General features: G+C 61.5%; 197 protein-coding genes and 8 pseudogenes (2 of these 205 only partly in view). 92 read left to right on the top strand and 113 right to left on the bottom strand.

The annotated features are described in order from the left end of the window. From BLU48_RS12950 to BLU48_RS12960, 3 genes are all read right to left on the bottom strand, one after another. Nucleotides 1-747: the 5' portion of an alkene reductase gene (locus BLU48_RS12950; protein ID WP_057022655.1), read on the bottom strand. 381 nt of this gene lie to the left of the window's left edge; only the first 747 of its 1,128 coding nucleotides appear in the window; it begins with the start codon at nt 745-747; its stop codon lies beyond the left edge, outside the window. Between the two features lie 78 nt (nt 748-825). Continuing rightward, nucleotides 826-1,503 carry a type 1 glutamine amidotransferase domain-containing protein gene (locus BLU48_RS12955; protein ID WP_057022656.1) on the bottom strand — a complete coding sequence of 226 codons (678 nt, stop codon included), beginning with the start codon at nt 1,501-1,503 and terminating at the stop codon, nt 826-828. After that, a complete protein-coding gene (locus BLU48_RS12960; RefSeq protein WP_057022657.1) occupies nt 1,500-2,129 on the bottom strand; it encodes a TetR/AcrR family transcriptional regulator in 630 nt (209 codons plus the stop codon). The genes BLU48_RS12955 and BLU48_RS12960 overlap by 4 nt, the downstream gene beginning before the upstream one ends. Nucleotides 2,130-2,301: 172 nt before the next feature. Here BLU48_RS12960 and BLU48_RS12965 point away from each other — a divergent pair, with 172 nt between their 5' ends. Further along, a complete protein-coding gene (locus tag BLU48_RS12965) occupies nt 2,302-3,240 on the top strand; it encodes a GlxA family transcriptional regulator (protein ID WP_057022658.1) in 939 nt (312 codons plus the stop codon). 539 nt (nt 3,241-3,779) lie between these two features. Here the strand turns inward: BLU48_RS12965 and BLU48_RS12975 are convergent. After that, nucleotides 3,780-4,418: a GNAT family N-acetyltransferase gene (locus BLU48_RS12975; protein WP_057022659.1), complete on the bottom strand. Its 639-nt coding sequence runs from the start codon at nt 4,416-4,418 to the stop codon at nt 3,780-3,782. 48 nt (nt 4,419-4,466) lie between these two features. On the opposite strand from BLU48_RS12975, the gene BLU48_RS12980 reads away from it, so the two are divergent. Continuing rightward, nucleotides 4,467-5,339 carry an undecaprenyl-diphosphate phosphatase gene (locus BLU48_RS12980; protein WP_057022660.1) on the top strand — a complete coding sequence of 291 codons (873 nt, stop codon included), beginning with the start codon at nt 4,467-4,469 and terminating at the stop codon, nt 5,337-5,339. Here the strand turns inward: BLU48_RS12980 and BLU48_RS12985 are convergent. The 5 genes from BLU48_RS12985 to BLU48_RS13005 are packed head-to-tail and all read right to left on the bottom strand — an operon-like array spanning nt 5,336 to nt 9,813. After that, on the bottom strand, nt 5,336-6,298 hold the full coding sequence (locus tag BLU48_RS12985) for a Dyp-type peroxidase (RefSeq protein WP_057022661.1): 963 nt from the start codon (nt 6,296-6,298) through the stop codon (nt 5,336-5,338). The two genes, BLU48_RS12980 and BLU48_RS12985, sit on opposite strands and share 4 nt — an antisense overlap. A 50-nt stretch (nt 6,299-6,348) precedes the next feature. Then, entirely contained in the window at nt 6,349-7,167 is an 819-nt protein-coding gene (locus BLU48_RS12990; protein ID WP_057022662.1) for a sugar phosphate isomerase/epimerase family protein, read from the bottom strand. Nucleotide 7,168: 1 nt separating this feature from the next. Next, on the bottom strand, nt 7,169-8,368 hold the full coding sequence (locus BLU48_RS12995) for an NAD(P)/FAD-dependent oxidoreductase (RefSeq protein WP_057022663.1): 1,200 nt from the start codon (nt 8,366-8,368) through the stop codon (nt 7,169-7,171). Continuing rightward, on the bottom strand, nt 8,365-8,691 hold the full coding sequence (locus tag BLU48_RS13000; protein ID WP_057022664.1) for a MocE family 2Fe-2S type ferredoxin: 327 nt from the start codon (nt 8,689-8,691) through the stop codon (nt 8,365-8,367). Before BLU48_RS13000 ends, BLU48_RS12995 begins: the two co-directional genes overlap by 4 nt. A 30-nt stretch (nt 8,692-8,721) precedes the next feature. Next, a complete protein-coding gene (locus BLU48_RS13005; RefSeq protein WP_057022665.1) occupies nt 8,722-9,813 on the bottom strand; it encodes a fatty acid desaturase family protein in 1,092 nt (363 codons plus the stop codon). A gap of 163 nt (nt 9,814-9,976) precedes the next feature. Here BLU48_RS13005 and BLU48_RS13010 point away from each other — a divergent pair, with 163 nt between their 5' ends. Then, nucleotides 9,977-11,026: a LacI family DNA-binding transcriptional regulator gene (locus tag BLU48_RS13010; protein ID WP_057022666.1), complete on the top strand. Its 1,050-nt coding sequence runs from the start codon at nt 9,977-9,979 to the stop codon at nt 11,024-11,026. Between the two features lie 612 nt (nt 11,027-11,638). Here BLU48_RS13010 and BLU48_RS13020 read toward each other — a convergent pair. Then, nucleotides 11,639-13,600, bottom strand: coding sequence for a sigma-54 interaction domain-containing protein (locus BLU48_RS13020; protein WP_057022667.1), 1,962 nt, complete (start codon nt 13,598-13,600; stop codon nt 11,639-11,641). A 183-nt stretch (nt 13,601-13,783) separates the two neighbouring features. Between BLU48_RS13020 and BLU48_RS13025 the strand changes: the two genes are divergently transcribed. From BLU48_RS13025 to BLU48_RS13035, 3 genes are read left to right on the top strand one after another with little or no spacing between them, the layout of a single operon-like run. Further along, complete coding sequence (locus BLU48_RS13025) at nt 13,784-14,803, top strand: Gfo/Idh/MocA family oxidoreductase (protein WP_046072171.1); 1,020 nt, start codon at nt 13,784-13,786, stop codon at nt 14,801-14,803. Further along, nucleotides 14,800-15,579 (top strand): TIM barrel protein, encoded by a 780-nt coding sequence (locus BLU48_RS13030; protein WP_057022668.1) that lies wholly within the window; start codon nt 14,800-14,802, stop codon nt 15,577-15,579. The genes BLU48_RS13025 and BLU48_RS13030 overlap by 4 nt, the downstream gene beginning before the upstream one ends. Before the next feature lie 19 nt (nt 15,580-15,598). Then, nucleotides 15,599-16,525: a sugar ABC transporter substrate-binding protein gene (locus BLU48_RS13035; protein ID WP_057022669.1), complete on the top strand. Its 927-nt coding sequence runs from the start codon at nt 15,599-15,601 to the stop codon at nt 16,523-16,525. A 61-nt stretch (nt 16,526-16,586) separates the two neighbouring features. On the opposite strand, the gene yghU is transcribed toward BLU48_RS13035, so the two are convergent. Then, on the bottom strand, nt 16,587-17,417 hold the full coding sequence (gene yghU / locus BLU48_RS13040) for a glutathione-dependent disulfide-bond oxidoreductase (protein WP_057022670.1): 831 nt from the start codon (nt 17,415-17,417) through the stop codon (nt 16,587-16,589). 42 nt (nt 17,418-17,459) lie between these two features. Continuing rightward, on the bottom strand, nt 17,460-18,686 hold the full coding sequence (locus tag BLU48_RS13045; RefSeq protein WP_057022671.1) for an MFS transporter: 1,227 nt from the start codon (nt 18,684-18,686) through the stop codon (nt 17,460-17,462). Nucleotides 18,687-18,751: 65 nt separating this feature from the next. On the opposite strand from BLU48_RS13045, the gene BLU48_RS13050 reads away from it, so the two are divergent. Together BLU48_RS13050 and BLU48_RS13055 are read left to right on the top strand one after the other, a co-directional pair. Further along, nucleotides 18,752-19,738 carry an AraC family transcriptional regulator gene (locus BLU48_RS13050; protein WP_057022702.1) on the top strand — a complete coding sequence of 329 codons (987 nt, stop codon included), beginning with the start codon at nt 18,752-18,754 and terminating at the stop codon, nt 19,736-19,738. A gap of 85 nt (nt 19,739-19,823) precedes the next feature. After that, complete coding sequence (locus tag BLU48_RS13055) at nt 19,824-20,420, top strand: glutathione S-transferase family protein (RefSeq protein ID WP_057022672.1); 597 nt, start codon at nt 19,824-19,826, stop codon at nt 20,418-20,420. 135 nt (nt 20,421-20,555) lie between these two features. On the opposite strand, the gene BLU48_RS13060 is transcribed toward BLU48_RS13055, so the two are convergent. Then, entirely contained in the window at nt 20,556-21,323 is a 768-nt protein-coding gene (locus BLU48_RS13060) for an SDR family NAD(P)-dependent oxidoreductase (RefSeq protein WP_057022673.1), read from the bottom strand. A gap of 139 nt (nt 21,324-21,462) precedes the next feature. Here BLU48_RS13060 and BLU48_RS13065 point away from each other — a divergent pair, with 139 nt between their 5' ends. Then, complete coding sequence (locus tag BLU48_RS13065; protein WP_057022674.1) at nt 21,463-22,611, top strand: aldose epimerase family protein; 1,149 nt, start codon at nt 21,463-21,465, stop codon at nt 22,609-22,611. A 129-nt stretch (nt 22,612-22,740) separates the two neighbouring features. Here BLU48_RS13065 and araH read toward each other — a convergent pair whose 3' ends face one another. The 7 genes from araH to BLU48_RS13100 are packed head-to-tail and all read right to left on the bottom strand — an operon-like array spanning nt 22,741 to nt 31,044. Further along, entirely contained in the window at nt 22,741-23,709 is a 969-nt protein-coding gene (araH, locus tag BLU48_RS13070) for an L-arabinose ABC transporter permease AraH (RefSeq protein WP_057011311.1), read from the bottom strand. Between the two features lie 9 nt (nt 23,710-23,718). Beyond that, entirely contained in the window at nt 23,719-25,221 is a 1,503-nt protein-coding gene (gene araG, locus BLU48_RS13075) for an L-arabinose ABC transporter ATP-binding protein AraG (protein ID WP_057022675.1), read from the bottom strand. Beyond that, nucleotides 25,218-26,204: a substrate-binding domain-containing protein gene (locus BLU48_RS13080; protein WP_083348199.1), complete on the bottom strand. Its 987-nt coding sequence runs from the start codon at nt 26,202-26,204 to the stop codon at nt 25,218-25,220. The genes araG and BLU48_RS13080 overlap by 4 nt, the downstream gene beginning before the upstream one ends. Nucleotides 26,205-26,241: 37 nt before the next feature. Further along, entirely contained in the window at nt 26,242-27,105 is an 864-nt protein-coding gene (locus BLU48_RS13085; RefSeq protein ID WP_057025303.1) for an SMP-30/gluconolactonase/LRE family protein, read from the bottom strand. Nucleotides 27,106-27,121: 16 nt separating this feature from the next. Further along, complete coding sequence (locus tag BLU48_RS13090; protein WP_057025304.1) at nt 27,122-28,702, bottom strand: aldehyde dehydrogenase (NADP(+)); 1,581 nt, start codon at nt 28,700-28,702, stop codon at nt 27,122-27,124. A gap of 10 nt (nt 28,703-28,712) precedes the next feature. After that, nucleotides 28,713-29,705: an AraD1 family protein gene (araD1, locus tag BLU48_RS13095; protein WP_057025305.1), complete on the bottom strand. Its 993-nt coding sequence runs from the start codon at nt 29,703-29,705 to the stop codon at nt 28,713-28,715. 16 nt (nt 29,706-29,721) lie between these two features. Further along, entirely contained in the window at nt 29,722-31,044 is a 1,323-nt protein-coding gene (locus BLU48_RS13100; RefSeq protein ID WP_046072158.1) for an MFS transporter, read from the bottom strand. A 190-nt stretch (nt 31,045-31,234) separates the two neighbouring features. Here BLU48_RS13100 and BLU48_RS13105 point away from each other — a divergent pair, with 190 nt between their 5' ends. After that, complete coding sequence (locus tag BLU48_RS13105) at nt 31,235-32,971, top strand: IlvD/Edd family dehydratase (RefSeq protein WP_057025306.1); 1,737 nt, start codon at nt 31,235-31,237, stop codon at nt 32,969-32,971. Between the two features lie 48 nt (nt 32,972-33,019). Further along, nucleotides 33,020-33,742, top strand: a complete 723-nt coding sequence (locus tag BLU48_RS13110) for a FadR/GntR family transcriptional regulator (protein ID WP_034119145.1) — start codon at nt 33,020-33,022, stop codon at nt 33,740-33,742. Between the two features lie 16 nt (nt 33,743-33,758). Here the strand turns inward: BLU48_RS13110 and BLU48_RS13115 are convergent, their stop codons facing one another. The 3 genes from BLU48_RS13115 to BLU48_RS13130 all read right to left on the bottom strand — a co-directional run bounded on the left by BLU48_RS13115 (nt 33,759) and on the right by BLU48_RS13130 (nt 38,166). Further along, complete coding sequence (locus tag BLU48_RS13115; RefSeq protein WP_169718281.1) at nt 33,759-34,076, bottom strand: hypothetical protein; 318 nt, start codon at nt 34,074-34,076, stop codon at nt 33,759-33,761. 662 nt (nt 34,077-34,738) lie between these two features. Then, nucleotides 34,739-36,874, bottom strand: a complete 2,136-nt coding sequence (locus BLU48_RS13125) for a TonB-dependent siderophore receptor (protein ID WP_057025307.1) — start codon at nt 36,872-36,874, stop codon at nt 34,739-34,741. A gap of 200 nt (nt 36,875-37,074) precedes the next feature. Further along, the gene (locus BLU48_RS13130; protein WP_057012441.1) at nt 37,075-38,166 is read right to left on the bottom strand and encodes an NADH:flavin oxidoreductase/NADH oxidase; all 1,092 of its coding nucleotides are present in this window, start codon (nt 38,164-38,166) and stop codon (nt 37,075-37,077) included. 89 nt (nt 38,167-38,255) lie between these two features. Between BLU48_RS13130 and BLU48_RS13135 the strand changes: the two genes are divergently transcribed. Continuing rightward, complete coding sequence (locus BLU48_RS13135) at nt 38,256-38,555, top strand: ArsR/SmtB family transcription factor (RefSeq protein ID WP_043051026.1); 300 nt, start codon at nt 38,256-38,258, stop codon at nt 38,553-38,555. 14 nt (nt 38,556-38,569) lie between these two features. On the opposite strand, the gene BLU48_RS13140 is transcribed toward BLU48_RS13135, so the two are convergent. Together BLU48_RS13140 and BLU48_RS13145 are read right to left on the bottom strand one after the other, a co-directional pair. Continuing rightward, nucleotides 38,570-39,598 carry a GGDEF domain-containing protein gene (locus BLU48_RS13140; protein ID WP_057025308.1) on the bottom strand — a complete coding sequence of 343 codons (1,029 nt, stop codon included), beginning with the start codon at nt 39,596-39,598 and terminating at the stop codon, nt 38,570-38,572. 2 nt (nt 39,599-39,600) lie between these two features. Continuing rightward, entirely contained in the window at nt 39,601-40,374 is a 774-nt protein-coding gene (locus tag BLU48_RS13145) for a hypothetical protein (protein WP_231989036.1), read from the bottom strand. A gap of 405 nt (nt 40,375-40,779) precedes the next feature. Here BLU48_RS13145 and BLU48_RS13150 point away from each other — a divergent pair, with 405 nt between their 5' ends. From BLU48_RS13150 to BLU48_RS13185, 9 genes and pseudogenes are all read left to right on the top strand, one after another. Continuing rightward, complete coding sequence (locus BLU48_RS13150) at nt 40,780-41,667, top strand: bestrophin family protein (RefSeq protein WP_057025310.1); 888 nt, start codon at nt 40,780-40,782, stop codon at nt 41,665-41,667. A 298-nt stretch (nt 41,668-41,965) separates the two neighbouring features. Then, on the top strand, nt 41,966-43,258 hold the full coding sequence (locus tag BLU48_RS13155) for a cytochrome P450 (protein WP_164484819.1): 1,293 nt from the start codon (nt 41,966-41,968) through the stop codon (nt 43,256-43,258). Beyond that, nucleotides 43,236-43,655 carry a lipocalin-like domain-containing protein gene (locus tag BLU48_RS13160; protein ID WP_164484818.1) on the top strand — a complete coding sequence of 140 codons (420 nt, stop codon included), beginning with the start codon at nt 43,236-43,238 and terminating at the stop codon, nt 43,653-43,655. The genes BLU48_RS13155 and BLU48_RS13160 overlap by 23 nt, the downstream gene beginning before the upstream one ends. Before the next feature lie 113 nt (nt 43,656-43,768). Beyond that, on the top strand, nt 43,769-44,998 hold the full coding sequence (locus tag BLU48_RS13165; protein ID WP_057025312.1) for an amino acid aminotransferase: 1,230 nt from the start codon (nt 43,769-43,771) through the stop codon (nt 44,996-44,998). Between the two features lie 21 nt (nt 44,999-45,019). Beyond that, a pseudogene (locus tag BLU48_RS13170) lies at nt 45,020-45,422 on the top strand (bestrophin family protein); the annotation flags it as partial. A 301-nt stretch (nt 45,423-45,723) separates the two neighbouring features. Next, nucleotides 45,724-46,596, top strand: a pseudogene (locus BLU48_RS32670) (cache domain-containing protein); the annotation flags it as partial. 210 nt (nt 46,597-46,806) lie between these two features. Then, nucleotides 46,807-47,511: a methyl-accepting chemotaxis protein gene (locus BLU48_RS32675; protein WP_414896211.1), complete on the top strand. Its 705-nt coding sequence runs from the start codon at nt 46,807-46,809 to the stop codon at nt 47,509-47,511. 171 nt (nt 47,512-47,682) lie between these two features. After that, nucleotides 47,683-50,091, top strand: a complete 2,409-nt coding sequence (locus tag BLU48_RS13180) for a glucose/quinate/shikimate family membrane-bound PQQ-dependent dehydrogenase (RefSeq protein WP_057025314.1) — start codon at nt 47,683-47,685, stop codon at nt 50,089-50,091. 54 nt (nt 50,092-50,145) lie between these two features. After that, a complete protein-coding gene (locus tag BLU48_RS13185) occupies nt 50,146-51,411 on the top strand; it encodes a carbohydrate porin (protein WP_057025315.1) in 1,266 nt (421 codons plus the stop codon). A gap of 9 nt (nt 51,412-51,420) precedes the next feature. Here BLU48_RS13185 and BLU48_RS13190 read toward each other — a convergent pair whose 3' ends face one another. Further along, on the bottom strand, nt 51,421-52,404 hold the full coding sequence (locus BLU48_RS13190; RefSeq protein ID WP_231989037.1) for a helix-turn-helix domain-containing protein: 984 nt from the start codon (nt 52,402-52,404) through the stop codon (nt 51,421-51,423). 287 nt (nt 52,405-52,691) lie between these two features. Between BLU48_RS13190 and BLU48_RS13195 the strand changes: the two genes are divergently transcribed. Next, nucleotides 52,692-54,689, top strand: coding sequence for a TonB-dependent receptor (locus BLU48_RS13195; RefSeq protein WP_231989038.1), 1,998 nt, complete (start codon nt 52,692-52,694; stop codon nt 54,687-54,689). Between the two features lie 650 nt (nt 54,690-55,339). Here BLU48_RS13195 and BLU48_RS13200 read toward each other — a convergent pair. Genes BLU48_RS13200 through BLU48_RS13210 form a run of 3 tightly spaced genes read right to left on the bottom strand, consistent with a single transcriptional unit; the run spans nt 55,340 to nt 61,464 of the window. Further along, on the bottom strand, nt 55,340-57,487 hold the full coding sequence (locus tag BLU48_RS13200) for a TonB-dependent receptor (protein WP_057025317.1): 2,148 nt from the start codon (nt 57,485-57,487) through the stop codon (nt 55,340-55,342). Nucleotides 57,488-57,520: 33 nt separating this feature from the next. After that, entirely contained in the window at nt 57,521-60,583 is a 3,063-nt protein-coding gene (locus tag BLU48_RS13205) for an ABC transporter permease (protein WP_057025318.1), read from the bottom strand. After that, nucleotides 60,580-61,464, bottom strand: a complete 885-nt coding sequence (locus BLU48_RS13210; protein ID WP_046072145.1) for an ABC transporter ATP-binding protein — start codon at nt 61,462-61,464, stop codon at nt 60,580-60,582. Before BLU48_RS13210 ends, BLU48_RS13205 begins: the two co-directional genes overlap by 4 nt. A 299-nt stretch (nt 61,465-61,763) precedes the next feature. Here BLU48_RS13210 and BLU48_RS13215 point away from each other — a divergent pair, with 299 nt between their 5' ends. From BLU48_RS13215 to BLU48_RS13280, 14 genes are read left to right on the top strand one after another with little or no spacing between them, the layout of a single operon-like run. Further along, nucleotides 61,764-68,174, top strand: coding sequence for a non-ribosomal peptide synthetase (locus tag BLU48_RS13215; protein WP_057025319.1), 6,411 nt, complete (start codon nt 61,764-61,766; stop codon nt 68,172-68,174). Nucleotides 68,175-68,212: 38 nt separating this feature from the next. After that, complete coding sequence (locus BLU48_RS13220) at nt 68,213-73,666, top strand: non-ribosomal peptide synthetase (RefSeq protein WP_057025320.1); 5,454 nt, start codon at nt 68,213-68,215, stop codon at nt 73,664-73,666. Next, entirely contained in the window at nt 73,663-75,402 is a 1,740-nt protein-coding gene (locus tag BLU48_RS13225; protein WP_057025321.1) for an ABC transporter ATP-binding protein, read from the top strand. Before BLU48_RS13220 ends, BLU48_RS13225 begins: the two co-directional genes overlap by 4 nt. Continuing rightward, on the top strand, nt 75,399-77,144 hold the full coding sequence (locus tag BLU48_RS13230) for an ABC transporter ATP-binding protein (protein WP_057025322.1): 1,746 nt from the start codon (nt 75,399-75,401) through the stop codon (nt 77,142-77,144). Before BLU48_RS13225 ends, BLU48_RS13230 begins: the two co-directional genes overlap by 4 nt. Beyond that, nucleotides 77,138-78,241 carry a saccharopine dehydrogenase NADP-binding domain-containing protein gene (locus BLU48_RS13235; RefSeq protein WP_057025323.1) on the top strand — a complete coding sequence of 368 codons (1,104 nt, stop codon included), beginning with the start codon at nt 77,138-77,140 and terminating at the stop codon, nt 78,239-78,241. Before BLU48_RS13230 ends, BLU48_RS13235 begins: the two co-directional genes overlap by 7 nt. Beyond that, a complete protein-coding gene (locus tag BLU48_RS13240) occupies nt 78,238-79,272 on the top strand; it encodes a class I SAM-dependent methyltransferase (RefSeq protein ID WP_057025324.1) in 1,035 nt (344 codons plus the stop codon). Before BLU48_RS13235 ends, BLU48_RS13240 begins: the two co-directional genes overlap by 4 nt. Beyond that, nucleotides 79,269-80,939 carry a class I SAM-dependent methyltransferase gene (locus BLU48_RS13245; protein WP_057025325.1) on the top strand — a complete coding sequence of 557 codons (1,671 nt, stop codon included), beginning with the start codon at nt 79,269-79,271 and terminating at the stop codon, nt 80,937-80,939. The genes BLU48_RS13240 and BLU48_RS13245 overlap by 4 nt, the downstream gene beginning before the upstream one ends. Beyond that, a complete protein-coding gene (locus BLU48_RS13250; protein WP_057025326.1) occupies nt 80,936-82,114 on the top strand; it encodes a cytochrome P450 in 1,179 nt (392 codons plus the stop codon). Before BLU48_RS13245 ends, BLU48_RS13250 begins: the two co-directional genes overlap by 4 nt. Continuing rightward, nucleotides 82,111-83,250, top strand: a complete 1,140-nt coding sequence (locus tag BLU48_RS13255; protein WP_057025327.1) for a Gfo/Idh/MocA family oxidoreductase — start codon at nt 82,111-82,113, stop codon at nt 83,248-83,250. Before BLU48_RS13250 ends, BLU48_RS13255 begins: the two co-directional genes overlap by 4 nt. Beyond that, nucleotides 83,247-83,966, top strand: coding sequence for a VOC family protein (locus tag BLU48_RS13260; protein ID WP_057025328.1), 720 nt, complete (start codon nt 83,247-83,249; stop codon nt 83,964-83,966). Before BLU48_RS13255 ends, BLU48_RS13260 begins: the two co-directional genes overlap by 4 nt. Further along, nucleotides 83,959-85,557: a (2,3-dihydroxybenzoyl)adenylate synthase gene (locus tag BLU48_RS13265; RefSeq protein ID WP_057025329.1), complete on the top strand. Its 1,599-nt coding sequence runs from the start codon at nt 83,959-83,961 to the stop codon at nt 85,555-85,557. The genes BLU48_RS13260 and BLU48_RS13265 overlap by 8 nt, the downstream gene beginning before the upstream one ends. Then, complete coding sequence (locus BLU48_RS13270; protein ID WP_057025330.1) at nt 85,554-86,300, top strand: thioesterase II family protein; 747 nt, start codon at nt 85,554-85,556, stop codon at nt 86,298-86,300. Before BLU48_RS13265 ends, BLU48_RS13270 begins: the two co-directional genes overlap by 4 nt. Continuing rightward, on the top strand, nt 86,297-86,605 hold the full coding sequence (locus BLU48_RS13275) for an isochorismate lyase (protein ID WP_057025331.1): 309 nt from the start codon (nt 86,297-86,299) through the stop codon (nt 86,603-86,605). The genes BLU48_RS13270 and BLU48_RS13275 overlap by 4 nt, the downstream gene beginning before the upstream one ends. Continuing rightward, nucleotides 86,602-88,029 (top strand): isochorismate synthase, encoded by a 1,428-nt coding sequence (locus tag BLU48_RS13280; RefSeq protein ID WP_057025332.1) that lies wholly within the window; start codon nt 86,602-86,604, stop codon nt 88,027-88,029. Before BLU48_RS13275 ends, BLU48_RS13280 begins: the two co-directional genes overlap by 4 nt. Here the strand turns inward: BLU48_RS13280 and BLU48_RS13285 are convergent. The 6 genes from BLU48_RS13285 to BLU48_RS13315 all read right to left on the bottom strand — a co-directional run bounded on the left by BLU48_RS13285 (nt 87,917) and on the right by BLU48_RS13315 (nt 94,152). Next, nucleotides 87,917-89,122: a XylR family transcriptional regulator gene (locus BLU48_RS13285; protein ID WP_082636729.1), complete on the bottom strand. Its 1,206-nt coding sequence runs from the start codon at nt 89,120-89,122 to the stop codon at nt 87,917-87,919. The two genes, BLU48_RS13280 and BLU48_RS13285, sit on opposite strands and share 113 nt — an antisense overlap. Nucleotides 89,123-89,210: 88 nt before the next feature. After that, nucleotides 89,211-89,600, bottom strand: a complete 390-nt coding sequence (locus tag BLU48_RS13290; RefSeq protein WP_057025334.1) for a hypothetical protein — start codon at nt 89,598-89,600, stop codon at nt 89,211-89,213. Next, nucleotides 89,597-91,009 carry a PAAR domain-containing protein gene (locus BLU48_RS13295; RefSeq protein WP_057025335.1) on the bottom strand — a complete coding sequence of 471 codons (1,413 nt, stop codon included), beginning with the start codon at nt 91,007-91,009 and terminating at the stop codon, nt 89,597-89,599. The genes BLU48_RS13290 and BLU48_RS13295 overlap by 4 nt, the downstream gene beginning before the upstream one ends. Before the next feature lie 349 nt (nt 91,010-91,358). Further along, entirely contained in the window at nt 91,359-91,748 is a 390-nt protein-coding gene (locus BLU48_RS13300; protein WP_057025336.1) for a hypothetical protein, read from the bottom strand. A 449-nt stretch (nt 91,749-92,197) separates the two neighbouring features. Next, complete coding sequence (locus BLU48_RS13310; RefSeq protein ID WP_057025337.1) at nt 92,198-93,607, bottom strand: PAAR domain-containing protein; 1,410 nt, start codon at nt 93,605-93,607, stop codon at nt 92,198-92,200. 62 nt (nt 93,608-93,669) lie between these two features. Continuing rightward, nucleotides 93,670-94,152 carry a hypothetical protein gene (locus tag BLU48_RS13315; protein ID WP_057025338.1) on the bottom strand — a complete coding sequence of 161 codons (483 nt, stop codon included), beginning with the start codon at nt 94,150-94,152 and terminating at the stop codon, nt 93,670-93,672. Between the two features lie 215 nt (nt 94,153-94,367). Here BLU48_RS13315 and xylA point away from each other — a divergent pair, with 215 nt between their 5' ends. The 9 genes from xylA (at nt 94,368) to BLU48_RS13360 (ending at nt 103,935) form a co-directional block, all read left to right on the top strand. Continuing rightward, nucleotides 94,368-95,684, top strand: coding sequence for a xylose isomerase (gene xylA, locus BLU48_RS13320; RefSeq protein WP_057025339.1), 1,317 nt, complete (start codon nt 94,368-94,370; stop codon nt 95,682-95,684). 101 nt (nt 95,685-95,785) lie between these two features. After that, the gene (xylF, locus tag BLU48_RS13325; protein WP_057025340.1) at nt 95,786-96,787 is read left to right on the top strand and encodes a D-xylose ABC transporter substrate-binding protein; all 1,002 of its coding nucleotides are present in this window, start codon (nt 95,786-95,788) and stop codon (nt 96,785-96,787) included. A gap of 5 nt (nt 96,788-96,792) precedes the next feature. Beyond that, complete coding sequence (gene xylG / locus BLU48_RS13330) at nt 96,793-98,337, top strand: D-xylose ABC transporter ATP-binding protein (protein WP_172833420.1); 1,545 nt, start codon at nt 96,793-96,795, stop codon at nt 98,335-98,337. After that, on the top strand, nt 98,338-99,474 hold the full coding sequence (locus tag BLU48_RS13335) for a sugar ABC transporter permease (protein WP_056846024.1): 1,137 nt from the start codon (nt 98,338-98,340) through the stop codon (nt 99,472-99,474). It begins immediately after the preceding gene. Between the two features lie 469 nt (nt 99,475-99,943). Continuing rightward, a complete protein-coding gene (locus BLU48_RS13340) occupies nt 99,944-100,252 on the top strand; it encodes a DUF6124 family protein (protein ID WP_057025342.1) in 309 nt (102 codons plus the stop codon). A gap of 455 nt (nt 100,253-100,707) precedes the next feature. Then, nucleotides 100,708-101,016 carry a DUF6124 family protein gene (locus BLU48_RS13345; protein WP_057025343.1) on the top strand — a complete coding sequence of 103 codons (309 nt, stop codon included), beginning with the start codon at nt 100,708-100,710 and terminating at the stop codon, nt 101,014-101,016. A gap of 198 nt (nt 101,017-101,214) precedes the next feature. Further along, a complete protein-coding gene (locus tag BLU48_RS13350) occupies nt 101,215-102,162 on the top strand; it encodes an ornithine cyclodeaminase family protein (protein WP_057025344.1) in 948 nt (315 codons plus the stop codon). A gap of 13 nt (nt 102,163-102,175) precedes the next feature. After that, on the top strand, nt 102,176-103,309 hold the full coding sequence (locus tag BLU48_RS13355) for an NAD(P)/FAD-dependent oxidoreductase (RefSeq protein WP_057025345.1): 1,134 nt from the start codon (nt 102,176-102,178) through the stop codon (nt 103,307-103,309). Further along, a complete protein-coding gene (locus tag BLU48_RS13360) occupies nt 103,309-103,935 on the top strand; it encodes a helix-turn-helix transcriptional regulator (protein ID WP_057025346.1) in 627 nt (208 codons plus the stop codon). The genes BLU48_RS13355 and BLU48_RS13360 overlap by 1 nt, the downstream gene beginning before the upstream one ends. A gap of 31 nt (nt 103,936-103,966) precedes the next feature. On the opposite strand, the gene BLU48_RS13365 is transcribed toward BLU48_RS13360, so the two are convergent. Together BLU48_RS13365 and BLU48_RS13370 are read right to left on the bottom strand one after the other, a co-directional pair. Beyond that, on the bottom strand, nt 103,967-104,743 hold the full coding sequence (locus tag BLU48_RS13365) for an ABC transporter substrate-binding protein (protein WP_046072119.1): 777 nt from the start codon (nt 104,741-104,743) through the stop codon (nt 103,967-103,969). Nucleotides 104,744-104,987: 244 nt separating this feature from the next. Next, nucleotides 104,988-106,487, bottom strand: coding sequence for a CoA-acylating methylmalonate-semialdehyde dehydrogenase (locus BLU48_RS13370; protein WP_057025347.1), 1,500 nt, complete (start codon nt 106,485-106,487; stop codon nt 104,988-104,990). A 109-nt stretch (nt 106,488-106,596) separates the two neighbouring features. Here BLU48_RS13370 and BLU48_RS13375 point away from each other — a divergent pair, with 109 nt between their 5' ends. After that, entirely contained in the window at nt 106,597-107,532 is a 936-nt protein-coding gene (locus BLU48_RS13375; protein WP_057012394.1) for a LysR family transcriptional regulator, read from the top strand. A gap of 351 nt (nt 107,533-107,883) precedes the next feature. Here BLU48_RS13375 and BLU48_RS13380 read toward each other — a convergent pair whose 3' ends face one another. After that, complete coding sequence (locus BLU48_RS13380; RefSeq protein WP_057025743.1) at nt 107,884-109,008, bottom strand: IS481 family transposase; 1,125 nt, start codon at nt 109,006-109,008, stop codon at nt 107,884-107,886. 557 nt (nt 109,009-109,565) lie between these two features. Here BLU48_RS13380 and BLU48_RS13385 point away from each other — a divergent pair. From BLU48_RS13385 to BLU48_RS13395, 3 genes are read left to right on the top strand one after another with little or no spacing between them, the layout of a single operon-like run. Beyond that, entirely contained in the window at nt 109,566-110,021 is a 456-nt protein-coding gene (locus BLU48_RS13385; protein ID WP_057025381.1) for a (2Fe-2S)-binding protein, read from the top strand. Then, complete coding sequence (locus tag BLU48_RS13390; protein WP_057025382.1) at nt 110,021-112,267, top strand: xanthine dehydrogenase family protein molybdopterin-binding subunit; 2,247 nt, start codon at nt 110,021-110,023, stop codon at nt 112,265-112,267. Before BLU48_RS13385 ends, BLU48_RS13390 begins: the two co-directional genes overlap by 1 nt. Before the next feature lie 16 nt (nt 112,268-112,283). After that, nucleotides 112,284-113,627, top strand: a complete 1,344-nt coding sequence (locus BLU48_RS13395) for a c-type cytochrome (RefSeq protein WP_057025383.1) — start codon at nt 112,284-112,286, stop codon at nt 113,625-113,627. 118 nt (nt 113,628-113,745) lie between these two features. On the opposite strand, the gene BLU48_RS32015 is transcribed toward BLU48_RS13395, so the two are convergent. Continuing rightward, nucleotides 113,746-113,895: a hypothetical protein gene (locus tag BLU48_RS32015; protein ID WP_164484430.1), complete on the bottom strand. Its 150-nt coding sequence runs from the start codon at nt 113,893-113,895 to the stop codon at nt 113,746-113,748. Between the two features lie 247 nt (nt 113,896-114,142). On the opposite strand from BLU48_RS32015, the gene BLU48_RS13400 reads away from it, so the two are divergent. Further along, nucleotides 114,143-114,580 (top strand): hypothetical protein, encoded by a 438-nt coding sequence (locus BLU48_RS13400; RefSeq protein ID WP_057025384.1) that lies wholly within the window; start codon nt 114,143-114,145, stop codon nt 114,578-114,580. A gap of 7 nt (nt 114,581-114,587) precedes the next feature. Here BLU48_RS13400 and BLU48_RS13405 read toward each other — a convergent pair whose 3' ends face one another. Both BLU48_RS13405 and BLU48_RS13410 read right to left on the bottom strand, forming a co-directional pair. Next, entirely contained in the window at nt 114,588-115,088 is a 501-nt protein-coding gene (locus BLU48_RS13405; protein ID WP_057025385.1) for a CinA family protein, read from the bottom strand. A 42-nt stretch (nt 115,089-115,130) separates the two neighbouring features. After that, nucleotides 115,131-116,222, bottom strand: a complete 1,092-nt coding sequence (locus BLU48_RS13410; protein ID WP_057025386.1) for a zinc-binding metallopeptidase family protein — start codon at nt 116,220-116,222, stop codon at nt 115,131-115,133. Between the two features lie 256 nt (nt 116,223-116,478). Here BLU48_RS13410 and BLU48_RS13415 point away from each other — a divergent pair, with 256 nt between their 5' ends. From BLU48_RS13415 to BLU48_RS13425, 3 genes are all read left to right on the top strand, one after another. Further along, nucleotides 116,479-117,216 carry an OBAP family protein gene (locus BLU48_RS13415; RefSeq protein WP_057025387.1) on the top strand — a complete coding sequence of 246 codons (738 nt, stop codon included), beginning with the start codon at nt 116,479-116,481 and terminating at the stop codon, nt 117,214-117,216. Nucleotides 117,217-117,315: 99 nt separating this feature from the next. Next, a complete protein-coding gene (locus BLU48_RS13420) occupies nt 117,316-117,573 on the top strand; it encodes a DUF6555 family protein (RefSeq protein WP_046072110.1) in 258 nt (85 codons plus the stop codon). Then, nucleotides 117,570-117,833, top strand: coding sequence for a hypothetical protein (locus BLU48_RS13425; RefSeq protein WP_057025388.1), 264 nt, complete (start codon nt 117,570-117,572; stop codon nt 117,831-117,833). The genes BLU48_RS13420 and BLU48_RS13425 overlap by 4 nt, the downstream gene beginning before the upstream one ends. Here the strand turns inward: BLU48_RS13425 and BLU48_RS13430 are convergent. Together BLU48_RS13430 and BLU48_RS13435 are read right to left on the bottom strand one after the other, a co-directional pair. Further along, on the bottom strand, nt 117,824-118,267 hold the full coding sequence (locus tag BLU48_RS13430) for a DUF421 domain-containing protein (RefSeq protein WP_046072108.1): 444 nt from the start codon (nt 118,265-118,267) through the stop codon (nt 117,824-117,826). The two genes, BLU48_RS13425 and BLU48_RS13430, sit on opposite strands and share 10 nt — an antisense overlap. A gap of 8 nt (nt 118,268-118,275) precedes the next feature. Then, complete coding sequence (locus BLU48_RS13435) at nt 118,276-118,791, bottom strand: hypothetical protein (RefSeq protein WP_057025389.1); 516 nt, start codon at nt 118,789-118,791, stop codon at nt 118,276-118,278. A gap of 217 nt (nt 118,792-119,008) precedes the next feature. Between BLU48_RS13435 and BLU48_RS13440 the strand changes: the two genes are divergently transcribed. The 5 genes from BLU48_RS13440 (at nt 119,009) to BLU48_RS13460 (ending at nt 121,054) form a co-directional block, all read left to right on the top strand. Further along, the gene (locus tag BLU48_RS13440; RefSeq protein ID WP_057025390.1) at nt 119,009-119,308 is read left to right on the top strand and encodes a hypothetical protein; all 300 of its coding nucleotides are present in this window, start codon (nt 119,009-119,011) and stop codon (nt 119,306-119,308) included. Next, nucleotides 119,308-119,559, top strand: coding sequence for a hypothetical protein (locus BLU48_RS13445; protein WP_057025391.1), 252 nt, complete (start codon nt 119,308-119,310; stop codon nt 119,557-119,559). Before BLU48_RS13440 ends, BLU48_RS13445 begins: the two co-directional genes overlap by 1 nt. Before the next feature lie 122 nt (nt 119,560-119,681). After that, nucleotides 119,682-120,137 (top strand): GNAT family N-acetyltransferase, encoded by a 456-nt coding sequence (locus tag BLU48_RS13450; protein ID WP_057025392.1) that lies wholly within the window; start codon nt 119,682-119,684, stop codon nt 120,135-120,137. A gap of 154 nt (nt 120,138-120,291) precedes the next feature. Next, the gene (locus tag BLU48_RS13455) at nt 120,292-120,630 is read left to right on the top strand and encodes a MerR family DNA-binding protein (protein WP_307718380.1); all 339 of its coding nucleotides are present in this window, start codon (nt 120,292-120,294) and stop codon (nt 120,628-120,630) included. After that, nucleotides 120,605-121,054 carry an N-acetyltransferase gene (locus BLU48_RS13460; protein ID WP_057025394.1) on the top strand — a complete coding sequence of 150 codons (450 nt, stop codon included), beginning with the start codon at nt 120,605-120,607 and terminating at the stop codon, nt 121,052-121,054. The genes BLU48_RS13455 and BLU48_RS13460 overlap by 26 nt, the downstream gene beginning before the upstream one ends. A 229-nt stretch (nt 121,055-121,283) precedes the next feature. Here the strand turns inward: BLU48_RS13460 and BLU48_RS13465 are convergent, their stop codons facing one another. Both BLU48_RS13465 and BLU48_RS13470 read right to left on the bottom strand, forming a co-directional pair. Beyond that, nucleotides 121,284-122,807 carry a sensor domain-containing diguanylate cyclase gene (locus tag BLU48_RS13465; protein WP_057025395.1) on the bottom strand — a complete coding sequence of 508 codons (1,524 nt, stop codon included), beginning with the start codon at nt 122,805-122,807 and terminating at the stop codon, nt 121,284-121,286. A gap of 160 nt (nt 122,808-122,967) precedes the next feature. After that, nucleotides 122,968-123,867: a LysR family transcriptional regulator gene (locus BLU48_RS13470; protein ID WP_057025396.1), complete on the bottom strand. Its 900-nt coding sequence runs from the start codon at nt 123,865-123,867 to the stop codon at nt 122,968-122,970. Nucleotides 123,868-124,000: 133 nt separating this feature from the next. Here BLU48_RS13470 and BLU48_RS13475 point away from each other — a divergent pair, with 133 nt between their 5' ends. Then, on the top strand, nt 124,001-124,615 hold the full coding sequence (locus BLU48_RS13475; RefSeq protein ID WP_057025397.1) for an FMN-dependent NADH-azoreductase: 615 nt from the start codon (nt 124,001-124,003) through the stop codon (nt 124,613-124,615). A gap of 47 nt (nt 124,616-124,662) precedes the next feature. On the opposite strand, the gene BLU48_RS13480 is transcribed toward BLU48_RS13475, so the two are convergent. The 6 genes from BLU48_RS13480 to BLU48_RS13505 form a co-directional block, all read right to left on the bottom strand. Beyond that, nucleotides 124,663-125,424: an SDR family oxidoreductase gene (locus BLU48_RS13480; protein WP_057025398.1), complete on the bottom strand. Its 762-nt coding sequence runs from the start codon at nt 125,422-125,424 to the stop codon at nt 124,663-124,665. Between the two features lie 28 nt (nt 125,425-125,452). Beyond that, nucleotides 125,453-126,280 (bottom strand): DMT family transporter, encoded by an 828-nt coding sequence (locus BLU48_RS13485; protein WP_057025399.1) that lies wholly within the window; start codon nt 126,278-126,280, stop codon nt 125,453-125,455. A 68-nt stretch (nt 126,281-126,348) separates the two neighbouring features. Then, entirely contained in the window at nt 126,349-127,251 is a 903-nt protein-coding gene (gene gcvA, locus BLU48_RS13490) for a transcriptional regulator GcvA (RefSeq protein WP_057025400.1), read from the bottom strand. Between the two features lie 61 nt (nt 127,252-127,312). Next, entirely contained in the window at nt 127,313-129,268 is a 1,956-nt protein-coding gene (locus tag BLU48_RS13495; protein ID WP_082636731.1) for an FUSC family protein, read from the bottom strand. Beyond that, nucleotides 129,268-130,176: an efflux RND transporter periplasmic adaptor subunit gene (locus BLU48_RS13500; protein ID WP_057025402.1), complete on the bottom strand. Its 909-nt coding sequence runs from the start codon at nt 130,174-130,176 to the stop codon at nt 129,268-129,270. Before BLU48_RS13500 ends, BLU48_RS13495 begins: the two co-directional genes overlap by 1 nt. A 12-nt stretch (nt 130,177-130,188) precedes the next feature. Beyond that, nucleotides 130,189-130,377 carry a DUF1656 domain-containing protein gene (locus BLU48_RS13505; protein WP_057025403.1) on the bottom strand — a complete coding sequence of 63 codons (189 nt, stop codon included), beginning with the start codon at nt 130,375-130,377 and terminating at the stop codon, nt 130,189-130,191. A 147-nt stretch (nt 130,378-130,524) separates the two neighbouring features. Here BLU48_RS13505 and BLU48_RS13510 point away from each other — a divergent pair, with 147 nt between their 5' ends. Both BLU48_RS13510 and BLU48_RS32795 read left to right on the top strand, forming a co-directional pair. Then, a complete protein-coding gene (locus BLU48_RS13510) occupies nt 130,525-131,310 on the top strand; it encodes an AraC family transcriptional regulator (RefSeq protein ID WP_057025404.1) in 786 nt (261 codons plus the stop codon). A gap of 356 nt (nt 131,311-131,666) precedes the next feature. Next, a pseudogene (locus BLU48_RS32795) lies at nt 131,667-131,741 on the top strand (BrnA antitoxin family protein); the annotation flags it as partial. A gap of 691 nt (nt 131,742-132,432) precedes the next feature. Here the strand turns inward: BLU48_RS32795 and BLU48_RS13530 are convergent. The 23 genes and pseudogenes from BLU48_RS13530 to BLU48_RS13635 form a co-directional block, all read right to left on the bottom strand. Next, nucleotides 132,433-133,488 carry a protein-glutamate methylesterase/protein-glutamine glutaminase gene (locus tag BLU48_RS13530; RefSeq protein ID WP_057025407.1) on the bottom strand — a complete coding sequence of 352 codons (1,056 nt, stop codon included), beginning with the start codon at nt 133,486-133,488 and terminating at the stop codon, nt 132,433-132,435. Next, entirely contained in the window at nt 133,485-134,006 is a 522-nt protein-coding gene (locus tag BLU48_RS13535; RefSeq protein ID WP_057025408.1) for a chemotaxis protein CheD, read from the bottom strand. The genes BLU48_RS13530 and BLU48_RS13535 overlap by 4 nt, the downstream gene beginning before the upstream one ends. After that, nucleotides 133,999-134,802: a CheR family methyltransferase gene (locus BLU48_RS13540; RefSeq protein ID WP_057025409.1), complete on the bottom strand. Its 804-nt coding sequence runs from the start codon at nt 134,800-134,802 to the stop codon at nt 133,999-134,001. The genes BLU48_RS13535 and BLU48_RS13540 overlap by 8 nt, the downstream gene beginning before the upstream one ends. 21 nt (nt 134,803-134,823) lie before the next feature. Continuing rightward, nucleotides 134,824-135,348, bottom strand: coding sequence for a chemotaxis protein CheW (locus tag BLU48_RS13545; RefSeq protein WP_057025410.1), 525 nt, complete (start codon nt 135,346-135,348; stop codon nt 134,824-134,826). Nucleotides 135,349-135,403: 55 nt separating this feature from the next. After that, complete coding sequence (locus BLU48_RS13550) at nt 135,404-135,916, bottom strand: chemotaxis protein CheW (RefSeq protein WP_057025411.1); 513 nt, start codon at nt 135,914-135,916, stop codon at nt 135,404-135,406. A 116-nt stretch (nt 135,917-136,032) separates the two neighbouring features. Next, nucleotides 136,033-136,756, bottom strand: a pseudogene (locus BLU48_RS32280) (methyl-accepting chemotaxis protein); the annotation flags it as partial. A 15-nt stretch (nt 136,757-136,771) separates the two neighbouring features. Then, nucleotides 136,772-138,337 (bottom strand): annotated as a pseudogene (locus BLU48_RS32285) (MCP four helix bundle domain-containing protein); the annotation flags it as partial. 22 nt (nt 138,338-138,359) lie between these two features. Further along, entirely contained in the window at nt 138,360-140,492 is a 2,133-nt protein-coding gene (locus tag BLU48_RS13560) for a chemotaxis protein CheA (protein WP_231989039.1), read from the bottom strand. Nucleotides 140,493-140,496: 4 nt separating this feature from the next. After that, nucleotides 140,497-140,814, bottom strand: coding sequence for an STAS domain-containing protein (locus BLU48_RS13565; protein ID WP_057025413.1), 318 nt, complete (start codon nt 140,812-140,814; stop codon nt 140,497-140,499). Nucleotides 140,815-140,847: 33 nt separating this feature from the next. Then, a complete protein-coding gene (locus BLU48_RS13570; protein WP_010563050.1) occupies nt 140,848-141,216 on the bottom strand; it encodes a response regulator in 369 nt (122 codons plus the stop codon). A gap of 13 nt (nt 141,217-141,229) precedes the next feature. After that, nucleotides 141,230-142,414 (bottom strand): methyl-accepting chemotaxis protein, encoded by a 1,185-nt coding sequence (locus tag BLU48_RS13575; protein ID WP_231989040.1) that lies wholly within the window; start codon nt 142,412-142,414, stop codon nt 141,230-141,232. Between the two features lie 163 nt (nt 142,415-142,577). Further along, nucleotides 142,578-143,207 (bottom strand): response regulator, encoded by a 630-nt coding sequence (locus BLU48_RS13580; protein WP_046072083.1) that lies wholly within the window; start codon nt 143,205-143,207, stop codon nt 142,578-142,580. After that, the gene (locus BLU48_RS13585; RefSeq protein ID WP_057025414.1) at nt 143,207-146,119 is read right to left on the bottom strand and encodes a PAS domain-containing sensor histidine kinase; all 2,913 of its coding nucleotides are present in this window, start codon (nt 146,117-146,119) and stop codon (nt 143,207-143,209) included. The genes BLU48_RS13580 and BLU48_RS13585 overlap by 1 nt, the downstream gene beginning before the upstream one ends. Before the next feature lie 203 nt (nt 146,120-146,322). Further along, a complete protein-coding gene (locus BLU48_RS13590) occupies nt 146,323-147,402 on the bottom strand; it encodes a protein-glutamate methylesterase/protein-glutamine glutaminase (protein ID WP_057025415.1) in 1,080 nt (359 codons plus the stop codon). Beyond that, on the bottom strand, nt 147,365-147,898 hold the full coding sequence (gene cheD / locus BLU48_RS13595) for a chemoreceptor glutamine deamidase CheD (protein ID WP_057025416.1): 534 nt from the start codon (nt 147,896-147,898) through the stop codon (nt 147,365-147,367). Before cheD ends, BLU48_RS13590 begins: the two co-directional genes overlap by 38 nt. Continuing rightward, nucleotides 147,895-148,704 carry a CheR family methyltransferase gene (locus BLU48_RS13600; protein ID WP_057025417.1) on the bottom strand — a complete coding sequence of 270 codons (810 nt, stop codon included), beginning with the start codon at nt 148,702-148,704 and terminating at the stop codon, nt 147,895-147,897. The genes cheD and BLU48_RS13600 overlap by 4 nt, the downstream gene beginning before the upstream one ends. Before the next feature lie 9 nt (nt 148,705-148,713). Beyond that, nucleotides 148,714-149,253, bottom strand: a complete 540-nt coding sequence (locus BLU48_RS13605; protein ID WP_057025418.1) for a chemotaxis protein CheW — start codon at nt 149,251-149,253, stop codon at nt 148,714-148,716. Between the two features lie 35 nt (nt 149,254-149,288). Next, the gene (locus BLU48_RS13610) at nt 149,289-150,947 is read right to left on the bottom strand and encodes a methyl-accepting chemotaxis protein (protein ID WP_057025419.1); all 1,659 of its coding nucleotides are present in this window, start codon (nt 150,945-150,947) and stop codon (nt 149,289-149,291) included. Between the two features lie 29 nt (nt 150,948-150,976). Beyond that, entirely contained in the window at nt 150,977-153,016 is a 2,040-nt protein-coding gene (locus tag BLU48_RS13615) for a chemotaxis protein CheA (protein WP_057025420.1), read from the bottom strand. Nucleotides 153,017-153,057: 41 nt separating this feature from the next. After that, entirely contained in the window at nt 153,058-153,345 is a 288-nt protein-coding gene (locus tag BLU48_RS13620; RefSeq protein ID WP_057025421.1) for an STAS domain-containing protein, read from the bottom strand. A 24-nt stretch (nt 153,346-153,369) separates the two neighbouring features. Then, nucleotides 153,370-153,738, bottom strand: coding sequence for a response regulator (locus BLU48_RS13625; RefSeq protein ID WP_010446480.1), 369 nt, complete (start codon nt 153,736-153,738; stop codon nt 153,370-153,372). Between the two features lie 9 nt (nt 153,739-153,747). Next, entirely contained in the window at nt 153,748-154,962 is a 1,215-nt protein-coding gene (locus BLU48_RS13630; protein ID WP_082636732.1) for a methyl-accepting chemotaxis protein, read from the bottom strand. A gap of 639 nt (nt 154,963-155,601) precedes the next feature. Then, nucleotides 155,602-156,507, bottom strand: a complete 906-nt coding sequence (locus BLU48_RS13635) for a LysR family transcriptional regulator (RefSeq protein WP_046072074.1) — start codon at nt 156,505-156,507, stop codon at nt 155,602-155,604. A gap of 118 nt (nt 156,508-156,625) precedes the next feature. Between BLU48_RS13635 and BLU48_RS13640 the strand changes: the two genes are divergently transcribed. Both BLU48_RS13640 and BLU48_RS13645 read left to right on the top strand, forming a co-directional pair. Beyond that, nucleotides 156,626-158,014: an MFS transporter gene (locus tag BLU48_RS13640; RefSeq protein WP_057025422.1), complete on the top strand. Its 1,389-nt coding sequence runs from the start codon at nt 156,626-156,628 to the stop codon at nt 158,012-158,014. Further along, nucleotides 158,011-159,285: a glucarate dehydratase family protein gene (locus BLU48_RS13645; RefSeq protein ID WP_057025423.1), complete on the top strand. Its 1,275-nt coding sequence runs from the start codon at nt 158,011-158,013 to the stop codon at nt 159,283-159,285. The genes BLU48_RS13640 and BLU48_RS13645 overlap by 4 nt, the downstream gene beginning before the upstream one ends. A gap of 151 nt (nt 159,286-159,436) precedes the next feature. Here the strand turns inward: BLU48_RS13645 and BLU48_RS13650 are convergent, their stop codons facing one another. Both BLU48_RS13650 and BLU48_RS13655 read right to left on the bottom strand, forming a co-directional pair. Further along, nucleotides 159,437-159,799: a response regulator gene (locus BLU48_RS13650; protein ID WP_057025424.1), complete on the bottom strand. Its 363-nt coding sequence runs from the start codon at nt 159,797-159,799 to the stop codon at nt 159,437-159,439. Further along, nucleotides 159,796-161,979, bottom strand: a complete 2,184-nt coding sequence (locus BLU48_RS13655; protein WP_057025425.1) for a PAS domain-containing sensor histidine kinase — start codon at nt 161,977-161,979, stop codon at nt 159,796-159,798. Before BLU48_RS13655 ends, BLU48_RS13650 begins: the two co-directional genes overlap by 4 nt. 235 nt (nt 161,980-162,214) lie before the next feature. Here BLU48_RS13655 and BLU48_RS13660 point away from each other — a divergent pair, with 235 nt between their 5' ends. After that, nucleotides 162,215-163,234, top strand: a complete 1,020-nt coding sequence (locus BLU48_RS13660; RefSeq protein WP_057025426.1) for an alpha/beta hydrolase — start codon at nt 162,215-162,217, stop codon at nt 163,232-163,234. On the opposite strand, the gene BLU48_RS13665 is transcribed toward BLU48_RS13660, so the two are convergent. Both BLU48_RS13665 and BLU48_RS13675 read right to left on the bottom strand, forming a co-directional pair. Next, on the bottom strand, nt 163,211-163,915 hold the full coding sequence (locus tag BLU48_RS13665; protein WP_057025427.1) for a hypothetical protein: 705 nt from the start codon (nt 163,913-163,915) through the stop codon (nt 163,211-163,213). The genes BLU48_RS13660 and BLU48_RS13665 overlap by 24 nt on opposite strands. A 417-nt stretch (nt 163,916-164,332) precedes the next feature. After that, nucleotides 164,333-165,178, bottom strand: coding sequence for an SDR family NAD(P)-dependent oxidoreductase (locus BLU48_RS13675; RefSeq protein WP_057025428.1), 846 nt, complete (start codon nt 165,176-165,178; stop codon nt 164,333-164,335). A gap of 180 nt (nt 165,179-165,358) precedes the next feature. Here BLU48_RS13675 and BLU48_RS13680 point away from each other — a divergent pair, with 180 nt between their 5' ends. Both BLU48_RS13680 and BLU48_RS13685 read left to right on the top strand, forming a co-directional pair. Further along, nucleotides 165,359-166,288, top strand: coding sequence for a LysR family transcriptional regulator (locus BLU48_RS13680; RefSeq protein ID WP_057025429.1), 930 nt, complete (start codon nt 165,359-165,361; stop codon nt 166,286-166,288). Nucleotides 166,289-166,581: 293 nt separating this feature from the next. Continuing rightward, entirely contained in the window at nt 166,582-167,751 is a 1,170-nt protein-coding gene (locus tag BLU48_RS13685; RefSeq protein ID WP_057025430.1) for an MFS transporter, read from the top strand. 37 nt (nt 167,752-167,788) lie between these two features. Here BLU48_RS13685 and BLU48_RS13690 read toward each other — a convergent pair whose 3' ends face one another. The 12 genes from BLU48_RS13690 to BLU48_RS13745 form a co-directional block, all read right to left on the bottom strand. Continuing rightward, entirely contained in the window at nt 167,789-168,004 is a 216-nt protein-coding gene (locus BLU48_RS13690; RefSeq protein ID WP_056846061.1) for a DUF3079 domain-containing protein, read from the bottom strand. Nucleotides 168,005-168,117: 113 nt separating this feature from the next. Next, nucleotides 168,118-168,813: an anaerobic ribonucleoside-triphosphate reductase activating protein gene (locus BLU48_RS13695; RefSeq protein ID WP_057025431.1), complete on the bottom strand. Its 696-nt coding sequence runs from the start codon at nt 168,811-168,813 to the stop codon at nt 168,118-168,120. Further along, nucleotides 168,810-168,977 carry an anaerobic ribonucleoside-triphosphate reductase gene (nrdD, locus tag BLU48_RS32510; RefSeq protein WP_043051191.1) on the bottom strand — a complete coding sequence of 56 codons (168 nt, stop codon included), beginning with the start codon at nt 168,975-168,977 and terminating at the stop codon, nt 168,810-168,812. The genes BLU48_RS13695 and nrdD overlap by 4 nt, the downstream gene beginning before the upstream one ends. A gap of 32 nt (nt 168,978-169,009) precedes the next feature. Next, nucleotides 169,010-171,025, bottom strand: a complete 2,016-nt coding sequence (locus tag BLU48_RS13705; protein ID WP_057025432.1) for a ribonucleoside triphosphate reductase — start codon at nt 171,023-171,025, stop codon at nt 169,010-169,012. 182 nt (nt 171,026-171,207) lie between these two features. Beyond that, the gene (gene moaA / locus BLU48_RS13710; protein WP_057025433.1) at nt 171,208-172,200 is read right to left on the bottom strand and encodes a GTP 3',8-cyclase MoaA; all 993 of its coding nucleotides are present in this window, start codon (nt 172,198-172,200) and stop codon (nt 171,208-171,210) included. Between the two features lie 24 nt (nt 172,201-172,224). Next, complete coding sequence (locus BLU48_RS13715) at nt 172,225-173,184, bottom strand: peptidylprolyl isomerase (protein WP_057025434.1); 960 nt, start codon at nt 173,182-173,184, stop codon at nt 172,225-172,227. A 10-nt stretch (nt 173,185-173,194) separates the two neighbouring features. Beyond that, nucleotides 173,195-173,875, bottom strand: coding sequence for a respiratory nitrate reductase subunit gamma (gene narI / locus BLU48_RS13720; RefSeq protein ID WP_057025435.1), 681 nt, complete (start codon nt 173,873-173,875; stop codon nt 173,195-173,197). After that, complete coding sequence (gene narJ, locus BLU48_RS13725) at nt 173,868-174,623, bottom strand: nitrate reductase molybdenum cofactor assembly chaperone (protein ID WP_057025443.1); 756 nt, start codon at nt 174,621-174,623, stop codon at nt 173,868-173,870. Before narJ ends, narI begins: the two co-directional genes overlap by 8 nt. Before the next feature lie 2 nt (nt 174,624-174,625). After that, the gene (narH, locus tag BLU48_RS13730) at nt 174,626-176,164 is read right to left on the bottom strand and encodes a nitrate reductase subunit beta (protein ID WP_043051186.1); all 1,539 of its coding nucleotides are present in this window, start codon (nt 176,162-176,164) and stop codon (nt 174,626-174,628) included. A 1-nt stretch (nt 176,165) separates the two neighbouring features. Further along, entirely contained in the window at nt 176,166-179,939 is a 3,774-nt protein-coding gene (locus BLU48_RS13735; RefSeq protein WP_046072717.1) for a nitrate reductase subunit alpha, read from the bottom strand. Between the two features lie 70 nt (nt 179,940-180,009). Beyond that, a complete protein-coding gene (locus BLU48_RS13740) occupies nt 180,010-181,407 on the bottom strand; it encodes a NarK family nitrate/nitrite MFS transporter (protein ID WP_057025436.1) in 1,398 nt (465 codons plus the stop codon). Then, the gene (locus tag BLU48_RS13745; protein ID WP_043051184.1) at nt 181,385-182,689 is read right to left on the bottom strand and encodes an MFS transporter; all 1,305 of its coding nucleotides are present in this window, start codon (nt 182,687-182,689) and stop codon (nt 181,385-181,387) included. Before BLU48_RS13745 ends, BLU48_RS13740 begins: the two co-directional genes overlap by 23 nt. A 304-nt stretch (nt 182,690-182,993) precedes the next feature. On the opposite strand from BLU48_RS13745, the gene BLU48_RS13750 reads away from it, so the two are divergent. The 3 genes from BLU48_RS13750 to BLU48_RS13760 all read left to right on the top strand — a co-directional run bounded on the left by BLU48_RS13750 (nt 182,994) and on the right by BLU48_RS13760 (nt 186,199). Next, nucleotides 182,994-184,796, top strand: a complete 1,803-nt coding sequence (locus BLU48_RS13750; RefSeq protein ID WP_057025437.1) for a histidine kinase — start codon at nt 182,994-182,996, stop codon at nt 184,794-184,796. Further along, complete coding sequence (gene narL, locus BLU48_RS13755; RefSeq protein ID WP_057025438.1) at nt 184,793-185,440, top strand: two-component system response regulator NarL; 648 nt, start codon at nt 184,793-184,795, stop codon at nt 185,438-185,440. The genes BLU48_RS13750 and narL overlap by 4 nt, the downstream gene beginning before the upstream one ends. 84 nt (nt 185,441-185,524) lie before the next feature. Next, complete coding sequence (locus BLU48_RS13760; protein WP_057025439.1) at nt 185,525-186,199, top strand: Crp/Fnr family transcriptional regulator; 675 nt, start codon at nt 185,525-185,527, stop codon at nt 186,197-186,199. Nucleotides 186,200-187,615: 1,416 nt separating this feature from the next. Here BLU48_RS13760 and ubiT read toward each other — a convergent pair. From ubiT to norR, 7 genes are all read right to left on the bottom strand, one after another. Further along, a complete protein-coding gene (gene ubiT / locus BLU48_RS13765) occupies nt 187,616-188,086 on the bottom strand; it encodes a ubiquinone anaerobic biosynthesis accessory factor UbiT (RefSeq protein WP_046072051.1) in 471 nt (156 codons plus the stop codon). Continuing rightward, entirely contained in the window at nt 188,080-188,970 is an 891-nt protein-coding gene (locus tag BLU48_RS13770) for a U32 family peptidase (protein WP_056846069.1), read from the bottom strand. The genes ubiT and BLU48_RS13770 overlap by 7 nt, the downstream gene beginning before the upstream one ends. A gap of 10 nt (nt 188,971-188,980) precedes the next feature. Further along, a complete protein-coding gene (ubiU, locus tag BLU48_RS13775; RefSeq protein WP_057012333.1) occupies nt 188,981-189,976 on the bottom strand; it encodes a ubiquinone anaerobic biosynthesis protein UbiU in 996 nt (331 codons plus the stop codon). 120 nt (nt 189,977-190,096) lie between these two features. Then, nucleotides 190,097-191,332: a molybdopterin molybdotransferase MoeA gene (locus tag BLU48_RS13780; RefSeq protein WP_057024107.1), complete on the bottom strand. Its 1,236-nt coding sequence runs from the start codon at nt 191,330-191,332 to the stop codon at nt 190,097-190,099. Continuing rightward, the gene (gene moaB / locus BLU48_RS13785; RefSeq protein WP_057024108.1) at nt 191,329-191,883 is read right to left on the bottom strand and encodes a molybdenum cofactor biosynthesis protein B; all 555 of its coding nucleotides are present in this window, start codon (nt 191,881-191,883) and stop codon (nt 191,329-191,331) included. The genes BLU48_RS13780 and moaB overlap by 4 nt, the downstream gene beginning before the upstream one ends. 100 nt (nt 191,884-191,983) lie before the next feature. After that, nucleotides 191,984-192,631: a pyridoxamine 5'-phosphate oxidase gene (gene pdxH, locus BLU48_RS13790; protein WP_057024109.1), complete on the bottom strand. Its 648-nt coding sequence runs from the start codon at nt 192,629-192,631 to the stop codon at nt 191,984-191,986. Between the two features lie 89 nt (nt 192,632-192,720). Next, on the bottom strand, nt 192,721-194,250 hold the full coding sequence (norR, locus tag BLU48_RS13795) for a nitric oxide reductase transcriptional regulator NorR (RefSeq protein ID WP_057024255.1): 1,530 nt from the start codon (nt 194,248-194,250) through the stop codon (nt 192,721-192,723). A gap of 154 nt (nt 194,251-194,404) precedes the next feature. Here norR and ytfE point away from each other — a divergent pair, with 154 nt between their 5' ends. Continuing rightward, nucleotides 194,405-195,079, top strand: coding sequence for an iron-sulfur cluster repair protein YtfE (gene ytfE / locus BLU48_RS13800; protein WP_057024110.1), 675 nt, complete (start codon nt 194,405-194,407; stop codon nt 195,077-195,079). 75 nt (nt 195,080-195,154) lie between these two features. On the opposite strand, the gene BLU48_RS13805 is transcribed toward ytfE, so the two are convergent. Beyond that, complete coding sequence (locus BLU48_RS13805) at nt 195,155-195,592, bottom strand: hypothetical protein (protein WP_082636692.1); 438 nt, start codon at nt 195,590-195,592, stop codon at nt 195,155-195,157. Between the two features lie 28 nt (nt 195,593-195,620). Further along, entirely contained in the window at nt 195,621-196,811 is a 1,191-nt protein-coding gene (locus BLU48_RS13810; protein ID WP_057024112.1) for an NnrS family protein, read from the bottom strand. A gap of 471 nt (nt 196,812-197,282) precedes the next feature. Between BLU48_RS13810 and BLU48_RS13815 the strand changes: the two genes are divergently transcribed. Continuing rightward, nucleotides 197,283-197,966, top strand: coding sequence for a Crp/Fnr family transcriptional regulator (locus BLU48_RS13815; protein WP_057024113.1), 684 nt, complete (start codon nt 197,283-197,285; stop codon nt 197,964-197,966). Further along, a complete protein-coding gene (locus tag BLU48_RS13820; protein ID WP_057024114.1) occupies nt 197,963-198,163 on the top strand; it encodes a hypothetical protein in 201 nt (66 codons plus the stop codon). The genes BLU48_RS13815 and BLU48_RS13820 overlap by 4 nt, the downstream gene beginning before the upstream one ends. 23 nt (nt 198,164-198,186) lie before the next feature. Here the strand turns inward: BLU48_RS13820 and BLU48_RS13825 are convergent, their stop codons facing one another. The 6 genes from BLU48_RS13825 to BLU48_RS13855 all read right to left on the bottom strand — a co-directional run bounded on the left by BLU48_RS13825 (nt 198,187) and on the right by BLU48_RS13855 (nt 204,272). After that, on the bottom strand, nt 198,187-200,028 hold the full coding sequence (locus tag BLU48_RS13825; RefSeq protein WP_057024115.1) for a nitric oxide reductase activation protein NorD: 1,842 nt from the start codon (nt 200,026-200,028) through the stop codon (nt 198,187-198,189). Nucleotides 200,029-200,106: 78 nt separating this feature from the next. After that, nucleotides 200,107-201,534 carry a cbb3-type cytochrome c oxidase subunit I gene (locus BLU48_RS13830; RefSeq protein WP_043051391.1) on the bottom strand — a complete coding sequence of 476 codons (1,428 nt, stop codon included), beginning with the start codon at nt 201,532-201,534 and terminating at the stop codon, nt 200,107-200,109. 3 nt (nt 201,535-201,537) lie between these two features. Next, entirely contained in the window at nt 201,538-201,978 is a 441-nt protein-coding gene (locus tag BLU48_RS13835; protein ID WP_043051390.1) for a c-type cytochrome, read from the bottom strand. 653 nt (nt 201,979-202,631) lie between these two features. Further along, nucleotides 202,632-202,889 carry a cytochrome C oxidase subunit IV family protein gene (locus tag BLU48_RS13845; protein ID WP_057024116.1) on the bottom strand — a complete coding sequence of 86 codons (258 nt, stop codon included), beginning with the start codon at nt 202,887-202,889 and terminating at the stop codon, nt 202,632-202,634. 11 nt (nt 202,890-202,900) lie between these two features. Then, nucleotides 202,901-203,488 carry a cytochrome c oxidase subunit 3 gene (locus BLU48_RS13850; RefSeq protein ID WP_057024117.1) on the bottom strand — a complete coding sequence of 196 codons (588 nt, stop codon included), beginning with the start codon at nt 203,486-203,488 and terminating at the stop codon, nt 202,901-202,903. Further along, on the bottom strand, nt 203,472-204,272 hold the full coding sequence (locus BLU48_RS13855; protein WP_057024118.1) for a CbbQ/NirQ/NorQ/GpvN family protein: 801 nt from the start codon (nt 204,270-204,272) through the stop codon (nt 203,472-203,474). The genes BLU48_RS13850 and BLU48_RS13855 overlap by 17 nt, the downstream gene beginning before the upstream one ends. A gap of 197 nt (nt 204,273-204,469) precedes the next feature. On the opposite strand from BLU48_RS13855, the gene BLU48_RS13860 reads away from it, so the two are divergent. The 10 genes and pseudogenes from BLU48_RS13860 to cobA all read left to right on the top strand — a co-directional run bounded on the left by BLU48_RS13860 (nt 204,470) and on the right by cobA (nt 211,950). Continuing rightward, nucleotides 204,470-206,149, top strand: a complete 1,680-nt coding sequence (locus BLU48_RS13860; protein WP_057024119.1) for a cytochrome D1 domain-containing protein — start codon at nt 204,470-204,472, stop codon at nt 206,147-206,149. 24 nt (nt 206,150-206,173) lie between these two features. After that, nucleotides 206,174-206,488, top strand: coding sequence for a c-type cytochrome (locus BLU48_RS13865; RefSeq protein ID WP_057024120.1), 315 nt, complete (start codon nt 206,174-206,176; stop codon nt 206,486-206,488). Between the two features lie 16 nt (nt 206,489-206,504). Then, nucleotides 206,505-206,831 (top strand): annotated as a pseudogene (locus tag BLU48_RS13870) (c-type cytochrome). Beyond that, the gene (locus BLU48_RS13875) at nt 206,828-208,003 is read left to right on the top strand and encodes a cytochrome D1 domain-containing protein (RefSeq protein ID WP_057024121.1); all 1,176 of its coding nucleotides are present in this window, start codon (nt 206,828-206,830) and stop codon (nt 208,001-208,003) included. The pseudogene BLU48_RS13870 and the gene BLU48_RS13875 overlap by 4 nt, the downstream one beginning before the upstream one ends. A gap of 1 nt (nt 208,004) precedes the next feature. After that, nucleotides 208,005-208,463, top strand: coding sequence for an Lrp/AsnC family transcriptional regulator (locus tag BLU48_RS13880; RefSeq protein ID WP_057024122.1), 459 nt, complete (start codon nt 208,005-208,007; stop codon nt 208,461-208,463). Beyond that, the gene (gene ahbB, locus BLU48_RS13885; protein ID WP_057024123.1) at nt 208,460-208,975 is read left to right on the top strand and encodes a siroheme decarboxylase subunit beta; all 516 of its coding nucleotides are present in this window, start codon (nt 208,460-208,462) and stop codon (nt 208,973-208,975) included. The genes BLU48_RS13880 and ahbB (BLU48_RS13885) overlap by 4 nt, the downstream gene beginning before the upstream one ends. Continuing rightward, nucleotides 208,968-209,411 carry an Lrp/AsnC family transcriptional regulator gene (locus BLU48_RS13890; protein ID WP_057024124.1) on the top strand — a complete coding sequence of 148 codons (444 nt, stop codon included), beginning with the start codon at nt 208,968-208,970 and terminating at the stop codon, nt 209,409-209,411. Before ahbB (BLU48_RS13885) ends, BLU48_RS13890 begins: the two co-directional genes overlap by 8 nt. Next, the gene (ahbB, locus tag BLU48_RS13895) at nt 209,386-209,889 is read left to right on the top strand and encodes a siroheme decarboxylase subunit beta (RefSeq protein ID WP_057024125.1); all 504 of its coding nucleotides are present in this window, start codon (nt 209,386-209,388) and stop codon (nt 209,887-209,889) included. The genes BLU48_RS13890 and ahbB (BLU48_RS13895) overlap by 26 nt, the downstream gene beginning before the upstream one ends. Before the next feature lie 25 nt (nt 209,890-209,914). Next, nucleotides 209,915-211,093, top strand: a complete 1,179-nt coding sequence (gene nirJ / locus BLU48_RS13900; RefSeq protein WP_057024126.1) for a heme d1 biosynthesis radical SAM protein NirJ — start codon at nt 209,915-209,917, stop codon at nt 211,091-211,093. Between the two features lie 47 nt (nt 211,094-211,140). After that, nucleotides 211,141-211,950, top strand: a complete 810-nt coding sequence (cobA, locus tag BLU48_RS13905) for a uroporphyrinogen-III C-methyltransferase (RefSeq protein ID WP_057024127.1) — start codon at nt 211,141-211,143, stop codon at nt 211,948-211,950. Between the two features lie 59 nt (nt 211,951-212,009). Here the strand turns inward: cobA and hemN are convergent, their stop codons facing one another. The 3 genes from hemN to BLU48_RS13920 form a co-directional block, all read right to left on the bottom strand. Continuing rightward, nucleotides 212,010-213,398 (bottom strand): oxygen-independent coproporphyrinogen III oxidase, encoded by a 1,389-nt coding sequence (gene hemN, locus BLU48_RS13910; protein ID WP_057024128.1) that lies wholly within the window; start codon nt 213,396-213,398, stop codon nt 212,010-212,012. Continuing rightward, nucleotides 213,382-214,767 carry an oxygen-independent coproporphyrinogen III oxidase gene (locus BLU48_RS13915; RefSeq protein ID WP_057024129.1) on the bottom strand — a complete coding sequence of 462 codons (1,386 nt, stop codon included), beginning with the start codon at nt 214,765-214,767 and terminating at the stop codon, nt 213,382-213,384. Before BLU48_RS13915 ends, hemN begins: the two co-directional genes overlap by 17 nt. 117 nt (nt 214,768-214,884) lie before the next feature. Continuing rightward, on the bottom strand, nt 214,885-215,328 hold the full coding sequence (locus BLU48_RS13920; protein WP_057024130.1) for a CopD family copper resistance protein: 444 nt from the start codon (nt 215,326-215,328) through the stop codon (nt 214,885-214,887). 238 nt (nt 215,329-215,566) lie between these two features. Here BLU48_RS13920 and BLU48_RS13925 point away from each other — a divergent pair. Continuing rightward, nucleotides 215,567-215,701, top strand: a pseudogene (locus tag BLU48_RS13925) (SDR family oxidoreductase); the annotation flags it as partial. A gap of 86 nt (nt 215,702-215,787) precedes the next feature. Here BLU48_RS13925 and BLU48_RS13930 read toward each other — a convergent pair. Then, nucleotides 215,788-216,606 carry an alpha/beta fold hydrolase gene (locus BLU48_RS13930; RefSeq protein WP_057024132.1) on the bottom strand — a complete coding sequence of 273 codons (819 nt, stop codon included), beginning with the start codon at nt 216,604-216,606 and terminating at the stop codon, nt 215,788-215,790. Nucleotides 216,607-216,764: 158 nt separating this feature from the next. Further along, nucleotides 216,765-217,658: a LysR family transcriptional regulator gene (locus tag BLU48_RS13935; protein ID WP_057012304.1), complete on the bottom strand. Its 894-nt coding sequence runs from the start codon at nt 217,656-217,658 to the stop codon at nt 216,765-216,767. Nucleotides 217,659-217,763: 105 nt separating this feature from the next. Here BLU48_RS13935 and BLU48_RS13940 point away from each other — a divergent pair, with 105 nt between their 5' ends. From BLU48_RS13940 to BLU48_RS13950, 3 genes are all read left to right on the top strand, one after another. After that, nucleotides 217,764-218,429, top strand: coding sequence for an RraA family protein (locus BLU48_RS13940; RefSeq protein WP_057024133.1), 666 nt, complete (start codon nt 217,764-217,766; stop codon nt 218,427-218,429). Further along, nucleotides 218,429-219,091 (top strand): RraA family protein, encoded by a 663-nt coding sequence (locus BLU48_RS13945; RefSeq protein ID WP_057024134.1) that lies wholly within the window; start codon nt 218,429-218,431, stop codon nt 219,089-219,091. The genes BLU48_RS13940 and BLU48_RS13945 overlap by 1 nt, the downstream gene beginning before the upstream one ends. A 100-nt stretch (nt 219,092-219,191) precedes the next feature. Continuing rightward, nucleotides 219,192-220,406, top strand: coding sequence for a pyridoxal phosphate-dependent aminotransferase (locus BLU48_RS13950; RefSeq protein ID WP_057024135.1), 1,215 nt, complete (start codon nt 219,192-219,194; stop codon nt 220,404-220,406). 85 nt (nt 220,407-220,491) lie between these two features. On the opposite strand, the gene BLU48_RS13955 is transcribed toward BLU48_RS13950, so the two are convergent. Beyond that, nucleotides 220,492-221,502, bottom strand: a complete 1,011-nt coding sequence (locus BLU48_RS13955; protein ID WP_057024136.1) for a zinc-dependent alcohol dehydrogenase family protein — start codon at nt 221,500-221,502, stop codon at nt 220,492-220,494. A 180-nt stretch (nt 221,503-221,682) separates the two neighbouring features. On the opposite strand from BLU48_RS13955, the gene BLU48_RS13960 reads away from it, so the two are divergent. Next, nucleotides 221,683-222,582 carry a LysR family transcriptional regulator gene (locus tag BLU48_RS13960; RefSeq protein ID WP_057024256.1) on the top strand — a complete coding sequence of 300 codons (900 nt, stop codon included), beginning with the start codon at nt 221,683-221,685 and terminating at the stop codon, nt 222,580-222,582. Nucleotides 222,583-222,690: 108 nt separating this feature from the next. Here the strand turns inward: BLU48_RS13960 and BLU48_RS13965 are convergent, their stop codons facing one another. Continuing rightward, nucleotides 222,691-223,356, bottom strand: a complete 666-nt coding sequence (locus BLU48_RS13965; RefSeq protein WP_057024137.1) for an RraA family protein — start codon at nt 223,354-223,356, stop codon at nt 222,691-222,693. Nucleotides 223,357-223,457: 101 nt separating this feature from the next. Further along, nucleotides 223,458-224,378 carry a LysR family transcriptional regulator gene (locus tag BLU48_RS13970; RefSeq protein ID WP_057024138.1) on the bottom strand — a complete coding sequence of 307 codons (921 nt, stop codon included), beginning with the start codon at nt 224,376-224,378 and terminating at the stop codon, nt 223,458-223,460. 231 nt (nt 224,379-224,609) lie between these two features. Here BLU48_RS13970 and BLU48_RS13975 point away from each other — a divergent pair, with 231 nt between their 5' ends. The 5 genes and pseudogenes from BLU48_RS13975 to BLU48_RS13995 all read left to right on the top strand — a co-directional run. Next, on the top strand, nt 224,610-225,953 hold the full coding sequence (locus tag BLU48_RS13975) for an MFS transporter (RefSeq protein ID WP_057024139.1): 1,344 nt from the start codon (nt 224,610-224,612) through the stop codon (nt 225,951-225,953). 16 nt (nt 225,954-225,969) lie between these two features. Further along, a pseudogene (locus tag BLU48_RS32290) lies at nt 225,970-226,387 on the top strand (RraA family protein). 245 nt (nt 226,388-226,632) lie between these two features. Continuing rightward, entirely contained in the window at nt 226,633-227,457 is an 825-nt protein-coding gene (locus BLU48_RS13985) for a response regulator transcription factor (RefSeq protein ID WP_057024141.1), read from the top strand. Next, entirely contained in the window at nt 227,457-229,859 is a 2,403-nt protein-coding gene (locus BLU48_RS13990; RefSeq protein WP_057024142.1) for a hybrid sensor histidine kinase/response regulator, read from the top strand. The genes BLU48_RS13985 and BLU48_RS13990 overlap by 1 nt, the downstream gene beginning before the upstream one ends. A 1-nt stretch (nt 229,860) precedes the next feature. Then, a protein-coding gene (locus tag BLU48_RS13995) for a TonB-dependent receptor (RefSeq protein WP_057024143.1) crosses the window boundary here: on the top strand, nt 229,861-230,686 show its beginning. Its footprint extends 1,523 nt past the window's final position; the window shows 826 of its 2,349 coding nt (coding positions 1-826); the start codon lies at nt 229,861-229,863; the stop codon falls past the right edge of the window.

A 230,686-nucleotide genomic window follows, 5' to 3' on the forward strand; every position in this document is an offset into this window, starting at 1 on the left:
GTAGACACGGTCCTGGTCGGTGCCGCTGAACAACGGTGAAAAGCGCACGCCCAGGCGCTCAGGCCCGACCACCTTGCACACGGCCTCAACAATCTCGCGCAACAAACGCAGGCGATTGTCCAGCGAACCGCCGTATTCATCTTCACGAATGTTGGAATGGGCCGAGATGAACTGGTTGACCAGGTAGCCGTTGGCCGCGTGGATTTCCACGCCATCGAACCCGGCATCCAGGGCATTGCGTGCGGCCTGGGCGTAGTGCCCAACCAACTCTTCGATCTCCAGCGTCGTGAGCGCCCGGGGCACAGGCGGTTGCACCAGCTCTCCGACACCCGGGCCGGTTTCGATAAAGGCCTTGGCTTGCAACGCCGACAACGCAGAGGGCGCTACCGGGGCCGCACCATCGGGCTGCAAGGCGTTATGGGACACCCGCCCTACATGCCACAACTGCGCAAAGATCACCCCGCCCTCGGCGTGCACCGCCGTCGTGACCTTGCGCCAGCCATCGATCTGCGCCGGGCTGTAGATGCCCGGCGTCCAGGCGTAACCCTGGCCACGGGGCTCGATCTGCGTGCCCTCGCTGACCATGAAGCCGGCACTGGCGCGCTGGCGGTAATACTCGGCCATCAGGTCGGTGGCGATATCCCCCGGTTGGGCGCTGCGCTGGCGTGTCAGGGGCGGCAGCACGATGCGATTGTTCAAGCGGTGATGCCCCAGTTTTATCGGGGTGTTCAAGATGCAGTCAGGCATGGGTTATTCCAAATTCAGGGCGAACGAAAACAGTGGCGACTCCTGGGAGTCGCCAAATGCACATAGCGGTTGGTTGACTTAAGCGATGAGGGTCAGCAGGGCCTTGGCCACCTCGCTGGAGCTACCAGGGTTCTGCCCGGTCACCAGCAAGCCATCGACGATCACGAAGGATTGCCAGTCGGTACCCTTCTCATACTTGCCGCCCAACTTCTTGAATTCATCTTCAATCAGGAACGGCACCACATCGGTCAACTCCACCGCTGCTTCTTCCGAGTTGGAGAACCCGGTTACGCGGCGACCCTTGACCAACGGCTCACCATTGACCGCCTTGACGTGACGCAAGGCACCCGGGGCATGGCAGACAAAGCCGATGGGCTTGCCGGCCCGTTCGAACGACTCGATCAGCGCGATGGACACCGACGACTCCGCCAAATCCCATAACGGGCCGTGGCCACCTGGGTAGAACACCGTATCGAAGTCATTGGCGTTGACCGTCTCCAGCTTGACCGTGTTGGCCAGCGCCTGTTGCGCCGCAGAGTCGGCGGCGAAGCGACGGGTTTGCTCGGTCTGGAAGTCCGGCAGGTCGCTGACCGGGTCCAGAGGCGGCTGGCCGCCGGCCGGGGAAGCCAGCACCACCTCGGCGCCGGCGTCCTTGAAGGCATAGTAGGGTGCGGCAAATTCTTCGAGCCAGAAGCCGGTCTTGCGCCCGGTATCGCCAAGCTGGTCGTGAGAGGTCAGTACCATTAATACGTTCATTTTCCAGTGCCTCGATCAAAGTGAATAACAGGGTTTTCAGAGCCACCCAACAACTGTCGGGTCAGCAACAGCGCCTCGGCGAACGGCGCAGTGGTACGGGTAATCTTGGCCATGACGCTAGTTCCCAACCACAGCGCATACAGGCGTTGGGCGAGGCTTTCGGGGGCTTGCTCGAACGTGAGCGAGCCGTCTTCCACGCCGCGTTGCAGGGATACGGCAAGCAATTCGATGGTGCGTGCAGTACCGCGTAGCAGGGCCAACCGCATCGGCTCTGACAGGTCTGATACTTCGGCCCCGAGCTTGACCGCCAGGCATTTGCCTGCATCCGTGCAGCCCGTGTGGTTGTCGATCCAGCATTGCCAATAGCGCATCAGCTTGGCGTGGTGGGATAACCCCGGCTGATCGAACAGAGCCTGCATGCCTTGGACGTAATGGTCGAAATAGGTATCGAGCAACACCACACCGAACGCATCCTTGGAATCGAAGTAGTGATAAAACGAGCCCTTGGGCACTTCGGCAGCCTGCAGGATTTCGTTCAAGCCCACTGCGGAAAATCCCTTGGCACCGACAATCGATTGCCCACGTTCAAGGATCGCCTGCCGTGCACTTTTGCTTGGGTGGTTCATGCTTGACCTCATCCGATTAGACCAGTCGTCTAGTTCGTTGGGGCCATGTTAGGCAGCGAGGCAACGGCTCACAATGTCATATCCGCAAGGATTCCGGACATGGGCCAAAGTCGGTTGCCGTTTACCTGGCACACGCCGACAATGCCTCTCCCCTGCCCCGTGGAGAGATGCAATGCACAGCGTTGCGCTGATGGTTTACCCGAATTTCCAATCCTTGAGCCTCAGCCTGGGCTCGGTGTTCGAGTGCGCCAACCTGCTGCGCGGTGAGCCGGCCTACGAGTTTCACCTGGTGTCGGAAAGCGGCGGCGCGGTGATGACCTCCCAGGGCTTTTCGGTGAACACCACGGCGATCCGGCCAGAGGGCTACGACACCCTGATCGTCAGCGGTTACCTGGAGTTTCGCCTGCCGGAGGCCAACCTGCTGGAGCTGGTCAAGGCGGCGTCGGCTCAATCGCGGCGCGTGGCCTCATTGTGCATGGGCATTTTTGTGCTGGCCGAGGCTGGTTTGCTGGAAGGCAAGCGCACTACCACCCACTGGATCCACGCGCCGGCGTTTCGCAAGCGCTACCCGGATATCCGCCTGGAAGACGACAAGTTGTTCGTGGTGGACGGCCAGGTGTGGACCGGCGCCGGCATGAGCGCCGGGGTCGACCTGGCGTTGGCCATGGTGGAGAACGACCTGGGCAGCGACCTCGCCCGGCGCATCGCACGCAAGCTGGTGATCGCCCAGCGCCGCGGCAGCGAGCAATCGCAACTGTCGGCCTTGCTGGAACTGGACCCCAAGTCCGATCGCGTGCAACTGGCCCTGGCCTATGCCCGTGAAAACCTCACCCACGATTTATCGGTAGAAGCCCTGGCCGACGTCGCCCGGCTCAGCCCGCGCCAGTTCAGCCGGGTGTTTCGCGAAGAAACCGGGCAGACCCCGGCCAAAGCCATCGAGGCCCTGCGGGTGGAAGCGGCGCGGGCGATGATGGAAACCAGTCGTCACCCCGTGGAAGTGGTGGCCCGCGAAACCGGCTTTGGTGATCGCGAGCGCATGCGCCAGGCGTTTCTCAGGGCCTTCGGGCAACCGCCCCAGGCGATGCAGCAGGTGCTGTTCAATCCAGCCTAGGCCCGTGTGGGAGTGGGCTTGCCCCGATCAGCATAAGTATCTACACAACTTAAGTAACCACGATGCGAAGCGAGCCGCTCTTGATCTTGATCTGCTTTTGATCTCAGGCGCCCCGTCAAACCACGCTGGCCGGAATTCGACAGGGATTTGGGGGGTAAACCGGCAGGGATGCCGGTTTAGCCGCCCCGCGCCATGGATGGCGCGTGGCGGCGGCCACCCAAATCTCTGTCGAATTACGGGCACACCGAGCCTAAGCGAGGTGCCGAGTGGTGGGGCGAGGACCTTTTGCTTACTTTTGGCTGGGCCGGCATTCCGGTCCTTCCAAAAGTGAGCCGCTGTAAGAGCGGAACCCTAAGTGGCCGTTACCTAAATAATGGATATGTACTCGGTCTGATCCAACATCCTGGTCGGCTGTCAGGCCGCCATCGGGGGCAAGCCCCCTCCCACATTTGGACCGCAAGCATCAGTTAGATCGTCGTCAGGTAACCATCTCAGGCAAGTCGAATCGTCGCACCGCCCCACATTCGAATCACGGGGCATCAGTGCAATGACGCCCGAGTAATCAGGTAGCTCACCAACTGCGGCTCATCCTCCAGTTCAATCATCTGTACCGGGCGCGGCAGGTTATCCAGCACGGTGCGCCAGAACGCCTGGGACACTTCGTCCTGATCATAGAATCGCACCAGCCAATTGGCCTCTGCGCTGCACAGCACCTGGCTGGCAATGGCGCGGCCGATGCCTTTGCGGCGGTAGCGCTTGAGGATAAACAGGTCGGCCAGTTCCAAGGCGTCGATGCCCGGCAGTTCGCTGCCTTCGATCAACAGGAAACCGGCGATATAGCCATCGACCAGCAACAGGTTGGCGCTCCACTGTGGGTCGTGCCAGTAGCGGGCCAGGTGCTCGTCATGGATATAGAAACGGCCATCGGCCTCGACATCTTCCTGTTCCCAGTCCGAAGATTCGTAGGCGTAGTACTGGTAGAGATTGCGGATCAGCTCGGCGTCTTCGGGGCCGGTCTGGATCAATTCGACGGTGGTTTCAGGCATGGGGCTCTCGGTGAAAAAACGCAGGGCGCCATTGTTCACAAAAGTGCCGGTCACGCCAATGGATTGTCGAATCCTTTCTATTGGCTGAACCGATTGCAGATAGCGCTTGCCCGGGGCAATTTCCTGAAACATTTAGAATAAACTTCGCCGGTTTCCACCTTTCGCTCAAGGACACGTATTGTGACCAACGTCTGTACCGCCGGCCTGGATGTGGGCTTTGCCTCCCTGGATTACCTGCAGATCTTCATCCTGGGGGTAATCCAGGGCATTACCGAATTGCTGCCGGTATCGTCCACGGCGCATATGCGCGTGGTGCCCGCCCTGCTCGGCTGGCAAGACCCGGGCTCGGCATTTTCCGCAGCCATGCAGTTGGCGGCACTGGCGGCGGTGGTCAGTTACTTCTGGCGGGATGTGCGCCAGGTCACCACCGGCAGCATCAGTGCGGTACGCCGGGGCGACTACAACGACCCGTGGTTCAAGCTGGCGGTGGCGATCGTGCTGGCGACACTCCCGATCGGCATTGCCGGCCTGGCCTTGTCTTCGACTCTGAATACCTGCAACTCGCCATTGCGCGGGCTGATGGTGATCGGCATTGCCTGTGTGGTGATGGCGATATTGCTGGCCCTGGCCGAAGTGCGTGCCCGCCACACCCGCGACGTCGGCCAGATGCGCCTGCGCGATGCGCTGATCGTGGGGGTGGCGCAGATCGGCGCGCTGATTCCCGGGGTGTCGCGTTCGGGCTCCACGCTGACCGCAGCGCTGTTCCTGAATTTCAAACGCGAAGAAGCGGCGCGGTTTTCCTTCCTGCTGGGTCTGCCGGCCATCGCCCTGGCCGGGTTGAAAGAACTGTGGGTGCTGCTGCACGCCGACATGCCCGCCCACGCCTGGCCGCATTTGATCTTCGGCCTGGTGGTGGCGAGCATCTCGGCGTTCTTCGCGATCTGGGGCCTGATGAAGTTCCTGGAGCGCTTCTCCACCTGGCCGTTCGTGATCTACCGTGCGCTGCTGGGAGTCTTCCTGATTGTGGCGGTCAGCACCGGGTTGTTGAGTTAAGCCGTCGGTTCGCGGTCGGCCAGTTCTTCGAGCAGGTCGGCCGAGGGCACGAAGAACAAGCCACCGGTCACTGCCGTACTGAAGTCGAGCAAGCGGTCATAGTTGCCGACCGGGCGGCCGACGAACATGTTTTCCAGCATCTGCTCCAGCGGCTGCGGCGAGCGCGCGTAGCCGATGAAGTAGGTGCCGAACTCGCCGGCGCCAGGACGGCCGAAGGGCATGTTATCGCGCAGGATCTTCACTTCCTCACCGTTCTCGTCCGTGATGACGGTCAAGGCGCTGTGGGAGTTGCTCGGCTTGGCTTCTTCGTCCAGTTCGATATCCGCCAGCTTGGTGCGCCCGATCACCTTCTCCTGGGCTTCTACCGTCAAGCTATTCCAGGCGTTCATGTTGTGCAGGTATTTCTGCACCAGCACGTAGCTGCCACCCTCGAATTGTGGGTCTTCGTCACCGACCAGGGTAAATCTTTCGGCCTTGCGCCCTACCGGGTTTTCGGTGCCGTCGACAAAACCGATGATGCTGCGCATATCGAAATAACGGAAACCCTGGACCTCATCCACCACCTTGACGCTCTCGCCCAAGGCCGCCATCAGTTGGGTCGCCAGCTCGAAACACAGGTCCATCTGCTCGGCACGGATATGCAGCAGTATATCGCCGGGCGTCGACACCGCCTTGCGCCCTTCTACACCGAATTCGCGGAACGGATGCAGCGAAGCCGGGCGCGGGGCGCCGAACAGCCGGTCCCACGCATCCGAGCCAAAGCCGCAGACGCAGGTCAGGTTGCCCGACGGCACGCGCTTGCCCACAGAACGCACAAGACCCGCGATGTCGGCACACCAGCCACGCACGTGTTCAACCGCATCAGGGGCCAGGGTAGCGACCATGAAAATCGCGCTGCTGGTGATCGGGTGGCACACGGACTGCGGTTCGAGAGGCGGCTGAACAGGGCAGGTTTTCATCAGGCAGATCCATAGGCTAAGGTCGGTTTGAACCGACGCAGGTTAGCAGATCAGCCGTGACAACTGGCCCACACCTGGCGAATCAGCGCTTTCATCTTGAGCGCCTCGGCCCAGCGATCAGTGAGTTCCCGACCCTTTGCATCGGTGATCGCATAGGGTGGCGGGCCCAGTTCGCAGGTGAAGGCCAGGCTCTGGGGCGTGTCGACGCGGGTCAGCCAGTCGTCGATCCCATAGCGCCACCAGCTGGTAAAGCGCTCGACCCACGGCCGATGCTGGGGAAAGTCCAGGCCGACCTGCACCTGTTCGCTGCTGGCAATGCGGCCATGAAAGCCCCAGCTATGGCGCAGGATCGTGCGTATGTGCTCGTCATCTTCCAAGGCACCGGGTTCTGGCAACTCGCGGCCGACGACGTAGTGGGACAGGTCCGCGAGCAGTTTCAGGTCGGGCATCTGCGCCAGCAGGTCGAGGGTGAACAACAGGTCGTTGGTCAGTCGATAACGGTGGGTTTCCAGCAGGATCGGGAAGTCCACCTGTTCGGCCAGGCGTTGCCAGCCTTCGATCAGCCTGGCCGCCTCGGCCTGGGTACGCGGGCGCACGTCGGCTTGCAGGGTGAGGTGGTGGCAACCATAGCGGCTGATCACCTCCAGTGCAGCGGCCAGGTCGTCCACCGATTGCGGGAACAGCTGGCCTTCGATCTGCAAGCCCCTGGCCGTGGCGGCAGCGTGCAGGCGCGGGACGGCGGCGGGCGTCCAGTAATGGTCAGTGATGCCGTCGAAACCGGCGGCGGCGATGCGGTCCAGCTGCGTGTCGAGGCTGCCAGGCTCGGTTTGCATGGCCCACATCGATTGGAATACCAGAAATTGACGCATATCAGCCTCGCAACAGTGGTTTGAGGGACACATCGGCATCTGCCAGGCTGCCCGGGTTGAGCACAGTGCCCGCGGCAATCAGGCGTTCGCACAGCTTGATGTCCCTGGCCGCACCGTTGCCCGGTGCCCAGCCGCAGGCACCTTGCAACCGGGCATCGTCGTCGAGGTAAAACAGCAGCAGGCCAGCGCCAGGCAACGCACGGCTGACCGTGCGTGCAGTCATTACCCCGACAGTCTGCAAACCCCAGTCGTATTGGTCGGACCAGAAACCGGGGAGCGTCTCGAATGGCAGTGCTCGCCCCAGCAGGTTCAACGCGGCGTGCCGCCCCTGGGCCTCGGCGTTGCGCCAGGTTTCCTGGCGCTGATAGATGCCAGCGAGGCGAAACTCGCAGACATCCCCCGCTGCATAGATATCCGATGCACTGGTGCGCAATTGCGCGTCGACACGAACGCCCTGCCCGACTTCCAGCCCTGCCGCCGCCGCCAGCTCGATATTGGGTTGCATGCCAATGCCGGCCACCACCAGGTCACAGGGCAGCCGTTGCCCATCGACCAGTTGTACGGCGTCGGCGTGGATGCATTCGAGGGCGACGTTCAAACGTACGTCCACACCTTGCTCACGATGCAGCGCCAGCAGCGCCGCACTGATCGGCGCCGGCAACACCCGGCTCGCCAAGCGTGGCCCGGCTTCAAGCAGCGTGACCTCACACCCCAGCCCCCGTGCGGTCGCCGCCACCTCCAGGCCAATAAAACCACCGCCGACCACGACCAGGCGGATGCCGGGACGTAACCTTTTACGCAGGGCCACGGCTTCATCGTGGGTACGCAGGTAAAGCACAGGGGCCTGCGCCTCGGGCAAGCGTCGCGCCCGGCCACCGGTAGCCAGCAACAAGCCGGTATAGGTCAACCATTGGCCGTCGGCCAGTTGCAGCCGGTGTTGCTGCGGGTCCAGGCGGCTCACCGGTTTGCCGGCGATATGCTCGATGCCCAGCACTGCCAGTCGTGCGCTGTCGCACAGGCTGCAGCCCGCCAGGTCCGTCGAGCCTTGCAGCACAGCTTTGGACAGCGGTGGCCGTTCATAGGGCAAGTGCGCTTCATCACCGATCAGGATCAGGCTCCCGGTGTAGCCTTCTTCGCGCAAGGTCAGTGCCGCACGGCCACCGGCGTGACCGGCGCCAACGATGATCAGGGCTTGGCTCATCTTTCGGCCGTGACGGCGAGCAATACCCGCCCCGCTTCGACCCGCACCGGGTAGGTCTTGAGGTTGACGCACACCGGCGCGCCCAGGGCTTCGCCGGAACGGTAATCGAAGCGTCCGTTGTGCTTGGGGCATTCAATCACGTGGTCCATCACCAAACCGTCCGCCAGGTGGATTTTCTCGTGGGTGCACAGGCCGGCGGTGGCGAAGAACTCATCCTCGGCAGAGCGGAACACCGCGTAGGTGTGCGCGCCGTGGTCGAAGCGCAATACGTCTTCGGGGTCTATTTCGCCCACGGCGCAGACGTCGATCCATTGATCGTTCATGGCATTGTTCTCTTGTTCGGGGGATGAGGATCAGCCAGCAGAGACTTCTGCGTGCAGAGCGGCAGTGGCGGATTGCGCTTTTGGGCGAATCGGGCGCTGGACGAAATAGCTCGGGTCGCTGCGCTGTTTGCGGATCGTCGCGATGATTTCCCTGTAGGCCTCGAATAGATTGGCGTACGGCGGCGGGCAGTCGCTGCGGATCTCTGCATGCAGTTGTTCGAGTGCGTGGTAAGGCACCATCGGGTACATGTGGTGTTCGAGGTGGTAGTTCATGTTCATGTAGATGAAGCGCAGCACGCGGTTCATGTAGATGGTGCGGCAGTTGCTGCGGTGGTCGAGCACATCCTCGGCCAGGCCCACATGCTGGCTGAGGCCGAACAGATAGCCGAGCCAGGCGCCATAGAGACTGGGCAAGCCCACCAGCATCAGCGGTAGCCAGCTGTGCAGGTACAACGCGGTGCCGATGATCAGCGCATAAATCCCAATCCATATACGTGCGGCACGGAACACCTTGGGCCACTCGGTTTCGGGGATGAAGACCTGCTCCTGGGCACTCATCCGGCCCACCGCATGGCGAGCCACGCCGCTGAAGGTCTTCCAGGCCAGGGGCAGGTTGAACAGGCTGAGGGCCATCACCCACAGGCTCGGCGGGCGCGGCTCAACGATCTCCGGGTCGCGGCCGACGACAATGGTGTCGGTGTGATGACGGGCATGGCTCCAGCGCCAGACGTGGGGTTCGAACAGGCACATGAAGCACGCGACCTGGTACAGCCCGTCGTTCATCCAGCGGGTCTTGAACGCGGTGCCGTGGCCGGTTTCATGCCAGCGCGGGTTGGACGCGGTGCCATAGAGCACACCATAGGCCAGGAAGAACGGTACGCAGGCCCAGGAGCCCCAGAACCAATAACCACCAAAGCCTGTGACCAACAGCGTCGAGACCCAGATAGCGGTGTCGAGCAAGGCCGGGCCGTCGCGGCGCTGCATCAGTTCTTTCATACGTTTGCGCGAGATAGGCGACTGGTACCAGCTGGCCGAGACCAGACCCTTTTCGGCGGCGCGGGCCGCTTCAGGGCCAGTGAGGCTGTAGTCGCGCCGGGCGCGGTAAGCGGTGTGTTCAGGCATTGTTATTGTTCTCCGCAAGCGTGGGGTTTCAGGTGCTTTGCGGAACCAACCATAGAGCGCAGCCAAATCGCCCTCAAGGCCTTGAATCCATTCCCTATCAAGCTATCATCCAGGCCCAGCGGGGCTTGATAGTTTTCTGTCAAGACGCTCAAGGGGCCTGCCAATGCACAACCATAAACGCCCAACCATCGCCACCGTCGCCGCCCACGCGGGGCTCAGCGTGGCCACCGTCGACCGGGTATTGAACGCCCGCGCCCCGGTCAACCCGGGCACGGCCGAACAAGTGTTCCAGGCCGCCGAAGCCGTGGGCTACTTCGCCGCGCGACTGATCGGCCAGCGCATTCGCGAACGCCGGCCCACCTACCGTTTCGGCGTGCTGTTGCTGGGCACCGCCCAGGCCTTCTATGCCAACCTCGCCCAGTCCATCAGCGATGCCGCGCAGCATCACGCCACCGCCAACCTGAGCTGCCAGTTCGACTACATCAACGACCGTTCACCGAATGCCATCGTGGCGCAGATCGAGCAGTTGGCGGTGCAGTGCGACGCCCTGGCGGTGGTCAGCTTCGCCCATCCGCTGATCAACGCCTGCCTGGCGCAGATTCGTGACGCCGGCGTACCAGTGGTTGCGCTGCTGTCGGATATCCATGAACAGGCCGTCGAACCCTATGTGGGCCAGGACAACCACGTGGTCGGGCGCACCATGGGCTGGCTGCTGGCACACACCTGCGGCGCACGCAAAGGCAGCGTTGGCATTTTGCTCGGCGGCCATCGTTTTCTCGGGCACCAGGCACGGGTCAAAGGCCTGCACAGCTACCTCGCAGAACACGCGCCGGGCCTCAAGCCGTTGGAGCCGCTGATCAACCTGGACAACTGCGACATCACCGAGGAAGCCACCCTCGACCTGCTCGCCCGCCACACCGACCTGCGCGGCCTGTGTGTCGTGGGCGGCGGTGGTGATGGCGTGATCAACGCCCTGGCGCAACTGCCCAAGCGCCCGGCGCTGTGTTGCATTCTGCAGGAGTCGACCGAGCTGTCGCGCCAGGCGTTGAGCCGCGGCTTGATCGATGTAGTGATGGACTCGCAGCCACGGCAGACGGCGGCGGCGTTGGTGCAACTGCTGGTGCAGTTGCTGAATGACGAAGGCTTCGATCCGGTGCGGCATCGGGTGCATATACCACCGCAGATAGTGACCCCGGAAAATATGGGCACCTGAGACACAAAAAACACAATGAGGGAGGGGCGGTGCGACGATTCGATTTGCCCCGACGGTGATGAAACCCGTCAAAAATTCAGAGGCTGACACACCGCTATCGCGGCATGGGTATCTACGCAACTTTGTAGCTGCCGACCGTAACCACGATGCGAAGCGAGCCGCTCTTGATCTTGATCTGCTTTTGATCTCAGGCGCCCCGTTAAACCACGCTGGCCGGAATTCGACAGGGATTTGGGGGGTAAACCGGCAGGGATGCCGGTTTAGCCGCCCCGCGCCATGGATGGCGCGTGGCGGCGGCCCCCCAAATCCATGTCGGATTACGGGCACACCGAGCCTGGGCGAGGTGCCGAGTGGTGGGGCGAGGACCTTTTGCTTACTTTTGGGTCCTTCCAAAAGTGAGCCGCTGTAAGAGCGGAACCTTAAGTGGCCGTTACCGCAGTAATGGATATGTACTCGGTCTGATCCAACATCCTGGTCGTCTGTCAGGCCGCCATCGGGAGCAAGCCCCCTCCCACATTTGGATCGCGGTGCATCCGTTAGTTAGCGGTCGGCTGTCAGGCCGCCATCGGGGGCAAGCCCCCTCCCACATTTAATCTGCACACGGGCAATCCTTCACCGGCCGCGAAAATCCCCTGCATTCAAGCCAAACCGACTCATCTTGTTGTACAGCCCGCCCCGCGACACGTTGAGTTGCTGGGCCGCCAGGCGAATATTGCCGCCCGTGTTTTTCAGCGCAGCGACGATAGCGTGCAGTTCATGGCTGCTCAGATCCTGCGCGGGCTGAGGTTGGTAAAGGCGCAGCGTCGCCCGTTGCTGGGTTTCCAGCGGCAAATCAGCCGGCTGGATCAGCTCACCCATCGCCAGGTTGGTCGCCCGTTCAATGGCGTTTTCCAGTTCACGCACATTGCCCGGCCAGCCATGGGCCGACAGCAGCGCCAACGCCTCCGGCGAGAAACCCTGCACTGGCTTACGCAACGAACGCGCACAGCGCTGCAGGAAATGCCGTGCCAACAGCGGGATATCCTCGCGGCGCATTCGCAACGGCGGCACGGTGAGGTTCAACACATTGAGGCGGTAGTAAAGATCCTCACGAAACGCGCCTTCGGCCACTGCCTGGCTCAAGTTGCGATGGGTGGCGGCGATGATGCGCACGTCCACTGGCCGCGAATTTTTCGCGCCCACGCGGGTCACTTCCCCCTCCTGCAACACCCGTAGCAGGCTGACCTGGGCATCGAAGGACATGTCGCCAATTTCATCCAGGAAGATGGTGCCGCCATCGGCCAATTCAAACTTGCCCGCCGACCCACCCCGTGCCGAGCCGGTGAAAGCGCCTTCGACATGCCCAAACAGTTCGCTCTGCACCAGGTCCCGAGGGATGGCGCCGCAGTTGACCGCCACGAACGGGCCGTTGCAACGCTCGCTGGCGTTATGAATGGCCTGGGCAAACAGCTCCTTGCCGGTGCCGCTTTCGCCGAGGATCAAGGTGGTGGCGTCGCCGCGACTGGCAATGCGCCCCAGGTGCAGCGCGTCCTGGATCGCCCGCGAGGAGCCCTGGATGGTGTCGAAGGTGTAGCGAGCCTGGGTGCCGATAAGGCGCCGGGTGATTTCGCGGATGCGGCGGTTTTCGCGCACCGACACGATCACCCCGCCCTGCTCCAGCGGGCATACCGAGACCAGGCAGGCGAGCTGGCTGCGGTCGTGCAGCTCAAAGGTACAATCGAGGTCACGCACCGGCTCACCCAGCGCGTCGCTCAACTCACTGCGCCCCAGGCGCTGGAACGGACTGCCGATCAGCTCCAGCCCCACCCCGAACAACTGCCGCGCATAACGGTTGAGCGCCTTGATGCAGCCGCGCTCATCCAGCACCACCAAGCCTTCGTTCAGCACTTCGAGCACCGCTTGCTGTTCCTCCAGCAACACCTGCAGCGCCATCTGCCGCGACACCGCTTCGGCTGCCGCCTGGACGGTGCCCAGGGTATGGAAATGAAACCAGCCGGGCTCGGCGGTCAGCGTGAGCATGGCCAATGTCAGGCCCTGGGCATCCTTGATCGGCGCAGCGGCGCAGTGCATGCGGCGCTGGCGCAGAGCGCCGGCGAAGTTCTCCTCGGCCAACACGTACATCAGGCGATCTTCGGCCAGCGCCAGCCCGGTGCAGTTGGTGCCCTGTACCGATTCCAGCAGGCGACTGCCCACGGGAGTGATGTCCAGCCCGCAGAAATACAGGGTGGTGCCCTCCGCATCGGTAAGGTTGATATGGCCGCGCGGGTTATAGGCCAGCAAGCCGTGCATGACTTGCGCGGCGGCCGCGATCAGTACGCGGTGATTGGCCAGGGTTGCCGCCAGCGCTTGGGCGGCAACGAAACGGTAGTGGCTGTCATCGGGATCGATCCCCGCCTCGATACTGCGCCTCCACGAATCCCAGATGACCTGACGCACCTCGGCCGGGCGTTCGACCTGGCCGGACAGACACGCTCGCCAGCCCTGCTCCAACGCAGCGACGGGTCCGTCATTCAACGCAGCCGGCCCCAAGGCCGTGAGGTAATCGAGGTCTTGCCCGCTGAACGTCAGAGTCATCGAGGTATCCATGTTCATGTTTTTGACATGTAAGTATAGGCATGTCATCCAAATGAACATATTTTGTTTAATCTATTTTATAAACCATTACCAATCAGTGAGTTATGAATTGGCATAACCCTTGCTCCTACCCCTATGCCAGCCAGGACTGTCCTGCGGCCAACAATAAAAAGGGGTCACTTCATGAGTACACAGAATATCCGCCTGGGCTTGATCGGTGCCGGTCGCATGGGCAGCTTCCACGGCCTTACGGCGGCGCGCCACATCCCCGGTGCCTGCCTCGCCGCCATCGCCGATCCTACCCCAGGCCAGGCCGCACGCCTGGCAGCAGAGCTGGGGGTGGACAAGGTCTACACCGACCCGCAACAGCTGTTGGACGACCCGGAGATCGACGGCGTACTCATTGCCGCCCCCGCCCGCAGCCACGCCGAACTGGTGATCAGCGCCGCCCGCGCCGGCAAAGGTATCTTTTGCGAAAAACCCATGGCGATCACCCTGGATGAAGCCGATCGCGCCATCGCCGCTGCCGCCGACGCCCGCGTGCCGTTGCAGGTCGGTTTCAATCGGCGTTTCGCCAAGAGCTTCCGTACCGCCCACCTCGATGTCGCCGCCGGCCGCATCGGCACGCCGCAGTTACTGCGCTCGTTGACCCGCGACCCGGCGCTGAACAACCCAGCCGCTTCACCACAATGGGTGATCTTCCTGGAGACCCTGATCCACGACTTCGACACGCTGCGCTACCTCAACCCCGGCGCCGAAGCGGTGCAGGTATATGTGATGGCCGACGCGCTGATCGCCCCAGCGTACAAAAGCCAAGGCTTGCTCGACACCGCCGTGGTCACGATCCGCTTCGACAACGGCGCCATCGCCACCGCCGAGGCCAACTTCCAGGCGGTGTATGGCTACGATGTGCGCGGTGAAGTGTTCGGCAGCCAAGGCATGCTGAGCATGGGCAGCCTCAATGACTGCGACCTGGTGCGCTACCTGGCCGAGGGCATCCAGGCCGACACCCAACGAATGGACACTGACCTGCTGCGCGACGCCTACATTGCCGAACTCAACCACTTTGTCGACTGCCTGCGCAGCGGCGCCAAGCCCCTGGCCAGCGGTGAGGATGCGCGCGCGGCCCTGGCGATTGCGCGCGCTTGCATCGAGTCGTACGAAACCGGCAAGTCTGTGGCCGTGCAAGGGGCGCGGCCATGATGCCGTTCAAATTAGCCGTCAGCGCCGAGATGGTGTTCCTCGACCTGCCCTTCATCGAACGGGTCAAACGTATCCACGCCCTGGGGTTCAGCGCCGAAATCTGGAGCTGGACCGACAAGGACATCGACGCCCTGGCCGCGACCGGCGCGGACTTCACCTCGATGACCGGCTACATCAGCGGCACCCTCACCGACCCCGAAGGCAGCCGCCAACTGCTCGACAGCGCCCGCGAATCTTTGGGCATCGCCGAGCGCCTCAATTGCCCCAGCCTCAACCTGCACGGCACAGGCCTGGGCGACGGCGGCCTGCCGATACAGCCGGTCAGCCAGACCTCGGGGCGCATGTGGCTGAGCGCCTGCAAGACCCTGGAAAAAATCGCACGCCTGGGGGAAGACGCCGGCCGTGTGTTCCTGCTGGAAAACCTCAACACCGCCGTCGATCACCCCGGCACGCCCTTCGCCCGCGCCGACGAGACCCTGGCGCTAATCGAAGCCGTGGGCAGCCCGCACCTGAAGATGAACCTGGACCTTTACCACGCGCAGATCGGCGAAGGCAACCTGATCGAATTGATCCAGCGCGCCGGCAGCGCCATTGGTGAAATCCAGGTGGCCGACGTGCCCGGGCGCAAGGAGCCCGGCACTGGCGAAATCCACTACCCGGCGATTGCCCGTGCGCTGTACGCCATGGGCTACACCGGCGTGGTAGGCCTGGAGGGCTGGGCCAGCGGCACCAGCGAATTGGCCCTGGAGCGCTTCCGCCAGGCATTCACCCTATAACAATAAAAGGAACACCCTCATGCATCGTTATTCATTGCTAGTGGCCGCGCTGCTGTTGCTGTTCAGCCAATGGACTTTCGCCGCGTACCGCATTGGCGTGAGCATTGCCCGGGTCGACGATAACTTCATGACCTATGTACGTAGCGGCCTGGAGGCCGCGGCGAAACAGCAGGACGTGCAGATCCAGTTCGAAGACGCCCAGGGCGATGTGGTGCGCCAGCTCAACCAGGTCGAAGGTTTTCTCAACCAGAAAGTCGATGCGGTGATCGTGCTGCCGGTCGACACGGCTGCCACTGCCAACATCACCCGCGCCGCCGTGGCAGCCAAGACTCCGCTGGTGTACGTCAACCGTCACCCGGATGAACGCACGTTGCCCAAGGGCGTGGTTACCGTGGCGTCCAACGACATCGAGGCCGGGCAATTGCAGATGCGCTACCTCGCGGAAAAACTCGGCGGCCAGGGCAATGTGGCGATCATCATGGGTGACCTCGCGCAGAACGCCACCCATGACCGCACCGAGGGCGCCAGGCAGGTGCTCAAGGACTTTCCCGGTATCAAGATCGTCGAGCAGCAAAGCGCCGAGTGGCAACGCAACAAAGGCATGGACCTGACCAGCAACTGGCTGCTGGCAGGCACGCAGTTCGATGCCATTGTCGCCAACAACGATGAAATGGCAATCGGTGCGGCCATGGCATTGCAGCAAGCGGGCAAGGCCAAGGGCGAGATTGCGATCGTCGGCATCGACGGCCTGCCCGATGGCCTGGCCGCGATCAAGCGTGGACTGCTTGCTGCCTCAGTGTTCCAGGACCCCAAAGCCCAGGCGACCCAGGCGGTGCAAGCGGCGATCAAGATGATCAAGGGCGAACCGATTGAAGCCGAAGTGTGGGTGCCGTTTGAACTGATCAAGCCCGAACAGGTGGCAGTATTCGAACAGCGCTACAAGTAAACCGAGGCTAAGGAGATCCAAATGTGGGAGGGGGCTTGCCCCCTCCCACACTGGCTCTGAATCAGTCCAGGTCACTCGCGTCATGCCGTTCGGGCAACTGCTCCTCACCCGACACCCTGTTCACCCGCCGCCCGCGCTGCACCGCCGGCCGGGCGTCAATTGCGTCGGCCCAGCGCAGCAGGTGCTTGTATTCATGCACCGAGAGAAACTCCGCCGAGTCGCCATACAAGCGGCCCTTGACCAGCCCACCGTACCAGGGCCAGATGGCGATATCGGCAATGGTGTACTCATCGCCGGCGATGTACTCGCTCACCGCCAGGCGCTTGTCCAGCACGTCCAGCTGACGCTTGGCTTCCATGGCAAAGCGGTTGATCGGGTACTCCATCTTGCTCGGCGCATACGCATAGAAATGCCCGAAGCCACCCCCCAGGTAAGGCGCGCTACCCATCTGCCAGAACAACCATGACAGGCATTCAGCCCGGGCCGCGGGCTCGCTGGGCAAGAACGCGCCGAATTTCTCGGCCAGGTACTGCAGGATCGCGCCGGACTCGAACACCCGAATCGGCGTTGCACCGCTGCGGTCCATCAGGGCCGGAATCTTCGAATTCGGGTTCACCGCCACGAAGCCACTGCCGAACTGGTCGCCGTCGCCGATCTTGATCAGCCAGGCGTCGTATTCGGCGCCGGTATGCCCGAGGGCCAGCAACTCTTCAAGCAGGATCGTGACCTTCTGCCCGTTGGGCGTGGCCAGGGAATACAGCTGCAGCGGATGCTTGCCGATCGGCAGCTCTTTATCGTGGGTAGCACCGGCGATGGGCCGGTTGATACTGGCGAAGGTGCCGCCGCTCTCGGTGTCCCAGGTCCAGACCTTTGGGGGTAGATAGTCAGCCATGCCACTGCTCCTCAGGGATTGTGATCAACGAAGCGTTCCAGACTAAACCAAAGACGGGTGGTGCGTCACACCGGCATCCCGGCCTTGTCGAGGCACCTGTACGCGCAGGGCGATAAGCAAGGCCGCGAGCAACATCAATACACCCGCACCCACAAATACCCCACCAATGCCGCTGACGCTGAACATCAACCCGCCACCGGCAGCCCCTGCGGCAATCGCCGACTGCACCGAAGCGACCACCATGCCGCCGGCACTTTCGGCCTGGTCCGGCACGGCACGGGCGACCCAATTGGACCATGCCACCGGTACGCCGCCGAACGCCATGCCCCACAGCGCCAGGAGCAACGCCTGGCCCGGCAGTGACACCGGCAGCCAGACCAGGGCCAGCGCCGCAATGCCCACCAGCACCGGCATCAGTACCAACGTCCCACGCGGGTGGCGCACCAGTAGCCAACCGGCGAGCAAGGTGCCGACGAAATTCGCCACGCCGAAGCCCAGCAGCATCAGGGCCAGCCCTTGGGTATCGACGCCGGTGGTGCTTTCCAGGAACGGGCGAATATAGGTGAACAATGCGAAATGCGCGGTGTGCACCAGCACGCAACCGAACATACCCATGGCGATGCCCGGACGCAGCAACACCTCCAGCACGGTGCGCAGGCGCGCGGTGCCATTGGGCACCAGGCGCGGCAGGGTGAACGCCTGGAACGCCAGGGTCACACCGCCCACGGCAGCCGCCGCGATAAACGCACTGCGCCAGCCGTACAGGCCACCCAAGTAGCTGCCCAGCGGCACGGCGACCACCGTGCCCGCCGCAATCCCGCTGAAGATGATCGACAGCGCACGTGGCAGGGATGCCGCCGGCACCAGGCGCATGGCCACCGCCGCCGCCATGCTCCAGAAGCCGCCCAGGGCGATGCCCAGCAGGATGCGCATCAACAACAGCACGGTCAGGCTGGAAGACAGCGCCACCAGCAGGTTGGAGGCGATCATCAGCGTGGAGAACCCCAGCAGCACCACGCGCCGATCGATGCTTCGGGTCAGGCCGGGCACCAGCAAGCCGGCAAACAACGCCACCACCGCCGTCACCGTCACGGCCTGGCCGGCCAGCGCTTCCGAAACACCCAGGTCCAAGGCCATGGGGGTCAACAAACTGGCCGGCAGGTATTCCGCCGTCAGCAAACCGAACACCCCCATTGCCAAAGAAAATACCGCCAGCCAGGCCGGCTCCGTCACCACCCCGGCAGGGGCTTGGGCTGCATACTCACTCATCACAGGTCATCCTCAAATCATTAGCAAGGCGACAAGTCTAGGTTTGCCTGGCAGGATGATCTATGATGCAAACCCTTGAGTTTTTGACCGAAACCCCGACCATGACTGCCGCGGATGCTTTTACCCTGTCTTCCGACCTGATCAATGAACTGTTGCGCGGTATGCGCCTGCGCGGTGTGCAGTACCGGCGCATCCAGGCCGGGCCGACCTTCGGCATGGGCTTTGGCGCCAAGCCCGGCCATGCCTATTTCCACTTTCTCGCGGCCGGCCACGTGACCTTGCGCGGCGAGGATGGCGACCTTTTCGAACTGTCGGCGGGCAATGCGGTGTTCATCGCCCATGGCGGCGCGCATGCACTGTTATCCGACGCAAGCACCGATGTGCAAGACATCGGCGATTTCGACAGCGCCCCGCTGGGAGACGCCGTCTGCGCCGTGGATGCGTCACCCGAGACCGCCCCCAGCACTCTGCTGTTCAGCGCCTGCATGGAGTTCGAACTCGGCAGCATCCAGGGGCTTGGCAACCTGATGCCAACGCTGATGCTGATCGATGCCGGGGGCCAGCGTTACCCCGGCCTGATGCCGATCCTGGCGGTGATGGAACGGGAAGTCTCCACGGCCCGGATCGGCTTTGCCGGCATCCTCGCGCGCCTGGCCGATGTGGTGGCGGCGATGATCGTACGCGGCTGGGTCGAATGTGCCTGCGGCAACGCCTCGGGCCTGGTGGCGGCGCTACGCGACCCACGCCTGGCCCGCGCTCTCCTCGCCCTGCACCAGCAGCCGGGCCGCGACTGGAGCGTGGCGGAACTGGCAGCGCAGTGCCATACCTCGCGCTCGGTATTTGCCGATCGCTTCCAGGCCATCCTCGGCATACCGCCGTTGCGCTACGCCACGGAACTGCGCATGCGCCTGGCCAGCCAGTGGCTGACGCTGGAGCGCATGCCCATCGAAACCGTCGCGCAACGCCTCGGCTACACCTCCCAGGCGGCGTTCAGCCGTGCCTTCAAGCGCATCACCGGGCAACCGCCCGGGGCGGCCCGCAGTTCAATGTAGCGACTGCCCCTTCAAGCATTGCGCACCTTGATCATGAAGCCTTAATCTCGTCAGCCAATCACACCGCGAAAGCAATGGAGGCTGCATGAAACTGGTCGGAATGCTGGACTCGCCCTACGTACGCCGCGTGGCGATTTCCCTGGACTTGTATGGGGTGGAGTTTGTGCATGAGCCGCTGTCGGTGTTCAGCACCTTCGCGGAGTTTTCCCAGGTCAACCCGGTGGTCAAGGCGCCCACCCTGGTGCTGGATGACGGGACAATGCTGATGGATTCGAGCCTGATCCTCGACTACCTCGAAACCTTGGCGCCAGCTGACAAGAAGCTGCTGCCCCAACAACCGGCGGCACGCGCCCACGACCTGCACCTGCTCGGGTTGGCCCTCGCGGCCTGTGAAAAGAGCGTGCAGATCGTCTATGAACACAAACTGCGCCCAGCCGAAAAGCTGCATGCGCCGTGGATAGAGCGGGTCAGCCGGCAATTGCTGGCGGCTTATGCGTTGCTGGACAAGCAACTGGACAACGGCGAAGCGCTGACCCAGGCATCAATTACGGCGGCGGTCGCCTGGTCGTTCAGCCAGTTCACTGTGGCCTCGGTGGTGAAGGCCGATGCGTTCCCCAACCTCAAGCGCCATGCTGAACGCCTGGAACAGCACCCGGCGTTCAAGCGTTATCCCATCGCATAAACACCACTGTTCAAATGTGGGAGGGGGCTTGCTCCCGATGGCGGCGGGTCAGCTGATGCATCTGTAGCTGATCCACCGCGATCGGGAGCAAGCCCCCTCCCACACTCGACCTTCGTCGTTTTGGTAATCGCGTTTCTACACCCAACCGCCGTCAACGATGAAGTTCTGCGCCGAGCACATTGCCGAGGCGTCCGAGGCCAAAAACAACGCCATATTGGCGATGTGTTCCGGCATCACACTGCCGGGCAGGCATTGGCTGCGGGCGATGAGTTCCCTGGCCGCATCGTCAACCCACATGGCCAGTTGCTTTTCCGTCATCACCCAGCCCGGCACCAGCGTATTGACGCGGATATGGCTGGGCCCCAGCTCCCGCGCCAGGCCGCGGGTCATGCCGTGGGCCGCGGCCTTGCTGGCGGCGTACACCGGGTAGCCGGCCGAGGCCATCATCCAGCCGACCGATCCCAGGTTGATGATCGAGCCACCACCGGCCTCTTTCATCATCGGCACCACCGCCTTGGCGGCGAAGAAGGCGTGCTTGAGGTTGACCGCAATCAGCTGGTCGAACATTTGCGAGTCGATTTCTTCCAGGCTGTGGCGCACGTCATTGGCCGCATTGTTCACCAGCACCGTGATCGGCCCCAGCGACTGCTCGAAGCGCCCGATGGCGGCGCGGTAGCCAATTTCGTCGGTGATGTCGCAGCACTCGAACTCCACGGTAAGCCCTTGGGAATTCAACAGCGCGGCCAAGCGTTCGCCCTGGCTTTGCGCACGGTCCACGAAACCCACCTTGGCGCCTTGCGCGGCGAAGGCGCGCACCATGAACTCGCCAATCCCCGAGGCACCGCCGGAAATCAGCACGGTTTTGTCCTTGAGGTCGGGATAAATCGCTTGCTGGGTAGTCATATCAGTGATCGCTCTGCTTAATTAGTCTTATTTTATTTTGCAAACACGCCGTTAAAGGCTATAAATCCGGGGTCATTACGACAAAATATCTCAAATTAGTAGAACTATTCCATCCAAAACAACAAAAGGAAGTTCGACCATGAAGCACCCTCGTTACCTGCTGTCCGGTCTGGCGCTGTCCATGCTGGTCGCCAGCGGCGGCACCCAGGCCGCCGGCCTGACCAGCGAACACAAACCCTTCGGCAAAACCAATGACGGCACCGCCGTCGAACAGTACATATTGCGCAACAGCCATGGCATGCAAGCCACGGTAATCACCTACGGCGGCGTATTGCAGTCGTTGAAGGTGCCGGACAAACACGGCAAGGTCGACGACGTGGTGCTGGGCTTCGATGACGTGCAGGGCTATCAGGCCGGCACGGCATTTTTTGGCGCGACCATCGGCCGTTTCGGCAACCGCCTGGCCGGCGGCGCCTTCGAACTCGACGGCAAACGCTACCAGGTGCCGCTCAACGACGGTCCCAACTCCCTGCATGGCGGCGCCCAAGGCTTCGACAAGCAGGTATGGCAAGCCCAGCCGGTCAAGGACAAGGACTCGGTGGGCGTCACCCTCACCTACCTGTCCAAGGACGGTGAAATGGGCTTCCCCGGTAACCTGAAGACCGAAGTCACTTACCGCCTGAACGACAACAACGAACTGCATATCGACTACAAGGCCACCACCGACAAACCGACGGTGCTCAACCTGACCAACCACAGCTACTTCAACCTCGCCGGCGCGGGTAACGGCGACATTCTCAAGCAGGTCGCCACCCTGCATGCCAGCCACTACACCCCCGTGAACGCCACCTTGATCCCCACCGGTGAATTGGCGCCCGTCAAGGGCACGCCGATGGACTTCCTCAAGCCCACGCCTATCGGCCAGCACATCAAGGCGGACCATCCGCAGCTCAAGTTCGCCGAACCGAAACAGGGTGGCTTCGATTTCAACTGGGCGCTGGACACCAAGGGCGATGTGAAGCAGCTCGCCGCCGAGGTGCATGACCCTGAGTCCGGCCGGCGCTTGCAGCTCTACACCAGCGAACCGGGTGTGCAGTTCTATACCAGCAACTTCCTCGATGGCTCGGTGAAGGGCAAGGCGGGCAAGACCTATCAGCACTGGAGCGGGTTTACCTTGGAGACCCAGCACTTCCCGGATGCGCCTAACCAGCCAGGCTTTGCCTCAACTCGCTTGAACCCTGGGCAGACCTATACCCAACACACCCTCTTCAAGTTCTCCGCCGATTAAAACTGTGGGAGGGGGCTTGCTCCCGATGGCGGTGGGTCAGTTACAGACGCATCAACTGACCCACCGCCATCGGGAGCAAGTCGAATCGTCGCACCGCCCCTCCCACATTGGATCTTCGTATGGCTCGGGTTAGCGTTGTTTCATGCGATCGATCACGACAGCCAGCAGCAGGATCGAGCCGCGAATCACGTACTGGTAAAACGTGTCGATGTTCTTCAGGTTCATCGCGTTCTCGATGATCGCCAGGATCAGCACCCCAGCGATCACATGGCGGATCATGCCGATGCCGCCGCTCAGCGATACCCCGCCCAGTACGCACGCAGAGATCACCGTCAGCTCGAAGCCCTGGCCGATCATCGGTTGGCCGGAGGTCATGCGCGAGGCCAGGATCACCCCGGCCAGCGCGCCGATCAGGCCATGGACGGCGAAGATCAGGATCTTGGTGCGGTCCACGTTGACCCCGGCCAGCAGCGCCGCTTCCGGGTTGCCGCCGATGGCCATGGTGTTGCGCCCGTAGGTGGTGTAGTTGAGCAGCCAGCCGAAGAACAGGAAGCAGACAATGGTGATCAGGATCGGCACCGGCACGCCAAACAGTTGGCCGTTGCCGAAGACGAAGAACTGCTCCTCGGACACCCCCACAGCCTTGCCATCGGCAAAGATGTAGGCCAGGCCGCGCACGATCTGCATGGTCGCCAAGGTGGTGATCAAGGCGTTGACCCGCAGCTTGGCGATCACTATTCCATTGATCAGGCCCACCATCAGGCCCATCAGCAACGCCGCGCCAATGCCCAGCATCACGCTGTCGGTATCGCGCATCACAATCGCCGCCACCACCCCGGCGCAGGCAATCACCGAGCCCACCGACAAGTCGAAGTGCCCCGAGGCCAGGCAGAACAGCATGGTGCACGCGGCTATGCCGACGGTGGAAATCGCCAGGCCCAGGCCGCGCATGTTCAGCGGCGAAAGGAAGTTATCAATCAGCAAGGCGCACAGCACAAAGATGCCCACTGCCGCCAACAGCATCGCCCAGTTGTCGAGCAATGCGCGCATATCGAGGGGTTTGCGTGCCGAGGGCAACGCGTTGGGTTGGGTTGTCATCGTCTTCTCTCAGTTCGCCACGCCGCGTGGCAAGGCCAGTTGCAGCAGGTTGGATTCAGTGGCGTGTTCACGCCGTTGTTCGCCACGCAGGGCACCTTCGCACAGCACCAGAATGCGGTCGGAAATACCCATCACTTCCATCAGGTCGCTGGACACCACGATCACCGCAATGCCGCTGGCCGCCAGGTTATGGATGATCTGGTAGATCTCTGACTTGGCGCCGATATCGATGCCACGGGTGGGCTCGTCCAGCAGCAGCACTTTCATCGGCATCGACAGCCAGCGGCCCAGAATGGCCTTCTGCTGGTTGCCGCCGGAGAGGTACAGGATCTTCTGCGCGGCGTTTGGGGTTTTGACCCGCATCGCCTGGATCTGCCGGTCGGCGTTGCCCTTCTCCCAGCCGTCGCGCAACAGCCAGCCAAAGGTGGAATGCGCCGCGCGGGCACTGATGTTGATGTTTTCGGCGACGCTGGCCAGCGGGATGATGCCTTCCTTTTTGCGGTCCTCCGGGCACAGCAACACGCCGGCGGCGATGGCGTCGCGCGGTGAGCGCAACTGCAGCGCTTGCCCGCACAGCTCCAGGCTGCCGGCGCTGGCGCGCTCCAGGCCGCTGAGCAAACGAAACAGCTCGGTGCGCCCCGCGCCCACCAGCCCGAACAGGCCGAGGATCTCGCCCTTGCGCACCTGGAAACTGATCGGCTCACGCAGCCCCGGGCCGAGCAGGCCGTCGACCTTGAGCGCCACCTCGCCCTGCTCCCGCGGGCGGTAGTCGTAGATGTCCTGGATATCGCGGCCGACCATGCAGGTCACCAACTGGTCGTGGGTCAGGCTGCTCATGTCTTCGAAGGTGCGCACATAGCGACCGTCCTTGAACACCGTCACCGCATCGCAGATACGGAACACCTCTTCCATGCGGTGCGACACGTAGAGCACCACTTTGCCCTCGTCACGCAGGCGCGCAATGATCGCCATCAGCCGGTCGATTTCCCGCGCCGACAAGCTGCTGGTGGGTTCATCGAAGGCGATCACGTTGGCGCCACGGGACAGCGCCTTGGCGATTTCCACCAGTTGGCGCTGGCCCAGGGACAGGCGCCCGAGTTTCTCGTCGGGGTCGATCTCATCGGCCAGGCCCTTGAGGCACGCCAGCGCCTGCTGGCGCAGCAGGCCGCGATTGACCACGCCCAGGCGCGTCGGCAAGTGCCCGAGGAACAGGTTCTCGGCGACGCTCATTTCCGGCACCAGGTGCAGTTCCTGGTGGATCACCGCGACGCCGCTGGCGATGCTGTCGGCAGCGTTTTTAAACGCCATGACCTGCGCGCCGATCTGCACGCTGCCGCTGCTGGGGATGTAGGCGCCACCGAGGATTTTCAGCAGCGTCGACTTGCCCGCACCGTTCTCGCCCATCAGGGCGTGCACCTGCCCCGGGTGGGCGGTGAAGCTGATGCCGTCCAACGCCTTGACCCCGGGAAAGGTTTTGCCGATCGCGTCGAAACGCAGGGCCGCAGCGGTCATTTCCACAGCCCGATCTTGGTCAGTTCTTCCTTGAAGTTCTCGCGGGTGATCAGGGTGACTTCGTCCATGGCGGTGTACTTCGGTGGTTCAGTGCCTTTGGTGACCCACTCGTACATCATCAGCGCGGTGTTATAGCCTTCGATATGCGGGCTCGGCAGCATGGAGCCGAAGAAACCACTGTCGGCTTTCTTCAATTCGCCGATGGCGTCGGTGCCATTGATGCCGATGCCGATCACGTTGGCGGCCTTGAAGCCGGCGCTTTCAGTGGCGCGCACGCCGCCGAGCACGGTGTTGTCGTTCATGCCGCCGATGATCAGGTTTTTAGCGCCGCCGGGCAGCTTGACCAGGGCCGAGTTGGTGGCGTCCATGCTGCCAGGCACGTCAAGAGTCTTGAGGGCAGCGGTGAGGATGTGATCCTTGGGGATGCCGGCTTCTTCCAGGGATTTGATCGAGCCGTCAGTGCGCTTTTTACCGGTATCGAGCTCGTTGAAGGTGTTGATCACCGCGTAAGTGTCCTTCCAGTCCCAACCGCGTTTCTTCGCCTCGGCGGCCATGGCGGCGCCCTGCTTCTGGCCCACTTCGAAGGCGGCCATGCCCAGGTACGGCACGTCCTCCATGAAGTTGCCCTTGGCATCGACAAAGCGGTCATCCACGGCCATCACTTTCAGGCCATTGACCTTGGCCTTGGCGACGATGGCCGGGCCCAGGGACACGTCCGGCGGGCAGATCACAAAGCCCTTGGCGCCGTTGGCGGCCAGGCTGTCGATGGCCGAGAGGGTTTTCTCGCCGTCGGGCACGGCGATCTTGATCACGGTGAAGCCGTGTTCCTTGCCGGCTTTTTCGGCGAAGGCCCATTCCGTCTGGAACCAGGGCTCCTCGGCCTGCTTGACCAAAAAACCGATCTTGACTTCTTCAGCCGATACGATGCTGCTGAGGCTGCTTAAAGCAACAGCGGCAGCCAGAACGCGTAGAGTCTTTTTCATGAACGACACCTCTTGTTGTTGTTTTTGAGTCTTGGGTTTAACCGGCGAAGCGGTGACAAGGTTTGCCAGGCACATCGACCTCAATGGCCAACAGCGCACCGTCCAAAGGGTGACCCAAGGGGCTCGCGGCGCTGGTGATATACAACGTGGTCAGGTCAGGCCCACCGAACACGCAACTGGTGGGACGGCTGACGGGCAGTTCGATGATGCGATCCACCTCACCCAGGGGCGTCAGGCGCAGCAGGCAACTGCCGTCCCAACGGGCATTCCAGATGTAGCCCTCGGCGTCCATGGCCGAACCGTCCGGCCCGCCCCGCTCGTGGGGCCCGAACCACGGGTGCGCGGGGTCGAGTTGGCCGTCAGGCTGGATTGAATGCCGGTACAGCGTGCCGTCCATGCTGTCGCCGAAGTGCACGTGACCACCGTCTTCACTCCAGAGCAGTGTGTTGGGAATGCCCAGGCCGCTGAGCAGCGGCGTGACCGTGGCATCGGCATCGATGCGGAACAACCCGCCGGAACGCCGGGTGATGGGCAAGTCCTCGCCTTGCTCACCGATGTTGTTCTGCATGGTGCCCAGCCACAGCCGGCCCTGGGCATCGCAGCGCGCTTCATTGCCACGGTTGCCGGGTTGCGGGTCGGCGACGCACAGCAGGGTCAGCGCTTCGGTGGTCAGGTCCAGGCGATACACGCCGCTGCTCAAGGTCACCAGCGCATCGCCGCTTTCACAGGGGATGAATGCCGAGACATGCTCGGGCAATTGCCAGACCTGCAACTCGCCGCCCATCAGGCGCAGGGCCTGGCAGGCGGCGATATCCACCCAATACAGGGCCTGGGTCGGTCTGTCCCAGAACGGCCCTTCGCCCAACCGGGCACGGTGTGGGGTCACTGCATTCACTGACATGAAGCCTCCTGGTGACTTACAGCGGATCGCGGGATGGCGTGCCATCCACCAGCCGCTGGATACGCAACGGGTTGGCGTTTTTCAACGCCTCGGGCAGCAGGCTATCAGGGTAATTCTGGAAGCACACCGGGCGCAGGAAGCGGTCGATGGCCAGGGTGCCCACCGACGTGCCGCGGGCGTCGGACGTTGCCGGATACGGCCCGCCGTGCACCATCGAATCGCAGACTTCGACGCCAGTGGGATAACCGTTGAGCAGGATGCGTCCGACTTTCTGCTCCAGCAGCGGCGTGAGTTCGGCGAACTGTTGCAGGTCAGCCGGTTCGCCAATGATGGTGGCGGTCAATTGCCCGTGCAGCCCCTGCAAAGCGGTGCTGAGCTGGGCCTGGTCGGCAACTTCGACGAACACCGTGGTGGGGCCGAACACTTCTTCCTGCAGCACTTCGTCGCCGTCGATCAACAGCCGTACGTCCGCCTTGAACAGCTGCGGTTGAGCCTGGTTGCCCGATTGCGCGTTACCCGCCAGGTGCTGGATGCCGGGGTGGGACAGGAGTTTTTCCAGGCCCTTGCCATAGCTGCCCAAGGTGCCGGCGTTGAGCATGGTCTGCGCCGGTTGCGCGCCGATCAATTGCGCGACCTGTTGAGTGAACGCCGTGAATTGTGGCGAAGCGATACCGATGACCAGGCCGGGGTTGGTGCAGAACTGGCCGCAGCCCTGCACCACCGAGGCGGTCAGGTCGCGGGCCACGCTTTCGGCACGAGCCTGCAGGGCCTGAGGCAGCACGATCACCGGGTTGATGCTCGACATCTCGGCGAACACCGGGATCGGTTGCGGGCGTGCCGCGGCCATATCGCACAGGGCACGGCCACCCTTGAGCGAGCCGGTGAAACCCACGGCCTGGATCGCCGGATGCTTGACCAGGGCTTCGCCGACGCCGCCGCCGAAGATCATGTTGAATACCCCCGCCGGCATCTCGGTGGCCTCGGCTGCGCGAATGATCGCATCGGCCACCTGCTCGGCCGTCGCCATGTGCCCGCTGTGGGCCTTGAACACCACTGGGCAGCCTGCGGCCAACGCAGCGGCGGTATCGCCACCGGCCGTGGAAAATGCCAGGGGGAAATTACTCGCGCCAAACACGGCGACCGGGCCCAGGCCGATACGGTATTGGCGCAGGTCCGGGCGTGGCAGCGGCTGGCGATCCGGCAAGGCTTTATCGATACGCGCCCCGTAGAAATCGCCACGGCGCAGCACCGTGGCGAACAGGCGCATCTGGCCGCTGGTGCGCCCGCGCTCGCCTTTGATGCGGGCGGCGGGCAGCGCGGTTTCGCGGCAGACCAAATCGATGAAGTTATCGCTCAGGGCATCCAGCTCGTCGGCTATCGCGTCCAGGAACTGCGCACGGCGCGCGGCACTCAGCGCACGGAACGCCGGATACGCAGCGGCGGCGGCCTTGGCGGCGGCATCGACCTCTTGCGGTGTGGCCTGGTAGAAATCCTGCGGCAAGGCTTCACCGCTGGTGGCATCGACGCTTTGCAGCTTGACGTTGCCGTTGGCGCTGCGTTGGCCGCCGATGTAGTTGTGGCCGAGGAACTGGGTCATGTTGATCTCCTTAAAGGGGGGTGACTTGGCCGGGTTCAAATGCCGCATCGCTGCTGCCGATACCGTTGATCAACGGCGCGCCGAATTCGGCCTGGCTGATCTCGAACACGTCGCCCGGCTGGGTACGTATACCGTCGGCAAATGACAGCGTAGCGGTGCCGAAGAAGTGAATGTGCACATCCCCCGGCTTGAGGAACTGGCTGTATTTGAAGTGGTGATACTCAAGGTTTTCCAGGCTGTGGCACATATTGGCCTCGCCACTGAGGAATTCGTTCCGCCAGATTTCTTCGCCGTTGCGCAGGATGCGGCTGCTGCCGGCCAGGTGCTGGGGCAGCTCGCCCACGCGCAGTTCCGGGCCATAGCTGCAACTGCGCAGCTTGGAATGGGCCAGGTACAGGTAGTTCTTGCGTTCCATCACATGGTCGGAGAACTCATTACCCACCGCAAAACCCAGGCGATAGGGTTTGCGGTCGTGGCCGATCACATAGAGGCCGCCGATCTCCGGCTCTTCGCCAGCGTCTTCGGCAAACGGTGGCACCGGGAAGGCGGCGCCCGGGCGTACGACAATGCTGCCGTCGCCCTTGTAGAACCACTCCGGCTGCACGCCTGCCTGGCCGGCCGCGGGCTTGCCGCCCTCTACGCCCCACTTGAAGATACGCATGGTGTCGGTCATGGCGCTGTCGTCGCCGGCCTGCTGGTGCATCTTGTCGCGGGCCGAAGCGCTGCCCAGATGGGTCAGGCCAGTGCCGCTGATCAGCATATGGGCTGGGTCCGGGTGGTCCAGTGGCGGCAGGATTTTCAGCTCGGCCAGCAGCGCGGCGTAGTCATGGCTGTCGCCCAGGCCCAGGCCCTGCACCTGTTGCGCAAGGCCGGTGCCGGCCTTGATGGCGGCCAGCGCCAACTCGCGTACGCTGTGCGCGCCCTGCACTTCGCGCAGAGTGTTGCCTTCCACTACGCCGACGCGGCGCTCCCCGTTACCCAATTCGAACTGAACTAGACGCATGCATTTTCTCCAGGATTTAAGTACGTGTGGCGCCACGGGCGCTGGCGGCGAATTGGTCGACCGGCAGCACGTGCTTGCGCTCCAGTACGCGGTAGACCACGAGGGTCAAGACCAGCCCGAACACCATCACGCCGGATAAGAAATACAGGCCCGAGGCCAGGTTACCGGTGTATTCCTTGAGCGCACCGATCACGAACGGACCGATGTAGCCGCCGAGGTTGCCCACCGAGTTGATCAAGGCGATACCGGCTGCCGCGCTGGCCCCGGCAAAGAAGCGCCCCGGCAAGGTCCAGAACACCGCGGTGCAGGAAAACATGGCGAACGCCGCCAGGCACAACGCAGCCATCTGCAGCACCGGCACACTCAGCCAGGCGCTGCAGAACAGGCCGATGGCGCCGAGCACATACAGCACCGCGAGATGGCCATAGCGATCATTCAAACGGTCGGAACTGCGCGGGATGATCAACAGGCCGATGATGCCGAAGATATACGGCACGGCGGAGATGAAGCCGGTGGTGAGGTCGCTGCCGCCGAACTGCTTGATCAGGGTCGGCAGCCACAGGCCCAGGCCGTAGATGCTCAGTGTCACCGGCAGATAGAACAGCGCCAGCAGCAACACGCGCTTGTCCTTGAGGGCATGCAAGGGGTTGCCATGGCGGGTCTGGCCGTAGGCTTGCAGGTCTTTTTCCAGCTCGCCGGTGAGCCAGGTCTTTTCTTGCTCGCTCATCCAGCTGACCTGTTTCGGGCCGTCCGGCAGGTAGCGCAGCACCGGCCAGGTCAGCAGGATCGCCGGGGTGCCGATCACGATAAACAGCCACTGCCAGCCGTGCAGGCCAAGGATGCCGTCCATGCCGAGCAGGCCGCCGGACACGGGCCCGGTGATCATCATCGCGATGGGCTGGGAGAGAATGAACAGCCCGAGGATCTTGCCGCGATGGCGTACCGGGAACCATTGGGTGATGTAGTACAGCACGCCAGGAAAGAACCCCGCCTCCGCCGCGCCGAGCAAAAAGCGCATCACATAGAAGCTGTGCGGACCTTGCACGAAGGCCATGCCGATGGTGATGGCGCCCCAGGTGATCATGATGCGCGCAAACCAGCGCCGCGCGCCGAAGCGGTCGAGCATCAGGTTGCTGGGGATTTCGAACAGGAAGTAGCCAATGAAGAACAGCCCGGCACCGAGGCCATAGGCGGCGTCACCGATGCCGACGTCGGCGCCCATGTGCAGCTTGGCGAACCCTACGGCGGAACGGTCCACGTAGGCGATCAGATACAGCAGGATCAGGAAGGGAATCAGTTTCAGCGTGATGCGCCGAATAAGCCGCAATTCCTGGCTCATGGGTCGATCTCCGATTGTTGTTTTTATAGAAGCTCGGGGGACGCCTCTCGCGAAATTCGTCAGGGTCATACCTCAGTTGAGAACGACTATATAGTAGGACTATTTACAAAACAACACTTCCAAAGCTTCGATTTTGCGCTTATGTTTAACCACGCATAGAACATATAGTCATACAATAAGAGAATCGATCATGCCTGACAAAAAGCCCGGCCTACGCTCCGCCCAGTGGTTTGGTACCGCCGACAAGAACGGCTTCATGTACCGCAGCTGGATGAAGAACCAGGGCATTGCCGACCACCAGTTTCATGGCAAGCCGATCATCGGCATCTGCAATACCTGGTCGGAGCTGACCCCGTGCAACGCGCACTTCCGCCAGATCGCCGAGCACGTCAAGCGCGGCGTGATCGAGGCCGGTGGCTTCCCGGTGGAATTCCCGGTGTTTTCCAACGGTGAATCCAACCTGCGCCCTACCGCCATGCTCACCCGCAACCTGGCGAGCATGGATGTGGAGGAAGCCATTCGCGGCAACCCCATCGATGGCGTGGTGCTGCTGACCGGTTGCGACAAGACCACCCCGGCGCTGCTGATGGGCGCGGCCAGTTGCGATGTGCCGGCCATCGTGGTCACCGGCGGGCCGATGCTCAATGGCAAGCACAAAGGCCAGGACATCGGTTCGGGCACCGTGGTGTGGCAGCTCAGCGAACAGGTCAAGGCCGGCACCATCACCCTGGATGACTTCCTCGCGGCCGAAGGCGGCATGTCACGCTCGGCGGGCACCTGCAACACCATGGGCACGGCGTCGACCATGGCCTGCATGGCCGAGGCACTGGGCACGTCCCTGCCCCACAACGCGGCGATCCCGGCGGTGGATGCACGGCGTTATGTGCTGGCGCATATGTCGGGCATGCGTGCGGTGGAGATGGTGCGCGAAGACTTGAAGCTGTCGAAGATCCTGACCAAGGAAGCGTTTGAAAACGCGATCCGGGTAAACGCGGCCATCGGCGGTTCGACCAACGCGGTGATCCACTTGAAAGCCATTGCCGGGCGCATCGGGGTTGAACTCGACCTGGATGACTGGACCCGCATTGGCCGCGGCATGCCGACCATCGTCGACCTGCAACCGTCCGGGCGCTTCCTGATGGAAGAGTTCTACTATGCAGGTGGCTTGCCCGCGGTGCTACGGCGCCTCGGTGAAGCCAACCTGATCCCCCATCCCGATGCCTTGACCGTCAACGGCAAGTCCCTGGGCGAGAACACCAAGGATTCGCCGATCTACGGCCAGGATGAAGTGATCCGCACCCTCGACAACCCGATCCGCGCCGACGGTGGCATCTGCGTGTTGCGCGGCAACCTGGCGCCCCTGGGTGCGGTGCTCAAACCATCGGCGGCCAGTCCCGAGCTGATGCAGCATCGCGGCCGTGCGGTGGTGTTCGAGAACTTCGACATGTACAAGGCGCGCATCAACGACCCGGACCTGGACGTGGACGCCAACTCGATCCTGGTCATGAAGAACTGCGGCCCCAAGGGTTACCCGGGCATGGCCGAAGTCGGCAACATGGGCTTGCCGGCCAAGCTGCTGGCCCAGGGTGTGACCGACATGGTGCGTATTTCCGATGCACGCATGAGCGGCACCGCCTACGGCACCGTGGTCTTGCATGTGGCACCGGAAGCCGCTGCCGGCGGGCCGTTGGCCACGGTGCAGGAAGGCGACTGGATCGAGCTCGATTGTGCCAGTGGCCGCCTGCACCTGGACATCCCCGACGCCGAGCTGGCGGCACGCATGGCCGACCTCAAGCCGGCGCAGAACCTGATCGTCGGCGGCTACCGCCAGTTGTACATCGACCATGTACTGCAGGCCGACCAGGGCTGTGATTTCGACTTCCTGGTGGGTTGCCGTGGCGCCGAAGTCCCACGGCATTCCCACTAATTGGGATGCTATGATGCGGCGAATCTAAGCCAGAGCCTATCCGTCGTTATGGATCACCAGCCGCCCAAGCCGCGCAAGAGCCAGCATGCCCAGATCGTCCAGGACTTGGGCATGCACATCGTTTCCGGTCGCTTCAAGCCTGAAGAACGGTTGCCCATGGAAGCCACGCTGTGCGAGGAATACCAGGTCAGCCGCTCGGTATTGCGCGAGGCGACGCGGGTGCTGAGCGCCAAGGGCCTGGTGTATTCCAAGCCGCGGGTGGGCGCGGTGGTGCGGCCGCGCTTGAAATGGCACCTGCTCGACCCGGACGTGCTGTCCTGGTTGATGCAGTCCACACCCCACAGCGAGTTCTTCAACACCCTGGCCGGGGTGCGTCGTATCCTGGAGCCGGAAATCGCCGCCATGGCCGCGACCACCGCTACCGATGAAGACATCGCTACCATCGAACAAGCCTATCAGGGCATGGAAACCGCGCAGACCCACGAACAGCTGTTGCAGGCCGACCTGGACTTCCACCGCGCGATTGCCGACGCCACTCGCAACGACCTGCTCGCCTATATGTGCAACATGCTTTCACTGCCGTTGCGCGAGTCGATCAACATCACCAACCGCCGTCCGGATATCCAGGGTTTGAGCCTGCCCCGGCACAAGGCGATCCTTACCGCGATCCAGAACCGCGACGCCCTGGGTGCGCGGCACGCCTCGCTGGTGCAACTGGATGACACACGGGTGGCGCTGGATACGGTGATGAATGTGCTGACGCCGTTGTAACCCGGCGCTGTGGCACCTATTCCTGATTATTGGCGTTGGCTCTGGGGCAGGTGTTATCTCCGTCTTTTTTCAGCGCCAGCACCGCCTGGCGCTCGGACAACAAGTGGGTAATGGCCCCGCCGATAGCGGCGGAAATAAGTGCCAGGGCTTCTTTGGGCAGATTGATCGCCGCCCAGGTCAACCCGCCGATCAGCAAAATGACAAAGAGGATATTGAAGCGCGACACGCCGAGTTTGATCGAGCGGACGATATCGGAGGTGTCCTGCATTTTTTCGAAGCGCTTGAGGTCTTCGAACTTGCGCACCGACTTCAGGGTTTCAACCTTGACAGTCATGCAGATCCAAATGTGGGAGGGGCGGTGCAACGATTCGAATGGCACCGATGGCGATGTATCAGCCCCGCATATGCTGGTTGAAATAATGCTATCGGGAGCAAGCCCCCTCCCACATGAGATATGCATTCCAGGCTGACAGAAAGCCCCCTGGACGCATGCAGCCCAAATGTGGGAGGGCGCTTGCTCCCGATAGCGGTGGATCAGCACCAGATACCTGGCTGACATACCTATATCGGGGCATAGGTATCTACACAACTGACCGTGCTGACTTGCTCTTGCTCTTGCTCTTGCTCTTGCTCTGCTTTTGATTTTAGGCGCCCCGTTAAACCACGCTGGCCGTAATTCGACAGGGATTTGGGGGGTAAACCGGCAGGGATGCCGGTTTAGCCGCCCCGCGCCATGGATGGCGCGTGGCGGCGGCCCCCCAAATCCCTGTCGGATTACGGGCACACCGAGCCTGGGCGAGGTGCCGAGTGGTGGGGCAAGAGCCTTTTGGTTACTTTTGGGCTCTTTTCAAAAGTGACCCGCTGTAAAAGCGGAACCAATAGTGGCCGTAATCTAAATAACGGATATGTACTCGGTCCGATCCAACATTCTGGTCGGCTGTCAGGCCGCCATCGGGGGCGAGCCCCCTCCCACATTTTGGACCTGTGTATAGCGCGTTATAGGGTGTAGGAAATTCCAACCTGCACCGTACGCGGCGCACCCGGGTAGGCATAGATATTGCCGAACGCCCCTTCCTCATACTCGCGGTTGAACAGGTTCTTCACATCCAGGTTCAGGCGTACCTGCTCGTTGACCTTGTAGTAGCCGAGCAGGTCGACCACGGTGTAGGCGTCCATCGAGAAGCCAGAGTTGGCGGTCTGGCCGGCACGCTGGTCGACGTACTTGGCGCCGGCCCCCAGGCCCAGGCCCTTGAGCGCGCCGTCCTGGAACTCGTAGACGTTGAGCAGGCTGAAGCTGTTACGCGGGATGTTCATCAGGCGGGTGCCGGCGCGCAAGGTGGTGTCGCGGGTCACTTCGGCGTCCACGTAGGCGTAGCCGCCGATCACACGCCACTCGGGTGTGAGGTTGCCCGCCACGTTCAGGTCAAATCCGCGACTGCGCACCTGACCAGTCGCAACACGCAGGGTATCGTCCAATGGGTCGATGGCCAGCACATTTTTCTTTTCGATCTGGTAGATCGCCGCGTCGACACTCAGTTGACGGTCAAGCGCCTCCCACTTGACCCCGATCTCATAGGACTTGCCTTTCTCCGGTGCAAAACCACCGCCTTCACGGCTGGCGCCGGTATTGGGCTTGAACGAACGGGCGGCGTCGGCATAGACCGCGACGGTGTCGGTGAGGTCGTAGATCACGCCCACACGCGGGGTGACGGCGTTGTCGGCGGCGGTCCACGGTTTTACTCCCGCCACATAACTTTCGTAGTCATGTTCAAAACGCTCGAAACGCGCACCTGCCAAGACCTTCAAGCGCTCGGTCAGCGCCACCTGATCCTGGACAAACGCCGCATAGGTCTTGAGGTTCTCCTTGTCGTGGGTCGGCGTGCGCGTCAGCGGCGGACGGGCCTGGCCATACACCGGATTGAAAATGTCGATCGGGTAGGTACCCAGGACCGCACTGGAACGCTGGATGATCGACTTGTAGTCGTAATCCTCGTACTCGATACCAGTGAGCAAGGTGTGCTCGAAGCCGCCCGTGGAAAAGTGCCCGGTCAGGTTTAGCTGGTAATCCTTGTCGGTCCATTCCAGCTTGCGGTAGTTGAAGTTGCGCTGCAGGGTGCGGCCATCGGCGCCCAGGCTGCCCGTCCCATTGGCTTCGATGGCGTTGCCTTTCAAACTGCCGTCCAACCACTGGAAACCACCGCCCAGGGTCCAGTTGTCGTTGAGCGCATGCTCGAAACGCAACTGCGCCATGTTGTTGTCGTTGTGCAGCTTGCCGGCGTCCTTGTCGCCCCAGAACGTATCGCGCGAGGGCGTTCCGCGCTGGTTGGGCAGGCGCGTCAGGCCACGGTCCAACGGGTGGTTGTTGCGCATGAAGTCGCCTTCGAAGGTCACCTTGGTGTCATCGCTGGCCTGCCAGGTGACCACCGGGGCCACGCCGTAGCGCTCGGTCTCGACATGATCGCGGAAGGTATCGCCGCCCTCACCCACCACGTTCAGGCGATAGGCCAGGCGGCCTTCTTCGTCCAGTGGGCCGGAGGCATCCAGGGTGCCGCGTTTCATGCCCTGGTCATTCAACTGGCTGCCCAGGGTGACGGTGCGTTCGGCCAAGGGTTGCTTGGACACCACGTTGAACGTACCACCGGGGTCGCCACGGCCGTAGAGCATGGTTGCGGGGCCGCGCAACACCTCAAGGCGTTCGATGGTGTTGGCATCCGGCATGTTCGGGTAGCCGCGGTTGATCGGGAAACCATTGCGGTAGAACTCACCGGTGGTGAAGCCACGCACGGTGAAGGTGGTCAGGCCCTGGCCGCCGAAGTTGTTGGCGCGACCGACACCGCCGGCATAGTCGAGGGCATCCTGCAGGCGCGTCGCACCGATGTCCTCGACCACGTCCTTGGAGACAACGCTGATGGATTGCGGGGTTTCATGAATGGAGGTGTCGGTGCGCGTCGCACTGGCTGATCGTGTGGCGCGGTAACCCTGCACCGGCCCCTGGGCGGACTCGAAGTCTGCGGTGGCAGTCACGTTGGTGGCCTGCAGCTCGATACTGGCTGTTTCAGCGGGGGCATCCTCTGACCACGCAAAGGGGGAAAACGCCTGAAGCACACAAATGGAAATCAGGGTACGACGCATGGATGTTGAACCTAGTGAAAGAGCCAGATGGGACGGCAAACCTGCCAAGAATTCGCGAGCATCATAGCCCAGCCGATTCTCATTTGGCATCCATTCTCATTTGTTATTTTTCGCTCAAGCCTTTGGCCCTCCGTAGTGCATAAACACCAGGCGAAAAAAAGCCACTCACTTGAGTGGCTCTTGTGTATGCCTGGCCCGCCTCAGCGATAGCGTTCCAACCAATGCGCGTAAGGCGCCGGCAAGGTCCAGGAGGATTTTTCCACGCCCAGTTCCTTGGCGGCAAAGTACGCCCAATGCGGATCGGCCAAGTGCGCACGCCCTACCGACACCAGGTCCAGGTGCCCGGCCTGCAACGCGCCTTCGGCCAGTTGCGGGGTACCGAAGCCCCAGGCGGATGTCACCGGGATACCCGCTTCACGACGCACGCGCTCGGCAATCGGCCCCATGAAGGCCGGACCCCACGGGATGTTGGTGTCGGGAATGGTGAAACCGACGCTGACACTCAGCAGGTCCAGGCCACCGTCCTTGAAGCGGCGCGCCAGCTCGATGGACTCGGTGAGGGTCTGCTCATCACGGCCGTCGTATTCAATCACGCCAAACCGCGCGGTAAGCGGCAGGTTTTCCGGCCAAACTTCACGCACGGCGGCCAGGGTTTCCAGGAGGAAGCGGCTGCGGTTATCGAAGCTGCCACCGTAGGCATCGGTGCGCTGGTTGGAATGCTCGGAGAAAAAGCTCTGGCCCAGGTAGCCGTGGGCGAAGTGCAGCTCGATCCATTCAAAACCGGCGTCACGGGCGCGGCGGGCGGCGTCGACGAAGTCCTGCTGGACGCGGGCGATATCGTCCAGGGTCATGGCACGCGGTACGTTGGGCAGGTTGGCCCCGAACGCGATGGCCGAGGGGGCGATGGTTTCCCAGCTGCGTGCATCGGAGGCAGGAATGTGGTCATCGCCTTCCCACGGGCGGTTGGCGCTGGCCTTGCGACCGGCGTGGGCGATCTGGATGCCCGGCACCGAACCTGCGGCCTTGATGGCCTTGACCATGGGCACGAACGCCTGGGCATGGGCATCGCTCCAGATACCGGCACAGCCTGGGGTGATACGCCCTTCGGGAGCGACTGCGGTGGCCTCGACCACCAGCAGGCCGGCCCCGCCACGGGCCATGCCGGCCAGGTGTACGTGGTGCCAATCGTTGACCATGCCGTCATCGGCCATGTATTGGCACATCGGCGGGATGGCAATGCGATTGCGCAAGGTAACGTCTTTAAGTTTGAACGGTTCGAACAACGCGGACATCAGATACTCCGGGGAAGGGTGTGTGATTCGATAGTTCGATGGTAATCGAACTATGGTATTGAACGCTACCCCCCTGTTATGATCCGCTCATGCGAGCCTTCAAACACCCTACTCCGCAAGAATTGACGCTTGAGCGCGTGCTTTACGCCTTGAGCGACCCCGTACGCCTGGACATCGTGCGCTGCCTGGCCGGCGTGCCCGAAGCCAGCTGTGGTGAACTGGATGGCGGACGGCCTAAATCGAGCATGTCCCACCACTTCCGCGTGCTGCGCGATGCCGGCCTGGTGCACACCCGCAACGTGGGCACTACCCATATGAATTCGTTGCGTCGCGACGAGCTGGAGAGCCGCTTTCCCGGGTTGCTGGCGAGTATTCTGTCGCAGCTGTAGATGACGCCTGCGCGTCAGGATAAAACCGGCTGCAGCAGCGCACCGTCCAGATGCACGCAGTCCTTGCCGTTGCGCTTGGCACCATACAGGTTCTTGTCCGCCATCTTGAGCACCGTCGACAGGTCGTCGCCCGCTGAAAAGCGCGCCATGCCCGCGCTGCAAGTGTAGTTATGCGGTGCAGCGACACTGCTGCGGATCGACTGCAGTAACGCCAGGGCATAATCGCAGGCCAGTTCCGGGTCATCGCCCTGCAACAACACACCGAACTCTTCCCCGCCGATTCGACCAAAGCTGTGGCTACCCTTGGCGTTTTTCAGGCACACGGCCATGGCGCGCAGGATCTTGTCGCCCACATCGTGACCATACAGGTCATTTTTTTCCTTGAAACTGTCGATATCCAACATGATGAAGTAGCCCCCCTGACCACCACTGAGCAACTTTTCGAAACTTTGCATAAAGGCGCGCCGGTTGAGGATCGAGGTCAGATAATCCGTTTCGGCCAATGCGCGAAACTCACTTTCTACCAGCAATACCGAGCGCAGGTTCTTCAAGTAGGAGTAACTCAAGATAAAACCAATGGACACCGAAGAAGCACAAAACATCAGCAGATAGACCTCGGTGCCCGCATATATATCGGCCTGCATCGGCGGCCACAGAATAAGCCAGACCAATAGCGCGTCGGCCAGATAATCCTGGACACTGATAAACAAGATGGCGCTGCCCACCACCAGGGTGACGGCCAATGGCAGACCATAAATGCGCAACTCTTCATTCAAGCGAATCATGTAGGCGAAGCCGACCGACAACAGCACCATATAGGTCACCCCCAGCACCCGCCAAAGCAGAAAGTTGGCGGTCCTGGTATGCACGCGGCAAACCACCAACAGGCCAAGAGTGACGCCCATCGTATAAATATCCAACTGCAGGGCCGGATGAATCAACAACATGCCGACCCAGGCAATAATCCCTATCCATTCGGCTTGCGTCACGGCGGGCGACAGCAGACTGCGCATCCGGGGCCGCAACTTCAAGTTAGCAGGCATCCCTACGCTCCCATCTCAATAGCATGCAGGCCAACCGCAAATGAAAAGGCCATGAAGCGCTTTACCAGACTGGCGAAAGGTGGCAGCACTTCCAGCCGGGTCTTGGAGTGGGCCTTGAAATAGCCCTTCTCCACGCCCTCCTGCACCATGCGGATAATGTGGGTCTTGGACACGGAAAGTTGCTTGGCCAATGCCAGGTAGGACGACGACCTGAAGGTAGTGCGGTCATTGTCCGGCGCAAAGGCATCGTTATAGATAGCCAGCATCAACAGATGCCCGGCGTCGCGTTTCACCAGCCAATAACACTCGGGCAGTAACACATCCACCGTCAGTTCAGAGGCGAGGATCACGGCGAAACCCTTGAAATAGAGGGCCAGGAACCCGCGATCGTCGAGGTCACGCATCTGCCGGAAAATCTCCCGTTCCGGGTAGAGCAGCGCCAACGACTCAGTCAGGGCGGTCAGCATTAAGCGCGCTTCACGGCAGGCTTCATCCGAGGGTGAATACACCCGGAAGCGACTGTCTTCGGGGTGCGGTGCAACCTCCATGAAACCCAGGGCCCGAAACAACAGGAAGATTGATTCCAGGCTGTTTTTCGAACAATACCTGCGCGTCACGCACAGGGCCTTAACTTCTGCCAACAATGGCAGTGGGGTGGAAAAGTACCGGCTCAATAACGCAAACGACACCATCAAGCGGCTGTATTTAAGTGCACTCTTGTAGAAAAACGGTCGTCTTGAATAGGGCACGAGCAGCACGTGGTAATGCGCTCTCATGCACGCTTCAAAATCCCTATGACGTTCGAGTGCTTGCGCGGTATTACACATAGCTGACTTCAACGAACTGACACGCATGAAAGAGCCCTGATCAACCAATTATTCCACTGATCTCGGCTACGAAATCCCTGCAGCCAGGTCCCAAAACAAATCACGTCAAAAACCCTGCCATTAATGGCTTTTTGCCTCGAACGCAATGTACAGCGATTGCCGCACCAGACGTCATCAGTACCAAAGTTGTTCCACATTCAAATCATCTGTGGCTCGCAGTTGCGCGACATCTCTCGTTACATTCTCCCGGGATAGCGACTTATCAACTAATCGATTCAGCACCCTGCGAACCTTCCCCCTCCCGCGACGTCGTAACAGGGCATTGTTGCCAACCACCCACTGCGAGGTGCTCGTTTGAAAGCTGCCGTCCTGAAGAAATACCGCCTGATCATCAAGACCATGGGCTATGTGGGCTGGGCCCTGTTCTGGCTGTTGCTATGGGATGTGGCCGTGACGGTGGACTTCATGCTGTTTCTCACCGCCAAGATCAACTTGCCGCTGATGCCCCTGACCTTGCTGGGTTCCGCGCTGGTAGTGCTGATCAGCTTTCGCAACAGCAGTGCCTACAACCGCTGGTGGGAAGCACGCACGCTGTGGGGGGCGATGGTCAATAACTCGCGCAGTTTTGCCCGGCAGGTGTTGACGTTGCTGGATGACGCCGCCGGCGAGGTCAATCCCGTCAAGTCGACCCTGTTGCGCCGTCATGTCGCCTACGTCAATTGCCTGGCCGCGCACCTCAAGGGCCAGCCGTGCCCGGAAGAAGTGCGGGCATTTATCCCCGCCGAGGAATTTGCGCGCAACGGCGCCACTAATAATTTTGCCAATGACATCCTCACCGGCTCCGCTACGTTGCTGGCCCGCGAATACCAGGCCGGGCGCCTGGACAGCATTCGCCTGGCACGGCTGGAGTCGACCCTGGTGGACCTGTCCAATGCCCAGGGCGGCATGGAACGTATCGCCAACACGCCGCTGCCCTACCCCTACGTGTATTTCCCACGGCTGTTCATTTCGCTGTTCTGCCTGATCGTGCCGGTGGGCCTGGTGGAATCCCTGGGCTGGTTCACGCCGCTGGCCTCCACGGTGGTGGGCTTCATGCTGTTGGCCATCGAACGCATCGGTACCGACCTGCAAAGCCCGTTCAACTCCAGCGAACACCAGATCCAGATGGAAACTATCTGCGAGACCATCGAGAAGAATCTGCAGTCGATGCAGCGTGATGCGCTGGGTGATCATGCTTCCTGAGCAGCGAGTGCCGCCTGCTCGTTGACAGAGCGTAGCGACGCAAAAGGCCCGAAGGCTTCATCTGCAGCCGTTTCTTGGCTGCCCACAACTCATCAAACTGTTACAACAAAGTGCTTAGCACCTGGGCTGAGCCGGATTAGACCGTTTAAAAAAGGACCAATATCCGCACGAATCATAAGAATATTCTTACAGACGACATGATTTTTTCAGGCAAACCTATGCGCCCTGGTCTACTGTATAAACGAGTACGTTTAAACCCATGCCAAGGTCGGCCAGAGTCACCATAAGGAATCCATGCTTGAAAACCCTTCCAACTGCAGATCTCTTTTGTCCCGAGTTTCAACAAAACCCTTATCCCACCTACGCTAAACTCAGAAAGCAAGCGCCTGTCTATTGGAGCGAACAAATACAAGCGTGGGTTGTGACGCGATATGAAGATGTGCTTACTTGCCTGCATGACCCGAGAATATCCGCGAACAGGATACTTCCGCGTATGCAACAGATGCCGGAAACATTAAGAGTTCAACTGGCACCTCTGGAAAGAACCCTGTCGATGTGGCCGCTCATGTTAGAGCGCCCCAACCATACTCGCCTGCGTCAATTGATCAACAAGGCGATGACACCTCGAATAGTGCGAAGTTTTATTCCGGTCATTCAAGGCCAGGTGGACGAACTTCTCGATTCAGCACTGGCCAGCGACAGTGTGGATTTCATTTCCGACATCGCTACGCCTTATCCATTGAATGTGGTGTCTGAGATCATTGGTGCACCGGTGGAAGGACGCCCTTTACTCAAAGCCTGTGCGGTGGACATCGTCAACTTCTTCGGCAGCCCGCCCCATGAATACGAAGTGCGGGCAAAGACCGCAATGCGCAGTATCAGTGAAGCGACACAAATGCTTCGCGACATTTTGCTGATGCGTCGTAAACAGCCTGCTGCCGACCTTATATCTTCATTGGTTGAGGCCGAAGAACGCGGCGATGTCATGAGTGAAGAGGAAATCCTTGCCACGTGCCTGATGATGGTTTTTGCAGGGTTTGAAACGACTACCAACCTGATCGGCAATGGCCTGCTCCTGCTCTTGCAACATCCGCACATCGAGGCTCAGCTACGAAATAATCCCGACCTGATGCGAGGCGCGATTGGGGAAATGCTGCGTCACGAAAGCCCGGTGCAAAGGCTTTCGCGCATGGCGGTAGACGACTTCACACTACAAAATGAACACATCAAACGTGGCGACTTGATATTTTTAATGGCGGCTTCGGCAAATCGAGATGATCAAAAATTCCCAGATCCGGACCAATTCAATATTGAGAGAGACACCAAAAACCACTTGGCATTTGGTCACTCAATACACTTATGTCCTGGGAATACACTGGCGCAACTTGAAACCCAGATCCTGTTTACCGAATTATTCAGGCGCACGCGCTCTATCAAACTCGTGGAAAGCCGACCAGACTGGCAGATAAATCTGTCCGTACGTTCGCTCACTCGGCTACCGATTAAACTCGAGTCCCTGGAAAAGCCGTTAATCATCAACCCAACTTCGATAGTTCACCATGAAACCTATGAAACCGTCACAAACGCTTAAACCTCTTGCTTGCGAACTGATTGGCGCATGGCGATTAATTGAGTATTCAGTTGTGCCTTTATCCTCGGCCACAAAACATCATCCGCTCGGAACTCGTCCTGAAGGTCTGATTATCTACGAGCAGCATTTCATGGCCGTACACATTGCAGGCAACCCTCTGGCAACGACCGCAATCGCCAGACACCCAGTGGCTTATACCGGCCACTATACGTATGACGAGCGTAACGCTGTTATAACGCATCATATTCAACTCAGCACTTACGAAGCCTGGGCAAATACAGACCAATGTCGACACATTTCAATAGAGGGAAATCGGCTTCAACTACGCAGCGTGCATCCCATTATTCAGGACGATCAAGCCGTCCACGCAACGCTCGTATGGGAAAAGCAAGCCTAACAACTCTGTTCATCTGGTGTTGACGAGTAAGGCGCGCGTTGCGCCTGATGACTACATATCAATGCCACTCATGATCACATATCGCAACTACAAAACACGCGAGAAAACAGTGTATGTTCCAACATCTGGATAATTACGCGGGCGACCTTGCGCTCGTGTTACTTGACACCTATGAGCGTGACCCCCGTGAATTCAAAGTCAATCTTGGGATCGGACTCTACTTCGACGATCAGGGCCAGATTCCCTACCTCAAAGCCGTTCAGAATGCAGCGCGCATTACCGATAACGACGAGAGCCCCTGTAGCTATTTACCCATTGAGGGGCAATCTGACTTCCGGCATGCCACACAAGCGCTCATATTTGGCAATGACCACAGTGCTTTGCATGAACGTCGGGTAGCGACCATCCAGACCCTGGGAGGCTCGGGTGCGTTGGCAATGGCTGCCAGCCTGATCAAAAACTGGTTGCCCAACAGTGCAATATGGATCAGCGATCCGTGCTGGGGGAACCATGAAGTTTTTTTCCGAAACGCCAACGTCCAGGTCTACAGCTACCCCTACTACGACCCTGTTAACAAGAAGATCGCCTTTAGCCGCCTACTGGCTGCACTCGAACGTCTTCCCGAAAAAAGCGTGGTGCTGCTGCAACCGTCCTGCCATAACCCTACAGGCTTGGACCTCAGCCGGGACCAGTGGCTGCAGGTCATCGACCTGCTTGGCCGCAAAAATTTGATACCCCTGCTGGACATGGCCTATCAGGGCTTCGGTGAAGGTCTGGATGAAGATGCGTGGGCTGTGAGGGCAATCGCCAACACAGAGATAACGGCGATCGTTGCGCAGTCGTTTTCGAAAAATTTTTCTTTGTATGGTGAACGCTGCGGTAGCGTGAATGTGGTGTGCCGAACCCAATCGGAAGCAGAGCGCGTAGTAGGCCAGCTCAAGTCTCGCGTCCTTGGCAGCTACGGCACTCCCCCGTCACGCGCGAGCCTGCTCATAACCACGATCCTTCAACACGACACACTGCGAGCACAATGGCGCCAGGAAATCTCAGAAATGCGCAATCGTATCGCCACGGTGCGCCAGCAACTCTATGACGCTCTCAGTACATTGGCGCCCTCAGTAGATTGTCGTTACCTGCTTGAGCAACGTGGCATGTTTTGCTACACCGGATTGACGCCAAGTGAGGTCGAGCACCTGCGCATTAACGAAGGTATTTACCTGCTGGATTCCGGACGCTTGTGCATGCCAGGGTTGAACAATAAAAACATCCATCACGTAGCCAAGGCGCTGGCGAGAGTGCTCAACAAACGCAGAGAAGTGACGGCATCACAACCACACTCATAAATATGTATTGCAGAATCGAAGATAGTCAATAACTCGCGCAGCTTCGCCCGGCAGGTGTTGACGTTGCTTGATGACACCTCGGGCGAGGTCAACACCCGTCAAGCCGCCCCTGTTACGCCGCCATGTCGCCTACGTCAATTGCATGGCCGCGCCCCCAAAGGTCCAGCCGTGACCAAAAGTGTTCATTTCGTTGTTCTGCCTGATCGTGCCGGTGGGCCTGGTGGAATCCCTGGGCTGGTTCACGCCGCTGGCCTCCACGGTGGTGGGCTTCATGCTCTTGGCCATCGAACGCATCGGCACCGACCTGCAAAGCCCGTTCAACTCCAGCGAACACCAGATCCAGACGGAGAGCATCTGCGAAACCATCGAAAAGAACCTGCAGTCGATGCAGCGTGATGCCCTGGGTGCCGAGCACATCGGTTAAACCTTGCCCCTGCCCTCAAGTGCTTGCCCTTGCAGTCGATATACAAGGGTAAGCATGGGCCGCTCAGACTGCAAAACAACACATGCGACGCTCACCGCTACCGTTTTCCCCCTTGCCAAAATTATAAATACCCGCGGGAGAAGTCATGAATATCAAGCAAAAGCTGACCTGGGCGTTTGCCGCCATCGCGTGCCTGCCAGTCATCCTGGTGGCCGTCCTGGTGGTGCTGAACCTGCGCGAGGGGGCCCTGGCGAATTTTCTCGATAGCAGTGGCCGCGAAATCCGCCAGATCGACAATGGCATGAAGCAGTTCTTCGACGGCATCAGCCAGAACGTCGAGTACGTGGCCAAGGACCCGCGCGTTGTCGCGGCCAAGGGCCTCAAAAGCTATGCCGGCGCCGATGCTGCACAAATCCCGCTGACACCGACCAATCAAGAACTGCTGGCGATTTTCGACCAGTTCGCCAAGAGCCATCCGAGCACCGCCTACCTGTCCCTGGGCTTGAAGGACGGCGGCTATGCCAGTTGGCCAGACGACACCAAGCTCACTAATTACGATCCGCGCGTACGCCCCTGGTACCAGGCCGCCATCGCCGCACCAGGCACCACCGTGCGCACTGGCGCCTATTACTGGGCGCCGGATGACGTCTCCCTGATCGGCACCGTGCACACCGTTGCCGACGCCAGCGGCAATATCCTCGGCGTGGTCGGCCTGGATGTGTCGCTCAAGCAGCTGACCGAGCTGGTCCGCAACATCAAGCTGGGCGACAGTGGCTACCTGATGCTGGTGGAAGCCAACGGCAACGTGCTGGTCGACCCCAGCGATGCCAAGCACAACTTCAAGCCGCTGGCAGACTTGGGCGCCAACTACGCCGAATTGGCCAAGCGTGGCGACGGCGTGAGCCAGATCGACATCGACGGCGTGCCGTACATGGCCAACGTGGTCAGCTCCCAAGGGCTGGGCTGGCGTTTTATCGGTTTGATCAAGCGCGACGAAGTCATGGCCGGCGCCACCCGCCTGACCTGGTTGATCGCAGGCATCGCGGCGATCCTCGCCCTGGTGTTCGCGATAGTCGGCGCAAGCTTTGCCCGAGTGATCGTGCGGCCGATTCGCGGCGTGGCCGACGGCCTGCAGGAGATCGCCGAAGGCGAAGGCGACCTCACCCGCCAACTCAAGGTCCAGGGCAAGGATGAAACCGCCAGCCTGGCGGGTTGGTTCAACCAGTTCCTGGGCGTGATCGCACAACTGGTGCAGCGCATCGGCAATGCCTCCTCCGACCTGCAAACCGCTGCCGCCGACACCAGCGAAGTGGCGCGCAACATGAATCAGGCCGCCGGGCGCCAACGTGAAGCCGTGGAACTGGTCAGCACCGCGTTCAACGAAATGGTGGCCACCGCCAACGAAGTGGCGCGCTCATGCAGCGCGGCAGCGACGAGCGCCGATGAAGGCTACCGCGATGTCCACAACGGCCAGCAACATATCGGCGAAGCCACCACCAGCGTGCACAAACTGAGCGCGGACCTGCAGAAGTCGACCCAGACCATGGAGTTGCTCGAACAGGACAGCAAGAACATCAACACCATCCTCGACACGATCCGTTCCATCGCCGAACAGACCAACCTGCTGGCCCTCAACGCCGCCATCGAAGCTGCGCGGGCCGGCGACCAGGGCCGCGGCTTTGCCGTGGTGGCCGATGAGGTTCGCGCCCTGGCCCGTCGCACTGCCGACTCCACCGGCGAAATCGACAGCCTGCTCGGCAACCTTGCCCGCCGCACCCAGGAAGTCACCCAGCAGATGCAGGGCAGCCTGCTGGTGTCCCACGCCAGCGTCGAGCGCATCCAACAGGCCCGCGACAGCTTCGACAAGATCCGTGGCTCGGTGGACTCGATTCGCGACCAGAACACTCAGATCGCCACCGCCGCCGAGGAGCAGCACCAAGTGGCCGAGGAGATCAACCGCCACATCGCGCAGATCCATGCCGATGCGCAACTGGTCGAAGAGTTCGCCCACTCGGCGCAGACCGGATCTGGCCGATTGACGGATATCTCCGGGCAACTCAAGGGTCTGGTCGGTCGCTTCAAGTTCTGACCCAGGTACTGGCCCACTCAAGCCGCTTGCGCCTTTTGGCGCAAGCGGCTTTTTGCTGTCTGGGATAATCGCAGGATTTGTAAGAGTGCATTACCGAGCTAAATGTACTAACTGGTTACTTATCTTGCTAAAATCCGGCCCCTGCCTTTCCTCACTCGAGTCCTGATCGACATGAAACGAGCATCGCGCGCCGCTGGCGCCTCTAGATTTTTACTGCTGGGCCTGGGCGTCATCATCGCCCTGCTCGGCCTCGCGCTGGCCATCGGCGGCGTCAAACTGGTGAGCCTGGGAGGCTCCTGGTACTTCCTGATCGGCGGCGCGGTCATGGCGATTGCAGGGCTGTTGCTCGCTTGTCGCAAACCGGCCGGCGCCTGGCTGTTCGCGGCCTTCCTGGTCGGCACGGCCATCTGGGCCATAGCGGATGTAGGGCTGGTGTTCTGGCCGCTGTTCTCGCGACTGTTCATGTTCGCGGTCATCGGTATGGTGGTAGCACTGGTTTACCCGCTGCTCGTCAACCAACGTGCGCGGGGTGCCTATGGCGTCGCCGCCGTGTTGGCCGTGGGCGTAGCGGTAGCGGCAGGCAATATGTTTGTCGCCCACCCGAGCGTGGCGCCCACCGGCGCTGGCCCGGGCATCACCCCGGTAGCTGCGGCCGATGCGCAGAAAGACTGGGCGCACTACGGCAATACCGAAGGTGGCAGCCGTTTCGCCGCGCTGGACCAGATCAATCGCGACAACATCGACAAGCTCAAGGTCGCCTGGACCTATCATACCGGCGACGTGGCCCTCAGCGATGGCAACGGTGCCGAAGACCAGCTGACGCCATTGCAGATCGGCAACAAAGTGTTTATCTGCACCCCGCACAACAACTTGATCGCCCTGGATGCCGACACCGGTAAAGAGCTGTGGAAGAACGAGGTCAACGCTAAATCGGCGGTCTGGCAGCGTTGCCGGGGCATGGCGTATTTCGACGCCACTGCACCCATTGCCCAACCTACCCAACCCAACAGTTCGCCGATCATTGGCGCCAGCGTGCCGGCCGGCGCGCAGTGCCAGCGTCGCTTGCTGACCAACACCATCGATGCACGCCTGATTGCTGTAGATGCCGACACCGGCAAGTTCTGCGAAGACTTTGGCACCCATGGCCAGGTTGACCTGAAAGCCGGCCTGGGCAATGTGCCGGACAGCTACTACCAGCTGTCCTCGGCGCCGCTGATTGCCGGCACCACCGTGGTGGTCGGTGGCCGCGTCGCCGATAACGTCCAGACCGACATGCCCGGCGGCGTGATCCGTGGTTTCGACGTAATCAGCGGCCAGATGCGCTGGGCGTTCGACCCGGGCAACCCTGAGGACAAGCAAGCTCCGACGGGCGACAGCACCTACGTGCGCAGCACCCCGAACAGCTGGGCACCGATGTCCTACGACCCGCAGATGAACACGGTCTTCCTGCCGATGGGCAGCTCGTCCACCGATATATACGGCGTCGAGCGCACCGCTCTCAACCACAAATATGGCGCTTCAGTACTGGCGCTCGACGCCTCCACCGGTGCTGAAAAATGGGTGTACCAGACCGTCCACAATGACCTCTGGGACTTCGACCTGCCGATGCAACCCAGCCTGATCGACTTCACTCCGCCAGGCAGCGACAAGGCAGTACCGGCCGTGGTGATCGGCACCAAGGCCGGGCAGATCTACGTGCTCGACCGTGCCACCGGCAAGCCGTTGACCGACGTGCAGGAAGTGCCGGTCAAGGCCGCCAACATTCCCAACGAGCCTTATTCCCCAACCCAGCCCAAATCCGTGGGCATGCCGCAGATCGGCGCGCAGACCCTGACCGAATCGGACATGTGGGGCGCCACCCCGTATGACCAGTTGTTGTGCCGCATCGACTTCAAGGGCATGCGCTACGACGGCCTGTACACAGCACCAGGCACCGATAAATCCCTGAGCTTCCCGGGCTCCCTGGGTGGCATGAACTGGGGCAGCATCTCCACCGACCCGGTGCACGGTTTTATCTTCGTCAATGACATGCGCCTGGGCCTGTGGATCCAGATGGTACCGTCGCAGAACAAGGCGCAGGCCTCCTCCGGTGGCGAAGCACTGAACACCGGCATGGGCGCCGTGCCGCTCAAGGGCACGCCATATGCGGTGAACAAGAACCGCTTCCTGTCGGTGGCCGGCATCCCTTGCCAGGCACCGCCGTTCGGCACCTTGACCGCTATCGACATGAAGACGCAAAAGGTCGCCTGGCAAGTACCGGTGGGCACCGTTGAAGACACAGGGCCGCTGGGCATCCGCATGCACCTGCCGATCAAGGTGGGCTTGCCGACCCTGGGCGGTACGCTGTCGACACAAGGTGGCCTGATCTTCATCGCCGGTACCCAGGATTTCTACCTGCGCGCCTTCAACAGCGGCAACGGCGATGAAATCTGGAAAGCCCGCCTGCCGGTCGGCAGCCAGGGTGGGCCGATGACCTATATGTCGCCGAAAACCGGCAAGCAGTACATCGTGGTCACCGCCGGTGGCGCACGCCAGTCCACCGACCGTGGCGACTACGTGATTGCCTACGCCCTGCCGTAACCCCTCTGTTCGCGCGGTGCTCCGGCACCGCGCTCTGTGCCTGGAACCCTGCGCATGACCCCTACTTCTCATACCTCCTTTGGCCGCCTGGTGCTGGGCCTGGCCCTGGCTGCCGCCCTGCCCGCTCAAGCCGACGACACTACCCTGACCGGCGACTGGGGCGGCCTGCGTCGCGAACTCGACGCACAAGGTGTGCGATTAACTGGCGACTACAGCGGCGAGACCGCCTACAACGCCCACGGCGGCCAGCATCGCTCGGCGCGCTACTCGCAAAACCTCAAGCTCGGCGTGCAGTTCGACCTGGGCAAGCTCTACGGTTTCAACAATGGCGACCGTATCCAGCTGACCATCAATGACCGCCGCGGCAACAGTGCCTCCGCGGATCTGGTCGGCAACCGCCTGCCGATCCAGGAAAACTACGGCGGCCTCTACACCCGCCTCACCGAGCTGAGCTACGAGCGCACGCTGTTCACCCCCGCGCTGAATGTGAAGCTCGGCTATATGGCCATGGGCAACGACCTGGGCGGCCTGGACAGCGGCATCCTGTGCAACTTCATGAACGCCGGTTTCTGCGGGCATCCGCTGAACATGTCCGGCGGCAGCGGTTGGGCCAACTACCCGAATGCGCACTTGGGCGCACGGGTGAAATATGACTTTTCGCCAAACTGGCAGCTGCGCGTGGCGGCGTTCAATGTCGACCCTTCCAGTAACGGCAACGCCAGCCGCGCCTGGCATGTGGGCCCCAAGCACACCACCGGTACCGTGGTGCCTATCGAGCTGATCTACAAGCACGCAGGCGCCCTGCCGGGTGAATACAAGCTGGGCTATTACTACGACAGCTCTGATGTGAAGCGCATCGGCAGCAATAAGAAAGTCAGCGGCCGTGGTGGCCACTACCTGCTGATCGATCAGGCCGTGTGGGCTTCCGAGTCATCGGAAGGTCGCAGCCTGCACGCCTTTGGCCAGTACTCCGCCGCCAGCGAAGCGGCGTCGCCATTCACCAAGTGGTATGGCGCGGGTGTGGTGCTGTACAAGCCATTCGAAGGCCGCCCGCGGGATACGGTCGCCCTGGGTTATGGCCGTGCGGTGCCCAACCCCCGCAGCCGCGATGTGCAGGAGCTGGCGGCGTTCAACGCAGGCACGGCCTACCCGGACCTGGACACGGCCGAACAGCTGATCGAACTCAGTTATGGCTACCAGGCCACGCCATGGCTGACCCTGCGCCCGGATGTGCAATACATCATCGAGCCGGGGGCGTTTTCCGGTGACAACATCGACAACGCACTGGTGCTGGGCCTGCAGGTCAAAGCGGTGTTCTGAGCGGCGGCGTCAGCCGGCGCCCAAGGATTTGCCACGGCCACCGTTCTTGAGCATCGACGGGTTGATCCCGAACTGCTTGCGAAACGCCGTGGCGAAATGACTGGCGTTGGCATAACCGAGATCCGAGGCGACGCGCATCACCGATTCATCGCCGTTCATCAAGCGGCTGCGCGCCTGGATCATGCGCATCTGCTGGAACACTCCGTAGACGCTGTTGGAAAACAGTTGGCGAAACCCGCGGGTAAGCTTGGGCTGGCTCAAGCCGGATTCGCGGGCCAGCTCCGACAGGCTCGGCGCCTTGCCAAGATCCTCAAGCAAACGATCCCGAGCCCGCACCAGCCGCTGGCGGTCAGTGTGGCTGACCCGGCAGGTGCACTCAGCGTCCTGGCGTGCCTGCAGGAACAGGCTCACCAGCGTGACACTTTGCCCGTATAACCACAGGCTGCTGCGTGGCTGGGCCGGTGGCAGGCTGGTGCCTTGATCCATGGCCAGGCCAAGCATGTGCGCAGTGGCGCTCATTTCACCGCTGCGATGGCCGTACAAAAAGCAATGCTCGCAGGCCAGTGCCTTATTCAGCAGCGGGTCGAGTTTCAGCTCCCACTGGGCCAGCAGCTCGGGGCGAATCATGACGGTGATGTTGTCGATCTCGCCGTGCTGGTGATAAAGGCCATGGCGGCAGCGGCCATAGCTGATGCTGCCCGCGCCTTCGTCAATCGCGTAGCGCCGTTGCCGACGCCCATCGCGAAAGCTGCACGCGGCCTTGCCTTTGAGCAGGTTGGTGAAGCTGAAGTGAATACATTCGCTGTCGTCCTGCAACGGCAGTTCCACCGGCTGCTCGAACGTACTTTGCCAACGCACGATATCCAGGCCCTCCTGCAGCGTCATGCGGGTGACCCGGCAATGCGCCCCTGGCCCGAGATCGCTTCCATACCCTCCCGTAATGATTCGCGAGACCGGCATCGGCTCCCCTGCGCCTCCTTGAACGGCTGACATCGTAAATCTCCTGGCTGACCGGATACGGCTCGAATCAGATCACATCGGGGTAGATGTGCGCAATTGATAATTATTAGCATTTGGCGCGCCGCAAACGCTGCGCCAAACCGCCGCTGCCCCTGTGCACCGCGCGCCGATTAGCATTCATCAGTCAAGGTCCCATCATGTCTGCACGATGCAACACGACGGCTACCCGCCAATCTTGCTACAAATGTAATACTATAACAATAGCGATTGCGCTGGCACTGTCTCCATCAGCCTTCGCCGCCGCCAACGAGCCCCTGCAATTGCCCGCCTCGACAGTAACCGCGCGCATGGCCAAGGAAGACCCCAAGGAAGTGCCGATCAGTGTCAGTGTGACCAGCGGCGAAGAGCTGCGCAGCCAACGCCTCGACACCCTGGAAAGCGCCCTGCGCAACACCTCCGGGGTCAGCGTCAATTCCTCAGGCGGACCGAATGATTTCAACGTGCTGATCCGCGGCGTGGGTTCGCTGTACCAGATGTCCATGGATGACAGCTCGGTGGCGTTCAACATCGACGGCGTGCCGGTGTCGTCGCGCAGCCTGGGTTTCGGCACCCTCGATGTCGACCGCATCGAAGTGCTCAAGGGCCCCCAGGGCACTATGTCCGGTGCGATTGGCCAGGCCGGCGCGGTGAATATCACCACCCGCCAACCCACCCGCGACGTGCAAGGCTATGTACGTGGCGAAGTCGGCCAGCAGGGCCAGTTCCTCACCGAAGGCGCCATCGGCGGCCCGCTCAGTAACAGCTTCAGCGGCCGCCTGGCGGTGCGCCGTGCCGGCTACGACAGTTGGATCGACAACGACCAGACCAACCACCCCATCACCAAACCGCGCAATGAAGCCTATCGCGCCAGCCTGCTATGGGACCTCAACGATGACACCCACGTACTGTTCAGCGCCGAACGCCAGCAGACCGAGCGCGCCACTAACTCCTTGGTACTGCGCCCCTACGGCAGCCACCCGAGCCTGGACCTGACCCCTGGCTTGTTCGACGACAATGACAAGACCACCGAGCGCTACACGATCAAGGTCGATCACGACTTCGCCAACAGCCGCCTGACCTCCACCACCGCCACCGGCACCGCCGACTTCACCGGCTTGATCGCCTACGACAGCAAGTTGATGGGCGCGCTTTATGGCACGCCCGGCGAGTTCTGGGTGGTGGACAAATCCTTCGAGCGCAGCTGGAGCCAGGACCTGCATCTGGGCTCACTGCCCGACGCTGACGTGTTCTGGGTCGCTGGGGTCGCCGCCAGCCGCAACGAGCGCAGCTACGACACCCCGCGCAACACCTACGGCACCTCCGGCGCCAAGTTCCGCGACTTCACGACCACCACCTATGCAGGCTACGGCGAAGTGACATTCCCGCTCACCGAACGCCTGAAACTCACCACCGGCTACCGCCATTCCTGGGACCGCAAGACCTACGACGGCCAATACTTCGCAGGTTCGAGCGCCGTGGACGACTCACGCAAACTCACCGACCATTACGGCACCGGCCGCGCTGCCCTGAGTTATGCGATCACCGCGCAGACCAACGTCTACGTGCAATTGGCGCGGGGGTATAAATCCGGGGGGTTCAATGACTATGCCTCCCAGGTCAGCGACAGCGCGCCCTACAAGGCCGCCGTCAGCAAGGCCGCAGAACTGGGCTTCAAGAGCGAGACAGAGGACCGTCGCGGCAGCCTCAACGGCGCGCTGTTCTACACCCGTGTGCATGACGATCACTTGCTCGGCTACGACGCCGCGACCTTCGCCACCAACGCCTTCAACGCCGACACCCGCACCCGCGGCGCCGAACTGGAAGGCAGCTGGCGCTTCGACTACGGCCTGACCCTGGCCGCCAGCGCCACTTACCTCGACGCCAAGATCACCAGCGGTGTGCAAGGCATCCAGGCTGGCGACGTCGCCGCCGGCAACCGTACCCCGGATGTGCCACGTTGGAGCGGCAACTTCAACGCCAGCTGGAAACATCCTTTGGGCAGCCTCGCCAGCCTCGGCGAAACCACCCTCAACACCAGCCTCAACTACCACCTGGTGGGCGAACGCGCGGCCGATCCGCAGAATCACTTCAATCTGGATAACTATGAAAAGCTTGACCTGAGGGCGGGGCTGGAGAGCAAGTTTGGCGAGGTGTATGCGTTTGCCGACAACCTGTTGAACCAGACGTATGACACCTATGGTTTCTACAGTGACCCGGTGGCCTATGGTGGGCCGTCGCGGCGGCGGACGGTGGGCGTGGGCTATACCTATCAATTCTGAACCGACGCGACTCAGCCGGCTGTCCTGAGTTCAAATGTGGGAGAGGACTTGATTTCGCGGCGGTCTGATTGACTGCACTCGGTAAAAATGTGGGAGGGGGCTTGCTCCCGATGGCGGTGTGTCAGCCTCGGATATGTTCACTGACACTCCCTCATCGGGACATGGGTATCTACACAACTCTTACGTAGCCACCGTCAGTAACCACGATGCGCAGCGAGCCGCTCTTGATCTTGATCTGCTTTTGATCTCAGGCGCCCCGTCAAACCACGCTGGCCGGAATTCGACAGGGATTTGGGGGGTAAACCGGCAGGGATGCCGGTTTAGCCGCCCCGCGCCATCCATGGCGCGTGGCGGCGGCCCCCCAAATACATGTCGGATTACGGGCACACCGAGCCTAAGCGAGGTGCCGAGTGGTGGGGCAAGAGCGTTTGGTTACTTTGCGCTTTTCAAAGTGACCCGCTGTAAAAGCGGAACCAATAGTGGCCATTACCTAAATAATGGATATGTACTCGGTCTGATCCAACATCCTGGTCAACTGTCAGGTAGCCATCGGGAGCAAGCCCCCTCCCACATTTAGATCGTGGGGCATCAGTCAGTTGTCAGGTCGCCAGCCGGAGCAAGCTCCCCCCACATTGCACCCAGTGACCGCCTCAGAACTGATAGCTATACCCCACCCCCGCCGAACGCCCGCGCCCCGGCATCCCGGTCAGCACCGTGTCGGTGGAGTACGCGCCATACAGGTCATACCGCGCATCCAGCAAATTATCGCCCCACAAATAAACCTCCGACCCCCCACTCTCCAGCCCAAGGTGCAAGTCCAACTTGGCGTAACCCTTGAGGTCATAGTGGTTCTGCGGATCAGCCGGGCGGTTTTTCTGCACGCGGTAGTTGAGCAAGGTGTTCAAGCGCGGCGCAGGCAAGCCCAGCAGTTCACCCAGGGGTTTGTTCCAGGCCACGCTGAAGTTGCCACTCCACAACGGCACATCCGGCACGCGGCTGCCCTTGGCCACATCACCACCGGAAACACCTGGCGCATCGGAGGTGACCACCGCGTTGGTGTAGCTGATGGCGCTGCCCAGGGTCAGCTCATCGGTGACGTGCCAGGTGCTCGACAATTCGGCGCCTTTGCTGCGGGTGTCGGCATTCACGGCGCTGACGGCCATGCTCTTGAAGTCATACCCCAGCAGGTGGTCATCCTGCACACGAGTGATAAACAACGCGCCTTCCAGGCTCAACGCACCGCCTTGGCTTTCATGCTTGAAGCCGACTTCGGCGGAGTTCACCTTGGCCGCCTTGTAGGGCTCGCTGTCCTTGACCGAGGTGGCGTAATCGTTGAACCCGGCCGATTTGTAGCCCCGCGACAACACCGCATACAGGTTGGTCTGCGGCGTCCACGCATAGCTCAGGGCCACGCGACCGGTGTTGTAGTCGTCCTGCAAGCGACGGCTGTCGCTGACCAGGTTGCCGCCACTGCTGTAGTCGGCGCCGTAGGTCTTGCGATCCCAGGTGTGACGCAGGCCGGTGGTGAGTTTCCAGTCCTCGGCAATCGGGAAGGTTACTTCGCCGTAGGCGGCATAGCTGTTGGTGGTGAAATCGCGCATTTGCCGGGCGCCGTTGGTGAAGTTGGTGGAATCGAAGCTGCGTTCGGAACGGGACAGGTTCACCCCGCTCACCCAGAACACCTCGGCATCCGCCAGCGAGCCCAGGCGCAGGTCCTGGCTCCAGACCCGCTCATGGGCCGCGTCTTCGACCAGGTACTCGAACGGTTGGCCGTACAACGCCTGGGTGATGTTGCGATCATAGCCCTTGATCGCCTTGAAGTCGGTGCTGGTGTAGGCGCTGATCGAGGTGATCCGGGCCTGGGCCAGGTCGTGGTTGAGCTCGAAGGAATAACGCTCGTTGGTCTTCTTGTTGCTATCGAAGGTGCCGGGGGTGTAGTCGAGGCTGGGACGATTGCCGAATGGCCGCAGGATCTCCGAGCCGGCGTAGTGGTCGGCGCGCTGGCGCTCGACGGTCAGCAGGCCGGTAGTGTCTTCGTCGTTGTCCCACAGCAGGCTGCCGCGCAGGGCCAGGTCACGTGGCTTGGTCAGGGGGTCGCCGTCCTGTTGGTCGTCGACCCAGTTATCAAAGCCGCTGCGCCGCACCGCAATACGCCCGGCCAGGGACTCGGTCAGCGGCCCGCCCACTGCGCCTTCGGTCATGAACTGGCCCTGGTTGCCCGCTTCGCCGCGCACATATCCTTCCAGCTCGCGGGTAGGCTTACGGGTGGTGACATTGATCGCCCCCGCTTCGCTGTTACGCCCGAACAGCGTGCCTTGGGGGCCCTTGAGCACTTCCATTTGCTGCACGTCGAGGGTGGCCATGGCCGCGTTGCGCACCGACATCGGCACCCCGTCCACGTTCAGCACCACCGAGCCGTCGTCCATGCTCATCTGGTTCAGCGAGCCAACCCCACGGATACGCACGTTGGCGTCGTTGGCGCCGCCCCAGGAGTTCACCTCCACCCCCGGCGTGGTGCGCAGGGCATCTTCCAGGGTGCGCAGGCGGCGGGTCTCCAGAGTTTGCCCATCGAGCACCGAAAGGCCGAACGGAATGTCCTTGGCACTCTCCTGATTCAACCGCGCACTCACCGTCACCGGTGCCAGCTCGATGGTCTTGGCGCTGGCGGCCGGTTGATGGTCAGCGGCATAGGCCGTACACATCTGGCTGGACAAGGTCAGCGCCATGGCTTGGGTCAATACGTTGGCCCGCCAACCGAGAGGACGACGCAGCGGCTGGATAGACAGTTCAGATGACATGGCAAAACTCCAAAAGACAGGGATGGTTCAACTTCATTGCGCAGGCCCCCAGCGCTTGAGCGCGGCGGCAATCGCGGGATCGGAGGGCGCGCCCAGCAGGCCCTGGATCGCGGTTGGCCATCCCTGGCCGTGACGGACATCGGCGGTCATCGCCGTGAGATGTTCGGGGGTTTGCGCGGCGACCCAGTCGAGGCTGACCAGCGCGGCATAGCTGGCGGCCCAGCCTTGTTCGCGGGCATCGGCCAGGGTGCCGACGGGCTCGCCGTCGCTGGCCAGGGCGCGGGTCAGGTCGTCGGCCATCAGCTTGACCAGCGTGGCCCGGGCGTCAGCGCCATCGGCATCCTCCACACACAGCAGGCCCAGCGCCCCCGCCACACCCTGGCTCAGCCACAGGTAACCGGGGGCCTGGCGCAGGTCGCTGGCGTCGGTCAACATGCGGCGGGCGAGCAGTTCGGCAATATGGGCGCGGCGTGTCCAGCGTCCGACGCCTGCTGGCCCCACGTCCCAATTGGGCGACTGGCTGAGCAGCAGATGGCCGTGGCTCAAGCGGCTGGCGCCCATGCTTGCAGGCCATTGGCTCAGGTGTTCGACGCTGGAGCGGCCGCCCAGACGTCGCGCCACACAGGCGCTCATCAGGTCCAGGTCTTCCTGCACTTCACGGGCGGTGTGCTCACGGCTGGCATCCTTGCGAAGCGGCGTGGCGTAGGCGAAGTCCAGTGGGCCCAGGCTGCTGCCGGTCAAGACCTGGCCATCGACCTCAAGCTGCCATTGCCAGTGTCCGGCCGGTGCGACCGCATCCACCGCCACCTCAGCCCCCCTTGGCAACCGGGGCACCGCGACCGGCAAGCCAGCTTCGCTGCGCAGGGCCGGCGCACGCAACAGTCGCTCGCTGTCCAGCCCCAGGCGCGGCACCACGCGGCGCGCTTCCAGCCACACACCCTGCGGCCCAAGCCAGAACGCTTCGCCTTCGGCAGGCCAGCCGTCAGCACTCAGCGTCCAGTTCAACACCACCTGGCAACCACTCGCCGCGCAACCCTGCAAAGGCACACGCAGATGCGCGGTGGCTTGTTCAAACGCGACCGGTCGCCCCATCACGCTGACCGCCGTCAACTGCAGGCCCGGCGGTAACTCAGCGTCCAGGTGGGCAGCGACCACCCCATCCAACGTCCACTGGCCCAAGACCTGCCGCGCCGCCGAATCAACCTGCATCTGCAACTGCCCACCGGCCACCTGCCAGGCGCTCGCCCCGGGCAGCCAGCGCTGTTCCCAGTCGGCACGTTTGGCACGTTGCTCGGCGACGGACTGGTAATCGCCCTGCTCCACCAGATGCCGCTGCAAGAGCACGCCGCTGGCGAGCAAGCCGACGATGCCCAAGGCCAGCAACGCACCGGGCAAACCGAGCAAACCGCGGCGCACATCGCCCAACCGACGACGCTCCGGCCCACGGGGCAAGGCCAGTGCCGCCACCGCAAGCAACACCAGGCAACCGGCGAGTTTCCAGCTGGCCAAGGTGGCCAGAAACCCCAGCCATGGCGCCCAGCCGGTCAGCAACGACACCCCCACATGCGCAGGGATCGCCATGGCATAGGGCGGGTAACTCACCAGCCCCAACTCATGGTTGAGCACCAGGAAAAACGTCAGCAGCATCGAAGTGGCGTAAGCCAGCCCGGAGCGGCGAACCAGCGCATGCACCAGCACCGTGAGCATCGCCAGTTCCACCAGCGGCGGCGCGAATACCAGCGCCTGATAGACCAGCACAAAACCCGGCGCCAGGCTGTCGGGCGCGGCCATCGCACTGATCAGCAAGCTGGCCAGGCCCGGCACCAACGCCAGGGCCAGTGTCGCCATCAACACACATGCCACCCGCCCCAACAGGCGCAGCCACACCGGGGCCGGGGTCGCCTGCAACATGGCGCCCAAGCCTTCGACGTCATCGCGCCGGCACACCAGCCCGACCAGCGCCGCGACGATAAAGGCGATCACCAGGAACAACGCGCTCGACAGCAATGGCAGGGTCAGATCCGCCCGAGGCACCATCGGCCCACGGGCATGCCACACCCCGTGGACAAAACCACTGAGCACGCCCATCACCAACAGTAATCCGAGGGCCACCCACCAGATGCGCCGGGCAAACAGCTGGCGTACCTGCCAACGCGCCTCGCACCACAGGGCTCGCGGCCACCGGCTGCGCACCAGCGGGCCAGGCAAGGTCACGCCGCTCGCCAGCAGCATCGGCGGCTCGGCCAACACCGCCCCGCTACGCCTGCCCATCAAACCCTGGCGCGTGGTGCGGGCCAATACGACAGCCAGCAACAGCAGCGGCACTGCGCACCACAACACACGGTTAAGCCAGAACCCCGGGGTCAGGGCCAGCAGCGATTGGGACTTTTGCGCGGCGCTCCAGGTCTCCACCTGGGCCTGGGCAAAGGTGAACAATGACGGGTCCAGGCTGGCGGCCAGCAGCGGGTTGATATGCCCGCCCTTGAGCACCACTACGGCAAACATCCACAACAGCATCAACACCGTCGCCAACCCGAACGGCGCCGCCAGGCCACGGCTGCGCAGCGCCAGCAGGTAATACAACGCACCGATGCCGGTGCTCACTGGCAACAGCAAGGCGACCCAGGCAAACCCCAGGGCCGACCACATCGGCGCACCGATACTGGCGGCCGGCACCCAGCCGAGCCAGCCCAGTACCGGGCTGACCAGGAAGCCGACGATCAGCGAACTGGCGAGCAAGCCGCCCACCAGCGCCGCGCCGATAAAACGTCCCCACAGCAGCGCGGGCAGCGACAGCGGTAAAGCCAGCAACACCTCTTCCAACTGCGCCTTGCGATCGCGCAAGGCCGGTTGCGCGAACACCCAGGCCCAGGCGAAAAACAGAAAGAACATGCACCCGCAGGACATCAGGTAGATCAGGCTCGGCGCGTTGCGCGCAATGTCGCTGGCGCCCATTTTCTGCACGTAGTCGGCATTCGCCAGGGACATCAGTAAATAACCGGTCAGGCCCAGGAACACCAGTAACGGAATACCGCTGCGCAGCCCGGCGCGGACTTCCACCCAGGCCTCGCGCATCAACAGAGCAAAAGTATTCATGCCTCGAGCGCCTCACCGGCCTGGGCCAGCGCCAGGTAATAGATGTCTTCCAGGCGCGGCGCGTGAGGGGTGAAGCGCGGATCGGCCGGGCGTTCGCCGTGCACGATCACGCGGCTACCGGCGGGGCTGGCGGCTACGTGCAAAGCGGCGGGCAGTGGCTCGCCACGGCCGAACGACGCCTCCCACAGGCGACCCTGCTCAGCGCCAAGCAAATCCGCCGGGCGGCCTTCGACAATAATTCGCCCACCGGCCAGCACCGCCAGGCGGCTGCACAGGTTCTCGACGTCTTCGACAATATGGGTCGACAGCAACACGATGGACTCGGCCGCCACATCCGCCAGTACCCGGTGAAAGCGGTTGCGCTCGGCCGGATCAAGGCCCGCGGTGGGCTCATCGACAATCAGCAAACGCGGCGAGCCGATCAGGGCCATGGCGATGCCGAAGCGGCGCAACATGCCCCCCGAATACGTGGCGAGCGCCCGATGCGCGGCGTCTTGCAGGTTGACCTTGGCCAGCAGGCCCTCCACTTCTTCACGACGCTGGCGGGTGTCGGTACGCCCCTTGAGCCAGGCAAACCGATCAAGCAGATCCCGCGCACTCACCCCAGGGTACGCCCCCAGTTGCTGTGGCAGGTAACCCAGGCGACGGCGCAGATGCTCGGCATCGGCCAACACATCCACGCCATCCAGGTGAATGCTGCCGGCGTCCGGTTGCTGCAAGGTCGCCAGGGTGCGCATCAGGCTGCTCTTGCCTGCGCCATTGGGGCCAAGCAAGCCATACATGCCCGGCCCTACGCTCAGGTCCACACCGCGCAGCGCCTCGACACCATTGTTGTAGCGCTTGCACAAGCCGCGCACCTGTAAACCCGAATCGACTGACATCCACAACTCCATCAAGGACGAGCCCTGCAAAAGGGCGGCGAGCGACGGTAGTCAAGGCCGGCAACGCGGTTCTACCCGATTCAAGTCATTTTCCAACCGTATCCCGCTCAGTGACCGGCGTTATCTCCCACCACCGCCGCAGCCTGACCCGCTTCGGGCAAACGGATACGGGGCAAAAACGATTCGATTGGGGTAGTCGCCACAATGAGAATGACTAGCATCTGCTTCCACACAATGACCTGCCCCCAGCGCCTGGGCCAACCCCGGTCCGGGCCCTAGCGATGAGAAGACGTTGAGCCATGGCCACTCCCAGCACCTCAACCGCAACCCTGCTGCGCCGTTCCCTGTCCGAAGCCCTGGGGCAGCCCGCCGAACAGATTCCCCTGGAGGCCAACCTGATTGAATGGGGGCTGGATTCAGTCACCCTGATCCGTCTCGCCGGCCAATGGCGGCGCCAGGGCCTGGCCGCGCGTTTCGCCGAGCTGGTAGCCGACCCACGCCTGTGCACGTGGCTGACGCTGCTTGATACCGCCCCCGTCGCCCCGGCCCCCGCCAACCACAGTGCGGACGACGGCCTGCCCTTCGAACTGGCGCCCATGCAACACGCCTACTGGATCGGCCGCGCCCCTGGCCAAGCCCTGGGCGGTGTGGCCGCGCACTTCTATAACGAATTCGACGGCCACGGCGTTGACCCAAGCCGCCTGGAAGCCGCGGTGCAGACCTTGCTGGCCCGCCATCCGATGTTGCGGGCGCAGTTTCTCGACGATGGCCGCCAACAGATCCTGCCCCACAGCCCATGGCCGGGGCTGAAGGTGCATGACCTGCGCCAGGCCGATTCCGAACAGCTGCAACAGCAACTGCAGGCCTTGCGCGCCGAGTTGTCCCATCGCCAGTTGGCGGTGGAACACGGTCAGGTGCTGGACATCCAGCTATCGCTGTTGCCCCAGGGCACACGCCTGCACCTGAACCTCGACATGCTCGCCGCCGACGCCCTGAGCCTGCGCACGCTGCTCGGTGATCTGGTGCAGTTGTACCGCCAACAGCCCCTGCCCGCGCTGGACTACAGCTTCCCGCGCTACCTGGCCGACCTGCGCGAGGAGCAGGCCAGTCCTGAGCACCGTGAGCGCCATCGCCAAGCCCGCGACTACTGGTTGCAGCGCCTGGACGCATTGCCGGGTGCCCCACGCCTGCCGATCAAGATGCAGGGCGATGAAGGCCAGGTGCGCCGCCGTCACCACTGGCTGTCGCCGTCCCTGCGCCAGGCGTTCGAGCGTCATGCCCGCGAGCACGCCCTCACCCCGGCCATGGCCCTGGCAGCGGTGTTTTGCGAGGCCCTCGGCGCCTGGTGCGAGACGCCCGAACTACTGCTCAACCTGCCATTGTTCAACCGCACGCCGTTGCATGCCGATGTCGAACGCCTGGTCGGTGACTTCACCTCGTCGATCCTGCTGGCCTGGGATGGCCGTGTGTCCGGCTCCTTTGCCGCCCGAGCCACAGCGTTGCAACGTCGCTTCCATGGTGACGCCGCCCACAGCGCGTTTTCCGGGCTCGAGGTGTTGCGCGAACTGTCGCGCCATCGCGGTGAGCAAGTGCTGGCGCCGGTGGTGTACACCAGCGCCCTGGGCCTGGGGGAGTTGTTCGCCGAGGGTGTGCAGGAGTGTTTCGGCCAGCCGGCGTGGATCATTTCCCAGGGCCCGCAGGTGTGGCTGGACGCCCAGGTCACCGAACTGGACGGCGGCATCCTGGTCAACCTCGATGCCCGTGAAGGGCTGTTTGCCGAGGGTGTACTGGACGGGCTGTTCGACGCCTACACCGGCCTGTTGCAGCGCCTGTGCCATGACGCCACGGCCTGGGATCAGCCGGTACCGGCGCTGATTCCCGCCAGTCAGCTTGGCGTACGCAGTGCCGCCCAGGGCCAGCCCGCCGCGTTGCCGGTCGAGCGCCTGCACGAAGGTTTCTTCACCCAAGCGCAGTTGGCCCCGACCCTGCCGGCATTGCTGTACGGCAATCAGGCCATCACCTATGGCGAGTTAGCCAAGCGTGCACTGGGCGTCGCGGCCTATCTCGAAAGCCAAGGCGTGAAGCGCGGTGACGTGGTGGCGCTGCAATTACCCAAAGGCCCCGAGCAGGTGATCGCTGTGCTGGGCATCCTGGCGTGCAGCGCCACCTACCTGCCCATCGGCGTCGACCAGCCTGCCGCACGTTGCCGCAAGATCTGCGAGGGCGCCGGTGCGCGCTTGCTGCTCACCCAGTTGCCGGACGCTGCTAGCCCATTGCAAGCACCCCGCCGCGGTGCAATCAGCGACCTGGCCTACATCCTTTACACCTCCGGCTCCACCGGTGAGCCCAAGGGCGTGGAAATCAGCCATCTCGCCGCCGCCAACACCCTGGAGGACCTGCAACGACGCTTGCAGCTCAACCGCGATGATCGGGTCCTGGCACTCTCGGCGCTGGAATTCGACCTGTCGGTGTTCGACCTGTTTGCCCCGCTGGCCTGCGGTGCGGCGGTGATCCTGATCGAGCCCGACGCCCAGCGCGACGCGCCACGCTGGCGCGAACTGGCGGTGCAGCACCGCGCCAGCGTGCTCAATTGCGTGCCGGCGCTGCTCGACATGCTGCTCGGCTGCGCCGACGCGCCGCTGCCCTTGCGCGCCGTCTTGCTCGGCGGTGACAAGGTCGCGCCGCAGCTGGCGCCGCGCCTGTGGGCCCAAGCCCCCGGTTGCCGCTTCATGGCCCTGGGCGGTGCAACGGAAGCGGCGATTCACTCAACGCTGTTCGAAGTCGTGCCCGGCCAGGCGCTGCACTGGCATTGCCTGCCCTATGGCAAGCCACTGGATAACGTCAGCCTGCGCGTCGTCGACCCGCATGGCCATGACTGCCCGGACTGGGTGGCCGGCGAACTGTGGATCGGCGGTGCCGGGGTGGCCGAGGGCTACCGGGGCGATGCGCTGCGCAGTGCCGAACGCTTTGTGCACTACCAGGGCCTGCGCTGGTACCGCACCGGCGACAGTGCGCGCTACCACCCCGACGGCACGGTGGAGTTCCTTGGGCGGACCGACTTCCAACTCAAGCTGCACGGCTACCGTATCGAAGCCGGTGAAGTGGAACACGCGCTGCTGGCCTGCCCCGGCGTCGAGCAGGCAGTGGCGCTGCTCGCCGGCCAGCACCTGGCGGCGGTGGTGCGCCTGGCGAATGGCCCAGCGCAACCCACCCCACTGGCGTTCCCGCGCCTGGCCGAGCATCTGCCGGCCTATATGATTCCCAGCCTGATCCTGGGCTGCGCGCAATGGCCTCTGACGACCAATGGCAAGGTGGATCGCAAGGTCCTCAACGGCTGGCTGGCGGAACACAGCGGCGCCGCCCCGGACCAGCTGTCACCGCCCTGTGGCCCCATCGAGCAACAGGTTGCCCACGCCTGGCAGCAGTTGCTCGGCTGTGGTGAAGTCTGTCGTGAGCACAGCTTCTTCGCCTTGGGTGGCGACTCCCTGAGCGCCACGCGCCTGGTGCGCCTGCTGGCCGAGCAAGGCCTGGGCGGCGCACGCATCGCCCGGGTGTTTGCCCAGCCGGTGCTGGCGCAGTTTTGCGAAGGCCTGCATCAACAGGCCCATATCCAGCCACCACGCACCCTGGTGCCGGACCTCGCCCAGCGCCATGCGCCCTTCCCCATCACCGAGGTGCAGCAGGCCTACTGGCTGGGCCGCGACCCAAGCCTGGTGCTGGGCGGTGTGAGTTGCCACTTCTACCGCGAATACGACGTCGAGGACCTCGACCTGCCACGCCTGCAACACGCACTCGGGCGCCTGATCGAACGCCACGAAATGCTGCGCGCCGTGTTCGATCAAGCGGGCCAGGCGCGCATCCTCCCCGTGGTGCCGACCTTCGTGATCGGCCAAGGCTACGCCTGCATCGAGGACCTGCGCGAACACTGTGCCCACCGCGTGTTCGATCCTGCCCACTGGCCGCTGTTCGATGTGCAGGCAGTGACCCAGGGCCGGCATACGCGACTGGCGATCAGCCTGGACAACCTGATCCTCGACGCCCTGAGCATCCTGCGTTTCTACGCCGAACTCGACGCGCTGTATCGCGAGCCGACGCTGACCCTGGCGCCGCTGGAACTGTCGTTTCGCGACTATCAGCTGCAGGCCGGCGTGGAACCTGCCGAACGGCTCGCCGCGCAACGTTTCTGGCAGGCACGTCTGCCCCAATTGCCGCCACACCCGCAACTGCCCCTGGCGACCGATCCTGCCAGCCTGGGCCGACCACGCTTCGAACGCCTGCAAGGGCAGGTCAAGGCGGGGGCGTGGCAAGCGATCCTGGCCAACGCCCAACAGCATGGCCTGACCGCTTCGGCAGTGCTGCTCTGTGCGTTTGCCGAAACCCTGGGCCGCTGGAGTGCGCGCCCGGACCTGAGCCTGAACCTCACGCTGTTCGATCGCCGCCCGGTGCACCCGCAGATCGATCAGATCATGGGCGATTTCACCTCCCTGACCCTGCTCGGTTATGTGCCCGTGGCAGGCGAACGCTGGATCGACCGTGCACGGCGCACCCAGCAGCATCTGGGCGAGGCCCTGGAGCACCGCTGCATTGGTTCCGTCAGCCTGTTGCGCCAACTGGCGAGGGACAGTGGCGAACAACAGGCGAGCATGCCGGTGGTATTTACCAGCGCCCTGGGCGTGCCGGATGGCACTGCCGCGCCGGTGGACGGCCCATTCGCCCGGCAGGTATTCGGCCTGACCCAGACCCCACAGGTGTGGCTCGACCATCAGGTGGTGGAAGCCGACGGCGGCATCGCCCTGAACTGGGACCGGGTGGTCGGCCTGTTCCCCGACGGCCTCGTCGAAGCGATGTTCGACGCCTACCTGGGCAGCCTCCACTGGCTCGCCGAACACCCCTGGGACAGCGCCCCGCCGGATCTGCTGCCAGTGGCCCAGGCCCAACTGCGCGCCCGCTTGAATGCCCCCGGCCCCGGCGTACCGGGTGACCCGACCTTGCACCAGGGCTTCTTCCAACACGCACAGCAAGCCCCGCAACGCCCGGCGTTGTTGTGGGGTGAGCATGGCCGCCTGAGTTATGGCGAACTCGCCGAGCGTGCGCTGCGCATCGCCCGCAGCCTGATGGACGCGGGCGTGACAACCGGGGATCTGGTGGCAGTGTCCCTGGCCAAGGGACCACAACAGATCGCCAGTGTGCTGGGGGTGCTGGCAGCGGGCGCGGCCTACCTGCCGGTGGGTGTGGACCAACCGCTACAGCGTTGCCAGCGCATCCTGCAACAGGCCGGCGTCAGCCTTATCCTCGCCGAGCACGACCCGCAATTACCCGGGGTCAAGCACCTCAAGCCGTCCCAGGCGCAAAGCGTCGAACCGCTGCACGCGCCGTTGCCCGTGAGCGCCGGCCAGTTGGCCTATGTGATCTATACCTCGGGCTCCACCGGCCAGCCCAAGGGCGTGGAAATCACCCATCGCGCCGCGATGAACACCGTGGCCGAGATCAACCGCGGCTACGGCGTCGACGCCTCGGACCGTGGCCTGGCGCTGTCGGCCCTGGACTTCGACCTGTCGGTGTATGACCTGTTCGGCCTGCTCTCGGTGGGCGGCGCCCTGGTGTTGATTGATGAAGACCAGCGCCGCGACGCCCGCGCCTGGCTCAAGGCCCTGCAACATCACAGCGTAAGCCTGTGGAACAGCGTGCCGGCGTTGCTCGACATGCTGCTCGAAGCCAACGCGGTGGAGCAACAACCCCTGGCACTGAAGGTGGCGCTGCTGTCAGGCGACTGGATCGGCCTCGACCTGCCGCAACGCCTGCGGCAACAGGCCCCGGACTGCCGCTTTATCGCCCTCGGTGGCGCGACCGAAGCGGCGATCTGGTCCAACCATTTCGAGGTACGGCAGCCGCTGCCGGGCTGGCGTTCGATCCCCTATGGCGTGCCACTGGCGAACCAGGCTTACCGCGTGGTGGACGCCCTTGGCCGCGACTGCCCGGACTGGGTCACGGGGGAGTTGTGGATCGGCGGTGACGGCGTCGCCCGTGGCTACCGCCATGCGCCGCAATTGAATGCCGAGCGCTTCGTCAACGGCTGGTACCGCACCGGCGACCTGGGCCGCTATCGCCCCGACGGCTTGCTGGAATTCCTCGGCCGCGCTGACACCCAGGTGAAGCTGCGCGGCCATCGCATCGAGCTGGGCGAAGTCGAAGCGGCCCTGGCCGCTCACCCCTGCGTGAACCAGGCCGTGGCGTTGGTCGCGGACCAGCGCTTGCTCGCCGCCGTCGCTGCCAGCACCTGCGCCGAAGTGCTGGCCCTGCACCTGGAGCAGTGCCTGCCCGCGTATATGCGCCCGGAACAGATCCTGGTGCTCGATCGCCTGCCCTTGAGCAGCAACGGCAAGGTCGATCGCCGCGCCTTGCTCGCGCCGCTGGCCGCCGCTGCCCATTCACGCCCCACGCTGGATGAAACGCCGTTGAGCACCACTGAACAGCTGGTCGCCGAGCTGTGGCAGCAGTTGCTCAACGTGCCCTGCGTGTCGCGCCACGACAACTTCTTCCGCCTCGGCGGCGACAGCCTGCTGGCCACACGTTTTCTCGAAATGCTGCGCAGCCGCATCGGCGTGGAACTGCCCATGGGCCAGTTGTTCGGCGCCGCCAGCCTGCTCGAAGTGGCGCAAACCCTCGAGCGCCAGCCCGCCCCGCACCCCATTGAAGAGGGCGTCATCTGATGCCCGCACAACCTCCCCTTATCCCAGGAGCTGTCCCCATGCCCGCCGCCAAACTGTTAAGCGAACTCAAGTCCCTGGGCGTCGAACTCTGGCCCCAGGATGGCCAACTCAAATTCCGTGCCCCCCAAGGCCTGCTGGACGCCGAACGCCTGGCGCAATTGCGCGAGCACAAGCAGCAGATCCTGCACCTGCTGCAAACCCAGGAGCGGCCCGAGGTGGTGGCCGACCCCTTGCAACGTCACGCACCTTTCCCGCTCACCGATGTGCAGAATGCCTACCTGCTCGGCCGCCAGTCGTCGTTCGGCTACGGTAATGTGGCGTGCCACGGTTACCTCGAACTGAGCTGGCCGAGCCTCGACCCGCAGCAGGTGGAACAGGCGTGGAACCGCCTGATCGCCCGCCACGACATGTTGCGCGCGGTGATTGCCAGCGAAGGCTCCCAACGCGTGCTGGCCGAGGTCGCCCATTACCCGCTGGCTGTCGCGGACTTGCGCGGCGCCACTGGCGAGCAGCACCAGCATGCCGTACAACAGATTCGCCAGGCCATGGAGCAGAAGCTCTACCCCACCGAGACCTGGCCGCTGTTCGAATTGCGCCTGAGCCGCAGCGACAGCGGCGACACCCTGCACTTTTCCATGGACTCGTTGATCGCCGACTGGGCCAGCGCGCAACTGCTGTTCAATGAGCTGGAGCAGTTGCTGCACGATCCCCAGGCCAGCTTGCCGCACCTGGACATCACCTTCCGCGACTACCTGCTGGCCGAACGCGGCCTGCTCGAAGGCAGCCGCCATCAGCGTGACCGTGACTACTGGCTGGCGCGTCTCGATGAACTGCCCCCGGCTCCGCAACTGCCGGCGCCCCTGAGCGGCGAAGACACCACAGTGCCACGCTTCCAACGCCACTCGGCGCACCTCGATACGCAACCATGGGCCGCCCTGAAAAGAGCCGCCAGCGCCCTCGGCCTCACTCCCTCCATCGTGGTGCTCAGCGCCTATGCCGGCACCTTGCAACGCTGGAGCCAGCAACCTTCCTTCAGCCTCAACCTCACGCTGCTCAACCGTTTACCGCTGCACCCACACGTCAACCAGCTGGTGGGGGATTTCACCTCGGTCAGCCTGTTGCAGGTCAATGATCCCCAGGGCCAGGATTTCACTGCCCAGGCACGGCAACTGGGCAACCAATTGTTCGCCGACCTGGAGCACCGGCTGTTTTCCGGCATTCAAGTGATGCGCGAAATCGGCCGCCGTCGCGGGCGTGAGGCGGCCGCCATGCCGGTGGTGTTCACCAGTGCCATAGGCCTGGCGATTGAACCGCAGGCCGCCAGCCAGCGCCGGGTAGGCTACGGCATTACCCAGACCCCGCAGGTGACCCTTGACTGCCAGGTGATGGACGACGCGAACGGCTTGCACATCCACTGGGACGTGCGCCAAGGCGTGTTCCCTGACGGTTTGGTCGAGGACATGCAGCAGGCATTCGTTGCCCAATTGCGCTTGCTGGCCTTCGACCCGGCCACCTGGGACGCGCCCATGCAAGTGCCGCTACCGGCCTGGCAACAGCGTGAACGCCTGGCCGCCAACGCCACCGCCGCGCCGCTGCCCACCGGCCGCCTGCATGACGGCCTGTTGGCCATGGCCTGGGAACGGCCACAGGCCCTGGCGGTGGTCGACGCCCACGGCAGCCTGACCTACGCAGCCCTGATGGAGCGTGCCCTGGCAGTCGCCGCAGCCCTGGGCGCCGCCGGTTGCCGCGCCCAGGAACCGGTGGCGATCCTGATGCCCAAGGGCCGCGACCAAGTGGTGGCGGCCTACGGCGTGCTGCTGGCCGGCGCCGCCTACCTGCCGCTGGACAGCAACGCCCCGGCCGCCCGCCGCGACCGCGTACTGCACAGTGCCAAGGTGCGGCATGTGCTCGGCCACTCCCAGGCCCTGCCCGACACGCCGTTACCCGAGGGTGTGCACTGGCATTCGGTGGACCAACTGGCAGCCGCCACGCCGGACTTGCCGGCACAGGACGCCGGCCCCGACGACCTCGCCTATGTGATCTACACCTCCGGCTCCACCGGCGAGCCCAAAGGCGTGATGATCAGCCACCGCGCCGCCCTCAATACCGTACAGGACATCAACCGGCGCTTTGCGGTCAACGCCGCTGACCGCGTGCTGGGCCTGGCGCAATTGAGTTTCGACTTATCGGTGTATGACCTGTTCGGCCCCCTCGCCGTGGGCGGCACCCTGGTGCTGCCGGACCCGGCACGGGGCGCCGACCCGTCGCACTGGGCCGAGCTGATACAGCGCCATCAGGTCACGCTGTGGAACTCGGTGCCGGCGCAGTTGCACATGCTGGCCCACTACCTGCAGGCCGAGCCACGGCCCCTGGACAGCCTGCGCCTGGCGCTGTTGTCGGGTGACTGGATACCGCTGAACCTGCCGCCGCAACTGCAAGCGCTGCTGCCGGGCCTGGCCCTGGTGGCCCTGGGCGGTGCCACCGAAGCCTCGATCTGGTCGAACCTGCACCCCATCGGCGCGATTGAACCGGCATGGCGTAGCATTCCCTACGGCCTGCCGCTGGCCAACCAGGGCTTGCGCGTGCTGGACAGCCAGTGGCGCGATGCGCCGACCTGGGTGCCGGGCGACCTGTACATCACCGGGGTCGGCCTGGCCCAGGGTTACCTCGGCGACCCGGCGTTGAGTGAGGCGCGCTTCTTCGCTCACCCCCTCGACGGCCAGCGCCTGTATCGCACCGGTGACCGTGGCCGCTACCTGCCGGGGGGTGAGCTGGAGTTTCTCGGCCGTGACGACGGCCAGGTCAAGATCCGTGGGCACCGCGTGGAGCTGGGCGAAATCGACGCCGCACTGCTCGCCACCCCAGGCGTGGACAGCGCCGTCAGCCTGCTCAGCGGCGAGCTGCTGGCCTTTGTCACGGCGGCGCGTGTCGAACCCGAGCCGCTGCCGGGCACACCACTGCTGACGGCGGTGCAGCGTTATGCCGACAGCCAGGTCGGCAACTTTGACGCGCAGCAGGTACGCGACTATCAGGCTGACCTCAACGCCGCCGCCTTGAGTTCGATGCTGGATGTCATGCTCAAGGCCCAGTTGTTCAGCGGCGCGATGGCCGAGCCGGATGCAGCTGCAATCCTCAGTGCCTTGCAGGTGCAACCGCGCCATCACTGGTTGGTGCGGCGTTGGTTGCTGGCCTTGTGTGACGCGGGCCTGTTGCAGCGCGAACAATCCCGCTATCGCCTGCTGCATGGCGAGCCAACCCCGGCGTTGGCCTGGGGCCGGGTGGAACAGGCGGTGGCGTGCGGGCTGTGCAGCCAGGCGCTGCTTGACTACCAGCTCAACCATGTAGCGCAACTGCCGCAACTGCTGCGCGGCGAGGTCAACCCGTTCGATCTGTTGTTCCCCCAGGGCCAGCAAGACCTGGCGTTGCAGCTGTATGGCGCGGATGCGGTATCGCGCTACAACAACCACAGCATCGCCGCGCTGATCAACCGGCTTGCCACCCACCATGACGGCGATGGCCCGCTACGCATCCTTGAAATCGGTGCGGGCACCGGGGCCACCAGCACACCGGTGATCAGCCTGCTCGACGGCCTGAACGTGGATTACCTGTTCACTGACATGACCGCGTTTTTCCTGCCGGCGGCCAAGCAGCGCTTTGCCGATCACGCCTGGGTGCGCTACGGCGTGCTGGACATTGACCAGGATATTCGCCCCCAGGGCCTGGCCAGCAACAGCGTGGATATCGTGCTGTGCGCGGGCATGCTCAACAGCGTCAAGGACATCGACAACGCCCTCGGCCAGATCACCGAATTGCTCAGCCCCGGTGGCTGGCTGGTGTTCAGCGAACCGACCGGCGAATGGCCGCCGATCCTGCTGACCCAAGGCTTTATGATGACCCCGGCGGGCGACGACCACGACGTGGGCCGCAGCGATTTGCGCGCTGCGGATATCTGGCAGGCACGGGTCCAGGCATTCGGCGGCGAATGCCTGCCGGCCCTGCCCCACGCCGACCACCCGCTGGCCGCCCTCGGCATGCAGGTGTTCGCCGCACGCTTCAAGGCCGGGCTGCAGCGCTTGAGCGTCGACAGCCTGCGCCGCGCCCTGGCGCAACGCCTGCCGGACTACATGCTGCCGGCGCACCTGCAAGTGCTCGACCGTCTGCCCCTGACCGCCAACGGCAAGGTCGACCGCAAGACCCTGGCCAACTGGCGCCCAACCATCGATGCCCAGGCCGGCAGTAACGAAGCGGTGCCCAGTGACCCGCTCACCGCCGAGCTGTGCAGGGTGTGGGCCGAAGCCCTGGGCCTTTCGCAGATCGGCGCCGACGACAATTTCTACGAGAAAGGCGCCGATTCGCTGATCCTCGCCCGCGTTGCCGGCCAGCTGCGTGAACAACTGCCCCAGGCGCACAGCCTGAGCTACGACACCCTGCTGCGGCAGATGCTCAACGAGCCGACTGTCAGCGCCCTGGCGCGCCTGCTCAACCACGATGAAAGCCCCCCCACCGCCGCAGCGCCTGACCAGTCGCAGCGCGCCACCCACAGCAACGCCCTGGTAGTGCCGTTCGGCGGTGGCGAGGTCGGCCCGGTGCGAGTGATGTTCCATGCCGCCCTGGGCACCCTGGATTATTTCCAGCACCTGGGCCGTGCGCTCGCCGCCCAGCAGGCCGGGCCGGTGATCGGTTTTGCGGTGGCAGACACCGCGCAGTACCTGGCCCTGGAACCCAAGCGCCTGATCGAAAGCGTGGCCCAGGACTACGCCGAACGCTTGATCGCCGACGGTCATCAGCGCTTCCAGCTGATCGGCTACTGCCTTGGCGGCCTGCTCGCCACCGAAGTCGCCCGGCGCCTGCTGGAGCGCGGCATGGAGGTGGTGGACCTGAGCCTGATCGACAGCATCCCGATGTTTATCGACACCGACGAAGAGCTGGCCTATGAGGCGATCTTCGTGCCCAACCTCAACCTCGACCCGGTCAAGACCGTGTTCGGCGCCCATATCGAAGACTACGACGTGTACCGCGCCATCGACCTGCTGATGGCCCGCGACAACCGGCGCGTGCCCGCCGGGGCCATGGCTGCCCTGGGCGGCGACCCGGGCCTGGAAGCACTGGCGCTGGCGGTCCGGCAACAATCGGCGCGCAGCCAGGAAGAGCGCCTGGCCGAGTACGCCCGCCTGGCGTCTGGGCAGGCCGGGGTGCCGATCGGCCCCGAGCTGGTGCCGACGCTGTTCCGCGTGTGTCGCCACAGCATGCGTGCGGCGCGGTTCGACCCACCACCGTTCCTCGGCAACATGACCTACCTGCGCTGTCTGGAGCAGCAATCGTTCGGCATTACCGGCGGTGTCGGCCACCTCGCGGCGCCGTTCTGGGAGGACGCCTGCCTGGGCCAGTTCAACTTGATCGACGTGCCCGGCAACCACTTCAGCGTGATCGAACCACCCCACGTGCACATCGTTACTGCGCACCTGCTTGAGGCCCTTCGGAAAAACTCATGAGCACCGCCCTGGATACCCTGAAACGCCCGGTCAACCGCTTGATCCGCCTCGGCGTGGTGTTTGCCGCAGTCGGCGCGCTGGTCAACCTGGTGCCCTTTATCGGCCTCACTGAACTTGGCCGCCTGCTGCTCGCCGGCAACGCCGACAGCGCCACCCTGTGGCAGTGGGCAGCGCTGGTGGTGGTCGCCCTGAGCCTGGGCTGGATGGCCAGCGGCGCCGCGCTGTGGCTGACCCACCTGGCCGACCACCGCCTGCAATCGAGCCTGCGCGAGGCCATGGTGCGCAAGCTGGGGCGCGTGCCCCTGGGCTGGTACACCGACACCACTTCCGGCGCCGTGCGCAAGGTGGTGCAGGACGACCTCGAAGACCTGCACCATCTGGTTGCTCATCACGCCGTCGAAGTGACGGCGGCGATTGTCACGCCCTTGGCGGGATTGATCTGGCTGGCGACGTTGAACTGGCGCCTGGCACTGCTGGCGGTGATGACCCTGCCGATCTACGCGCTAGCCTACAGCCTGATGATGCGCGGCTTCGGCACCAAGATGCAGTTGCTCGACAAGAGCATGACCCGGGTCAGCGCGGCGATTGTCGAGTTTGTCCACGGCATTGCCGTGGTCAAGGCATTCGGGCAGGTCGGCCAGGCCCATCGCAGTTATCAGCAGGCGGTCAACCAGTTCAGCACCCAGTACGCCGGCTGGGTCAAGCCACTGCTGCGCCTGGAAGCCTTCTCGTCGATGGCCTTGAGTGTGCCGGTGATCCTGCTGGTCAGCCTGAGCGTGGGCAGCCTGTTACTGGCCCAGGGCTGGATCACGCCATTGCAGTTGTTCGCCGAAACCCTGGTGGCGGTGGTGATCCCGCAGTCGCTGCTGGTGATCAACCAGAGCCTGACCGCGCAACGCACCGCTCTCGCTGCGGCCGAGCGCATCGAAGCGCTGCTGGGCGTCGAGGAGCTGCCGACGCCCAAGGTTTGCGTACCGCCCCAGGGCAGCGACATCCGCTTTGAACAGGTGCAGTTCGGCTATGACCCCGGGCATATGATCCTCAATGGTGTCGACCTGCACTGCCCGGCCGGCAGCGTCACCGCGCTGGTGGGTGCCTCCGGCGCGGGCAAGTCGACCCTGGCCAAGCTGGTGCCGCGCTTTCACGACGTCAGCGCCGGGCGGGTCTGCGTAGGCGGTGTGGATGTGCGCGAGATCGACCCGCGCCAGCTGTATCAGCACGTGGGCTTTGTGTTGCAGGACGCGCAACTGGTGCACGGCACGGTGGCCGACAACCTGCGCCTGGGCCGCCCCGAGGCCAGCGATGCCGAGGTCGAGGCCGCCGCCCGTTCGGCGCAGATTCACCAACGCATCCAGGCCCTGCCCCGGGGCTATCAATCGGTGGTTGGCGAAGACGCGATTTTCTCCGGCGGTGAAGCCCAGCGCCTGTCCATCGCCCGCACGCTGTTGGCCGATACGCCGGTGCTGATCCTCGATGAAGCCACCTCCCACGCCGACCCCGAGTCCGAAGCCTTGATCCAGGACGCGCTGTCTGCCCTGGCCCGCGGTCGCACGGTGCTGGTGATCGCGCACCGCCTGGCGAGCATCTGCGGCGTCGACCAGATCGTCGTGCTCGACCACGGCCGCGTCCTCGAAAGCGGCCGCCATGACCAGTTGCTGCAGGCCAACGGCGCCTATGCCCGGCTGTGGCGCGCCGGCACCGAAACCACCGCCCCCGACCTGGAGATGTCCTTGTGATCCGCAGCCTCGTGACTTTATTGGGCCCGGCCCATGCCGCACGCCTGTACCGCTACCTCGCCTGGCTGGTGACCAGTGCCGTACTGCAAGGCGTGGCCGTGGCGTTTTTGGTGCCGATCCTGCACGCGCTGTTTGCCGGCGACCTGCACAGCGCCTTCCATTGGCTGGCGGGCCTGGCGGCGATGGCGGTGCTGACCTGCATTGCCCACTACCAGCAGGCCATGAAGGGGTTTGCCCTGGCCCTGGTGGTGTTGACCACCCTGCATGATCGCCTCGGCCAGCACCTGGTGACCTTGCCTTTGGGTTGGTTCAATTCGGAGAAGGTCGGACGCCTGTCGCGCAGTGCCACCAGCGGCACCCTGATGGTCACCGGCTTGTTTGCCCATTACCTGGGGCCGGTGGTGTCCGGCGTGGTGGTGCCGGCCACGGTGGCGCTGAGCCTGTTCGTGTTCGACTGGCGCCTGGGCCTGACGGCCGTGCTGTGTGCGCCGCTGATCTACTTCACCCATCACTGGTCGGCGGCGGCCATCGGCAGCAACGACGCACGGGTGGAAGCCGCCGCGACCCTGGCCGGCAACCGCGTGGTGGAATTCGCCCGCTACCAGCAAGTGCTGCGCGCCTTTGGTCGCACCCAGGACGGGTACGCGCCGTTGCAGGCCGCCAACCTGGCGCAGAAACACGCGGGCGGCTCGATGCTGTCCCAGACCTTTCCGAAATTGCTGGCCGGTGGGTTGACCGTGCAGTTGGCGTTTGCACTACTGGTGGGCGTAGGCATTGCCCTGGCTGCCCACGGCGACATCGACGCCATCCAGTTGGTCGCCCTGCTGGCTCTGACAGCGCGCTTTGTCGGGCCACTGGCCGAAGCGGCGGCGCGCAGCGGCCTGTTGCGTATGGCCGGTAACGACCTCGACCAACTGGTGAGCATCCTGCGCGAGCCGTCGTTGCCGGAGCCGGCGGTGAGCCAAGCGCTGACGGCGCCCGGCAGCCTGGCCTTTGACCAGGTCAGCTTCGCTTACCCCAGCGGGCCCAAGGTGCTGCACCGCCTGACGTTCAACGCCCCGGCCCATTCCATGACCGCGATTGTCGGCGCCTCGGGCTCGGGCAAGACCACCGTCACGCGCCTGCTGATGCGTTTTTTCGATGCCAGCGAGGGCAGCGTCAAGGTCGGCGGCGTGGACGTGCGCGAGCTGTCCAATGCCGCGCTGATGGCGCAATTGTCCCTGGTGATGCAGGACGTGTACCTGTTCGACGACAGCCTTGAGGCCAACATTCGCGTCGGCAGCCCGGACGCCAGTGCCGAACAAGTCGCCGAAGCCGCACGGCTGGCCGGCGTGGATGAAATCGTCGCACGCCTGCCCCAGGGCTGGAACACGCCAGTGGGCGAAGGCGGCGCGGCGCTGTCCGGGGGCGAACGCCAGCGCGTATCCCTGGCCCGGGCCCTGCTCAAGCGGGCGCCCATCGTATTGCTGGATGAAGCCACGGCGGCACTGGACCCGCACAACGAAGCCTTCGTACAGGCAGCGATCCGCAGCCTGATGCAAAGCTCCACGGTGCTGGTAATTGCCCACCGCCTGCCGACCATCATGGCCGCCGACCAGATCCTGGTGCTGGATGAAGGTTGCCTGGTGGAGGCCGGCACCCATGCGCAGTTGCTGGCCCGCAACGGTCGCTACGCAGGGTTCTGGCATGACCGCCAGCGCGCCGGCGGCTGGCGTCTGAACGCCGAGGCCCAGCCATGCTGATCGGGGTGTTGGGCGCCAGCGGCGACGTGGGGCTGGCCAGCGCCCAGGCGTTGTTGACGCTGGGAGTCAATGAGCTGCGCCTGGGCGGGCGCGATGCCGTCAAGGGTGCGCACTGTGTGCAAGTGCTCCAGCAACAATGGCCACAGGCGCGCTTGCAATGGGTCGCGGCGGACTTCACCGACGCCAGGGCTTTGGCCGCGTTCGCCCGTGGTTGCGATGTGCTGCTCAACTGCGCCGGCCCGTCCTGGCGCGTAGAGGCGCGTGCCGCACACGCCGCGTTGCAGGCCGATGCCCATTACGTCGATGCCGCCGGCCACATGCACCTCGACCCGGCCCAATGGCGTGGCCGCTGCGCGGTGCTGGGTGCCGGCCTGCAACCCGGGCTCACCGGCCTGCTGCCGCGCTGGCTGGCGGAGCAGGCATTCACCCTGGTGCGCAGCCTGACCAGCTATTTCGGCTTGCGCGATCACTTCACCGCCGTGGCTGCCGACGACTTTTTGCAAGGCGCGGTGGACGGCAGCAGCGAACCGCTGGCGGCCTGGCACAACGGCCGCTGCAGCCGTGCACTGCGGCGCCGGCGCGAGGTGTCGGTGCCGTGCTTCCCCGGCCAGGTCCACCTGTTGCCCTACCTGAACCTCGAGGGCGAACGCCTGGCCATGGACCTGAACCTGGAGGTCGGCCAGTGGTTCAACGTGATCACCGATGGCTACGTGCTCAAGGCCCTCGACCAGGCCCACGGCCTGCCACGGGCCGACGCCGTGCAGCGTTTGTGCGAGGCCAGTCGCCTGGATCTGAGCGGGCAAGCGCCTTTTGTCACCCTGCTGCTGCAACTCGATGGCGTGTACCACGAGCAGGCCCTGACCCGCAGCCTGGTGCTCAGCGGCGCCGGCAATGCGGCGCTGACCGGTGCCATGGCCGCCGCCACGGCGATCAGCGTGGTGGAGGGCGAGATCCGGTCCGGCTGCCATGCAGCTGCCGAGGCCCTGCCCCCCGCCGCCAGCCTTGAACGCCTGCTGCGCACCTCGGCGATCCGCGCCCTGAACCTGCTGCACAGCCCGCTCGATCAACTGCATGCCGCCGAAGAAGGTTGCCTATGAACACCGCTCTGAACGAGTTGGAACACGTCAGCCTGGGCGTGATGGCCCAGGTGCTGCTGCACGCCCAGGCGTTGCCGTTGCAAGCCTGGCGCAGCGCCGAACAGATCAACGCCGCGCTGGGCACGGCTGCGCGGCATGCCTGGGTGGTGCGGCGTTGGCTGGCGGCGTTGACCCGTGCGGGCATGCTGCGCGAAGACGGTGAACAGCTGGGTTGGCAAGCAACACCCCTCGATCCGCGGGTAGGTGAACTGCCGCGCCTGTATGCCGAGTTGGGCTTCCCGGCCACTATGGCGCGCCTGCACACCCAAGTCATCGAGTGCCTGCCCGAGCTGCTGCGCGATCAATTCACCCTCACCCACTTGCTGATGCTCGGCAGCGACCCGGTGAAGGCGCTCGGCGCCTACCAGCACAATCCTTTCACTGCGGCGATCAATCATGCCCTGGCCAAACGGGCGCGGCAAGTCAGCGCCGCTGGTGGAACGTTGCGGGTACTGGAACTGGGCGGTGGTGCCGGCTGCACCACCGACGCGGTGCTTGCAGCGCTGCAAGCGCGGCAAAAGGACTATCGCTTCACTGATATCAGCTCGCTGTTTACCGGCGCGGCACAGCGCCAGTATCGCCTCGAGCCGGGGATGCAATTCGGCCTGCTCGACCTCGATCGCAGCTTCAGCGACCAGGGTATTGCGCCCCACAGCCAGGACCTGGTGATCGCCGGCAATGTGCTGCACAACGCCCGCAACCTGCCCGATTGCCTGGGGCAGATCCGCACCAGCCTGGGCGACAGCGGCACCTTGCTGTTCAGCGAGTCCATCGCCGACAACCCGGCGATGCTGACCTTCATGCACCTGTTGTTGTCGCCCCCCGCCGATGCACCGTTGCGCGCCAGCGATGAAGCCTTCATGGCACCCGACGCCTGGCACCTGGCCTTGGAAAGCGAGGGGTTTGAATTGCTCGAAGTCTGGCCTAGCGCCTGCGATCCGCTCGCCGCCGCGGGGCAACGCTTGTTCCATGCCAGAGGAGTTTCAACATGAATGTCGACACCTTGCTGATCGACCTACCCGCTGCCTTTCCTTGGCATCTACCGGCCTTTACCGACCTGGGCGTGCATCAACAGGCCCCGGCCCGGTTGCTGGCGGTGCTCGAACGCCAGCGCCCGGCGGTGGTGGTGATGGGCGCCGAACAACTGGAACGCCTGCTGGATTTTCCCGGCCTGGCCTTGAGTAACCTGAGCCACCTGGAACAGGTGCTGTTCGTCAGCCCGCGCCCGGGCGACTGGCAACTGGCAGAACGCGCCGCGGCGCAACTCGATTGCCGCGTGCAGGGTTTTACCGAAGACGGGCGCGAGCTGGCCAGCGTCAAGCGTGAGCACCAGCGCTGGTGTGAGCGGGCCTTGGGGCATCCTCAGGTCAGCGCCGTCGCGCTGCATGGCCAGACTTTGTTCGCCGTGCCCCAGCCTTGCGCACCGGCAGCGGTGGACGATCATCTGGACGCGACCGGGGCCGCCGTCGATCAGCAGTTCAGCACCACGCAACTGCACGACGCCGTGCAGTTGAACCAACGCTTGAGCCACGCCGCGTTGCTGTCGATGCTCAACGGCCTTGAGCAATGTGGCCTGCTGCCGGCGCCCCTTAACGACGTGGCGCAAAGCCTCGCCAACGCCGGCATCGCCCCTGGCCACCGGCCCTTGATCGCACGCTGGCTGGACGTGTTGCAGGCCGAGGAGCTGCTGCGCCGCCAAGGCGACCACCTGCATCCCAGCCTCGACCCCAACGCCTGGAGCGACGCCAGCCTGGACGCTATCTGGGCGCAACTGAGCCTGGGCTGGGAACACAACACCGGCGGCTGCGCCACCCTCGACTATGCGCGGGACAATGCCCGCCAGCTACCAGCGCTGATGCGCGGTGACTGCGCGGCGGTGCACCTGCTGTTTCCCGAAGGCCGCACCGAACGCGCGGCGGCGTTGTACCGCGAAAGCCTCGCGGCGCAGTACCAGCATCGCGCCGTGGCCCACTGGATTGGCGCCTGGGCGGCACGCCAATCAACTGAACCTTTGCGCGTGCTGGAGGTGGGGGCTGGTACCGGCTCCACCACCCAGGCGGTGTTGCCGGCCCTGGCGAATCTAACGGTGGACTACCTGTGCACCGACGTGTCGCGCTACTTCAGTGAACAGGCCGCCGAGCGTCTGCGCGCCTGGCCATGGGTGCGCCACGGTGTGTTCGATATCGACCGCCCCGCCGTGGCCCAGGGGTATCCCACCCAGAGCTGGGACCTGATCGTCGCCGGTGGCGTGCTCAACGCCGCCCGCGACACCCAGCGTTCGCTGTCCACCCTGCTGGCTTTGCTCAAGCCGGGCGGCTGGCTGGTATTCAGCGAGCCGACCCAGGAAGAATTCTGGGTCATGGCGTCCCAGGCGTTCATGCTCAACCAGGCCAGCGATGAGCGTGCGCTGGGCCGCAGCACCTTCCTCAACCTCGAGCAGTGGCAGACCGCCCTGGCCCGCGCCGGCTTCCAGGGCAATCGCAGCCTGCCCGCTGCCGATCACCCATTGGCGCGCCTGGGCCATCGAGTGTTCGCCGCCCAGGTGCCGAGCCAGCGCCTGAGCCGTGCCGCCTTGGCCGCCCACCTGGAACACCCCGACCTGCAGCTTGAACTGCTCGACCATTTGCCCGACCTGCCTAACGTCAAGGACTTGCCATGACCCCGCTGGCCTACCCCTTCAACGCCTTCACCGACCTGGAGCTGGCTGAACCTTACCGCCACGCCCAGCAGGCGCCAGGCCTGTTGCGCATCCAGATGCCCATCGGCGCGCCCGCCTGGCTCGCCACTCGTTATGACGATGTACGCCTGGTGCTGGGCGACCGGCGTTTCAGCCGCAGCGAAGCGTTCCGCCGCGACGACGCTCCACGGGCGTTCCCGCGGATTGCCGGCGGCATTGTGATGATGGACCCGCCGCAACTCACACGTATCCGCTCCCGCGCCGCCCAGGCGTTTACCCGGCGCCGCGTCGAAGCCTTGCGCCCCCATGCCCGGGCCTACGCCCATGAATTGATCGACCGCATGCTCGCCGCCGGCCCGCCAGCGGACCTGGTCAATGACTATGCCTTGCCGCTGCCCCTGGGGTTGATCTGCGAACTGCTCGGCGTGCCGCTGCAAGACCGCGAACGCTTCAAGCTGTGGAATGACTCGCTGCTGTCGACCCGCCCCGAAGACGCCGCCCTGACCCAGCAACACCTGGGCGAACTCGCAGCGTATATCAAGGGCCTGATCACCGAGCGCCGCCGCCAGCCACAGGACGATTTCATGACCGCCCTGGCCCAGGCCGATGAACAAGGCGAGCGTCTGAGCGAAGACCAACTGCTGCTGTTGTGCATCGCTATCCTTGTCGCCGGCTACGAAGGCAGCGCTTCGCAGATCCCCAACTTCATCCAGGTGCTGCTGGACAATCCCGCGCAGTGGCAACAGCTCAAGGCCCATCCCGAACAGATTCCCCAGGCTGTGGAGGAGCTGCTGCGCTATATCCCGCTGGCGTCGGCGGCAATGTTTGTGCATTACGCCCTTGAAGACATTCAGGTGGGTGAGACTTTGGTACGCCATGGCGAGGCAGTATTCGCCTCGATTGGCGCAGCCAACCATGACCCGGCGCGCTTTGCAGAGCCGCAGACCCTCGACCTGCAACGCGATGCCGCCGGCCATTTCGGCTTCGGCCATGGCCTGCATCACTGTATCGGCTCGGCCCTGGCGCGGGTGGAATTGCAGGAGGCCTTGCAGGCGCTGGTGGAACGCCTGCCCAACCTGCAACGCTGTGGCGAGGTGCAGTGGAAAACCGCGACGTTCTTTCGCGGCGCCCATTGCCTTCCGGTGACCTGGTCATGAGGGGCGCACGTAAACGCGTGATCGTCGCCGGCACCGCGTTCGGTCGCATCTACCTGCAAGCCCTGGCCCGTGCCCATGAGCGCTATGAACTGGTGGGCATCCTGTCGCGGGGCAATGCCTATTCCCAAGCCTGCGCCGACCACTACGGCGTGCCGCTATTCGAAGCGGTCGAGCAGGTGCCCAATACGGTGGATATCGCCTGCGTGGTGGTGCGTTCCGGCGCCACCGGAGGCGCCGGCAGCGAACTGGCCCAGCAGCTGTTGCGCCGTGGCATCCACGTGTTGCAGGAACACCCGGTGCACCACCGTGAAATTGCCGCGTGCATGCAGGCGGCGCGCCAGGGCCAGGCGGCCTACGCGGTGAATACGCTGTACCCGAATATCCTCGCGATCCGCCGCTTTCTGGCGGTGGCCGCGTACCTGCGTGAGCAACAAGGGCTGGCCTATATCGACGCGGCCTGTAACAGCCAGGTGGCCTACCCCTTGCTGGATATTCTCGGGCGCCTGGCCGGTGGTTTACGGCCCTGGGCATTTGCGGCGCCGGCGGCCAGCGTCGGTGCGCAGCCCTTCACACGATTGAACGCCAGCTTCAATGGCGTGCCGATCAGCCTGCGCGTGCAAAACCAGGTGCATCCCCAGGACCCCGACAACCACTCGTTCCTGCTGCATCGCCTTGAAGTCGGCTGTGAAGGCGGCGTGCTGAGCCTGTGCGATACCCACGGCCCGGTGCTATGGAACCCGCGCCTGCATGCGCCACGGGACGACACCGACCGCCTGATCATGGCAGGTGAAGGCAGCGAGCGGCTGGCCGGGCCGAGCATGGTGGTGCTCGACCCGCAGATACCCGCCAGCTATCACCAGGTGTTCAGCGACCTCTGGCCCGACGCGGTCAGCCTCGCCCTCGACGCGCTGTGCGACGACATCGACGAGCCGGCGCGACGCCTGCGCAGCGGCCTGTGGTCCACCGAGGTGTCGATGGCCTGGCGCGAGATGAACAGCCTGATCGGGATGCCCGAATTAATTGAACCGCCGATTCCCCGGGCATTGCCGCTGGCCGAGCTGCACCGCTGCGCCGACGCTGTGCAACCCCCTCGCGCTGACCCTGGCGCGCAACTGTTGGGAGCCCTGCCCTTGTGAACACTACCCAATCCCGCTCGTCCTGCAGCCATGTGCTGCTGTGGGTGCGCGACCTGCACCAGGCCGTGGCGAACTTTCGCGCCGCCGGGTTCGAGGTCACCTACGCCACTGCCGAGGCCCGTGCCCAACACGCGCATATCTGGTTCAGCCATGGGCCGATCATTGAGTTGCTCACTACGCCTCGCCACGCCTGGCTGTTCAAGTGGCCCATCGACTGCCTGGCCGGCCGAGGTGCCGGGCAGCGCATGTTGCGTTGGGCCGCCCACGGCGAAGGCTTCTGCGACCTGGCCTTGCTGTGCGATGAGCAACTGCTGGCGCCGCGCCTCAAGGATCTGGCGGCCTGCGGCGTGGCCATGGGCCGGGTTGTGAAGTGGCAGCGCACCTGTGCGGACGGCAGCCAGACGCGCTTTCGTTTCGTCTACCCGCGCCATGCGCGCCTGCCGTTCCTGGTCACGCCCTACACGCCTTCTCAACATCCGGAGCGACTGATCCACCCCAACGGCGCCACCGGGCTGGCGGCGATTCGCCTGGGGGTCAGCCCTGCCGACCGCACCGCCCTCGACCTGCTGGCGGGCGACGATCCGATGTTGCGCCTGCATCCGGCTGAATATACCGGCGTACAGGCGGTGCAAATCGCCGGCCTGACGCAACCGCTGACCCTGCATGGCGCCCAGTTGCTGGGTTGCCCGACTGCCCAAGGAGATTTCCATGCTTGATGGCTGCACTGACTGGCCCGAAGACTTTATCCGCCGCTACCGCGAGCAAGGCTATTGGCAAGGCGTGCCCCTGGGCCAACTGCCGCGCGAACAATCCCAGAGCACGCCGCAACAGGAAGCCTTGGTGGACGGCAATCGACGCTGGAGCTACGCCGAGCTGGACCAACAGGCCGACCGACTGGCCGCCGGCCTCGCCGAACGCGGGCTGGTCGCTGGCCAGCGGGTGCTGGTGCAACTGCCCAATATCGCCGAGTTTTTCGCCCTGACCTTCGCCCTGCTGCGCCTGGGGGTGATCCCGGTGTTTGCGCTGCCGGCCCATCGCGAACATGAACTGGAACACCTGGCGCACCTGAGCCAGGCGGTGGCCTATGTGATTGTCGACCAGCACCTGGGCTTCGATTACCGCCCGCTGGCGCGCACCCTGCGTGAGCAAGTGCCGAGCTTGCAACAGGTGTGGGTGGTGGGCGCGCCCGAGGAGTTCGTAGCCCTGGCCGATTGCGTCGCCGCGCCCCGCCAATTCCCCACGCCGGACGCCCGGGACGTCGCGGTGCTGCTGTTGTCCGGCGGCACCACCGGCCTGCCCAAGCTGATCCCACGCACCCATGACGACTATGCATGCAATGCCCGGCTGGCGGCCCGCGCCTGCGGCTTCGACGGCCACACCCGTTACCTGGCAGCGCTGCCGGTGGCGCACAACTTCCCGCTGGCCTCGCCTGGCGCGCTCGGGGTGTTCAGTGTCGGCGCTACCCTGGTGCTGGCGCCGGAGCCGAGCCCGGACACCGCCTTCGAACTGATCGAACGCGAACGTATCACCCACACCGCCTTGATCCCGCCGCTGGTATTGCTGTGGCTGGAAGTCGCGCAATGGTCCGACCACGACCTCAGCAGCTTGCAATGGCTGCAAGTCGGCGGTGCGCGGCTCAAGGCCGAGATCGCCGCCCGCATCCGCCCGGCCCTGGGCTGTGGCCTGCAACAGGTGTACGGCATGGCCGAAGGCTTGCTGTGTTTTACGCCGCTGGACGATCCCGAGGAACGAGTCTTCGACACCCAGGGCCTTCCCCTTACGACGGCGGATGAGATCCGTATCGTCGATGCCGACGATGTACAGGTGGCGCCCGGCGCCGTGGGGGAATTGTTGGTGCGCGGGCCCTACACCATCCGTGGCTATTACAACGCCGCCGAGCACAACCAGCGGGCGTTTACCGCCGACGGGTTTTATCGCAGCGGCGACCTGGTCCGGCGCCTGCCCGAGGGGCATTTGATTGTCGAGGGGCGCAGCAAGGATGTAATCAACCGCGGCGGCGAGAAGATCCCGGTGGAAGAGATCGAGAACCTGCTGCTCGGCCATCCGCTGATCCGCGATGTGGCGCTGGTGGCCCTGGCCGACGAATTGCTGGGGGAACGCAGTTGCGCCTGCGTACTGGCCCACGGTGAACCCTTGGACCTGGCCTCGATCAACGCCTGGCTGCGCGAGCGTGGGCTGGCGGCCTACAAGTTGCCGGACCGCTTGCAGGTGCTACGCGAGTTCCCGCTGACGCGCCTGGGCAAGGTCAACCGCAAGGCCCTGGCTGAACAGGTATTGGCCTCATGAGCCCGTGGCTGCGCGCATTGCGTGAAAGCGAACAGCCCCGCGCACGCCTGGTGTGCCTGCCCCATGCCGGCGGCAGCGCGAGTTTTTTCCGTCCGTGGCTGGCGCACCTTCCAGGGGACATCGACCTGCTGGCGGTGCAGTATCCCGGCCGTGAAGAGCGCTTCAACGAGGCGCATATCCCGTGCCTGGCGAGCCTCGCCGAACACATCAGCCAGGCGTTGCTGGCCTTGCCTGCGCGGCCCCTGTGGCTGTTCGGCCACAGCATGGGCGCGGCGCTTGCCTATGCCGTGGGCATACAGCTTGAAGCCGCTGGCATGGGGGCTGCCCACGTATTTGTCTCGGCCCACGCACCGCCGCACCGGCAGCCGCCCAGCGACCTGCACCGCCAGGACGACACCACGCTGATCGCCGACATCCTGCGCCAGGACGCCCAGGCCGCCGACCTGTGGGCCAACCCGCAGTTGCGTGCGCTGTTCCTGCCGGTGTTGCGCAGCGACTACCAGGCCATCGAGACCTGGCGCCCCGCCCACCTGCTGCCCTTGGCCGCACCGCTCGATGTGCTGTTGGCGCACGACGACGCCGAGGTCAGCCTGGAACAGGCCCGCGCCTGGGCCGACCTGAGCCGCCACACCCCGGATATCCGCTGGTTCGACGGCGATCACTTTTACCTCAAGCATCAGCCGCGACCGGTGATCCACCACCTGTTGCAGCGCAGCGCCTACCTTCAGGAAGACTCACAATGAAAACCCCGGAACACTGCACTGGCCTTCACGACATCCGCCACGCCATCGACAGACTCGACCAGCAGATCATCGACGCCCTCGGCCTGCGCATGCAGTACGTCAAGGCCGCCTCAGCGTTCAAGCCGGACCAGGCCAGTATCGCCGCCCCGGAGCGCGTCGCAGCGATGTTGCCCCAACGCCGGCAATGGGCGCAGGACGCCGGGCTGGATGGCGAATTTATCGAAAGCCTGTTCAACCAGATCATCCACTGGTACATCGCCGAGCAGACGGCCTTCTGGCTGCAGAAAAAGAGCAAGGCCGTATGAACGCGGCCGACTTGCTCACGGTGTTCCAGGCCGCGCACCAACGGGCGGTGGCGTACCAACGGCCGGTGATTGCCGTCAGCGCCTACCCCGCGCCGACGCTGGCGCCTTTGGCGCTGTATGCAGCCCATCGGCAGGGCTTCTTCTGGTGCGCACACTCGCCTGACCTGAGCCTGTTCGGCCTGGGCTGCGCCTGGCAGATCGAAGCCTGCGGGCCTGGGCGCATGGCCGAGGTGGATCGCCAATGGTTTGCGCTGTGCGCCGATGCGTTGGTGCAAGGGCCCTACCCGGCGGTGCTGCTGGGCGGCATGCGTTTCGATGAACAGCAATCCTGTGCATCCCATTGGGCGCCGTTTGCCGATGCCAGTTTCCAACTCGCCCACTGGTTGCTCAGCGAAGATGCCACAGGGCGCTGGCTGCGCTGCCAGCGTGTGGTCGAGCCGGGCAGCGATCCTGCCGCACTGGTGCAGGAAAGCCTGGCCGTCTACGAACAGTTGCTCAACCCCGCCCCCCATGTAACCTCTACACCCGATGTGCTGGAGCGCCGCGCACTGCCCCGGCATCAATGGCAGGCCAAGGTCGACACCGCGCTGCACGCCATCGCCGGGGGTGAGTTGAACAAGGTGGTGCTGGCGCGGCATATCGACCACCATCTGGACGCCACCCTCGATACCGGCGCGGTGATGGGCCGCCTGCACGAGCGCCGCAACGCCTCGCACCTGTTCGCCATCCACCGTGGCGAGCACTGTTTCATGGGCGCCACGCCAGAGCGATTGCTCAGTTGCGACGCGGGCCGCCTCACCACCCACGCCCTGGCAGGCAGCACCCGTCGCGGGCTCTGGCCGGATGAAGACCAAGCCCTGGGTGAGCGGCTATTGGCCGACCCCAAGGAACAGCACGAACATCAGCTGGTGGTGCAGACCATCACCCAGGCCCTGCACGACAAGGTCACCGACCTGCATGCCGCCCCGTGCCCTGGCCTGTTGAAACTGGCCACCGTGCAGCACCTGAGCACGCCCATCACCGCACAACTGAATGTCGGCAAGCGCCTGCTCGACGGCGTCCAGGCGCTGCACCCCACCCCCGCCGTCGGCGGCTTGCCCAGGGCACCTGCGCTGGGCTTCATCCGTGGACACGAAGGCTTCGACCGTGGCTGGTACGCCGCGCCGGTGGGCTGGCTGGACGCCAATGGCAACGGTGACTTCCTGGTGGCACTGCGCTCGGCCTTGATCACGCCCAGACACTGCCATGCTTTTGCCGGCTGCGGCATTGTCGAAGGCTCGTTGCCGGCCAACGAGTACGAAGAAACCCAGATCAAGCTGGCAAGCATGCAACAGGCGCTGCAACTGGCCTGCCCTGCTGATACTGACGTGGCGTACAGCCAAACTCACGACGAAACACCGTATGCAAGTACTGCGCAGAGGTGAAGCCGCAGCTGGCGGCGATGTCGGCGATGGCCAGGTCCTGGTTCTCCAGGCCCTTGGCGGCAGCGGCGAGTTTGAAACCGAGGATTTCATCATGCACGCTGCAGCCGCGCACCTTGCGAAAGTGCGCTTCCAGGGAAGAGCGTGAGACGCCGACATAAGCGGCAACCTGGTCGGTCTTGATCCCCTGGCAAGCGTACTGCCGGATAAACAGCAATGCCTGCATCACATAAGGGTTGCCCAAGGGCTGATGCAGGCTGGAGGCCTGCACGTTGATCGCATCCGGCGGCACCAGCACCTGCGTGCCGGTGCAGGGCTTGCCATGCAGCATCTGGTGCAGCAAGGCCGCGGCGGTACGGCCCATGGTCTCGGTGCCCTGGATCACCGAACTCAGCGGCACCCGCGTGAGGGTGCGGGTCAGTGGGTCGTTGTCGATACCGATCAACGCCACTTGCTCCGGCACGGCAATCCCGGCGGTCAGGCAGGCTTGCAGCAATTGCCGGGCACGGGCATCGGTCACGGCGATAATGCCGATAGGCTTGGGCAGGCTGTGCAGCCAGGCAATCTGCTGCTCCACCGCGCTGTCCCACAACGGCGCGCTGGTGCCCAGGCCGCGATAGATCTCCACCTGCAAGCCATCGCGGTGCATCAAGCGGCGAAAGGCTTTCTCACGCTCCTGGGCCCAACGATTGGCCTGGGCTTCGGGCAGGCTGAAACAGGCAAACCGCGTCAGCCCGGCCTCGATCAAATGCTCGTAGGCCAGCTTCATCAAGGCATGGTTATCGGTGGCGACATAGGGAATGCCCTTGGGGTACGAGCTTGCGTCCTCATAAGAACCACCCACCGCCACCACCGGTATCCGACTCCCAGCCAGCGCCTCGCCGATCAGCGGGTCATCGAAGTCGGCAATGATGCCGTCCCCCTGCCAACGCTCGATACCGCGCAGACGGCAAAGAAAATCCTCCTCCAGGAACAGGTCCCAGGACGCGCGGGTACTGCTCAGGTAATTGCCGATACCGGTGATGATGCCGCGGTCGTAGATTTTGCTGCCGTTGAAGAGCAAGGCGATGCGGTGCACGGGCGGTAGGGTTTTCATTGTTTTTGTCCTGGGGCCGGTGGGTGCAGATGAGTACGCAAAGGTCTGACTGCTCAGGATAGCGGGCCTCGGATGAGGCCCGCTTAACTTACCTAAATTCCACCAATATGGCTGCAACTGCTGCCCAAAAGACGGAACCGATCAACATCATCATATTGATGGTCAACAGACGTTTTAGATGAGGTGGGAAGTTTTCAAGATCGACAGGGTCCAGTTCTCCGATGCGAATAGACGCCTTCGGTAACGTCACCATTCCGGCAATTTTTGATATTTCCAGAAGCGACCAGATTACCCCCCTCTTTCCCAGGCTTGTTCCCCAGATATAAATAAAACGACTGTTTTTCAGCGCATCTTTCATAGAGTCCAAGTGTCGACGACTAAGGTAAAGACTAAAAGTAATGCCAGCAGCGGCAAGCAAAATTGGCCCCCCTGTAACGATGATTGCGATCCAGGGAGGCCAAGTGTCGATACCGGTCATGGCTGCCTTGCCTCGTAAATTTTTTCACCTATGTACTCACCCGTTTTACCACCGTAAGTCGTACCCACCCAGGCGCCAGTGCCTACAACAGCAGCGACGCAGATAACACCACCGATTCCTGTTGTGACGCCTAGTGCTACGCACACTGCAGTACTGGCATAGCTGGCTGCCAATCCGCTTGCAGCACCGATAGCAGTAGACCCAGCGAATTTCCCTCCTTCAGTAAATTTAACCTTCTCACACGCCGCCCCAGAATCCCCATTACACACCTGCTGAATAGCCAACAACGAAGACACCCCACCAAGGCCTATACCGATATAACCACCTGCCTTCATATACTTCGTGGCACGACTAACAGCCTCCACATGAGCCGCATACCCCGGAATCTGACCCGGCCCGCCCGCCTTGTCCCAGTGATGCACCAAGCTGCGGCTGGAAATGCCCAGGGCCGTTTTCAACTTCGGGTGATCGCCCAAGGTTGTCTGCCCGCGCAAGCGCGTGGAGTTGAGCAAATGGGCATCCAGCTGGTTCATCAGTCGCTGACGATCAGCAAAGAACTGCGGTGATCTAAGGTGGCCGTGCTGCCGATAGCTTTCCTGGTGCAAGCGCTCCATCGCCTGGAGTGTGTCGCGCAGATTACTCAGGTGCTTCTCCATCACCACCGCACTCACGCCGAGCCAGGTTGAGGTATGGCCGATAAACCCGGCAATTTCAGCGCCGTGGCGAAACAGGAAGTCGGCCTCGTCTGGCGTCAAGGCATCCAGGGAGGCGTCAACCTGTCGAGCAGCCTGCATCAGTTGCGCTTCCTGATAAGTGCAGGAGGTGTTGTTCGGATCGCTGAGCACGATCATCGAGCCGGCTTTGACGTGCCCTGTGTTGGGATTCAGTGATTGAAACTTGCGCATCACAGCCGGGTCGAGCGTCGGGAAAAGTGCCGCCTCCAGTGCTTCGCGGGACATGCTCTTGGGCACGATATAGAAGCCTGGTTCCTGACCCTGCACGCTGTTGACTACCGTTGGCACTGCATGATCGGAAGGCGTGAAAGCAGACTGAGACGGTGTCACTGGGTTACCGTTTACAGTTGCCTCGCCCGGTTGAGCAACCCGCTGACTCGCTGGCGGTTCTGCTTCTCGCTTTTCGTAGGTGGCCGTTAATACCGAAGGAATCAGCCGGGCTCCACAGGGGCAACTGCTCACGCTATCCAGCGTGCCAGCAACACGTTTTCCATTACGCCTCATATTGGAAATGCCGCCTAGGATCCGAAAACTTCCGGCATGATTTCCGCAAGTGACCCGAGCACCTTCCAGAGCACGGTGAAGGCCACGTAACTTGAATGTTGGATCACCTTCGAGAATTCGTCCGCCGCACGTCGTTTGGTCACCTAAAACAACATAGTGTCCTTTTCTCATTTACTGCCCCACTTAGCTAAAGTTGATCAACACCCGAACCTTGAAGAGGCATTTCCCCACCGTAAAGTCAGACGTTTCCCTAAATCACGTACTCCCTGAGCCGTTCTGACTCCCCCACTCAAAATCGCACTACACCTTGGTGATTTTCATAAGCAGCACCTCAGGTGCCGTTGCTAGGACCCTCGTAGATTTTTTCACCCACGTACTCACCAATTTTTCACCGTAGGTTGAATTTCTCTCCAAACAGTTTCACCAACCATCCTCCGGGCGTACCAACCGAGGCCTAATGATGTCCAGGCCACGATTGGAACGCCGATAACATTTACAGCCAAGGCCATCGCTACCCAAACTACCTATATTTCACCAGCAAGGCTGCAACTATTCCCCAAGTTAGAGCTGTGAAGGCCATCGTAGTAATAGCGATCAAGTGTCGTTTCAAATGAGGAGGGAAATTTTGAAGGTCTATTGGATCCAGCTCCCCACTTATAATAGAAGCCTTCGGCCACACCACCATTCCGGCAATTTTTGCCATTTCCAGCAGGGACCAAAGCAAACCTCTTTTCCCTAGACTACTTCCCCAAATATAAATGTAGTGACTGTTTTTTAAGGCTTCCTTGATAGCATCCAAATGACGATGGGTCATGTACAGACTGTAAGCAAGACCAATTACGGAGAGCAGACCGGGACCTCCCGTGATAATGATCGCGACCCACCTTGGCCAGGTATCGATGCTGGTCATCGCTGTGTAGCCTCGTAAATCATTTCGCCTATGTATTCGCCACCTAGCATCCCATCCACCAAATCATTAAAGCTCCTGCAGCACAGATATGATCGCTAGCCAAACGACACCACTAGTCAGCATCACAAAATCAATCTTCAAAAGAAGCTTCAAATCTTGAGGGAAATCCTTCAGATCTACAGGGTCGAGGTCTCCCAGACGGATATATGCCCTAGGCATCATTACCATTCCTGTAATTTTTGCTATCTCCAAGAGGGACCATACTAAACCTCGCGTTCCTAGGCTCGGCCCCCAAAGATACACATAACGACTGTTCTTCAAAGCAGCTTTTATGGAGTCCAAATGGCGACGGCTTAGATACAGACTATATACAACGCTGGTAAGTCCAAGCAGGAATGGGCCAGCTACAAGGCAGATACCCAGCCAAGACCTCCAAAATTCCTCCGTTATCATGGCAAGGTTTTCTCATACAATTTCTCTCCTAACCCCTCGCCCTTCATACCACCGACAGTCGTACCCAGCCAAGTTCCAGCTCCCACAACGACCGCAACACAAACAACACCACCTATACCCGTAGAGACGCCAAGCGCCAAGCAGATGGGGCCACTTGCTGATTGGGCGATCTTTCCAGTCATATAACCACCAATAGTAGACCCACCAAATTTCCCCCCTTCAATAAACTTAACCTTCTCACAAGCAGCATCCGAATCGCCGTTACATACTTGCTGAATAGCCAGAACCGACGACACTCCGCCAATACCAATCCCGATATACCCGCCGGTCTTCATGTATTTTGCAGCCCGACTCGTCGCCTCAACATGAGCGGCATACCCCGGAATCTGCCCCGGCCCGCCCGCCTTGTCCCAGTGATGCACCAGGCTGCGGCTGGAAATACCCAGGGCCGTTTTCAACTTCGGGTGATCGCCCAAAGTTGTCTGGCCGCGCAGGCGCGTGGAGTTGAGCAAATGGGCGTCCAGCTGGTTCATCAGCCGCTGACGATCAGCAAAGAACTGCGGCGATTTAAGGTGGCCGTGCTGCCGATAGCTTTCCTGATGCAGGCGCTCCATCGCCTGGAGTGTGTCGCGCAGATTACTCAGGTGCTTCTCCATCACCACCGCACTCACGCCGAGCCAGGTTGAGGTATGGCCGATGAAACCTGCGATTTCGGCGCCGTGGCGAAACAGGAAGTCGGCCTCGTCTGGCGTCAAGGCATCCAGGGAGGCATCGACCTGCCGAGCGGCCTGCATCAGTTGCGCTTCCTGATAGGTGCAGGAGGTGTTGTTCGGATCGCTGAGCACGATCATCGAGCCGGCTTTGACGTGACTTGTATTGGGGTTCAGTGATTGAAACTTGCGCATCACAGCCGGATCGTGAATTGGAAACAGCGTGGCCTCCAGTGCTTCGCGAGTCATGCTTTTGGGCACGATATAAAAACCTGGTTCCTGGCTCGAGAGGTTGTTAAATGCGGGCGGCGCCGAATGGCTTGTCGGGGTGTAAGCGTTTTGAGACGGCGCTGCCCAGTGAGTCGTTGGCCGGACCGGCTCCGCGGCTTGCCTGTTGGCACTCACCACCGAGCCACCTCTGCTGTGATACTTGGCTGAAAACACCGAAGGCACCAGCTCGGCTTTACAGGGACAGTCACTGTAGCTATCCAACGTACCGGCCATAAGCCGGCCATGGCTGTTCATGAATGAAATGCCACCGACGATCCTATAGGTTTGCCCATCCTTGCCACAGGTAACTCGGTCACCTTCGCACGCATGAAGAAGGCCATGTATGTTGATTCTGTTATCTCCGTCCAGCACTTCCCCGCCGCAGGTGGTTTTATCACCCAGGCCAATGAAATAACCTACGCTCATTGTTTTTTCCTTAATCTGTTCCGGACGTCCCGGCATATTTCCAACAGGACATTGCGCCCCTGCTATTTCATAGACGGTAGAAAATCTTTTGCCAATGGAACGCCCTGACGTTCAATCAAGATTGACGAGTCTTGAGGCGTATTAATAATCTGGTCGCCATTGCTGAGATAACTGCCTACCAGCGCGAGATGGCCATTATCTTCGCCCGATCCTGTCACGATAGGCGCTTGAGTGCCGTCGGCATATTCCACGTAATCACCCTTGTGTGCCGCACGTACTTGCGAGCCGTCGGCCAATCTAAACTCAAGCCCTGAAGCGGTTTTCTTGATGACACCACCGTTACGGGTCTGACTGCCTTCGGCGGCAATTCGGTAAATAGCAATAGGCGGGTGAGCGTTGCAATAAGCCTGCTGATCCTTAACGAGCTGCAAAGCGCGCTCATTGAAGCTGGATAACTGCTGCTCCGTAAAGGGTGATTTATTTAATTGATTGAGTAAGTCAGGCGTCACTTCATTGGTATATAGCGAAAAGTGCGATGCGTTCATGATGTCTTCCTTATTGATGGTCTTAGCTGACACCCCCAAACTTTGAAGAGGCATATCCCCACCGTAAAGTCAGACGTTTCCCTAAATCACGTACTCCCTGAGCCGTTCTGAACGCCCCACTCAAAATCGCACTACACCTTGGTGATTTTCATAATCAGCACCCCAGGTGCCGTTGCTAGTATCCAGGCACCGCCAAGAACAATAAGGAAACCGCCATGCCGTACTTTCCCGGTGTCGACAAGGTTCGCTTCGAAGGCCCTGCCAGCGAATCCCCCCTCGCCTTTCGCCATTACGACGCCAACAAACTCATCCTCGGCAAACCCATGCGGGAGCACCTGCGCATGGCCGCCTGTTACTGGCACACCTTTGTGTGGCCAGGGGCGGATATGTTTGGCATGGGCACGTTCAAGCGCCCATGGCAGCGCAGTGGCGATCCGATGGAGCTGGCGATCGGCAAGGCGGAGGCGGCCTTTGAGTTTTTTTCCAAGCTGGGTATCGACTACTACAGTTTCCACGACACCGACGTGGCGCCGGAGGGCAGCTCGCTCAAGGAGTACCGCAACCACTTTGCGCAGATGGTCGATCACCTGGAGCGTCATCAGGAACAGACCGGCATCAAGCTGCTATGGGGCACCGCCAACTGCTTCAGCAACCCGCGTTTTGCCGCCGGGGCCGCGAGTAATCCGGACCCGGAAGTGTTCGCTTTCGCTGCCGCCCAGGTGTTCAGTGCGATGAACGCCACGCTGCGGCTCAAGGGTGCCAACTATGTGCTATGGGGTGGTCGTGAAGGGTATGAAACCCTGCTCAACACCGACCTCAAGCGCGAGCGCGAGCAGCTTGGGCGCTTTATGCGCATGGTGGTGGAGCACAAGCACAAGATCGGCTTTACCGGCGACCTGTTGATTGAACCCAAGCCCCAGGAGCCGACCAAGCACCAGTACGATTACGACAGCGCCACGGTGTTCGGCTTCCTGCATGAGTACGGCCTGGAGCAGGAGATCAAAGTGAACATCGAGGCCAACCACGCGACATTGGCCGGGCACAGTTTTCATCATGAGATCGCCACCGCCGTGTCACTGGGGATCTTCGGCAGCATCGACGCCAACCGCGGTGACCCGCAGAACGGCTGGGACACCGACCAGTTCCCCAACAGCGTTGAGGAAATGACCCTGGCCACCTATGAAATCCTCAAGGCCGGGGGCTTCAAGAACGGCGGCTACAACTTCGACTCCAAGGTCCGGCGCCAGAGCCTGGACGAGGTAGACCTGTTCCACGGGCATGTAGCGGCCATGGACGTGCTGGCCCTGGCCCTGGAGCGTGCGGCGGCGATGGTGCAGGACGACCGCTTGCAGCAGTTCAAGGACCAGCGTTATGCCGGTTGGCAGCAGCCGCTGGGCCAGGCGGTGCTGGCGGGTGAGTTCAGCCTGCAGTCCCTGGCTGAGCATGCGTTCGCCCAGGAGCTGAACCCGCAGGCGGTGAGTGGTCGGCAGGAAATGCTGGAGGGGGTTGTGAATCGGTTTATCTATCGGTGACATTTGCACGACAAATCTATGCACAGAGCGTCAAGGGACGCTCTACAGTTCTACCCGCATCACCTTGTGTCTTTCCAACAACAATAAAGGGACGCACCACCATGAAATCATTTAAACGCACCCTGCTCGCCACGGCCCTGGCCCTGCTTGCCCTGCCGGTGATGGCCGATTCTGCCCATCCGAAGATCGGGTTTTCCATCGATGACCTGCGCCTGGAGCGCTGGTCCCGCGACCGCGATTACTTTGTTGCGGCCGCGGAAAAACTCGACGCCAAGGTGTTCGTGCAGTCCGCCGATGCCAACGAACAGAAGCAGATTTCCCAGATCGAAAACCTGATCTCCCGGGGCGTCGATGTGATCGTGATCGTGCCGTTCAACGCCACGGTGCTGACCAATGCCGTGGCCGAAGCCAAGAAGGCCGGGATCAAGGTGGTGTCTTATGACCGCCTGATCCTCAACGCGGATATCGACGCGTACATTTCCTTCGATAACGAAAAAGTCGGCGAGATGCAGGCCAACGGTGTGCTGCAGGCGGCGCCAAAGGGCAACTACTTCCTGCTCGGCGGCGCACCGACGGACAACAACGCCAAGGTGCTGCGCGAAGGCCAGATGAAGGTGCTGCAACCGGCCATCGACAAGGGCGATATCAAGATTGTCGGCCAGCAATGGGTCAAGGAGTGGAACCCCACCGAAGCCTTGAGCATCGTCGAAAACGCCCTGACCCGTAATGACAACAAGATCGACGCCATCGTCGCGTCCAACGACGCCACCGCCGGCGGCGCAATCCAGGCCCTGGCTGCGCAGAAGCTGGCGGGCAAGGTGCCGATCTCCGGCCAGGACGCCGACCTCGCGGCGGTCAAGCGCGTGATCGACGGCACCCAGACCATGACCGTCTACAAGCCGCTCAAGCTGATCGCCACCGAAGCCGCCAAGCTCTCGGTGCAACTGGCGCGCAACGAAAAACCCACTTACAGCTCGCAGTATGACAATGGCAGCAAGAAGGTCGACACCATCCTGCTCACCCCGACGCCGTTGACCAAGGCCAACATCGACCTGTTGGAAAAGGACGGGTTCTATACCAAAGAGCAGATCGCCGGGCAGTGACCGCTATGGCCGACTACCTGCTGCAAATGAACGGCATCGTCAAAAGCTTTGGCGGTGTCAACGCGTTGAATGGCATCGATATCAAAGTCAGGCCCGGGGAATGCGTCGGCCTGTGCGGCGAGAACGGTGCCGGTAAGTCCACCTTGATGAAGGTGCTGTCGGCGGTCTACCCCCATGGCACCTGGGAGGGTGAAATCCTCTGGGATGGGCAGCCGCTCAAGGCCCAGTCCATCAGCGAAACCGAGGCGGCCGGCATCGTTATCATCCACCAGGAACTGACCCTGGTGCCGGACCTGTCGGTGGCCGAAAACATCTTCATGGGCCACGAGCTGACCCTGCCCGGCGGGCGCATGAACTACCCGGCGATGCTGCACCGTGCCGAAGCCTTGATGCGCGAGCTGAAGGTGCCGGACATGAATGTGGCGCTGCCGGTGTCGCAGTACGGCGGCGGCTACCAGCAACTGGTGGAAATCGCCAAGGCCCTCAACAAGCAGGCGCGCCTGTTGATTCTTGATGAGCCTTCTTCGGCGTTGACCCGTTCGGAAATCGAAGTGCTGCTGGACATTATCCGGGACCTCAAGGCCAAGGGCGTGGCCTGCGTGTATATCTCCCACAAGCTCGATGAAGTGGCGGCGGTGTGCGACACCATCGCGGTGATTCGCGATGGCAAACACATCGCGACCACCGCCATGGCCGACATGGACATCCCCCGGATCATCACGCAGATGGTCGGCCGCGAGATGAGCAACCTCTACCCCACCGAACCCCATGAAGTGGGCGAGGTGATTTTCGAAGCGCGCAATGTCACCTGCTACGACGTCGACAACCCCAAGCGCAAGCGTGTCGACAATATTTCCTTCGTGCTCAAACGCGGCGAAATCCTCGGCATTGCAGGGCTCGTAGGCGCCGGGCGCACCGAACTGGTGTCGGCACTCTTCGGCGCCTACCCCGGCCGCTACAGCGCCGAGGTGTGGCTGGACGGCCAACTGATCGACACACGCACGCCGCTGAAGTCGATCCGCGCCGGGCTGTGCATGGTGCCCGAGGACCGCAAGCGCCAGGGCATCATCCCCGACCTGGGTGTGGGCCATAACATCACCCTGGCGGTACTTGATACCTATGCGCACCTGACCCGCATCGACGCCGAGGCCGAACTGGGCAGCATCGACCAGCAAATCGCGCGTATGCACCTCAAGACCGCCAGCCCGTTCCTGCCGATCACCAGCCTCTCCGGCGGCAACCAGCAGAAGGCCGTGCTGGCGAAAATGCTGATGGCCAAGCCCAAGGTGCTGATCCTCGATGAACCCACGCGGGGTGTGGATGTGGGCGCCAAGTACGAGATCTACAAGCTGATGGGCGCGCTGGCGGCCGAAGGCGTGTCGATCATCATGGTCTCCTCGGAACTGGCCGAGGTACTGGGGGTATCCAACCGCGTGCTGGTGATGGGCGACGGCCAGCTGCGGGGCGATTTCGTCAATGCCGGCCTGACCCAGGAACAGGTGCTCGCCGCGGCGCTCAGCCAACCTAATAACCTTCGGAAGACCCTGTAGATGAATCAGGTCAAACACCTTTTCACCCGCTACAAAATGCTCGCGCTGGTGATCGCCGTGGCGTTTATCTGGCTGTTTTTCAGCTGGCAGACCGAGGGCGGCTTCCTCACCCCGCGCAACCTGTCCAACCTGCTGCGGCAGATGTCGATCACCGGAATATTGGCGTGCGGCATGGTGCTGGTGATCATCAGCGGCGAGATCGATTTGTCGGTGGGCTCGTTGCTCGGGCTGCTGGGCGGGCTGGCGGCGATCCTCGACGTGGTTTATCACGTGCCGCTGCTGGCCAACCTCAGCCTGGTGGCGCTGTGCGGCCTGATGATCGGCCTGGCCAACGGCTACATGACCGCTTACCTGCGCATCCCCTCGTTTATCGTCGGCCTGGGCGGCATGCTGGCATTTCGCGGGATTCTGCTGGGGATTACCGGCGGCACCACCATCGCGCCGGTGTCGCCATCGCTGGTGTATGTGGGCCAGGGTTACTTGCCTCACACGGTAGGCGCAGGGCTGGGTGTAGTGCTGTTCGCACTGACGCTTTTTCTGACCTGGAAACAACGGCGTAACCGCGCGCTGCATGGCCTGGCCGCGCACTCGCTGGTGCGTGACGGGCTGCGTGTGGTGCTGATCGGCGCGGTGCTCGCCGGGTTTGTCACCACCCTCAACAGCTACGACGGCATCCCGGTGCCGGTGCTGCTGTTGCTGGTGCTGCTCGGCGTGTTCAGCTACGTCACCAGCCAGACCGTTTTTGGTCGACGGGTGTACGCGGTGGGCAGCAATATGGAAGCCACACGCCTGTCGGGCATCAATGTGCAAGCGGTGAAACTGTGGATCTTCGGCATCATGGGCGTGATGTGCGCCCTCGCCGGCCTGGTCAACACCGCCCGCCTCGCTGCCGGGTCACCGTCGGCGGGCAACATGGGTGAACTCGACGCCATCGCCGCCTGCTTTATTGGCGGCACCTCGATGCGTGGCGGCTCGGGCACGGTATACGGCGCGTTGCTCGGGGCCTTGGTGATTACCAGCCTGGATAACGGCATGTCGATGCTGGACGTGGACAGTTACTGGCAGATGATTGTGAAGGGCAGCATTCTGGTGCTGGCGGTGTGGGTGGATGTGAGTACGCGGGCGGGTCGGCGGTAAGCCCATGCTTACCAACACTGAGTAACCCTGTGGGAGGGGGCTTGCTCCCGATGAGGGAGTGTCAGTGAACACATCTGTGACTGACACACCGCCATCGGGAGCAAGCCCCCTCCCACATTTGTCTGCATTCCAAATGAGGGGTTGGTGGCATTTGGTCATGGTTTTTAAAGGGCCAGCAAGGCGTGTCTCTTTAAATTGCAGGACGTTTCCTAGACAATCCCTGCCGCCTTGTGCCTGCTGGAATCGATGGCTAGTCTGCGGTCCGTCACTGCCAATTCAGTGATCGGGTTTAGTCGCCCGGTATTCCAAAAGGCGCATGAACCACCCATGTTTTACGGTGGCTGTGCGCAGGGCGCCCTTGGGTGCGCCGGATTTTGCCTTTTGGCCGGTCGACTAACCTGCGTACAGCCGCCACCCTACGTTTAGTCGCGAAAGGTTCGGCTCCTTGAAACCAAAAGGAAGCTAAACAATGAGTAAAGTCCTACCCGACCCACCCCGCGATCCCGCAAAAGACCGCGCCGCCTTCAACCGCGCCATCGACCACTACCTGCCCACCCAAGGCTTCCACTGTGTCAACGAAGACCTGAGCTTCGAAGACGCCCTGCTCTACACCGCCAGTCTGCTCGATAGCGCCTCCGCCACCGCACTGGATTGCGGCGAGCTGCTGCAAAGCCCCGAGCGGGCGAAGATCCTGGCGGTGTGGCATTTGCTGGAAATTGCCAAGACCACGGTGGATCGCTCCATCGAATGCCTGACCTGCACAAAAGCCACTGCCTAAAACGCGGTTAAAACTGTGGGAGGGGGCTTGCTCCCGATGGCGGAGTGTCAGTAAGCACATTTGTTACTGACATACCGCCATCGGGAGCAAGCCCCCTCCCACATTTGTCTGCATTCCAAATGAGGGGTTGGTGGCATTTGGTCATGGTTTTTAAAGGGCCAGCAAGGCGTGTCTCTTTAAATTGCAGGACGTTTCCTAGACAATCCCTGCCGCCTTGTGCCTGCTGGAATCGATGGCTAGTCTGCGGTCCGTCACTGCCAATTCAGTGATCGGGTTTAGTCGCCCGGATTTTGAACAGGCGCATGCTCCCATGAAGCTTTATGGTGGCTGTGCGCAGGGCGCCCTCGGGCGCGCCGGGTTCCTGTTCTGACCGGTCGACTAACCTGCGTACAGCCGCCACCTTCGTTTAGTCGCGAAAGGTGTCAGCTCCTTGATATTCAGACAGGAACTACACCATGAATAAAGTCCTACCCGATCCACCCATCGATCCCGCAAAAGACCGCGCCGCCTTCAACCGCGCCATCGACCACTACCTGCCCACCCAAGGCTTCCACTGTGTCAACGAAGACCTGAGCTTCGAAGATGCCCTGCTCTACACCGCCAGTCTGCTCGACAGCGCATCCGCCACCGCGCTGGACTGCGGCGAGCTGCTGCAAAGCCCCGAGCGGGCGAAGATCCTGGCGGTGTGGCATTTGCTGGAAATTGCCAAGACCACCGTGGATCGCTCCATCGAATGCCTGACCTGCACAAAAGCCACTGCATAGAACGCGGTTGAAACTGTGGGAGGGGGCTTGCTCCCGATGGCTGAGTGTCAGTCAGTATCTGCTTGACTGATACACCGCTATCGGGGGCAAGCCCCCTCCCACTTTGATCTCCCACATTGATCTCCATTTTTTCCAGGGGTTATTGCGCACAAGAACTAAATGTCCATAATAGACAAATTAGTTTACCTGGAGACATCCATGTCCAATGCCCCCCTCATCATCGATCAAGTTCAGGCGCGGGCATTGCTCGCCCAGATAGACGTGCCGCTTATCCTGCGCAAGCTGTTCTGCGACCTGGCCGCCGGGCAGGCCGTGCAACCGCCGCAGCAGTGGGTGGAGTTCCCCCACGGTGCCGGTGACTTTATCAACTACCTGGGGGTGCTGGCCGAGGACGGGGTGTATGGGGTCAAGACCTCGCCCTATATCGTGCGTGAGCAAGGGCCACTGGTGACGGCGTGGACGCTGTTGATGTCGATGCACAGCGGCCAGCCGCTGCTGTTGTGCGACGCTTCTGAGTTGACCACTGCGCGCACCGCCGCGATCACCGCATTGGCGGTGGACGCCCTGGCCCCGGCGACGGCACAGCGCCTGGCGATCATCGGCAGCGGCAAGGTCGCCCAGGCGCACCTGCGTTATGTGCAGAACCTGCGCGACTGGCAGCACATCCGCCTGTACTCCCCCAGCCTTGGCAGTGCCAGCGCCGACACCCGTGCGCAGTTGACCGGCCTGGACCCGCGCCTGGCCCTCGCCGACACTTGCGATGCCGCTGTAGAGGACGCGGATGTGATTATGCTCTGCACCTCATCGGCAGGCCCAGTGATCGACCCGATGCGCTTGCGCAAGCCTGCCCTGATCACCTCCATCAGCACCAATGCACCCCGTGCCCATGAAGTGCCCCCGGCGTGCCTCAACCAGATGCAGGTGTATTGCGACTACCGGCAGACCACCCCGGGCGCGGCCGGCGATATGCTGATCGCCAGCGAACAGCACGGCTGGGACAAGCGCGCAGTGCTCGGCGACTTGCCCGAATTGCTCAGCGACATGGCGCAACGTCCAAACTACGATCGGTCTGTATTTTTCCGCTCCATCGGCCTGGGCCTGGAAGATATTGCATTGGCCAATGCCTTGTACCAACTGCAGCGCTAACCCGGAGATTTTTATGCAGCAGGCAGACTTCATCATCATCGGCGGCGGCATTGCCGGCGCATCCACAGGTTTCTGGTTGTCGCAGCACGGCAAGGTGCTGGTGCTGGAGCGTGAAAACCACCCGGCCTATCACTCCACAGGGCGTTCGGCGGCCTTGTATACCGCGGCCTATGGCACCCCCCAGGTGCGCGCGCTGACCCTGGCCAGCCGGGCGTTTTTCGATCAACCGCCAGCGGGCTTCTGCGAGCATCCACTGCTCACACCCCGCGGCGAAATGACCGTCGACTTTAACGGCGATCCAGCTGAGCTGGACAGCCAATACCTGAACGCCAAGGCTACTGTCGAACAGGTGGAACGCCTGAGTGCCGACGAAGCCTGTGCACGGCTGCCGATCCTGCGCCGTGAGAAAGTCCACGGTGCCATCTATGACCCCACCGCCTGCGACATCGACACCGACGCCCTACACCAGGGCTATCTGCGCGGTATCCGCCGTAACCACGGCGAGGTACGCACCGACAGCCATGTGCTGGGCCTGAGCCGCGATGCCGACGGTTGTTGGCAAGTGCGTACCCAGGATGCAACCTTCAGCGCCCCAGTCATCATCAACGCCGCCGGCGCCTGGGCCGACCATATCGGCGGGCTGGCCGGCGCGGCGGCCATCGGCCTGCAACCCAAGCGCCGCTCGGCCTTTATCTTCGCCGGCCCCGATGGTGTGAATAGCCATGATTGGCCAATGCTGGTAGCCCTCGATGAAGCCTTCTACATGAAGCCGGATGCCGGCATGTTCCTTGGCTCGCCGGCCAACGCCGACCCAGTGGAGCCCCAGGACGTGCAGCCCGAAGAACTGGATATCGCCATGGGCATCTACCAGATTGAAGAGGCCACCACCCTGACCATCCGCCGCCCGACGCGCACCTGGGCCGGGCTGCGCAGTTTCGTGCACGACGGTGATTTGCTCTGCGGTTTTGACCCGCAGGTGCCAGGGCTGTTCTGGGTGGCAGCACAGGGTGGTTATGGTATCCAGACGTCGCCCGCCATGGGCCAGGCCAGCGCCGCACTGGTGCGCGGCGCGCCGCTGCCCGAGGCGCTGACGCGATTCGGCCTGGACGCTGGTATGCTCTCCCCCGTCCGCCTGGAGCCCCATTGATGACCATCGCCGAACAAGACACCGTCATGCAAAACTTTCGTGGCATCGCCGATGCGATCGCCACCCTGTTCTTTCCCCATGCGGAAGTGGTGCTGCATGACTTGCGTACGCAAACCGTCGACTACATCGCCAACAATCTATCTAAACGCAGTTTGGGTGATGATTCGTCGCTGGAGGACATGCTGGACGGTGACATCAGCGAAGTGAATATCGGCCCTTACGAAAAACTCAACTGGGACGGTCAGAAAATTCGCAGCCTGAGCACTGTGTTGCACGACCACAAAGGTCGCCGGCTGGCCGTGCTGTGCATCAACCTGAATATCTCGATGTTTGAAACCGCCAAGGCGGCGCTGGACCTGTTCCTGTCGCCGAGCAAGCTGATCGCCCAGCCGGATGCACTGTTTCGCGATGATTGGCAGGAACGCATCAACACGTTCCTGCATGCCTGGCTGCGCGAGCGTCAGCTGAGCCTCAACCTGCTGACCCGCGACCACAAGCGTGAACTGGTGCTGGCGCTGCATGCCGAAGGCGCATTCAAGGGCAAGAGCGCCTCCAACTATGTGGCCAATGTGCTGGGCATGGGGCGGGCGACGGTCTACAAGCATTTGAAGGAGTTGAAGGGTTAACGCCCGCCACACCCGTTCGCCGCAGTGACCTTCAGTCGCCGTAGATATCGGTCTTGAAGTACTGCTGCGAAATCTTCTGGTATTCGCCACTGGCTCGAATGCCATCGATGGCCGCATTCAACTCGCTGACCAATGCCGTATTGCCCTTGCGCACCGCAATCCCCGCACCCTCGCCCACGTATTTCGGATCCTTGAGCTCCGGGCCGACAAAGGCGTAGCCCTGGCCGCGTGGCATCGCCAGGAAGTCGCTCAGGGGGATGGTGTCGGCAAAGATCGCATCCAGGCGCCCTGCTGCCAGGTCCATGTAGATTTCTTCGTTATTGCTGTAGCGCTTGACGTTGATGCCCTTGGGCTCGAACACCTCGGTGGCATAACGGTCGGTGGTAGTGGCGCGCTGCACGCCGACGTTCTTGCCCTTGAGGCTGGCGTACTGGTCATCCACTACCGCACCGTCCTTCATCACCAGGCGTGAGGAGGTGAAATAATACTTGTGGGTGAAATCCACTGATTTCTTGCGGTCTTCGTTGATGGTCATGGACGACAGCGCCATGTCGATTTTCTTGACCTTGAGGGACGGAATCAGACCGTCGAACTCACCTTCGACCCACACACACTTGACCTTCATTTGCGCACACAGGGCGTTGCCGATGTCGTAGTCGAAACCGACGATCTTGCCGTCACCAGTCTTTGAGGCGAACGGCGGGTAAGCGGCCTCGATGCCGATACGCAGCGGTTTCTCGGCGGCGAGCAAGTGACTTGCGGCAAACAGGCTCAGGGCCAGGGCGGGGATAAGGTGACGTTTCTTCATGATCGGGTTCTCGCGGGTTGTTGTTGGTTTGGCAAGAGTGAAGAAAAACGTGTAGCGATGAATTTGTACTTATAATTCCATACTGGACTTTTATGTTCTTAGCGTCAATTCAGAGCAAACACATAAAAATGTGGGAGGGGGCTTGCCCCCGATTGCGGTGTATCAGCCACCTTTACAGTGCCTGACACTCTGCAATCGGGAGCAAGCCCCCTCCCACACTTGGATCTACAGTGCCTGTGAGATCTTACTTGGACACCGGCATCGCAAATTCCGCGCCCTGCTCAATGCTCTCCGACCAACGCTGCATGATCGACTTCTGCTTGGTGTAGAAGCGCACGCCCTCGGTGCCGTAGGCATGCATGTCGCCGAACAGGCTCTTCTTCCAGCCACCAAAACCATGCCAGGCCATTGGCACCGGGATCGGCACGTTGATGCCGACCATACCCACTTCAATGCGGCGAGCGAATTCGCGGGCGATGTTGCCGTCGCGGGTGAAGCAGCTGACGCCGTTGCCGAACTCATGGTCGTTGACCAGCTTTACCGCCTCGGCGAAATCATTCACGCGTACACAGGCCAGAACCGGGCCGAAGATTTCTTCGCGGTAGATGCTCATGTCCCGGGTCACGTGGTCGAACAAGGTGGCGCCGAGCCAGAAGCCGTTTTCCAGGCCGGGCTCGGTGGGCAGGTAGTCACGGCCATCGAGCAACAAGTGCGCGCCGGCCTGTACGCCCTGCTCGATATAGCCGCTGATGCGCTCCAGCGCGGCCCGCGACACAATCGGACCCATTTCGGCTTTCAAATCGCGGCCATCGGTGATGCGCAACGTCTTGGCGCGCTCGGTCAAGGCGGCAATGACTTTATCGCCCACATCCCCCACCAGCACCGCCACCGAGATCGCCATGCAGCGCTCGCCGGCACTGCCGTAGGCGGCGCCCATCAGCGCGTCGACGGTACGCTCGATATCGGCATCGGGCATCACCACCATATGGTTCTTCGCCCCGCCCAGGCCCTGCACGCGCTTGCCGTGACGTGCACCGCTCTCATAGATGTACTGGGCGATGGGCGTGGAGCCGACAAAACTCACGGCCTTGACGTCGGGGTGTTCGATCAGTGCGTCCACCGACTCCTTGTCGCCCTGCACCACGTTGAACACACCTTTGGGCAAGCCGGCTTCACGCAGCAGCTCGGCCATGAACAGCGCGGCACTCGGGTCAGTAGGGCTGGGCTTGAGGATGAAGGTGTTACCCGCCGCGATGGCGATGGGGTACATCCACATCGGCACCATCACCGGGAAGTTGAACGGCGTGACGCCAGCGACGACGCCCAGAGGTTGGCGCATCGTCCAGTTGTCCATGCCACGGGACACCTGGTCGGAATGCTCGCCCTTGAGCAGGTTGGGAATGCCGCAGGCGAATTCGAGGATATCGATGCCACGGTCGACTTCGCCCTGGGCATCGGTGAACACCTTGCCATGCTCGGCGACGATGATGCGCGCCAGGTCGTCCTTGCGTTCGCGCAGCAGGTGCAGGTATTCGAACAGTACACGGGCGCGGCGGATCGGCGGCGTGTCGGCCCACCCGGCAAAAGCAGCCTGGGCGGCATCGACGGCTTCGGCCACGGTCTGGCGGCTGGCCAGGGCTACGCGCCCGGTCACTTCGCCCGTGGCTGGGTTGTAGACGTCCTGGTAGCGATCATCGCGGCTGACGCGCTGGTCGTTGATGTAGTGTTCGATGGTGGTGTTCATGGCAGTGGATCCCCGGTGGGTAGCGTTGGGACACACGATAGGCTTTCGATTTGTTCCAAACCAGAGCAGAATCCAGAACTTATTGTCCTGATAGGCGAACAATACACTCATGGAAAAGGCTGAGATCGAAGGCTTGTGGACCCACATTCACTGGCTGTCGGTGTTGGAGGAACACGGCACCTACACCGCTGCGGCTGCCCGCCTGGGGGTGAGCAAATCCGCGGTCAGCCAGCGTATCTCCGACCTGGAGAAAGCCACCGGCACGCGCCTGGTGACCCGCACCACGCGCAGCGTGCGACTGACCGAGGCCGGGTTGTCCTTGACCCGCGACGTGCGCAGCGCCTACGCGCAGATCGCTCGCAGCTTCTCCTCGGTGCGCGACTCGGTCGGCGAGATTCGCGGCCTGGTACGCCTTACCGCCCCGGTGGCGTTCGCTCGGCAACAACTGGTGCCGCATCTTTCCGGTTTTTTGCAGCAGTATCCGCAGGTGCGCATTCAGCTCGATGTATCCGACGCCTTGAGCTCACTGGCGGCCGAGGGTTACGACCTGGCGGTGCGCCATGGTTTCCAGGTGCCGGAAACCCATGTGGCGTGGAAGCTGTGCGACACCACCTCGGTATTGGTCGCCACTCGAGACTACCTGCAACACCACGGCGAACCGCGAACCCCGGCAGATCTCAGCGCGCATAACTGCCTCTACTACCCACGGGGCAGCGACCAGCCGGCCTGGACCTTCGAACGCGGCGGTAAAAACAGCCAGCGCGTCACCGTGCCCATCGCCGGCAGCTTTTCCACCAACAACAGCGAAGCCTTGCGTGACGCGGCGCTCAACCACCTGGGCATCGCCCTGCTCCCAGACTTCAGTGCCCAGGCCGCTTTAGCCAGCGGCAAGTTGGTGCAGGTATTGAAGGGGTGGACGCTCAAGGGTGCGTTTGCCGATGAGATCTATTTGATCAGGCCGTACTCGCCCCATGTGCCCAAGGCAGTGACGGCGTTGGTGGGGTATTTGAAGGAGAAACTGGCGGGAGGGTTTCGGTTCATTTGATCAAAGGTGGTATTGGCTGGCATCAGTGAAAATGTGGAAGGAGGCTTGCCCCCGATACGTAACCACGATGCGAAGCGAGCCGCTCTTGATCTTGATCTTAGGCGCCCCGTTAAACCACGCTGGCCGGAATTCGACAGGGATTTGGGGGGTAAACCGGCAGGGATGCCGGTTTAGCCGCCCCGCGCCATGGATGGCGCGTGGCGGCGCCCCCCCAAATCCCTGTCGGATTACGGGCACACCGAGCCTGGGCGAGGTGCCGAGTGGTGGGGCAAGGACCTTTTGCTTACTTTTGGGTCCTTCTGTACGGACCGGACACATGGTTGACACCTGTGCGGGGACATAGTGGACACATTATGCCCCGTAGTCAGGGTTGTTTACGTCGAAGGTCCGTAGAAATTGATGGCAGAAATAGACGTCAAACAAGCCATCTCTTTCAGCGTTAGGGCGTATTGCTATGTGTTGCCCACGCAGGCCTTTGGCGATGCTGAAGTAGCGTTTCTGAAAGCGAAATCGACTGTCATAAACCTTTGCCAATACATCATCTGGGCCATATTCAAAGTCCGACAGTTGCTGTGGATATGCCCAGGGGCTACTCCGATAGCGGTCCATCGGCACCTTGTAGCCCAGCGCCTGATGAGGGCGCTGCAGGTTATAAACCTCACGCCATTGATCAAAAGCCGATTGAGCGTCCATCAGTGTGGAAAAGTACCGTCCATCAAGTACTTCTGCTTTGAGCGAGCGGTGGAAACGTTCGATCTTTCCATTGGTTTGAGGGTGGCGAGGACGGCTGAAGCTGATCCGGATTCCCAGGCGAATCAGCCAGATACTCAACTCTGAAACCTCACCTGGATTGCGTGGCGAGCCCCAGGGAGCACCGTTATCAACGTTGATCCGAACCGGCAAGCCATAGCGCTGGAAAACCTCAATCATCTTCTCCTTCACCGTGGCTCCCCGTTCGTTATCACAGGCCTCAATGGCTAGGCTGAACCGGGAGTGGTCGTCCAACAGAGTCAGGGGGTGGCATCGACCTTGCTGCAGTGCGAAATGCCCTTTGAAATCCATCTGCCAAAGATCATTAGGCGCGTCGTGTTCAAATCGCAGCGTCGCCGAATGCTCCTTCAGAGACGGTTGAATCAGGTCATGCCGGTGCAAGATATTGGTGACGGTGCTGGGGGCGATGCGCTTTTCCAACAGGCTACTAATTGTGCGTCCGCCCCATGCTGGATGGGCCTGTCTAAGTGTGATGACTTGTGCTTCCAAGGCCGTCTGGGTCAGTTTGGGACTGCTCGCTGGTCTGCGGGATTTCTCTTGCAGACCAGGCTGACCCAGCGCCTCGTAGCGTTTGAGCCACTTGTACGCTGTTTGTGGGCTGATACCGAATCGTCGACACAGCTCACGTTTGTTGCTGCCGGGTTGCCGTGCTAAGGCAACGAACTCTTCTTTCAGGCTCATGGTGTCTCTCGTAGTCCAAGGCATGATGGCTTCCCGGCGAAGTTAGTTCGCCGCAAAGTGTCCACCATGTCCCCGCACACCCGTCAACCATGTGTCCGGTCCGTACAGGTCCTTCCAAAAGTGAGCCGCTGTAAGAGCGGAACCAATAGTGGCCGTCACCTAAACAATGGATATGTACTCGAACCCATCCAACATTCCGGTCGGCTATCAGGCCGCCATCGGGAGCAAGCCCCCTCCCACAGGTACAGCGCCATACCAGAAGTTGTGTAGATACCTATGCCCCGATGAGGGCGTCCAATAAGTGCACCTGTGGCTGACCCACCGCCATCGGGGCCCCCTCCCACATTTGCTATAGCTCATTCCTCGCGAATGCTTGCCTGATCCTCCGACTTATCAGCCCCTGCCATAGATAGCCCTTGCGCCGTAGTCTAGAGTCCAATAATGCGCGCGGGGTGGGGATGAAAATCCTGCCCGACCGCGTCGCCACACCAAGTCGCCCATGAGCGACCCCGAGGGAAGGCCATGCCGCACTCCCCTTATAAAAAACAAAGCACCACCAACCGTTGATCAGCAGGTGAGCCATGGAATTACGTATCAACCAAAAGGCCTATCAAGTCGATGCCGAAGCCGACACCCCCTTGTTGTGGGTGATCCGCGACAATCTGGGGCTGACCGGCACCAAGTACGGCTGCGGCCTGGCCCAGTGCGGCGCCTGCTCGGTGCTGGTGGACGGCAACGTGGTGCGCTCCTGCGTCACCCCGGTGGCGGGCGTGATCGGCCGCGAAATCACCACCATCGAGGCCATCGAAACCGATGAGGTGGGCAAGCGTGTGGTCGCCACCTGGGTCGAGCGCCAAGTGGCGCAATGCGGTTACTGTCAGTCCGGGCAGGTGATGGCGGCCACTGCATTGCTCAAACACACCCCGGCGCCCACCGCTGAGCAGATTAACGCGGCGATGATCAACTTGTGCCGCTGCGGCACTTATAACGCTATCCAGAGCGCCATGCAGGACCTGGCAAAGCAGGAGAGCGTCTGATGAATACGCCCATCAAGATTCCTCAAGGCCTGCTGGACCTGGCATCGGGTGAGCCTATCAATCTGTCCCGCCGCCGCTTCCTGGCCAGCACCGCCGTAGGCGCGCTGGTGATCGGTTTCGGCTTGCCGCTGGGCTCGGCCCGAGTACAAGCGGCTACCAGCGCCGCCGAACGTGGCACCCAGGTGCCGGCGTTCCTGGAGATTCGCCCGGACGGCAGCGTGCGCTTGCTCAGCCCGTTCATGGAAGGCGGGCAAGGCACCCACACGGCCATGGCGCAAATCGTCGGCGAAGAACTGGATGCCGACCCGGCCACTTTCATCGTCGAAAGTGCGCCGCCCGGCGAAGCCTATGTAGTGATGGAAAACGGTATGCGCATCACCGGCGGCAGTATGTCGGTGCGCATGAGCTATCCGACCATGCGCCGCCTCGGCGCCCTGGCGCGGGCCATGCTGCTGCAAGCGGCGGCTGAACAAATGGGTGTGCCGGTGGCGCAATTGACTACCCAACCCGGCCGCGTGGTGCATACCGCGTCGGGCCGTTCCCTGGGCTATGGTGAATTGGCCGGCCGCGCCCTGGACATGCCGGTGCCCGACCCGGCCAGCATCACCCTGCGCGACCCGAGCCAGTTCCGCTGGATCGGCAAGCCGGTCAAGCGCCTGGATGCCTACGACAAATCCACCGGCAAGGCGCAGTACTGCATCGACCTCAAGGTCGACGGCATGCTCCACGCCGCCGTGCAGCATGCGCCGCGCCTGGGCATGAGCGTGGGCAGCCTGCGCAACCAGGCCGAGGTACAAGCCATGCAAGGCGTGCACTCGGTGCATGTGCTGCCCGGCGCGGTGGCGGTGGTGGCCGAGCGCTGGTGGCACGCCAAGCGCGCGGTCGAGGCCATCCAGGTTGACTGGCAGCAAGCCCCTGCCGATTCGACGGTACGGGTGATGCCGGCAGATTTTTCCAGCGACAAGCACCGCGACTTCCTCGCCGCCCAGCAAGGCCCGGCCCGCGATGACGAAAACGAAGGCGACGTGGCCGGCGCGCTGGCCGCTGCCAAGACCCAGGTGCAGGCCACCTACCACAACCAATACCTCAACCACGCCCAGCTTGAGCCGCCGTCGGCCCTGGCACGCTACAACCCGGACGGCACCCTGGAGGTGTGGTTGCCCAACCAGGCGCCGGATATGTTCCGCAACGACATTGCCAAGCGCACTGGCCTGGCCGCCGAGAAGATCACCTTGCACTCGCCCTTGCTGGGCGGTTTCTTTGGCCGGCATTTTCTCTATGAGTCCGCCAACCCTTACCCCCAGGCCATCGAGTTGGCCAAGGCCGTGGGGCGCCCGATCAAGCTGATCTGGACCCGTGAAGAAGAGTTCCTGCGCGATGTGCTGCGCCCGGTGGCGGTGGTCAAGTTCCGCGCCGGCCTGGACGCCAACGGCCTGCCGGTGGCCATCGAGGCGGTCAGCGCCACCGAAGGCCCGACCGAAGCCCTCGCCGGCAAACAGGGTGAAAAAATCGACCCAACGGCCATGGAGGGGCTGTCGGGCAAGGCCTATGCAATCGCGAACAAACGCATCGCGCAGATCTACGTCAAGGGCCCGGTGATGCTGGGCTACTGGCGCTCTGTAGGCAACTCGCTCAACGATTTCTTCTACGAAGCGTTCCTCGATGAGCTGGCGGACAAAGGCGGTCAAGATCCCTTTGACCTGCGCCTGCACCTGCTACGTGATAACCCGCGATTGACCACCCTGCTGCAAGCCGTGGGTGAGCTGTCCGGTGGCTGGAAGCGTGGCCCGTTCACCGCCGAAGACGGCAGCCGGCGTGCGCGGGGCGTGGCCATGGCGTCGCCGTTTGGCTCCCATGCGGCGGTGATCGCCGAAGTGTCGATTGAAAACGGCCAGGTCAAGGTGCATGACATCTGGCAGGCCATCGACCCCGGCAGCATCGTCAACCCGGCGATCATTGAAGCCCAGGTCCACGGCGCTGTGGCCCTGGGGTTGTCGCAAACGTTGATCGAGGAAGCGGTGTACGTGGATGGAAAGCCACGGGCACGCAACTACGACCTTTACCCAGTGCTGCCGCCTGCGCGGATGGCGCGGGTGCATGTGCGTATTGTCGAGAGTGGCGAAAAGATGGGCGGTATCGGCGAACCGCCGCTGCCCGCGGTGGCGCCGGCGGTGGCCAACGCGGTGGCGCAGTTGACCGGCCAGCGCATCCGCAGTCTGCCATTGAGCCGCTACACCTTTAGCTAACCGACAGGGAACGCCCATGAACAACCGCCGATTCGCAAGAACCGCAGGGTGGCTGGTGCTGCCCTGCCTGGTCGCCGCAGGCCTGCTGGCCTGGTACGTCACACGCCAGCCCGCTTCGCCTTTTGAACAGCAACAGGCTACAAGTTTCGAGCCCGCCTTGGTCAGTCGCGGCGAATACGTTGCGCGGGTGAGTGACTGCGTGGCCTGTCACAGCCTCGCCGGCAAGCAGCCCTTTGCCGGTGGCCTGGAAATGGCCACGCCACTGGGGGCGATTCACGCCACCAACATCACCCCCGACCGCGAGCATGGCATTGGCGCCTATAGCCTGGCCGACTTCGACCGCGCCGTACGCCACGGCGTAGCGCCGGGCGGGCGACGGCTGTACCCGGCTATGCCCTACCCGTCCTATGTAAAGCTCAGCGATGACGACGTGAAGGCGCTGTACGCGTTTTTCATGCAAGGCGTGCAACCCGCCAACCAGGCGAACATCCCCAGTGACATTCCCTGGCCGCTCAATATGCGCTGGCCCATCGCCCTGTGGAACGGCGTGTTCGCCCCCACCGCCACCTATACGGCCAAGCCCGGCCAGGACGCACTGTGGAACCGTGGCGCCTATATAGTCCAGGGCCCCGGCCATTGCGGCAGTTGCCATACACCCCGTGGCCTGGCCTTCAACGAGAAAGCCCTGGATGAGTCCGGCGCGCCGTTCCTCGCCGGTGCCCTGCTCGACGGCTGGTACGCGCCGAGCCTGCGCCAGGACCACAACACCGGCCTGGGCCGCTGGAGCGAGGCGCAGATCGTGCAGTTCCTCAAGACCGGGCGCAATGCCCATGCCGTGGTCTACGGTTCGATGACTGAAGCGTTCAACAACTCCACGCAGTTCATGCAGGACGAGGACCTGGCGGCCATCGCTCGTTACCTCAAGTCACTGCCCGGCGACCCGCAGCGTGACGGCTCACCGTGGCAGTATCAGGCGGTCGCCAACACCCCGGCGCAAAACCCGGGCGCCCATACCTATGCCACACGCTGCGCCTCGTGCCACGGCCTGGACGGCAAGGGCCAGCCGGAGTGGATGCCGCCATTGGCTGGGGCCACATCAGCCTTGGCGAAGGAAGACGCCTCCGCGATCAACATCACCCTCAACGGCTCGCAACGCGTGGTGACCGCCGGCCTGCCGGACGCCTACCGTATGCCGGCGTTCCGTGAGCAACTGTCCGATCAGGAAATCGCCGACGTGCTGAGCTATGTGCGCGGCACCTGGGGCAACAACGGTGGCGCGGTCGATGCGAAGGCTGTGGGTAAATTGCGCGGGCATACCGACCCGGCGAGTAGCAGCCCGATCATCCTGCATATGCGCTGAGTGATGTATGAACTGTGGGAGGGGGCTTGCTCCCGATGGCGGTAGTTCAGTCACAGCTGCATAGACTGACACACCTATATCGGGAGCAAGCCCCCTCCCACATTTAGTCCAGGGACCTCTACTTGCTCTCGTCAGCCTTGCCTTCCTGCATCTGCACCGACGACTTGGTGCCGCTGGTATTGTCCTTGGTGGTGTTGTCGGAGCTGTCAAAACAGCCGTGAAGCATGAACGCGCTGCACAATCCCAGACACATATAGAGCTTCTTCATGATGATTCACCTGCTGCTGAGTGAGTGATATCCAGGGCGCCAGACGAGCGCAACGTTCGTCGGCCCGTTATATATCTGTCCGGAACGAAGGCGCAGGCGTTCAACAAATCGGCGCAGGCTTGGACGAATGGTCGGCCACTCGTCGAAGCCTGTGCAAATTGTTAAAACTTTAGCCCCCACGGTCCCTTCAAATGCATATGAAGCGGCGCATTCGCCCGCCACTTCAAGCACGCGCGGAGATTAGTTCATGAACGTCCGACTGCCGATCACCTTGCTACTTATCCTTACGTCCTCGACGGCCCTGGCCGACGCCTGCGATGTGGTTACACGCGGGCAAAGCGACCAGGTGCCGACGGTCGAGCAACATACCTGCTACCGCTACGAGGGCATGCCGCCTGAAGCCATCGACTGGTCTTGCAGCAACGAGAACAAAGAGATGATGCCCACTACGAAAAACAAGGTCGCGGCCTGTGCCAGCAACCATGTCGCCAGCTGCAAAGCCACGCCGACCCAGGAGGCCCTGGCCAACCCCCATTCGACGTCCAAGGCGCCGGATCACGAAGGCGCATTGCTGCCCAAGAATGCCCGCGTAGTGACCTACTACTATGCCGCCAATGATCTGGTCCAAGCCAAGATCGACTGTGAAAAAGCCGGCGGCGAATGGGCCTCGCAGCCAGTCAAATAAGGCTTCGCTAGCCTTGCTCACCGGCCAGGGCGCGCTGGTGAAAATGTGCCAGCCACTTCAAGGCATGCTCCGCCGCGTACAACTGTACTTGCTCACGAGAACCCAGGAAGCGTTCCTTGCGGCTGAAAATAGTCACCCCCTGCCCCACCCGATAAGCCCAGGCGAAGCAAATGGTCCCGGCTGGAATGCCATCCATGTCGTCAGGGCCGAGCAGCCCGGTGGTGGCCACGGCCACGTCCGCCGGACTGTCGTGCATCGCGCCTGCGGCCATCTCACGGGCGACCTCGCAACTGGTGAGGTTGAAGGTCTCAATCGTATACGCACGTACGCCCAACAAACGCTGCTTGGCTTCAGGGGAATACACCACGTACCCACTCTCGATACACGCCCCACCGCCCTCGACTTCCGACAGCAGGGTGATGATTTTCCCCGCTGTACAGGACTCGGCCGTGGTAAGGGTCATATCGTATTGTTTCAGGTAGTCAATAGTGGAAACGGCGATAGACACGGTTTTATCCTCCTGCACGTCATGTGCGAGCCTGATGCTGGTTCAGTACGTGGCCAGGTAGTCGGCCAGGGTCTGTGCGCACGCTTGGATCGCACCGTCGACGATCACCTCATAGCCATGGGTGTTTTCCGTGGGAATCGCCACACAGCCGGCGCGAGCCGAGGTGCCGTTACTCATGACCGCGCTGGCATCCGAGGCAAAATCCACCAGCAGGGCGTATTGCGGCGCATAACCACAGCGTTGCGCTGCAGCCGCCAGGCCGCTCACTACCGAGCGGGTGTAATAACCTTTCAGGTCGCCGGTATTGATAATCGGATCGACCCCCAGACGCGTACCGTACTCGTCCATCACCGGGCCGACTTCCACCGCGATAGTGGTATCGCCCGGCAGCGTTGCCGCAGCGTACATGGCGCCAGCATTGCACTCTTCTTCAAGGGTGGTGAAGACGAAGTACACATCGCAGGAAAGCGCTTGTCGTCGTCGCTTTAGGCACTGCGCAGCAAGGAGCACCGCGGCGATGGGCGCACGGTCGTCCAGGAAGTGCGCGGCAATGGCGTCCCCCACCCGAAACGGCTCGCGCCAGTGTTGGCTCAGGGTTACGCGGCTGCCGGGACGCACCCCATAATCACGCAAAATCTGACTTGAGCAACGAGTGATGACATGCACATCATTCCAGTGCACATCCCCGGACAACACATCGGCGCCCTGGGGCGCGTTGGCCGTCATGTGCATCGAGCCAAAGGACAGCACACCCGGGATAATCTGGTGATCGCCGAGAATATCCACCGGGCACATGCCGAAGTTCACCGGATTCGCGCCGCCCAACGCCGTCACGCGCAGCGTGCCATCCGCTTCGACATGCTTGACCACCATGGCGATTTCATCCATGTGCGCCATGATTTTCACCGCACGCCCGGGCTCGTGGTTGCCCTGCGCCGCCTTGATCAGGCCGATCACATTGCCAGCGGGATCGACCCAGGTTTCGTCACACAGCGGTCCGAGGCTTTCCAGGCAAATGGCACGCACCTCGTCTTCCTGGCCTCCGGGGCCACGCGCGCGCAACAGTCTTTCAAGCAGTTGTGCCACGCCCTGCGCATCGTCGTTGCAATGGTCATCGTTTGGCTGGGGCTGCATCCGCCGGTTTCTCCCTTGTCGAAATCGATATCGGACGGTTCATGGGCAACGCTGCTCGCTGCACCCACCGCCGCGCTTGAGCGCCTATAAAAAATGACCCGTCGCGCTGACCAGTGTTCCAAAACTTTTAGCACTTGGGCTGCATCCCCGGCGACGCGGGGCCTATCGACAGCCGCTCGCCAATCCGGTTGAACACCTGCGCGGCCAAGCCTTCTAACCCTCGGTACAGCCTCACCGACCATGGAGGGAATCCACGATGAAAAAACTCAGTCTGACACTGTCCATTGCCTTGCTGACCGCCTGCGCCAGCAACAACTCACCGTCCAATGTGGTTGCGCCCGGTGATGCGAAATCGCCCACCACGCGCACCCTGGATGCTGGCGCTGCGGTGCTGCAATCGCGCCCGCCGGTGGATGCGTTGAATGCCTACCTGGACGGCTTCCATTTCTACAACGGCCACCCCGATGTGCAGATGGAAGCTCACCACTACTGCGCGATCCTCAATGAAGAAGTGATCCAGTGCGTGATCTACGACGGCAACCGCAAGGATGCCAAGCTGATGGGTGTGGAATACATCATCAGTGAGCAGCTGTTCAACACCCTGCCAGCGCAGGAGAAGGCGCTGTGGCATAGCCACGTGCATGAGGTCAAATCAGGCCAGTTGGTTGCACCGGGCATTCCACAGGTGGCCGAACATGCCCTGATGGAGAAACTCGTGCATACCTATGGCAAGACCTGGCACACCTGGCATACGGACCTTCACAAGCAGCTGCCGTTGGGCGTGCCGCAACTGATGATGGGCTTTACCACCGACGGCCAGGCCGACCCGAAGATGGTCGCCGAGCGGGATAAGCGCCTGGGCGTGGACAGTAACCAGAAGAAGGCCGCACGCGCGGATATCGCCGCACCCGCCATTGCTCCAGGGGCGGACGCGTGGCGCCAAGGCAGGATTATCCAGATCGACGACCCTACCCAGACTCCCCACCGGCACTGACCGCTGACCACCGAAGTGCCAGCTATCGAGGTGTCTGACAATCTTTCTGAATTTTTTCTGGCGTCAAATATCTGTAGCACATGAGCTTAGGGAGGCCTCATGAAAACCAACGAACTGTTTACCATCGAGTATCAACTTCACGGCAAGCCCAAGTCGTTCATCTTGCGTGCGCCGCAGATGAATAATGCCGACGCCTGGCATTGGGCAAGTTGCGATGCCGGTGTGGCGGTCATACCGAGGTTCGGGCAAAACAACCTCAAGCGCGTTTCCAAACCGATGGCGGAAAAATACGGCATCACTGATGTGCGCTGGTGCGGTGCGGCGCAACTCCAGTGGGCGGAGGATTTGACACAATGAACAGCCAGACGCTCGACTACACGCCTGGACAGGCATGGGAAGACGAAATAGCGCAGAACACCCGGATGTTTTTCGAAGCTGATCGGCTCGATACCTTGGCGTATCAAATCATCGAGTCCTACAGCGGCGATGCGAAAACCTGGCTGCGTTTCACCGAAGCCAAGAAGCTCGCGGATGCGCAACGCACGGCGGCGTATCAAGAATGGATGCGCATCCATCGAGCGAAGGGAAGTAAGCGCCAACCCGGGCATTATTCGTAGGGGATGACCGAGATCTTGCCGTTGCGCTCCAGAATCGCGAAGCGTATCTGCCGGATCTCGACAAGCCCTTGGGTGGACCGGGCCGCCTCAAGGATGTCGCCTTCATCCAGGCGCGCATGCTTGAGGCGTTTGTGCAGTACCTGGCCCTCCTCGACCAGCACCGTCGGCCCGCCATCCAGCACCCGTGCGAACCAGGTTGAGCGCTGCTTGACCAGCGAGAAGCCAATGTCGATGGCAATCAAGGTGACGATCACCATCACGGCATTGGTCAGCGAGAAATCGTCGCCGAGCAGTGCCTGCTGGGTGGCCTCGCCGATGACCATCAACAGCACCAGGTCAAAGGTGGTGAGTTCAGCCAGTGTGCGCCTGCCGGCAACCTTGAACAGCACCAGCAGTACCAGGTAAATCGCCGCAGCCCGCAACACAGAGTCCATGGTCGCCCCTAGGGATAAATGAATTGGGAAAGGCCCACTGAGGCGCCCGATGCCAGCGCCACCTTGGTTTGAAAGCTGCCAACACCGTCGCTGTTGAGGGTCACGTGAAGCATTGCGTGACCATCGTCGTCGCTCAGTACCCACACCTTCATGCCATCGCCTGCGGTACTGGCCTTGAGTGGCTGGGGTTGCAGCATTTGCACATTGAAGCCCTGCAACAGCGCGCCACTGAGCTCCACTTCAAGGGTCTCACGCGCCCGGCCTTGCACGTGAATCACCAATGCATCGGAAGAACCATTGCGCAGGAAGCGCTGGTACTCGACATGCAGCTGCCCATCGGCGCTGCGTACCTCGGCACTGCTCAATGGGCCCTTGGAAAACAGGCCGGCCAGGGTCAAGCCCATTAGCACTACCAACCCATACCAACCCCATCGCTCGAAGCACCAGACCTTGCGTTGCAAGGTCATGTCCTCGCTGACCGGGTAATTGCGGCTATGCAGGTCACGATGGTCTGGCGGCTTCATACCCTGTCCCCGGGTCCGGTTCATAACCTCTTAGGTGTGCGTGGGGTTGCGCGGGTTCATTCTTTCGCGGGGCAACCCAGCCACCATCTAAAAAGAAGATGGTTTGGGCGGAACTGAATCGTTGAAATGATCGAAATTTCAGCGGCAACCCAGTTGATACCGAGCCTTTTTAAGCGGGTCACAGCTCTATCAGTCCCGCTTAACCAGGAGCCTCGTCATGCAATACAACGACACGTACACCCAGATGATGGCCTGCCGTCAATTGGCGATGGAGCAGAACCAGAAGCTGTTCAACCAGGCCAATGCCCTCAGCCGCAGCGCATACCAATTGCTGGAAAGGCCCGACCTGGACAGCGAGCTGTTTGATCAATACCTGCATCTGCGCGGCAAGGCTGAGGCGCTGTTTCGGGAAGCGATTGATCACCTCGGCGTGCTCAACGAGCATTTTCCGGCACCGTCTTCATTGCTTGAAAATGAGCGCTCTAGAAACGCCCAAATTACCAAGGAGGTGGCCTGATGAACGACTCACAACGCGCCTGGGAACTGGCCATGGTGCTGATTGCCAATGGCAGGATCCCGTTCGACCCGGCCAACCCGAGTGGGTCGGTGAAGATCCTCTCGCGGCATCTTAAAGCGCTGGAAGCAGCGCTGCATGACCAGGCGATTAGCGCCAACACAGCGCCGATGCACATCACCGGGCATGAACACACGCGCCACGAGCGCCTGGGCAAAAGCCATCGTAAGCCCTCGCTGGTGTGTGCCGATTGAGAGTGGGCAACCCTGTATGATAGGTTCGATCTGGAACCTCTCCATGGCCACTGTACGGACACCATGACTGTGACTGATCAGCAAGCAGGCTGGATAAAAGCTCAAACCGAAGCGGGCCATTCATGACTGAATCCCGCTTTGCCCCCGCCCCCCCACGCTGGCTGATCCGCCAGGCCATGCCCGATGATGTGCATGCCCTGGTCGGACTGGATGCCTACGCCACCGCCCACGCCAGCCGTCGCGTGTTTATCTATGACGCCGTGGTTCGCCAGCAATGCCTGGTCGCCGTCGACGCTGGCGTATGCGCCGGCTACCTGGTGCTCACCCATGACTTTTTCGATCACGGCTTCGTCGCGCTGGTGGTTGTGTCACCCGCGCACCAGCGCCAGGGTGTGGCCCTGCGTCTGCTGGCGGCAGCCGAAGCGGCCTGCAAGACGCCCAAGCTCTTCGCCTCGACCAATGCCTCCAACACCGCATCCCAAGCACTTATGACCAAGGCCGGCTTTGTCCCCAGCGGGCAGATCGAGAACCTTGACGAAGGTGACCCGGAGCGCATTTACGTCAAATTCATTCGCTGACCGCCAGATCCATTTGTGACTGATCACGCCCAGGCGATCACCCACGCAGCCATGTAGAGGCCCACACGTTGCGTTTTTATGAAAAGAAAGGCTTGATCGCCTCGACAGCCAACTGGGTGCTCGCCGCCAGTTTGCCGCGACAGTGGTTGAACAGTTGGCGGTAATCGCGCTCGGCCAGGCCGGTGGACTGTCGTTGGATGAGATATTGGCCATGCTGTCGCCCAATGGCCAGGCCGAGGTGGATAGAAGTGTGCTGCTGGCCAAGGCCGATGAGATCGATGCGACGGTCAAACAACTGAAGGCCATGAGTCGAGGCTTACGTCACGCCGCCGCCTGCCCTGCACCCAATCACGCGCAATGCCCAAATTTCCAGCGGTTGCTCAAATCGCTGCCGCAGGGGCGTTCAAGCGCAGTACTGTCGGACGCCACACTGGGGTTCGGCCTGTTCAATCAACCGTTGAGGCATCATGATTCGCGACTTTCAACACACTGACCTGAAACCTGTGCTGGATATCTGGCTGCAAGCTTCAATCCAGGCCCATCACTTCATCGCCCCGTCGTTCTGGCATGACCAACTGGGCGCCATGCGTGACGTCTACCTGCCCAGCGCCGTGACACGCGTGTTTGAGGCCGATGGAACAGTCCTCGGGTTCAGTTGCGTGTATGAAGACACCCTGGCGGCGCTGTTTGTAGCGCCCGCGCATCAGGGCGGCGGCGTGGGTACGCGGTTGCTCGCAGACGCAATGGAATCCCGATCAGTTTTACAACTGAGCGTGTATTCGCAAAATTTACCCAGCCTGCACTTTTACAAGAAACACGGGTTTATCGTACTCAACGAACAACGGGACGAACATACGGGTCACTTGGAAAAGGTGATGTGCTGGAGCGCTGCTGGCGTCCCAGGAACCTTTCCTTGAATACACAATCTGTGGTTCACCCTTTTGAGCTGATGTGAGAACCACCCTCCCATGATCCTGATAAAAGCCGCCTTCTGCCTTTCACTGCTCAGCGCAGGCTTCATCGTTGGCTACGCGGCGAAACCCACAAACGAGCTACAACTCACAGCCGGCCAGCTCATGGAGTGCGGCGAACTCACGATGCCGACACTTGGGATGTGAACCGGCAAGCACATAAGTACAGGCCGTTTCAGCCGCCCGAAGCAATGTCCGTGGGCTGCCGGGAAAACCCATTGCGCCCGGCAGCCTTCGCACCGTAAAGCGCCGCATCGGCCGCCTCGATCAAACCTGATACTGGCTCCAGCCGTGAGCCTGTACCCGTCGCAATGCCGATACTCACACTCACGCGCCCGAACGGGCTACCGGGATGGGGGATGTTTGCCTGTTGCAGTCGCGCAAGGATCCTTTCTGCGACCACCGTCGCGCCTTCGCTGTCGGTCGCCGGCATAATGATCGCTATTTCTTCTCCGCCATAGCGCGCCACCAAGTCTGATGGACGCTGCACACAGCCCTCCAACAGTGTACTGACTGCCTGCAAACACGCATCTCCCGCGACGTGACCGCAGGCATCGTTGAAGCGTTTGAAATAGTCGATATCGATCATCAGCAACGCCAGCGACGTACCGTCGCGCTGCGCTCGGCGCGCTTCCAGGGCTAGGGTTTCGTCGAAGCAGCGGCGGTTTGCCAGGCCGGTCAGCGCATCCTTCTTGGCCAACAGCGCCAATTGCCGATTGGAGTCGAGCAACTGTTGCTGGGCGACGCGCAGCGCCTCTTCCGCCGCTGTACGCCGGCGGATATCGAGGATCAGGAACCAGCCGATCACCCCTGTCAGCCCCAGCAGCCCTACCACCACGACTGCGGACAACGCCGCCTCGATACGCCACGCAGCGAGGGCTTCATGCTTGCCCAATGCGACCGTGGTGATCAGCGGCAGGGTCTCGCTTTTACGGAACGCGTAGAGTCGCTCCACACCGTCCAGGCTGGAAGTGTAGGCGGCGGTGCCGACCGATTGGTCGACAAGGTACTTGGCATAGATAGGCGACTTGGAAAAGTTGCGGCCCATGTCTTGTTCGCGGAAAGGATAGCGCACCAACAGCGTGCCATCGGCATAGGACAAACCGATCGCCCCCTCCTGGCCCACATCGAGTTTGCCGAACACGCGCAGGAAGTTTTCCACCCCCAGGGTGACCGCAACCACCCCGGCGAAGTTGCCCGACGCATCATTGAAGCGGCGGCTGATGGTCACCACCCACTCGTGGTTGGTACGACTCTGGATCGGCGGGCCGATAAAAGGCTCACGGCTCGGATCATCGCGATGATGAATGAAATAAGCGCGATCGCTGCTGTTGGCACCCACTGGGATCGGACGGTTCGACGACATCAACCAGTGGCCGTGATGGTCGTAGACGGTGATGCCACTGAGTTGCGGCATCAACGGCTGCTGCCGACCGATCAGGGTATTGATACGCTCGATCTGCGCCGGGCCACTGCCTTCAGTTTCCAGGCGTTCGACCAGCCCGAGCAACAGCAGCGAGCTTTGCCGCACGATACCTTCGGTGTAGGTGGTGAGTGCCTGGGTCAGGTTCAGGCCGTGCACGTCCACCTCCGCCAGCGCGCGCTCACGGGAAGACAAGACTTTCCAGATGGTCAGGGAGGTCAGGGAACAGCCAATTACCAACAGCAAAAGCATCACAAGGCGAGTATCACGCTTCACGTCAGTACCTTAAGGAAAGTCCGGTTTCCCATTCCAGTCGTCATTCAAACGCCGGCGCTTAGCCGCGGCCACATGTTCCGCGGCGCAAGCATACAAGCAGTCTGGCGTGGCTGCAGCTACTGTGAGCGCATAGGTTGAATCCGCGCTGTTGCGTCAAGACCTACACGCACAGGCGCCGGGCCAGATCATTAAGAAGCCAACGGCCTGCTATGCCCAGAGAACGGTTTTGCATGTGCGCCGCATAGATCGTCAGCGTGTCGGGGGTACGCTGAAGTTCGGCGCTCAGCTCAAGGGGCAGGAGGCGCCCTGATGCCAGATGATCGACAATCAGATGCTCGGGCATGCGACACCAACCGAACCCGGCGAGCAAAAAATCCAGGCGCCGTGCCAGGTCGACAAACCGCCACGGCTGACTGCCCACCACCCCATAGTTGGGGCCGTCGGGGGAAACCGGATCGGAAAGTACCAGTTGTACATAGGGCGCGAGGTCCGCACGGGTAGCCGGACGGCCCAGCATCGCCAAGGGGTGCCCGCTGGCGATGACAGGCTTGAGGGCGACGCTGAGCAGCGCCAAGGCGTGGATATCATCGGGCACGGTGGGAATCAATGTGCATAGCGCCAGTGCCGCCGCGCCGTTGCGCAGTCGGCGCTCTGCCCCACCCAGGCCCTGCGTGGAAAAACTCACGGTCAGGTGCGGGAAAGCCTCACGGATAGCGCGCAGGCTCTCAATAAGCGGTGCGCTGGGGACCAGCGGGTCTATGGCAAGCGCCAACTCCGGCTCAAGCCCTGCTGCTGTACTGGCAGCCATTGCTTCGAACTGGGCAGCGCTTGCCAGCACTGCGCGAGCCTGAACCACAAGCACCCTGCCCACCTCGGTGAGCACCGGACGATGACCGCTGCGATCAAACAGTTGCACACCTTGAACGGACTCAAGCGTGGCAACTGACTGGCTAATGGCAGATTGAGCGCGGCGCAGCTGGCGCCCGGTGGCTGAAAAACTCCCGGTCTCTGCGATGGTGACCAGAATCCGCAACTGGTCCAGGCTGAGGTTTCCGATCATGACCTATCACTTGGACAGATGGACTCAATCATATTTACATCACTCCTGCTTAGAGATCGCATTGGATAGAGTGTGTCGCACATCGCCGACAGCGACAACGCAAAACACACCATCGTCCCCAGGAGTTACGTTCATGCCCCAGCTACTCAGCATTGAAACCAGCCCACGCGGCGCTGCTTCGATTTCCCGGCAACTCACTCGCCGATTTGTCGCTGCATGGGAAGCTGCACATCCGGCAGGCACGGTCAAAATACGCGATCTGACTGACGCGCCGCTCAGGTTCGTGGAGGCTCCCTGGCTCCAGGCTTACTTCAAGCCAGAGAGCCAACACTCGCCAGAGATGAAAACCCTGTTGCAGCTTTCTGATCAGCTGGTGGCCGAGTTACTGGAAACCGATCACTTGGTTATCTCGACACCGGTCTACAACTACAATGTGCCTGCCGCGCTCAAGGCATGGGTGGATCACGTGGTACGCAAAGGCCTGACGTTGGGCTTTGACGGCAAGGGGCTGGTGACCGGTAAAAAGGCCACGGTGCTCATCGCCTCGGGCGGTGTGTACAGCGGGGATTCCCCGATCAGGGAGCGTGACATTGCGAGCCAGTATTTGAAACTGATCCTGAATGTCCTGGGCATCACCGATATCACCTTTATTGCAGCCGGCGGCGCTAAAGCGGTAGATCTGGGAGAAATCAGCATGCAGGATTTTCTCGCCGGCTTTGATGATCAAATCCAGGCAGCGCTGGCCTAGACCGGCGCCAGGCCTGGCCGGCGCTCACCGACGCCGGCATGACTGACTCATTTGCCTCCCGTCACATCCAGGAATGTACCTGTCACGAATGACGCCTCGGCACTGGCCAACCACAAAATCGCCCGGGCCACCTCCTCCGGCTGGCCGCCACGCCCCATGGGGATCGAGTCCTTGACCCGATCGACACGCCCCGGCTCACCGCCGCTGGCATGCATGTCGGTATAGATGTGCCCGGGGCGCACACAATTGACGCGGATGCCTTCCCGGGCCACTTCCTTGGCAAACCCGATGGTGAAGGTTTCCAGCGCGCCCTTTGACGCCGCGTAGTCAAGGTATTCATTCGGGCTGCCAAGACGCGCCGAGGCCGAGGAGATATTGATCACTACGCCGCCCGCACCGTTGTGCCGATACGCCATGCGCTTCACCGCCTGCTGGGCGCAGAGCATCGGGCCGATGGAGTTGACCGCGAAAATGCGCTGCATGCGCTCCAGGCTCAGGCCCTCGAGGCGCGACTGAGTCGCCAGCACGCCAGCATTATTGACCAAGACGTCGATGCGCCCGAACCTGCGGTCGATGGCGGTAAACAAATCGGCGACCTGATCGGGGTGAGCGCTATCGGCCCGTACGGCCAGGGCCTTGCGGCCCATTGCCTCGATATCCGCAACCACCGCCAGCGCCGCGGACTCGTTGGCAACGTAGCTGATCGCCACGTCATAGCCTTTTGCGGCGGCCAGTCGGGCCGTCGCGGCACCCACTCCGCGGCTGCCACCGGTGATCAGAATCAGCGGTGCCTGTGAGACGTCAACCATTGAAAATACCTCCTTAGAAAATGCTGTTTCAGCCGATGATGAAGGTGCCGCCGGCGATCACCACACACGCCAGGATCCTGCGTGCGGTAAGGGTTTCGCCAAGAAAAAAGTAGCCAATCAACATCGCGAACAACACGCTGGTTTCGCGCAATGCCGATACCGCGCCCAACGGCGCTTCGTTCATGGCGTAGATCACGATTGCATAGGCCAGCAAAGACACCAGCCCGCCGACCACCGCGGCCAAGGTTCCGGGACGCAGGCGCAATAAACTGCGGGCATCGCGCAGGCCGATGTACACCGCTGGCATCAGCACGCCCCACAACGCGCACATCCATACGGTGTAGGCCAGCGGTGCGCCGGAGAGCCTGGCGCCAATGCCATCGACGACACTGTAGGCGGCGATGAAGCAGCCCGTTCCCAGCGCATAGGGCAGGCTGGGAACCGACAACCGACGCCCGCTGAAGGCCAGGGAAATAATCCCGCCTGACACCAGCGCAACCCCCAGCAACTCGCCGAGGGCAATGCGCTCCCCGGCGAAGACAGCAGCCCCCAGGGTGATCAGTGCCGGCGATGAGCCACGGGAAATCGGATAGATCTGCCCCAGGTCGCCCACCCGGTAGCTGCGCACCAGGAACAGGTTATAGCCAACATGCAGCAACGCCGAAAACACCCCATAGCCCCAGCTCTCAATCGCCGGCGCTACCATGAACGTTGCGGCGATGAGACTGGCGACGGCGATGGCCATGCACATTACTGTCATCGACCACAGCCGATCGGCACCGCCACGCAGCAGCGCGTTCCAGCTGGCATGCAGGAGCGCGGCGAACAGCACCAGGAAGATGATATGAGTCGGCATGCGCCATCTTAGGCAAGCCAAGGCCCCGGCTTACAGCGAAGTCTCCTCATCACTGCATGAACAGATACTCATACTGCCCGTTGCAGTTTCAGTGACTCTGCGAGCAACCATTGACGAAAGCTGACCACATGGGGTTGCGATTCGATGCCCTTGGGGCACACAAAATAGTAGGCAAGCGGTGACGGGAACGGCACATCGAACAGGCGCACCAGGCGGCCGTCGCTGATTTCCTGCTCCACATGCCCGCTGCGCACCAACGCGATGCCATGGCCGAGCAAGGCCGCCTCGACGGTCATGTTGGTGTCGCCAAACCTGACGCTTTCCCGGAGCGGCGAAAAGGCCAGCCCCACGGCTTGAAACCAGACCTCCCATTTCGGCGCCAGCTCGGCGCCATCCCGGGCCAGCAGCGGGAAATCCAATAAATGGGCAGGGCTGCCTGGAGTGCCGAGGCGTCGCAACAGTTCGGGGCTGGCCACGGGAAACACCTGCTCGCCGAACAGGAATTCCGAATACAGGCCCGGGTAGTTCCCCTTGCCCAGCCGGACCGCGACATCCGCTTGGGCATCGGAAAAGTGGATGACGTCGTCCGTGGTGTCCAGCGCAACCAGCAGCTCGGGGTGCTGGCGAGCGAGGTTCGGCAAGCGTGGCAGCAGCCATTTCAAGGCAAAGGAATAGGTGGTGCTGACCTTGAGCCGCACCCTGCCCTTTTGCTCGCGCAGGTCGGCCAAGGTCGTCTCCAGGCTCATGAAAAATTCGCGCACGATGGGCGCCAGCGTAGCCCCCGCCGGGGTCAGTCGTAACGACTGGCCGCGCTCGAACAATGCCAAGCCCCACAGCGCCTCCAGATGCTTGAGCTGGTGGCTGACTGCGCTCTGGGTCACATGCAACTCCTGGGCGGCCGCCGTAAAGGTCGGGTGCCGAGTGGCGGCTTCAAAGGCGCGCAATGTGGCGGTGGGCGGCAGGTCTCTCATAGGTGGGGTATCCGGCGAGTGGGCAGTAAGCGCTGAGCATGAGCGTTGACTCATGTTAGCGCTAATCCATGAGGTTCGCGTACTGCTCCAGCAGCCACGCCAAGTCCTGATAAGCGCTCGCCAGATGAGGCGCGCCGAGCCTGCTCAACGACCGGGATGTGCGCCGCGCCTGTGCGGCGCCGATTGCGGGATGATGGGCATATCGTGCAACCCGCCGCGCACCGCTTTGCACACATCGGGCAACGGGAGATGCCGGATCGATACCGCTGGCTTTGCGCTGCAGCCGATTCAACTGCTTGCTCAGTTGCAGCGACAAGTAGCCCGCCTGGTATTCGTGCGGGTGATCCGCGCCAAGCAAACTCTTCAACGTAACTAACCGATGTTGTTGCTTCGCTTGCCATTGAGCATGGTCGATTGTACTTGCCTGACGTAGCAGCAGGCGTGTGTGCTGGTGGAGCGCACGTTTCAATGCGCGTACCTGCCTGGCTGGATCTTTGGGCAGGATCTGGAACGCCAAGAGGCACACAAGCATCGCCACGATCCAGGCCAGCGCCTGGTTGGCGAAGCCGACGAAATCGTAGGTGGCGGTCATGCCGGTGCTTACCAAAGTGTTGAAGCCAATCAGGTAGGCAACCCCTTGCAGGGCATGGCGCGGCTGGCACGTCGCATGGATGCCGAACGACCAGAACCCTGCCATGACCAGCAGCAACAGAGGGAAGCCATTGATCTGCGGCATCAGCAGGAATTTGCACAGCGCTGCCGCCACAATCGCGTAGAGCGTGCCGCGGATAAAGCCGTTGATGCCTTGGGTCGGCGCGGCAGCCGTCGCCACCAGTGTGCAGCATGGCCCCAGCACCGCCAGTAATGTGGGCCCCTGATCCCAACCGCTGAAATACCAGATCGCACCCGCACTCAGTGTGGCGAGCAGTGCCCGGATGCCGTTTCGCGCTGCATCCGCGTAATGGCGGTGATACCCCACGGCGCGTATCGGCCCGCGGCGGGCATGATCGAGGCTGGAGAAGTTCAGCAAGGCCGCGCCCAGGTCCGTCAGTGGGTCGTCCAAGCGTTCGTTGCGCAACAGCACCTGTGGGCTTGAGTCGGCACGATCATCCGCACAGCGACGCAATTGCTCCAGCGTATCGGCCGCGGTGCGAAAGTCGCAGCGGGCATCCGCCAGGCATGCACTCAGTTGCTGCAACCCTGTGCTTATCCGGGCGCACAACGCCGGGTCGATTCCGTGGTATGGGTGCTCCGGGTGCGCATCGAGCACCGCCGATTGCAGATGTGCCAGGCCGGCCTGAATCGCCAGCTGCCGCGAGCGGATCAGCGCCGACTCGCCACGGCCGAGCCCCAGCTGGTCGTCCACCTTGCTGATATCGATCGCGAGCTGGTGCCGTTGCCTCGCCAGCTGCGCAGGCTCTTCGCCCACAAGGCTTGCCGCGAGCAGCCGGGCACTGCGCGCGCAGGCGTCGAGGAGCGAGCTTCGAACTTTATGCTCCATGGTCTTGGCGCTGAACAGCGTCGCTACCAGGCTCAAGCTGAGCACGCCGAGTGCTACCGCCGTGCCACGGGTGATGATGTGGTCGAAGCCCTGTTCCGGGGCGACGATGGCAGGGCCCAGCGCCAAACACACCGTATAGCCCGCCACCACTGCCGCGGTGGCCTGGTAATGACGCAAGACCGTCATTGCACCGACGCACAGACCCAGCCATATACCGACGCCCAGTATGAACAACAGCATCTGTTGCGCGAACAGCCCCATCAGCACAAAGGCTGCGACCATGCCGACCAGCGTGCCCAGCATCCGGTACACACCCTTGCCTCGCACTGCCCCCTGGATAGGCTGCACCAGCAGCAACACGGTGGAAGCACCCGAGAACGGCGAATCCAGATGCAGTTGCAAGCCAAGCCACAGTGCCAGGCCGGCCGCCAATAGACTGCGCAGTACGTAGGCAAGCGTGGCGGACGTCCAGGGCCGAGGGATCGCCGCGAAAAAGCGTGTCGCCAGGCCAGTCATCACATGAACGCCTGCAGCCATTGGATGAGTCGCCAGCGCGGTGCGGCGCCCGGCTGCGTCACTTCGACACTGGCGGTCATGCCCGCCGCCAACTCTACCCCGTCCGGCACCTTGTCCAACTCGATACGCACGGGCACACGCTGCGCCAACCGAATCCAGCTGAAGGTCGGGCTCACCTGGGGCAAGCCGCTGTCGTTGCGCAACTCATTGGTGTCGGCAATGCCCCTGCCCAGGCTTGCCACGTGGCCTTGCAGCAACGGGTCAAAGCCCATCAGCTTGATCGACACCGCTGCGCCGATGCGTACACCCGGCAACTTGGTCTCTTCAAAATAGCCCGTGATCCAGAAACTATGACTGTCGACCACAAACAGGTTAGTGACGCCCGCCTGCGCGTAGTCACCGGGCTGCAGGCGCAATTGCGTGACATAGCCATCCACCGGCGCACGAATGGTGGTGCGGTCCAGGTCGAGCTGGGCCTGGGCCAACTGGCTGCGTGCCGCGTCCAGGCGCGCCTGGGCCACGGCCAAGTCACGCGCGGCATTGTCGATCTCTTCACGGGCGATGGCGCCGCCCAGCTGTGCGCGCCGCTTGAATTGCGCACTGCGCTGCTCGAACACACTGCGCGCTTCTGCGAACTCTGCGGTGCGCTGCTGCTGGGTCAATCGATAAGCACGCGCATCGATGCGATAGAGCGGGTCGCCCTTTGCCACCCATTGGTTGTCACTGGCCCACAACTGATCGATTTGGCCGGACACCTCGGGGGCAATGCGGATCACCTGGGCACTCACCCGCCCGTCCCGCGTCCAGGGCGCCAGCACGTAGGCCCGCCAGAGTTGCAGGCAAAACACCAGGGCCAACACGCCCAGCCCCAGGGTGGCGGCAGTTTTAAGGAGTTTGACGATAGACATGCGCGGCCTCGCTCAGCAATGGACGACCATCGTCGACACGACGATGAGCGAGACGAAAAAACGCGCCAGCGCCGGGTGCCACACCCGGTCCAACCAGCGGCGGGTCAGGCGCTCGATCAGCTGGTAGGCCAGGACGGACGCACCCAGGTAAATCAACAAGGGCGGAAAGTAGAGGTTGGCAATCGAGATTTCGCTGAGCATGGCAAGCACCGGGATTCGGAAGGTCTGGCATTCGCCCGCCCACTGAAGGCGGGGCTTGCAGGTAATGCTAGGGAATTACTGCTGCTGCCGATATTGAGTATACTGCCAAAATATAATCAAATTCGGACAAACCCTGGATGACCTTGCATGGCCGAAATCCACGTCGATCAGTTTGAGTACGACACCCTTTCCCAGCCCGCCGTAGCGCTGATGCTGGAAACCCAACGCAACGACAGCGAATCCGCCGTACACAAGCACCGCAAGGGGCAACTGGTGGTGGCGTATTGCGGTGGCATTGTGTGTACGGTCGAAGATGGCGTATGGATGGTGCCGTCAGGGTTCGGCGTGTGGATTCCGGGGGGCGTCGCCCACAGCAACCGCGTGACGGCCAACGGGCAGGTGTGTTTTCTGTTCGTGGAGCCCGGCGCCGCGTCGCTGCCGGATCGCTGCTGTACCTTGGCGCTGTCGCCATTGATCCTGGAACTGATCCTGCACCTGAGCGGCCAGGCCCAGGATTACCCGGCCAATTCGCGCAGTGCGCGGTTGGCCCACGTACTGCTCGAAGAACTTGAACTGGCCCCCACCGAACAGCTTTACCTGCCTTTACCCGCCTCAAACCCACTGCGCACCATCGCCCGGGCACTGGCGCAAGATCCCGCCAACCGCGCCACCATGGCGAGTTGGGCACGCAACGTCGCCATGAGCGAACGCTCGCTTGCCCGCCTGGTAAAAGCCGAAACCGGCCTGACCTTCGGACAATGGCGCAAGCAATGGCAGATCATCGTCGCCCTGCAAAGTCTGGCCGAAGGGCAATCGGTGCAGAGAACCGCTGAAGCCCTCGGCTATGAGTCTGTCAGCTCGTTCATCACGATGTTTCGTAAAACCCTGGGCACCTCACCGGCCCGTTACCTGCGCAATACCACATTGCGGTAATGAACCGGTAACGCGCTTAAAGTGCGTAAGAAGCCGCCGCCGCAGTGGATGTGTAGTTTTTTTTGGGGGTATCAAGCTCGAACAGAAAAGCGCACGTTCATGTGGTCTCGTCCTTTATCACCTCAGCATTCCAGCTCTACGTGATCTCATCTGACAATCCAAACAGAAGCAGGCTACGTAACAGCGCAGCCTTTACGCGCGGTTCCTCCTTCACATCTTTGGCAAGATAAGCCCCCGCCTCATTGAGCAAGTCATGGCGTGACCACTGCTCCTGGAAACGCTCTAGTAAGACCGCGTCGGCTCCGCCCTCCTCTCGACTAGCGGTTACTTCCATCACTTTTTTGGAGGTTTGAACCATGAAAGACGAATACGACTTCAGCAGCGGCAAGCGCGGCGCCATCGCCAGCAGCAAAGGCAAGACTCGCATCACCAGCATCAACCTTTTTGAGGTTGAAGCGCTGGAGCAACAATTGATCGCTGTCGCTGGCGAATTGAATCGAGTGCTGCGAACACCAAAACCAACTAAAGCTAAAGATGAAACCACCCAATGAGTACTGACCCGATGGCGGTGCGTCAGCCCCAAATGTATTGACTGACACGTCCTCATCGGGGCATGGGTACCTACACAACTGTGTAGCAGCCGACGGTAACCACGATGCGCAGCGAGCCGCTCTTGATCTTGATCTGCTTTTGTTCTCAGGCGCCCCGTCAAACCACGCTGGCCGGAATTCGACAGGGATTTGGGGGGTAAACCGGCAGGGATGCCGGTTTAGCCGCCCCGCGCCATGGATGGCGCGGGGCGGCGGCCCCCCAAATCTCTGTCGGATTACGGGCACACCGAGCCTGAGCGAGGTGCCGAGTGGTGGGGCGAGGACCTTTTGCTTGCTTACTTTTGGGTCCTTCCAAAAGTGAGCCGCTGTAAGAGCGGAACCCTAAGTGGCCGTTACCTAAATAATGGATATGTACTCGGTTTGATCCAAGATCCCGGTCGACTCTCAGGCCGCCATCGGGAGCAAGCCCCCTCCCACATTTTTTACCGCGTGCAGTCAATCAGACCGCCACGAAATCGAGCTGCCTCGGGTCAGGGCGCCGCCAAAGTTGTGAGTCGCCTGGCACTCAAGTTCACCGATGCAAAATCGCCCGATGAATATCTTCCAGCGCCATGACGCGCTGGGCGGCGTTGAGCTTGATCGCTTCCTTGGGCATGCCAAACACCACGCAACTGGCCTCGTCCTGGGCCACCGTGGCGGCGCCGGCGTCGAACATTTCCTTGAGCCCGCGCGCGCCGTCGTCGCCCATGCCGGTCATGATGATGCCCAGAGCGTTGCAACCGGCACTGCGGGCAACGGAACGAAACAGCACGTCAACCGAGGGCCGATGCCGGCTCACCGGTGGGCCGTCAACGATCTCCACCTGATATTGGGCACCGTTGCGCTTGAGCACCATGTGTCGGCCGCCGGGGGCGATCAATGCGCAACCGGGGATGACCCGGTCGCCATTTTTCGCCTCCCTGACCTCGATTTCACACAGTCGATTGAGTCGCTCGGCAAACGCCGCGGTGAAGTGTTCAGGCATGTGCTGCACGATCACGATGCCCGGGCACACCCTGGGCAACGCGGTCAGTATCAACTCCAGGGCTTGAGTACCGCCTGTGGAAGTGCCAATGGCGACAATATTGTCGGTGGTACGCACCATCGCCTGGGTACCCCCGGGAACAATGACGTCGGCATTTACCCTAGCGGGAGCACGTTCACCGCACGCCACCATTCGTTTCATGTTGGCCTTGGCCGCAGCCTTGACGGCCCCCGCCAACTCATCGGCGCTGTCGGTCAGGAACTGGCGCAAATTCAACTGCGGCTTGGTGACGATACTGACAGCCCCTGCCGCCAAGGCTTGCATGGTGGTGGCCGCGCCCTTCTCGGTCAAGGTCGAGCAGATGACCACCGGCGTGGGGTGTTCGGCCATGAGTTTCTTGAGGAACGTAATGCCGTCCATGCGCGGCATTTCGACGTCCAGCACGATCACATCCGGCCATTGCTTGTTCATTTTATCCATGGCGAATACCGGGTCTGCCGCCGCGCCTATCACTTCAATGGCGGGGTCTCGTCCCAGGGTCGCCGTCAATACCTGGCGGACCACGGCAGAGTCGTCAATGATCAGTACTTTGATAGGACTCATAGCGCACGCTCTCGTTGAGGGCTGCTGAGGGGGCGCTGCAGCGCCAGGTAGTTGAGTTGAATATTGCCATTGGCCAGATCGAATACCACGGTGCGATACCCCACGCCTTCCACGTGCCAATTCAGACACCGCAGGTGATGCATATCGAGCAGGCGCCTGGCTTGCTCGACATTGCGTTGCCCGACGTAGTGGTTGTCCGGGCGCACCAGCCCGGGAAACATATTCCCGCCGCCATACACATTGATCCTGAACTCCGTCGGCGGCACCTTGCTCGCGCGCATGGCATTGAGCAGCAGTTGCAGCGCTTGATTGCCATATCGACCGTCCAGAGGCTCGGCGCCCGTCGCAGCACGCTGGGGCAGCAGGTAATGACACATGCCGCCCAGCAAGCGCTGCGGATGCCAGAACACCAGGGCCACGCAGGAGCCCAGCACGGTGCGCAGCCGAATCGCGCCGGTACCGAAAAACCACTCGCCAGGATTCAGGAACACCTCGCGCGAAGGTTGAGTGTCAGGCATGTGGCCTCCGATAGATCGAAGGCTTGACCAGCTTCAGCTCGTCGGTCACGCCGTTGAGGCTTTCCGAGTGGCTGACCAGGAAATAGCCGCCAGGCTTGAGATGGCTGACCAGACGCTTGACGACCTGCACTTTGGTATCGCTGTCGAAATAGATCATCACGTTGCGCAGGAAGATCACGTCGAACATGCCGACTTTCGGCAGCGGATTGTTCAAATTGATCGCCTGGAAATCGATTTTCGCCGCGAGCGCCGGATCGACCATGAAGCAACCGTGGTTGGCACCGACGCCCTTGAGGCAATATTTGTGCAGCAGCGCTTCGGGAATGCCGCGTATACCCTCGAGGGGGTAGCGCCCTTGGCGGGCTTTATCCAGCACACGGCTGCTGATGTCCGACGCCATGATCTCCCAAGGCCGACCGGCCAGGTTGTCCGCCAGCACCATTGCCAGGGTGTAAGGTTCTTCACCGGTGGAGCAGGCGCCACTCCATACCCGCAGCGTTGCGTTGCCACGCAGTTCGGGCAGGGCCACGTCGCGCAGGAAGTCAAAATGCTTGGGTTCGCGGAAAAAATAGGTTTCGTTGGTGGTCAGCATGTCTACCGCCACCTGCAGTTCCGTGGCGTCCTTCATCAACACCTTGTAGTAAGCACCGTAGGTCGTGAGCTCGAACGCCTGCAGTCGCTTGGCAAGCCGTGCGCTGACCAACTGTTTTTTCGCATCGGACAGGCTGATGCCGGCGATCTGATGGATAAGGCTGCGAAACTGCTGGAACTCGGCGTCGGAGAGAATCACGTTCATAAGGGCATCCCAAAAGTTGAATCAGGCGGTGGCAGGCAGCAAGGCTTCAAAGTCCGCCAGCCCATCGATCGGTTCCAGGGACAACACGCGACCGATATCCAGCAGCAGTACAAAACCGCTGTCCAATTTGCCGATGCCCAACAGGAAATCGGCCCTGACCTCGGTGCCGACACTCAGCGAAGGTTCGATATCCTGCTCGGCGATTTCAAGCACCTCGCTGACTGCATCCACAATGATGCCCACCGGCTTGCGCACGCTACCGACCTGTACCTCCAGGATCACAAAGCAGGTTCTTGACGTCTGCAGCGTCCGTTCGCCGCGAAAGCGCACGCCCAGGTCCAGTATCGGCACCGCAGCGCCTCGCAGATTGATCACCCCGCGCAGGCTGGCAGGCAGCAACGGCACGTGGGTAATCGGCCCATATTCGATGATCTCGCGCACGTTGAGCGTGCCGACCGCGAACATCTCACCCCCCAACTCGAAGGTGAGGTATTGGCTCGGGCCGGAGATCGCAGCACTGCCAGGACTTTGGATGGTTAATGCCATGATTCACCTCGGATCAATTGCTTTGCGCCCGCACCTGGGGGCACGGTCGTACACCTCAAGCGCGCATCAAGCCGGCGATCTCGTCGACGCACAGCACCTGCTCGATCTGCAGCAGCGTGACAAACGCTCCCCGCACCTTGGTCATCCCTCTGATGAAGTCGGTACGAATAAGGTTGCCGAAGGCCGGTGCAGGCTTGATATCGATATCGAGGATCTCGATCACCTCGCTGACCGAGTCCACCACCACCCCCAGCACCTGGGACTCGCCCTCCTTGGCCGCTTCAAGAATGACGATGCACGTGCGGCTGCCAAGGTCCGTCACGCCCTTGCCGAACCGGGCCTTGAGGTCCACCACCGGTACCACCGAGCCGCGCAGATTGATCACCCCGCGCAGGAACTCCGGCATCATCGGCACGCTCGTCACCTGGCTGTATTCGATTATTTCGCGAACGCTCAACGTGTTGACCGCGTACATCTCCTGATCAGCCGAAAAGGTCAGGTACTGCAAGGGCTCGCTGCCTTGCGGCGCTGGGGCTGAAGTGCCAGGCACAACGGCTGAGGCACTCATGGGTCAACTCCCGAAGCGGACGAAACCGCTCTCCACTGCACGGCTGTCATGATCCGACAGCGACGCCGCACGCCCCAGACCCGACGTTGCAACAGTGCGCCCGACGCGCTTGCCCTGTACGGTGAAAAAGCCCATCAGTTCCTGCAACTGCTCGGCCTGGCCACTCATTTCCTCGGCAGTCGCGGCCAACTCTTCGGAGGCCGACGCGTTTTGCTGAGTCAGTTGGCTCATTTGCGACATTGCGCTGTTGATTTGCTCGGAGCCGATCGATTGTTCTTCCGAGGCGGCCGCAATTTCCTGCACCAGGTCAGAGGTCTTGGCGATCGAAGGCACGATTTCATCCAGCAGGTTACCGGCCCGTTCGGCCAGGGCCACGCTGTTCTTGGCCACTTCGCTGATTTCCTGCGCCGCGATCTGGCTGCGCTCGGCCAGTTTGCGCACCTCCGCGGCCACCACCGCGAAGCCTTTACCGTGCTCGCCGGCCCGTGCCGCTTCGATGGCCGCGTTAAGCGCCAACAGGTTGGTCTGGTAGGCGATGGAATCGACGATGCCGATTTTTTCCGCGATGGTCTTCATCGCCGCCACCGTATCCTTCACGGCGCGACCGCCTTCGGACGCCTCTTTGTTAGCCTTGCCCGCCATACCATCGGTCACCTTGGCGTTTTCGGTGTTCTGGGCGATGGACGCTGACATTTGCTCCATCGACGCCGAAGTCTGTTCCACCGACGCCGCCTGTTCGGACGCCGATTGCGCCATGCTCTGGGCAGTGGCGGAGATTTCCTCGGAGGCACTGGACAGCGAGTCGGCCGACCCGCGCACTTCGCCGATGATTTCCGAGAGTTTTTCCACGGTGCCGTTGACCGAGTTTTTCAGCTCCAGGAACTTGCCTTGATAGTCGCCGACGATGGTCCGGGTCAGATCGCCACTGGAGATCGACGCCAGGACGTCCATGGCTTCGGTGATCGGCACGATGATCGCATCCAGCGACCCGTTGATCCCCAGGATGATGCGGCGGAAATCGCCCTGATGGCGAGAGGCATCCGGCCGGGTATCGAGTTTGCCGATCATCGCGCTGTCGCTGATCTGGCGCGTGTCGTCGACCAGGGCCAGGATGTTGGCGCGCAACTGCTCAATGTTCTCGTTGATAAAGGCTTTTTTGCCCGGGAATTGCTCCAGAGGCGCGGCCAGATCGCCTTCGCCGAACGCGCGAATGCAGGCCATGGCCTTTTTCTTCACACTGATATGGCCGCTGACCATGTCATTGATGCCCTGGCCGATTTCACGGTACGAACCGCTAAAGCGCTCGACATCGATCATGACGTCAATGTCACCTTTCTCGTGCTCGCTGGACATGTGCTGCATTTCATTGATCAGCGCCAGGATATTGCTACGCAGCAGCTCAATATTTTCATTGATGAAGGCTTTCTTGCCGGGGAACTGTTCCAACTGCGCCGATAGATCACCTTCACCAAAGGCACGAATGCACGCCATGGCTTTTTTCTTCACCGCGATATGGCCGTTGACCATGTCGTTGATGCCTTGGGCCATTGAACGGTAGCTTGCGTGAAAGCGGCTGGCATCGATCTGTGCGTCGATTTCGCCCTTGTCGTGCTCGCTGGACATGGTGTTTATCTGCGCGACCAGCGCCTGCAGGTTCGAGCCCAACTGTTGCATGCAAGCCATCAGGCTCGTGGTGTCACCGGCCTTGAGGGGGGCTTTTGCCTCCAGCTCGCCGGCTGACAAGCGCGCAGCAAAGGCGCGGACGCTCGCAGGTTCACCGCCCAGCTGGCGCATGAGATTGCGTGCCAGCAGTACGCCCATCAGTCCAGTGACCAGCAATGTGAGCGCGCCGATCAGCAGGATGATGTAGCGGGCATTCTGCTCAGTGCTGGTGGCCAGCAGCTGTGCCTTGCGCCCCAGCTCCAGGTTGTATTGGCGCACATCGGCGATTGCCGTCTGGGTCGCTGTTTGCAGAGGCTGGCTCGCTTCAAGCAACGTGCGAGCGCCGGCGATATCGCCTGTTTCAACCAGTTTGTCGAATCGCCCCTGCAAGGTTGCAAACTCGTCAAACCGGGTGCGCAACTGGCTCAACAACGCCGCATCATGCGCGTCGATAGCCAGTTGGGTGCGGTAACGCTCCAAGGCGTTGTCGATAATGCCCGAATGCTGCGCTATCAGTGCGGCGTACGGCGCAACCGTGCTCTTGCCCGACTCATTCAGGTGCTCCCATTGCAAGGCGTGCAGGCTGGCGAAAGCCTCGGCGGCGCGATCGATCTCAAGCAGGCTGGGTACCGTGTTGACACTGGCAAAACTGGCGCTGGAATTGACTTCACTGGTCAGATAGAAACTGGTGCCACCCAACACGACGACGCCCAGCATTGCCGTGAAAATCAACAGCGTAATATTTTTGATAACGGTCATGGCGAGGAACTCCTGATGACGCTTATTGGATCGATAAAGGACGTGGGGTCGAACGGTTGGTGGCTTCCTTGGCAACGAGTCCTAACAGATTGGGAATATCCAGGATCAGGGCCACGGCCCCGCTCCCGAGAATGGTGAAACCACCCAATCCCTGGGCTTCTCCGAAGACTTTGCCCAAGGGCTTGATCACGGTTTGAAACTCACCCTGCAAGCGATCGACCACCAGGCCGGCACGTAAGCCGGCGTAGTGCACGACAACGACGTTTTCGCGGATGCCGCCCGGCTCTTGCACGGCAAACATGTCGCGCAGCCGCAAGATCGGCAGCACATCGCCGCGCAGGTCCAGGAAGCCGGATTCAGCCCCCTGCCCAGGCGCCAACTCGATGCACTCCTCCACCATGTTCAGCGGGATGACGTAAGAGGCTTTGCCCACACCGATCAGAAAGCCATCGATGATCGCCAGGGTCAGCGGCAAACGAATGCGTACCGTGGTGCCCTGCCCCTCCTCGCTCTCAAGGCTCACGCTGCCGCGTAATGCGGTGATATTGCGCTTGACCACGTCCATGCCAACGCCGCGGCCGGACAGGTTGCTGACCTGGTCGGCGGTGGAGAAGCCTGGTTCGAAGATCAGGTTCAGGATGTCTTTGTCGGCCGGTACCTGACCGTCCCCGACCAGGCCGCGCTCGCGAGCCTTGGCGAGGATCTTGTGCTTTGCCAGGCCGCCGCCGTCGTCCGACACCTCGATCACGATGCTGCCGGATTCATGGTAGGCATTCAGGCGTACGGTGCCCTGGGCCGGCTTGCCCCGTTGCAGGCGAGTCGACACCGCCTCGATGCCATGGTCCATGGCATTGCGCACCAGGTGCGTCAACGGGTCGCCAATGCGCTCGACGACCGTCTTGTCCAGTTCGGTTTCGCCACCGCCGATGCGCAGCACGATGTCCTTGCCCAACTCTTTGGACACATCCCGGACCACGCGCTGGAAGCGGGTGAAGGTCGCGCCGATCTGCACCATGCGCAAGGTCAGAGCCGAATCACGCACCTCCTCTACCAGCCGCGACAACAGGCTGGTCGCCTCGATCATCTCGCCAATCCCACTGTGCACCGCCACCAGGTTGGCGCCGGCACCGGCGATGATCAGCTCACCGACTAGATTGATCAGTTGGTCCAATTTGGCGGCATCGACCCGAATCAGGTTGCCTTCGTTGTTGGCCGCGCCTTTGCTGGCCTTGGGCGGCGAATCCTGCGCGACTTCAGGCGCGGCAGGCGCATCGGCAGGCGTTGGCGAGCCTTCTTGGATAACGAGCGCGGCCTGAGCCTCAGTCAAAGTGCCGCAGCGAACCAACAGCTCCAGCAACACCGCATTGTCTTCCGGCAGCGCGTCGATGTGCGTGAGATACGCCTGGATCTCGGCCTGGGGCGCCAGGATCAGCACCAGGGCGTCATCGCGGACAAAATCGAAGGCGCCGTCGATGACTTCCCGCGTGGCGTCGCTGACCAGCGCCAGTTCAAAGCCCAGGTAGTTGGTTTCCGGGTCCATCGACAGCAGAGGCGGCAATGCGTCGAACAGCGTGACGGTATGCGCCAAGTGCCCCAGGGTGCTCAGGTAACGCAGGAACGCCAGGGGGTCCATGCCATTGCGAAACATATCCGCACCAAAGCGCACGGAGAGATGCCAGTGACCAGGCCCTTCGGCAGCCATCGGCGGCTGGTCTTGAGCAACCGATTCAGGCAGCGCGACAGGCGCTTGCAGATACATCGACAGGCGCTCAGCCAAGCGCTGGCCCTGAACCCGCAACGGTTCACCCAGGCGCTCAAGGTCGCCATCCTCGGCCAGCAGGTCGATCAGTTGGCCAATATGGTCACGGGCGTCGAGAAACAACGCGCTCAAGGCCTCGTCCACCTTCACTTCCAGGCTGCGTACGCGATCCAGGACGCTCTCGGCGACATGGGTGAACTCAACGATTGGCATCAGGCCGAACAGGCCGGCCGACCCCTTGATAGTGTGGGCCACGCGAAACAGGCCGTTGATGGTGTCCAGGTCCTGCGGCGACTGCTCGATCTGCAGCAGCGCATCTTCCATTTGCAATAGAAGCTCGCGACTCTCGGCAATGAACGTTTGCAGCACGTCATCCATGTTCATGGGCTGGGCCATAGGGTCACGCTCCAACCGATACAGTGAAAGAGGGGTTGGCGAAGTAGTCGTCAAGGCCACTGAGCCGCAGGGCTTCGAGTACCGTCGCACTGGGGTTGCTCAGCACCAGCTGCGTGCCGTCCTTGAACGATTCGCGCTTGATCAGAATCAACAGTTGCAAACCGGCGCTGTCCAGTTCGTCGACATTGGACAGGTCCAGCTCGACCTCATGGGCCAAGGGAAACAACGACAACAACACGTCTTTTTGCTCGCTGGCCGTGTAGATCGTCAGGGGGCCTTCCATGACCTGGATTCGACGCAGCATCGGCACGGTGCTTTTCATGCAAACCTCCTGGCCAGCGCTCGCTGGTCATCGCTATGGCAGGATCAACTTGGAGACGGCGGTGAGCATTTGCGCAGGCTGGAAAGGCTTGACCATCCACGCCTTGGCGCCGCTGGCCTGGCCTTGCTGTTTCATCGCATCACTGGCCTCGGTCGTCAGCATGATGACCGGGGTGAACTTGTAGGCCGGCAACAGCTTGGCGGCCTTGACGAAGCTCAAGCCGTCCATGTTGGGCATGTTCACGTCACTGACAATCAAGTGGATTTTGCGACCGTCCAGCTTGCTCAACGCATCACGTCCATCACAGCCTTCGATCACGTCGTAACCCGCCCCCTTGAGGGTGATGCTCACCACCTGCCGGATGGAGGCCGAGTCGTCGACGATCAGAATGGTTTTGCTCATCGGAAAAACTCCTCTAGAAAAAGGTGATTTCGCTGGCTTGCGCCTTGGCGTGCACTTTGCCGCCGTGAATGGCGTGCTGCTCCGGCATGGTGTAGCCCGTTGCAAGCGCCTGCAGCCACTGGTCACCGCGCATCGGCATCAAAGCGCCACCGCTGAGGCTCGCCGCCTGGCGCTCGCCTAACTGTTGCTGCAACTTGCTCAGGTCGCCGGTAATCAGCGTCAACATCTGGCTGACGCGATCCTGGAACTGCAGGGCGACCAGCACCTGGGCAATTTCGCCGGCGACGTTGGCGTTCTGTTGCTGCAGGTCATGGCTGTTGCCCACGATGCTTTGGGCGGTGCCGCGAAAATGTTCGATGACCTGCGATACCACACGCTCCGAATCCGCGAGGGTCAGGGTGTCTTGTTCGGCGTGGTGACGGGACATTTGCACCGTACGGGCAATGGCCGCGTTGACGGTGTTGACGGTTTCACTGATCTTGCGCCCGGTCTCGCCGGACATGCTCGAGAGTTTGCGCACTTCATCGGCCACTACCGCGAAACCTCGCCCGGCCTCGCCGGCACGCGCTGCTTCGATGGCAGCGTTGAGCGCCAGCAGGTTGGTTTGACTGGCAATGTCTCCGACAAACTTGGCCATCTGCTGCAGCTGCTCAGTGAACCCGGATAGTTGCAGGACTTCCTTGAGTTCGTTCTCTTTATTGGACAGCGCAGCACGCAGCGCTACCACGATGGAGTTGAGGTCACGCTGGCCAACCTCCAGCAAGTCGACCAGTTGCAGGGAAGCGTCTTGCGCCCCCTGGCTGGACACGCTGTGGCTGATGTCTGATGACAGCGTACTGAAGCGTTCGCTGAGCTTGAGGATCGAGGTTTCGCTGATCTCACGCGCCGCTTCGATCTGCCTGGACCAGATGGGCAAGACGTGGACGCAGACGTCTGCCAGGCCGTTATCGACAGCTACCACCGTCGCGGCAATTGCCGGATGGTCAAGCTGCTGGCACAGGCGTTTGCAGTGTGCCTGGTGACGCCGGTGCGCCAGGCAACCCAAGCCTGTGCACAGCGCCAACAGCGCAACTCCCGCTATCAAGGCCCAGGCACTGAAACCACCGCTGTAGGCGAGCGCACTGCCGCCAAGCAGGCCGGCAATGATCACCGGAACCAGGGTCAAGGCAACTGAAGGGGTTGGGATCTGTTCACTCACGGTGTGTCTCCCAGTCGAAGCCTGTCATCGCCGGTGAATCGGCAGTTCGACGGCCTGGGAGCAATAATGGCCCTATGATGGCAACACAACCATCAGAGCATCCCTATTCTGGGGTAGGGATAACGGGAAACCGGTTAGGAAAATCCCTACATGAGCGCACGGATCACGAGATGCCCAAGGTCATGGCAAAGCGCACAATATCTGCCGTGGAGCTGAACCCCATCTTTTCCATCAAGCGCGTCTTGTGGGTGCTGACGGTCTTGTTGCTGATGACCAACTGTTCGGCAATCTGGTTGACGCTCAGGCCGTGCGCCAGCAAGCGCAGAATCTGGAACTCTCGATCAGACAAGCTTTCGACGTAGGTCTGCTGCTTCAAACCGCTGCTTTGCAGCGCAATCTGCTCAGCCAGGCCCGGGTCCAGGTAACGTTGCCCACTGACCACCCGCCGCATGGCAGCCAGCAAAGTCTCTGGGTCGCGGTCCTTGGTGACGTACCCGAGCGCTCCAGCACGTAATGCGCGTTGGGCAATGTGGATTTCGTTATGCATGCTCAACACCAGGATCGGTAGACTCGGGTACTGGGCGTGCAAACGGGCGATCAGGATCTCGCCGCTGATACCCGGCATGTTCATGTCCAGCAGCAGCAGGTCGATCTCGACCTGGCGCAACAGTTCGATCAGCTGTGTTCCACTCTCGGCTTCGGCCACTACTTGCACATCGGCCACCAGGCTAAACAGCTGCTTGAGCCCTTCGCGCATGATGGTGTGGTCATCGGCGATCAGCATGCGAATCATCAATACGTATCCTTGTGCATCGGAATAAATGCCTGGACCGTGGTGCCCTGCCCGGGATGACTGAAAATAATGACTTTGCCGCCCAGCATCAGGCCGCGCTCACGCATGCCCGCCAGGCCCAGGGTCTGGCGCGTGAGCGCCTCCGGCTCGAAACCCTTGCCGTTGTCCTGCACCTCCAGCAGCCAATGGGTTTCCTGCGGGGTCAGGGTGACGCTGACCTGTGTCGCTTCGGCGTATCGGGCAATGTTGGTCAGCGACTCCTGAACGATGCGAAACGCGGCGGTAATGTGCGTATCAGGGAGGACCAGGGGAATCGAAGGCAAGTGCAGCACGCACGGAACCAGGGTCAAGGTGGCGAATTCGGTGGTCAGCCATTCCAGCCCCGATACCAGCCCCAGGTTCAAGGCGGACGGTCGCAGGCTGGTGGAAACATTGCGCACCACCTGAATCGTCTTGTCGGTCAGCGCCAGCAAGCGTTCCACCTGAGGCGCGAGTTCCGGCGTGGTGGCGCCGAACTGAAACCGCAATAACGAGATCCCCATGCGCAATGCGGTAAGGTGCTGGCCCAATTCGTCGTGGACCTCCCTGGCAATCAGTTTGCGCTCCTCTTCCCGGGCGGTTTCGCGGCGGGTCGACAGATCGCGCAACTGCGCGTTGGAATTGGCCAGGCGCCGCTCCGCCGCACGCAGCGTGGAAATATCGCGCCCTACCGCCAGTACGCTGACCACTCGCTCACCATCCAGCTCCGGAACAAAGTGGATCAGCACCACTTTGGGGGCCGTCTTCAAGATTGAGAGTCGAAACTCTTGCTCGGTTGCCTTGTTTTCACGAATCACCTGGGCAACCAATTCACGAAACAGCTGGGACTGGTTATTCAGGGGGGCCAACGCATCCATAGGCATGCCGATCAGCTTCGGCCAGGCGTCGCCTACCCAGGTCTTTAACCGCGCATTGACGTAGAGCACGTCACCTTGGGCACTCAACCGGGCGACAGCGTCCGGACTGTTTTCTACCAGTGTGTTGATGTCGTGCTGGCGCTCCAGTTCTTTGTGTCGGGCGCGGGTCAGCAAGGTGGTATCGCGACCGATCACCAGTATGCGCGAGCCCGTGCGCCCGGAATCGGCCACCGGTACCAGGGTGAAATGCAGGTTACGAACTTCGTTGAGCAGCAGCATGCTCTCATCTGACTCAACCGTGCGACCGGCAACCCTGCACTGCTCGCAAAGCCCCTGGAGCTTCTGCGCGCCCAACCGGCCGAATATCGACACCAGCATCGCGCCGATCAGCACCTCATGGGCTTTGCCCAGCGCGCGTGACAACGCCGGGTTGGCTTCGACACAAGACACATCGCCGGCCGGTGTCACCTCCAACAGCAGAAGCATGTCCAGGTTATGGTCGAAAATATCCCGGTAACGGCGCTCACGCTCGCGCAGTAACGACTCCGATTGCCAACGTTCAATCGCGATCGCGGCAATGTGGCAGGTTTGCCGTACAGGCTGAATATCACTCTCGTGCGTCACCGAACCGGGCAACCGGGACAATTCGAAAGCCCCCAGGCGTTGCCCTTGTTTGTCCATGATCGGTTCGGACCAGCATGAGTTGTCTGCAAGCGTAGAAGCAGACGCCCGATATTTCGCCAGGCCAGTGCCGAGCGGTTCTACCAGCTGTACGCGGCAGGACCAATGGGGCAAGGCCAATTGCAGATACCCCACGAGCAGTGCCAGCGTTTCTTCAAGGGAGGCACCCGTCGCCATTTTTTCGAAGATGCCCAAACGCGCATCTTCCAGCAGCTGGTGCCTGCGCAGTTCGGTAATGTCGTGGGCCAACGAGAGCACACCGACCACTTCGCCAGTGTTGCTGCGTTCGGCCATCAGGCTGACCGCACAACTCACGTAACCGAGACCGTTGGCGACGCTCCAGCTGTCGACGAATTGCGCGGTCTCGCCCGTTGCCACCACACGGCGCAACTGATTGAGGTAGTCACTGGCTTCCTCATCCGGGCTGAAGCCTATCGCCGCGTCACACGTCTTGCCAGTCAAGCGCAGATAGGCCGGGTTGACGTAGGTGCGTAACAGGTCGCGGTCGTAACGGACAATGATATTGGGGGAGTTTTCCGCCAGGGTGAGAAACTTGAGCTCGCTGCCCATCAATGTTTCGCGCAGCTGCCAATTCTCGGTGATGTCTTCCAGTTGCGACACGAAACAGGTCGGTTGCCCCTGGTCGTCACGCACCAGGCCCACGGACAAGCGCACCCACACAACGTGCCCGTCGCGATGAATATAGCGCTTGTGCAATGTCGCTCCCGCCCTTTCACCGCCCTTCAACTCTTCGATCAGCTGTTTGCCGACCTGCATGTCGTCGGGGTGGGTCAGCGCCATGAACGTGGTGTGTTGCAACTGCGCTTCGCTGTAGCCCAGCATCGTGCAGATGACACCATTGGCCCGCAGCCAACGCCCCTCCAACGACACCAGCGCCAAGCCGGTGCCGGAGGCGTCGAAAATCGACCTGAGCGGGATCTGCGCATAACTTTCGACCGCGGGTGGCGGCGCCGATGAAGCCTGGCGCGCAATCACTTCAACGATAAAATAAGCGTCGCGCCACAGCGTCAGGGAAACATCCAGCAAGCCCTGCCCCGCGCCCACCACCGCAAAAAATGCGCGCTTATTTGCCCCCGCTTTCTCCAGGGCGAGGTAAAAAAGCCAATGGTCCTCGGCACGCAGGAGTGAGACAAACTCGCAGCCGACGGCAGGAGAAAACCCATCTTCAACCAGCAGGCTTGAGAACGCAGGGTTGCCCATCACCACCCGTGCCGCTCGATCCAACGCCGCAACCGCACCTGAAAGGCAGCCGAGCACACTCTCCAGGGTGCGCGCCTTTTCATCGTCAGCCATAACCTGTGCGTGGCGATTCATGTTCCCTATACCTCGGATGTGCAAAACACTTGGCAATAGCGGGATGGGTTTCAAGACAGTTAAACGTCTTGAAAACCTTAAGCAGCGCATAGAATCGAAAGGCTTATCGCCCACACAAGTACCCTTGAGTACGTCAGGCCATGCAGTCAGCCGCCCTAATTACACCCTGCACGCGCTCAACTTATTGACCCAGATCAATAAGTTCACTTATGCAAAATCGCCCGATGAATATCTTCCAGCGCCATGACCCGCTGGGCAGCGTTGAGCTTGATCGCTTCCTTGGGCATGCCGAACACCACGCAACTGGCCTCGTCCTGGGCCACCGTGGCGGCACCGGCCTCGAGCATCTCCTTGAGCCCGCGCGCGCCGTCGTCGCCCATGCCGGTCATGATGATGCCCGTGGCGTTCTTGCCGGCGAACTTGGCCACCGAACGAAACAGCACGTCCACTGACGGCCGGTGCCGGTTGACCAGCGGGCCATCGATAACCTGGGCGTGGTAATAGGCACCGCTGCGGGTGACCATCAGGTGCTTGCCGCCAGGGGCGATAAGGGCCAGGCCAGGCAGGATGCGGTCATTGTTGCGTGCTTCGCGCACCTCGATCTCGCAGACGCTGTTGAGACGCTCGGCAAACGAGGCGGTGAATTTTTCCGGCATGTGCTGCACGATCACCATGCCCGGGCACACCCGCGGCAGCGCCGTCAGCACCGCCTCCAAGGCTTGGGTACCGCCGGTGGAGGTGCCGATGGCGACGATACGTTCGGTGGTCTGCGCCATGGCATGGCCGTTGGCGGCGGGCAGGATCGCATCCGCACTGAGCTTGCTGGCCGGGGCCAATGGCGACGGGCTGACGCTGCGCTTGCCCAGGTTCCTGACGTTGGAGTTCGCCGCGGCACGGATCGCTGTCACCAATTCGGCCGCCGATTCGATCAGGAAGTTCTTCAAGCCGGTGGTCGGCTTGGTGATGATTTCCACGGCGCCCGCTGCCAGCGCCTGCAGGGAGGTTTCCGCGCCTTTCTGGGTCAGCGACGAGCAGATCACCACCGGCGTAGGCCGTTCGCTCATGATTTTCTTGAGAAAGGTGATGCCGTCCATGCGCGGCATTTCCACGTCCAGCACGATCACATCCGGCCATTCCCGGGTGAGTTTGTCCATGGCGAAAATCGGGTCGGAGGCGGCACCCATGACGTGGATATCCGGCGTGTCGGCGAGAATCGCCAGCAGTACCTGGCGCACCACGGCCGAGTCATCGACCAGCAGCACACTGATTTTTTTGGTAGGCATCTTGTTGAAGTGTTCCCATTGGTTGGTGCCGGACCCAGACGTTGCCGTTCCACAGGTCGAACATGACCGTGCGATAACCGGTACTGCCCATGTCCTGGGCCGTCAGGTGCAGGTGATAGCGCTCGGCGAGGGCCAGCGCTGCGCGAATATTCAGGCTGGCCACGTCCTGGGTCGGCAAGCGGCGCGGCTGATCGGGAAACATCTCGCCGCCGCCGAACAACTTGACCTGATAATCCCGTGCATGGGTGCCATTGGCCTGGGCGTGGCGCAGCAACAGTTCCATGGCTTCGTCGCCATAGCGGCCATCCAGGGGCTGATGATCGCGCAGGCGTGCCGGCAGCATGAAGTGACACATGCCGCCGATCCGCCGTTGCGGGTGCCAAAAGGTGATCGCCACGCAGGAACCGAGCAAGGTGCGCAGGCGCGTCGGCCGCGTCGCAAAGCTGACCTGGCCAGGCGCTAAGACCACTTCGCTCGCATCGACTGGTTTTTTCATGGCTTGCGGTAAATCGACGGCGCCACCAGCTTCAAAGTGTCGTTTACACCGTTGAGGCTTTCCGAGTGGCTGATGATGAAATAACCGCCGGGCTTGAGCAGCGGCAGCAGACGCGCGACCACCTGGCTCTTGGTCTGCTGGTCGAAATAGATCATCACGTTGCGCAGGAAGATCACCTCGAACTCGCCCAAAGCCGGCAGCGCTTCGTTAAGGTTGACCTGGACAAAATTGACCCGGCTACGCAAGGCCTTGTCGATCAGGAAGGTGCCCTCCTGGCGGCCAGTGCCCTTGAGGCAGTACTTGGTCAGCAGCGGCTGGGGCAGCGTCCCGGCGCGCTCCATGGCGTAATGGCCGTTGCGCGCCTTGGCCAGCACCTGGATGCTGATGTCCGAGCCGATCACTTCCCAGGGGGTGGTGCCCAGGCTCTCGGCCAGGGTCATCGCCAGGCTGTAGGGTTCTTCGCCCGATGAACTGGCCGCGCTCCACACGCGAAAGACCTTGCCCGGCGCCGCCTTGGGCAGCACCTGCTGGCGCAGGAAGTCGAAGTGCTTGGGTTCGCGGAAAAAATAGGTTTCGTTGGTGGTGAGCAAATCCAGCGCAACCTGCAGCTCGCCCTTGCGCTGGTCACTCATGATCAGCTTGAAGTACTCACCATAGCTGTGCAGCTCATAGTGCTTGAGGCGCTTGAACAGGCGCCCGGCCACCAGGGCTTTCTTGGCCGGCGACAGGTTGATGCCGGCCGCGCGGTACAGCCAGCTCTGGAACTGGCCGAATTCACGATCGTCGATGGAGGCGGTTTCTGGCATGGTCGGCACTCAACGCGGATCGAGGTCGAGGGCCGGCGCTTGGCCACCCTCGGCGAGGCTGGACATCTCATCGATGGACAGCACCTTGTCCACCTCCAGCACGATCACGAACTTGCCGTCGACCTTGGCCATGCCACCGATGAAGTCGGCGCGAATTCGCGCCCCGAAGCTGGGTGGTGGCTCGATCTGCGCAGCTGGGATCTCCTGCACCGCCGACACGGTGTCGACCAGCAAGCCGATATCCTGTGGCCGGCCCTCTTCGCTGCTCGCCTCGATGATGATCACGCAGGAGCGCCGGGTGATCGCCGAATTGGCCCGCCCAAAGCGCGCCGACAAGTCCACCACCGGCACCACCGCGCCGCGCAGATTGATCACCCCACGCACGAACGCCGGCATCATCGGCACCACAGTCAGGCTGCCGTATTCAATAATCTCCTTGATCCCCAGGATGGCGATGGCGAACATTTCGCCGCCAAGCATGAAGGTCAGGTATTGCGCATCCTCATCCACCGCAACCGCGGTATGCCGAGTCGTCATCACTGCGCCCATGTCACTCTCCTTGTAAGCCCGCATTGATCGTGGGATCAGAAGCGGGTGAATTCAGATTCGTCCGGGGCACTGGCCAGGCTGTAGGCGAAGGCCTTGCGCGGTGCCTGTGGTTTCGGCCGCGGAGGCTGACGGTTGGGCTTGCTGCCGGGGCTGTCGACGCTGTTGTCTTGAACCGCGGCCCTTGGGGTTGAATCCAGCACGAAGAAGCTCATGGCCTGTTGCAGTTGCTCGGCCTGGCTGCTCATCTCTTCGGCCGTGGCCGCCAGTTCCTCGCTGCTCGAGGCATTTTGCTGGGTCACCTGGTTGAGCTGGGTCATGGCCGTGTTGATCTGCCCGACACCCGCGGCCTGTTCTTCGGAGGCGGCGCTGATTTCCTGCACAAGGTCGGAGGTCTTGTTGATGGAGGGCACCATTTCGTCGAGCAGCTTGCCGGCCTTCTCAGCCATGTCCACGCTGCTGGAGGACAGCTCGCCGATTTCCTGGGCGGCGACCTGGCTGCGTTCGGCCAGCTTGCGCACTTCGGCGGCCACCACGGCGAAGCCCTTGCCATGCTCGCCGGCCCGAGCGGCCTCGATGGCGGCATTGAGGGCAAGCAGATTGGTCTGGTAGGCAATGTCATCGATGATGCTGATGCGCTGGGCGATTTTCTTCATCGCCACCACGGTCTGCTGTACCGATTCGCCGCCTTCGGTGGCCTCCTTGGCGGCCTTGCTGGCCATGCCATCGGTGACCTTGGCGTTTTCGGTGTTCTGGTTGATGCTGGCGCTCATTTGCTCCACCGAGGCACTGGTTTCCTCGACGCTGGCGGCCTGTTCACTGGTGGCCTGGCTCATCGATTGCGCGGTGGCACTGACCTGCTCGGAGGCGCTGGCGAGGTTATCGGCGGCGTTGCGCACTTCGCCGATGATATGCGCCAGCTTGCCGACCATGTTGCGCATGGCGTTGAGCACCATGCCGGTTTCATCCTTGGCACCCGGTTCGATATGGGCGTTGAGGTTGCCTTCGGCCAATTGCTCGGCGGCGGTTGCGGCTTGGCGCAGTGGGCGGGAAATGATGCGGGCGATGAACACCGCCAGGCCCAGGCCGATCAACAAGGCCGCGGCCAGTACCGCGATGATCGACAGGCGTGCGTTTTCGTACAGCGCCAAGCCTTTGTCACCTGCGACCGTCGCGCCGGCGTCATTGAGTTCGACCATTTTCTGCAGGCGGGTGGTCACCTCATCGAAATGCCCCTTGGACTCCCCTCTGAGCAAACCGCGTGCCTGGACTTCCTGGTTCTGCCGGGAAAATTCGAGCAATTGCTTGCTGCTTGCCAGGTACGCTTCCCATGCGCTTTTTACGCTGGCCAGCAGCTGACGATCTTCATCGTTCGACAGCAACTGCTCATAGGTGCCCATGCGGGTTTCGAACTGTTGGCGCGCGTCGGCGGCTTCACGTTCGGCCTGGGCCTTTTCCTCGGCGATCTCGGTCGCGAGGTGGCGGTTTTCCTTCAAGCGATAGTTGGCGGCAAAAAAACGCATGCCTGCCGCTGCGCGCATGGAAGGCATCCAGTTGCCCTTGATGTCCTGGGCTGCCTGGTTGACAGCGCCGAGCTGGTGGATGGCGAAGCCACCCATGGCCGCGGTGAGCGCCAGGACCACCAGGAACGAGCTGATCAGCTTGGTGGAAATCTTGAGATCGTAGAACCATTTCATCGGGGAACCTCCATGGAATTGCAAAGACATCAGCGAGCGACGACCGGCGGCGATTGAGGCGCCTGGGGCGTACGGGCTTCCAGTTGTACGATTTGGTTGAGCAGTGCCGGTACATCCAGGATCAGGGCCACCGCGCCGCTGCCCAATATGGTCGAGCCGCTGATGCCGCGCAGTGCGCCGAACAGCTTGCCCAGCGGTTTGATCACGGTCTGGAACTCGCCGAGCAGGTCATCCACCACCAGCCCGGCCTTGTGTTCGGCGTAGCGCACCACCACCACGTTCTGGCGCCGTGAAGCGGGCCCTTCGTGGCTGAAGTGTTCGCGCAGGTCCACCAGCGGCAACACCTCGCCACGCAGGTCCAGATAGCCGTCGTCGCGGCTGGACTGGCGCTGGCGCTCATCCAGTTCAATGCATTCCTGGACCATGTCCAAGGGGATCACATAGGTGGACTGGTCAATGGCGACCAAAAACCCATTGATGATCGCCAGGGTCAGCGGCAAGCGGATACTCACCACGGTGCCTTCGCCGGGGCGGCTGTCCAGGTCGACGGTGCCGCGCAACAAGGTGATATTGCGCTTGACCACGTCCATGCCGACGCCGCGCCCGGACAGGTTGGTCACCGCCTCGGCGGTGGAGAACCCCGCTTCGAAGATCAGGTTATAAATCTCCTGGTCGGTCAACACCGCACCGCTGGCCACCAACCCGCGTTCCTGGGCTTTTTGCAGGATGCGCTCGCGGTTGAGCCCGGCGCCGTCGTCGGCGATTTCAATGACGATGCTCCCTGAATCATGGTAGGCATTGAGGCTCAGGTGGCCCTTGCCCGGCTTGCCGGCCGCCTGCCGCGCATCGGCGCTTTCGATACCGTGGTCCATGGCATTGCGCAGCAGGTGCATCAGTGGGTCGCCGATTTTCTCGACCACGGTCTTGTCCAGTTCGGTTTCCGCGCCACTGATGATCAGTTCGATGTCCTTGCCCAGTTCCTGGCTGATATCGCGCACCACTCGGCGAAAGCGGTTGAACGTGTCACCAATGGGGATCATGCGCAGGTGCAGGGCGCCATCGAGGATCTCCTCCACCAGCGCCGATACCGTCGAGGTCGCCTCTTGCAGGGGGTCGTTGTCACAGGAGCGGGCCAACAGGCTTGAGCCGGCACTGGCGATCACCAGTTCGCCGACCAGGTTGATCAGCTCGTCGAGCTTGTCGGCGTTGACCCGCACGTAATTACCGTCACGGGGTTTCGTCTCGGTGGCTGGCGCAGAACGCTGCGGTGTCGCCGCCACGAGGCCCTGCTCTGCCTGGGCGACACGGTCGCCGGCAAAGACCGCAGTGCTTTCAGGCGCTTCGTCGACGGCACGGATGTGCACCTCGCAATCGTCACGCACAAAGTCGAACACTTCGTTGAGGGTGGCGTGACTGGCCGTCGAACGCAGGCCGATTTCGAACCCCAGGTAGCAGCTTTCCGGGTCCCAGCGGTCTATGGGCGGGATGCTGTCGGTCAGGGTGGTGACCTGCAGCACCTGCCCCAGGGTCTCGAGGTAGCGCAAAAATGACAGCGGGTCCATGCCATTACGGAACACGTTCACGCCGAAGCGCAGGGAGATGTGCCAGAGCACTTCGACCGCCGTGTCGTCGGCCACCTCAGCGGTTTCGACGCTGGCAGTGACGGTTCGCATCGGCTGATAGGCACTCAGCGCCTCGCGCAACGCCTCACCGCGCTCCAGAACGGCAGGCGTCGGCGTCTCACCGCGGTTGGCGACCACTTCGACCAGTTCGAGCATGTGGTCGCCGCATTTGAGCAGCAGAGCGATCAATGCGGCGTCCACCGCCACATTGCCTTCGCGCAGGCGGTCAAGCACGTCTTCGACGATATGCGTGAACCCCACGATCGACGCCAGACCGAAAAGGCCCGCCGAACCCTTGATGGTGTGCGCGGCGCGGAAAATCGCGCCGATGGCGTCCTGGTCGCCGGGCTCGCTTTCCAATTGCAGCAGGGATTGCTCCATGGCCTGCAACAGCTCGCGTGCCTCAACGATGAATGTCTGCTGTGCCTGATCGAGATTGATGCTCACCTGGACTGTCCTTGTCGATCAAAAAAAATGGGAAGTGGCGACTACAAGCCTGCGCTACGGCACAGTTGCAGTGCGTGCATGACCGCCTGGCTTTGGCCGGTCACACTCAAGGCTGTACCGGCAACACCCGCCTCACGCTGGACAACTGCAAGCAACTGCAAACCGGCGCCATCCATCTCCGTGACCTGTGACAGGTCCAGCTCCAGGCGCGGCGTGGCGCCCATCTGCGGCAGCAGCGCAGCCGCCAGTTCCGCCACGGTGTAGATCGTCAGCTCGCCGTCAATGCGCACGCAGGTGGTGCCGTCGAGTGTTTCAGTACTGATTGGCATGGCAGCCTCCCTGGCGCCGGATGATCAAGGCAGGATCAGCTTGGAAACGGCTGCGAGCATTTGCGCCGGTTGGAACGGCTTGACCACCCAGGCCTTGGCGCCGGCGGCCTGGCCCTCGGCCTTCTTCGATTCCTGGGACTCGGTGGTCAGCATGATGATCGGCGTGAACTTGTAATTGGCCAGCTTCTTGACCTCCTTGACGAAGGTGATGCCGTCCATGTTGGGCATGTTTACATCGCTGATGATCAGGTGGACTTTCTGCCCGGTGAGCTTGCTCAGGGCATCCTTGCCGTCGCTGGCCTCGATTACGTCATAGCCGGCGCTTTTCAAGGCAATGCCGACCACTTGTCGCACGCTGCTGGAGTCGTCGACCACTAATACATTCTTCGCCATGGTGTACTCCTAAAAAAAGGTGATGTCTTGGGAATTCGGCTGCGCGGCTGCCACTCCGTGGTGCAGGCGCCGCTGTTCGTCGGTGGCATAGGTGGCTTCCATGCGCGCCAGCCACTGCCGGGCGTCGACGCCCACCGCCTGGTCCGGCGCCTGGCTGGCCTGCAGGAGGTGGTCGTGCAAGGCGTGCATGTTGTCGCGCACGTGGCTGAGGATCTGGCTGACGCGGTCCTGGAATTGCAGGCTGACCAGCACTTCGGTCATCTCATCGCGGATGCCGTAGCTTTCCTGCTTGAGCAGGTCGGCAGATTCGGCCAGGCGCCCGGTGATGTTCTGGAAGCGCTCGAGCACCTTTTGAATACTGTTTTCGGACTCGGCCACCGAATGGCTGTCCTCGTCGGCACTGCTGGACGCGGCCTGCACCAATTGCGTGATGGCGTTATTGATGATGTCGACCTTGGCCGACATCTGCTGGCCGGTTTCACTGGATTTGTTCGACAGGCTGCGCACCGCATCGGCCACCACCGCAAAGCCGCGCCCGGCCTCACCGGCACGCGCCGCCTCGATGGCAGCGTTGAGGGCCAGCAGGTTGGTTTGCGCGGCAATCGCCGCCACGTCGGCGGCCATGGCGCGCAGTTCCTTGGTATAGGCAGTGAGGCTGCGGACCTGGACCAGGGTCTGGTCACGGCTGGTCTGTGTGGCCTTGAGCGAATTGATCACCTGGCTCAGCTCGCTGTCGCTGCGCGCCAGTACCTCGAGCGCGCCGTCGGCCGACTGCCCATCCAGTTCGCCGGCAGCCTGCTGCGAGGCCTGTACCGTTTCATGCAATCGCGCGGCGATCCCGGTGAAACGGTTGGCCAGGCTCACAATCGCTTCTTCGGTCTGGTGCCGCGAGCTTTCCACCTGCTTGGCCCAGATCGGCATGGCGCCGAGCAGCACTTCATCGAGCTGTGCGCGGGAAGCCATGCCGTCATGCGCTGCGTCCACCGCCGACTGATCCGCCTGCGCCCGCGCCGTCGCGTGCAGCACAGCGTTGCGTTGCGAATGTGTGCTCCAGGCACAAGCCCCCAAGCCCGTCAGCACCAGTACCGCGCAGGCCAGCAGATTGGCCGAGGAAGCTGATTGCACCAGCAGCCACCCAATGGCAGGCACGACCGGTATAAGGGCAAACCAGCAAAAACGCGGATAACCAGGAAGGGAAATGCGGCCGGATTGACGCTGGGTCATGAGTTCGATCCTTGAACAGTGTTGCGGATATTAGGTGACATAGGGGATATCTGCCCAATACCTCGCAACTTTAGGATCCTGATGTGCCTTCCGTCTGTTTTATGACCATCAGGTGACGGATCCGGGTGCCTGGCAGCTTATAGCTATCTGACTGATGCACCGCGATCCAAATGTGGGAGGGGCGGTGCGACGATTCGACTTGCCCCCGATGGCGGCCTGACAGCCGACCAGAATGTTGGATCAGACCGACTACATATCCATTGTTTAGGTAACGGCCACTATTGGTTCCGCTCTTACAGCGGGTCACTTTGAAAAGCGCAAAGTAACCAAACGCTCTTGCCCCACCACTCGGCACCTCGCTTAGGCTCGGTGTGCCCGTAATCCGCCATGGATTTGGGGGGCCGCCGCCACGCGCCATCCATGGCGCGGGGCGGCTAAACCGGCATCCTTGCCGGTTTACCCCCCAAATCCCTGTCGAATTCCGGCCAGCGTGGTTTAACGGGGCGCCTGAGATCAAAAGCAGATCAAGATCAAGATCAAGAGCGGCTCGCTTCGCATCGTGGTTACTGACGGCGCTACGTCAGAGTTGTGTAGATAACCATGCCCCAGGGTGCACGGCTTTAGCCAAGACCAGGCCCCTCACCCTCCTCCCCACCCCTCGCGCACCGCGTGCCGAATCCCTTCCAGCAGCATCGCGAACGCCGGGTTGTCGTTGTTCTCGCGCCAGATCAGATGAAGCTCGCTTTGTACGCCTTCGCCCAGGTCGATATCGCGGAACACCACGTTCTTGAACACTACGCTGGTGGCGCAACGGGGCACCAGCGCCAGGCCCATGGCGGCGTTGACCAGGGCGAGGATGGTCAGGGACGAGCCGAGCCACTGCACATAATCCGGGGCGACGCGGGCAGAGCGCAGCATGCCGGTCAGCAGTTCGTTGAACGGCGGATAGGCGGCGTGGGAGTACATCAGGAACGGCTGGCCGTCGAGGTCCTTGACCGACACGGTTTTGGCATCAGCCAGTGGATGGGTGTTGGGGACGGCCAGCACAAAGGGCTCGCGGACCAGGCATTCGGTGGCGTAACCGGGTTCCAGCAACGGTGCGCGGGCAATGCCCAGGTCGATACGTCGAGCGCGCAAGGCCTCGTGCTGCTGGTAGGTGTTCATTTCCGACAGGTCGATTCGCACGTGGGGCTGGGTGATGCGTGTCTCGGCTATGACCTTGGGCAGGAACTCGTACACCGCGCTGCCGACGAAGCCGATATTCACCGAGCCGATATCGCCCTGGGCAAACCGCCGGGCGGTCACTGCGGCCTGCTGGGCGCGCTCGAGCAGGTTCTGCGCCTCGATGAAAAACGCTCGGCCGGCCGCGGTAAGGGCGACGTTGCGGGTGTTGCGGGTGAACAGCTCGACGCCCAAGTGATGCTCCAGCAACTGGATCTGCCGGCTGAGCGGTGGCTGGGTCATGTTCAGCCGTTCGGCGGCGCGGCGGAAATTCAGTTCAGTGGCGACGGTGGTGAAACAGCGCAGATGGCTCAGTTCGAACATTGATCTAATCCAGGTATCAATCGAATGCCAAGTTAGATTAGACGGGATCAATACCCGCGTCCATGATCGACCTACGTCACCAGCAATCCCCACAAAAACAACGATCGGGAGTCGCTCATTGAATACCCTGCAGAGTCCACCGGACCCGAACGTGCTTGCCCGGGCTGCCGCCAAGGTCAAGCGCCACGTCCTGCCGTTATTCGTGATCATGTTCATCGTCAACTACATCGACCGGGTCAATATCGGCTTTGTGCGCAGCCATATGGAAACCGACCTGGGCATCGGCGCTGCCGCCTATGGCCTGGGCGCCGGGCTGTTCTTCGTCGGTTATGCGATCTTCGAAGTGCCTTCCAATCTGCTGCTGCAACGCTACGGCGCCCGCGCCTGGCTGACGCGCATCATGTTCACCTGGGGCGCCGCCGCGATGGCCATGGCCTTCGTCCAGGGTGAAACCAGCTTCTATGTGCTGCGCTTTGTCCTCGGTGCCGCAGAAGCCGGCTTCTTTCCCGGCATCATTTACTACTTCACCCAATGGCTGCCCTCGACCGAGCGCGGCAAGGCCATGGCGATTTTCCTCAGTGGCTCGGCCATCGCCTCGGTGATCTCCGGCCCGGTGTCCGGCGCGCTGCTGCACATCGATGGCTTGAACCTGCACGGCTGGCAGTGGATGTTCCTGGTCGAGGGCTTTGCGTCCATCGCCCTCTGCGGTTTTGTCTGGTTCTGGCTGCAATCCCACCCGCGGGAAGCCAAGTGGCTCAGCGAGGAAGAAAAGACCGCGCTGATCGCCGCCATCGACCAGGAGCAGCGGGCCCGGGAAGCCGCGCAGACGGTCAAGCCCTCAATGTTCAAGTTGCTGGCCGACAAACAGATCGCGCTGTTCTGCTTCATCTACTTTTCCATTGCCCTGACTATCTACGGCGCCACGTTCTGGCTGCCGAGCATGATCAAGAAGATGGGCAATCTGGGTGATTTCCAGGTCGGGCTGTTCAATTCGATCCCATGGATCATTTCCATCGTCGCCATGTACGGCTTCGCCGCCATGGCCAGCAAATGGAAATTCCAGCAGGCGTGGGTCGCGCTGACGCTGTTGATCGCCTCGTTCGGCATGTTCATGTCCACCTTCGGCGGGCCGGTTTTCGCCTTCGTCGCCATCTGTTTCGCCGCGATCGGCTTCAAGGCGGCCTCGGCGCTGTTCTGGCCAATCCCGCAAGGCTACCTGGATGCGCGCATCGCAGCAGCGGTGATCGCCCTGATCAACTCCATCGGTAACCTCGGCGGCTTCGTGGCCCCGACCACGTTCGGCTTGCTGGAGCAGACCACCGGGTCCATCGAGGGCGGGCTGTACGGTTTGGCCGGCGTTTCGCTGGTGGCTGCCGTGGTGATCTTTTTCGTCCGAACCGCGCCGCGTGGCGACGTTCCGAACGCGCCGTGCAAAGACACTGCGCCAAAGAAGCCGCCGATGAGTCACCCAGCCCTGAAAACTGATGCAACGGGAGCAGCCTCTTGAAAATCACTCGCGTCACCGTCACCCCCATCGCCTTCCGTGATCCGCCGTTGCTCAATGCCAGCGGCATTCACGAACCCTTTGCCCTGCGCTCGATCATCGAAATCGAAAGCGACACCGGCTGCATCGGCCTCGGTGAAAGCTACGGCGACGCCCCGGCGCTGGCGATCCAGCAGCAGTTGCAAAGTCAGCTGATCGGCCTTGACCCGTTCAATCTCAATCACCTGCGGGCCATCGTGAAAGCCACGGTGGCGGCGAACAAACCGCCGACCCTGGCCGGCGCGGAACTGGCGCCCGGCTCCCACGCGAGCAAAGCGGTGAGCAATGCCTATTCGGCGTTCGAAGTGGCGTTCCTCGATCTGCAGGCGCACGCCCTGAACCTACCCTTGGTGGATCTGCTGGGCGGGGCGATACGCGATGAGATTCCGTTCAGCGCCTATTTGTTCTTCAAATATGCGCAACACGTGGACTCACCCTACAAGCCGGACAGCTGGGGCGAGGCGCTGAACGAAGAGCAGATCGTTGCCCAGGCGCGGCGGATGATCGAGGCCTATGGCTTCAAGAGCATCAAGCTCAAGGCCGGTACCTTGCCGCCGGAGCATGAAGTGGCGTGCATCAAGGCCTTGAAAAAGGCGTTTCCCGGCTATCCGCTGCGCATCGATCCGAACGGTAACTGGTCGCTGGAAACCTCGATCCGCATGGCCGAACTGCTCGGTGATGATCTGCAATATTACGAGGACCCGACACCGGGCCTGGAGGGCATGGCCCAGCTGCATAAACGCACCGGCCTGGCGCTGGCGACCAACATGGTGGTGACCGATTTCGAAGAGTTGCGCCGCAGCGTGGCGCAGGACAGCGTGCAGATCGTGCTCGCCGACCACCACTACTGGGGTGGCCTGCGCGACACCCAAGTGCTGGCAAAAATGTGCGAGACCTTTGGCCTGGGGGTGTCCATGCACTCCAATTCGCACCTGGGTATCAGCCTGATGGCCATGGCCCACGTCGCCGCCTCGGTGCCCAACCTCGATTACGCCTGCGACACCCATTACCCCTGGCAAGAGCCGGACGAAGAAGTGATCAAGGGCGGCAAGGTACCGATTGTCGATGGCTGCGTGAAAATCACCCGGTCCCCGGGGCTGGGCCTGGAGCTGGACCACGATCAGCTCGGCAAGCTGCATGATCAATACCTGACCTGTGGCATTCGCCAGCGCGACGATGTGCGGCAGATGCAGCGTTATGACCCGGCGTGGAAGGCGGTCAAGCCGAGGTTTTGATCAGAGGAGTCTGATGAGCATGTAGCAACCTTTGGTCCGGGAGCGCCGCTGCGCTTGCCCGGACTTTTTTTGTCGGTTGATTGCTGTTCATAAGCGGTTCAGCCTTTATGGAAAACGGCAATCATGCGTCCGACAGGACTGCGGGTTTTACCTAAGACTCCAGCGTCAACGCAATTTTCAACCGAAGGTCTTTTTCTGCAAACGGCTTATGCAGCACCGGACAGTCACTAAACTCCTCCGGCAAGCCGCTGCCGCCGTAGCCCGTACTGAACAAAAACGGAATATGGCGGGCCCGCAGAATCCGCGCCACTGGGAAAACGCGCTCTCCAGCAATGTTCACATCCAGGATCGCCAAGTCGACATCCACCACATCTGCCACTTGCATCGCCTTGCCGAGCTGGGCCACGGAGGCGACTACGGTGCACTCCAGGTCTTCGAGCATTTCCTCGATCAACATGGCGATGGTGCCCTCGTCTTCAACCAGGAGCACTTTGGTACCTGGGAATGTGATCATGTCTGGTTCTCAGCGAGCATAAACGAGAAGCGGCAGTGAACGCCCTCACGGGCGAAGTCGAGTTCGAACGAACCGCCTAGATCACGCTCGATGCAGCGCTTCATCAACCGCGAACCCAAGCCTTCGCGCTCCGGCGTGGACACCCAAGGCCCGCCTTGTTCGCGCCAGTCCACGGTGAGCAGCGCGCCGCTCGGCTGGGGCCGAACGCTCCAGGCCACCGTGAGTGTCCCGGTGTCGGTGGACATCGCTCCGTATTTAAGGGCGTTGATCGCCAGTTCGTTGAGCGTCATGGTCAGGTTAAGGGCGACGCGGGTGTCGACCTCGATGGCATCACCGGCGATCACCACGCGACCGGAATCATGGCCAAACACCGGCACCAACACTTCCTGGGCCAGCACTCCCAGCGGCGTAAGGCCCCAATGCCGCTTCGTCAGCAGGTCGTGGGCACGCGACAAGGCCAGCAACCGGGCTTCGAACCGGGTGTAGCCGTCCTTGGCATCCTGCGCGTTGCGTGCGGTCTGGGACGCCAGGGACTGGACCGTGGCCAGGGTATTCTTGACCCGATGATTGAGTTCGTCGATCAAGTTCTTTTGTCGGTCTTCGGCCTGCTTTCGCTCGGTAATATCCACGAGCATGTTGATCGCGCCGATCAGATTGCCATCGGCGTCATGCAGCGGGGTCGGATATGGCGTGAAAGGCACGCGGGTGCCATCCGGACGCTCGGCGACGGCCTCGACGCCGCGTATGGCGCGGTTTTCCTTGAGCGCCACGGCCATCGGGCATTGGTCGTGAGGCAGAAAAGAGCCGTCGGTGTTAAACAGTTTCCAGGTGACACACCACAGGTCGCCCAGTTGCGGCGTGCGCCCCGACAACTCGACGGCCGCACGGTTAAAGAAGGTAATACGCCCCTCGGCGTCGGTGGTGTAGACCGCCGCCGGCATGGCCTCGAGCAGATCGCGCATGTGCCGCTCGCTTTCACGCACGCGGTTTTCCATTTCTCGGGCCAGCGTGACGTCCTGGATGACCCGCACACCATAGCGGAACCGGCCATCGGGCGCCCTGACCGAGGAGCTATGCACATCCAGGTAGAGCGCCTGGCCATCGAGCTTCACCGCCCGTTTGCGCAGCACGTAGTTATCCAGTTCACCCGCTACCTGCCGGGCGTATAACGCCGCGTCCTGCTCGACACTGTCTGGGTGGGTGTAGTCCAGGAAGGTCATCGCCAGCAATTGCTCACGAGAGCGACCGAGCATGGTGCAAAGGGCATCATTGACCCGCAGCAGACGGCCGTCCTCGCCCGCCTCGGCAATGCCGATGGTCGCCGCCTCGTAGGTCGCCGCCAGCCGGTCATCGCTCTCCTGACGCCCGGTTTCAGCATCGTGCACGCGGGTCACGTCAATGGTGAAGCAACGCGTGTTGAAGAACTTGCCGTCTTCGAACCGCCCATTCGAGGTAATCGCGACGTGCCTGATGGTGCCGTCCCTGGCCCGCAGGCGCGCCGGGTAGCTGTTCAGGCAATCACCGCTGCCGAGTTTATGCAGGATGTCGCCGATTACCGGTTCATCCACATGAAATTCAGTGATATGACGGCCGATGTACTCGTCCGCGGTATAGCCCAGCAGCGACAACTCGGCTTTATTGGCGCGCAGGATAATGCCCTCGCCGCTGACAATATGCAGGCCCACGGCGCTGTTTTCGAAAAAGTCTTCGAGATCGGAGCTTTTGCGCCGCAATTCCTCGGCCATGGCGTGGTGCATCGAGACGTCCTGAAAGCAATTGATCGCGCCTTGGATTTCTCCATGCCGGTCTCTGAGGGTGCGGATATTCATGAGCGCGACGAATCGCGACCCGTCCGGGCGCTCAATCATGACTTCCTGGTTACGCGCACACAGGCCTGCGTTGAGCGTCGACGCCATCGGGCATTCGTCAACCGCCAATGGCGCGCCGTCTGTCGTATAAAGTCGATATGAGCCGCAATAGCGGTCCCCATGCTTACCCAGGGCGGGTGTCCGTCCCCATAAATCAACCGCATCGCTGTTGAACCTGACGAGCCACCCGTCGCGGTCACAGAGGTAAATCGCCCCCGGAATGACATCGAGCAAGTGAGTCCCCATCGCGACCAGGCTCTCGTATTCACTGGGTTCGCGTGTGGCTCTGGGGGACTGGTCAACATTCAACATACTTCATCCTCAATGCACCTGTGTTGAAAACGCGCCTGCTCTTGCCGCCTTCAGCTCTTCCCTGAGTGTATGTCGTGAAACGGGATTCCACGTTGGATAAATTTCATTTACACGCAAAACGTTGCCCGGGTAGCTATAGGCACTGGAAGACTAAATGGGAACGAAACATGCAGCTAACGCTCATTATAGTGTTGCCGCTTCGAGTTTATCAGCCGACGTAGCATGAGGAGAGACTGTGTCCACTTTCAAGCTGACCTCGCGTGTCCTCAAGACCTCGCGCCATACAACGCACTATCTAGAGATGGGACCGACCGATGGGCCGTTGATGCTGTTCCTGCACGGTTGGCCGGAGCTCAGCCTGATCTGGCGCGCACAGATAGAAGCGTTCGCTGCACAAGGCTGGCACTGCGTTGCACCCGACATGCGCGGTTATGGCAGCTCTTCGGCACCAGCCCCCACTCATGCGTACACCCTTGAAAACATCGTGGCCGACATGGCAGAACTTCACGACCATCTCGGTGGCAGGCCGGCCATCTGGGTGGGCCACGATTGGGGCAGCGTTGTGGCGGGTGAACTGGTCGCCCATGAACCCCAGCGCAGCCGCGGGGTTGTATTGATTTCGGTCCCGTACTTCCCCAACACTAACGCCCTGCCGACGCTCGTTCCACTGGTTGACCGCTCGATCTATCCGGCGGACACGTATCCGGACGGTCAATGGGATTATTACCGCTACTACAACACCCACTTTGAATCCGCTGTTGCTGACCTTGATGCGGATAAAGCTGCATCGCTGGCGTCGATTTATCGACGAGGCGACCCGGCGAGTATCGGCAAGGTTGCAGCCAATGCCGAAGTGACCCGCAAAGGCGGACGGTTTGGCCAGGCGCACCGGGCGCCACTCACTCAGCCAGACCTTGCGCTCTGGCCGCAGGCAGACTTCGCGCAATTGGTGCGCAGCTTCGAGGCCCATGGTTTCCGCGCTCCCTGCGCATGGTATTTAAACGACGCTGCCAACATTGAATATGCCCACCGAGCGCCCAATGGCGGCCTTTTGTCTTTACCCGTACTGTTTGTGAACGGCGATTACGACCAGATGAACACCATCAAGGGTAATCGACTGGGCGATCCAATGCGGGCGGCCTGTGCAGATCTCACCGTGACAAGCCTACACGGCGGGCATTGGTTGCCGGTGGAGTGCAAGAGGGAACTGGTTGAAGCCATAAGCAACTGGCTACGGAGCAGGAGGCTTGGATGACGACAAGACGTCGCTCCTCCAGGGACCGTCCCACGAGGCTGCCTCTAAACACGCAAACAGTTGTGAAACGTTTTCGAAACAGTCGCGTAGCGAAACATTGGATAGCTGCTCTTCGATAGCGGCCCACTCACCATGAGCAAAAGCATTTCTAATGCCTCGAAAGCTGTGAACGGTATGCAGGACTTGCGCATCTACCACATAAGACAGTCCTGAGGCTTCAAGGTGCTCCAAGAGGAACTGGATATCGCTCACGCGAGACCCGGAAGGTTTGCGCGCAATAGCTCCATATAGATCCTTCACCACACGCTTCAAACCCCACTCCACAAAGCTGCATAGCAACACAATGGAGGTCGCCTGAGTGACTACGGTCAAATTGTCTTCCCAGCGCGGAATCTGGTCATCGAGCCAGTACAGCGCTTCAGCGCCGGGACCAGAATCCGCCATGTACGACTCGCGCTGATCGACGAGTTTTGAATGGTGCTGCTCGACCGTCACGAGCTGCAGGAAGCAGTAGTCATTGAGCTGCTGAAGTTTTTCGAAGAGAACCCAAAAGGTCTCAGAAAATCGTTCAGGCTGGTAAATGTAAGTACCGTCTGCTATTGGCGTCCCGTCGTCCTTCGTCACTAGGCTTAATGCCCAGAACAGTCCATAACGTTTAGCGATATCCAATTCATTATCCAACAGTCGTATCCCTGGTGATTCTGTGCTTTTAACGTCTTCAGGTCAGAAAGTCACCGATTGTATTGGCTACACTGTGCGCTTCATACAGGAACAGGCGTTGTAGCCTCTATATGACTGGGTCTACATAACTTTGGTTATGCCGCTGGGCCTGTGGCGAGGGAGCTTGCTCCCCTGACGGCCTTATAATTGACAGGCATCTACGTGACACACCTCAGTCAAATGTGGGAGGGGGCTTGCCCCCGATGGCGGCCTGACAGCCGACCGGGATCTTGGATCAGACCGAGTACATATCCATTGCTGCAGTAGCAGCCACTCAGGATTCCGCTTTTACAGCGATGGACGTCATCCCAGACCGGGCTTTCACCCAGATCGGCCTGGCACGGTGAATACAGATGGAGCTATTCCTGAGCAGACATATCAACACGCCTTGATTTGAACCCAAAGCTGGGCAACTTGTTCGGCGCTGGTGGCCTTCACTCGTGCCAGGTCGACGGGGTAGTCGACGCCTGGGTTTTCGACAAACCGCGTCGCCGTAAACTGACCATTGCTGGCGCGCAACACATAAGCGGAGTCTTGACAGTGCTGCGACGCCAGGAACACCACGCCAGGCGTGACCCATTCAGGCTTGAGGTTCTCCGGTTCGCCCGTTACGCCCCACATGCGGGTCTTGGCCACTGGGGATACCGCATTGACCAGGATGCCTGATTGCGCGCCTTCCATGCTCAGCGCATTCATGATGCCCAGTTGTGCCATCTTGCCGGCGGCATACGCCACCAGGCCCGGTTGGGCATATTGCTGGTACATCGCACGGTCGGATGACGTCAGCACGACCCGTGCGGCACTAGACTGCTTGAGGTATTTCCAGGCATGTTTGCATAGCCACACGGGTGTATAGATATTGATATCCACCGCACGGCCTATGAAGGTTGCATCGGCCTCTTCAATAGATTGGTAGCCGACCCAGCCGGCGTTGTGAATCAAAATATCGAGTTGGCCATACGCCTCGATGGCGGTTGCCACCAGTTGCTCGCAACCTTGTTCGCTGGACAGGTCACCATGGTGCCCTATCACGTTGAAACCCTGGTCACTGAGGGTTTTAGCAGCCTGCATGGCGATGGAGCCATCGCCCCCCGCGCCGAGCTTATCGGCGCCGATATCACTGATCACCACATTGGCGCCCAGCGAGGCTAACGCTTTCGCGTAACTAAAACCCAACCCCCGGCCAGCGCCGGTTACAACGGCAGTCTTTCCTGTAAAGTTCATTGGCTGTTTCCTCTCGAGTGCCCCCTCACCTTAACAAGGTCTATCTACGCTGTTTAATACTAACGGCGGCGCAAGTTGATACTCGGCGCATATCAAGTTGATGTGAAATCCGTGTAATCCTTGATGAGGTACCATTGCAGCCCCGGTCCGCTGATCAGTTCAAATGAAGGAACAGAAGAAATGATCGAAACCCGCCTGCTGCGCCAGTTCATCGCCGTGGCTGAAGAGTTGCATTTCCACAAGGCCGCCATTCGCCTGCACATGGCCCAGCCGCCATTGAGCCAGGCGATCCAGCGCCTGGAAGACAAACTGGGGTTCAGTCTGTTCACCCGCAATAAACGCGGGGTCAAGCTGACCCCGGCCGGCGGCGCATTCCTGAGCGCGGCCTACAGCACCTTGAAGGAGTTGGAGCTGGGCATAGAACATGCCCGCCAAGTGTCCGAGGGGATTGCCGGCAAACTCACGGTGACTGCGGTATCGATCGCCTACTACGAGTCACTGCTCAGTACCCTGCGCCAGTTCCGCGAGACCTACCCCAAAGTCCAGTTGATCATCAAGGAGATGCCCTCTTCCAGCCAGGCCAAGGCCATTCTGTCGGGAGAAGCGGATATTGCCTTCATGCGCAAGTTGCCGATCTCAGCAGAAAACATCGAGTCACGCCTGTTACTGGATGAAGAGATCGTGATGGCGCTGCCCGCCCATCACCCCAAGGCCAAGGAAGGTCAGATCGACTTGAGGGATTTCGCCGGGGAAGACTTCGTATTCACCCCGGAAGCCCTCGGTACCGGCTATCACAGTCAGCTTATCGCCTTGTGTGAAGCCGCTGGTTTTTACCCCAAGGTGGTGCAGGAGGCCGCACAGATCCATACCCTGATCGGCCTGGTGGCCTGTGGTTTCGGCGTCGCCCTGGTACCTGAGTCGATGGCCAACTCAATCATGCGCGACAAGGTCCTGTTCCGCCGGATCACCCCCGTGACCGCCTCCCCCAACCCGGCAATCGGCCTGTACATGAGCTGGAACACCCACAACGAATCACCGTTGATGGACAGCTTCATTTCCATGCTCGATTTCAGTGCCGTTTCCCAGGTTGAGGGGGAGCATCTTAGTTAGTTATATTCGTGCCCCCCTCCCCGCGATACACCACCCTGCTACGTATTACAACTAACCAAACCGTTCACCCGGGATTGATACTCCTGTCATCAACACGTGACTAATGCCCGCCAATAGTCTTAAACAGAGACTTTTATAGTATTTCTCATCTCCCTGTCAGCACCGCACTATCACCGCCACTTTTGCAAGAACGAGTTCGGGGCACCACCACGGCAGTCGGTTCATGACGACGCCAACTTAGTGCACTTGCACCGGCAGGATCCCCGATTCATGCACCGACAAGGAGACGCTGAATGCCAGCCGTCATTTATATTTTTTCGCTCTGCACTTTTACATTCGGTTTATCCGAGTTCGTCGTGGCCGGCCTGGTGTCGGCCATCTCGGTGGATCTGCATGAGTCCATCTCGCACGTCGGCTCAGCCGTCGCGGCCTATGCCTTGGGCGCCGCCATTGGCGCCCCGATCATCACGGCCTTGTTGGCCAACTGGCGCGACAAAACCGTATTGCTGCTGACCCTCGGCGTGCTTGCCGCTGGCAGCGTGGTCATCAGCCTGGCACCTGATATTCTGACCCTGCATGGCGTACGTTTCATTATCGGCCTGGCCCATGGGGTATTCATGGCCGTGGCCTCCAACGCCGCGGTCAAACTGGTCGATCCGATGCGCGCAGGGCGAGCGCTATCGCTGGTGTGGACGGGGCTGACCCTTTCGATCGCCTTTGGCGTGCCTATCGGCACCTTCCTCGGCAGCTACTGGTCATGGCGCATAGTGTTCCTGGCCATCGGTGGCCTGGGCCTCATCAGCACCGCAGGCCTGGCGCTTCTGATGCGTCAGCGCCGCCTTTGCTCGACCCACCAAGCCACAGACCTGAAACAAAGCCTCGCGGCCCTCTTGCACCGCGAACTGTTGGGGGCGGCGACGATCGCGATGCTGGTGAGCGTGGCGACTTTTTCATTCTTTACCTTCGTGTCGCCGTTCCTGCTGGATATCACCCGTGTGCAGCCGCAAATTCTGAGCCTGGCGATGCTGGTGTTCGGTGTCTGCTCCATTCTCGGTAATTTGCTTGGCGGCTATCTCGTCGATGCATTCGACGCCGATCGATGTTTGCTCGGTGGGTTGACAGCTTTGATGCTTAACCTGTTGAGCTTGTACGTATGGGGCGATTCGCTGATCGCCACGTTAATGCTGGTGGGGTTATTGGGTGTGGTGTTCTTCGCCATAGTGACCATGTCGACCCTGCGCCTGCTGCGCCTGGCACACCACTATGTTCCGCAATCCAGTAGCGTGGCTTCAGGACTCAATATTGCTTCGTTCAACTTAGGCACCGCATTGGGTGGCATCGGCGCAGGCTGGATCATTACCCGTTTCGGGCTCGCCTTTATTCCGATTGCGGGCGTAGGTGCTGCGTTGGTGGCCATCGGCATACTTGCCCTGCAGATGAAAAGCACGCTGAGACCATCGTAAAAAAGCCTGCGGTCCGAGGGTTGCCGAGAGCGGTGACCTACGACTGGCTTTCATCCGCCGCCTTGTCGGTGACGATAGGACGCTCGATCCCCCAATCACCAGGCACGCACCAATCTTCACCAAACAGTTCGGCTGGGTGCATCGTACGCTCGGAGCCATTGCCGCACGCCAATGACTTGGCCGGGCAATAGCGGTCGCACCCCCAACAGATTCGTTCGGGGTGGCTGGGGTTGACGGGGAAGTGCTTGGCCATGCCGATCTCCAATCATTGAGAGGCGTTTTTACAACCTACAGCTTCCGTGCGAAGCCATCCTTGACGGATATCAAGCTATCAACCTCGAATAAAGGTTTTATCCGTCGCCTCGATTACCCCCGCAACACGAACGCTGGAAACAACTCGCGCATGGCCGCCCAAAGATCCGCAAGCAAGGCAGGCGCCAGCACACTCGGCAGCTGAGGATCAAACATCTGCTCGGTGCGTACCAGCTGCACGGCAAAGCGTTTGACCCCCAGTTCACTCAAGCGCTGCGCCAGGGTCAACAGACCTGCCGGCTTGAACAGATGCCAATGCACGGTGGTACGGCATTCGTAGTCCACACCACCGGCCAGAAGATGTTCAAGGCTGCGCCAGTTCGCCGCTCCACTGCCTTCGACCCGAGTGATTGCCTGGCAATCCTCGGGCAACGCCTTGACATCGAAACCGACCCAATCGGCACCGGTCAGCGCCTTGGCAAAGGCTGTTGGCTTGATGCCGGCACTGTGAAGACCGATGCGAAAGCCCATCGCCCGCACTTCGTCCATGGCGTCAAGTAAACCCTCTTGCAAGGTTGGCTCACCGCCGCTGAACACCACCGCATCGAGCAGGTCCTGCCGGCGTTGCAGGAACGCCAATACCCGCCGCCAATCGACTTCGTCGGTGCCGCGAGGCGGGATCAACTGCGGGTTATGGCAGTAACGACAACGCCAGGCGCACCCCTGGCAAAACAACACACAGGCGAGCAGCCCCGGATAGTCGATGGTGGTCAGGGGCACCATGCCCCCAACCCGCAGCGTTCGACTCATTGGCGAGCGGCCAGCGCCGCGCTTTCAGTAAAGTGCACCCGCTCGCGGTGCTCGGACTGTTTGCCCGGATTGAACGCCGATACCGGGCGGTGATAACCCATTACCCGAGTCCAGACTTCGCAGCGTTGACGTTGAGCCTGGGGCAGTGTTTGCGATGCAGTCATGGTAAAGCTCCTTGCGATTGAGTGGATCGAAATCAATGAGCGGTGCCGGGTTGCTGTTCTTTCAACAGCAGAACCTCGTCACATTTGGGACAGAACTCGTGCTCGCCATCGAGGTAACCGTGCACCGGGCAGATGGAGAACGTCGGGGTCACGGTCAGGTACGGCAGGCGGAAGCGTCCGAGGGCTTTGCGCACCAGTTGCTTGCAGGCTTGGGTCGAGGAAATCCGCTCGGCCATGTACAGATGCAAGACCGTGCCCCCGGTGTATTTGCATTGCAGTTCGTCTTGCAGTTGCAGGGCTTCGAAGGGGTCGTCGGTGTAGCCCACCGGCAGTTGCGAGGAGTTGGTGTAATACGGCGCTTGCAGCGTGCCGGCCTGGAGGATGTCGGGGTAACGCTTGAGGTCTTCCTTGGCGAAACGATAGGTGGTGCCTTCCGCCGGGGTCGCTTCCAGGTTGTAGAGGTGCCCGGTTTCTTCCTGGAAACGCAGCAACGTGGCGCGCACATGGTCCAGCAGCTTCAGGGCGAACTGGCGGCCCTGTTCGGTGTGCGTGCCCTCTTTGTCAGCGGTGAAGTTGCGCAGCATTTCATGCAGGCCATTGAGGCCGATGGTGGAGAAATGGTTGCGCAAGGTACCCAGGTAACGCTTGGTGTAAGGGTACAAACCGGCATCCATATGGTGCTGGATGACCTTGCGTTTGACTTCCAGGCTCTCCATCGCCAATTCCATCAGCGAGTCCAGCCGCTTGAGCAGACCGCTGGTGTCGCCCTTGAATACATAACCCAGGCGCGCGCAGTTGATGGTTACCACGCCCAGCGATCCGGTCTGTTCCGCCGAGCCAAACAAACCGCCGCCGCGCTTGAGCAATTCGCGTACATCCAGCTGCAACCTGCAGCACATGGACCGCACCTGATTGGGTTGCAGATCGGAATTGAGGAAGTTCTGGAAATACGGCAGGCCATAACGGGCCGTCATTTCGAACAGGCGATCAGCGTTCTCGCTGTCCCACGGAAAGTCATGGGTAATGTTGTAGGTCGGGATCGGGAAGGTGAACACCCGCCCTTTTGCATCACCGGCTTGCATCACCTCGATGTAGGCGCGGTTGAGCATATCCATTTCAACTTGCAGGTCGCCGTAGGCAAACGGCATTTCCTCTCCACCGATGACAGGGATCTGCTCGCGTAGATCCTGCGGGCACACCCAGTCGAAGGTCAGGTTGGTGAACGGGGTCTGGGTGCCCCAGCGCGACGGTACGTTGAGGTTGTAGATGAATTCCTGGATCGCCTGGCGAACCTGCGCATAGCTCAATTGATCCTTACGCAGGTACGGCGCCAGGTAGGTATCGAACGAGCTGAAAGCCTGGGCGCCGGCCCATTCGTTTTGCAGCGTGCCGAGAAAATTCACCATCTGCCCCAGGGCACTGCTCAAGTGCTTTGGCGGCCCGGCTTCGACACGCCCTGGCACGCCGTTGAGCCCCTCGTGCAACAAGGTCCGCAGCGACCAGCCGGCGCAATATCCGGCCAGCATGTCCAGGTCGTGCACATGCAGATCAGCCTCGCGATGGGCCTGGCCAATGGCTTCGCTGTACACCTCGTCCAGCCAGTAGTTGGCAGTGACCTTGCCCGACACATTCAGCACCAGCCCGCCCAGGGAGTAGCCCTGATTGGCATTGGCCTGGACCCGCCAGTCTTCACGGTCCAGGTATTCGTTCATCGACGCCGCCACTTCGACCAGGGTCCGCCGGTCACGGCGCAAACGCCCGTGTTGTTCGCGATAGACGATGTAGGCCCGCATGGAAAGGAAATAACCGGCGTCCATCAGCACCCTTTCAACGCGGTCCTGGATTTGCTCGACATGCAGCCTGGACAAGCCTTCCAGCCGGGCCAGTACCGCCTGCAGCAATCCTTCGGCTTCTACCTCGGTATATTCCCCCGTGGCCTTGCCCGCCGCGATCAATGCCTGACGGATTTTGTCCGCATCGAAAGCGACCAGGGTGCCGTCGCGCTTGTGCAAACGGGTACATCCCACTGAAACCAGCGTGCTCTGCATTAAGCCTCCAAACACTACATATAGGTATTTAATAAACAAAAAACACAATATGCAGTGAAGACTACGGGCAATAGGCGGTTTTGCAATTGATCAATATCAAGATTGTGAGGCAAAAAACCGCCCCCAGGACCGGTGACGAATACATGGCCAACGAGGGTTTACTGTGGCTCGGCGTATCCCGTTCAGCCGCCACTCATGTTCATGAAGCGCACTACCTGCACCTCGCCGCCAGGGTTGAAGTCGTGGCGCAATGGCTTGCCGTGCAGGGCTTTGTGCACGGCGTCGATCAGCGGTTGATCGTCCAGCGGATAGCGGCGCAGCAAGCCACGCAAATCCAGCGCGTCGTCCTGCCCCAGGCACAGCAACAGCTTCCCCTCAACGGTCATCCGTACCCGGTTGCAACTGCCACAAAAGTTGTGACTGTTGGGTGAGATGAAGCCGATGCGGGTATCGGGATGGCGTTCCAGGCGCACGTAACGCGCCGGCCCCCCACTGTTTTCGGCGCTGTCGAGCAACCGGTGCCGGCTGGCGATCAGCGTTCGCACCTCATCGCTGGAGCAAAACGCTTCGCCCCGTGAGCGCCCTACGTCACCCAGGGGCATTTCTTCGATGAAACTGATGTCGATGCGTTGCCGGATGGCGTACTGCACCAGCCCCAGCACTTCATCGAAGTTGCGCCCCTTCATCACCACGCAGTTGAGCTTGACCCGCTCAAACCCCGCGCCGCGCGCCGCTTCAATGCCGCCCAGCACTTGGTCGAGATCGCCGTTGCGGGTGATCGCGCGGAATTTCTGCGCGTCCAGGCTATCGAGGCTGATGTTCATGCGCTTGACGCCCGCCTCCGCCAACGGCCGGGCCAACCGGCCCAGTTGCGAGCCGTTGCTGGTCATCACCAGTTCCCGCAAACCCGGCAACGCGGCGATATTGCGGCATAAATCGACAATGCCGGGACGGATCAGCGGCTCACCGCCGGTCAGGCGAATCTTGCGTACACCGAGGCCGACGAACAGCGTCGCCAGGCGCTGCAACTCCTCCAGCGTCAGGACCTGCTGACGCGGCAGGAACGTCATGTTTTTCGCCATGCAATACACACAGCGAAAATCACAACGGTCCGTCACCGACATTCGCAGATAGTCAATCTGCCGTCCAAAACCATCCTGCATGACCGCGTTCATCACTTCTCCCGTTGCCCCCAAGGCTCACTGCACCAGCGGCGAGTCGGCACCCTGCAAATGGATGCCGCGAATATCCGCCGCGCCGATCAGGGTTTGCAGGTATTGCACCAGGGCTTTTTGCCAGACGCCTTGCTGCAACTGCGTGCGGATCGCCGTCGACACCACTTCGTAGGGCAACGGCATGCCTTCGATCCGCTGATCGACACTGACCACGTGCCAGCCGTAACGGCTTTCCAAAGGTTTACTGGCCAGCCCCGGTGCCAGGGTGAACAGCTGGCGTTCCAGTTCGGGCACGGTCTGGCCCTTGCTGATCTGCCCTAAGGAGCCGCCCTGAGCCTTCGACGGGCAGGCCGAATACTTCACCGCCAGCTCGGCAAAACTGCCGGGGAGGTCCGCCAGCCGTTGCAGCAGGATTTCAGCCTGGGCATGCGCAAGTGCACGGGCCTCGGCATCGTCCGGCGCACATTCAAGCAGGATGTGCCGCACGGCCAGCAACGGCGCGCTGTGAAAGCGCCCGCGGTTATTTTCGTAATAACGCAGGCTGGTCTCTTCGTCGCACTGCGGCACCTGCACCTCACGCTCAAGCAACAAGCGCGTGGCTGCTTCTTCTTCGTTCTCACCGGCGCCGATCTGCAGCGACACACCGAGTTCGGCAATGCGTTGCTGCAACAACTCGCGGATCACCAGCGCTCGAGCGGCCTGATAGACCGCCTCCTCGCGGGTTGGCGCCGGGTGATATTGCAACTCCTGGGCCAGCGCCTGTGGGGTGATCGACACCTCATTGACGCTGATGATCGGCCACTCCTGCTCGCTGCTGGCGATCAACTGCGCCGGGGCGTCATCGGCTGCTGGCGCAACCGGCAGCTCGTCAAACTGCACCACACCGGTCGGCGCGATATCCACTACATCGGCCTCGAGTTTTTTTGAAGAACCGCAGCCACCGCTGCCCCCGTTACCGCCGCCACATCCACATCCACCTGACATGATTGTCTCCTCAGAATTTCTGCCGAACGATTTGATAACGACGCCCCAAGTACCAGACCGGTGCGCTGATCATGTGTACGAGACGGGTGAAGGGAAACAGCACGAACAAGGTCAAGCCGAGAAACACATGCAGCTTGTAGGTCAGCCCGACGGGCGCGATAGACGCCGCCGCTTCCATTGGCCGCAGCAGCACAGTGTTCTGCGCCCAATCGGCGAGCATCACCATCACCGAGCCGTCCATATGCTCGGTGGACGCGACAATCGTCAGCAGGCCGAGCAGCAATTGCGCGAGCAGCACCAGCAGGACCAAGATGTCCGACGGGCTGGAAGTGGCGCGAACCCGTGGGTCGGTCAGCCGCCGCTTAATCAGCATCAGCAACCCCACCAGGCATAACAGGCCGAAGACCCCACCGGAAACCATCGCCAGTAACTGCTTGTTCTGCGTGCTGATCACATGGTGGTAGACCGATGCCGGCGTCAGCAGGCCGACGAAGTGCCCGGCCAGCACGAACAACACGCCGATATGGAAAAAGTTACTCGCCACGCGCATGCCACGCTGGTTGAGCATCTGGCTGGAGCCGGCCTTCCACGTGTACTGCGACAGATCGAAGCGAGCCCAACTGCCAAGCAGGCAAATCGCCAGGGCCACATAAGGGTAAACCCCGAACAGCAAAAGATTCCATTTAGACATTACCCACCTCCTTGGCTGGCACAGCGGCCAGCCCTTCATGCTGAAAATCGACCCAGTGCAGCGGCACCGCGCTTTCTTCCCGGGCCTTGCCCGGCGCGCTTGGCAGCGAACTGCAACGGTCCTGCTGTTCGGCCTGCAGAAAGTCCACGGCCTCTTCTTCCCAGATCTTGTCGAGGGCTTCGAGGGAGTCATCGCGCGGTTCTGCGGCGACCTGTTCGCGCAGGTCAGCCACCGCTTGATGGGGCTCGGCACCGGCGATCTGCAGCAACGCCCGGAAGCAACTGGCGTAAGCGCTTTCACGCTCCTCCAGGCGCGCCGCCAGCAAGGCCAGCAGATGCGCCACATCCGCCAGGCCTTCGCGGGCCTCAATGTCTTCGCGGGTCGAAAGGAACTCCAGGTACAGCGGGATAAAGTCCGGCAGCTCCTTGACGCCAATGGCAAAACCGGCGGCTTCGTACTGGGCCATCATGTCGACCATCGCCTGGCCACGGTCACGGGACTCACCGTGCACGTGCTCAAACAACAGCAGCGACAGCGAGCGCCCGCGGCCGAACAGCGCACCGTAGTGCTCCTGCCCGTCCATCAGGTCATTGGCGCAGATCAGTTCCAGCAACTCGAACAATGCGCCGCGTTGCGTCGGGCTGATTTCCCGGGACTGGGCAATCGCTTGTTCCAGTTCGTCGCGACCGCCCGTCAGTGCCTCGGTCGGGTAGTCGAGCAGCAGCGACATCACTTTGAGAATTTGCATGCTCATTGCTCCCACACCTGCACGGTTTTGAGGATGTCGCGGCGGTTGGCTTTCTTCGCCCCAAACAGGTTGGTGTCGGAACTGCCGCTGCAACCGCTGCCGAAACTGAAGCCGCAACCGGAGCGTTCGGCGAAGGCGTCGCTCATGGCGTCTTCGCGGTGCGCACTCGGTACCACGAAGCGGTCTTCATAGTTGGCAATCGCCAGGTAGCGATACATCTCTTCGACCTGGGCCACGCTCAAGCCGACATCCGCCAGCACTTGCAAGTCCTGCACGCCATCGACTTGCTCGGAACGCTTGTAGGCGCGCATCGCCAGCAAGCGTTTGAGCGCACGCTTGACCGGTTTTTCATCGCCCGCCGTCAGCAGGTTGGCCAGGTACTTGAGTGGAATGCGCAGGCTGTCCACATCCGGGATCACCCCGTTCATGCCCACGGTGCCGGCGGTCGCGGCGTTCTGGATCGGCGAGAGCGGCGGCACATACCAAACCATCGGCAAGGTGCGGTATTCCGGGTGCAGCGGCAGCGCAAGCTTCCAGTCCACCGCCATCTTGTAGACCGGCGAGCGTTGCGCCGAGTCGATCACCGACTGCGGCACACCATCGGCCAAGGCCTGGCGGATCACCGCCGGATCGTTCGGGTCGAGGAAGATCTCCAGTTGTTTTTCGTACAGGTCCTGCTCGTTGGCGGTGCTGGCGACTTCGCTGATGCGGTCGGCGTCATACAGCAGCACCCCGAGGTAGCGGATACGACCGACACAGGTTTCGGCGCAAACCGTCGGCATCCCGGCTTCGATACGCGGGTAGCAGAAGATGCACTTCTCGGATTTGCCGCTTTTCCAGTTGAAGTAGATCTTCTTGTACGGGCAGCCACTGATGCACATCCGCCAGCCACGGCATTTTTCCTGGTCGATCAGGACGATGCCGTCCTCTTCGCGCTTGTAGATCGCCCCGCTGGGGCACGACGCCGCGCAGGTCGGGTTGAGGCAGTGCTCGCACAGGCGCGGCAGATACATCATGAAGGTGTTTTCGTACTCGCCGTAGATGTCCGCCTGGATCTTGTCAAAGTTCTTGTCCTTGCGACGCTTGGCGAATTCGGTACCGAGGATTTCTTCCCAGTTCGGGCCCCATTCGATTTTTTCCATGCGTTTGCCGGAGATCAGCGAACGCGGGCGCGCGGTGGGCTGGTGCTCGCCCAGCGGAGCGGTGTGCAGGTGCTGGTAGTCGAAGTCGAACGGCTCGTAGTAGTCGTCGAGGCTCGGCAGGTCCGGGTTGGCGAAAATGTTCGCCAATACGCGAAATTTACCGCCGATGCGTGGGTTGATCGTGCCGTTGGCGTTGCGAATCCAGCCGCCCTTCCACTTGTCCTGGTTTTCCCATTCCTTCGGATAGCCGATGCCCGGTTTCGATTCAACGTTGTTGAACCAGGCGTATTCCATGCCTTCGCGGCTGGTCCAGACGTTTTTGCAGGTGATCGAACACGTGTGGCAACCGATGCATTTGTCCAGGTTCAGAACCATGCCGATTTGTGAGCGAATCTTCATCTCAGTTCTCCTCGATATCGGTCGGCAGCGGACGCGGCAGGTCATCACCGGACGAACCATCGAGCCAGTCGACTTTGGACATTTTGCGCACCACGACAAACTCATCGCGGTTGCAGCCGACGGTGCCGTAATAGTTGAAACCGTAGGCTTGCTGGGCGTAGCCACCGATCATGTGGGTCGGCTTGAGCACGACGCGGGTCACCGAGTTGTGGTGGCCGCCACGGGTCTTGGTGGTTTCGGAACCGGGTACGTTCACGATTCGTTCCTGGGCGTGGTACATCATCACCATGCCGTCCTTGACCCGCTGGCTGACCACCGCACGGGCAGTCAGCGCACCGTTGACGTTGAAACATTCGATCCAGTCGTTGTCTTCAATACCGGCGCTTTTCGCATCATTCTCCGAGAGCCAGACAATCGGCCCGCCACGGCTGAGGGTCAGCATCAGCAGGTTGTCGCTGTAGGTACTGTGGATACCCCATTTCTGATGCGGGGTGATCCAGTTCAGGACGATCTCGATCTCGCCATTGCTGCGCTTGCCCTTCACCCCTTCGATGGTGCGGGTATTGACCGGTGGGCGATAACTCATCAGCTGTTCGCCGAACGCCTGCATCCACGGGTGATCCTGGTAGAACTGCTGGCGGCCGGTGATGGTGCGCCATGGGATCGCCTCGTGCACGTTGGTGTAGCCGGCGTTGTAGCTGACGTGATCGTCTTCGAGACCCGACCAGGTCGGGCTGGAAATGATCTTGCGCGGCTGGGCCTGGATGTCGCGGAAACGAATCGCCTCGTGGGCCTTGGACAGCGCCAGGTGGCTGTGGTCGATGCCGGTGAATTCCGACAGCGCGGCCCAGGCTTTCACGGCAACCTGGCCGTTGGTTTCCGGCGCCAGGGACAGGATCACCTCAGCGGCGTCGATGGCCGTGTCGATTTTCGGCCGACCGTGGCTGATGCCGGCATCGCCTTCGTGGTGGTTCAGCTCACCGAGGAATTTCACTTCGTCTTCGGTGTTCCAGTTGATGCCCTTGCCGCCGTTGCCGTGTTTTTCCAGCAATGGCCCCAGGGACGAGAACTGCTTGTAGATGTTCGGATAATCACGCTCGACCACATGCAGGTTCGGTGCGTTTTTCCCCGGCACTGGCGCCACTCCGTCACTTTTCCAGTCGGTGCCGCCAAACGGCTGAGCCAGTTCGCCAACACTGTCGTGCATCAGTGGCAGGGTCACCAGGTCCTGTTCGACGCCCAGGTGCCCTTCGGACATGCTGGAAAACGCCTTGGCAATGCCCTTGTAGATTTCCCAGTCGGAACGCGACTCCCACGCGGGGTCGATGGCGGCCGACAAGGGGTGAATGAACGGGTGCATGTCCGAGGTGTTCATGTCGTCTTTTTCGTACCAGGTCGCGGTCGGCAAGACGATGTCGGAATACACGCAGGTCGAGGACATGCGAAAGTCCAGTGTGGTCACCAGGTCGAGCTTGCCGATGGCGCCCTCGTCAACCCATTCGGCTTCTTCGGGTTTGCAGTCGCCGACCTGGCCGATGTCTTCGTTCATCACGCCGTTCTTGGTGCCGAGCAGGTACTTGAGCATGTACTCGTGGCCCTTGCCCGAGGAGCCCAGCAGGTTGGAACGCCAGATAAACATGTTGCGCGGGAAGTTCACCGGGCTGTCCGGCTGCTCGCAGGAAAAGCGCAGCGAACCGTCCTGCAGCGACTTGACCACATAGTCTTTCGGGTCCATGCCGGCGGCGGCCGCATCGCGGCAGATGTGCAGCGGGTTGGTATTGAGTTGCGGCGCGCTGGGCAGCCAGCCGGCCCGTTCGGCGCGGATGTTGTAGTCCAGCGCGTGTTCGGGAAATTGGGATTTATCGGCCAACGGCGATAGCACGTCGTGCATGCTCATTTTCTCGTGGCGCCATTGCGAACTGTGGGCGTAGAAAAAGCTGGTGCCGTTCATTTGTCGCGGTGGACGGTTCCAGTCCAGGCCGAACGCCAGGGGCAGCCAACCGCATTGTGGGCGCAATTTTTCCTGGCCGACGTAGTGCGCCCAACCACCGCCGGTCTGGCCGACACACCCGCAGAGCATGAGCATGTTGATCAGCCCGCGGTAGTTCATGTCCATGTGGTACCAGTGATTCATCGCCGCGCCGACGATAATCATCGAGCGGCCCTTGGTCTTGTCGGCGTTATCGGCAAACTCACGGGCGATCTGGATGGCTTTTTCGCGGCTCACGCCGGTGATTTTCTCCTGCCAGGCCGGGGTGCCGGGCACCGAGGCGTCGTCATAATCCTTGGCGACGTTTTCGCCGCCCAGGCCACGATCAATCGCCAGGTTGGCCGCCGACAGGTCGAACACGGTGGCCACTTTAGCGACGCTACCATCGGCCAGCACCACGTTATGCACCGGCACCCGGCGGTATTGCACGGCATCGCCGGCGACGTGCTGGAAGTGTTCGTGGGACTCACCGGCAAAATACGGGAACGCCACTTCGGCGACGTCATCGCCCATCAGGCTCAGTTTCAGATCGATCTCGCGACCTTCGCCACCTTCACGGGCAAGAATGTTCCACTTGCCCTTCTCTCCCCAGCGATAACCGATGGACCCCTGAGGGGACACCAGTTCACCGTCGACGTCGAGGGCGATGGTTTTCCATTCCGGGTTGTTTTCCTGGCCGAGGTTGTCGGTCAGGTCACTGGCGCGCAGGAAACGGTCCGGCTGATAGCCGGCACCCGGTGCCTTGTCGACCATTTGCTTGAGCAGCACCAGTACCGGCAAATCGGTGAAGCGCTTGGCGTATTCGGTGAAATAGGCGCTCGGTTTGTCGAGGTGGAATTCTTTGAAGATGACATGGTTGAACGCCTGCGCCAGTGCCGCATCGGTGCCTTGTTTGGGGTTCAGCCACAGGTCGGTGAGCTTGGCGACTTCCGAATAGTCGGGGGTAATGGCGACCGTCTTGGTGCCCTTGTAACGCACTTCGGTAAAGAAGTGCGCGTCCGGGGTCCGGGTCTGAGGGACGTTGGAGCCCCAGGCAATGATGTAGTTGGAGTTGTACCAGTCGGCCGATTCCGGCACGTCGGTCTGCTCGCCCCAGACCATCGGCGAGGCCGGCGGCAAGTCGCAGTACCAGTCATAGAAGCTCAGGCATGCGCCGCCGATCAGCGACAGGTAACGCGAGCCGGCGGCGTAGCTGACCATCGACATGGCCGGGATCGGCGAGAAGCCGACAATGCGGTCGGGCCCATATTGCTTGATGGTGTAGACGTTGGCCGCCGCGATGATCTCGTTGACTTCTTCCCAGTTGGAACGAATGAAGCCACCCATGCCGCGCTTGCTTTTATAGGACTCGGCCTTGGCCTTGTCCTCGACGATGCTCGCCCAGGCTTCGACCGGCGCCAGGGTCTGGCGCGCATCGCGCCACAGCTTCAGCAACGGTTTGCGGATTTTCGGGTACTTGAGCCGGTTCGCGCTGTAGATATACCAGCTATAACTGGCGCCACGCGGGCAACCACGGGGTTCATGGTTAGGCAGATCGTTGCGGGTGCGCGGGTAGTCGGTCTGCTGGGTTTCCCAGGTGATCAAGCCGTTCTTGACGTAGATTTTCCACGAGCAGGACCCGGTGCAGTTCACCCCGTGGGTGGAGCGCACGATCTTGTCGTACTGCCAGCGGGAACGGTAGACGTTTTCCCAGTCGCGAGACTCTTTGCGGGTCTCTCCATGACCGTCGGAAAACTCGTTTTGCTTGCGATTGAAAAACCGCAATTGGTCCAGTAAATGACTCACGGTGTACACCTCTCAGGCTTGCTGCGGGGTTCTGTGCCCCGCCCACGCAATGGTTGGATTCGGGCTCGACTCAGCAGGGTGTCGCGGCGCCTTTGCGCGCGTACCACCACCAGGTCACCACGATGCAGCTCAGGTAAAAGCCGACGAACATGTAGAAGGCCATCTCCGGGCCGCCGGTCTGGGCCATCGAAGTGCCGAAGGATTTGGGAATGAAGAACGCACCGAAGGCGCCCATGGCCGAACTGAAACCCAGGACGGCCGCCGATTCCTTGCCGGCATCCTTGAGCGCTTGTTCGCGCACGGCGGCGGGTTTTCCAGCAGCGGATCTTTCATGCAGGGTCCGGAAGATCACCGGGATCATCCGGAAGGTGGAGCCGTTGCCCACGCCGGTGGTGATGAACAGCAGCATGAACATGCCGAGGAAACCGTAGAAGTTGCCGCCCGATCCGTCCTGGGGCAAAAAGTGCAGCACACCGAAGACCATCACGATCATCAGCACGAAGTTCCACAGGGTCACTTTCGCGCCGCCGAGCTTGTCCGCCAGCCAGCCGCCCAACGGACGAACCAATGCGCCGACCAGCGGGCCGAGGAACGCGAATTTCAAGGCGATGACGTCCGGAAAGGAGGTCTTGATCAGCAGCGGAAACGCCGCGGAGAAGCCGATGAACGAACCGAAGGTCGCCAGGTACAACCAGCACATCAACCAGTTGTGCTTGCGCTTGAAGATCACCGCCTGCTCGCTGAACGAGGCGCGGGCACTGGACAGGTCATTCATGCCAAACCAGGCCAACACTGTCACCAACACAATGAATGGCACCCAAATGAACCCGGCGTTCTGCAACCACAACTGAGCGCCGTCCTGCAGCACTTGCGGCTGGCCGCCCAGGAAACCGAACACGCCAAAAGTAATCACCAGCGGCACGCAGAACTGCATCACCGAAACGCCCAGGTTGCCGAGCCCTGCGTTGAGACCAAGGGCTGTGCCCTGCTGAGACTTGGGATAGAAGAAGCTGATGTTGGACATGCTCGAGGCAAAGTTGCCGCCACCAAAGCCGCAGAGCAAGGCGATCAACACGAATACGCTGTACGAGGTGCTCGGGTCTTGCACCGCCAGCCCCATCCAGATCGACGGCAACAGCAGTGACGCGGTGCTCACGGCGGTCCAGCGCCGGCCCCCGAAGATCGGCACCATGAACGAATAGAAGACGCGCAGGGTCGCCCCGGACAACCCCGGCAATGCCGCCAGCCAGAACAACTGGTCGGTGGTGAAGCTGAAGCCGATGGCGTTCAACCGCACGATCACCGTGCTCCAGACCATCCACACCGCAAAGGCCAGCAGCAGTGCAGGAATGGAGATCCACAGGTTGCGGGTGGCGGTCTGTTTGCCGCTGCTTCCCCAGAACGCAGGGTCTTCGGGGCGCCAGTCATGGATGACCGGGCCTTTATCAGGCTTTTGCAGAACGGACATGTTCTTCTCCTTGGGCAATGCTGGAAAACGGGGACGACGTCGCTGGCGGCTGTTTGCCCAGCAGCGGGCGCTTGCGTATTTCGCTGAAGTACATCCAGGTGAGGGAGACCCAGACCACGCCGTACATCAACATGAAGCAGGAAGAGCGCACTCCGGTGAGGTCCACCAGGGCGCCGAACAGGATCGGCAGCACGAAGCCGCCGAGGCCGCCCGCGAGGCCGACAATGCCCGACACCGCGCCCATGTTTTGCGGGTAGTCATTGGCGATGTATTTGAAGACCGAGGCCTTGCCGAATGCGAAGGCGATGCCCATGACAAACAGCAGCACGGTGAACAGCGTGGGAGTGAGGCCGATGTGGAAACTGACCGGGCCGTTGATCGACTGCACTTGCAGCTGGGTCTGTGGGTACGAAAGCAGGAACAGGCAGATCCAACTGACCCACAACACCCACCAGGTCACGCTTTGCGCGCCCCAGCGATCCGACATCCAGCCGCCGACGGCACGCAATACACCGCCGGGCAGGGAGAAACAGGCGGCCAGCAACGCGGCGCTTTGCAGGCTGAAACCGTATTCGCGCACGTAGTATTGGGTCATCCATAATGCGAGGGCCACATAGCCGCCGAAGACGATCGAGTAGTACTGGCAGTAGCGCCACACCGCAGGGTCTTTCAGGGCGCTCAATTGCTCGCGCAAACTGGCGCCGGTCGCACTGCGGTGGTCCTTGTTTTCTGCACTGAGAAACCAGAACAGCAATGCCGTGACAAAGAGGATGGCGCTAAAGACTTTCGGTACCAGTTGCCAGCTACCCGCGGCGATCAGGGCCGGCGCGAGAAACTTGGTCACCGCAGCCCCCGCGTTGCCGGCGCCAAAGATGCCCATCGCGAAGCCCTGGTTCTCTTTGTCGAACCATTTGGCGACGTAGGCAATCCCCACCGAAAACGAGCCGCCGGCCAGGCCGACGAACAGGCCCAGCACCAGGAACTGCCAGTAAGCAGTGGCGTGGCTGATCAGGTACAACGGTGCGACGCAGGTCAGCATCAGCACCAGGAACACGCTGCGCCCGCCAAAGCGGTCGGTGAGCAGGCCCAGGGGCAGACGCGCCAGTGAGCCGGTCAGCACCGGGGTGGCGGCCAGCAGGCCAAATTGCGTTTCGTTGAGCTGGAGCAGTTCCTTGATCGGCACGCCGAGCACGGCGAACATCATCCAGACCATAAAACACACGGTGAAGGCCAGTGTGCTCATGCCAAGCACCAAGCCTTGTCGTACACGGGGTTGGGTCACAATGTTCTCCAGTCAGCTAGCCATGCCGGCAGACTAGAGACGCCAACCCTGCAAAAACTTGACCCATGTCAACGAAGCCCAAGGGGGCATAGGCCTATGCTTAGCCTGTCTACCTCTAAGGAGGTAGTGCATGGACACCTGGAAAGCCTTTATTTATCAGCTTCTTAAGGTTTTACAGCCCCACCTTTACTGACAGGGAGCGGTCGGCAACTCTTTAGAGGTAGCGCACCCGGGACGGGATGCAAAACCGTGTTCCGGGACGCCGTATGCTCAGTTTTCGTGGTTTTGCCCAGGATCAGCGCTGATGATGCGCTGGTTGCGCAGCTCCCTGCCCGCTCGCGCCGGGCTGGCGGTGATCCTCATCGCCATCCTCGCCCTGGCCAGCTCGTTGAGCGCCGGATTGATCGCCTGGTTCAGCCAAGGCGATGCCGCCGCCATCAATACCGCTGGCTCGGTGCGCATGGAGACTTACCACCTGAGCTGGAAACTGGCCGCTGGCGCTCCCCGCGAAGAAATCGCTGCCGTCACTGACAGCCTGCAAACCCGCCTCAATAGCCATTCCCTCAAGGCGGTGCTGGAAGATGGCCCGACCACCGATTTGCAAATCAGCTATGGGCAGATCCAGCAACGCTGGAAGGATGATTTGCACCCGGCACTTCAACGTGGCGATGCAAGTGCTTTTCAGGCCATGGCCCTGCCCTTCGTCGAACAACTGAACCAGTTCGTCAGCCTGCTGCAGCGCCAGAGCGAGCAAAAGCAAGGCTGGCAACAGGTCATTCAAGGCCTGGCCTTGTTCACTACGCTGATCGTCTTGCTGCTCGGGCTCTACGAACTGCAGTATGGCGTCGTCTCGCCGCTGCAAGAGTTGGTGGCCGCCACCCAGCGCTTTCGTCGCGGCGAGTTCCAGGTGCGGGTCAACCATCAGTCCCATGACGAACTGGGCCAGTTGGCCACCAGTTTCAACGCCATGGCCGAGACGATCGAGGAGTCGCACCGCACGCTTGAAAGCCAGGTCCAGCAAAAAACCTTGAACCTGCAGCAAGCCAACGCGGCGCTGGAACTGCTCTATCAAAGCAGCCGAAGCCTGGCCACGCGCCTGGCCAATGCCGAGGGGCTGGACGAGTTGATCCGGCGCTTCCAGCAACGCCTGCCCGGCTTGCGCCTGTCGTTGTGCCTGCAAGGACACTTGCAGGCACCGGCCCAGCAATTACTCGCCCTGCACGGCGCCGACAGTCGGGATGTCTGCGCCAGCAGCGATTGCGCCACGTGCCAGAAACACCACAAAACCAGCCCGCAAACCTTCAGCATCAGCAACCAGGGCAGCGAACTGGGTGAGCTCAAGGCCCACTTTGTCGACGGCCATCCCGCGCAAGCCTGGGAAACCCAACTGATCCAGGCCCTCGCCAACCTGATCGGCACCTCGCTTTCGCTCAAACGCCAACGGGAACAGGACCATCGCCTGCTGCTCCTTGAAGAGCGCACGATCATCGCCCGCGAATTGCACGATTCACTGGCGCAGGCCCTGTCCTACATGAAACTGCAAGTCAGCCGCATGCAAACCCTGATGCGCCGCGGCGAACCGGTCGAAACCCTGGAAACCGTCACCGCTGAGTTGCGCGAGGGCCTGAACAATGCCTACCGCCAGCTACGCGAACTGCTGACCACTTTTCGCTTGCAGATCAATGATGCAGGCCTGGTGCAGGAGCTCAAGGACACCGCCGAGGAGTTCTCCCGTCGCGGCGAGTTCAAGGTCCACCTGCACGTCGATGCGCTGGCCTTCCAGCTCTGCGCCAGCGAGCAAATCCACATCTTGCAGATCACCCGCGAGGCGCTTTCCAACTGTCTGCGCCATGCCCATGCGCAAAACGTCTGGCTGCAACTGCGCCAGGACGGCGAAACCGTCAGGCTCTCGGTCGAAGATGACGGGCGCGGCTTCAGCGGCACTGTCGACCAACGCGAACACCACGGCCTGAACATCATGGATGAACGTGCGCGCAGCCTGCGCGGCCAGTTGCAGATAATTTCCAGGACGCCGCAAGGGACCCGCGTCCAACTGGAGTTTCATCCCGAGTTTCTCGAACGGCAAACAGAAGGTAGCGTCGCATGACCCCGTCCCCCCACCATAGAATCCTGCTGGTAGACGATCATCCAATGATGCGTCACGGCATTCGCCAGATGCTTGAACTCGAAGATGATTTCCTGATCGTCGGCGAAGCCAACCATGGCGAAGAAGCACTCACCCTGATCGAGCCACTGCAACCGGACCTGGTACTACTCGACAACAACATGCCGCAGATGAATGGCATTGAGACCCTGCGTCGATTACGGGCCATGCATTACACCGGCAAGGTACTGCTGTTTACCGTGTCGGATGCCGAAGACGACATTCGCGATGCGCTGCGCCTGGATGCCGACGGTTATCTGCTCAAGGACATGGAGCCCGAGCTGCTGATCCAGTACATCCGCGATGCCCTCGAAGGCGCATTGGTCATCAGCCCTGGCCTGACGCAGGTCATGGCCCAGGCGTTGCGCTCACCGCCGCGTCAAGCGGTGGTAGAACTGACCGAGCGTGAACGCCAGGTGTTGAAGACCATCGCCAGCGGCTACAGCAACAAGGTTATCGGACACAAGCTGGGCATCACCGAAGGAACGGTCAAGGTCCACGTCAAGAACCTGCTGCACAAACTCGGCTTGCGTTCACGGGTCGAAGCGGCGGTGTGGGCCATGGAGCATCTGCGCATTACAGGCTGAGGCATGCCTCCTTGGAGGTAGGCCGGCAGAGGCATAGGTCAACCCCCCTGCGCGCTCTACAATGACCGTCAGCGGAGGTACGCCATGCTGACCCACCCTTCCATCGTCTTAACGCTGCGTCGTCATCATCTGTTCAGCCAATTGCCGGAGAACGTTTTCGAGCAAGTCTGCGGCCTGGCCATGCTCAAGCGCCTGCCGTGCCAAGCCACGCTGATGTACCAGGGCGATCCGGCCAAGCGCTTTTTCCTGCTGGTCAGCGGCCAGATCAAACTCTACCGCCTCAACGGCGAAGGCCAGGAAAACCTGGTGGAAATCATTCAACCCGGCCAGACCTTCGCCGAAGCCCTGCTCTTCAGCCAGGCCCGGCTTTACCCGGTCAGCGGCACCGCCCTCAAGGACAGCGTGCTGGTCAGTATCGAGGGCCACCATTACCGCAAGGCGCTGGAAGACCAGCCGAAAGTCTGCCTGGCTATCCTGGCGAGCATGAGCGTCCATCTGCACCTGCGCCTGCGGGACATCGACACCTTGACCATGGCGAGCGCGAGCCGTCGGGTGATCAGTTTTCTGCTCCAGGAACGCCACCCGGTTACCGGACAGATTGTCTTGCAGGTATCCAAACGCCTGGTGGCGTCGAAGCTGGGGATTCAACCGGAAACCTTTTCGCGGATTTTGCATCGCCTGGTCGAGTGCGGACTGATCCAGATGCAACGACGCAACATCAGCATCCTCGCCGAAAAGGATCTGGCTGCGTTCCAATAGACACGATTGGCTGCGATGAATGCGCAATACCAGCTCAACTGTGTGGCAGCCGACGGTAACCACGATGCGTAGCGAGCCGCTTTTGCTCTTGATCTGCTCTTGATCTGCTCTTGATCTGCTTTTGATCTGCTTTTGATCTTGATCTTAGGCGCCCCGTTAAACCACGCTGGCCGGAATTCGACAGGGATTTGGGGGGTAAACCGGCAGGGATGCCGGTTTAGCCGCCCCGCGCCATGGATGGCGCGTGGCGGCGGCCCCCCAAATCCCTGTCGGATTACGGGCACACCGAGCCTGAGCGAGGTGCCAAGTGGTGGGGCAAGAGCGTTTGGTTACTTTGCGCTTTTCAAAGTGACCCGCTGTAAAAGCGGAACCCTAAGTGGCCGTTACCGCAGCAATGGATATGTACTCGCTCTGATCCGGCATGCTGGTCGGTTGTCAGGCCGCCATCGGGGGCAAGCCCCCTCCCACACTTGGGCCGAGACCATCAGTCAAATACTGGTCGGCTGTCAGGCCGCCATCGGGGGCAAGCCCCCTCCCACACTTGGGCCGAGACCATCAGTCAAATACTGGTCGGCTGTCAGGCCGCCATCGGGGGCAAGCCCCCTCCCACACTTGGGCCGAGACCATCAGTCAAATACTGGTCGGCTGTCAGGCCGCCATCGGGGCAAGCCCCCTCCCACACTTGGGCCGAGACCATCAGTCAAATACTGGTCGGCTGTCAGGCCGCCATCGGGAGCAAGCCCCCTCCCACACTTGGGCCGAGACCATCAGTCAAATACTGGTCGGCTGTCAGGCCGCCATCGGGGGCAAGCCCCCTCCCACACTTGGGCCGAGACCATCAGTCAAATACTGGTCGGCTGTCAGGCCGCCATCGGGGGCAAGCCCCTCCCACACTTGGGCCGAGACCATCAGTCAAATACTGGTCGGCTGTCAGGCCGCCATCGGGAGCAAGCCCCCTCCCACACTTGGGCCGAGACCATCAGTCAAATACTGGTCGGCTGTCAGGCCGCCATCGGGGGCAAGCCCCTCCCACACTTGGGCCGAGACCATCAGTCAAATACTGGTCGGCTGTCAGGCCGCCATCGGGGGGCAAGCCCCCTCCCACACTTGGGCCGAGACCATCAGTCAAATACTGGTCGGCTGTCAGGCCGCCATCGGGGGCAAGCCCCCTCCCACACTTGGACCGAGACCATCAGTCAAATACTGGTCGGCTGTCAGGCCGCCATCGGGGGCAAGCCCCCTCCCACACTTGGGCCGAGACCATCAGTCAAATACTGGTCGGCTGTCAGGCCGCCATCGGGGGCAAGTCGAATCGTCGCACCGCCCCTCCCACATTTGGATCGCGGTGCATCAGTTAGATCGCTATAAGCTGTCAGGGAGCAGCGGCGTAGCAAAGTGGTGTAGATACCTATGCCTCTACTGCACCGCCAGCCCCTTGCCCGCCCGCTCAAGATTGCGCCACAACCAGACCGGCAAGACGTCAGGGTCCAGGCTGTCGATCAGGTTCTTCAGCGCCAACCCCAACTCGGTATCGCCCTGGATGACCAGGCGCCGGCGGAAAAACAGCGTGTCCGGATCCTCCTGGCGACTGGCCAGGAGCAGGAACTCTCGCCAATTGCCGCTGATGGTCACGTGAGCCTGGGCCTGACGGGCAATTTGCAAACCCTCGCGGCCCAGGGTCAGGTACCAGGACAACCCCAGATCGGCAATTCGCAGGCACAGCCAACGCCCGCGCAGCACTTCGAATTCACCGTCGCGCAACGGCTCGGCGAGGCAGCGATTCAGCGCCTGCTGCAGCGCCAGGCGCTGCACCGCAAAGGGCACTCGGCGTACCAGCGGCAGTAAGCGATCAGCGCCTTTCAATAGCCACGCTTTGCGGTTCAACACAGGCCGACCTCCTCAACGCGCAGCATGCCGGCCTGGCCATGCCAGTAACCATTGCAACCCTCGACGAACAGCGGCGGTGTCTGGCCCAGGCGAACCCGTTGGTACGCCTCGATCACCTCGCTCATGCCCTGGGCTCGTGGACTCAGGCGCAGCAGATCGGCCCCGCAGGCCACCAACCCGGAATAATCGGCCAGCAGATTGGTCACCTGCGCCGACATCGTTTGAATGCCGTTAAGGGTGAACAACGGCTGGCCTTCCTGGCTGGCCAGCGCCAGGCCATCGGGGTAGTTGATGCAACAGAACTGGCAGTCGTCCTTCGGTCGATCTTCCGCGCGGGCGGTAAAGCAGCGGGCGGAATAGGCCAAGGGCAAATGCCCATAGGCGAAGATTTCCACTTCCGGCACGTCACGGCCGAGCTCGCGGACCTGCGCGATCACATCGCTGATCAACGCAGCTGAACACTCCACCGGCGGTACCCAACGGGTCATGCCGCAGTCGAGCAATTGCGCCAGCGCATGCCCGTTGTACAGGTTGAGCGCCGGGCCACCCACGAACGGCAACTTGCGTTCAGCCAGAAACTGCACCGCGCCCATGTCATTGGCTTCCACCAGCAGCTGGCCGTTGTCGCAGAGCCGCCGCAGGCTGGAAAGTTCGGACGCGGCTTCGATCAGCGTCAAGCTGGAGATCACCAATTGCGCCTGGCTGCAGGCCTGCAACTCACGCCCCAACCCCAGCCATTGATCCAGTGAAAAAGCCCGGCGTTTCGAGCACACGGTTTCCCCTAGATAAATCACATCCAGGGGCAAGGCCGACATCTCGGCGTAAAAGTTGCTGAGTTGCTCTTTGTCCCAGTAAAACAGGACCGGTCCAAGGCTGAGCTGCATGTTTCGTCCCTCATTGCCACGATCGATGATAAGCACCCAGGGTGGTCTGGCTGCCTTCGGACAAACCAGCCAGCACCTGGCGCCATTGCGCCTTGACCTGAAAACTGCCCGGTGAGCCGCGATGGGCATCGAGTGCGGCCCGCCAGACGCGGGTGACTTGCTCGACATAGGCCGGGCTGCGTTGGCGACCTTCGATTTTTACCGCCTCGACGCCGATGGCGCTCAGCTCAGGGAGCAAGTCGAGGGTGTCGAGGCTGGTGGGCTCCTCCAGCGCATGAAAGCGTTTGCCGTCGACCAGAAAGCGGCCCTTGCACAACGTTGGGTAACCGGCCGGCTCGTCAGGGGTATAGCGATCAATCAGTACTTCGCTGAGGCGCGCGCTCAAGCCTTGGGCGTCTTCACTCCAACGCACAGCCTTGGCCGGCGAACAGACACCGCACAGGTTCGGCGACTCGCCGGTGATGTAGGAGGACAGGTGGCAACGCCCCTCGGCCATGATGCACAAGCTGCCAAAGCCAAACACTTCGATCGGCACCGGGCTGGTGGCGGCGACCTGACGCACCTGCGCCAACGACAGCACCCGTGGCAGCACCGCACGCCGGATACCGTAGCGCTGGGCGTAAAACTGCAGCGCCGCAGCGTGGGTGGCCGAGCCCTGGACCGACAGGTGCAACGCCAGTTGCGGGTGCCGCTGGCTGGCATAGTTGAGCACCCCGGGATCGGCGGCGATCAGCGCGTCCACGCCGAAATCGGCAGCCCGATCGACCGCCCGCTGCCAGCGTTCCCAGCCCTTGGGTTGCGGGTAGGTATTCACCGCGACGTAGAGTTTGCGTTGGTGCTGACGGATGTGGGCGACCGCAGCGTCGAACTGCTTGTCATCCATATTCAGGCCGGCAAAATGCCTGGCGTTGGTGTCATCGCGAAAACCGACATAGACGGCATCCGCGCCTTCGCGCACCGCCGCTTTAAGCGCAGGCAGATTCCCTGCCGGACAAACCAGTTGCATGGGTAATCCTCATGAAAAACGCGTCTTGACTCTCGCCCGGGATCGCTAGTGCACCGATCAGAAAGGCGCTGCCAGTCTAGCCAGACCAGCCGCCATGGCCTTGACGACAATCAATTGCGATCAATGCATCAGGTCGGCGAAGGACAGGAACATCACGCTGTCGTGCTTGAGCACTTGCTGCTCGCACTCGATCACGGCCAACCCGTCGGCCCAGCACGCAGCGGTCAACATCGCCGAACTTTGCTGAGGGTGCAGCGCCACGCTCAAACGGCCGTCGGCAGCGGGTGTCAGCCTGGCCCGCAGGTACTGACGGCGTTTGTTGCGTTGCAACCAGTCGAACCCGGCCGGCACGGCCAATGGCACAGGCATCACGTCCGTGACGCCCTGCGCCCGGAGCAGGAACGGCCGCACGACCACCAACGCGGTAATCAGGGCCGCCGAAGGATTGCCCGGCATACCGATCCAGGGTTTGCCGGCGACTTCGCCAAAGGCCAGGGGTTTACCCGGCTGAATGGCCAGCCGCCAGAAATCCAGGCTACCCAGTTCCTTGATCGCGTGTTTGAGATGGTCTTCCTCGCCAACCGAGACGCCACCGGAACTGAGCAGCAAATCGCACTCCGACGACGCCAGGCTCAAGGCATCGCGGCTGGCCGCCAACTCATCTGCCATGACGCCATAGTCGTGCACCTCCACGCCCCAGCCGCGCAGCAACGCAGACAGGCAATAGCGATTGCTGTTGTAAATCTGCCCCCGCGCCAAGACATCGCCCGGCTCGCGCAGCTCATTGCCGCTGCTGAGCAAGCACACTTGCAACGGTCGATGAACCGCGACCCGCGCCACGCCTGCGCCAGCCAGCAAGCCCAATTCTTGTGCACGCAAGCGCTTGCCGGCCTTGAGCAACAGGTCCCCACGGCGAACCTCTTCACCTTCCTTGCGCACGTGATCGCCCGCACTGACGGACGGAAACCAGACGCGCTCGCCGTCGATCCGGCAGCGCTCTTGCGGCACCACTGTATCGGCGCCCGCAGGCAATGGCGCGCCGGTGAAAATCTGCACCGTCTGCTGGGCGAGCAACGGCGAGCCGGCTTGATCCCCGGCAGCAATTCGCCCACCAATGGGCAAGTAACCCCCCTGGGATGGTAGGTCGGCTGCCCGGAGCGCATAGCCGTCCATGGCGCTGTTGTCCCAGGCCGGCAGGTTCACCAGGGAATGAATGTCGGTTGCCAGCACTCGTCCCAAGGCTTGATCCAGGCCGATCATTTGCGCCAACGGGGGTGTCGGGGCCTGACCCAACAAACGCTGAATGGCCTCGTCCACCGGCATCAGATGACCGAGGTCGCACACTCCAGCGGTCATGAGCGCGTCTCGCAGGCTTCATTGCCTTGTTGCGGCTGCGGTTTCAAATGCGGGGCGAAATTGCAGGGGCCGGTGCGGCTGTCCAACTGTTCCAGCAGGATCATGTTCCAGGCTGTCCGGCACGCCCCTGGCGAACCCGGGACGCAACACACCAACACCCCGTTGCTCATTCCAGCCAGGGCCCGCGATTGCAAGCTGGACATGCCGATTTCCGCCAGGGAGACCTGGCGGAACAGTTCGCCAAAGCCTTCCACCTGTTTGTCGAGCAATGGCAGGACTGCTTGCGGCGTGTTGTCGCGCACGGTGAAACCGGTGCCGCCGGTCATCAATACCACTTGCACCTGGGGGTCGGCGATCCACCGGGAAACAATGGCGCGAATCTGATAAATGTCGTCCTTGACCAGCGCCCGGTCGATCAGCACATGGCCGGCGGTCTGCAGCAAGCCAGCCAGGGTCTGCCCCGAGGTATCGGTGTCAAAGGTGCGTGTATCGCTGATGGTCAGCACGGCGATGTTCAGGGGAATAAAGGTGCGTTGCGCCAAATGGGCCATATAAAAGCCTTCCCGTAGATGAGGGTTTGGCCAAGCCTGAACCGGAATCGCCGCCCGGCCTATTCCTCCAACGAGGTACCTCCACAGGGCGAATACAGACTCAAGGCGCCAGGCGGCGGCGACACCATTCGCCGTTCTGCAAACGGTAGTCGAGTCGATCATGCAGGCGATCGGCACGCCCCTGCCAGAACTCCAGGCGTGCCGGGCGCAGGCAGTAACCACCCCAGTGCTGCGGTCGCGGCACGGCCTGGCCAACGAAACGCTTGATGGTTTCGGCCAAACGCGAATCCAGCGCTGCCCGGCTGGCCAGCGGCTGGCTTTGCGGTGAAGCCCAGGCGCCCAGGCGGCTGGCCACTGAGCGGGAGTCGAAGTAGGCATCCGAGAGTTGCGGATCGAGCCTGGATACCTGGCCTTCAATGCGCACCTGACGCTCCAGACCTGGCCAGAAAAACGTCATGGCGGCATTCGGGTTAGCGGCCAGTTGCAGGCCTTTGTCGCTCTGGTAATTGCCGAAAAACGTGAAGCCATCGTCGCTCAAGCCCTTGAGCAGCAGGACCCGGCAGTGCGGTTGCCCGTCACTGTCGACCGTCGCCAACATCATGCTGTTAGCCTCGACAGGCGCGCATTCGGTGTCACGCGCTTGCTGCAGCCATTGGCGGAACATGGCCAGTGGATCGTCCGGCGCAGCCTCATCCAGCAGACCGTTGAGGGTGTAGTTACGGCGCATCTGAGCCAGGGAAAGTGGCATAACGGTGATCTCCGTGGGGATTTGGCCCAGTGTGCAAGCCACTGGCTGACCTCACCTTGATCGCCATCAACAGGCGGCGCCGCCACGGCTTACTTCAAGCCAAGACGCCGGGCCAGTTTGTGCAGGTTGCTGGGGTCGACGTCCAGCAGCCGTGCGGCGCCCGCCCAGTTCTGGGCAGAAAGACTCAGGGCGTGAAGAATTTTTTCTCGCTGGCAGTCATCCACCGCAGCGCCCAAGGCCTGGAACGGCGCATCAGGCATCAGCTCCAGCGGCCGCTCGACGAGCATTCCCGATGCCCCCGTCGCACTGTCAAGATCGAGGATTTGCGCCTCCAGCGTCATGATCAGCGCGCGACTGGTACCGCGGCTGAGTTGCTTCAACGCAGCGCGACTGATCACATGTTCCAGTTCGCGCACATTGCCCGGCCAGGTATAGGCCAGCAAGGCCCGCTCGGCCGCGGGCGACAAGCGCAAACCGCGCAAGCCGAGCCGTGCCCGATTGAGCTCGAGGAAATGCCCGGCGAGCATCAGCACATCGTTACCGCGCTCGCGCAGAGGCGGAATCGGCACCGGGTACACCGAGAGCCGGTGATACAGGTCAGCCCTGAACAGGCCATCGCGGATGCTGTCGGGCAGGTGCCGGTTGGTCGCGGCGATGATCCGTACATCCACGTGCAACGGTTTATCCGCCCCCAGCCGCTGGATCTCGCCGTTTTGCAATGCGCGCAACAGCTTGGCCTGCACGCTTAGCGGCAACTCACCGACTTCATCAAGAAACAGTGTGCCGCCGTTGGCCGCATCGAAACGTCCGGCGCGGTCACTGGTGGCGCCGGAAAAGGCGCCCTTGACGTGCCCGAACAACTCGCTTTCTGCCAAGGATTCCGGCAAGGCGGCGCAATTGACCTGTATCAACGGCTTGTGGCTGCGCCCCGACAAACGATGCAGGCGCCGGGCGAACAACTCTTTGCCGACACCTGTCTCGCCCAACAGCAACACCGGCAGGTCGGAATCGGCCAGTACATCCAGCTCATTGAGCAACTGGTGCAACGCCTCGCTCTGGCCGAGGATTTCGCCTTCGTCGGCGGGCAAGCGCACATCTTGAAGGCCGCTGCGGGACAAGCGCAAGCTGCGGTTTTCCTGTTCGAGGCGGGTGACGCGCACGGCGGCTTCGATCTGCAAGGTGCAACGCTTGAGTTCCTCCCGCGCCTGGCTGTCGAAGGTGCCGGCATGCAACGCATCGAGGGTGATGGCGCCCCAGATGCGCCCCTCCACGTAGAGGCTCACACCCATGCAGTCATGCACCGGCAACGGTTCTCCCACGTGGTTGTCGAGCAAGCCGTCGTAGGGGTCCGGCAGGCGGCTGTCCGGCTCGAACCACGTCGGCTCGCGCGACGCCATGATCGCAGCCAGTCGAGGATGCTGAGCGATGACAAATCGGCGCCCCAACGCTTCGTGCACCAACCCCACTGTCGCGACAGGCCTGAGGCTGTCTTCATCCAGGCGCAGCAAGCCCACGGCACCGCTGTTGAAATATTCGCGCAGGGTCTGGACCAGGCGTTGGAACCGTACGGCATTGGGCAACTCGACGATCAAGTCGGCGGCCAGGCTTTCTCGCAGCATGGTAGTCATCACCCTCTATGGTGGCATTCACCCTAGAGCGTCAGGGTAACTATCACCACACCTAATAATTAATCGTTATTTATCAATCCATTAAACATGGCATGCCGGATGCAACAAGGCTGGGGAACCGTTGAAACCCAATCAAGGAACCCTGATGAGCCAGACCCTGCTGGAACAAAGCCTCGGCCAACTGGCCTGCGACATTCCCGGTGCCACCCGGATCTTTCACACCTTCAAGCTGGACTTCTGTTGTGGTGGACATAAAAGCCTGCGTGAAGCGGCACTGGGCAAGGATCTCGACCCGACACTGATTGTCGAGGCCCTGCACAGCCTGCAAGACGCCGGCGAAACCAAACTTGACTGGCGCAACGAGCCGTCGCATGTGTTGATCACTCACCTCCTCACGCGTTACCACGCTCGCCACCGCGAGCAACTGCCCGAACTGATCCGCCTGGCCCGGCGGGTCGAGCAGGTCCACGGGGCGCGCAGCAGTTGCCCCAACGGCTTGGCCGACCTGCTGACCGACATTCAACAAGAACTCGAAGGCCACATGCTCAAGGAAGAACAAGTGCTCTTCCCGATGCTGCAACAGGGCATCGGCCTCCAAGCCGCCCCGCCGATCCAGGTGCTGCGTTTCGAACATGACCAGCATGGCCAGGCGCTGGAGGAACTGCTGGCCCTGACCAACAACATCACCCCGCCAGCGGATGCCTGTAACACCTGGCGTGCCTTGTATCGCGGGCTGCTGGAGTTTCGCGACGACCTGATGCAACACATCCACCTGGAAAACAATGTGCTCTTCGTAAACGCCCTGACCCCCAGGCACTGATCGATTGCCGCTTGCAACCCACCCGCGCCAGCCCACCGGTTGCCGCGGGTTTTGTCTGCCGGGCACTTTTATCGATCAGCCATGCCAATAAAACATGGCCTTGGCGAGGATCACGATCAACACCATGTGCCCGAGGATGCTGCGGCGAATCCAGCTTGCCCGCTGAGCGCTCAGCCGAGCGTTTTTCAGCCAATAGGCCAACAGCAAATAATGCCCGATGATGCTCAGGGCCAACAGGATCTTCAGGCTCAACAACGTGCCAAGACTGCTGGCCAGCGGCTGGCTCAAGGCGCCCCGGTACTGCCACGCCAGACTGATGCCGGCGCCATACAACAGCACCACCACGCCATGCAGGACCTTGCGCGAGCGCAGGGCAATGGCCTGATCGGCCGTCGACCGTGGCGCATCCGGCAACTGCTGGCGGGCGTGATGCCAGATCACCACTTCGAAAAACAACGTACCAATGAAGGCGATTGCCGCTAGCAAGTGGGTCACCAGCAAAAAAGGGTATATCACTGTCCACCTCCATTCATTCGCCGGCTCAACCCGGATGACCGTCAACCCGAGTGCGCAGCAGCATCGGCCCGTAACGCCAGGCGTACAATGCAAACGCCAGCGCCCAGCACAGGCCGGCCAGCCACAGCGCCGGCAAGGGCAGGACCACAATCAACACAACCCGGCTGAGACACGCCAGATTGAGCAAGATGAACGCCAGGGTCATGCCCGAGGGCGGCTCAAGTGGCCGACCGGTATGCCCCAGGCTGACCCGTGCAATCATCGCCAGCACCAACCCCCCCATGGCACCGATCGTCAGGCAATGCACCGCCAGGCTCGGGTTGACCGGCACGCCGAGATGCCACAGCGCCATGCCCAGGCACGCCACTGCCAACCAGCCATAGGCCAGGTGCAGCGACCACAACAACGGCACGCGCCAGAGTGCCCGATCATGCCAGCGAACCAGGCGCACCAGATGCCCCGCCGCCAACACCGCGAACAGCAGGCCCACCCAGACATTGGGGGTGAGGGCCGGCCCCGCTGCATACAGCAACGCAACCAGCGGCGCACCGATCAACAACACCCCGTCCAGCCACGGCCATGGAGCAACTCCCTCGACCCGACCGAGACCACGCTGGGTGAAAAACGGAATGACCCGCCCGCCGACCAACCCCATCATCGCTGCCACCAGCCAGATGCCCGCCAGTACGCCTTGGCGCTGCCAGCCTTCATGGCCTTCGCGTACGCCATAAAGCGACAACCCATCGGCCACGGCTAACAACAGCAACACCATCACAATCGGATAGTTACGTTTCTGTCGCACCTTCCACAGGCTCAACCCCATGAGCAACGCCACCGCCAGTGGGAATGCCAATTCCAGCACCATGAGCAGCGGCCAGGGCGCATTGAGCAACCAGGCCGCCCGTGCGCACAGCCACAACAGCGCCAGGGCAGCCAGCGGCTTGCCGCTGAGCCCGGGGCGACTGGTCCAGGTCTGCACCGCCGTCAGCAAAAAACCTGCAATGATCGCCAGCCCGAAGCCGAACAGCAGTTCATGCCGATGCCAGCCCAGCCAACCGCCTGCGGGAGTCCAGTGGGAAATCGAACCGCCGAAGGCTGCCAGCCACAGCGCAATGGCCAACACCGCAAACAGGCAGCCGGCAAGGAAAAAAGGCCGGAAGGCCAGCCGTAACAGCGGCGGGATCGCCATCGCTTTACGCCGCTCAAGCACTTGCATAACGCCACTCCTCTAACCTGTTGCCGACCTGACACTTAGTCGCGAGTGCCGAGGTAAATCCGGATGCATCATCGGGTATAGGCGATCAGTCGCCGTTGTCGCAGATCAAGAGTGCAAGGGCCGTGCCCTGAGGCGACTTATTGTCGGTGCGGCCTGCGCGGCTGCAACGGTGAACGGATCAGGGTAAAAATCACCCTGATACGGTCATTAAGACCCTATCGACCAGGGTCATTTTTACCGTCGTGCCTTCCCATCCCCATGAATAAAGGCCTCCAGGCATGGCCCGCGTCTTGCTCAAGCATCGGGTATTCAATGAAAGCCTCGATCTGCGGGAGTCGTCATGAAAAAAGTCATCCAACCCCTGACCTGGTTCGTGCTGTTGGCCTCGGTTCTGGCCCTGGCCAGTGGCCTTTCCCTGGGCCTCGTCTGACTCGTTGGCCGCCCCTTCCTTTACCTTCAGGACGAATTCCCATGGTGCTTCATCGCGTTCACCACCAGATTTTGCGCAGTCATCATTTGTTCGAGCCGTTGAACGAAGAACAGCTGGATGAATTGATGAGTACCAGTCACTTGCTGAGCATCGACAAAGGCGAACCCTTGTTCCGGCAAGACGAGCCCGCCGATTCGTTCTATTTCGTGATTGCCGGGGCAGTGAAAATCTACCGGCTGACGCCCGATGGGCAGGAAAAAGTGTTTGAGGTCATCGGCGATCGACAAACCTGCGCCGAGGCGATGATGTTGATGGATACCCCCAATTACGTGGCCTCGGCCGAGGCGGTCTGCCCTACTCAACTGTATCGGCTATCCAACGCCACCTACATGCGCCTGCTTCAGAGCAACAGCCGGCTGACTTTTGCGTTACTCGGCAAGCTCTGCGTTCGCTTGCACCAGCGGGTCAATGAAATCGAAACCCTGTCGCTGAAAAACGCCACCCACCGGGTCGTGCGTTATTTGCTGACGCAACTGGTGCGTCTGCAGCCGGTCAACAGCCAATTCGAACTGCCGATGGCCAAGCAATTGATCGCCGGGCATCTGTCGATCCAACCGGAAACCTTTTCACGGATCATTCGCCGCCTGATCGATGAAAAAATCATCACCCAGGACGGCCGCCAGATCGCCATTCTTGATCGTCTGCGCCTGGAACAGTTCGAATGAGCACCCTGCCCGTCTGCCTGTATTGCCAAACTACCAACCCGTCCAGGCAATCCGATTGCCTGCAATGCGGCATGCCCTTGCCGGTGATGGCCGAACGCGCCCAGGCACGCCGTTTGCACCGGTTCAAGTGGTTCTGCGTTGGCTTGACGATCTTTTGCATTACGATGTTTTTCGTGTTGCCGCGCAGCATCAATTGAGGCCGCAGGATTCAGACCTGGACTCAAGGCTGCGTCAGTTGGCGATACAGTTGCGGCAAGCGCAGGGGTAATTGCTCAGGTTGACGGATCAAGGTGTAGCCATTGGCACCGAACATGTAGGGCAGATAATCCCCGGCCTCGCGATCGATGGTGATACAGAACGGCGTCAGCCCCTGACGCCGGGCCTGGAGCACCGCCTCGCGGGTGTCTTCGACACCGTAGCATCCCTCATACACATCCAGGTCATTGGGTTTGCCATCGGTCAGCAGCAGCAATAGCTTGCTGCGCCGCTTGCTGCTGCCCAACAGGCACGTGGCCTGGCGAATAGCCGCGCCCATGCGCGTGTAATACCCAGGCTTGAGCCCTTGAATACGGCCCCGGGTGTGGTCGTCATAACGCTGGGCGAAGGTCTTGAGTGCCTGCATGCGCACGTGCTGACGGCGCAGCGACGAAAACCCGTACAGGGCGAAATCATCCCCCAGCCCCGACAGGGTTTCGCCAAACAGCAACAGCGTGTCACGGATCACATCGATGACCCGATGCTCATTGTTCAGGTGCGCGTCGGTGGACATCGAGACATCGGCCAGCAACAGGCACGCCAGGTCACGGCGCGTCTGGCGTTGCTCCATGAACAGACCGCGCTCGGCGCACTGCCCATGCTCGCGCTCAACGTGAAAATCCAGCCAGGCCTGCATGTCCAGCTCCGAGCCCTGGGTTTGCTGGCGCAGCCACTGACGATCATTGCGCAAATGCTCGAATTGACGCCGCAGACGCTGCGCCGACACCTTCAGCCGTGGCGGCAGCGGCTGCGCTTGACTGTCACGGGGCACCATCATTTGCAGATTGACGAAAGCGTCCTGCATCCGCTGCTTGCGATAGTCCCATTCGGGCAACTTGATGCCCTCGCCCAAAGGGATATCGTCGACATCAGCGGGCGGCAAATCCAGGTGCAGCTTCAAGCCACCGCCCTTGCGCAGTCGCGTGCGCGACAGGGTCAGCTCGTCCAGATCGTCGGCGACCCTGGCGGCATCCGGGTCTTCGCTGTCGTCCGACCAGCGGTCCAGGTCCACGTGCTCGGTCCAACTGAACAGGTTCTCCAGGCGCACCACCAACAGTCCACCGTCTCGCGGACTGTCATCGATACGTTTGGCGCGTTTTCGCCCGCCTTTCTGCTCGCCGGGCGATGTCGTCAAGGTGTCTTCGGATTCATCGCCCAGATCGGCCGTCAGCGGACTGGCGAGCTGTTGCGGCGGGTACAGCCACAGCGGCAGCGGCCACACCGCACGCTCGCTGCGCGGAAAATCCTCGACACTGCCCGGCTGGCGCAATGCCTGACATAACGCGCGCTCCAGCGCCGCTTCAGCGCAGCTCAATGAAGCCGGATCCGGACGCAATCGCAGGTGGGCTTCGACCAGGCGCTGGTAGCGCGGACGCAGCGCTGGATAACGCCGCAACAGCTGTTGCGTCCAGCGCTGGTTGTCCCGCCCCCAATGCCGCATCGGTCCGGCCTGCGCCGCCAGCAACGCGAGCCAACGATAGAGTTCCTCATTCAGCGCGACTTGAGGGAATACCGCGAGGCTCGATGGCAGCCGCAGGGTACTCTCGTCACACCAGGCCAATGGCACTTGTTTGCAGGTGCCAGCGATCTGCTGCAGCACATTGCGCCGCAGTAACAGGTCGCGGTCACTGGCCGCTTCCACTCCCATGCCATTGGCACCGCCCATGGCACGAAACAACAGCGCCAGCGGGCGTTGCTGGCTGATCAGTTCAACCCGGGCTTCGGGGAAATCCGGGCTGGCGCGCCGGGTGATGAAGCGATGCCAGATGCTGCCTACCCACTCTTCCAGTTCGACGGTAAAGGCCATGGTACTTGCCCTTGTTGGAAAGCAAAAAAACGGCCCGCTGGATCAGCCGGGCCGACCTTTTCTAGCCGTTATGCCGATTCATGAAGGCACCACCGCCGCCGGCGCACGCAAGGCTGCGCGCCCCCGCTGCTTGAAGCTGAACAGATAGCAGAGCAGCCCTGCGAAGAACCCGACCCCTGCGCCCAGACGCGCCCAGAACATCACCTGCAAATGTTCGACCGTGGCCATGAACGGCAATGCGATCCCATCGGGCTGCCAACGTTGCAGGTAAACCTGCACGACACCGGCAGCGGTCAAGAACAGCGTGATCATCACCATCGACAGGGTCATCATCCAGAAGCCCCAGATCTCCAGGGTCTGCGAGCGTTCGTCAGCGGCTTCACCGAGCCCGCGCAGACGCGGCATGGCGTAGCTGATCAAGGTCATCACGATCATCGCGTAGGCGCCGTAGAAAGCCAGGTGGCCATGAGCTGCGGTCAGTTGCGAACCGTGGGTATAGAAGTTGACCGGGGCCAGGGTGTGTAGAAAGCCCCAGACGCCCGCGCCGAAGAAGGCTGTCACCGTGGTGCCCTTTGCCCACAGCGTCGCGGCGCGGTTGGGGTGTTGTCGACGGCGGTTCTTCACCGTGCTGAAGGCGAATATCACCATCGCCAGGAAGGGCAGCGGCTCCATTGCAGAGAAGATTGATCCGACCCACAACCAGACCTCGGGCGCGCCAATCCAGAAAAAGTGGTGCCCAGTACCGATGATCCCGGTAATCAGCGCCATGGCGATAATCACATACAGCCATTTCTCTACGACCTCCCGGTCTACACCGGTGATCTTGATCAGCACGAAAGCCAGCATCGCGCCCATGATCAATTCCCACACGCCTTCCACCCAGAGATGCACCACCCACCACCAATAGAACTTGTCGCGGGCCAGGTTGCCGGGGTTGTAGAAGGAGAACAGGAAGAACACCGCGAGCCCGATCAACCCGGTCATCATGACCATGCTGACCGTGGTCTTGCGCCCTTTGAGCAGGGTCATGCCAATGTTGTAGAGAAAGCCCAGGCACACCAGCACAATACCCATCTTGGTGATGGTCGGTTGCTCCAGAAACTCCCGGCCCATGGTCGGCAGCAGCTCATTGTGGGTCAACCTGGCCAGGCCCGCGTAGGGCACCAGCAGGTAGCCGAGGATCGTCAGCACACCGGCAGCGGCAAACACCCAAAACAGAATGATCGCCAGTCTGGGGCTGTGCAGTTCGCGGTCGGCCTCTTCAGGAATCAGGTAGTAAGCGGCGCCCATGAAGCCGAACAGCAACCAGACGATCAGCAGGTTGGTGTGGACCATTCGCGCCACGTTGAAGGGAATGATCGGGAACAGAAAATCCCCGATCACATATTGCAGGCCCATGATCAAACCGAACAGCACCTGACCGAGAAACAGGATCAAGGCGAATACGAAGTAAGGTTTGGCCACGGCTTGCGAGGCGAATTTCAGATGCGGATTAGCCATGCTCATCTCTCAGCCCTCCTTGTTGGGCGGCCAGCCATTGGTGTTGATTTTCGAGCTCCATTTGAGGAACTCGGCGATGTCATCCACTTCTTGGTCACTCAACTTGAACTGGGGCATCGCTCGTCGACCCGGTACGCCCAGCGGCTGCATTTTCATCCAGGCCTGCAGGAAGGGTTTGAAGCCGTCCTCCCCGCCCCGGCGCTGGAACACGTTGCCTAGCTCAGGCGCAAAGTAGGCACCCTCTCCCAGCAATGTGTGGCAGCCGATGCAGTTGTTCTGCTCCCAGACTGTTTTGCCGCGTATCACTGATTGAGTTAATTGCGCTTCATTGCTGCGCTTGGGAAAGGTTTGTTCCGTGTGGTAGGTCAAGGCCAGGAATATCAGGAAGAAGAAGATGCTTCCTCCGAAATAGATATTCCTGGCCATGCCTTTTGTGAAGGTCTCTGACATGGTCGCTTCCTCGTTGCTTGGCCCGTCCATGATAGGAAGCGAGGGTTTGAAACCTGCTTGATGGCGATCAAGAAAGCCAGATGGTTTTGGTCAGGTATTAACGACGATCCATGGCAATGCATGGGGATCTACATGCCGTAGGACCTGTGGGAGGGGCGGTGCGACGATTCGACTTGCTCCCGATGGCGGCCTGGCAGCCCACCAGGATGTTGGAGTTTGATCGAGTACATATCCGTTATTTGGGCAATGGCTACTTATGGTTCCGCTTTTACAGCGGGTCACTTTTGGAAAAGAGAGCCCCAAAAGTAACCAAAAGGCTCTTGCCCCACCACTCGGCACCTCGCCCAGGCTCGGTGTGCCCGTAATCCGACAGGGATTTGGGGGGCCGCCGCCACGCGCCATCCATGGCGCGGGGCGGCTAAACCGGCATCCCTGCCGGTTTACCCCCCAAATCCCTGTCGAATTCCGGCCAGCGTGGTTTAACGGGGCGCCTAAAATCAAAAGCAGATCAAGATCAAGAGCGGCTCGCTTCGCATCGTGGTTACGTTCGGGTCGGCTGATATAAAAGTTGTGTAGATACCTATGCTCATCGGGGGCAAGCCTCCTCCCACACTTTTACCGAGTGCGGATACCCATGCTCATCAATGAGCTCTTCAACGGAACAACACGAGCGTCAGCCCGACAACGGCCGCCAATACCAGCGCCCAGCTCAGCATCAACCGACGCCACAGGCGCGGGGCGTGGCGCAGTTCCATGAAGCCGTCCGTGATCAGCCAGGCCTTGCCGACCGCTACCAGCAAAATGACCATCGACAACCATCTCGAGGTGCCGACCTGTGCCAGCGCCACCGTACACAGGCTTAACGTGGCCAACCCAGCCCAGCAGAGGAGCAGTAACCTGGACGCGGACATATATCCTCCCGTCAATTGAGCACGTAGACCAGCGGGAACAGCACCACCCAGACCAGATCGACCATGTGCCAATACAGCACGCCACATTCAAAGCCGTTGTGGTTTGCGGCGTCGTACAGGCCTCGACGGCAACGCTCGGCCAGCCATGCGAGGATGAACATGCCGAGCAATACATGGAGAAAGTGAAATCCGGTGAGGATCCAGTAGAGCGTGAAAAACGTGTTGTGCTCCATGCCCAGCCCCGAGACCAGCAAGTGCCGGTATTCGGTGACTTTCAACACTACGTAGACACTCGCGGCGAGCAACGCGAGCAACAGGAAAACCGCGCCGTGGCGGGGCCGTGAGCGCCGGACGCGCTCCTGCGCCAGTGCAGCGAACAACCCTGCAGTGATCAGGCTCAATGTCATCGCCAAACCGGTAGACGTGGCAAGCAACTGTCGGCTGTCACTGAACATCTGTGGCCTGAGAGCCTGGGTCACCGCAAACGCCAGAATCAAGATTGCGAACACAGACAACTCGGCCAGAATGAAAAACCACATCGCCAGATCGCCCGGCAAGTGGCCACGGCACAGCTCGCTGGGCTCAGCCGAAGTGCACATCAACCACGTCCATCAGCGCAGCGACCGTTAGCGGATCATCGCTCAGCGGCTCGGCCAGGCACGCCATGCACGCCTCTCGCGGGCTCAGGCCGGAGCGGATCATGCGCGCAGTGAAAATCAGCAGTCGCGTCGAGGCGACTTCTTCCAGGTCATGCTGATCGAGCCGGCGCAAGGCCTGCCCCAGCTTGACCACTCGTGCCGCCAGCGCGCTGTCCACCTGGGCTTCCCGAGCGACAATGCGCTCTTCGTCGGCTACTGGCGGATAGCCGAAGCGCATCGCCATGAACCGTTGGCGGGTGCTGGGCTTCATGCCCTTGAGCAGGTTCTGATAACCGGGGTTGTAAGACACCACGAGCATGAAGGACGACGGCGCCTTCAACACTTCGCCGGTGCGTTCCAGGAACAGTTCCCGACGATCATCGGCCAGTGGATGCAGCACCACCACGGTGTCCTGGCGTGCCTCGACCACTTCGTCGAGGTAGCAGATGCCTCCTTCCCGGACCGCACGGGTCAGCGGTCCGTCTTGCCACCAGGTGCCTTTGGCGCCGATCAAATGGCGACCGATCAGGTCTGCGGCACTCAGGTCGTCGTGACACGCCACGGTGTAGAGCGGCAGTTTCAAGCGATGAGCCATGTGCTGGACGAAGCGGGTCTTGCCGCATCCGGTCGGGCCTTTGATCAGCACCGGCATGCCGTGACGCCAGGCCTGCTCGAACAGTACCTGCTCATTGTTCAGCGGTTGGTAGAAAGGTTCGACCTGTTCGCACGACGGAATACGGTCCATGGGCTACCTGTTCCAAAAGCGGATTCAAGGCACACGCTACGGGCGCCTGCGACAACCTGGCAAGTGACACGGCCGGCAAACTTGATCGCCGTCAAGCAAGCATTGGCCTGCTCGGGCATAGCCTTGCAACGCACTAAGAACCTGCGTTCTGCTGGCGTTTCAGCACATCGCAAAGGTCTTGCCTGAGGAGAAATGGAATGCTGATCAGCAATAGAAAAACGTTTGCCCTGGCCGTCGCCACACTCTATTTGGCGATAAGCCAGGTCGCCGGCGCTGACGAACCCGCCACGGCGGCGGCCACCCCGCCCATGGTGAAAACCGCCGGGGCGCCTGACCTGAGCCAAGACGAGTTCGACTCATCCAAGGAGATTTATTTCCAACGCTGCGCTGGTTGCCACGGCGTCCTGCGCAAAGGGGCCACAGGTAAACCCTTGACCCCCGACATCACACAGTCCCGCGGGCAACCCTACCTGGAAGCGTTGATCACCTACGGGTCACCGGCGGGCATGCCGAATTGGGGAACGTCCAACGCTCTGACCAAGGAGCAGATCACCGCGATGGCGAAGTTCATTCAACATACACCGCCGACACCGCCGGAATGGGGCATGGCCGAGACGCGCAAGACCTGGAAAGTGTTGGTCAAGCCTGAAGACCGTCCGAAGAAACAACTGAGCACGCTCAACCTGCCGAACCTGTTTTCGGTGACCTTGCGTGATGACGGCAAGATCGCTCTCGTCGATGGCGACAGCAAGAAAATCGTCAAGCTGATCGAGACCGGTTATGCGGTACACATCTCGCGAATTTCCGCCTCCGGTCGCTATCTGCTGGTGATTGGTCGAGACGCCCGGATCGACATGATCGACCTATGGCCGGCGGAGCCGACCAAGGTTGCCGAAGTCAAAGTGGGTATTGAAGCGCGCTCGGTCGAGACCTCCAAGTTCAAGGGCTACGAAGACACATACACCATCGCCGGCTCTTACTGGCCGCCGCAGTTCACCATCATGGATGGCGAAACCCTGGAGCCCAAGCAAATCGTCTCGACCCGCGGCATGACCGTCGACACGCAGGAATACCACCCCGAACCCCGAGTCGCGGCGATCATCGCCTCCCACGAATGGCCAGAGTTCATCGTCAACGTCAAGGAAACCGGCAAGGTGATGCTGGTCAATTACCAGGACATCAAGAACCTCACCATCACCTATATCGATGCCGCGCCGTTCCTGCATGACGGTGGTTGGGACGGCACCCATCGCTATTTCATGACTGCCGCCAACAACTCCAACAAGGTCGCCGTCATCGATTCCAAGGAGCGCAAACTGACGGCATTGGTGGACGTCGGCAAAATCCCTCACCCGGGTCGCGGCGCCAACTTCGAGCACCCGGTCTACGGTCCGGTCTGGGCCACCAGCCACCTGGGCGATGACGGTATCTCGCTGATCGGCACCGACCCGGTCAAACACCCGCAATACGCCTGGAAACAGGTCGCCTCGCTCAAAGGCCAGGGCAGCGGTTCGTTGTTCATCAAAACCCACCCCAGCTCACGCCACCTGTACGTCGACACCACATTCAACCCAGACGCCAAGCTCAGCCAATCGGTAGCGGTATTCAACCTCGACAAGCTCGACGCCGGTTACACCGTACTGCCCATCGCCGAGTACGCCGGGATCAAGCAAGGCGCTATGCGGGTCGTGCAGCCGGAATACAACAAGGCCGGGGACGAGGTCTGGTTCTCCGTCTGGAGCGGGCAGGCAGACGAGTCGGCACTGGTGGTGATCGACGACAAAACCCTGAAGCTCAAAGCGGTGATCAAAGACAAGCGGCTGATTACGCCCACCGGCAAATTCAACGTCTACAACACCCAGCACGACATCTATTGAGCTCCATCAATGCAAGGAATCGCCATGAAAAATACGCTGCTTTCATTGTTTGCCCTGGCTGCCTGGCTGATTGTGCAGCCTGCCATGGCGCAAGACGCACTGGAGCTGTTCAAGAGTAAGCCTTGCGCCGCCTGCCACGCCATCGACACCAAGATGGTCGGCCCGGCGCTCAAGGATGTCGCGGCCAGGAGCGCCGGTACGGCCGGCGCCGTGGACACCCTGGCGAGCCATATCAAAAATGGCACGCAAGGCAATTGGGGGCCGATACCGATGCCGGCCAACCCGGTCACCGAAGAAGAAGCGAAGACCCTTGCGACCTGGGTACTGACGCTCAAATAACCACCGGGAGGGCGTCATGAACACCTATCGACACGCTGCGATTATGGCGGCCCTCCTGCTCATTTGTGCAAGCTCGGTTGCGGCGCCGGACGCCAAGCGCCAGGTGCAACTCGAACATTTGCTGGCCCAGGACTGCGGTGCCTGCCACGGGCTGTACATGACCGGTGGGCTGGGCCCCGAGCTGACCCGCACAGCATTGGCCGGCAAGTCGCGGGCCAGCCTGATCGCCACCGTCACCCAAGGGCGCCCCGGCACCGCCATGCCGGGCTAGGGCGCGCTGCTCAGTGCCGACGACATCCGTTGGCTGGTCGATCTTCTTCTCCAGGGATACCCCGCACCATGATCCGTTCAATCCTGCTGTCAGCGGCGACCGGCCTCCTGTTATCCGCCTGCGCTCAAACTCCTTTGCGGGGCACCGGCGACCTGGGGGTCGTGGTGGAACGCAGCACCGGTAGCATCCAGATCATCGAAAGCCAGAAACACACCGCGCTGGCCCGCCTCACAGGCCTTGGCGATCTGTCCCATGCCTCGGTGGTGTTCTCCCCTGACCAGCGTTATGCCTATGTGTTCGGTCGCGACGGGGGCTTGAGCAAAATCGACCTGCTGACCCAGCGCATCGACCACAGGGTCATCCAGGGCGGCAACAGCATCGGCGGCGCCATCAGTCAGGACGGCAGGTTGATCGCGGTGTCCAACTACGTCCCCGGCGGAGTCAAGGTGTTCGATGCCGGCACCCTGCAACAGGTAGCGGACATCCCCGCCACGGCGCTGGCCGATGGCAAACGTTCTCGTGTAGTGGGCCTGGTGGACGCCCCCGGACAACGCTTTGTGTTCAGCCTGTTCGATACCGGCGAAATCTGGAGCGCCGATTTCAGCCAGGGCAACTCGCCAGTGATCCGCCGCTTCAAAGACATCGGACAGCAACCCTACGACGCACTGATAACTGCGGATGGGCGCTATTACATGGCCGGGCTGTTCGGCGAAGACGGCATGGCCCAACTCGATCTCTGGCATCCGGAACGAGGCGTAAAGCGAATACTCGGCGACTACGGTCGCGGCCAGGAAAAACTCCCGGTCTACAAAATGCCGCACCTGGAAGGCTGGGCCGTCGCCGACAACCAGGCCTTTGTGCCCGCCGTCGGCCGCCATCAGGTGCTGGTGATGGATTCGCGCAGTTGGCAGCAGACCGCAACCATTGCGGTGGCTGGGCAGCCGGTGTTCGTCACCTCGCGGCCAGATGGCCGGCAGCTGTGGGTCAATTTTGCCTACCCGGATAATGATCGGGTTCAGGTGATCGACACCGAAACCCATCGCGTAATCGCCGACCTGCGACCGGGCCCGGCCGTGCTGCACATGGAGTTCACCGCCCGTGGCGACCAGTTGTGGCTGTCGGCCCGCGACGGCGATCAGGTCCAAGTCTGGGACCCGTACACCCTCAAACGGCTGGCCACCCTGCCGGCCAGCGCGCCAAGCGGCATCTTCTTCAGCAGCCGCGCACAAAAAATGGGCTATTGAAATGGACTTGGACCTGCTGAGTCGCCAGTTGATGGATCGCTTCCAGCACGAAATGCCGCTGTGCGCGGAACCGTATAAGGCCATGGCCGCCGCCCTCGGTTGCGACGAGGCGCACGTGCTGACTTGTCTGCACGCCATGGATCAGGCCGGCACCCTCTCACGGGTCGGCGCGGTGTTCGACCACCGCCGTGCCGGAGCCAGCACCCTCGCCGCGTTCGCCGTGCCCGCCACACGCCTGCATCAGGTCGCTGAGCGCGTCAGCCAGTATCCCGAGGTCAATCACAACTATGCACGGGAGCATTTCTACAACCTGTGGTTTGTGGTGACCGGCCCTGATCGCCCACACATCCAACGCGTACTCAACGAACTTGAAAAAGACACCGGCCTCACGCCACTGGACCTGCCGATGTTGACCGCCTACCGCATCGACCTCGGTTTTTCCCTGGGAGAAACGCCATGAATACCGACTTGACCCCCAGACAAACGCTGGCGCTGCGTCGGCACCTTGAAGCTGGCCTGCCGCTGGTATCGCGCCCCTACCAATGCCTCGCCGAGCGAATAAACGCCAACGAAGACCAGGTGCTGGGGCAGATGCATCTGTGGCATGAGCAGGGCTTGTTCCGCCGAATCGGCCTGGTGCTCAACCACCGCGCCCTGGGCTTTACCGCCAACGCAATGTTGGTACTGGATGTTCCGGACGCGCTGATCGACGAGGTCGGCCAGCGCCTGGGGCGAGCGCAGGGCATCACTCTCTGCTATCAACGGCCGCGGCGTTTGCCGCAGTGGCGATACAACCTGTTCTGCATGGTTCATGGACGTCAACGTGAACAGGTCGAAACCCAGATTCAGCAATTGCTGGACGAACACCTGCTGAGCGACCTGCCCCATCAATTGCTGTTCAGCACCCACGCCTTCAAACAGTGCGGCGCACGCTTTGCAGCCTCGCCAATGGGAGCCCCATGCCATGGATGACCTCGACCGCCGATTGATCAACCGCTTGCAACGGGGTCTACCGCTGGTACGCCACCCTTGGCAGGCGCTGGCCGCCGAACTGGACAGCAGCAGCACGCAACTGCTCGAGCGTCTGCGCCAAATGCTCGCTGACGGAATACTCACGCGCTTCGGCCCACTGTTCGACATCGAGCGGCTGGGCGGCGCGTTCACCCTCGCAGCGTTGGCGGTGCCGGAAGAACGCTTCGAACAGGTAGCCGAACAACTGCACGCCCTGCCCGAAGTGGCGCACAACTATCGACGCGAACACGCCTGGAACATGTGGTTCGTGCTCGCCTGCTCGACAGAACAGGCGATCGCCGAAACCCTGCACCACATCGAAATTCTGACAGGCCTGCCACTGCTTAACCTGCCTAAAGAGGAGACCTATCATGTCGGTGTGTATTTCCCGGTCTGAGGACGCCCTGGCCCGGCATCTGATCGAGCTGACCCAGGCCGGCCTGCCCTTGGTGGACGACCCATGGGCCTGGCTCGCCGAACAGTTGCACCTGAGCGTCGAGGCAACCCTGGATTTGCTCAAGCGCCTGCAAGCCGAGGGCGCGATCCGGCGGATTGCGGCTGTCCCCAACCACTATCGCCTGGGCTATCGCCACAACGGCATGACCGTCTGGGACGTGCGCGACACCGACATGCCGCGCCTTGGCGCATTGATCGGCGCGCAGCCGTTCGTCAGCCACTGCTACCGACGCCCACGCCAAATCGCCTGGCGCTACAACCTGTTCGCTATGGTCCATGGCCGCAGCAGCGACGAGATCAACCACTATCGCGAGCACCTGCGCCAATTGCTGGGTGACGCCTGTGTCGCCGACGAGATGCTGGTGAGCAGCCGCATCCTGAAGAAAACCGGTGTGCGGCTACCGCAAGCGCCACGCTGAACGCAGCTGAATCAAGGAGATTTACATGTTGAGGATCAGCCAATACCTGCGCGCCCTGAGCGGCCAGGCGCCCGCCCCAAGAACCAGCCCACCGGGCAGCAACCGGCCACCGGTGGTGATCTGGAACCTGCTGCGGCGTTGCAACCTGACGTGTAAACACTGTTACGCCACCTCGGCCGACAGTGTCTTTCGCGACGAACTGGATACGCCCGCCGCCCTGACTGTGATCGATGACCTGCACGATGCCGGCGTAAAAGTACTGATATTTTCCGGCGGTGAACCGCTGATGCGCGAGGATCTGTTTGTGCTCAGCGCCTATGCCCGCGCCAAGGGTTTCTTTGTGGCGCTGTCCACCAACGGCACGTTGATCGATGAGCAGAACATCGCGCGGATCAGCGCCGCGCAGTTTGACTATGTAGGCATCAGCATCGATGGCCTGGAAGCCACCCATGATGCCTTCCGGCAACTGAAAGGCAGCTTCGCTCGTTCCATGCACGCGATCCGGCTCTGTCGAGAACGAGGCATTCGCGTGGGCCTGCGTACGACGCTGACCCAGGAGAACCACACGCAGTTGCCCCAACTGCTGGCACTGATGCGCGAGTACGACGTACAGAAGTTTTACCTGTCGCATCTCAACTACAGCGGCCGCGGCAAACGCAGTCGCCAGCTTGATGCGCAGCGGCAGATGAGCCGCGACGCCATGACCTTGATCTTCGAACGCGCCTGGGAAGACATTCAACAAGGCCACGGCACCGATTTTGTCAGTGGCAACAACGATGCCGATGCCATTCTCTTGCTGCAATGGGCCGCGAGCCGCTTGCCTGCGCACTACCCGCACCTGGAAAACATGCTTCGCGCCTGGGGCGGCAATGCCTCGGGCAGCGGTATTGCCAATATCGACAATACCGGCGAAGTGCACCCGGACACCTATTGGTGGCAGCACTCGGTGGGCAATGTCCGGCACACGCCCTTTCGCACGCTCTGGCTGGATCAGCCCGATGCGCTGCTGTCGAGATTGCGTGAGCACCCCCGTGCTGTGGGCGGCCGTTGCGCGCAATGCCGCTGGTTGCCCATCTGCAACGGCAATACCCGCACCCGCGCCTGGGCCGAGGGCGACCTCTGGGGCCAGGACCCCGGCTGTCATCTAAGCGATGAAGAGATCGGCGTGCAGCCGTCACCGCTGATCCCTTGCACCACAGACTGAAGCGTCCGTGCGGTAAACCCTCTGATATGAAGCACCAAGGAAGCCTTATGCCTGCATCCATTGTTATACCGGCCGCACTTGAGTGCGCGTTCAGACCGGGGGAAGTCGCCCTGGTCGGTGCCGGCCCCGGCGACCCCCGGCTGCTGACCCTGCGCGCCTGGAGCCTGCTGATGCAGGCCGACGCCGTGGTCTATGACCGCCTCATCAGCGACGAACTGCTGGCATTGATCCCACCGACCTGCGCGCGGCATTACGTCGGCAAGGCCAGCGGCCGCCACAGCTTGCCCCAGGAACAGATCAACCAACGGCTCGCTGACCTTGCCGACCAAGGCCAACGGGTGGTTCGGCTCAAGGGTGGCGACCCCTTCATATTCGGGCGCGGTGCCGAGGAACTTCAGTACTTGCTGCGACGCGGTATCGACTGCCAGGTGGTCCCGGGCATTACCGCCGCTTCCGGCTGCAGCGCCTATGCGGGGATCCCACTGACCCACCGGGACCTGGTCAACTCCTGCCGTTTCATCACCGGGCACCTGCAACACAATGGCGCGTTGTCGTTGCCCTGGAGCAGCCTGGCCGACTGCAGTCAAACCCTGGTCTTCTACATGGGGTTGGCGAATCTTGGGGTTATCGCCCAGCGCTTGATCGAGGCCGGAATGCCCGCCGACACACCGGCGGCACTGATAAGCAACGGCACACGGCCTGACCAGCATGTCGTGCGTGGCCCGCTGCACCAACTGCCGACCCTGGGGCTTAAGTGCCCGCCCGGAATTGCGACGCTGACGGTGATCGGCACCGTGGTCAATCTGTTCGCCGAACAACCACTGCAATACCCGGCGCGCTTTTCTCCATCCAAGTGAGAGGTGCAAGCCTACTGACTTGAAGGCGATCGGTTTTCTTTGCAGGTGTTTCCAACGCCTTAAACGGTGCGGGAAAACCGGCCCTTCTGTGCGTCACCCAGGTAGGCGTCAAACGCCATTGCGACGCTGCGCATCATCAAATGCCCTTGGGGCAACAGGCGCAATTGGCCGTGATGAATCTTCAGGAGCCCGTCCCGCACATGCTCGTCCAGTTGCCCCAGCGCGTCGGCAAAATACTCGGTGAAGCAGATGCCGTGACCCACTTCGAATTTACCGAAGTCGACCCGGCCATGGCACATCAGCTCACTGATCACGTCACGGCGCAGCAGGTCATCGGCGCTCAAACGGTAACCCCGATGCACCGGCAGCAAGCCTTGATCAATACGGGCATAGTACTGCGAGAGCTCCTTGACACTCTGGCTGTAGCTGTCGCCGACCTTACCGATCGCTGACACCCCCAGGCCGATCAAATCGCAGTCGGCATGGGTGGAGTAGCCCTGGAAATTGCGCTGCAACGTGCCATTGGCCCGGGCCAGCGCCAGCTCATCGTCGGGCAAGGCGAAATGATCCATGCCGATATAGACATAACCGGCCTCGGTCAGGCGCCGGATGGTCAGTTCAAGCAACTCCAGCTTGCGTTCCGGTGGCGGCATGTCCGCTGGGCGAATCAGTCGTTGCGCGCGCACCAGCTCCGGCAAATGGGCGTAGCTGTAGGCGGCAATTCGATCCGGACGCAACGCGATGATTTTGCCGAGGGTGACATCGAAACTCTTCACCGTTTGCAGCGGCAGGCCGTAAATCAGGTCGACGCTGACCGACTTGAATTGCGCCTCACGCGCCGCTGCGACCAGGGCATAAATCTGCGCTTCACTTTGCTGGCGATTGACTGCCGCCTGCACGTCGGGGTCAAAGTCCTGCACACCAAAACTCAGACGATTGAAGCCCAGCTGGCGCAGCGACTGGATCTGTTCGGTGCTGATGGTGCGCGGATCGACCTCGATGGAAAACTCATGGTCATCGCTGTCGTCCATGTCGAATGCCTGGTGTAGACAGCCCATCAGGTCGGCCAGCTGCTCGCGGGTCAAATAGGTCGGCGTGCCCCCGCCCAGGTGCAGTTGCGTCAGCTTGCGCGTACGGTCGAACAAGGCAGCTTGCATCTCGATTTCGCGCTTGAGGTAGGTCAGGTATTCGACGGCACGGTGGGTTTTCTGCGTAATGATTTTGTTGCAGGCACAGTAGTAACAAAGGCTCTTGCAGAACGGAATGTGAATGTACACCGACAGGGGCTTGGGCACAGGCGCCAGGTTGCTATCGGTGACGGCACGATGATAGTCATCGACGGCGAACGCCTGATGAAATTGCGGTGCGGTTGGGTAGGAGGTATAGCGCGGCCCCGGTCGGTCATATTTTTCGACCAGGGCGCGATTGAAATCAAATGAAGGTGTCATGATCAATCCACTCGCTATAGGGTTCACGTCCCGCGCCGCCCGAGTCCTTTTCAAACAGGTTGCAGATGGCATCTACGTGCGGCCGACCGGCCGGAAGGATACTGATGAAACGCTCAGACAGCTCAATCAACCCGTCACCGGCCAATTGCTCCAGCACAGGCCAGGCGGCGTAAAAGTACTGGCGAAAGATCAGTCCGCAACGCGTCTCGATGGCCTGGATATCCAGCTCCAAATCGCACGCCAGGCGTTCCATGACCATGAGCCTGATCTGGCTGCGTGGCTCGCACCGCCAGCCACGACTCGTCGGCAATTGGTCGATGTCCAGGCATTGCTGATACCGTTGCAATTGGTCGGTGTTTTGCGCGTACAGTTCGTCAATCTGACTGATGGCGCCCAAACCGAACCCGATTTGATCGCAATACCCGTGGCGGGTAAAACCTTCACTGGTGCGGCGTAACCGGCCGCGCTCCTGCGCTATCGCCAAATCATCGTCGGGCCGGACGAATTGACCCAGGCCGATGTAGTGATACCCCCCGCCGAGCAACTGGTCAAAACAGCTTTGGCGCATCGCGCTTTTATCATCCAGGCTGCACAGCGCTCTGATGTTGTCCCCGGCCATCGCCCGATAGCGATGGGGTGGCCGTGAGTAGTCAAATACCAGCAGCCGGTCCGGCTCCAGTTCGATAAGAGTGGCCAATTTCAGTGCGAAGCTTTCCGGCGTCTGCCAGGCACGGCCATACCCCAGATCCACATTGATGGAACGATAACCAAAGGTACGCGCGGCATCGATAAGCGAATGGATGGGGGCCGGGTTCTGGTAGCAGTCCACCGACATATCACTGTCGGCACCGATGTCCGGAACGCCAATGCTGACATGGTTGAATCCAAGGTCGCGCAGCACGCCCATGGTCGACCAGTCGGTGTGGTGCAGGTCAACGTCAATACTGTACTCACCGCACTCATGCCCCAGAAGGTTGAATCGGCCACGAAGATGACTCATCAGCCTTCTGAGCTGGGCGATTGCGGGTATACCGCCCCCCAGATGAAACTGCTCGACCCGCTGCCCCGTGCCCAGGTGACAACTGACGAGGTCAATCTCGTGCTGCAGACGTCGAAGGTAGCTTTCACCGCCCCTGTGCTCGCATGAAACATCGCCCGGGGAACACAAGGCAGGCCTAGGGTTGGACGGCAGTTGCACGTTCAGCGACAGCGGACGGCATTTCTGGCGGCTGGCACGTAAAGCGCGAAGCAAATCCAGGGAACCGATCCCTTCATGGAACTTTTCAGTGCCAACAGGGCAGTCGGGATCGAGCACGCCTTGATCGTACCGAACGTTCAGCTCGCCGCGGTTGTGAGATGGGTTGAGCATGACGGGTCTCCGAGACTGGCTGCGCACTACCAGTGTCAGGGCCTGGCGTTCAATGCGTCTTGATTTGTATCAAGCGCAAGCAAATGCTGGTGGTGCATGACCGCCGGGCAAACCTGGTCACCAGGTCAGGTAAAACATCCCTTTGGCCAGCAGCACGATGACGATCATGTGGCAGAACAGGCTGGCATGGATGAAATGCAGGTATCGAGCAGACATCCGGTCACTTCTGAACAGATACATGGCGGCCAGGAAGTGCAGCAGCACGCTGACGGCGACTGCGATCTTCAACATCAACAATGTACCGAACGATGAGGCCAGTGGTGTGGCAAGGGTCGGCAAATAGCGCAACCAGACCATCCCCGCCCCGGCCCCAAACAACACTAGCAAAACCCATGGAACCAGGGTGCGCGCGCGTCGACCGATACCCTGTTCGACCAACAGCATGACCTTGACCGGCAGCTGTTTACGAATACTTTCCAGGAACAGGACTTCGAAGAACACCGTGCCAATGAAAATCAGCGCGGCAAACAGATGCAACGTCAGAAACAGCGGATAGAGCATGGGATACTCGCTCTCATTTGAGCTGGACACGGCTGACCTACGGCGAGGCAACCGTCAAGCCCATCGTGCTTCGTCGGCGATCTTGGCCAACACCTTTGCGGTCATCCCGGGGGGATGCACAAGCAACACCACCACGCCAACATTCAGGTTCAAGCCTGCAGAGTGGGTTTGAGCAGGATACAGAGCAGGCCGACGCCTGCGATTGATATCAATCAAGTAATCCAGACAAGGCCATTGCGGTGCGCAAGCCGTCGCGTTGCAGGCTGATCTGACCACAGCGGGTGCCGTCGAGAAGCTGTTTGCCGACGCCATCAGCGCTGTAGGCAGGCCGGACATCGCCATCAACACCGTCGGCAAGGTGCTTAAGAAACCCGATATCCCAAACTCGAAGGCTGGGCGTGCGATGGTCATAGTCGCGCAGCACGCGCATACCGACCCTGACCGAAAGCGCTTTTGGATTTACCCGGTAAGGCTGCTTGCGTGAAAGTCGGCGATCTGTTGCCACATCGCGACCGGGTTGGAGTACATGGGGAAATGCCCGCAATGGGCAATTGGCGCCAAACGCACGCCCTGGGCCTGGATATGCGGCAGGTAGGACAATGAAGCGTTGTGCTCGCCGTACATGAACATGCACGGACAGGGCAGGCCGAGGAACTTACCCATCAAATCGGCGTTGTCGGAGAGCTCGACCATCGATTCGAAGATTCCGCGTACAGCGCCTGCGCGAACCTTGTGCCGCAAGCTTGCGGCGTAGAGCGCAGTGGCATAGGCCGGGGCGTGACGGGCGCGCTCGATGAAAGCGGTGAAAAATACGTCGGGATCGTCCGCCGGGTAATCGACGATCTGCCGACTGAGGAAGCAGTCTTCCGGGGCAATGTTACCTTCGATATCAACGAAGCTGAGCACCCGTTCCGGGCATTGATGAGCCAGCATCAGCGCGGTCAACCCGCCCATGGAATGACCGACCAGATGAAAGCGTTCGATACCGAAATGTTCCAGCACCTGCAGCGCGGTTTTCAGCAAAAAGGGGATGGAAATCCGCGAAAGATCACTGCACTGGCTCTCTCCGCAACCCGGTGCGTCATATGCGACGAAAGGATGGCCGACGAACGCGGCCTGCCGCACGATGTCGGCGTAGTCTTCCTTGGTCGAGCCAAACCCATGCAGGAACACGATCGGCGCCCGGACACCATCGCGATGTAGGGCGGCAACGCTCAACTGGACACCCTCTATCGTCAACGGTAGTTGCTCATGAGCAAAGGTTACTGGAGAAGGCACGTTGTTGACTCCTTGAACGAAAAAATTGCACCGGACCAGATTCACCGGCTGACAGACACGCAATTTCAGGCTTATCAAGTGGCTTGTAAATTCCTAATTAGGGAATGCTTTCATATGTCAAACCTATCGTCGCTGTTCGTGGGCAACCCTTTGGCCATTCATGCCTTGGCCCGTAACCGCGCAACCACTTCCTCGACCACAGGGTTGGGGCGGTGCGCATGCCAGGCAACTGCGGTAGTCACAACATTGAGTTTCTGGGTAAGTGGGCGAAACACAACGTTGCCCGGGGCCAGCTTTTTCAACGACGCGGGCACCAGTGCAATACCTTGGCCGTAGCTGACAAAGGCAATTTGCGAGGCGACGGAGCGCACTTCATGCAAAACTCGAGGGGAAAAGCCGCTGGTGCGGCAGGTCGCAATCAGATTGTCGAAATAGACCGGGCTGACCTTGCGAGAAAACATCACCAACGGCTCGTTGGACAAACTGGACAAACTGATTCGCGTGCGCGAAGCCAGGGGATGATCACTGGGCATCGCTACCATCAAGCGATCCTGGGTCAGCGGCAGCGAATTGATCGACGCCCCCAGGTCTCCATCCAAACGAGCGAAGGCCAGGTCGATATCGCCGGCCTCCAGCGCCGGAACGGCATCGACACTGTCGATCTCCCTCACGGATACGGTGAGGTGCGGGTAATCACTCTTCAATTGCTCGATCAAACCCGGCAAGACATCAAACATTGCCGTAGAGATCGCACCGATGGTCAACATCCCCGACTGCCCCGTCACCGCCTCCTCCACGGCCAGCTCCAGGCGCTCCAGCTGGTCGGCGAACTTGCGCACCGCCGGCAGGATCGCGGCACCGACCGGCGTCAGTTTCGCGCCGCGTCGAGAGCGATCAAACAGCTTGACCTTGAGCGCCTGTTCCAGCACCTGGATCTGCTCACTCAGCGGCGGCTGGGACATGCCCAGGCGTTTGGCGGCGCGGCCGAAATTCTGTTCCTCGGCCACGGCCAGGAACAACCAGAGGTGCCGTATCAGACGAAAGTTGATCATGATTAATCCATAGGTTGAGCGTATAGAACGCTTCTGTGATTAGTAATATACCTATCAAATTGTGTCGCTGACACTGGACGCCTCCGTTACCATAGAGGCTACCCCATGAGCGTTTTGAATTTGCTGGATCGTTTCGCAGCACTGGACACCAACACGGTCTCCGACGCACTCGACTTCCTCGGCCTGCCAGGTGCCACCGTCGGGTTACGCCCGCTGTGGAATTGCCCGAAAATCGTCGGCCGCGCCAGCACTGTCCTGCTGGCGACTAAATCCGACACCGCTTCCACTGCGCACCTGATTACCCCGGTGGTAGAGCAGATCGACAGTGACGATCGTGTGTTGGTCATCGCCGGCGGCATCGAAGGCATTTCCTGCTGGGGCGATATTCTCGCCAACGCCGCGGTCATCAAGCAGGTGCGCGGTACGGTAATCGATGGTTTCAGTCGGGACATCGATGGCAGCGCGTCGATTGGCTATCCGGTTTACGGACGCGGCGTGACCATGATCAGTGCCCGCAATCGGGTGGTTCAGATCGATGCTGCCATCACCATCAGCGTAGCCGGCGTCGATGTCAGCGAGAACGACTATGTGATCGCCGATAACTGCGGCACCGTATTCGTGCCTTCAGCCTATATCGAAAAAGTCATCGATCTTGGCGAGCGGATTGCCCGCCGCCAGGACGGCATGGTCGAGGCCGTTCGCAGCGGCCGCTCGGTCGCCGAAGTGATGCATGACACCCAATTCGAAGCGATCCACGTAGAGCGCGCCTGATGAATCTTGAAGACAAAGCACTGATCGCCTTGTTTGATGGCCTGGACACCCCTGGCGTCTCCGATGCGCTGGATAAGCTCGGCCTGCCCGGCCAATGCCTTGGCGTGGCACCACTGGACAATTACCGCCACGTCATCGTCGGGCCGGCGTTCACCGTGCAGTACGTCCCGGCCAGTGTCCCGCCGGGCACGGTGGGTGATTTCATCGAAGACGTCGCGCCCGGCGACGTGGTGGTCATCGACAACGGCGGCCGTACCGATTGTACCGTCTGGGGTGACATCATGACCCAGTACGCCGGTACCCGGCATATCGCGGCCACCGTCATCGACGGTGTGTGCCGTGACGTCAACAAAGCCCTAGACGATGGCTACCCGATCTTCAGCAAAGGCCGCTTCATGCGCACCGGCAAAGACCGGGTGCAGGTGCAGTCGGTCAACCAACCGGTGTCCGTTGGTACAGCCCGAGTCTGTGCCCGCGATATCGTGGTGGCCGACGCCAACGGCGTAGTGATCGTGCCTCGCGGCCGTGCGCCGGAAGTGGCGGCATGTGCTCGTCAAATCGAATCAGTCGAAGCCGACATTCGCGCCCTGATCGCTCAAGGAAAAACCCTTAAACAAGCCCGGGATGCGCTGGGTTACCACAGCCTGCAGAGGAAAGTCTGATGACCACGCTCCCCCTTCCCCCGAATTTTCAAGAACAGGCAAAAGTATCGGGCGGCTCCACTCTGGAGTTGATGAACCTCACCGACTGGAGGCCCCGGGCATGAACACCGACTTTCAGCGACTGAACCAACGCCTGGCGAATGCGCAGCCTTCGGCGACTTATCGGATCATGGATCGAGTGGCCGAGCGCCGGGGTCAAGGAGCGAAGATCATCTCGCTGTGCGCCGGCGAACCGGATTTCGATACCCCCAGACATGTGCGTGAGGCAGCCATTCACGCCATCGAGCATGGCCATACCCGCTACACCCAGGTTTCCGGTGTACGTTCATTGCGCGAAGCGGTGGCGGCCAAGTTCCGTCGCGAAAACGGTCTGGACGTAAGCTGGCAAGACACGCTGGTGTGCAACGGTGGCAAACAGGTGATCTACAACGCCCTGGCCGCTACTCTCAACGAGGGCGACCAGGTCATCGTAGCAGCGCCATACTGGGTCAGTTACCCGGAAATGGTGCAACTGTGCGGCGGCGAAGCGCGGATCGTTACCTGCGATGCCGTTACCGGTTTCAAACTGACGCCCGCGGCACTGGCCGTCGCGATCACCCCGCAGACCCGTTGGTTGATCCTCAACTCTCCGTCCAATCCGACAGGCGCGGTGTACAACGAGACGGAGCTTCGTGCCTTGGCGGCAGTGCTGCTGGAGCATCCCCACGTTCTGATCCTGGCCGATGATATCTATGAACACCTGATTTTCGACGATCAGGCGTTCTACACCCTGGCCCAGGTGGAGCCACGACTGGCACCACGAACCCTGACCATGAACGGTGTGTCCAAAGCCTACGCCATGACTGGCTGGCGCATCGGCTTTGCCACGGGGCCGCGCTGGTTGCTGGAGGCCATGGAAAAACTGCAAGGCCAACAGACCTCGGGCGCCAGCTCGGTTTCGCAGCAAGCCGCGCTCGCCGCGCTGGAGGGGCCGAAAGACTTTATCCGCGAAAGCCGTGCTGCTTTTCAGAGCCGTCGCGACTTGATGGTGGCGCTGCTGAACGACACGCCAGGGCTGGAATGTGTAACCCCGGCGGGGGCGTTCTATGCGTTCGCCTCTTGCGCGGGCCTGATCGGCCGCATCTCGCCCGCCGGGCGAGTGCTGCACACCGACGAAGATGTCGCCCATGCGTTGCTCGACGAAGCGGACGTGGCAGTGGTGCATGGCAGTGCGTTTGGCCTTGGCCCCTACATTCGTATTGCCTATGCACTGGACGACGCCTCATTGCGCCAAGCTTGCGAGGCTATCCGGATGTTCTGTACGTCCTTGCGTTAACGCTGATGAATGAACAAAACCCGGCCATGGCCGGGTTATGGTCGATGGAAGGAGCATGGTGGAATACCGGCCCCTCCCTACGCTTTTAACTGATTTTGATCACGACCTTGCCGAACGGACCGCGAGCCAAGTGCTCGTAGGCTTCGCGCGCTTGTGCAAACGGGTACACATGATCGATCACGGGACGGATGTGATGGGTGTTCAAGAACTCGTTCATGCGGTCGAACGAAGAGCGTGGCGCAACGGCGATACCGCGAATCGTGGTTTGGCGGAAGATCATCGGCATCAAGTTCAGCGCAGCAGTCTGGCCTGTCAGGAAACCGATCTGAGCAATACGGCCACCCACTTTGGTTGCTTGAACAGAATCGTTGACACCGTCGCCGCCGGCCACTTCCAGCAACAGGTCAACGCCTTTGCCGTCGGTAAGCTTGAGGACCTCGGCAGCCCAATCCGGCGTCTTGCGGTAGTTCACACCCGCGATCGCACCCAGCTTGATGACGGCTTCAAGGTTTTCGTCGCGGCTCGAAGTAACGATGACCTTGGCGCCCAGTGCCATGGCAATCTGCGCGGCGAAGATCGATACACCGCCCGTGCCCTGTACCAGTACGGTCTGGCCTACTTCGATCTGGCCGAAATCCACCAGCGAATACCAGGCAGTCAATGCTGCGATTGGAAGGGTCGACGCTTCTTCATCACTCATATCGTCAGGCGCCCTAACTGCGCTGTCTTCATGGATGATCATGAACTCAGCCAGGCCGCCAGGCAGGGGTGAGCCGAAGCAGTAATCGGGCTCGTCATGGGCTGGCATGCCATCGATCCAGCGCGAGTACAGATGGGAGTTGACGCGGTCGCCGACAGCGAAGCGGCTGACGCCCTCGCCCACTGCCACGACGGTGCCGGCCGCGTCGCTTACCGGAATCAGCGGCTTGGGAACCATATGGGGCTCGTAGATACCATCAACGATGGCTTTATCGCGGAAGTTGAGAGACACGGCACCGACCTTGACCAGCAGCTCGCCTGCCTTGGGCGTTGGGGTTTCAGTATCTCCCTGTTGCAGGTTATCCAGGCCAAAATCTTTCAGAAGCCACGCTTTCATTTTTTCTCTCCATTCGAAGTGGACGCCAGACGGTCGGTTCGACAGCCTGTTTACCCAGAGCATTGTTTCGCTTGGAGCGATTCGGATAAATGTTCAACGATGTACAAGATTGTTACCCTTCCAGGTAACAAACCCACCCTGCTATCACACTTGGAGACTCGAATGGAGCTCTTACAGTCAATGCGCGTGTTCGTCCGACTCGCCGAATCAGGCAGCTTTACCAAGGTGGCAGAGGCTACACAAACAGGGCGCCCCTACATCACCAGATCGATTCAGGAGTTAGAGGCTTCTCTGGGCGTGCGCTTGTTCCAACGCACCACCCGCAAGGTCAATTTAACGGCCGAAGGGGAGAGATTTTACGAGCGGGTCAAATGCATTTTGGCTGACATTTCGAACACCACTTCGATGTTCGATTCCAGCGGAGCCATGTTGCAAGGCCGACTGCGTGTCGACATCCCCAGCGCTTTTTCACAGCGAAGCTTTATCGAAAGCCTGAAAACGTTTACCGCAGCGTTCCCTGACATCGAACTCGTCGTGGGCGTTACTGACAGGACAGTCGACCTTGTTGCAGAAGGCGTTGACTGCGTATTGCGAATTGGCGAACTGCCTGACTCAAGCATGGTGGCTCGTCAAATTGGAACAGTGGAAATGGTCACCTGCGCCTCGCCAGCCTATCTAGAGGAATGGGGAGAACCCAAGACACTGAACGAGCTGGTCAACCACAGAGGCGTCAACTTCCTCTCAGGGCAAAGCAACAGGCCGCTTTCCTGGTCTTTTCGAGGTAAAGGAGCCGATCAGCCTTATACCTGTCGCGGCACCATCACCGTCAACGAATCGAATGCTTACGTCCACTGCGCCGTGGCGGGCTTCGGCATCATTCAAGCACCGGGCATCACCGTCGACGCGTCGCTGGCCAGTGGCGAGCTTAGGGAAGTACTGCGACTTTACCGACCCACGCGACGCAAGGTTTCGGTACTGTATCCCAGCAGGACGCACCTCGCGCCACAGGTGCATGCGTTTGCAGATTGGCTACGCGAACACTTCCCAGCGCTTCATCCAGCGTGGTTCAAGGCTGAGTAATGGGTGATACAGTTGAACCAGCGAATCGATCCGGCCAAAAGCTCCGTCTGGCGAGGGCTCGATACCGAGTACAGGCGTCGAAAGAAACCGCTTGTTCATCCTGCTTGCTCAGTGTGCAAGCCCGGCCTTTTCAAGCACCTTGTCCAACCATGATTGGTCAATCACGCCGGATGCGATCTCGGCCTTTACCTCTTCTTCATGGGCCTCATGAGCACGTGCCTTGACCAACACCTCTTCTGCGTCATCCTGAGAAAACGCAACAAACCCGTCTTCATCGCCGACGATAATGTCGCCTGGGTTGATGAGCATTCCTCCAATGGACACGGGAACGTTGATCTCGCCTGGACCGCTTTTATAGGGACCACAATGCACCACACTTCGGGCGTAGCAAGGAGTGTCTTCGAAACTTGCGACGTCACGAATTGCACCGTCCACAATGAAGCCAACGCATCCACGTTTCTGAGCATACAGCTTGATCAGCTCGCCAATCACTGCGTTATGGGTATCGCCCTGAGCATCAATTACAAGCACGTGGCCCTCTTCAAGTAACGTCAGTGCTTTATAAATGTAAAGGTTGTCACCTGGCCGGGTCTTGACCGTCAATGCAGTACCGACAAGCTTTCCCGTACGGTTGTAGCGGTTCAAGCCTCTGGCACCTATGTGTCGCCCCATGTTGTCGCTGATATGAGGCGTTACAACCCGGCGGAAGGCGTCGATAAGATCCGCTGACGCGAGAGGTGGGGATGTAAGGATGCGAGAACCTGGGAAAGACATGATGACCTCCTGAACATAATTAAGCCCTGCTGGGTTGAAGTCATGTTAAGGAAATAAAAACGTTACTTTTAGCGATATTTAGTCATGCAAACCCATCACTTTTACTCATTATCTCCCAAAGAGGAATCCAGGATGAGGTGGCTGAAGTCACAACATTGTCGAGCAAGGTGTGCGATCTCAAGACTCAATCCTTGCAGGCGATCGGCGCGATGCACAGCTGCGTAGCGAATGTGTGGCAAGGGCGGTTGTGTGTGGATGATTTTCAGACGACCTTGTTTGATGATGGAAGCAAGGCAATTTTTTGGTAGATAACTGATACCCACCCCTGAAATGGTTAGCCCCACTTGAGCCACAAGATAATTACTGGTCAATGTTCTATTCAATCGAACATCGTGCTCGGCCAGCCAGCGCTCGTAAATGAGCCCGGTACCCGAACTACCGCCTTGAGTCAACACGGTGTAAGACGCCAACGACTGCAATTGCATTGGTTCGTTTTCCTGATAAAGGTCCGGAGCGCTCATCCAGACGTTCTCAACCGCGTCGAGTTGGGTGCTGGCAAAACGTGCATCACTGAATATCTCTGGCACGATGATCAAGTCCAGCTGATCGTTTTCCAGCTTTTTGAACAACTCGGAGCTCAGTTCAATGGAGGGCTCCAATGCCACTTTTGGATACGCCGCGCGGATCTTCTCGACAAGCGATGGTAGCCACGTCAAGGCCGTCAGCTCAGTGACCCCTAATCGATATCGCCTGACCAGTGCCTCTTTGGAGCTAATTCGATCCAATAAGTAGTCTCGCTGCCGCAGCATCTCAACTGCACATTCGAACAACTCCTCGCCCTTGGGCGTCAGTCGAGCGTTGCGTTTGGAACGGTCGAAAATGGGCACGTCGAAAGCGTCCTCCAGCTCCTGAACACGCTTTGATATGGCTGACTGGGACATACTGAGCTTGATGGATGCGGCCTCGAAGCTCCCCAGCTCAACGATCCAGTAGATTGCTTCAAGCTGTTTGAGCGTAATCATTCTGACACCTACCTGAAAATAATTACCCGATTATTACTTCAACTCATCGCTAATAGTAAATCTATACCCTGGCTGCTTATCCGTAATCGAGGTGTATGACGACTAGCCCAGCGTCCAGGCACAATCAAAACATAACTTAAAGAGATGATTTACAATGAGTATTTGTCGCTTTTATTGATTGTTTGCCCACTCTAAATTAAGTGCGAATACCTACAACAATAAGGTCGCACCATGGCTATCTCGCAGTCTGCCAAGCCTATTGCTCGCAGCAGCTACCGCTGGGCTGTAGCAGGTTTGATTTTCATCATCTACACCATCGCGGCAGCAGACAGGGCCAACCTGGGCGTCGCGATGCCATTCATCCGTAAAGAATTCGACATGAGTAACGCAGAGGCAGGCGGCCTTATGAGCCTTTTCCTCCTCGCTTACGCACTGGCGCAAATCCCGGCGGGATTTGCCTTTGCCCGCATAGGCGTCAGCAAAATACTGCCGGGGGCAATGATCCTGACCTCGATTCTGACAGGGCTTGTGGGCACTGCCGGATCACTTCTGATGCTGAAAATCTACCGGTTTGGCTTGGGGCTTGCCGAAGGCCCATTGCCGATCAGCATGACCTCGACCATCAACAACTGGTTCCCCGCGAAAGAGAAAGGTATTGCCTCTGGCATCTTCCTATCTGCAGTCAAGTTTGGCCCAGTCATTGTTCCTCCCCTCTGCGCGATCATCATCTCGGTATGGGGGTGGCGAGAGATTTTCATATTCTTCGCCGTGCCCGGCATCATCCTGTCGCTCGTTTGGTATTTCCTGGTTGCTGATCACCCGTCGAAAAGTCGCTTCGTTAACAAGGCTGAACTTGAGTACATACTTGAGCAGTCCGACCCCATGCAGGCGAATGCAACCGACTTGAGCAAGCCCTCTGCAAATTGGCTGAATACACTGGACAGAATCATTAAACGTCGGGCGGTGCCCGCGCTCACTTCAAACGGTCAGGTTTTCAAATCCTGGAATATTTGGGGATGTGCGACCAGCTATTGCTTCCAATTAGGTGTTTCCAGTGTGCTTTTGACTTGGATTCCCACCTACCTCGTTACGGTAAAGAACTTTTCCATCATGAATATGGGGCTCGTTTCAGCAGCGCCATGGGTGGGAGCGGTACTGGGCAACCTGCTTGGCGGTTACTTCTCTGACCGTTTCCTGGGTGGGCGCCGCAAGCCTGGCATGCTGCTGTCCGCGATCGGTACGTCGCTGATGATGTACCTGCTGATCAACTCACCCGCAGAGCCTCTGTCTTACGGGCTGCTGCTGATGCTGACGGGTGTTGTCTTGAGCCTGGGTTTTTCATCCTACATGTCCTACCCGATGGGGTTGGCGTCCAAAGCCAGCTTTCCGATCGCCAACGCGATCGTGAACATGGTTGGGCAGCTGGGTGCTGCGGCGACCCCCTTTTTAACCGGCCTTCTGCTGGACAGCTATGGCTGGAACTATGTCTTCATCTTCCTTGCAATCGGTTCCTTCACAAGCTTCATCCTCTTGCTAAGCATTGCCGAGCCCATCCCTGGCAAGCAGCGGGGTTAGCGGCGGTCACCGTCAGTTGAACCTGGCGGCAAGGCTACTTCCTCACTCAGATGCCCTGGACAAACTCGAACTGCCGGGCCAATGCTTCGCGGTGATGCCGCTGGGTAACTCCAAGGTCGTCATAGGCCCAGCGTTTACGGCGACTTCATCGAAGACGTTGCGCCAGGCGACATTGTGGTTATCGACAATAATGGCCGTACCGACTGCATAGTATGGGGTGACATCATGACCCAATACGCAGGTGCCAGAAGCATCGGCATTGCGGATGCCAACGGCGTACTCGTTGTCGCGCGTGACAAAGCACGCGAAGTAGCCGAATGCGCACATAACATCGAGAAGGTTGAAGCTGATATTCGCCCCTGAGCGCTGAAGGAAAAACCCTGAAGGAAGCGAGAAGCCTGCTGGGTTATCACACGCTGCAGCGCAAGTCATAGAGCGTAGCGCGCCCTACGGACCATTTATCGCCGAGTAAAAATTTGATAGCTTCAGTTCTCGCTTCATCTGCCGCTATTGCTATATCGATTTGTCGCCGTCCGTAACGTGCCTTATCTTGCAAACTGTCAAAGGCAATCCGGCAGGTAGACAACTCTTGAGTGAATACCTGCTGCGAGTCTCCGGGGGGGCTCGCTGGCAATGTCGCGGCAATGACCTGGCGAAACACCATAAGAGAACCTGGCGAATGGACAATGGACAATACGAAAGGCGGGCAGCGACGGCGGCGTCCGACTCATTGCCGCATATTCTGCTGATCGACGATGTTCCTGAAGATATCCGTGCCACACTCGTTCTGCTAAAGACCCAGCCTTGGCGCCTTTCGCTGGCCAGCGACGCCCATCAGGGCTATCAACGGGCACTGAGCCTGCGCCCGGATCTGATCGTTCTGGATGTTCACATGCCCCAGATGGATGGCTTCAGCCTGTGCAGGCTATTACGCGAGGCACCGGCCACCCGGCATACCCCGATCCTGTTTCTGTCGTCGGCCAATACGCCACTGGAGCGCCTCGAGGGGCTGGCGGTCGGCGCGGTCGACTACATTCCCAAGTCCTACGACCCCGAAGAAGTACTGGCACGCATCAAGATTCACCTGCAATTGACTTGGCGAGCGCCGCCGGCCATTCAGGACGGCCCGGTCGATCCGCAACCACAAGGTGATGAAATCGTGCTGAGGGCGGCGATGCGATTGATTGAAAACCAGCTGGACGATATACCCTCCCTGCCCTGGCTGGCCCAAAAAGTCGGCACCCATGAAAAACGTCTCACCGCGATCTTCCGTGAGCACCTGGGGCTGACCGTGTTCGCCTATATACGCGATGCCCGGCTGCGTCGCGGCCAGGAACTGCTCGGCGAAAGCGCCATGAGCGTGCAAGACGTCGCCGAGCTGGTGGGCTTTCGCAATGCCTGCAACTTCGCCACCGCCTTGCGCCAGAGAATCGGCATGACGCCCAGTCAGTTTCGTCGGCAAACCCTGGGCATTGAAGATGCAGAGCTGGCCGGACGCACCTGATGCGGTTTCTACAGCTCCTGCTGCTGACGTTGGCGTTGTTATCCGCAGGCCCGCTACGCGCCGCCCCTGTGCAAAGTTGCCAGGCCGAGCAGCTGGACCTGATGCCTACGCTGCAAATTTTCGAGGATACCCAGGCCAGCCTGAGCCTGGACGAAGTGGCTGGATTGCCCGCAGCGCGTTTCAACACCCCGACCCCAGACTGGCCGCCCCAAGGCTATAGCCGCTCCGCGTTCTGGTTAAAAATGCAGCTCACCAATTCAAGCGATGCGGCCTGTTCGCGCCTGCTGGTGGTTGGGGCGCCGCGCCTGGAGGACATCCGCGTCTATCAGTCCACCGGCGGACGTTGGAGTGATGCGCATGCGGGAAGCACTCATCCCCTGGCCGAATGGCCCCAGCCACCTGCGCGCCAGCCGGCGTTCCCGATCTCACTGGCGGCGCGGGAAAGCGTCACGGTGTTCGTGCGAGTGGCGAGCAATTTCCAAATGCTGCTGGAACCGCAACTGTGGTCCGAACCGGCGCTGCTGCGCAGTCAGCAACAGACCTACCTGAGCGATGGACTCACCCTCGGCATTGTCCTGCTGGTCGTGCCTTTCGGCCTGATCGTCGGCTGGATCCTGCGCTCCCCCTTGCTGACCGTGAACGCAGGGGCGGTGCTGAGCTACATCCTGCTCACCTGCATCCTCAATGGCTACCTGGTCTATTGGCCCACCGCACTGGGCTGGACACGCGAGTTGCTGACCTGCGCCAGCGCGGTCTCGTTCGTTCTGTTTCTGGCCTACATGCGCGTGTTGCTGCAGGTGTCCCGCCTGCCCCGCATCATTGGCTGGAGCTATTGGGTGCCGCTGTCGGGCTGTATCCTCGGCCGACTCTGGTGGCTGAAAGTCGATGCCGTCCAGGGTGCGCAGCTGGTCCAGGTATCGCTGATGAGCTTCTACGCAGTGCTGCTCGCGACATTATTCATGGCCTGGCGCCGGCGCCTGAGCTACAGCTGGATGGCCTGGCTGGTGCCAGCGCTCTTGCTGGGCCAATTGCTGATGCGGATTTTCTTCCCTCAGGAACAACTGCCCTGGCAGTCTGCGCAAAGCAAATACAGCTTATCGTCTACGTTGGCAGGCGTCGCGTTGCTGGTGTGCACCCTGATCATGGAAGTGGTCCGCAGCCGCGACCGCGAAAAGCACGCGCTGTCCAGCCTCGAACAACAGCGCCAGGCCGAGCACGAACGTCTGGAAAGCACCGTGGCACTGCGCACCGCGCAGTTGCGCGACTCCCTGGCGGCTCGCAGTGCGCTAATGGCGCGGATCAGCCACGACCTGCGCTCGCCGCTGGTACGCATTATCGACTACGCGCGCCTGTTGCACGGCGGGCCAAACCGCGATTACCCAGCCACGATCGAACGCAATGCCCGCCAGCAGCTGGAGCTGATCGATGAGATGCTCGAATTCTCCCGTGGCGAGCTGGAACAAATGCAACTGGCCCTCGCGCCGGGGTATTTGTACGGTTTCCTCAAGGAGATCGCCGACGAGGCCGGCTTTCTCGCGGCGCGTCAGGGCAACAGCTTCGAAGCGGTGCTTGCCGATGACCTGCCGCCTCTGGTCGAGGCCGACTTCAAACGTCTTCGACAAATTCTCATGAACCTGCTGGCTAACGCGGCAAAATTCACCCACAACGGCCAGATCCGTTTCGAAGTGAGCGGTTACCCGGGGGCAACCGCCGATGGCGTGGAATTGCGCTTCAGCGTGATCGACACCGGCATCGGCGTTGATCCGCAAGAGTTCGAACAACTGCTGCAACCCTTCCGCCGCGGCCGCAATGCGCAGCGCTACGACGGCAGCGGGCTGGGCTTGTCGATCGTCACCCAACTGCTGGAGCGCATGGACAGCCGGCTCGAGCCCCAGGCCACCGAGCAAGGCGGCAGCCACTTTAGTTTTCGCCTGCAACTCAGATGCGCTGAGGAGCATGACCTGGAACTCGGCCTCGTCGACAACAACGCCACGCCGCTCGATGGCCAGGGCAAGCACGTTCTGCTGGTCGATGACGTCGAGCAGAACAGCGAATGGCTTTATGACCTGCTGGCCGGCTACGGTTTTGACGTGAGCATGGCGGCGAACGGCGAAGACGCCTTGGCCTGCCTGGCCGGACAATCGGTCGACCTGCTGATCAGCGACCAGATGATGCCCGGCATGGACGGCTGGGAACTGTTGCGGCAGGTGCGCGAGCGCTGGGGCCACTTGCCGGTGATGCTGTATTCCGCGGTCCCGCCACGCAGGCCGCAGGATTATCCAGACAATCTGGTATTCGATGCAGTACTGCTCAAGCCCGTCGACAGCCGAGAATTGCTGGCTTGGGTCAAGATGCTGGCCTGCACGGATACAGTGCGCCGCGCAATGGCTCGGGAGTTCTAGCATGCCGGGCTCGGGTTATCGGCTGCTCTTGCTTTGCCTTGCGGCTTGGCCCTGGGCGTCGGTGAATGCCGGACAACAGGCGCCCAGCACCCTCACGCTCGACGACACGACCGTCACCGCCCGACGCCGCGAGGAAGCCCCACAAGACGTGCCGATTCCGATGAGCGTGCTTCACGGCGAGCAACTGGACGAGGCCGGCCTGCATCGGCTTCAGGACATCCAACAACGAGTGCCCGGCCTGGTGGTGTCCGGTCACGATGCACGTTTCGCCGGGTTCGGCCTGCGCGGCTTCGGCGCCACTGCCTACAACGATGGCCTGGAAGGCAGCGTTGGCACCTACGTCGATGGCGTTTACCAGGCGCGCCAGGGCATGGCCTTCACTGAATTGATGGACATCGAGCGCCTCGAAATTCTGCGCGGGCCACAGGGCACCCTGTTCGGCAAGAACACCACGGCCGGGGCGTTGAACATCATCACCCAACAGCCGACCTTTCAACCCGAAGCCAACTTCGAAGCACGCTACGGCGAGCACGGTTTGCGGGAATATCGCGGGGCGATTTCCGGCCCCCTGCAGGACGACGTACTGGCCGGGCGCCTGAACGTCTTCAACAGTTCGGTCGATGGTTCAGTGGACAATCTGCAAGATGGCACCCGCCTCGGCGACGCCGACAGCCAGGGCCTGCGTGGGCAATTATTATGGACGCCGAACCCGGACTTCAGCGCGCGCCTGATCGCCGACCATGCCGAGCAAAACGAGGCCGGCAACGTGCTGCTGGTCAATCACTACAGCGCCCAGACTCGCCAGCGCGCCAAGTTCCTCGGCTATC

Source organism: Pseudomonas synxantha (assembly GCF_900105675.1).
GTDB lineage: Bacteria > Pseudomonadota > Gammaproteobacteria > Pseudomonadales > Pseudomonadaceae > Aquipseudomonas > Aquipseudomonas synxantha.

What these genes read in the sequence shown, in the direction of transcription:
- BLU48_RS12955 (WP_057022656.1), bottom strand. Translation starts at nt 1,503, where the DNA reads ATGAACGTATTAATGGTACTGACCTCTCACGACCAGCTTGGCGATACC.
- BLU48_RS12960 (WP_057022657.1), bottom strand. Translation starts at nt 2,129, where the DNA reads ATGAACCACCCAAGCAAAAGTGCACGGCAGGCGATCCTTGAACGTGGG.
- BLU48_RS12965 (WP_057022658.1), top strand. Translation starts at nt 2,302, where the DNA reads ATGCACAGCGTTGCGCTGATGGTTTACCCGAATTTCCAATCCTTGAGC.
- BLU48_RS12975 (WP_057022659.1), bottom strand. Translation starts at nt 4,418, where the DNA reads ATGTTTCAGGAAATTGCCCCGGGCAAGCGCTATCTGCAATCGGTTCAG.
- BLU48_RS12985 (WP_057022661.1), bottom strand. Translation starts at nt 6,298, where the DNA reads ATGAAAACCTGCCCTGTTCAGCCGCCTCTCGAACCGCAGTCCGTGTGC.
- BLU48_RS12990 (WP_057022662.1), bottom strand. Translation starts at nt 7,167, where the DNA reads ATGCGTCAATTTCTGGTATTCCAATCGATGTGGGCCATGCAAACCGAG.
- BLU48_RS12995 (WP_057022663.1), bottom strand. Translation starts at nt 8,368, where the DNA reads ATGAGCCAAGCCCTGATCATCGTTGGCGCCGGTCACGCCGGTGGCCGT.
- BLU48_RS13000 (WP_057022664.1), bottom strand. Translation starts at nt 8,691, where the DNA reads ATGAACGATCAATGGATCGACGTCTGCGCCGTGGGCGAAATAGACCCC.
- BLU48_RS13005 (WP_057022665.1), bottom strand. Translation starts at nt 9,813, where the DNA reads ATGCCTGAACACACCGCTTACCGCGCCCGGCGCGACTACAGCCTCACT.
- BLU48_RS13010 (WP_057022666.1), top strand. Translation starts at nt 9,977, where the DNA reads ATGCACAACCATAAACGCCCAACCATCGCCACCGTCGCCGCCCACGCG.
- BLU48_RS13020 (WP_057022667.1), bottom strand. Translation starts at nt 13,600, where the DNA reads ATGACTCTGACGTTCAGCGGGCAAGACCTCGATTACCTCACGGCCTTG.
- BLU48_RS13025 (WP_046072171.1), top strand. Translation starts at nt 13,784, where the DNA reads ATGAGTACACAGAATATCCGCCTGGGCTTGATCGGTGCCGGTCGCATG.
- BLU48_RS13030 (WP_057022668.1), top strand. Translation starts at nt 14,800, where the DNA reads ATGATGCCGTTCAAATTAGCCGTCAGCGCCGAGATGGTGTTCCTCGAC.
- BLU48_RS13035 (WP_057022669.1), top strand. Translation starts at nt 15,599, where the DNA reads ATGCATCGTTATTCATTGCTAGTGGCCGCGCTGCTGTTGCTGTTCAGC.
- yghU (WP_057022670.1), bottom strand. Translation starts at nt 17,417, where the DNA reads ATGGCTGACTATCTACCCCCAAAGGTCTGGACCTGGGACACCGAGAGC.
- BLU48_RS13045 (WP_057022671.1), bottom strand. Translation starts at nt 18,686, where the DNA reads ATGAGTGAGTATGCAGCCCAAGCCCCTGCCGGGGTGGTGACGGAGCCG.
- BLU48_RS13050 (WP_057022702.1), top strand. Translation starts at nt 18,752, where the DNA reads ATGCAAACCCTTGAGTTTTTGACCGAAACCCCGACCATGACTGCCGCG.
- BLU48_RS13055 (WP_057022672.1), top strand. Translation starts at nt 19,824, where the DNA reads ATGAAACTGGTCGGAATGCTGGACTCGCCCTACGTACGCCGCGTGGCG.
- BLU48_RS13060 (WP_057022673.1), bottom strand. Translation starts at nt 21,323, where the DNA reads ATGACTACCCAGCAAGCGATTTATCCCGACCTCAAGGACAAAACCGTG.
- BLU48_RS13065 (WP_057022674.1), top strand. Translation starts at nt 21,463, where the DNA reads ATGAAGCACCCTCGTTACCTGCTGTCCGGTCTGGCGCTGTCCATGCTG.
- araH (WP_057011311.1), bottom strand. Translation starts at nt 23,709, where the DNA reads ATGACAACCCAACCCAACGCGTTGCCCTCGGCACGCAAACCCCTCGAT.
- araG (WP_057022675.1), bottom strand. Translation starts at nt 25,221, where the DNA reads ATGACCGCTGCGGCCCTGCGTTTCGACGCGATCGGCAAAACCTTTCCC.
- BLU48_RS13080 (WP_083348199.1), bottom strand. Translation starts at nt 26,204, where the DNA reads ATGAAAAAGACTCTACGCGTTCTGGCTGCCGCTGTTGCTTTAAGCAGC.
- BLU48_RS13085 (WP_057025303.1), bottom strand. Translation starts at nt 27,105, where the DNA reads ATGTCAGTGAATGCAGTGACCCCACACCGTGCCCGGTTGGGCGAAGGG.
- BLU48_RS13090 (WP_057025304.1), bottom strand. Translation starts at nt 28,702, where the DNA reads ATGACCCAGTTCCTCGGCCACAACTACATCGGCGGCCAACGCAGCGCC.
- araD1 (WP_057025305.1), bottom strand. Translation starts at nt 29,705, where the DNA reads ATGCGTCTAGTTCAGTTCGAATTGGGTAACGGGGAGCGCCGCGTCGGC.
- BLU48_RS13100 (WP_046072158.1), bottom strand. Translation starts at nt 31,044, where the DNA reads ATGAGCCAGGAATTGCGGCTTATTCGGCGCATCACGCTGAAACTGATT.
- BLU48_RS13105 (WP_057025306.1), top strand. Translation starts at nt 31,235, where the DNA reads ATGCCTGACAAAAAGCCCGGCCTACGCTCCGCCCAGTGGTTTGGTACC.
- BLU48_RS13110 (WP_034119145.1), top strand. Translation starts at nt 33,020, where the DNA reads ATGGATCACCAGCCGCCCAAGCCGCGCAAGAGCCAGCATGCCCAGATC.
- BLU48_RS13115 (WP_169718281.1), bottom strand. Translation starts at nt 34,076, where the DNA reads ATGACTGTCAAGGTTGAAACCCTGAAGTCGGTGCGCAAGTTCGAAGAC.
- BLU48_RS13125 (WP_057025307.1), bottom strand. Translation starts at nt 36,874, where the DNA reads ATGCGTCGTACCCTGATTTCCATTTGTGTGCTTCAGGCGTTTTCCCCC.
- BLU48_RS13130 (WP_057012441.1), bottom strand. Translation starts at nt 38,166, where the DNA reads ATGTCCGCGTTGTTCGAACCGTTCAAACTTAAAGACGTTACCTTGCGC.
- BLU48_RS13135 (WP_043051026.1), top strand. Translation starts at nt 38,256, where the DNA reads ATGCGAGCCTTCAAACACCCTACTCCGCAAGAATTGACGCTTGAGCGC.
- BLU48_RS13140 (WP_057025308.1), bottom strand. Translation starts at nt 39,598, where the DNA reads ATGCCTGCTAACTTGAAGTTGCGGCCCCGGATGCGCAGTCTGCTGTCG.
- BLU48_RS13145 (WP_231989036.1), bottom strand. Translation starts at nt 40,374, where the DNA reads ATGAGAGCGCATTACCACGTGCTGCTCGTGCCCTATTCAAGACGACCG.
- BLU48_RS13160 (WP_164484818.1), top strand. Translation starts at nt 43,236, where the DNA reads ATGAAACCGTCACAAACGCTTAAACCTCTTGCTTGCGAACTGATTGGC.
- BLU48_RS13165 (WP_057025312.1), top strand. Translation starts at nt 43,769, where the DNA reads ATGTTCCAACATCTGGATAATTACGCGGGCGACCTTGCGCTCGTGTTA.
- BLU48_RS32675 (WP_414896211.1), top strand. Translation starts at nt 46,807, where the DNA reads ATGGTGGCCACCGCCAACGAAGTGGCGCGCTCATGCAGCGCGGCAGCG.
- BLU48_RS13180 (WP_057025314.1), top strand. Translation starts at nt 47,683, where the DNA reads ATGAAACGAGCATCGCGCGCCGCTGGCGCCTCTAGATTTTTACTGCTG.
- BLU48_RS13185 (WP_057025315.1), top strand. Translation starts at nt 50,146, where the DNA reads ATGACCCCTACTTCTCATACCTCCTTTGGCCGCCTGGTGCTGGGCCTG.
- BLU48_RS13190 (WP_231989037.1), bottom strand. Translation starts at nt 52,404, where the DNA reads ATGTCAGCCGTTCAAGGAGGCGCAGGGGAGCCGATGCCGGTCTCGCGA.
- BLU48_RS13200 (WP_057025317.1), bottom strand. Translation starts at nt 57,487, where the DNA reads ATGTCATCTGAACTGTCTATCCAGCCGCTGCGTCGTCCTCTCGGTTGG.
- BLU48_RS13205 (WP_057025318.1), bottom strand. Translation starts at nt 60,583, where the DNA reads ATGAATACTTTTGCTCTGTTGATGCGCGAGGCCTGGGTGGAAGTCCGC.
- BLU48_RS13210 (WP_046072145.1), bottom strand. Translation starts at nt 61,464, where the DNA reads ATGTCAGTCGATTCGGGTTTACAGGTGCGCGGCTTGTGCAAGCGCTAC.
- BLU48_RS13215 (WP_057025319.1), top strand. Translation starts at nt 61,764, where the DNA reads ATGGCCACTCCCAGCACCTCAACCGCAACCCTGCTGCGCCGTTCCCTG.
- BLU48_RS13220 (WP_057025320.1), top strand. Translation starts at nt 68,213, where the DNA reads ATGCCCGCCGCCAAACTGTTAAGCGAACTCAAGTCCCTGGGCGTCGAA.
- BLU48_RS13225 (WP_057025321.1), top strand. Translation starts at nt 73,663, where the DNA reads ATGAGCACCGCCCTGGATACCCTGAAACGCCCGGTCAACCGCTTGATC.
- BLU48_RS13235 (WP_057025323.1), top strand. Translation starts at nt 77,138, where the DNA reads ATGCTGATCGGGGTGTTGGGCGCCAGCGGCGACGTGGGGCTGGCCAGC.
- BLU48_RS13240 (WP_057025324.1), top strand. Translation starts at nt 78,238, where the DNA reads ATGAACACCGCTCTGAACGAGTTGGAACACGTCAGCCTGGGCGTGATG.
- BLU48_RS13245 (WP_057025325.1), top strand. Translation starts at nt 79,269, where the DNA reads ATGAATGTCGACACCTTGCTGATCGACCTACCCGCTGCCTTTCCTTGG.
- BLU48_RS13250 (WP_057025326.1), top strand. Translation starts at nt 80,936, where the DNA reads ATGACCCCGCTGGCCTACCCCTTCAACGCCTTCACCGACCTGGAGCTG.
- BLU48_RS13255 (WP_057025327.1), top strand. Translation starts at nt 82,111, where the DNA reads ATGAGGGGCGCACGTAAACGCGTGATCGTCGCCGGCACCGCGTTCGGT.
- BLU48_RS13265 (WP_057025329.1), top strand. Translation starts at nt 83,959, where the DNA reads ATGCTTGATGGCTGCACTGACTGGCCCGAAGACTTTATCCGCCGCTAC.
- BLU48_RS13270 (WP_057025330.1), top strand. Translation starts at nt 85,554, where the DNA reads ATGAGCCCGTGGCTGCGCGCATTGCGTGAAAGCGAACAGCCCCGCGCA.
- BLU48_RS13275 (WP_057025331.1), top strand. Translation starts at nt 86,297, where the DNA reads ATGAAAACCCCGGAACACTGCACTGGCCTTCACGACATCCGCCACGCC.
- BLU48_RS13280 (WP_057025332.1), top strand. Translation starts at nt 86,602, where the DNA reads ATGAACGCGGCCGACTTGCTCACGGTGTTCCAGGCCGCGCACCAACGG.
- BLU48_RS13285 (WP_082636729.1), bottom strand. Translation starts at nt 89,122, where the DNA reads ATGAAAACCCTACCGCCCGTGCACCGCATCGCCTTGCTCTTCAACGGC.
- BLU48_RS13290 (WP_057025334.1), bottom strand. Translation starts at nt 89,600, where the DNA reads ATGACCGGTATCGACACTTGGCCTCCCTGGATCGCAATCATCGTTACA.
- BLU48_RS13295 (WP_057025335.1), bottom strand. Translation starts at nt 91,009, where the DNA reads ATGAGAAAAGGACACTATGTTGTTTTAGGTGACCAAACGACGTGCGGC.
- BLU48_RS13300 (WP_057025336.1), bottom strand. Translation starts at nt 91,748, where the DNA reads ATGACCAGCATCGATACCTGGCCAAGGTGGGTCGCGATCATTATCACG.
- BLU48_RS13310 (WP_057025337.1), bottom strand. Translation starts at nt 93,607, where the DNA reads ATGAGCGTAGGTTATTTCATTGGCCTGGGTGATAAAACCACCTGCGGC.
- BLU48_RS13315 (WP_057025338.1), bottom strand. Translation starts at nt 94,152, where the DNA reads ATGAACGCATCGCACTTTTCGCTATATACCAATGAAGTGACGCCTGAC.
- xylA (WP_057025339.1), top strand. Translation starts at nt 94,368, where the DNA reads ATGCCGTACTTTCCCGGTGTCGACAAGGTTCGCTTCGAAGGCCCTGCC.
- xylF (WP_057025340.1), top strand. Translation starts at nt 95,786, where the DNA reads ATGAAATCATTTAAACGCACCCTGCTCGCCACGGCCCTGGCCCTGCTT.
- xylG (WP_172833420.1), top strand. Translation starts at nt 96,793, where the DNA reads ATGGCCGACTACCTGCTGCAAATGAACGGCATCGTCAAAAGCTTTGGC.
- BLU48_RS13335 (WP_056846024.1), top strand. Translation starts at nt 98,338, where the DNA reads ATGAATCAGGTCAAACACCTTTTCACCCGCTACAAAATGCTCGCGCTG.
- BLU48_RS13340 (WP_057025342.1), top strand. Translation starts at nt 99,944, where the DNA reads ATGAGTAAAGTCCTACCCGACCCACCCCGCGATCCCGCAAAAGACCGC.
- BLU48_RS13345 (WP_057025343.1), top strand. Translation starts at nt 100,708, where the DNA reads ATGAATAAAGTCCTACCCGATCCACCCATCGATCCCGCAAAAGACCGC.
- BLU48_RS13350 (WP_057025344.1), top strand. Translation starts at nt 101,215, where the DNA reads ATGTCCAATGCCCCCCTCATCATCGATCAAGTTCAGGCGCGGGCATTG.
- BLU48_RS13355 (WP_057025345.1), top strand. Translation starts at nt 102,176, where the DNA reads ATGCAGCAGGCAGACTTCATCATCATCGGCGGCGGCATTGCCGGCGCA.
- BLU48_RS13360 (WP_057025346.1), top strand. Translation starts at nt 103,309, where the DNA reads ATGACCATCGCCGAACAAGACACCGTCATGCAAAACTTTCGTGGCATC.
- BLU48_RS13365 (WP_046072119.1), bottom strand. Translation starts at nt 104,743, where the DNA reads ATGAAGAAACGTCACCTTATCCCCGCCCTGGCCCTGAGCCTGTTTGCC.
- BLU48_RS13370 (WP_057025347.1), bottom strand. Translation starts at nt 106,487, where the DNA reads ATGAACACCACCATCGAACACTACATCAACGACCAGCGCGTCAGCCGC.
- BLU48_RS13375 (WP_057012394.1), top strand. Translation starts at nt 106,597, where the DNA reads ATGGAAAAGGCTGAGATCGAAGGCTTGTGGACCCACATTCACTGGCTG.
- BLU48_RS13380 (WP_057025743.1), bottom strand. Translation starts at nt 109,008, where the DNA reads ATGCCTTGGACTACGAGAGACACCATGAGCCTGAAAGAAGAGTTCGTT.
- BLU48_RS13385 (WP_057025381.1), top strand. Translation starts at nt 109,566, where the DNA reads ATGGAATTACGTATCAACCAAAAGGCCTATCAAGTCGATGCCGAAGCC.
- BLU48_RS13390 (WP_057025382.1), top strand. Translation starts at nt 110,021, where the DNA reads ATGAATACGCCCATCAAGATTCCTCAAGGCCTGCTGGACCTGGCATCG.
- BLU48_RS13395 (WP_057025383.1), top strand. Translation starts at nt 112,284, where the DNA reads ATGAACAACCGCCGATTCGCAAGAACCGCAGGGTGGCTGGTGCTGCCC.
- BLU48_RS32015 (WP_164484430.1), bottom strand. Translation starts at nt 113,895, where the DNA reads ATGAAGAAGCTCTATATGTGTCTGGGATTGTGCAGCGCGTTCATGCTT.
- BLU48_RS13400 (WP_057025384.1), top strand. Translation starts at nt 114,143, where the DNA reads ATGAACGTCCGACTGCCGATCACCTTGCTACTTATCCTTACGTCCTCG.
- BLU48_RS13410 (WP_057025386.1), bottom strand. Translation starts at nt 116,222, where the DNA reads ATGCAGCCCCAGCCAAACGATGACCATTGCAACGACGATGCGCAGGGC.
- BLU48_RS13415 (WP_057025387.1), top strand. Translation starts at nt 116,479, where the DNA reads ATGAAAAAACTCAGTCTGACACTGTCCATTGCCTTGCTGACCGCCTGC.
- BLU48_RS13420 (WP_046072110.1), top strand. Translation starts at nt 117,316, where the DNA reads ATGAAAACCAACGAACTGTTTACCATCGAGTATCAACTTCACGGCAAG.
- BLU48_RS13425 (WP_057025388.1), top strand. Translation starts at nt 117,570, where the DNA reads ATGAACAGCCAGACGCTCGACTACACGCCTGGACAGGCATGGGAAGAC.
- BLU48_RS13430 (WP_046072108.1), bottom strand. Translation starts at nt 118,267, where the DNA reads ATGGACTCTGTGTTGCGGGCTGCGGCGATTTACCTGGTACTGCTGGTG.
- BLU48_RS13435 (WP_057025389.1), bottom strand. Translation starts at nt 118,791, where the DNA reads ATGAAGCCGCCAGACCATCGTGACCTGCATAGCCGCAATTACCCGGTC.
- BLU48_RS13440 (WP_057025390.1), top strand. Translation starts at nt 119,009, where the DNA reads ATGCAATACAACGACACGTACACCCAGATGATGGCCTGCCGTCAATTG.
- BLU48_RS13445 (WP_057025391.1), top strand. Translation starts at nt 119,308, where the DNA reads ATGAACGACTCACAACGCGCCTGGGAACTGGCCATGGTGCTGATTGCC.
- BLU48_RS13450 (WP_057025392.1), top strand. Translation starts at nt 119,682, where the DNA reads ATGACTGAATCCCGCTTTGCCCCCGCCCCCCCACGCTGGCTGATCCGC.
- BLU48_RS13460 (WP_057025394.1), top strand. Translation starts at nt 120,605, where the DNA reads ATGATTCGCGACTTTCAACACACTGACCTGAAACCTGTGCTGGATATC.
- BLU48_RS13470 (WP_057025396.1), bottom strand. Translation starts at nt 123,867, where the DNA reads ATGATCGGAAACCTCAGCCTGGACCAGTTGCGGATTCTGGTCACCATC.
- BLU48_RS13475 (WP_057025397.1), top strand. Translation starts at nt 124,001, where the DNA reads ATGCCCCAGCTACTCAGCATTGAAACCAGCCCACGCGGCGCTGCTTCG.
- BLU48_RS13480 (WP_057025398.1), bottom strand. Translation starts at nt 125,424, where the DNA reads ATGGTTGACGTCTCACAGGCACCGCTGATTCTGATCACCGGTGGCAGC.
- BLU48_RS13485 (WP_057025399.1), bottom strand. Translation starts at nt 126,280, where the DNA reads ATGCCGACTCATATCATCTTCCTGGTGCTGTTCGCCGCGCTCCTGCAT.
- gcvA (WP_057025400.1), bottom strand. Translation starts at nt 127,251, where the DNA reads ATGAGAGACCTGCCGCCCACCGCCACATTGCGCGCCTTTGAAGCCGCC.
- BLU48_RS13495 (WP_082636731.1), bottom strand. Translation starts at nt 129,268, where the DNA reads ATGACTGGCCTGGCGACACGCTTTTTCGCGGCGATCCCTCGGCCCTGG.
- BLU48_RS13500 (WP_057025402.1), bottom strand. Translation starts at nt 130,176, where the DNA reads ATGTCTATCGTCAAACTCCTTAAAACTGCCGCCACCCTGGGGCTGGGC.
- BLU48_RS13505 (WP_057025403.1), bottom strand. Translation starts at nt 130,377, where the DNA reads ATGCTCAGCGAAATCTCGATTGCCAACCTCTACTTTCCGCCCTTGTTG.
- BLU48_RS13510 (WP_057025404.1), top strand. Translation starts at nt 130,525, where the DNA reads ATGGCCGAAATCCACGTCGATCAGTTTGAGTACGACACCCTTTCCCAG.
- BLU48_RS13530 (WP_057025407.1), bottom strand. Translation starts at nt 133,488, where the DNA reads ATGAGTCCTATCAAAGTACTGATCATTGACGACTCTGCCGTGGTCCGC.
- BLU48_RS13535 (WP_057025408.1), bottom strand. Translation starts at nt 134,006, where the DNA reads ATGCCTGACACTCAACCTTCGCGCGAGGTGTTCCTGAATCCTGGCGAG.
- BLU48_RS13540 (WP_057025409.1), bottom strand. Translation starts at nt 134,802, where the DNA reads ATGAACGTGATTCTCTCCGACGCCGAGTTCCAGCAGTTTCGCAGCCTT.
- BLU48_RS13545 (WP_057025410.1), bottom strand. Translation starts at nt 135,348, where the DNA reads ATGGCATTAACCATCCAAAGTCCTGGCAGTGCTGCGATCTCCGGCCCG.
- BLU48_RS13550 (WP_057025411.1), bottom strand. Translation starts at nt 135,916, where the DNA reads ATGAGTGCCTCAGCCGTTGTGCCTGGCACTTCAGCCCCAGCGCCGCAA.
- BLU48_RS13560 (WP_231989039.1), bottom strand. Translation starts at nt 140,492, where the DNA reads ATGGCCCAGCCCATGAACATGGATGACGTGCTGCAAACGTTCATTGCC.
- BLU48_RS13565 (WP_057025413.1), bottom strand. Translation starts at nt 140,814, where the DNA reads ATGAAAAGCACCGTGCCGATGCTGCGTCGAATCCAGGTCATGGAAGGC.
- BLU48_RS13570 (WP_010563050.1), bottom strand. Translation starts at nt 141,216, where the DNA reads ATGAGCAAAACCATTCTGATCGTCGACGACTCGGCCTCCATCCGGCAG.
- BLU48_RS13580 (WP_046072083.1), bottom strand. Translation starts at nt 143,207, where the DNA reads ATGATTCGCATGCTGATCGCCGATGACCACACCATCATGCGCGAAGGG.
- BLU48_RS13585 (WP_057025414.1), bottom strand. Translation starts at nt 146,119, where the DNA reads ATGAATCGCCACGCACAGGTTATGGCTGACGATGAAAAGGCGCGCACC.
- BLU48_RS13590 (WP_057025415.1), bottom strand. Translation starts at nt 147,402, where the DNA reads ATGCCTACCAAAAAAATCAGTGTGCTGCTGGTCGATGACTCGGCCGTG.
- cheD (WP_057025416.1), bottom strand. Translation starts at nt 147,898, where the DNA reads ATGAAAAAACCAGTCGATGCGAGCGAAGTGGTCTTAGCGCCTGGCCAG.
- BLU48_RS13600 (WP_057025417.1), bottom strand. Translation starts at nt 148,704, where the DNA reads ATGCCAGAAACCGCCTCCATCGACGATCGTGAATTCGGCCAGTTCCAG.
- BLU48_RS13605 (WP_057025418.1), bottom strand. Translation starts at nt 149,253, where the DNA reads ATGGGCGCAGTGATGACGACTCGGCATACCGCGGTTGCGGTGGATGAG.
- BLU48_RS13610 (WP_057025419.1), bottom strand. Translation starts at nt 150,947, where the DNA reads ATGAAATGGTTCTACGATCTCAAGATTTCCACCAAGCTGATCAGCTCG.
- BLU48_RS13620 (WP_057025421.1), bottom strand. Translation starts at nt 153,345, where the DNA reads ATGCCAATCAGTACTGAAACACTCGACGGCACCACCTGCGTGCGCATT.
- BLU48_RS13625 (WP_010446480.1), bottom strand. Translation starts at nt 153,738, where the DNA reads ATGGCGAAGAATGTATTAGTGGTCGACGACTCCAGCAGCGTGCGACAA.
- BLU48_RS13630 (WP_082636732.1), bottom strand. Translation starts at nt 154,962, where the DNA reads ATGACCCAGCGTCAATCCGGCCGCATTTCCCTTCCTGGTTATCCGCGT.
- BLU48_RS13635 (WP_046072074.1), bottom strand. Translation starts at nt 156,507, where the DNA reads ATGTTCGAACTGAGCCATCTGCGCTGTTTCACCACCGTCGCCACTGAA.
- BLU48_RS13650 (WP_057025424.1), bottom strand. Translation starts at nt 159,799, where the DNA reads ATGATCACATTCCCAGGTACCAAAGTGCTCCTGGTTGAAGACGAGGGC.
- BLU48_RS13655 (WP_057025425.1), bottom strand. Translation starts at nt 161,979, where the DNA reads ATGTTGAATGTTGACCAGTCCCCCAGAGCCACACGCGAACCCAGTGAA.
- BLU48_RS13675 (WP_057025428.1), bottom strand. Translation starts at nt 165,178, where the DNA reads ATGAACTTTACAGGAAAGACTGCCGTTGTAACCGGCGCTGGCCGGGGG.
- BLU48_RS13680 (WP_057025429.1), top strand. Translation starts at nt 165,359, where the DNA reads ATGATCGAAACCCGCCTGCTGCGCCAGTTCATCGCCGTGGCTGAAGAG.
- BLU48_RS13685 (WP_057025430.1), top strand. Translation starts at nt 166,582, where the DNA reads ATGCCAGCCGTCATTTATATTTTTTCGCTCTGCACTTTTACATTCGGT.
- BLU48_RS13690 (WP_056846061.1), bottom strand. Translation starts at nt 168,004, where the DNA reads ATGGCCAAGCACTTCCCCGTCAACCCCAGCCACCCCGAACGAATCTGT.
- BLU48_RS13695 (WP_057025431.1), bottom strand. Translation starts at nt 168,813, where the DNA reads ATGAGTCGAACGCTGCGGGTTGGGGGCATGGTGCCCCTGACCACCATC.
- nrdD (WP_043051191.1), bottom strand. Translation starts at nt 168,977, where the DNA reads ATGACTGCATCGCAAACACTGCCCCAGGCTCAACGTCAACGCTGCGAA.
- BLU48_RS13705 (WP_057025432.1), bottom strand. Translation starts at nt 171,025, where the DNA reads ATGCAGAGCACGCTGGTTTCAGTGGGATGTACCCGTTTGCACAAGCGC.
- moaA (WP_057025433.1), bottom strand. Translation starts at nt 172,200, where the DNA reads ATGAACGCGGTCATGCAGGATGGTTTTGGACGGCAGATTGACTATCTG.
- BLU48_RS13715 (WP_057025434.1), bottom strand. Translation starts at nt 173,184, where the DNA reads ATGTCAGGTGGATGTGGATGTGGCGGCGGTAACGGGGGCAGCGGTGGC.
- narI (WP_057025435.1), bottom strand. Translation starts at nt 173,875, where the DNA reads ATGTCTAAATGGAATCTTTTGCTGTTCGGGGTTTACCCTTATGTGGCC.
- narJ (WP_057025443.1), bottom strand. Translation starts at nt 174,623, where the DNA reads ATGCAAATTCTCAAAGTGATGTCGCTGCTGCTCGACTACCCGACCGAG.
- narH (WP_043051186.1), bottom strand. Translation starts at nt 176,164, where the DNA reads ATGAAGATTCGCTCACAAATCGGCATGGTTCTGAACCTGGACAAATGC.
- BLU48_RS13740 (WP_057025436.1), bottom strand. Translation starts at nt 181,407, where the DNA reads ATGTCCGTTCTGCAAAAGCCTGATAAAGGCCCGGTCATCCATGACTGG.
- BLU48_RS13750 (WP_057025437.1), top strand. Translation starts at nt 182,994, where the DNA reads ATGATGCGCTGGTTGCGCAGCTCCCTGCCCGCTCGCGCCGGGCTGGCG.
- narL (WP_057025438.1), top strand. Translation starts at nt 184,793, where the DNA reads ATGACCCCGTCCCCCCACCATAGAATCCTGCTGGTAGACGATCATCCA.
- BLU48_RS13760 (WP_057025439.1), top strand. Translation starts at nt 185,525, where the DNA reads ATGCTGACCCACCCTTCCATCGTCTTAACGCTGCGTCGTCATCATCTG.
- BLU48_RS13770 (WP_056846069.1), bottom strand. Translation starts at nt 188,970, where the DNA reads ATGCAGCTCAGCCTTGGACCGGTCCTGTTTTACTGGGACAAAGAGCAA.
- ubiU (WP_057012333.1), bottom strand. Translation starts at nt 189,976, where the DNA reads ATGCAACTGGTTTGTCCGGCAGGGAATCTGCCTGCGCTTAAAGCGGCG.
- BLU48_RS13780 (WP_057024107.1), bottom strand. Translation starts at nt 191,332, where the DNA reads ATGACCGCTGGAGTGTGCGACCTCGGTCATCTGATGCCGGTGGACGAG.
- moaB (WP_057024108.1), bottom strand. Translation starts at nt 191,883, where the DNA reads ATGGCCCATTTGGCGCAACGCACCTTTATTCCCCTGAACATCGCCGTG.
- pdxH (WP_057024109.1), bottom strand. Translation starts at nt 192,631, where the DNA reads ATGCCACTTTCCCTGGCTCAGATGCGCCGTAACTACACCCTCAACGGT.
- norR (WP_057024255.1), bottom strand. Translation starts at nt 194,250, where the DNA reads ATGCTGCGAGAAAGCCTGGCCGCCGACTTGATCGTCGAGTTGCCCAAT.
- ytfE (WP_057024110.1), top strand. Translation starts at nt 194,405, where the DNA reads ATGAGCCAGACCCTGCTGGAACAAAGCCTCGGCCAACTGGCCTGCGAC.
- BLU48_RS13810 (WP_057024112.1), bottom strand. Translation starts at nt 196,811, where the DNA reads ATGCAAGTGCTTGAGCGGCGTAAAGCGATGGCGATCCCGCCGCTGTTA.
- BLU48_RS13815 (WP_057024113.1), top strand. Translation starts at nt 197,283, where the DNA reads ATGGTGCTTCATCGCGTTCACCACCAGATTTTGCGCAGTCATCATTTG.
- BLU48_RS13820 (WP_057024114.1), top strand. Translation starts at nt 197,963, where the DNA reads ATGAGCACCCTGCCCGTCTGCCTGTATTGCCAAACTACCAACCCGTCC.
- BLU48_RS13825 (WP_057024115.1), bottom strand. Translation starts at nt 200,028, where the DNA reads ATGGCCTTTACCGTCGAACTGGAAGAGTGGGTAGGCAGCATCTGGCAT.
- BLU48_RS13830 (WP_043051391.1), bottom strand. Translation starts at nt 201,534, where the DNA reads ATGAGCATGGCTAATCCGCATCTGAAATTCGCCTCGCAAGCCGTGGCC.
- BLU48_RS13835 (WP_043051390.1), bottom strand. Translation starts at nt 201,978, where the DNA reads ATGTCAGAGACCTTCACAAAAGGCATGGCCAGGAATATCTATTTCGGA.
- BLU48_RS13845 (WP_057024116.1), bottom strand. Translation starts at nt 202,889, where the DNA reads ATGTCCGCGTCCAGGTTACTGCTCCTCTGCTGGGCTGGGTTGGCCACG.
- BLU48_RS13850 (WP_057024117.1), bottom strand. Translation starts at nt 203,488, where the DNA reads ATGTGCACTTCGGCTGAGCCCAGCGAGCTGTGCCGTGGCCACTTGCCG.
- BLU48_RS13855 (WP_057024118.1), bottom strand. Translation starts at nt 204,272, where the DNA reads ATGGACCGTATTCCGTCGTGCGAACAGGTCGAACCTTTCTACCAACCG.
- BLU48_RS13860 (WP_057024119.1), top strand. Translation starts at nt 204,470, where the DNA reads ATGCTGATCAGCAATAGAAAAACGTTTGCCCTGGCCGTCGCCACACTC.
- BLU48_RS13865 (WP_057024120.1), top strand. Translation starts at nt 206,174, where the DNA reads ATGAAAAATACGCTGCTTTCATTGTTTGCCCTGGCTGCCTGGCTGATT.
- BLU48_RS13875 (WP_057024121.1), top strand. Translation starts at nt 206,828, where the DNA reads ATGATCCGTTCAATCCTGCTGTCAGCGGCGACCGGCCTCCTGTTATCC.
- BLU48_RS13880 (WP_057024122.1), top strand. Translation starts at nt 208,005, where the DNA reads ATGGACTTGGACCTGCTGAGTCGCCAGTTGATGGATCGCTTCCAGCAC.
- ahbB (WP_057024123.1), top strand. Translation starts at nt 208,460, where the DNA reads ATGAATACCGACTTGACCCCCAGACAAACGCTGGCGCTGCGTCGGCAC.
- BLU48_RS13890 (WP_057024124.1), top strand. Translation starts at nt 208,968, where the DNA reads ATGGATGACCTCGACCGCCGATTGATCAACCGCTTGCAACGGGGTCTA.
- ahbB (WP_057024125.1), top strand. Translation starts at nt 209,386, where the DNA reads ATGTCGGTGTGTATTTCCCGGTCTGAGGACGCCCTGGCCCGGCATCTG.
- nirJ (WP_057024126.1), top strand. Translation starts at nt 209,915, where the DNA reads ATGTTGAGGATCAGCCAATACCTGCGCGCCCTGAGCGGCCAGGCGCCC.
- cobA (WP_057024127.1), top strand. Translation starts at nt 211,141, where the DNA reads ATGCCTGCATCCATTGTTATACCGGCCGCACTTGAGTGCGCGTTCAGA.
- hemN (WP_057024128.1), bottom strand. Translation starts at nt 213,398, where the DNA reads ATGACACCTTCATTTGATTTCAATCGCGCCCTGGTCGAAAAATATGAC.
- BLU48_RS13915 (WP_057024129.1), bottom strand. Translation starts at nt 214,767, where the DNA reads ATGCTCAACCCATCTCACAACCGCGGCGAGCTGAACGTTCGGTACGAT.
- BLU48_RS13920 (WP_057024130.1), bottom strand. Translation starts at nt 215,328, where the DNA reads ATGCTCTATCCGCTGTTTCTGACGTTGCATCTGTTTGCCGCGCTGATT.
- BLU48_RS13935 (WP_057012304.1), bottom strand. Translation starts at nt 217,658, where the DNA reads ATGATCAACTTTCGTCTGATACGGCACCTCTGGTTGTTCCTGGCCGTG.
- BLU48_RS13940 (WP_057024133.1), top strand. Translation starts at nt 217,764, where the DNA reads ATGAGCGTTTTGAATTTGCTGGATCGTTTCGCAGCACTGGACACCAAC.
- BLU48_RS13945 (WP_057024134.1), top strand. Translation starts at nt 218,429, where the DNA reads ATGAATCTTGAAGACAAAGCACTGATCGCCTTGTTTGATGGCCTGGAC.
- BLU48_RS13950 (WP_057024135.1), top strand. Translation starts at nt 219,192, where the DNA reads ATGAACACCGACTTTCAGCGACTGAACCAACGCCTGGCGAATGCGCAG.
- BLU48_RS13955 (WP_057024136.1), bottom strand. Translation starts at nt 221,502, where the DNA reads ATGAAAGCGTGGCTTCTGAAAGATTTTGGCCTGGATAACCTGCAACAG.
- BLU48_RS13960 (WP_057024256.1), top strand. Translation starts at nt 221,683, where the DNA reads ATGCGCGTGTTCGTCCGACTCGCCGAATCAGGCAGCTTTACCAAGGTG.
- BLU48_RS13965 (WP_057024137.1), bottom strand. Translation starts at nt 223,356, where the DNA reads ATGTCTTTCCCAGGTTCTCGCATCCTTACATCCCCACCTCTCGCGTCA.
- BLU48_RS13970 (WP_057024138.1), bottom strand. Translation starts at nt 224,378, where the DNA reads ATGATTACGCTCAAACAGCTTGAAGCAATCTACTGGATCGTTGAGCTG.
- BLU48_RS13975 (WP_057024139.1), top strand. Translation starts at nt 224,610, where the DNA reads ATGGCTATCTCGCAGTCTGCCAAGCCTATTGCTCGCAGCAGCTACCGC.
- BLU48_RS13985 (WP_057024141.1), top strand. Translation starts at nt 226,633, where the DNA reads ATGGACAATGGACAATACGAAAGGCGGGCAGCGACGGCGGCGTCCGAC.
- BLU48_RS13990 (WP_057024142.1), top strand. Translation starts at nt 227,457, where the DNA reads ATGCGGTTTCTACAGCTCCTGCTGCTGACGTTGGCGTTGTTATCCGCA.